Genomic DNA, 230,686 nt, shown 5'->3' on the forward strand with positions numbered 1-230,686 from the left:
GTACGGGGAGAGATCGATCACGTAGCGGTTGGGCACCAACGTACGCCCACCAGCGAGGATGGCCTTGTGTGCCTCGGCCTCCCGCTGCATGGCGTTGAGGATCTCCACGGGGTGGACCACCCCTTTGAAGACCTTGGCGAAAGCCCCTTCGACCAGGCCTTCCAGACGCTTCTCGAAGCGTTGCAGCACGCTCACCGGCTCCTCCTCGGGTCCCGAGGACATGATGGTATCCGTCCAGAGCGCACGCAGCTCACACGCCGCTCGGCCGGCAGGCCACGGCCCGTTCGGACGGCTTCTGATTGTCGTGCTACTCTTTCGTCCGCCACGAACGGTAACCGCTGCGAGCAGCGAAAGCCATTCGCGGCGACAGACCGAGGTCACGTAGCATGGCCGAGGCTCGCCGGTGACCGGCGAGGCCGGTGCAGGCCACGTTCATCGAGGTCAAGCCACGGGGAAGTGGCGGAATGGCAGACGCGCACGGTTCAGGTCCGTGTGTCCGAAAGGACGTGGGGGTTCAACTCCCCCCTTCCCCACCACAGCCGAGGGCTCCGCGGAATGCGGGGCCCTCGCTCCGTATCGGGGCGTGCCGGACGTCACGCTATGCTCCGATGGTTTCTGCCTCCGACGCACCAGGAGTGGCATGTGAGTGTCGCATTCGTGACCGGGTCGGGCGGGCTGATCGGCTCCGAGGCGGTCCGGCATTTCGCCGGCCTCGGTCTCGACGTCGTCGGCATCGACAACGACATGCGGCAGGAGTTCTTCGGCGAGGAGGCGTCCACCGCGTGGAACGTCCGCCGGCTGACCGACGAGCTGGGTGAGGCGTACTCCCACCACAGCATCGACATCCGGGACCGGGCGGCGCTCGGCGCGCTGTTCGGCCGGTACGGCCGGGACGTGGCTGTGGTGATCCACACTGCCGCACAGCCCTCGCACGACTGGGCGGTACGCGACCCGTTCACCGACTTCGACGTCAACGCCGCCGGCACGCTCAACGTGTTGCAGAGCGTCCGGGAACACTGCATCGACGCCCCGGTCATCCACTGCTCCACGAACAAGGTCTACGGCGACCGGCCGAACAGCCTGCCCCTGGTGGAGCTGGCGACCCGGTGGGAGATCGAGCCGGGCCACCCGTACGAGCAGGGCATCCGGGAGGACATGTCGATCGACGCCTGCCTGCACTCGATCTTCGGCGCCTCGAAGGTCGCGGCGGATGTGATGGTGCAGGAGTACGGCCGCTACTTCGGCATGAAGACGGCCTGCTTCCGGGGCGGGACGCTGACCGGGCCGGCGCACTCGGCGACCGAGCTGCACGGCTTCCTCGGCTACGTGATGCGGGCGAACATGGAGCGCCGCACCTACAAGATCTTCGGTTACCAGGGCAAGCAGGTCCGGGACGCCATCCACAGCTCGGACGTGGTGTCCGCGTTCGAGGCGTTCTTCCGCAACCCCCGCTCCGCCGCCGTCTACAACCTCGGCGGCGGCCGGCACTCGAACACCTCCAACCGGGAGGCGTTCACGCTGGCCGAGCAGATCACCGGCCAGGAGATGATCACCGAGTACGTCGAGGCCAACCGGATCGGCGACCACAAGTGGTGGATCGGCTCCAACGAGGCGTTCCAGGCGGACTATCCGGACTGGAAGCAGGTGTACGACGTACCAATGATCATGCGAGAGATCTACGAGGCCAACGTGGACAAGTGGGTGCCGGGGGCATGACCAAGAAGAACGTGCTCGGTGTCCTGGTCGACGCGACCGACTACGCCGAGGCCACCGAGCGGGTGGTGGCCGCCGCACAGGAACGCCAGCCGTTGGCGCTCACCGCGCTGGCCGTGCACGGCGTGATGACTGGCGTGCTGGACCGGGCGCACAACGCCCGGCTCAACTCCTTCGACGTGGTGACCCCGGACGGCCAGCCGGTGCGCTGGGCGCTGAACCTGCTGCACGGCGCGGGGCTCACCGACCGGGTCTACGGGCCGACGCTGACCCTGCACGTGCTCTCCCGCTTCGCCGACGAAGGGCTGCCGGTCTACCTGTACGGCTCGACCGAGGAGACCCTCACCCGGCTGATTCCGGCGCTGGAGCGGATGTTCCCGGCGCTGAAGATCGCCGGGGTGGAGGCGTCCAAGTTCCGCGGTGTGCAGCCGGGCGAGGACGTCGAGATCGCCGACCGGATCAAGGCCAGCGGCGCCCGGCTGGTCCTGGTCGGGCTCGGCTGCCCCCGGCAGGAGATCTTCACGTACGCGATGCGCCCGCTGCTGGACATGCCGATGATGGCGGTCGGCGCGGCCTTCGACTACCACGCCGGGCTGCTGCGTCAGCCGCCGCCGTGGATGCAGCGCGCCGGGTTGGAGTGGTTCTGGCGTCTCGGCCTGGAGCCCAAGCGCCTGTGGCGGCGCTACGTGATCCTGAATCCCGCGTACCTGGGTCGGCTGTTCGCGCAGAAGACCGGGCTGTGGAAGGCCCGGCCACCCGCGCCGGCCACCGAACGTCCGACCGAGTTCGCGGTCTGACCCGAGTCGACGAACGGGCCCCGGCGTAGCGCCGGGGCCCGTTCGCCGTACCGCACGTCAGAGGGTGAGCGTCCAGGTGTTGATGTACCCGGTGTCACCGCCGTAGACGTCGCGAACCTGGAGGCGCCAGGTGCCGTTCGCCGCCTCGCTGGACAGGTTCGCCGTGTAGGTGGCGTTCACGTTGTCCGTGCCGTCGAAGATGCTGCTGTTCTTCAACCGGTACGACGAGCCGTCCGGAGCGAGCAGGTCGATGACCAGGTCGCCACGGTAGGTGTGCACGATGTTCACCGCGACGGTCGAGCTCGACGAGGCGTTCCGGTTGCAGCCGGAGATGGTGATCGAGCTGGTCACCGCCGAGCCCGAGTCCGGGATCGACACGTCCGTGCCGTTGGTCCCGGAGCAGCCACCGCCGCTGCCGCCGGTCACCGTGAGCGAGTACGTCGCACTCCTGGTGCCGGAGGCCGCGGTGCCGGTGACGGTCACGGTGTACGTGCCGGCCGGCGTGCTGGCCGAGGTGCTGATGGTCATCGTGGACGATCCGCCGGAGGTGACGGTGGCCGGGCTGAACGAGGCGGTCGCCCCGGACGGCAGGCCGCTGGCCGAGAGGCTCACCGACTGGGCGGAGCCGTTGGTGGTGGCGGTGGCCACGCTGGCGCTCGCCGAGCTGCCCGCCGTGACCGAGCCGGAGGTCGGCGACACCGAGACCGAGAAGTCGTTGGTCGGCGGCGGGGTGCTGCCGTTGACCACGTAGAGCAGCCGGTTCGGGGTTCCCGTGCCGACGTTCGAGATCACGTTCGGGGTGGAGTTGCTGACCAGGTAGTCCCGGACCTGCTGGGGCGTCCAGGACGGGTTGGCCGACAGCACCAGCGCCGCCACACCGGCGACGTGTGGCGAGGCCATCGACGTGCCGCTGATGGTGTTCGTCGCGCTGTCGCTGGTGTGCCAGGCGGAGGTGATGCTCACCCCGGGCGCGAGGATGTCCACACAGGTGCCGTAGTTGGAGAAGCTGGCGGCGGCGTCGTTGCTCTGGGTGGCACCGACGGTGATCGCCGGTGCGGCCCGGGCCGGCGAGTAGTTGCAGGCGTTCTGCCGCTGGCCGAGGGCGTTGCCGTTGCCGGCGGCCACCGCGTACGTGACGCCGGAGTTGATGGAGTTGACGACCGCGTTGTCGACCGCGGTGTTCGCCCCGCCGCCGAGGCTCATGTTGGCCACGGCCGGCTTCACCGCGTTGGCGGTGACCCAGTCGATGCCGGCGATCACACCGGCGTTGGTGCCGCTGCCGGAGCAGTTGAGCACCTTGACCGCCACCAGGCGGGTCGCCTTGGCCACGCCGTACGCCGAGCCACCGACCGTGCCGGCCACGTGCGTGCCGTGGCCGTTGCAGTCGGTGTTGTTGGAGTCGACCGTGTTGGTGCCCCAGGTCGCCCGACCGCCGAAGTCCGAGTGGGTGGTCCGGATGCCGGTGTCGATGACGTACGAGGTCACGTTCGTGGCCGTGTTGGGGTACGTGTACGAGCTGTTGAGCGGCAGGTTCCGTTGGTCGATCCGGTCCAGGCCCCAGGACGGGGGGTTCGTCTGGGTTCCCGCGATGGAGACGACGTGGTTCTGTTCGACGTACGCGACGGCCGGGTCCGCGGCGATCCGCGCCGCGGCGCGCGCGCTGACCCGCAGTTCGGCACCACGCACGGCGGCGCTGTAGGTCCGGGCCGTGGCACCGCCGTGCCGACGCAGCAGCCGGTCCACCGAGGAGCCGACGGACGTACGACTGACCTCGCTGTCCTTGAACACGACGATGTAGCTGTCCTTGACCGCGGTCGCGCCACCGGCGCTTCGGACGGTGCCGACCGGCTCGGCCGCCATGGCCGGCGTGGCCGCCGCCACCATGGCCAGTGCGGCCAGCCCGACGAGCACGGATCTCTGTGGAAGAGCCATCTTCCTACCTCCCTCCGACCGGCACCGAACGTCCACCTGCTCGTGGCAGATTGATCGATGAATGCCGATCACGGTGAGGGTAGTTGGATGTGTGCGGACAGTTAAACATGTCGGATCCCTCATAACACTGGCGAGATGGTTCCCCTACGGGGGACGGGTACGGGAGGAACGGGGGACGGACCCGGATTCGGTGGGCCGGAAATCGGGCAAGGCTGATGGCCATGCAGAGCCATCTCGCCCTCCTGCTTCCGGTCGCCGCCGTCTGGTTGGCCGCCGGCTATCTCGCGGACGGGCTGCCCCGCCTGCGCCATGCGCGCGAGCTGCGTCAGCAAGCCGGCCGGCTGCTCGCGCTGACGTTCACCGGGCTCGGTCTGACGCTGGCTCTGCCGATCGCCGGGCTGGTCACCGTCGGGCCGACGGTGGCGGATCGAGCTGCCGACGGGCTGACGCTCGCCGCCGTACCCGCCCTGCTGGTGGCCGGCTGCACGGTGCGTCGGTTGCGCCGGTTGTGGGCGGGAGCCGGCGCACTTGCCGTGGCCGCCGGGACACCGGCCCCGCACGGGCTGCGGGCCGCCGCCGCCCACCCGCTGATCGGACTGCCGTTGCAGGTGACCGGTCTGGCGCTGCTGCCGGCGATGATCACCGCGAGCGGTGCCGGCCAGTATCTCGGCCCCGCGGCGACCGGGCCGGCGATCACCATCGCGGCGCTGGCCGTCGCGGCCATCGGCGTACGCCACGCGTTGCGGCACAACCGGTTCGCCGAGCGGGCCATGCCCGAACGGGTGGCGTCACCGCGCCCGGCCGCCGGAGCCCTGCACGTATAGCAGTTCGAGGATCGCCCTGGTCGCCTCGAACCAGCGGTCGAGCCACCCGGGTGGCGGCACGCTGCCCTTGGGCGGCAACTCCATCAACAGCCCACGCAGCAGCGGATGGTCCACCAGGGAGCCGTCGTCCACCGTCGACCAGCCGGTGGCCGGGAAGGACGGCTCGGTGAGTGGATTCGGGTCCAGTGACGGCAGGGTGAGCGGCGACGGCGGCTCCGCGGTCGCCGGGGTCTCCCGGCCCGCGTGCTCGGTCTCCGCCGACACCACCTCGGTCAGCACGGTGTCCCGCCGGGCCCCGCGATACTTGCCGCCGAACCGTTCCGGCTTTCCCGGCCCGTTGGTGAGGTTCTCCGACCCGATACTCGTCATCCGTCTCGCCTGCCTCGCTCGGTTACCCGCCCTGCCGGGGGGATGTCGACCAGCGCGTACCGAGAGGTACAACGACACGGGCACGATGTGGCGACGGCAGCCGGCGCCAGCACGCGGGGCTGTGGGCCGTCGCCCACGCCGTCCGACTCTGCTGTCCGTCACCACCGTCGGGTAACGGCAGGATCCCCGCTCGGCCACCGGCCGGGCGGGGATCCGTCGTCACCGTCCCCGGGGCACGTCAGACCCGGGGGAACGCGCCGTCCCTGGTGCTGGCGACGAAAGCGTGCCAGTCGCCCGGCGCGAAGACCAGGGCCGGTCCGGCCTTGTCCTTCGAGTCACGGACGCCGACCGCCCCGGTCACGTACGCCACCTCGACGCAGTTGTCGCAGTTCGGCCCGCTCTTCGAGCTCTTGAACCACGTCGCCTGCGCCAGGTTCACGGAGAATCCTTGCGTCGCCACTTCCACAACGGCTCCTCTGCCAGTCTCGCGATGTACTCCACGGACTCCTCCGGACGTTCGGCCGCTGCTCGAATGTGATCGAAGATGAAGCTGTACTTCTGTAGTTCGTCGCTCTTCTCCAGGAAGAGCCCACCCGTGGCGTTCTCCGCGTACACGACATCCGGATCACCGGATTCGGGGAAGCTGAGGATCGTGAAGGTGCCGTCCATGCCGGCGTGCGCTCCCACCTCGAACGGCAGGACCTGAAGCGTCACGTTCGGCAGCTGGGCCACCTCCACCAACCGTTTGAGCTGGTCACGCATGACCGTGTCCCCGCCCACCGGACGGCTCAACACCGCCTCATCGAGCACCACCCACAGATCGACCGGATCATCCTGGGTCAACAACGACTGACGGCCGAGTCGGACACGCACCCGTTGCTGTACCTGTTCCGGACTGAAATCGGGGCGGGCCGCGCGGATCATCGCGCTCGCGTAGTCCTCGGTCTCCAGCAGCCCCGGCACCACCTGCTGCTCGTAGGCGCGAATCGAACTGGCCGCCGCCTCCAGGCCCACGTACGCCCCGACCAGCACCGTGCTGTACGGATGCCACCAGCCCTTCTGCCGCGCCTCACGGGCGATCTGCACCAGCTCGTCGCTCTCGGCACCCACCACCCCGTAGATCCGGAGCATGTCGCGCACGTCGCGGGGCGTGGCGGTGGTGTGGCCGGTCTCGATCCGCGACACCTTGGACGCCGAGCACTCCAACTGCTCCGCCACGGACTCGATGGTGATGCCGGCTGCCTCGCGCTGGCGGCGCAGTTCCGCGCCGAGCCGGCGCCGCCGGATGGTCGGGCTGCGCCGCTCGCTCACCGTGTCACCTCTCCGCCTCGACGCGCCGCGCTGACCGCCCGCCCACGGCGCGATCCTCCCGGCGAGCGTTCGCGGCATGGGTGGTCCGGTCGTCGGCCGGCCGCGGCGGGCGAAACCGGCTCTCAGTGTGCCGCCCGGGTGGCGGCCCGTTCAAGCGCCGTTTCGCGCGAGCCGCTCACGTATCGGCAAAAGTCGACGTGCAACTTGCATGAAGCACCCTCCTGATGCACTCTGTCCGTATGACCCGGGTTACTGACCGTCTCCGATCCGTCTCCACGCGTGATCAACGTTGCCGGGCGACGGACCAGGAGTCCCTCCGGTCGACACCCGCCAGCCCGGCCCGCGGGATCGGGAGCCGCTCGCCCACGTGCGAAGACGACACCTCCTGATCAACCGACCGATCGCGCAGGAGCCCGCCATCAGCGGCTCCGCACTGACGGACCGGCCAGCCACTCCGGCCCCCGAGACACGACCTCGTCGCCGGAGTCGCACAACCCCCCATCATTCCCAGCCGGCCCTTCCCCGCCGGCCGACCCTTCCAGGAGCCCATGTGCTTCCCCGCTCCGGTGACGTACTGCACGTGACACGCGCGGCGAGTGTCCAGTTCCGCAGACCCATCCTGTTCCGGGTGATCCGGGTACTCGACCGGCCGACCTACGACGGTTGGCTCTGGCTCGAAGGCTACGAGTTGAACGCGACGGGGGACGCGGTCAACCGTCGATCGATCTTCGTCCAGCGGGCCGGGCTGCGGCAGGTCCAGGCCGCTCCACAGCCGCGTCCGCACACCGTACGGTCGGCCCGCCGGCCGGTCGCACGGACGCCGGTTCGGGTGCACTGAGCATCACGAACCTGAGGTGAAAAGGATTCGGGGGGCATGCCGCCGACATAGAATCGGTATGCCCACCCCGGCATGACTGAACCCCGCGCCTCCCGGACCCCGAACCTGGGATGGCCATGGTCAATATGTCCGCGCGGGAGCCACGCCGGCCCCGCATCGCCTACACCTTCGGGCTCCTGGCGCTTCTCGGTGCCGTCACCACCCTGGTGGTGCTGGGCCGCGACCCAGCCCTGTCGTCCACCCGGCTGGCCGAGCCCGTACCGGCTCCGGAGATCACTGTCGTGGAGAGCGAACCGGTCGAGCCGGACACCGCGACGACCGATGGTGTCTGGGATGCCTTCGCCCACGACGGCTTCTTCGGCCAGCCAGCCGACCGACCGACGGAGTCCTCCGACTCCTCGCAGCCCGCATACCCGACCGACGAGGAAGCGCCGGCCAGGGCCACGGGTGACCACAGCCGGGAGGAACTCAGCCGTTCGCTGTTCTGGTCCGGGGTGTTCGGGCTGGCGATCTCCCTTGCCGGCCTGGGTCTGGTCGGTACCAGACGCCGCATGTGGTGACCCGGGCGATCAACCCGTGGGACTCGCCGTCGCGGTCGGCTCGGTGGTCGGCTCGTCCGTCGTCGGCGACGGACTCGGGCTGGCCTCGGCGACCACCAGCCGAACCTCGTCGCCGGCCGCCACCAACTCGCCGGCTCCGGGGTCGGTGGCGATGACGGTCCCCTCCGGCTGGTCCGACGGGCGGTACTCCACCTCATAGTCGAGGTCGAGCCCGTCCAGGGCCGCCCGTGCCGCGGCCTCCGGCAGACCCACCAGCGGCGGTACCGGCACCTGGGCCGGCGCGGCGCTCGTCGTCGGTGCCGCTGACGGGGACGCGGTGGTCGGCGACGGCGACGCCGTGGTCGGTGGAGCCTGGGTGGTCGGCGAGGGCGACTCCGACGGCCCGTCGTCGTCGAGCCCTTGGCTGGCCAACCAGAACCCGCCCCCGATCAGCCCGACCAGGAGCAGCAGCAGGACGCCCCAGAGAATCGGCAGCCACCACGGTCGGCCCGGCTGCTCGTCGGCGTACCAGTCGCCGCCGGCCGACTCACGCTCCACACCCGGCCGCACCGAGGGGACCTCGGCACGCCCGGACCACGCCGCCGGACCGGAAGGCTGGGTCGGCGGTAGCTGCGCGGTGGCGTCTGCCGGTGCTCCCGCCGCCCGGTCCATCGGCGCGGTCGCGTCGGGTGCCTGGGCCGACGCTCCGGCCACGCGGTCCATCGGCGCCGTCTCGTCCGGCGTACGCCCAATCGGCGCGGTCTCGTCCGGCGTACGCCCAATCGGCGCGGTCTCGTCCGGCGTACGCCCAATCGGCGCCGTCTCATCCGGCGTACGACCAAGCGGCGCCGTCTCGTCCGGCGTACGCCCGAGCGGCGCGGTCTCGTCCGGGTTGTCGCCGGACGGCGAGATCGGATGGGTCCGGTCGTCCGGTTGCCCGTCGGTCGACTCCTGGCGCTCGTCGCTCACGGCACGTCCTTTCCGCCGATCGGGCGGGCAACAGGCCCCTCGACGGTCAACCTAGCGGTTCTGCCGGTCATCGGTCGGCATCAGCGTGTCGGGTGCGCGTCACGGCGCCGGAGCGCTCGCGTCCGCACTCGGCGGCGTGCCGCACCGGAGCTGGACCACGTCGTTCCACCTGCCGACCGTGCCGGCCGCCGGTTGTTGTGCGGTGACGGTGCCGGAGCGCCCGCCCGGATAGCGTGGGGAGAAGCCGTCGTCGACGAGTTCGGCACCGGCCTCGTTGCACTCCTCGCCGATCAGATCCGGCACCTCGTTCGGCGGTGCGGCCCCGGCAACGTTGATCTTTACGGTGACCCCACGCCGCACCGGTGTGCCCGGGGCCGGGTCGGTGCTGCGCACGCTGTCGCCGTCGCCGCTGCCGAAGACGAGTTGCCAGCCCAGGCCCAGGTCGCGCAGCTTCTCCCGGGCCTCCTCGAAGTCCATGCCGACCAGGTCCGGAACGGTGAGTCCGGTCGGCCGCGACGGGCTGGGGCTGCTGCTCGGCCGGGTCGGGGTGGTCGACGTCGGCGGTCTCCGAGGTGGCGAGGTCCGGACGGTGGGCGTCGGGGTGGGGGTGCCGGTCGCGCCGGAGGACACCGGGTCCGGTCCCGCCTGGTCGCCGGCGAGCACCCAGCCCCCGGCGGCACCGATGATCGCGAGCAGCACGGCGGCGACTCCACCACCGATGACCATTCTCGTCCGGTCCGGGGCGGTACCACCGCCCCCCGGCCGCCCATCCGTGGTTCCGTCCGTCATCCCGCCCACCGCCTCATTCCCCCGCGACCGTACCGACCGGGGCCAAGCACTCTCCGTGACCATTGCCGGTCGATGCCGCGCACGACTCGCCGCACCGACCACAGGACGTTACGCTGCCCGGCATGGCCAGACAGGGCTGGGGAGGATTGATCGCCACCGCGGCCGGCGTGGCAGCCGGTGCCGGTGCCGCCCAACTGGGTTTCGGTTACGGCCTGGGCATCCTCAACTGGGCACCCCCTGAGGCGACCGCCGGCACGGCGGCCTGGGTGGCGAGCCTGATCTGGGCCACCTGGATCGCCGCCACGTCGACGATCTTCGGAGCGGTCTGCGCGCAACGGCTGCACGACCGTCGCCGAACTGCGGCTCCCGGCACAGCGGCGGTCGGTGGGCCGGTGGCGTCCGGCCCCGCAGCGCCGTCCGCTGCCGCAGCGGCGGTCAGCGGACCGGCCGCGTCCGACGGTCCCGTTCCGCCCTCCGGCGCGCTGCCGTCCGCCACCGCCGAGCAGGCCGGTGGCGGGCTGCGGGGAATCGCGCTGGCCGTGGCCGCCGGCCTGGGTGCGCTGATCACGGTGCTGCTGGTCGCCGTGCCGGCGCGGGTGGCGGTGGTGCCGGACACCCCGTCTCCCCGGGACATGGCCGCCGGGTACGCGGCGGTCGGCGTCCTGATCGGGACACTCGTGGCGATCTGGGCGCTGCGGTGCCGCGCCGCCGCCACGAACGTCATCGCCACCGCCGGCTGGCTCTGGCTGCTCGCGGTCATCGCCGTGGTCGACTCGGTGCTCGCCGGTCGCGGGCTGACCACCGCGCAGCTCGGCATCTGGCAACTCAGCTCGGACAGCGAGCAGTTCTGGGTCCGGGACTACTTCTACTGGCCCGGTGCGGCCCTGTCGCTCGGTTCGGCACTGGTGATCGGCGCGCTGGCGGCCCGCGGCGGAGTCCGCGCGACCGACCGACGGGTCGGTGCCACCGCCTCGGGCGCCGCCGGTCCACTGCTGGTGGCCATCGCGTACTTCCTCGCCGTGCCGAGGCTCACGGCGATCAGCCCGGAACAGGTGTCCGCCCACCTCACCGCCCCGTACGCGGTGATCGTCGGCATCGGGGGCTCGGTCCTGGTGGCGGCGCTGGCCCAGCGGTCGGCCCGGCTGGCGGCCCGCCGGTCGAGCGGCCCCGACGCGGCCCCCGTAGTGCCCCGGCAGCGGGTCGGCGACTCCGACCGGCACACGCCCGGGGCCGAACCGGATGTCGACCGGCCCGCACCGGACGCCGAGCGCTCCGGAGCGGGTGCCCCGCTGTCCTCGGCGGGTGCCGCGCGGTCCTCGGCGGCCGGCGACCGGCTCGACCAGACGGTGGCCGGCGAGCCGACGGCGGCCCGCAAGGAAGCCGCATCGGCGGGAACCACATCGCGACCGGCAGTGGTCGAGCCAGCGGCGGTGAAGCCGGCAGCACCGAAACCGGCAGCGCAGCCCTCGGCAGCGCAGCCGGAAAGGCCGGCGGAGGCGGGCGGGAAATCCGGGTCCTCGCCGTCCGAGGCGTCGTCCGGCAGCGAGGAGACGTCCGAGGGCGGGATCCGCCGCGGTCGTCCCCGGCAGCGAGGGCGCTAGTCTGGATCTTGGCACAAAATGGCCCGTCGAGGGGCGATCCCGCACCAGGATCCGGCGAGGTGCCGCATCGCTCAGTCGAGCGGCCAGGTGTGCACCGGCTCGTTCGTGTACTGCAACTCCGCGTAGCGCTGGAGCATGTGGTGCAGCGCGGCCCGACGATCCAGGCCGAGGTGCCGCTCCGCGGCCCACACGGTGGCGGTCTGCCAGACCGCGCCGTTGCGGCCGGTACGACAGCGTTGCTCGATGATGCCGAGTAGCCGGTCCCGGTCGGCGGCCTCGACACCGAAGCCGTCGAGGCCGGCTGCGGCCAGCGGCAACAGCGTGTCGAGCACCAGCGTGGTCACCGGCACCTCGCCCAGCTGCGGCCAGTGCAGGATCGCGTCCATGCCCCGGCGGGCGGCCGCGTGGAAGTTCTCCTCGGCGGAGCTGAAGGTGAGTTGGCTCCAGATCGGCCGGTCGGCCTCGGCCATGCCCCGGACCAGCCCGAAGTAGAAGGCGGCGTTGGCCAGCATGTCCACCACGGTCGGGCCGGCCGGTAGCACCCGGTTCTCCACCCGCAGGTGGGGACGGCCGTTCATGATGTCGTACACGGGCCGGTTCCACCGGTAGACGGTGCCGTTGTGCAGCCGCAGTTCGGCCAGCTCGGGAACGCCGCCGGCGTGCAGGACCTCCACCGGGTCCTCGCTCTCGCAGATCGGCAGCAGCGGCGGGAAGTAGCGGACGTTCTCCTCGAACAGGTCGAAGATCGAGGTGATCCACCGCTCACCGAACCAGACCCGGGGCCGTACGCCCTGTGCCTTCAGCTCGTCCGGCCGGGTGTCGGTGGCCTGCTCGAACAGGGCGATGCGGGTCTCCGCCCAGAGCTGCCGACCGTAGAGGAACGGTGAGTTGGCGCCCACGGCCACCTGGGCGGCGGCGATCGCCTGGGAGGCGTTCCAGTAGTCGGCGAAGCTGTCCGGCGCCACCTGGAGGTGGAACTGGAGACTGGTGCAGGCCGCCTCCGGCGCGATGGAGTCGTTGTGCGTACGCAGTCGCTCGACGCCGCGGATGTCGAGCTCGATGTCCTCGCCCCGCGCTCCCACGATCTGGTCGTTGAGCACCCGGTACCGCTCGTTCGTGGAGAGGTTGTCCGCCACCAGGTGTCGCTCGTTCAAAGTGGGCAGGATGCCGACCAGAACGATCCGGGTGTCCGAGCGTGCCGCGCGTTCGTTGGCCCGGTTGAGGCTGGCGCGGAGGTCGCGCTCGTAGTCGGCGAACCCGTTGCCGGAGATCAGTCGGGGATTGGCGTTCAGTTCCAGGTTGAACTGGCCGAGCTCGGTCTGGAACAACGGGTCGGCGATCGCGGCCAGGATCTCCTCGTTGCGCATGGCCGGCTCGGCCGCCTGGTCGACCAGGTTGAGCTCGATCTCCAGCCCGGTCATCGGCCGGTCGGCGTCGAAGCCGAAGTCGTCGAGCATCAGCGCGAACACGTCCAGGCAGCGACGGACCTTCTGCCGGTACCGGACTCGATCCTCACGGGAGAAGGAGGCTCGATCGACGTCCCTGCCCATGCTTCCTCCCGGCGCGCGACGCCACGGAACGGTGCCGCTCCGCAGCGCACTGTGAACCATACTCGTTGGAAGCGTCGAGCCCGGCCGCCCCGAAGATCGGTCCATTGCCGCAGTCCGCCCGGCAGCGGCGATCGATCACGTCGCCCCGACCAGGTCGGTCGCCTCCGCCGGAGTACCTACCCAGCCACCCTGCGGAACCCCCGCCGACCAGCGACGAACAAGTTGTGACAATTCGCACCGGCACCCGAGGGCGGAACCCGACCCGGGACAGCCGACAGGCCCGCGCGGTGCGGGCGCGGGCCTGTCGGGGCGTACGGATCAGGACTGCCGGATGGCCTCGCCCTCGATCTCGATCTTGACCTTCTTGCCGACCAGGACGCCGCCGGACTCCAGGGCCACGTTCCAGGTCAGGCCGAAGTCCTCGCGGTCGATCTCGGTGCTCGCCGAGAAACCGAAGATGTCCTGGCCGAAGGGGCTGCGGCCGACACCCTCGAACTCGACCTTGAGGTCGACCGGACGGGTCACGTCCTTGATGGTCAACTCGCCGGTCAGGACGAACTCGTTGCCCTCGTGGGACTTCACGCCGGTGCTGCGGTACTCCAGCGTGGCGAACTTCTCGGCGTCGAGGAACTCGGGGCTGCGCAGGTGCGCGTCCCGGTCCGCCTGGGCGGTGTTGATGCTGGCGGCCTGGATGGTGGCGGAGACCGTGGACTCCAGTGGCTCCTCGGCGATGGTGATGGTGGCGCTCGCGTCAGCGAACTCGCCGCGAACCTTGCTCACCATCATGTGCCGGGCGACGAAGCCGACCCGCTTGTGCGCCGCATCCAGCAGGTAGGTACCGGCCGCCGGGATGGTGAGGCCGTTCCACTCGCGGGTAACCGGCTCGGTGCTGCTGGTCATGAGAGACTGCCCTCCGGGAGATATTGTTTAGTAGCCCAACGGCTGCGTCAGCAACTATAGCCTTGGCAATATTCCTGGTGTCAAGTATTGGTACGATGGACCGGTGGAAGCGAACACGTTCGACGACCCTCGGATCACGGCTGTCGGCCTGCTCTTCGAGGTGCACGCCGGGCTGGCCGCCCGATTCGCCGCCCAGCTGGAGGAACACGGCCTGTCATCGGTCGAGTTCGAGGTGCTGACCAGGCTCACCCGGTCACCCGAGAATCAACTGCGGATGACCGATCTTGCCGCCCAGACCTCACTGTCCACCAGCGGCGTGACCCGGGTGGTCGACCGGATGGAACGCGACGGGCTGATCACCCGCCGTGCCTGCCCCTCCGACCGGCGCAGTTCGTACGCCGTGGTGACGCCCGCCGGCCTGCGCCGGCTCGACGAGAGCCTGCCCGGGCATCTTCAGCTCATCGAGGACTGGTTCACCGGGCAACTCGACCCGGCCGCGCTGGACGCGCTCCTCGACGGCCTGCGGCGGATCCGCGACGCCGTGCACCCCTGCGCGACCGCCGGCAGTCGATCCGCCGCACCGGGGGAGACACCGGGCGAGTGCGCCGAGGACGAGGTGGAACCGCCCACGGCGGGTGGCCAGCCGCGTCGTTGAGAGACCCCTCGCGTCGTCCGCGCCAGCGGTTGCCGCCGTCCTCGACGAGGTGTGGACCCTGGGTGTGCACGGCACCAGCCGAGCGTCACGGCACCGGCAGAAAGACCGGCAGAACCACGGGGTCAATAGGCGATAGCCCACCAAACCCGACAGACGGGTCGGCTGCGCCTCGCTAGTCTCGCAGCGGCGGGGGCAGCGGGGGGCACCGGCGCGGGCGATGAGCGAGGGGTGGCAACAGGGGGCTTCCTCGCCCGCGCCGTCCCCGTCCCCGCCACCGTGCTTCGTTCGTGGTGCTCACCGCCCGTCCACCGTCGGGCCGTTCCGGGTCACCGACAGCACGTAGAGCAGTTCCTCCTCGTGTCCGAGCAGCCGGACACCGCCCTCCCGGCAGGCCACCTCCAGCCGGTCGAGCACGCCCGCGTCGGAGGTGCTCGCCGCCAGCCCCACCAGAGCCTCCACCACCGTGCGTCGGTCTCGTCCGGCCTCGTCCGGCTCCGCTGCGGCGGCGAACCACTCCGCCGCGACCTCCCGATCGCCCCGGTGCAGCGCCAAGTGGCCCTCGATCAGCGCGCCGGTGCCGTCGAGCGGGCGCAACTCGGCCAGCACCTCGGCGGCCTCGACCGCCCGACCGTCCTGGGCGAGTGCCAGACCCAGCGTCCCCAGCACCTCGCGCCGACCGCGCGGGGTACCCAGGTCGCTGAGCGCGGCCAACACCCGGCGAGCCTCGTCGACGGCGTCGGCGTACCGGCCGTCCAGGCGGAACACCTCCGCGACGGTGCCCCGGGCCAGCAGCCGCAGCCGCTGCTCCGCGCACTGCCCACCGAGCCGGTCCACCACGGCCAGCCGGCGACGGGCGGCGGCCAGGTCACCGATTCTCATCTCGTGCCACGCCAGCTGGTGCTGCGCGACCGCCATCTGGCGGGTCAGTCCATGCTCGGTGGCCAGGGCCAGTACCGCCTCCGCCTGCTCCCGCGCCTGGTCCGGTCGTCCGGTCGCGGCCAGCAGGACGCCGAGCACCGTGCGCGCCGCCAACTCACCCGGCACGTCACCGAGCCGACGGAACTCCGCCAACGCCGCGCGGGCCGTCGGCAGCTCCGTCGCGGCCGCACCGTGCTCCCCGGCGAGCATCGCCACACCCACCGAGGCCCACGCGCGCAGGGCCGGATCGGCGTCGGCGGTACGCGGGTCGGCCAGCAGGCGCAGCAGCCACTGCCGACCGACCACGTCCCGCCCGCGTAGCCGCCACCACCGGGGCAGGCTCACCGCCAGGCGTAACGCGGTCAAAGGATCGTCGACCGCCGCGTACGCCAGGGCCGAGCTGATGTCGCCGGTGATCTCGTCGAGACGGTGCGCGGCGGCACTGGCACCGGCGCCCGTCAACCCCGGCGCGGTCCGCTCGACCAGCCGGGTCACCACCCGCGCGTGGCGACGTCGGATCACCGTCGACTCGCCGGTGCCGGACGCCTGCTCGACGGCGTAGTCCCGGACGGCGTCGACGAGCCGGAACCGGTACGAGCCGCCACCCCGTACGCTCAGCAGACCGAGATCGAGGAAGCGGTTCAACAGCGGCACCGGATCGACGCCGGTGCCGGCGAGCATCTCCTCGGCCAGTTCCACCGACCATCGGTTGCCGAAGGCAGCGAGCTGGCGCAGCGCCGCCCGGTCCTCGACGGCGAGCAGGCGGTAGCTGGTGGCCACCGCGTCGCGCAGGGTCTCCGCCACCGCCGTGCGAGCGTCGTCGCCCCGGGGCCGTGGCTCCCAACCGCTGTGCGTGGCGGCCGAGGTGTCCAGATCCAGTACCCGGTCGCCGTACCGGTCGAGCAGTTCGGTGAGGTCGAGCAGCCGCCCGCGCGCCGCCATCAGTTCGATGGCCAGCGGCAGCCCACCCAGCCGTCGGACCAGGGCGGCCAGCGCCGGCAGCTCGGTGTCGTCCGGCGGTTCGCGCCGGACCTGGGCCAGGCGCGAGGTGAACAGGGTCACCGCCGGATAGCCGGCGAGGGTGGCCGGATCGGTGTCGCCCGGTGACGGCACCTCCAACGGCGACACGGGGCGCACCCACTCACCCGGCAGCCCGACGGGATGCCGGCCGGTGACCACCACCCGCAGCGACGGCACCGCACCGACGAGCCGCCGCAGGGTACCGGCCACCGGGTCGGGTGCCCGCTCCACGGCGTCCACCAGCAGCAGCGCCCGACGGTCGCCGAGCCGAGCGGCCAGCTCGGCGTCCCGGGCGACGCCGAAGACCGTCATCACCGCGGCGTGCACGTCGGCCGCGTCCGACCCGGCACCGATCAGGACGCCGGCGACGCCGCCGGGGTGGGTGGACGCGGCGGCGTGCACCGCCGCCAACGCCAGTGCCGTCTTGCCGACGCCGGCCAACCCCACCAGGCTCACCACCCGGGGACCACGCGGATCGTTCAGCAGCGCGGCCAGTTCGGTGACGTCGTGCTCCCGGCCGATCAGTTCCGGTGGGGGCGGCAGCCCCAGCGGGGTACCGACCTCGGGTTGGGCGGTCGCCGGCCCGGTGCCTCGGGCGGCGGCCAGGAATGCCGCGCGGGTGGGTCCGGTCAGTCCGAGCGCCTCGGCGAGCAGTTCGACGGTGGTGCGCTGTGGCCGGGTGGACCGGCCGCGTTCCAGATCACGGACCGTCCGCACCCCGACGCCGGCGCGGGCGGCCAGCTCAGCCTGGGTGGCGCCGGCAGCCAGCCGATGCGCCCGCAGCAGCTCCGGCAGACCGGCGTGCGGCGGACCGGATTGACGATCATGACCGGGAGCCATGGGCACGGACAATACGGGCCAGGCCCGACATCGGACACGGGATCGTCGGCCACCCGACGATGCCGTGCCGAAAGCCGACAACGACCGGCCGGGCACGGACAGCCGTCGATGATGGCGGTGGGGCCCCCGGGCCCGCCCCGGACGGAACCGGTCACCGACCGGGCTGGCTCACATCCCCAGGTCGCGAGCGATGATCATGCGCTGCACCTCGGAGGTGCCCTCGCCGATTTCCAAGATCTTGGAGTCCCGCCAGAACCGGGCCACCGGGTACTCGTTCATGAAGCCGTACCCGCCGTGGATCTGCGTCGCCTCCCGGGCGTTGTCCACCGCGATCGTGCTCGCGTGCAGCTTGGCGATCGCCGCCTGCCGCTTGAACGGCTCGCCGGCCAGCATCCGGGCGGCGGCGTCGTAGTAGGCGAGCCGGGCGGTGTACGCCTTCGCCTCCATGTCAGCGATCTTGAACTGGATCGCCTGGTAGTTGCCGATCGGCTGACCGAAGGCGTGCCGCTCCTTCGCGTACTTGATCGACTCGTCGACGCAGCCCTGGGCGAGGCCCACGGCCAGCGCGGCGATGGCGATCCGACCCTCGTCGAGGATGCGCAGGAACTGGGCGAAGCCCCGACCACGCTCGCCGAGCAGGTTCTCCGCCGGCACCCGGCAGTCGTCGAAGGTCAGCTCGTGGGTGTCCGAGGCGGTCCAGCCGACCTTGGAGTAGCCGGGCGCGACGGTGAAGCCGGGAGTGCCGCTGGGCACGATGATGGAGGACAGTTCCTTCGTACCGTCCGGGCGGGTGCCGGTGACGGCGGTGACGGTGACCAGCGCGGTGATGTCCGTGCCGGAGTTGGTGATGAACGCCTTCGAGCCGTTGATGACCCATTCGCCGGTCGCCTCGTCCAGCACCGCCCGGGTCTCGGTGCCTCCCGCGTCCGAGCCGAAGCCCGGCTCGGTCAGCCCGAACCCGGCCAGCGCCTCGCCGCTGAGCAACCGGGGCAGCCACCGCGTCTTCTGCTCGTCGGTGCCGAACCGGTAGATCGGCATCGCGCCCAGCGAGACCGCCGCCTCCAGGGTGATGGCCACGCTGGAGTCGACCCGGGCCAGTTCCTCCAGGGCCAGGCAGAGGGCGAAGTAGTCGCCGCCCATGCCGCCGTGCTCCTCGGCGAAGGGCAGGCCGAACAGACCCATCTTGCCCATCTGGCGGATGACCTCGTACGGGAAGGTGTGCTGCTCGTAGTGCTCGGCGATGACCGGCGCGACCACCTCGCGGGCGAAGTCCCGCACACTGTCCCGCAGCGCCTCATGCTCCTCGGAGAGCCGGAAGTCCATCGGGTTTCCTCCTGTGTGGACGGCCCGCCGGGCGCTCGTGACGCCGGGACGGGAACGTGCTGATGCCGGACGGACGACTCAGACCGGGGTGACGCCGTGCCGTCGCCGGGAGAAGTGCCGCTGCTTGCCCCGGGCGGCGGCGAACCGGCGCACCAGTTCGGCACGAAGTTCCTGCGGCTCGACGATCGCGTCGACCACCAGTTCGCTGGCGAGTCGTACGACGTCGATGTCCCGCTCGTACTCCTCGCGCCGGGCGGCGACGAACGCGGCCCGCTCGGCCTCGTCCTCGATCGCGGCGATCTTGTTTGCGTACACGGCGTTCACCGCGGCCTCCGCACCCATCACAGCGATCTTGGCGGTGGGCAGGGCGATGGTGGCGTCCGGTTCGAAGCCCGGCCCGGCCATGGCGTAGAGGCCGGCGCCGTACGCCTTGCGCACCACCACGCAGATCTTCGGTACGGTCGCCTCGGAGATCGCGGTGATCATCTTGGCGCCGTGCCGGATGATGCCCTGCTTCTCCACCGCGCTGCCGACCATGAACCCGGGCACGTCGCTCAGGAACAGCAGCGGCACGTTGAACGCGTCGCAGAGCTGCACGAACCGGGTCGCCTTGTCGGCCGAGTCGACGAAGAGCACCCCGCCCTTGAACATCGAGTTGTTGCCGACCACGCCGACGACCTCGCCGTTCAGCCGGCCGAAGCCGATGGTCAACTCCTTGGCCCAGAGGGCCTGGATCTCGAAGAAGGAGTCCTCGTCGAGCAGGCCCTTGACGTACCGCCGCATGTCGAACGCCTGCCGCTCGCTCGCCGGCACCAGCGCGGCGAGGTCGGCCTTTGCCGGTGCCTCGACGGCGGGGGCGGCGGGCGGCTGCTGCGTCCAGTTCGCCGGCAGGTACGACAGGTAGCGCTTCACCACGTCGAGCGCCTCGGCCTCGGTCTTGCAGAGGAAGTGGCCGACGCCGGACTCGGCGCAGTGCACCCGCGCCCCGCCCATCGCTTCGAGAGTGGTCTTCTCACCGGTGACCATCTCGACCATCCGGTCCGAGCCGAGGTACATGCTGGCGTTGCCCTCGACCATGGCGACCACGTCGCAGAACGCCGGAATGTACGCCCCGCCGGCCGCGCTCGGCCCGAACAACGCGCAGACCTGGGGGATCGAGCCGGAGGCGCGGACCTGATTCCAGAAGATCTTTCCGGCGCCACGTCGCCCGGGGAACAGCTCGACCTGGTCGGTGATCCGGGCACCCGCCGAGTCGACCAGGTAGACCATCGGTACGCCGGTGTCGTACGCCCGCTCGATGATCCGGATGATCTTCTCGACGGTACGGGCGCCCCAGCTGCCGGCCTTGACGGTGGAGTCGTTGGCCATCAGGCAGACCTGACGACCGTCGACGGTCGCGGTGCCGGTGACCACGCCGTCCGCCGGCAGCCCCTCGGCCAGCGCGTTGGCGTAGAGGCCGTCCTCGACGAAGCTGCCCTCGTCGACCAGCAGCGCGACCCGCTCGCGGGCGAACAGCTTGCCCTTCGCGGCGTTCGCCGCGTGGTATTTCTCCGCGCCTCCGGCCCGGACCCGCTTACGTAGCTGCTCCAGCGCCTCACCGTCAACCGTCACCACGGCCCCCCACCCCAAGCAACCTGAACGATCGTTAGGCTACCCCACTCCCACCCACCCCCGCACCACCCACCACCCTCCCCAGCCCCGCGCGATCTTGCACTTCCGGTCGCCGAAATACCGGACAACAGCGGATCTGCCCCGACTGAAAGTGCAAGATCGCGAAGCGGGTGGCGGGGGCGGGGGTTTAGTGGGGGGTCAGGCGGGTGCGGGGGCCGGCGCGGAGGACGCCGGAGGGGAGAGTACGGGCGGTCAGGTGCTCGGCCAGTTCGGCGACCTCGATCAGGGCGTCCAGGTCGATGCCGGTGTCGATGCCCATGTCGTGCAGCATGTGCACCGCCTCCTCGGTGGCCAGGTTGCCGCTGGCACCGGGCGCGTACGGGCAGCCGCCCAGCCCGCCGACACTGGCGTCGAACTCGGTGACCCCGAGTTCCAGGGCGGTCAGCAGATTGGCCAACGCGGTACCCCGGGTGTTGTGGAAGTGCAGCAGCACCGGCACATCGGCGTTGCGGTCCCGTACGGCGGTGAGCAGGTCACGGACCCGTCGGGGCGTACCCATGCCGGTGGTGTCGCCGAACGCGACGCGGTCGGCGCCGTCGCGGACCACCCGGTCCACGATGGCAGCCACCCGCGCCGGGTCGATGTCTCCCTCGTACGGGCAGCCGAAGCTGGTCGCGACGATCACCTCGGCGCGGGCACCGGCACCGTGCAGCAGGTCGATCAGCTCGGCGATGTCGTCGAGCGACTCGTCGGTGGACCGGTTGACGTTGCGCCGGTTGTGCGTGTCGCTGGCCGAGACGACCACCTCGATCTCGGTGAAGCCGGCGGCCAGGGCACGCTGCGCGCCGCGCGTGTTCGGCACCAGCGCGGAGTAACGCACCCCGTCCACCCGCTGCGCCCGTCGCCACACCTCGTCGGCGTCGGCCATCTGCGGAATCGCCCGGGGGTGCACGAACGACACCGCCTCGATCCGGCGCACCCCGGTGCCCGAGAGCGCGTCGAGCAGCCGAACCTTGGCGTCGGTCGGGATCGGTGCCTCGTTCTGCAACCCGTCGCGCGGCCCGACCTCACGGATGGACACGTACTCCGGCATCTCCGCCATCCAGCCACCTCACTGTGACACGTCCCGTCGCCAACACCCCCAGCATGTCACGCCCCACCCCACCTCACCCCCACCCCTTTCCCCCGGCGATCATGAAGTTGTTGTCCACGCCACGCCGGGCGAGGCACAACAACTTCATGATCAACCGGCCGAGGGGGTGGGAGGGGAGGGGGACGGGAGGGGGACGGGAGGGGGACGGGAGGGGGACGGGAGGGGGACGGTTAGCGGAGGCGGGAGACGATGGTGGTGTCGTAGTTGCCGGAGAGGAACTCGGGGTTCTCCAGCAGGTCGGCGAAGAAGGGGAGGTTGTGCTTGGGGCCGGCCAGGTCGAAGGCGGCCACTGCGGCGCGGGCGCGGGCGATGGCCTCGGTCCGGTCCTCGCCGTGCACGATGAGCTTCGCCATCAGGCTGTCGTAGAACGGGGTGACGGTGTTTCCCTCGGCGTAGCCGGAGTCGACGCGGACGCCCTCGCCGGTCGGCTCCACCCAGGTCCTGATCGTGCCGGGGCCGGGCAGGAACCGCTTCGGGTCCTCGGCGTTGACCCGCAGCTCGATGGCGTGACCACGCACGGTCAGCGCGTCCGGGTCGAAGGTCGGCGGCAGGCCGGCGGCCACCCGCAACTGCTCCTCCACCAGGTCGATGCCGTGCACCAGCTCGGTCACCGGGTGCTCCACCTGGAGCCGGGTGTTCATCTCCAGGAAGAAAAATTCGTCAGCGCCAGAGCCATCCCCCTCGAAGTCCCGCTGACGCGGAACCAACAGGCACTCGACGGTGCCCGCGTTGCGGTAGTTCACCGCCTCACCCGCCCGAACCGCCGCGGCAAGCAGGCGGGTGCGTAGTTCCGGCGACACCGCCGGGGAGGGCGACTCCTCCACCAGCTTCTGGTTACGCCGCTGCACCGAGCACTCCCGCTCACCCAACGCCACCACCCGACCGTCGGCCAGACCGAGGATCTGCACCTCGACGTGCCGCACCCGGGGGAAGTACCGCTCCAGCAGCACCGAGCCGTCGCCGAACATCCGCTCCGCGAAGGCACGCACCTTGTCGTACTCGGTGCGCAGCGCGGCCTCGTCGACCGCCACCCCCATACCCATGCCCCCGCCACCGGCGGCGGCCTTCACCATCACCGGGTAGCCGATCTCCGCCGCCGCCGCGACCGCCGCCGCCAGGTCGGCCGCCGGCTCGGTGGTCCCGGCCGCCACCGGCACGCCGGCCGCCGCCATCAGGTTCCGCGCATTGATCTTGTCGCCCATCGCGCTTATCGCGTCCGCGCCGGGCCCGACCCAGATCAGCCCGCTGGCCTCGACGGTACGGGCGAAGTCGGCGTTCTCCGACAGGAAGCCGTACCCGGGGTGGATCGCCTGCGCGCCGGTCGACCGGGCGGCGGCGATGATCGCCTCGGTGTTCCGGTAGCTCTGTGCCGGGTTGGCCGGCCCGACGCAGACGGCCTCGTCGGCCTCGGCGACGAACGGCAGGTCGGCGTCGGCCTCCGAGTGCACCGCGATCGCACGTACCCCGAGCCGCCGGGCGGTGCGGATGATCCGACGGGCGATCTCACCCCGGTTGGCGACCAGCAGCGACTCGATCATGGCTCCTCCGAGCGTTCCATTGTGTGGGACGCGGGCTAGCCAATCACGTCACAGCGGACCCGTGAAAGGCCCCCTGCCGACGCCTCGGTTCAGCGGCGGGACGAGCCGGACGCCGACGGCGACAGGTCAGGCGGGCTCGGTGGGGGCGAGCAAAGCGGCCAGCGTGGCTGCCCGCAACAGCTCGGCCCGCCGCCGGTGGTCGACCTCGCCGCCGAGGAACGGGGTGGAGTTCATCAGGCCGAACGCGGCGTGCGCCAGCACCCGTCCCTCACCGTCGGGCAACCCGGGATGCAGGGCGGTCAGCACGGTGACCCACTCCTCGACGTAGAGCCGCTGAAGTCGGCGGATGCGCCGCCGGGGCTCCTCCGGCAGCCGGTCCAGCTCGTGCAGGTGCAGCGCGATGACGGCCGGATTGGCGAGCGCGAAGTCGACGTGGAAATCGATGAGCGACTCCAGCGCGGCGCGCGGGTCGTCGGGATGGGCGGCGCGGCGCTGCCGTCCGCCGTCGAGCAGTCCCTCACTCACCGGCGTCAGCGCGGCGACGAGCATCGCTTCCTTGCCGGCGAAGTGGTGGTAGAGCGCCGGGCCGGTCACCCCGGCAGCCGCGCCGATGTCGTCCATCGACACACCGTGGTAGCCGCGGGCGGCAAAGAGACCTACGGCGATCTCAAGAATCTCGTCCTTGCGGGATCGGCGTCGTCCCGCCCCCGTGGCCCCGCCGGACGCGCCCCGGGCCTGCTGCTCCACCGTCACCGGGCCAGCCTAGACCCGACCGTCGACAGCGTGCGGCCGTGGTTACCCGCCGGTCCGACTGCCGGGAACGATGCCTCACGTCGGGCGTTGGTCGAGGCCGGAGAGCCGCACCGCGATCCGGTGCCGCACCGGCGGGAGCATCGAGACCAGGCGGAGCAGTAGGTCCCGGGCCGGCCGGACCGACGACGGCACGGTGGCCAGCCGGGTCAGCCGGTCGGCGAAGCTGGCCACCTCGTGGGCGAGCGGGCGGCGTCTGGCCGCGTACTCGTCCAGCCGGGTCTCGGCGGCTCCGGCGAGCACGTCCGCCAGGGTCTCCCCGAGGTCGACCGCGTCGCTGATGCCGAGGTTCATGCCCTGCCCGCCGGCCGGGCTGTGCACGTGTCCGGCGTCGCCGGCCAGCAGCACCGGTCCGGAGCGGAACGTCCCGGCGACCCGTCGGTGCAGCCGGAAGCGGGAGGACCAGAGCACCTCGCGCACCTGGTCCGGCCGTTGCCGGGGGCCGCGCTCGTCGAGCAGGCGTTGCAGGTAGCTCGCGTCCGGCTCGGCGGGTGGATCGGTGACGGTGGCGACCAGGCGTACCCGCCCGTCGGGCAGCGGCGCCCAGACCAGCGGCCCACCCCGGGCGAGGAAGATCGACGCGCCGTCGCGGGGGAGGCCGCTGTCGACGCGTACGTCGGCCAGCACGAACGACTCCTCGGAGCCGGCCGGCCCGGTGAAGGTGATGCCGGCCAGCTCACGGACGGTGCTGTTGATGCCGTCGGCACCGACCACCCATCGGGCGCGCACGTTCGTGCCGTCGAGGTCGGCCACCGCGCCGTCGCCGTCGGGGTGCAGACCGGTGAGCCGGTACGGGCGCAGCACCGGCACGCCGGCCTCGGCCAGCCGCTCGGTGAGCACCTCCTCGGTCACCGACTGGGAGACCATCAACGCGTACCGGTGGCGGCTCGGTAACCCGCCGAACGGCACGGTGACCAGCACCCGGTCCCGGTCGCGGACACTGAATCGGGCCGACCGCAGCCCCCGGGCCACCAGTGCCCCGCCGGCTCCGATCCGGTCGAGCACCTCCAGGGTGTACGCGTGCACCACGGCGGCCCGCGACGTCTCCGCCGGCTTCTCCCGCTTGTCGACCACGGTCACCTCGACTCCACGCCGGGCCAGGGTGAGTGCGGCGGTGAGCCCGGTCGGGCCCGCGCCGACGACCAGGACGTCCGTTCGTTCGGGCAGCATCACGACCTCCTCGACATCTTGCCAACAAGCGTTGGCCAACATTTGTTGGCAACGGTAGGCCGCCCCGGATTGGGAAGTCAACAGGCGTTGGCATACCGTCGGTCACATGACGGAGGACGGCGGGCGACGCGGCGCTGGGCCGGCGGCGGGCGGCGGGCGGCGCAGCGCGGAGGCGACCCGCGCGGCCATCCTGCGGGCCGCCCGGGACCGCTTCGCCGCCGACGGGTACGACCGGGCGACGATCCGGGCCATCGCCGCGGACGCCCGGATCGACCCGTCGATGGTGATGCGGTACTACGGCAGCAAGGAGAACCTGTTCGCCACGGCGGCCGAGTTCGACCTGCGGCTGCCCGACCTCAGCGGCGTGCCGGCCGATCGCCTCGGCAGGGAGCTGGTCAGCTACTTCTTCACCCGCTGGGAGGGCGACGCCACTCTGCCGGCGCTGCTGCGCACGGCGAGCACCAACCCCAGCGGGGCGGAACGGGTACGCGCCATCTTCACCACCCAGCTCGGCGTGGCGGTCGGCCGGGTGGTCGCCGACCCCACCGAGGCCCCCCGGCGCGCCGGCCTGGTCGCCAGCCAACTGCTCGGCGTCGCCCTGACCCGCTACGTCCTGCGACTACCTCCGATGGTCGACATCTCCCCCGCCGACCTGATCACCTGGCTGGCCCCCACCATCCACCGCTACCTAACCGACCCCGACCCAGCCTCGCACTGAACCCACCCCGTTGATCATGAGGTTAGCGGCGAAGATGATCTTTATCCCTGCCGCTAACCTCATGATCAACACCCTGTCACTTCGGGTTGGGGCCCTTGACGACGGGGGCGCGGACGAGGTTGCCCCATTCGGTCCAGGAGCCGTCGTAGTTGCGGACCTTCGGGTAGCCGAGCAGGTGCCGGAGGACGAACCAGGTGTGGCTGGAGCGTTCGCCGATCCGGCAGTAGGCGACGATGTCGTCGTCGGCACTCAGGCCGAGCTGGTCGGCGTAGATGGCCCGTAGCTCGTCGGCCGACTTGAAGGTGCCGTCGTCGTTGGCGGCGGACTTCCACGGCTTGCTCACCGCGCCCGGGATGTGACCGCCGCGCAGCGCACCCTCCTGCGGGTAGTCCGGCATGTGCAGCATCTCGCCGGTGTACTCGCCCGGCGACCGCACGTCGACAAGCGGCCGACCGGCGTCGACGTGCGCCGACACCTCCTCGCGGAACGCCCGCACCGGCGCGTCGTCGCGCTGCGGCACCGGATAGTCGGCCCGGGGCCGGTTCGGCTTGTCGCGGGTCAGCTCCCGCCCCTCGGCGATCCACTTCTGCCGGCCGCCGTCGAGCAGCCGCACATCCTGGTGACCGAAGAGGGTGAAGACCCAGAGGGCGTACGCCGCCCACCAGTTGAAGTTGTCGCCGTAGAAGACGACCGTGTCGTCACGGCCGATGCCCTTGGCGGCACAGAGTTCGGCGAACCGTTCGGCGTCCAGGTAGTCCCGGGTCACCTGGTCGTTCAGCTCCAGATGCCAGTCGACCTTGACGGCACCGGGGATGTGACCGCTGTCGTAGAGCAGCACGTCCTCGTCGGACTCGACGACCACGAGACCGTCGTCGCCCAGATGCTCGGCCAGCCAGTCGGTGGTGACCAGTCGCTGCGGGTCCGCGTACGACTGAAGTCGGGGATCGGGATCGTTCGGCACAGACATGTTCCCCAACGTACGCCGCGCTCCGGTCGCCCCGAACGTGTTCTCGTTGACCAAGAAGTTTTGGTCTGCGTAGCCGCTGATCACGACCGAAGCTTCTTGATCAACGCGGCGGGGGTGCGGGTGGGGGTTAGTCGGTTAGGGGGGTGAGGGTGGGGCGTTTGGCGGTGCGGGTGTCGCCGGACGAGCGGCCGGTGAGGCGGCGTTTGATCCAGGGGGCCAGGTGTTGGCCGGCCCAGCGCAGGTCGGCGGTCCGGGCGGACAGCCACGGGGTGGGCTCCGGATTCGGCGGGACCAGCAGCCACTCCTCGTCGCAGCCGACACCGAGGGCGTTGAGCACCTGACCGGCGACGCGGCGGTGCCCGGCCGGGGACAGGTGCAGCCGGTCGGTGCTCCAGAGCAACGGGTTCAGGTAGGTGTCGTCGGCGTACAGGTCGACCAGGATGGCGCCGTGCCGCTCGGCGGTCTCTCCCACCGCACGGTTGAGCAGTGCGACCCGGGGCGCGATCAGCCGTTGGCCGGGCAGCCGCGCCATCACGTCGGCGAACCGGAACAGCAGTACGTCGGCACCACCGCTGCGCAGCCGGCGGACCACCTCGTCGAAGCGGGTCACCAGGGCGTCCGGGTCGAAGTTGCGCCGCAGCACGTCGTTGCCGCCCGCCGCGAAGCTGATCAGGTCGGGCTTCATCGCCAACGCCGCCGGCACCTGCTCGGCCACCACGCTCGGGAAGGTCCGCCCCCGGATGGCCAGGTTGGCGTACGCGAAGTGGGGGCCAGCCTCGGCGGCGAGCCGGGTGGCCACCAGATCCGCCCAGCCCCGGAAGCTGCCGTCCGGGTAGGCGTCGTCCAGGCCCTCGGTGAAGCTGTCCCCGACCGCGACGTAACTGCGCCAGCGCACTGCTCACTCCTCCGACGTGCGAGTAGGGAAGGAACTCCTGCCTACCACCGGAAGTTTTGCACCGGTCGTCCGCGCGGCGGTGTCCCGCGCGGGGGAACGTGGCGGACATCATCGAGGTGAGTGGGGTCCACGCGCCGGCTCCATCGCGAGTAGTGTCCCGAACCACACGCTTCGTTCATGCTTCGTTCACCCGAAGGATTCTGCTGTGGCCGTTGGTCGTCGCTGGCTGTCACGCACAGCCGCTGCCGCGCTGCTTCTCATTGGCGGGATCGCTGTTCCCGCCGGTCCCGCCTCGGCGGTCGACCCGGAGCCGAAGTTCACCTTCGAGCTGACCGGCACGACGATTCCGGTCGGGTTCACCAGCAAGACGCTCCACCTGAAGGTGACCAACCTGACCGACGAGACCCCGAGTGTGATCCAGTACGACGTCCGGCCCGATGAATTGGCTTGGCGGGACAGAGCCTGGTTCCTCTGGGGGGAGGGCGGTGGTTCCGGCGAGTGTGATGGCGACTCTGCGGGTTGGTACTGCCGCGCCGGCGCCGGCACGTCCACGGCTGCGGAGCTGCTGCCGGCGCCCGGCGGCACGGTGGACTACCCCATCTCCATCAGTACCGGATCGATAAAGGAACCCTTCGAGGGCAAGGTCCAGATCGAGGTCTACATGATCTGGGGCGAGGACGGCGAGCGGGTCACCGAGACCAGGGAGTTCACCGTCACGCTCGTCGACGATGCCGAAGCCGACCTGGCGGTGGTGGCGCCGGACGTCAGGCAGTCGGTGCGCGTCGGTGCCGACGGCCGGCTGGAGTCCACCGGGACGTTGAATCCGGGTGAGACGGGCGCGGTGCGGTACCGGATCGTCAACCACGGCCGCAAGGCGGTAAGCGGCGTCACCGTCGACCTGCGCCTGCCCGAGGGCGTGACCTTCACCCGACCGCCGCAGGAGTGCGCGGTCGACGACGATGGGCGGTCGGCGGTCTGCACCTACGATTCGCTCGCGCTCGTGCCGGTCGGTGAGGACACCGAGCCCAACGACGACGTCCACTCCGCTGTCGAGCTGTACAACCTGGTGACGGTGCCGGCCGACATCGAGGCGCCGGTCACCCTGGCTGGCGGGAGCGTGCAGGTCGAGGGCCTGACCGAGGGCATCAGCGCCCGCTCCGCCCCGAAGCCGGCCGTGCTGCCGGCGAACGCCGTCGCCGTACCGGCGGCCGACGTCGACGCCAGCGACAACCAGGACGGGTACGCCGTCGTGGTCGCCGCGAAGAAGGACGACGACAACGGCGGCGGGGGTGGCCTGCCGGTCACCGGGCCGCAGGCCGGGCTGATCGCCGGAGCCGGCCTCGCCATGGTCGCTGCGGGCATCGTGCTGCTGCTCGCCCGACGCCGCCGCTCGGTCGCGTTCGTCTCCGGGGACGACACCACCGCTTCCTGATCTGCTCAATCTCAGCCCACGCCGGGCCGGCCGACCTCAGGTCGGTCGGCCCGAACCCAAAGCACGTCAGGCTCCGCGGCAGCGGCCGGTGCAGGCCGGCGGCAACGCGACAGCCGTCATGACGCGGTGGCTGGTTCGGGTCGGGCATCTCCACCTCCTGCGGCTGAGGGAAGGGGCCGCCCCGCCACGGGGGAAGGCGGAGCGGCCCCGGTGCAGCCCCACCCCGTCCCCGATGGATGGGAGCAGGACCGCCGAGTGACAGTGTGGTGACCGGACGACTACTCTCGGAAGGCATCGACATCGGCCGTGGCGCGACCGCCGCCCGGCCGGGAAGCCCACCTGAGCAGCCGATCGATCGTGGAGGCAGTGTGGAATCCGAGCCGACCGCCGAGTTGATCCGGGCCCAGTTGCGTCGGCTGCGGCTGGCCGCCAATCTGACCCAGGAGGACTTCGGCAAGCAGGTGCACTTCTCCGGCTCGCAGATCTCCGCGATCGAGTTGGGGCAGCGCCCGTTCGACCGGCTGTTCCTCAAGCGGGCCGACGAGGTGCTGAACAGCGACGGCCTGCTGCTGGGGCTGCTGCGCATCGCCGAGCTGCACGGCCAGCCACACTTCCTGCGGCCCTGGCTGGACGCCGAGCGCGTCGCCCAGCAGTTGCGCTGCTACCACCCGACGTTGGTCCCCGGTCTGCTCCAGACCGAGCACTACGCCCGCGCGATGATCCGCGCCGACGACATGTTCAGCGACGATGAGGTGGAGCGGCGGCTGGCGGTGCGGATGGACCGGCAGGCGATCCTCACCCGGCCGGAGCCGCCGATCCTGGTCGCGGTGATCGAGGAGGCAACGCTGCGCCGGGCCGACGAGAGCTTCCGGGGCATCATGGCGCAGCAGATCGCTCACCTGGTCGACTGCGTGCAGCGCGGCGGCGTGCTGATCCACATCATCCCGGCCGAACTAAGCGTTCATGTAGGACTGGACGGTCCGCTCACTCTGGCCCGGGGAGCCGAGGGTGACTGGGTCGGCTACCTGGAGAACCAGGTCGGCGGCGCGACCATCGACAGGGCCGAGGAAATCGCTACGCTGCTGGCGAGGTGGGAGGGAATCCGCAGCGTCGCTCTCCCCAAGGGACAGTCCGAGCTGCTGATGAAGGAAGTGATGGAGTCGTGGTCCACGATCTGACCGGGGCGACCTGGCGCAAGTCGACCCGTAGCGGCACCAGCGAGTGCGTCGAGGTGGCCGACAACCTGCCCGGCGTGGTCGGCGTCCGCGACAGCAAGGACGCGACCGGCCCGGTGCTCACCTTCGCCCCGGCCGCCTGGCGTCGCTTCGTCGCCCACGCCAAGCTCAGTTGACCCACTGACCCACTGACCCACTGACCCACTGGTTCAGCGGGAGGCGATCGTCAGCACGGCGTCGGCGAAAGCCTGCGGTGCTTCCTGCGGAAAGTTGTGCCCCACCCCGCCACCGACCGCGCGGTGCTCGTACGGGCCGGTGAACTGCTTGGCGTACGCCTCGGGTTCCGGGTGGGGTGAACCGTTGGCGTCCCCCTCCAGGCTGATCGTCGGCACGGTGATCGGCGGCCGGTCGGCCAGCCGCTCCGCCACGTCCGCGTACTGCGGCTCCCCGTCGGCGAGGCCCAGCCGCCACCGGTAGTTGTGGATGACGATGTCGACGTGGTCCGGGTTGTCGAGCGCGGCCGCGCTCCGGTCGAAGGTGGCGTCGTCAAAGTCCCACCTCGGCGAGGCCGTCCGCCAGATCAGCCTGGCGAAGTCGCGGGTGTTGCGCGCGTAGCCCTCCCGGCCGCGCTCGGTGGCGAAGTAGTACTGGTACCACCAGGCGTACTCGGCCGCCGGGGACAGCGGCACCCGACCCGACGCCTGACCGTCGATCAGGTAGCCGCTCACCGCGACCAGACCATGGCAGCGCTCCGGCCAGAGCGCGGCCACGATGCCGGCGCTGCGGCCACCCCAGTCGAACCCGGCCAGGGTCGCCCGCTCGACTCCCAGCGCGTCGAGGAACGCCACGGTGTCGACCGCGAGGGCGGCCGGCTCGCCGTTCCGCATCGCATCGGCGGACCGGAACCGGGTGCTGCCGTAGCCACGCGCGTAGGGCACCAGCACCCGGTGACCGGCGCTGGTCAGCAGGGGCACGACCTCGGCGAAGCTGTGGATGTCGTACGGCCAGCCGTGCAGCAGGAGCACCACCGGACCGTCCGGCGGACCGGCGTCGACATAACCGACGTCGAGCACACCGACCTCGACCTTCCGCACGTCAGTGAACAACGCTCCCACCCCCACACCGGTCAACGCGCCCACCCCATACCCGAACCTAGAACGTCGAATTCGTCACTGAGCGAACTTCCACAGATCTTGGTTCGGGAACGCCCCGTCGCGGGCGCCGCCGTACCAAGATCCGCATCAGGGACGGATACGGGAGATTACCCAGGCGAGCAGGCCGGTGACGACACCGACGATGACGCCGGTGAACAGGCTGCTGATCGCGGCGAAGAACCGCACGATCACCGCCTGCGCCTCGGGCGCGAGATCGGTCAGGTTGCCGCCCAGGGTCGGCTGCTCGTCGAAGGCCACGTGCCAGAGCAGCTGATGGGTCAGGGCCAGCAGGACGCCGTACAGCAGGCCGACGACGAGCAGGGTCAGAAACGGGTCAGGCACCCGCTTCACCAGCGCCACGGTGATCCACACGATCGGCGGTACCACCACCAGCAGCAGATTGACGAAGGTGCCCTCGTGCACCAGATCCAGGTCGTGCAGCACCACCCGGGGCAGGCCGAGCAGTGCCAACCCGAGCAGGGTGAGCAACGGAAGCCCGAGAGCCGGGCGAGGTGACATGGTCATGCCGGCAACGCTAGGAACGATCGGTGACCGTGCCATCGGCCCCGGATCGCGGTCACGGTACGTCGGTGAGCGATCCCCGGTGTCGCCTTCCGACGACTCCGGTGGCCCCGACCTCGCCGTACGCTGATTTCGTGGCCGGCCAGTCGACGCAGCGGAGGGTACGTCCCTGGGTCACCGACGCGCTCCTCGGCGCGGGCGTGGCCGGCACCGTGTCGATCGTCATCACCGCGAACGAGGGTGGCCGGCACGGACCGGACCAGCTCGCGTACCTGTGGGCGGTGGGCCTGGGCGCGTTGATGCTGGTCCGGCGGCGCTACCCGGTGCTGGTGCTGGCCGTCAGCGTGCTCGGCCTGTTCGCCTACTACGCCGCCGGCTACCCGGCCATCGGGCTGGCCGTGCCGGTCGCCGCCGCCCTGTTCTCCGCCGCCGAGCACGGCCGGATCGCCGCCTCGATCGTCGCCGCCGTGCTGGTGGTCGTGGTGTCGGTGGTCTTCCGGCTCGCCGAGGGACAGGATTTCTCCTTCGTCGTCGGCTACGAGCTGGCCGGGCACGTCCTGCTGATGGGTGCGGCGATCGCCCTCGGCGACAGCCTGCGCTCCCGCCGCGCCGCCCAGGCGGACGCCCGCCGGATCGCCGAGCTGACCGAGGCCCGGTACCGGCAGGAGGCGCAGGCCCGCCTGCGGGACGAGCGGATGGCGATCGCCCGCGACCTGCACGACTCCCTCGGCCACACCACCTCGGTGATCGCGCTGCACGCCGACGTCGCCCGGGAGGCGCTGGGCCGGGACGAGACCGCCGCCCGATCGGCGTTGGAGCTGATCCGGTCCACCGCCCGCCGCAGCATGGACGACCTGCGGCGGACGGTGGCCCTGCTGCGGTCACCCGGTGACCCGCCACGCACGGTGGTCTCGCTGGCCAACCTCGACGCGGTGACCCGGGCCGCCTCGGCCGCCGGGTTCGACGTCGACGTGCGGGTGGTCGTCGACACGCCGCTGCCGGCGCCGGTGGAGGCGGCCGCCTTCCGGATCGTGCAGGAGGCGGTCACCAACGTGGTCCGGCACTCCGCCGGCAGCCGCGTCCAGATCCGTGCCGAGCAGCACGGCGACCAGCTCACCGTCACCGTCACCGACACCGGCTCCGACCCGGCCCCCGGCACAGAACCGACGCGCGGCGCAGGGTCGGCCGAGCCGCCGACCTACCCCGAAGCCGCGAACGGCCGGGTCGAGCCGCCGGCGACGGCCCGGTCCGCGCACGGCATCGCCGGTATGCGGGAACGGGCCGAGAGTCTCGGCGGCACGCTCACCGCCGGGCACCGGCAGACGGGATTCGAGGTACGCGCGGTGCTGCCCCTGCGGGAGCCGACGTGACGACCGTGCTGGTGGTCGACGACCAGGATCTCGTGCGCGCCGGGATACGCACCCTGCTGGCGGCCGACCCGCAGCTCACCGTGGTCGGGGAGGCCGCCGACGGTCGTTCCGCGCTGCGCCTGGCTCGCCAGTTGCGGCCGGACGTCGTACTCATGGACATCCGGATGCCGGTGATGGACGGCCTGGCCGCCACCGCGGCGATCCGCGCCGACGATGCCCTGGCCGCCACCCGGGTGCTGATCCTCACCACCTTCGACGACGACGAGGACATCGTCGAGGCGGTCGGTCTCGGTGCCGCCGGCTACCTGCTGAAGGACACCCCCTCGGACGACCTGCGGCGGGCGGTGCACACGGCCGCCGCCGGCGGGAACCTGCTCTCGCCGACGGTCGCCCGCCGGGTCATGGAACGGCTCGCCGCCACGCCGAAACAACCGCCGCCCGATCCCCGGCTCTCCGTGCTCACCGACCGGGAGCGGGCGGTGCTCGCCCGGGTCGGCCTGGGCGAGACCAACGATGAAATCGGCCGCGCCCTCTTCATCAGCCCGGCGACCGCCCGCACCTACGTCAGCCGCCTGCTCACCAAACTCAACGCCCGCGACCGCACCGCCCTAGCCGTCATCGCCCACCGCGCCGGCCTGACCACCCCCCACCCGTAACCACCCCCAGGGGCGGTGGGGGGAAATGGGTCGGTGGGGTGGGGGGTGGGGTTCTGGGGTGCGGGGGTGATGCTGCGGATGTCGACGTCGCTGATTCGGACCCTGCGCGAGGATCCGGCGGACGCGGAGGTGCCGAGCCACCGGTTGCTGCTGCGGGCCGGGTACATCCGGCGGGCGGCACCGGGTGGCTACACCTGGCTGCCGCTGGGCCGGCTGGTCCTGGAGCGGGTCACCGAGATCGTGCGGGCCGAGATGGCCGCGATCGGCGACCAGGAGGTGCACTTTCCGGCGCTGCTGCCCGCCGAGCCGTACCGCACCAGCGGGCGGTGGACCGAGTACGGCGACGACATCTTCACCCTGGCCGACCGGCGCGGTGCCGAGCACCTGCTGGCACCGACCCACGAGGAGTTGGCCGCGCTGCTGGTCAAGGAGCTGTTCACCTCGTACCGCGATCTGCCGGTGACGCTGTTCCAGATCCAGACCAAGTTCCGCGACGAGGCCCGTCCCCGCGCCGGTCTGCTGCGCGGACGCGAGTTCCTGATGAAGGACGCGTACTCCTTCGACCTGGACGACGAGGGCCTGCGGGCCGCGTACGGCCGGCACCGCGCGGCGTACCAGCGGATCTTCGACTGGCTCGGCCTCGACTACACGGTGGTGCACGCCATGTCGGGCGCGATGGGTGGCTCCGCGTCCGAGGAGTTCCTGGCCACCACGGCGGTCGGCGAGGACACCTACGTCGGCTGCACCGACTGCCACTACGCGGCGAACACCGAGGCGGTGACCACGCCCGCACCGGCGGCCGGCGACCCGCAGGCGCAGCCGGCGCCCGAGGTACACGACACGCCGGAGACGCCGACCATCGCCAGCCTGGTCGCGCTGGCGAACGACCGCCGGCTGGCCGGCCGGGACGACTGGTCGGCCGCCGACACCCTGAAGAACGTCGTGCTGACGGTACGCCGGCCCGGCGCCGAAGCGCCGGAACTGCTGGTGGTCGGGCTGCCCGGAGATCGGGAGGTCGACCTGAAACGGCTGGCCGCCGCGCTGGCACCGGCCACGGTGGACGTCTTCGACGCCTGGGACGAGCATCCCGAGCTGGTGCGGGGCTACCTCGGACCGCAGATCCTCGGCAAGATCGGCGTCCGCTACCTGGTCGATCCCCGGGTCGTGCCGGGCACGGCCTGGCTGACCGGGGCGAACGAGCCGGGCCGGCACGCCACGAACGTGGTGTGCGGCCGGGACTTCACCCCGGACGGCACGGTCGAGGCCGCCGAGGTACGTCCCGATGACCCCTGCCCGGCCTGTGCCACCGGCCGGTTGACCATGCGCCGGGGCATCGAGATCGGACACATCTTCCAACTCGGTCGTCGCTACACCGACGCCTTCGCGGTGGACGTGCTCGGTCCACAGGGCAAGCCGGTCCGGCCCACCATGGGCTGCTACGGCATCGGGGTGTCCCGGGCGGTGGCGGCGATCGCCGAGCAGCACCACGACGATCGGGGCCTGGTGTGGCCGACGTCGGTCGCGCCGTGCGACGTCCATCTGGTGGCCGCCGGCAAGGGTCCGCAGCTCGACGCCGCGCTCGACCTCGGCGCCCGGCTCGCCGAAGCGGGGCTGCGGGTGCTTGTCGACGACCGGACCGCCGTCTCCGCCGGGGTGAAGTTCACCGACGCCGAGCTGATCGGCATCCCCCGCACCGTCGTGGTCGGACGCCGCCTGGCCGACGGGTACGTCGAGGTGCGCGACCGGGTGACGGGGGAGCGCACCGAGCTACCCGTGGCGGACGTGCTGGAGAAACTGTTGCACGGGTAGGCGGAAACATGGTGTAGCCGTCAGGTGACGGGGTAACGCATCCCGATCGGCTCAACGTTGCTCTGGAGGGCTCTCTGATGACCGGTTACCGGGTCGCTGACGTGATGACCAGGCAGGTGATCTACCTGCCGGCGGAGACCACCCTCGACGAGGCGGCCAGGGTGATGAAGGAGGCCGACATCGGCGACGTCGTCGTCACCGACGGCGCGAACCTGGCCGGCATCCTGACCGACCGCGACATCGTGGTACGCGCGGTGGCGGAGAACGCCGACGCCAGCACCACCACCATCGGTTCGATCGTCACCCGCGAGGTTGTCATGATCGAGCAGTTCTGCACCGCGGGTGAGGCCGCGTCGCTGATGCGTGAGCGCGGCATTCGGCGCGTGCTGGTCTGCGACAACGAGCGCAAGCTGGTCGGCATCGTCTCCCTCGGCGACCTCGCCATGCAGCTCGACCCCACCTCGGCGCTCGGCGAGATCAGCGAGCAGTCGCCCACGGTGTGAGGAAGGCCGCCGGTAGCCTGGCGGGATGCCCGAGATGCCGAGCAAGCTGGCCGAGATCGTCGACGAGTTCGCCGCCGCGCCACGTGACGTGGTGCTGGAGATGCTGCTGGAGTACTCCGACGCCGTGCCGCCGCTGCCCGCCGGGCATCCCGGGCACGAGGGCATGGAGCAGGTCGTGGAGTGCCAGACCCCGTTCTTCCTGCGCGCCGAGGTGACGTCCGAGGGCACCGTCGACACCCTGTTCGACTGCCCGCCGGAGGCACCCACCACCCGGGCGTTCGCCGGCATCCTCGCCGAAGGGCTGGCCGGTGCCACCCCGGAACAGGTCCTCGCCGTCCCGGACGACCTGTACCAGCGGATGGGTCTGGCGCAGGCGATCAGCCCGCTGCGGGTACGCGGCGGCACCGCCATCCTCGCCCGGCTCAAGCGGCAGGTGCGCGAACAGACGGCGTGAGCCGGGCGGCAGTCGGGAACAGACCTGCCGGTCAGCGGGTTGTTCCCGGTCATGGAGATCGACATCTACGCCGACGTGGTCTGCCCCTGGTGCTGGATCGGCCGCCGCCGACTGGCGCAGGCACTCGCGTCGTACGACGGCACGGTGACCGTCCGGCACCGGCCGTTCCAGCTGGACCCGTCGCCGGTGCCGTCGCCGCGTCCGACGCTCGACGTGCTGGCTGAGAAGTTCGGTGGCCCGGAGCAGGCCCGGCAGATGGTCGCCCGGGTCGCCGAGGTGGGCGCGAGCGTGGGTCTGGACCTGCGCTTCGACCGGGCGATCGCGGCGAACACCTTCGACGCGCACCGGCTGACCAACTGGGCCGGTCAGCGGGACCGGGACGGTGAGCTGGTCGAGGCTCTGCACCGGGCCCACTTCACCGACGGCGTCGACATCGGCTCGCGGGAGGCGCTGGCCGGGGTGGCCGCGACCGTCGGGCTGGACGGCGACGAGGCCCGCCGCTTCCTCGACTCCGACGAAGGGGTGGCCGAGTTGCGGGCCGAGCTGGCCGCCGCCCGGCAGCTCGGGGTGACGAGCGTGCCCACCTTCGTGCTCGCCGGCAGGTACGGCGTCACCGGGGCGCAGGAACCGGAAACCCTGCTCGCCGCTCTTGCCGAGGTGGCGCAGCGCGAGGCCGCCGCACACTGACAGCCATCGACGTCGTTGATGTTTCACGTGCAACGACATCGATTCCGGTCGACGGTCAGGCCGGTCTGGCCAGGTCCTCCACCACCCGCGCGCCGGGCAGCGCGGCCAGCGCCGCACCCGGCAGCGCGATCTTGCTGTGCCGTACGCCCGACCCGATCACCACGTACGGCGTGGTCACCACCCGCGCGTCGACCAGGATCGGCCACTGCAACGGCAGCCCGATCGGGGTGATCCCGCCGTACTCCATGCCGGTCAACTCCACCGCGTCGGCCATCGGCGCGAAGCTCGCCTTGCGGACGTCCAGCGCCCGGCGCGCCACCCCGTTCACGTCCGCCCGGGTGGTGGCGAGCACCAGGCAGGCCGCGTACCGGGTCACTCCCTCGCGCTTACCGGCCACGACCACGCAGTTGGCCGACTCGTCCAGCCCGACGTCGTACGCGGCGCAGAACGCCGCGGTGTCGGCGAGGTCGGCGTCGATCGGCGCGACCAGCACCGCGTCGACGTCCACCGGCGCGTCGGCCGGCCACCGGGCGAGCGCGGCGGCGACCGGCGCGGCCAACAGGTCGGTACGGGTGCGGGCGGGCTCGGTCTTCAGCGTTCCCATCACGCCTGTGATCGTCGCATCCGCAGCCGGCGACGCGGACCGGGGACCGGAGGCCGGCAACTCAGCCCTCGCTGGTCAGGAAGCCGTGTCGTTCCAGCATCGCCCGGTCCCGGGAGGCGGCCATCTCCTCCGCCCGCGCGGCCTGGACCCGGCGCACCTCGATGTCCTCCATCGCGTGCCGCACCGCGAGTCGGATCACGCCGTAGAGGAAGACGAACCCGCAGACGTACAGGAGACTGGTGATGACGAACGTGAGCATGGCTCGACGGTAGGGCGAACGTGAACCCGAGCAGGTGTCATCGCGCCGCTGTTCGCCCGTACGTGTCGGACAGGTAGTCGGCCCAGGTCCGCCGGCCAGCCGGTCGGGCGTCGGTGACCAGGCCACCGCCGCGCAGTTCCCGGCCGAGGCGGCCGGGGAAACGGATCGGCAGCAGCGGGCGACGGGAGCCGCGCGCCTGCCGCCAGGCCCGCACCGCAGCGTCGAAGCGCTGCACCTCGGGGCCGCCGTACTCGACGATGCCGCCGCGTGCCCCGACCCGGAGCAGCTCGACCAGCTTGTCCGCCACCTCGCCGACGTCGACCGGCTGGGCCAGCACCGCCCGGTCACCGATGACCGGGCCGAGTTTGCTGGACAGCCGCAGCAGCTCGTCGACGAACGGGAAGAACTGGGTGGCCCGCAGCACCGTCCACGGCACCGTGCCGTCGGCGATGACCCGCTCTGCGGCCAGCTTGTGCCGGTAGTACGAGTAGGGCACCCGGTCCACGCCGACGATCGAGACGTAAACCAGGTGCTGCACTCCGGCATCGGCGGCGGCATCGACCAGACGGCGGGTGCCGAGCACGTCGATCTGGTGGGTTCGCCGGGTCGGCGAGGACGCCAGGTGCAGCACCGCGTCCACGTCGGTCACCGCCGCGGCGATCCCGTCGCCGGTGGCCAGGTCCGCCACCACCCACCGCACCCCCGATCCGGTACGCGGCCGGCGGCTGGTGGCCCGCACCTCGTAGCCCGCGTCGACCAGCCGGGGCAGCACCTCCCGGCCCAGCGTGCCGCCCGCCCCGGTCACCAGTACGCGCATGTCGACCTCCCTCGTCACCTGCCCGCTCGACGGAACGAGCCGTCCTCGACGTGACCGGCTGTGAGCGGACTCACTTCGCCAGGTCGAGCACGGTGATCACCACGAAGAGCCCGATGACCGCCTCGCTGACCAGCCAGGAATGGCTGTTCGCCCAGTCCCGCAGACGCGGCAGCACGGCCGCCGCCCGGCGACCGAGCAGCAGCAACGCCAGCAGCGGAAGGGCGAGCAGGGCCAACGTGAGCAGCACGAAGGGCAGCAGGTGCCACCACGGCAGATCGTGCCGAGCGGCGCTGGCTCCGACGGTGGCCATGGTCAGGTCGTCGGAGGGCATCCCCAGGAACAGCAGCAGACCCACCTTCGCCGCGTACCCGGGGCCAGCGTGCTGGAGCTGACCCATCCACCGAGGCGGCCCCGCGTGCCGGCGCAGGAACACCACCACCGCCAGCACCGCGAGCAGCGCCAGCACGAACCAGTCGATCCACCGCTCGACGGTGCCCCGACCCGCACCGGTGAAATTGATCTTGAATAGGTGGACCGCCAGCCAGGCCAGCGTCGTGCCACCGAGGACGACGAGCGCCGCACCCGCCAGATAGCCCAGCGAGGCAGCCCGTGGCCGGTCGGACGAGGCGAAGAAGACCGCCGCCACCAGTTGCGTGCCGGCGACCATCACCACAGCCAACGGCAGCAGCGTCAGGAAGGTCATCGCCAGCCCATCCTGCCGGCTACCCCGACCGCGCACCGCCACTTCCGCAATCCGCCCACCACCCGGCCCGGTCAGCAGGCACCCGGACCGGTCAGACCGACACCGCTCCCGGCAGACACCCGGCCCGGTCGGACCGACACCGATCGGCAGGCACCCGGCCGTCAGACCGAGACCGGACGCGGCGCCGGCACGACCCGACCGGCGAGCAGCGCACCAACCAGGGCGAGTCCGGCCGCCACGGCGAGAGTCAGCCCGTAGTCGAAGCGGCCCGGTGCCGCCCCGGCGGCGAGCACCGCACCGGTCAGCGCCAGCACCGTCGCCGACGCGAGCGAGTCGCACAGTTGCAGCGACGAACTGTTACGCCCCTGCTCGCCGGGAGCCGACAACTCGAGGGTGAGCGCCGACAGCGACGGAAAGAGCAGACCCATGCCGAGCCCGGCGACCGCCCAGCCGAGAATGCCCACCCATACCGGCACCGCCGGGACGACGCAGCCGCCCACCACCGCGGTACCGGCCGTGATGCAGGTGAGGCCGGCCCTCGGCAGGGTGCCCCGGGACCGGGGTGACCGGATCCGCGCCTGCAACCACGAGCCGAGCGACCAGGACAGCGCCCCGGTGGTCAGCACCAGCCCCGCCGCCGTCGGCGTGAATCCCCGCTCCCGCGACAGCATCAACGGGATCACCACCTCGGCACCGACGAACGCGGCCGAGGCCAGCCCCCGCAGCCCGACCACGGTGGGCAGGCCGCGACCGGCACGCAGGAACCCGGCCGGCAGCAGTCGCGGAACGCAGCTCACCATGCCGACCAGGGCGAGCCCGACCAGCGAAGCGGCGGCGACGCCACGCTGCTGACCCCCGATGTGCAACAGAGCGGCGCTCACCCCCGCCCCGCAGGCCCAGCCGATCCGCGCCAGCGCCCCGACGGAGCGGCGGACCGGACCGGCCACCCCGATCGACCGCAGCCCCGGATGGATCAACAGCACCGCCGGCACCGCCACCACCGGCACCGCCAGGAACACCCACCGCCAGCCGACGTGCTCCACGACCAACCCCGCCACCACCGGACCGACAAGCGACGGAACCACCCAGGCCGCAGCGAACGCGGCGAAGATGCGGCGGTGCAACTGCTCCGGGTACGCCTGCCCGACGATCACGTACAGCGCCACCGACAGCAGGCCCGAACCGAAGCCCTGCACGATCCGACCCACCACCAGTGTCGCCATGTCGGTGACCGCGCCGGCGAGCAGCAACCCGGCGACGAACCCGGCGAGACCTGCCCACATGGGCGCACGCGGACCGCGACGGTCACACCAGATTCCGGAGAGCACCATCGCCACCACGCCGGCCGCGAACGGACCACCGAAGGCGATCCCGTACAACGCGAGACCGTCCAGGGCCCGGGCGACCGTGGGCATGGCGGTGCCGACCGCCAACGCCTCGAACGCCAGCAACGAGACGAGCGCCACGCTGCCCACCGTCATGGCCCGCAGTCGAGGGGCGAACAGCGACTCGGCGGGGACCGGGGACGGGGCGATCAGCATGGGGCAAGCCTCGGACCTCAACCCGCCTTCAGGTCAAGGGTGACGCGGCTTACCTCAGGCCGACTCCAGCGCCTCGCCTAGCCCTTTGGCCAGACCGGACAGGTGCTGGTCGGCCAGCAGGTGCCCGGCCGTGATCACCAGCGCCAAGGGCCACTCGATCACCTGGAACGCGGTCAGCACCCCGATGCCGGCGTAGTAGGTCAGCTTGTCGGGTGGCGGCACCGCCACCTCCCCCAGCCACGGCACGTTCACCCGGCGGGTGAACGCCTGCAACGTCTCCCGGGTCCCACTGAGTTGTCGTGTCAGCGCACTCATCTCGCCTCCCCTACCGATGACGCCCACCTCGGATTCCTCCGCCGCAGCCGTCCATGCCCGGCCGAGCAGGAAACTTTTCCCAGCTCCGAGGGGCATAAGGGACGTCCGGCCGGGAAGCCAGGCCGCCGGGCACGAACGGTGGGAGGCGAAATGCGGTTTGGCGCCGTCGGAGTACCTCCGGTGGTGGAAGCCGCCTCCCACCGCGTCGGTGCCACCGCGACCCGGCTGGCCCGGGCGGCCGGGCTGACCAGCCGGCGGGTGTGGTCCCGTCCCGGCCGGCACCACATCGAGGTCCACGGTGTCTGCCAGGACGGCGGCGACACCCTCGCCCGTCAGGTCGAGACGGCGTTGGAACGAATGCCGGGAGTCACCTGGGCGCGGGTCAACGCCCCCTCCGGCCGCGTGGTCGTCGCCGTCGACACACCGGGACCGAAGGTACGGGAGCTGGTCGCCACCATCTCCCGCGTCGAACGGACCTGCCCACACGAACCGGATCCGGAGATCCCACCGCCGCACCCACCCGAGGAGGGTCCACGGACCCCGCGTACCCTCGGCGCCCTCGCCTCCGACGCGCTCGGCCTGACCATCTCCGCGGCCACCCGGATCCTGCCCGTCACCCCGGTCCCCGGCGAGGTCTCCGGACTGCTCACCGCCATCGACCTGCACCCGAAGCTGCACGCCCTCGCCGGCCTCGGACTACGCCGCGACCCCCGCGCCGAAGTCCTCTTCCCACTCGCCGAGGCGGTGGTGCAGGGCCTCACCGGCGGCTGGACGGGAATAGTGCTCGACGGCGCACAACGGATCGTGCAGTGGGGTGAGGGGCTGGCCCAGCTGCGTGCCTGGGAGAAGGCCGAACCCCGGCTCACCGGCGACCCGGACCGCGCCGTCGCGCGTACTCCCGACTACGAGCGGCCCTGCCCGAAGCCCGACGGCTCCGTCGAGCGGTACATCAACCGGATGCTCGCCGGCGGCGCGGCCGCCTTCGCCGCCGCGACGCCCGTGGTGGGCCCGAAACGGGCCGCCGCCCTGTGCCTGTCCGCGCTGCCCAAGGCGCCCGGCAGCGGACGCGAGGGGTACGCGGCCCAACTCGGCCGGATCCTCGCCCGACGCGGCGTCATCGCGATGGACCGCAGCGTGCTGCGCGAACTCGACCGCATCGACACGCTGGTACTCGACGCCCGGATCCTCGGCTCCGACCGGGGCGTCCTGGCCGACCTGGCCCCGCTACCCGGAGTCGACACGTCCCAGGTCGCCGCCCAGGCGTTCACCCTCTTCGAACCGGCCGCACCGCACGACGTACACCAGCTCGACGGTTGGCGGCTCGGCCCGCTGGACCGGCTCGACGTGCACGACCCCGGCGACACCGACGACAGCCGACGGCTCCGCGCACGCGGCGGCACCCTGCTCGGCCTGGCCCGGGCCGACGCCCTCACGGCCGTGCTGCGGGTCGAACCGGAGCCGGCACCCGGTGTCGAAGCCCTGCCGACCGTCGCCCGGCAGGCCGGTCTGCGACTCGTCGTGGCCGGCGGCGACCCGCAGCGGTACGCCTCCGCCGACGCGCTGATGCCCGGCGACGACCAGCTCACCGAGTCGGTACGCGCCCTGCAACGGGAGGGCGCGGTGGTGATGCTCGTCAGCGGCGACCGCAGCGCTCTCGCCGCTGCCGACTGCGGCCTGGGCCTCGCCGACCCCGACGATCCACCGCCCTGGGGGGCACACCTGCTGGTCGGTACCGACCTGCGGGTCGTCTCCCTGCTCATCGAAGCGGCCGGGGTGGCCCGGCGGATGACCGCACAGAACCTGCGCATCGGACTGGCCGGCACCGGCCTCGGCGCCCTCGGTGCCCTCACCGCCGACCCGGCCCTGCTGCCCGGCCGTGCGCTCGCCTCGGTCAACGGTGCGGCGGCGCTGGCCTTCGCACACGGTGTTTGGCGGGCCGGTCGGTTGACCGAGACGAACGTCGCGCCCGCACCCGCGATCACCGCCTGGCATCTGATGCCGGTGCCCACCGTCATCGACCAGCTCGGCACCGGCCGCGACGGGTTGACCGAGACCGAGGCCGAACGGCGACACTCCGCTCGCCCGGGTCAGGCCGCCGGCCCCGGCGGGCTGCTCCGCGCCTTCGTCGACGAACTCGCCAACCCGCTCACCCCGGTGCTCGCCGCCGGAGCGGTGCTCTCCGCCAGCTTCGGCTCCCTCGTCGACGCCGCCCTGGTCGGCGGGGTCGTCGGAGCGTCCGCGCTGGTCGGCGCGGTACACCAGCGCAACACGGAGAAGTCGCTGGCCGAGCTGCTGTCCCGCTCAGCGGTGACCGCCCGGGTCCGCCGCGACGGCGTCGAACGGGTGGTACCCGCCGACGACCTCGTCCCCGGTGACGTGATCGTGCTCGAATCCGGCGACGCCGTACCCGCCGACTGCCGGGTGTTGACCTCCGTCGGACTGGAAGCCGACGAGTCCTCCCTGACCGGTGAGTCCCTGCCGGTCACCAAGACCGACCAACCGGTGGTCGCCGCCGCCGTGGCCGAGCGCTCCTCGATGGTCTACGAGGGAACCAGCATCGCCGCCGGCCGGGGCGACGCCGTGGTCGTGGCCACCGGCGCGGACACCGAGGCCGGACGCAGCCTCGCCCTGGCCGGGCAGGCGCCACCGGTCAGCGGGGTCGAGGCCCGCCTGGGCAAGCTGACCCGCACCGCCATCCCACTCGCCGCCGGGTCGGCGGTCGCGGTGGCCGGCGCCGGGCTGCTGCGGGGCGTACCGCTGGCCCAGACGGCCGCGACCGCCGCGAACCTGGCCGTCGCCTCGGTGCCCGAGGGACTGCCGTTCCTGGTCAGCGCCGCCCAACTGGCCGCCGCCCGACGACTCGCCGAACACGGTGCGCTGGTCCGCAACCCGCGCACCATCGAGGCGCTGGGCCGGGTCGACGTGCTCTGCTTCGACAAGACCGGCACCCTCACCGAGGGGCACCTGATGCTGGCCGGGGTGGGTGACGCCGGCTCGTACTCCCCGCTGGAACACCTCGACGACCGGTTGCGACGCACCCTGGCCGCGGCGTTGCGGGCCACCCCGGCGGCCGACGACCCCGAGGAACTCTCCATGCAGACCGACCGGGCGGTGCTGCGGGGCGCCCGCGCCGCCGGTGTCGAGGAACACGACGGGGCGGCCGGCTGGCGGGCCGTCGGTGGTCTCCCGTTCGAACCGTCGCGCGGCTACCACGCCAGCGTCGGAAGAACCGACGGTGGGTCGCTGCTCAGCGTCAAGGGCGCACCGGAGGCGGTCCTGCCCCGCTGCACCGCGAACCGCGTCGCCGGACGCGACGAACCGCTCGACGACGCCGGCCGCGCCGAACTGCACCGGTTGCTCGGCGAACGCGCCGGTGCGGGACACCGGATCCTCGCCGTCGCCGAGTGCACCGTCACCGACCCGGACATCACCGACGAGGGCGTACGCGGCCTGGTCTTCACCGGGTTCCTGGCCATCGCCGACGGAGTACGCGCCAGCGCCGCGCCGGCCGTCCGCCGGATCCGGCAGGCGGGCGTGCACACCATCATGATCACCGGCGACCATCCGGCAACGGCCGAGGCGATCGCCGCCACCATCAGCGACGGCGACGCCCAACGGGTGGTCACCGCCACCGAACTCGATGAACTCGACGACAATGCCCTCGCCGAGCGGCTGGCCGGCACCGACGTGGTCGCCCGCTGCACCCCGGCCCACAAGGTCCGCATCATCCAGGCGTTGCAGAAGTGCGGTCGGACCGTCGCGATGACCGGCGACGGCGCCAACGACGCCCCCGCCATCCGGCTGGCCGACGTGGGCATCGCCCTCGGCCAACGGGGCACCCCGGCGGCGCGTGCCGCCGCCGACCTGGTGGTCACCGACGACCGGCTGGAGACCATCATCGCCACCCTGGTCGAAGGGCGGGCGATGTGGTCCTCGGTCCGCCACGCGCTGAGCATCCTCGTCGGCGGTAACCTCGGCGAGATCGCGTTCAGCGTGCTGACCGCCGCCGCCACCGGCCGAGCCGCGCTCAACGGACGCCAACTGCTGCTGGTCAACCTGCTCACCGACCTGGCACCCGCACTGGCCATCGCCGTGCGGCCGCCCGCCGGCGACCACGCCGACGGGCTGCTCCGCGAAGGACCGGACAGCTCACTCGGTCAGACCATGACCCGGGAGATCGGGTTGCGGGCCGCCGCCACCACCCTCGGTGCGACCACCGGCTGGACACTCGCCCGCTACACCGGCACCCGGCGACGCGCCGGCACCGTCGCCCTGGTCTCCCTGGTGGGCACCCAGCTCGGCCAGACCGTGCTGGCCGGCGGCACCAGCCCGACCGTGCTCGCCTCCACCGCCGCGTCCTTCGGCGTGCTGGCCGCGGTCGTGCAGACCCCCGGACTGAGCCAGTTCTTCGGCTGCACCCCGCTGGGACCGGTCGGCTGGACCATCGCCACCGGATCCGCGCTCGGCGCCACCCTCGCCAACGGCGCCCTCACCCGCCTCGTCGCACGCTTCCCGCAATCCGAAGGCGAGCAGGCCGAAGGCGAGCAGGCCGGCGACCAGCGGGACGACGGCGACGGAGTCGACGGCGGGCGAGCGGACGACCAGCCGCACGTCGGCTGGCCGACCGACAGCGGACGGGAAGCCGCTGCGCACCCCGGGTGACCCGCGTCAGACCTGTTGCTCGTGGGCGGCGGGATCCCAGGTGGCTGCGGCGCGGCGCAGCCGGTCGTTGACCGCCCGCCCCACACCGGTGTCCGGTACCGGCTCCGCGACAATCTCGGTCACCCGGGCGGCGTCCAGTCGATGCAGCGCGTCGAAGAGGCGGGCCGCCGCCTCGGTCAGGTCACCGGAGGCGGAGAGCACCTCCACCGCCGCCCAGTCGCCCGCCGGCCGGTCCCGGAACGCCAGATACCCGCGCCCCGCACCCACCGGCCCCGCGCCGGACACCAGCCGCAACGGCGTACGCGGCGCGTAGTGCGCGGCCAAGGTGCCCGGTGCGACCGGCTGCCCCGAGCTACCTGGCCGCACCGTCACCGGCCCGGTCACCTTCTCCAACTCCTCGACCGGCAACGCACCGAGCCGCAGCACCACCGGATGATCCCCCCGGGCGTCCACGATCGTCGACTCGATCCCACAGCGGGTCGGCCCGCCATCGAGCACCATGTCCACGGCCGCACCCAGCCCACGCACCACGTGCTCGGCACGGGTGGGACTGAGCTGGCCGAACCGGTTCGCGCTAGGCGCGGCCACCGGAACCCCGGCAGCGGCGATCAGCCGCCGAGCGTGCTCGTGATCCGGTACCCGCACCGCCATGCTGTCCAGCCCGGAGGTCACGATCGGCGGAATCTCGGCCGGTCGATCCACGATCAGGGTCAACGGCCCCGGCCAGAACCGGGCGGCCAACGCCGCCACGGCCGGCGACACCGGCCCCACAAGCGGCTCCAGGTCCGCCGCGTCGGCGAGATGGGTGATCAGCGGATCGAAACTCGGCCGCTGCTTGGCCTCGAAAATCCGGGCCGCCGCCCGCGCGTCCAACGCGTTCGCACCCAGCCCGTAGACCGTCTCCGTCGGAAAGGCCACCAAGCCACCCGTACGCAACACGGCAGACGCCTCGCCGAGGTCACCATCGGCAGGCAGGACACGAGGAGATCCCATGCTCACCCCTCCGACGCTAGCCTGCCGCCGACCACCTGCCCTGCGTCACCCCGGACCACCGCTCGCTGATTTCAGCGCTGACAACGTCGGCTCCTCCCGCGGAGAGGGAACCCTCATCGCAGCGGTTGTTGGTCATCAGCTCGCGAAATCCGGAAACAGGAGCAGGTCGAACCACAGTCCCTGACCGTCGAGTTCCAACGGCTGGCTGCTGCCCGAGAGGCTGGGCGGGCCGGCGTAGGTGCCGGTGAGGGTGTAGAGGCCCGGGTCGACGGCGACTTGGAAGATGCCGTCCGGGCCGGTGACAACCTCTACCCCAGCCGGCTCCAGTCGGATCGTCGCCCCCTCCACCGGCAACCAGGTGTTCGCGTCAATGGCTCGGCCCTGGAGGCTCCAGACGGCGTAGACCGTGAAGGCGCCCTGCGTCATGGGGCTGATCCGACCTCTGCGGTCGACCGACACCGCGTACACCGGACGCTCACCGGTCACGTTGCCTACGTCGATCGTCACAGTGGCTGTTCCGTCCTGCGCAGCCGGCACCTCGCTGCCCAGGGTGGTGTTGCCGACGCTGTACCGAAACCGGGTCACCGGTCGCTCACCGCTCACGCCGAACCGGATGGCAAGCTGACCACCTGCGGAAACGCTGTTCCCGTCCGGGAAGTCGACTACTGGCGGACCGGGCACCTTCGCCTCGACAGCCGCCGACGCCGGCGACGCCATCAGAGTCGAGCCGGTGGCGAGCAGAAGCAGGGAGGCGGCCATCCCAACGAGCCTGCGGCGAGTTGAACGGGTGCGTGCACCCAACGTTGAATCGACAGACATCCGAGCCCCCGCGTCAATACGTCATGGAAAGATCAACTTAGCCAAGAGAATGCCACCCGTCAATGCTTTTGGAAGGCGCCGCCTGCTCGAACCGCACCTCGCCAGAGCTACTGGCGGGGGAGGGCTCAGTGGCCGAGGCGCGACGGACGCGAATGGTCTCCGCTGCCCAGCGGAGACCTCTACACCTCGGGCCAGATCCTCCACCGAAACCAGCACGGCGGACGGACGGCCGTGCGCGTCACCCGCTCGTGGTGGTCGTGTACCCGCCCCACCAGCTCAGAAAGCCCGATGGTTCACATGAGACCAGATATCGCCACATACAGCAGGCCAGAAAGATGCGTGGAGCCCAGGGGACTCGAACCCCTAACCCCTGCCTTGCAAAGGCAGTGCTCTGCCAGTTGAGCTAGGGCCCCGTCGCGGCGTTGGTGCCGCAGGTCAGAGCGGACGGTGTCAGCGCAGGTCCGGCGAGGTGGTCGCCTCGTGCCAGAGGGCGCGCTCGTCGTTGGCTTCCTTGACCTTCTTGGCCACCACCGCGGCCACGCCGACGACACCGACCAGGATCAACAGCTTCTTGAACATCGGGGCTGCCCCTCACGCTCGACGTGCCGTCGGACCATGTGCGGTGGGGCTAGCTGGAATCGAACCAGCGACCTCAGAGTTATCAGCTCTGCGCTCTAACCGACTGAGCTATAGCCCCGCGTAGCGACGAGCAAGGTTAACCCATCCGCCCAGCGCCCCCCAAATCGGGGCCAGGCCCACCAGCCACCCCACGCCGCCCCCTGAACCTACCCGAGTAGCAGGACCCGGTACACCGGGTTAACCGTGTGCACGACCCCCGGCGGACCCCTCCCGCCGGATGCGGCATCCCGCGCGATCCGGGCCGCCGCAGACCCCCGCATACGGCATCCCACGTCGGACCCAGCCGCCGACCCCGTGCGGACCTGGCCGCCGGAGACGTCGGTATGCGGCGTCCGCACCGGCAGAGCGGGCGCTACGGGTACGGAAACGCCGGCCCGCATCGCCGTAGAGGGCGGCGCGGGCCGGCGTCGACGAACGGGTCAGTCCCGCTCGGCGAGGGTCAGCTCGATGCCGCCCACCAGGTCGGCGCAGACGTTGTAGACGAACGCACCGAGGGTGGCCAGCGCGGTGAACAGCACGACGTTCACCAGGCCGATCAACGCCGAGCTGAAGATCACACCACGTGCGGTGATCTGGAAGCCCTCCGTGCCCTGCCCGCCACCCGCGTTGACCAGGTCACCGAGGCTGTCGTTCACGCTGCTGAACACGCCCATCGCGTCCAACGCCAGGTACAGCACCGAGGTCGCCACGACGATGACGATGAACAGCACCACCGACACCGCGAAGGCGAACTTCATCACCGACCACGGGTCGATCCGCTTGAGGTTCAGCCGGGCCCGGCGCGGCCCGCGCGAGGCGGCCGAGCTGACCGAGGTACGCGCCGCGCGTACCGCCTCACCGACCCGTGCGGCACCCACCGCGGAGCTGACCCCCGGCGGCAGCCCGCCACCGTTGGCCGGGCGACCGAGCCCGAACGACCGGGTCGCGTCCGGCTTCGGACCGACCCCGGTCACCCGGGGCTGGGTGCCGGTCGTGCCGGTGCTGGCCGCCGGCAGAACCCCGGTGGTGCCCGCCGAAGGCTTGCCGGCAGGAACAGCCGCGGACTGGGTAGGTGACGGCTTGCCGAGGGGGCTTGTGCTGGCCTCCGTGGCGCTGCCCCCGTCGGTCGACTTCGCCTCGGCGTCGTCGCCCTCCGGCCCGTCCGTCGGCTTGTCGGGTGGCGGGGCCATACCGGGAGCCCGGGTGAATTTCGGGGCAGGCGCGTCGGCAGGGACGGTGGCCCGACCCACGGCCGCGCGGCCGGTCGTTGGCGTGCCGCTCTTCGCGGCCTCCTCGTCGACCGGGTTGGCCGAGGTCCCCGCGTTCCCCGACTTCGCCTGTGTCTCCGTCATTCAACTAGTCCTGTTCGTCAGGCTCGTCGGCATTTCGAGCAATCGCCACGATAGTCACGCCGTCCGGAAGGTCCATCAGCTTGACCCCCATTGTGTTCCGGTCACGCGTACGGCGTACAGGCTTCACCGGAGTCCGGATGACGCCACCGTTGCTGGTGATAGCGAACAGCTCATCGTCCGGGTCGATCACGACAGCGCCGACCAGACCACCGCGTCGCTCGGTGATCTTCGCAGTCAGCACACCCTTACCTCCCCGGCCCTGCACCGGGTATTCCTCGATCGGGGTACGTTTCGCGTACCCGCCGTTCGTGGCCACGAGAACGTCCAGACCCTCCCGGACGACCTCCATGGCCAACAGCTCATCTTCCTCGCTGAAGCGCATGCCGATCACGCCGGAGGTCGCCCGACCCATCGGGCGCAGGGCCTCGTCCGTGGCGTTGAACCGGATCGCCTGGGCGTTCTTGGAGACCAGCAGCAGGTCGTCGGTGGGGCCGGCGAGCGCAGCACCGACCAGCTCGTCCTCATCGCGCAGGTTGATCGCGATGATGCCGCCGGACCGGTTGGAGTCGAACTCCTCAAGCCGCGTCTTCTTCACCAGACCGTTCTTCGTCGCCAGGACCAGGTAGGGAGCCACCTGGTAGTTCGGGATCTCGATGATCTGTGCGATCTGCTCGTCCGGTTGGAAGGCGAGCAGGTTGGCCACGTGCTGACCCTTGGCCACCCTACTGGCCTCCGGAAGCTCGTACGCCTTGGCCCGGTACACCCGCCCCTTGTTCGTGAAGAACAGCATCCAGTCGTGCGTCGAGCAGACGAAGAAGTGGCTGACGATGTCGTCCTGCCGCAACGAGGCGCCACTGACACCCTTGCCGCCCCGCCGCTGCGAGCGATAGAGATCAACCTTGGTTCGCTTGGCGTACCCGGTCCGGGTGATGGTGACGACCACGTCCTCCCGCGCGATGAGGTCCTCCATCGAGACCTCACCGTCGAACGGAATGATTTTGGTGCGTCGTTCGTCGCCCCACTTGGCGACGATCTCCCCCAACTCCTCCGAGACGATCCGACGCTGCCGCTCCGGCTTGGCCAGGATGTCCTTGAGGTCGGCGATCTCCACCTCCAGCTTGGCCAACTCGTCGAGGAGCTTCTGCCGCTCCAGCGCGGCGAGCCGGCGCAGCTGCATGTCCAGGATCGCGGTCGCCTGGATCTCGTCGATCTCCAGCAGCCGGATCAGACCCTGCCGGGCGTCCTCCACCGTCGGCGAGCGCCGGATCAAGGCGATCACCTCGTCGAGCGCGTCCAGCGCCTTGGCCAGGCCGCGCAGAATGTGCGCCCGCTCCTCCGCCTTACGCAGCCGGAACGCCGTCCGCCGCCGGATCACCTCGATCTGGTGCTCGACGTAGTAGCGGATGAACTTCGCCAGGTTCAGCGTGCGTGGCACCCCGTCGACCAGCGCCAGCATGTTGGCGCCGAAGGTCTCCTGGAGCTGGGTGTGCTTGTAGAGGTTGTTCAGCACCACCTTGGCGACCGCGTCGCGCTTGAGCACCAGCACGATCCGCATGCCGGTACGCCCGGAGGACTCGTCGCGGATGTCGGCGATCCCGCCGAGCTTGCCCTCCTTGATCAGCTCCGCCATCCGCTCGGCCAGGTTGTCCGGGTTCACCTGGTACGGCAGCTCGCTGACCACCAGCGCCGGCCGACCCCGCTTGTCCTCCTCCACCTCGACCACGGCCCGCATCCGGATCGAGCCGCGACCCGTGCGGTACGCGTCCTGGATCCCCGACTGTCCGACGATCAGACCGTGGGTGGGGAAGTCCGGGCCCTTGACGATCTCCAGTAGGGCTTCGAGAGTGGTGGCCTCGTCGGCCTCCGGGTTCTCCAGGCACCACTGCACCGCCGCGCCGATCTCGCGCAGATTGTGCGGCGGGATCTTGGTGGCCATGCCGACCGCGATGCCCTCGGACCCGTTGACCAGCAGGTTCGGGATCCGCGACGGCAGGATGGTGGGCTCCTTGGCCCGACCGTCGTAGTTGTCCTGCAGGTTGACGGTGTCCTCGTCGATGTCCCGCAGCATCTCCATCGCCAGCGGGTCGAGCTTGCACTCGGTGTATCTCATGGCCGCAGCCGGATCATTTCCGGGCGAGCCAAAGTTGCCGTTGCCGTCGACCAGGGGGTAGCGCAGTGACCAGGGCTGGGCCATCCGGACCAGCGCGTCGTAGATGGGCGAGTCGCCGTGCGGGTGGAACTGGCCCATCACGTCGCCGACGACCCGGGAGCACTTCACGTAGCCCCGGTCCGGCCGGTAGCCGGAGTCGAACATGGCGTACAGGATCTTGCGGTGGACCGGCTTGAGCCCGTCCCGGACGTCCGGCAGCGCCCGCCCGACGATGACGCTCATCGCGTAGTCGAGGTACGAGCGCTGCATCTCCACCTCGAGCCCGACCGGCTCGATCCGGTCGCGCGAGACGACGGCGGCCAGCGGCTCGGGGACCTCGGGCGTGTCAGGTGTGGACTCGGGGGAATCGGTCACTGTTAACCCTTATCAGACTGAGTGTCGCTTTTGCGCTGTGGATAACGGCTGTGGATACCGGCCAAGCTGTGGATAACTCTGTGGACCCGTACCGGGCCGGAACGCTCCGGCCCGGTACGGCGTCCGTCAGATGTCCAGGAAGCGCACGTCCTTGGCGTTGCGCTGGATGAACGAGCGGCGCGCCTCCACGTCCTCGCCCATCAGCACGCTGAACAGCTCGTCGGCGGTTGCCGCGTCGTCCAGGGTCACCTGGCGCAGCGTACGGGTGGCCGGGTTCATCGTGGTCTCCCACAGCTCCGGGTAGTTCATCTCGCCGAGACCCTTGAACCGCTGGATGTCGTCCGGCTTGGCGCTCGCCTTCTTCTGCTGGCGCAGCGCGATCAGCCCGTCGCGCTCCCGGTCGGAGTACGCGTACTGCGCGTCGTCGCCCTTCCGGTTCCACTTGATCTTGTAGAGCGGGGGGGCGGCCAGGTAGACGTGGCCCAGTTCCACGAGTGGGCGCATGAAGCGGAACAGCAGGGTGAGCAGCAGCGTCTGGATGTGCTGGCCGTCGACGTCGGCGTCGGCCATCAGCACGATCTTGTGGTACCGCAGCTTCTCGATGTCGAAGTCGTCGTGGATGCCGGTGCCCAACGCGGTGATCAGCGCCTGCACCTCGTTGTTCTTCAGCACCCGGTCGATCCGGGCCTTCTCCACGTTCAGGATCTTGCCGCGGATCGGCAGGATCGCCTGGGTACGCGGGTCGCGTCCCTGCTTGGCCGAGCCGCCGGCCGAGTCACCCTCGACGATGAACACCTCGGACTCGCGCGGGTCGGTGGACTGGCAGTCGGCCAGCTTGCCCGGCATCGAGCCGGACTCCAGCAGCGACTTGCGTCGGGCCAGCTTGCGGGCCTGTTGGGCGGCGATCCGGGCGCGGGCGGCCTGGGAGGCCTTGGTGATGATGATCTTCGCTTCGGCGGGGTTGCGGTCCAGCCAGTCGACCAGCCGGTCGTTGCAGACCCGCTGGACGAAGCTCTTGACCGGCGTGTTGCCGAGCTTGGTCTTGGTCTGGCCCTCGAACTGCGGGTTGGTCAGCTTGACCGAGATGATCGCGGCGAGGCCCTCGCGGATGTCCTCGCCGGAGAGCTTCTCGTCGCCCTTGAGCAGCTTCTTTTCCGCACCGTAGCGGTTGACGACGCTCGTCAACGCGGCCCGGAAGCCCTCCTCGTGGGTGCCGCCCTCGTGCGTGTTGATGTTGTTCGCGAAGGTGTAGACCGACTCGCCGTACGACTCGTTCCACTGCATGGCGATCTCGAGTGACATGCCCTCTTCCTCGGCCCCGTACTCGATCACCGTCTTGTGGATCGGGGTCTTCGAGGCGTTGAGGTGGCGAACGAAGTCGGCGATGCCGCCGTCGTACTTGAAGGTGACCTCGCGGAGCTTGCCCTCCTCGCCCTCCGCGACCCGCTCGTCCAGCAGGTGGATGGTGAGGCCACGGGTCAGGAACGCCATCTCCTGGAGCCGGCGGTAGATCGTCTGGAGGTCGAAGTCGACGGTCTCGAAGACGTTCGGGTCGGGCCAGAAGGAGACCGCCGAGCCGGTGCGGTCGGTCGGCTCGCCCTTCTCCAGGGTGGTCGGCTTGGAGTGGTGGTACTGCTGCCGCCACACGAAGCCGTCCTTGTGGATCTCCACCGCCATCCGGGTGGAGAGGGCGTTGACCACGCTGACGCCGACGCCGTGCAGACCGCCGGAGACCGCGTACGCCTTGCCGTCGAACTTGCCGCCCGCGTGCAGGACGGTCAGGGCCACCTCGACACCCGGCTTCTTGAGCTTGGGATGCAGGTCGACCGGGAATCCCCGGCCGTTGTCGGTGACCCGGACGCCGCCGTCGGCGAGCAGCACCACGTCGATGGTGTCGCAGTAGCCGGCCAGCGCCTCGTCCACCGCGTTGTCGACGACCTCCCACACGAGGTGGTGCAGGCCGCGTTCGCCGGTGGACCCGATGTACATACCGGGCCGCTTGCGGACCGCCTCCAGCCCCTCGAGAACGGTGATCGACTCGGCGCCGTACTGCTGATTGTCCTGCGCTGCCACCCTCGGCCACTTTCTCGCGCCCGGCGCGCCACAGGGCACGTCGAACGCGGGTTCGGCGGACAGACACGACGTCGGCACGCGGACCGGCACCGGGGACAAATCCGGGGTACGGGTCGAACGCGCCGGTCGCCGCGGTCGCCCGCGGATCGCGATCGGCTCGACCCGAGTCGGACGGATGATCGCGGGCCCGCACCGGACCCGTGACCCGTCACTCCGCACCGGGTCTTCGTCTCACGCCAATCTTACTGTGCGCGGGCGATAGAACCACCACTCGGCACCCCTTCGCAGCGGCTCAGATCTCCGTAGCGGGCCGAATCGCGCTGTCCGCGACTCCCCCTACACGCCACGGCATGATCAACGGATCTGTCGCGTGACGGCGCTGCCGGGTGCGGCGGTGAGCGCTGGGCGGTAATGGTCGGTACGACCCGGGACGGGCGATCCTCGACCCTCGGGTTGCCGGAGCGGCCTTGATCTTTCACCGTTGGAACCGGACGATCGACCCGATCCACTCGCCCGTGCCTTGAGAGGTGACACCAGATGGGGCTGGACAACGTCGCGGTTCAGTGGCCGCGGACCGGCCGCTTCTACGACCCGGTCGCGCCGGCCGAGTTCGTCGACTTCGGCGACATCGTCGAGGTGCCGGGAATCTCGGCGCCGACCGCCGCGCTCGCCGAGCTGATCGCGAAGACAGGCACGGTCCGGGCCACCGCGTACACCGAGGTGGTGGATCTGATCCTCGGCCTCGATGGTGTGCTGTACGCCACAGACGCGGCCGCTGAGGACGAGGATCCGGTGATCGACCCGGACGGGTGCGGTTGGATCGCGGGCGGCATCGAACGTTTCGTCGCCGCGCACCGTCCGCACGGTGAGGCGGTCACCTTCGACTCGGTGGGTACGGTGCTGCGCTCGCTGCTGGCCGACGGTCGCCTGGCCGAGCAGCAGCTGCGGTGGCTGGACAGCCGGCTGGACGCGCTGCGCGACGACAGCGGTGCCGCGCCCCAGTGGACCTTCACCTGCGCGGAGCTGAGCGTGCTCGCCGCCTTCTACCGGCGCTGCGCCGACAACGGCTTCGCCATCTACGCCGAGTCGGCGGCACCTCGCCGGGCGGCGCAGTCGTAGCGGTCGCGCCGGCACCGGGCGGGCTGGCCGGTCAGCCGTAGGTGTCGCGGGGGCCCCGGCCACGTACCCGGCGCGGGCCACGTGACCAGGAGGGCGCCGCCGGGCCGTGAATGTGAAGTTTGCGAACCACGTTGTGGCCGATCTCGCGGGCGATCTGCTGCAACAGCGAGCCGGCGAGCAGCCGTAGCTGCGTCGCCCAGGCCGTGGAGCGGGCCTCGACGGTCAGTTCGCCGTTCTCCAGCTTCACCGGCCGGCTGTGCTGGGCGACCTCCGCGCCGACGACCCGTTCCCAGGCACCGAAGACGGTGGCCTCGGCGGCCGGCTGTTGCCAACCCCGGGCCTTCACCAGCCGGTTGAGCACGGCACCGAGGGGTTGCGGATCGCGGGGGTCCGGGCCGGGGCCGGAGTAGCCGCGCAGCCGACGCTCACCGTCGCCGGCACCGGTCGCGGTGCGCCGCCGGGGACGGCCGGCGGCTTCGCGCCGCGCCTTCGCCGCGTCCAGCACCGCGCGGGCCAACTGCGGCCCGGTGGCACCCTCGCCGCCGTCGGTCACCGGCACGGTGTCGCCGGACGCCGCCGTGGGCGCTGCGGCTGTCGGCTCCGTCGGGCGGCCGGCGGGCTTGTCGGTTCGGCCGCCGTCGCCGGTGCCGCCCTTTCCCGCGGTACGCGCACCGCGTCGCCCAGTCGACCCACGCGGCTGCCCCGGGGGCGCGCTGTCCGGCTGCGGTGGTTCAGTCGGCACGACGTACCGCCCCCTCCGTCACCTCGTACCGGGCGCCCCGCAGGGCGGCTGGCACGTCGTCGGCGACCGCACAGGTCACCAGCAGTTGACTGGCGCCGCCGACCAGTTCGGCGAGCCGGTCCCGCCGGCCGGCGTCCAGTTCGGCGAAGACGTCGTCGAGCACCAGGACCGGCTCGATGCCGTCGTCGCGCAGCAGGTCGTAGCCGGCCAGCCGCAACGCCAGCGCGTACGACCAGGATTCGCCGTGGCTGGCGTAGCCCTTGGCCGGCAGCGGGCCGAGGGTGAGGGTGAGGTCGTCGCGGTGTGGGCCGACCAGGGTGGTGCCACGTTCGATCTCGGCGGGGCGGGACTCCGCCAACGCGCTGGTGAGCACCGCCGCGAGGGCGTCCCGGTCGGTGGTCGGTTCGACGAGGTCCACCGAGGGCCGGTAGCTGATTCCCGCCGCGCCCCGGCCCGCGGCCACCGCGTCGTACGCCTTGGTCACGTGGGGCGCGAGGGCGGCGACCAGTTCCAGCCGCCCGGCGAGCAGCTCGGCGCCGTGCCGGGCCAGGTGGGTGTCCCAGACGGCGAGGGTGGACAGGTCGCCGCCCCGCGATCCGCCGGTCTTTCGGGCGAGGTACGCGGTGCGCAGCAGCGCGTTGCGTTGTTTGACCACCCGCTCGTAGTCGGCGCGCACCCCGGCGTAGCGGGGTTGGCGCAGCACCAGCAGGTCGTCAAGGTAGCGGCGGCGCTCCGCCGGGTCGCCCCGGACCAGTTCGAGGTCTTCCGGGGCGAACAGGACCAGCCGTAGCGCGCCCAGCACGTCGCGGGCCCGGCGGGCCGGGGAGCGGCCGAGGCGGGCCCGGTTGGCCTTGCCCGGGACGATCTCCAGCTCCACCAGGAGTTCGCGGCCGTCGTGCACCACCGCGCAGCGGATCACCGCGGCGGCGGCGCCCATCCGCACCAGCGGGGCGTCGGTGGCGACGCGGTGGGAGTCGAGTGTCGCGACGTAGCCCAGCGCCTCCACCAGGTTCGTCTTGCCGACGCCGTTGGCGCCGATCAGGACGTTCGGGCCCGGTTCGAGGTCGACGTCGATCCGCTCGTAGGAGCGGAAGTCGACAAGTTCGAGCCGGCGGACGTACACGGGGCCGCGGCGCCGGTCAGGGCTTGCGTACGGCGTGCCCGCCGAACTGCTGCCGCAGTGCGGAGACGGCCTTGAGCGCCGGAGAGTCCTCCTGCCGGGAGGAGAACCGGGCGAACAGCGAGGCGGTGATGACGTTCAGCGGCACGGCGAGCCGGACCGCCTCGTCCACCGTCCAGCGCCCCTCGCCGGTGTCCTCGGTGTAGTCGCTGAGCTGGGTCAGCTCGGGGTCCTCGTCGAGGGCCCGGTCGAGCAGGTCCAGCAGCCAGGAGCGGACCACGGTGCCCTCGCGCCAGGACTTGATCACACCGGGCACGTTCGTGACCAGTTCGGAGGCGGACATCAGCTCGTAGCCCTCGGCGTAGGCGTGCATCAGGCCGTACTCGATGCCGTTGTGCACCATCTTGGCGTAGTGGCCGGCGCCGACCGGCCCGGCGTGCACGAAGCCGTAGTCGCCGTCGGGCTTGAGCGCGTCGAAGATCGGCATGAGCCGGTCGACGTGGTCCTGTGCGCCGCCGACCATCAGGCCGTAGCCGTTCTGCCGGCCCCACACCCCGCCGGAGACGCCCACGTCGACGTAGCCGATGCCGCGTTCGTGCAGCCGCTCCGCCCGCAGGGCGTCCTCGCTGAACCGCGAGTTGCCGCCGTCGATGATGAGGTCGCCCTCGTCGAGCACGGCGGCCACCTCGTCGATGGTGGCGTCGGTGACGGCGGCGGGCACCATCACCCAGACCGCCCGTGGCGCGTCCAGCTTCTCGGCCAGTTCAGCCATGCTGGCGACATCGCTGCGTTCCAGGTTGTGGTCGAGACCGACCACCTCGTGACCGGCGGTGCGCAGCCGTTCGCGCATGTTGCCGCCCATCCGGCCGAGTCCTACCAGGCCGAGCTGCATCTCTGGTGACCTTTCGTGGGTGCGGTTGGCTCTGCCGGTCAGCGGGACACGCGGATCGGCATGATGAGGTACCGGTACCCACCGATGAGCTCGCCATCCTCCCCGGCGGGAGAAATGACCGCAGGCTTGAAGGCGTCGACGAAGTGCAGCACGGCGAACTGGGTGCCGAGGTTGGACAACCCGTCGATGAGGTACTGCGGGTTGAAACCGATGGTCAGCGGTTCGCCGGTGAAGCTGGCCTCCATGGCCTCGCTGGCCCGGGCCTCCTCGGTGCCGCCGGCCTCCACCACCAGCCCGTCGGCGCTGAAGCTGAGCAGCACGGGGGTGGCGCGTTCGGCGACCAGGGCGACCCGCTTGACGACCTCGATGAGGGTGCTGACCGGCACCCGTGCCTCGGCGTTGTGGCTGGCCGGGAAGAGCGAGCGGACCGGCGGGTAGTTGGCGCCGTCGAGCAGCCGGCTGGTGGTGCGTCGGGTGCCACCGGAGAAACCGATCATGCCTTCGCCGGCGGCGCCCTGGGACAGCGCCAGGACGACCTGGCCGCCGAGGGGGCCGAGGGTCTTGGCGGTGTCGTTGAGCGTCCGGGCGGGGACCAACGCGTTGAGGCTGATCTCCGGGTCGTCCGGGTTCCACTCCATCTCGCGCAGGGCCAGCCGGTACCGGTCGGTGGCGAGCATGGCCAGGTTGCCGCCGGACAGTTCGATGCGTACGCCGGTCATCATCGGCAGCGTCTCGTCGCGGCTCGCGGCGACCGCCACCTGTGCCACCGCCGCGGCGAACGCCGCCGCATCGACGGTGCCGGCGCTGGCCGGCATCTCGGGCAGGGTGGGGTAATCCTCCACCGGCATGGTGGGCAGGGTGAACCGGGCGCTGCCACAGACCAGTTCGAGATGCGCGCCGACGGCGGCGATGTCGACGGGCTTGGCGGGTAACGCCTTGGTGATCTCGGCGAGCAGCCGCCCGGAGACCAGCGCGGCGCCGTCGGCGTCGCCCTGCACCTCGACGGTCACCTGGCTACTGACCTCGTAGTCGAAGCCGGAGACCTGCAGGCTGCCCTCGGTGACCCGCAGCAGCACCCCGGCCAGCACCGGTACGGACGGCCGGTTGGGCAGGCTCTTCGCGGTCCAGGCCACGGCCTCGGCGAGCGCGTCGCGCTCCACTCGGAACTTCATCAATGCCTCCGCGTCGACGTCGACGTCGTCAACTCTCTCATGCCGGACGCTGCCCACCGACCCGCCTGGCGTGCGGGTACCCCTCGCACCTTAGGGCGCGAGCGTATCGGCTGTGTGTCCGACCCCATGGTTCGTGTCACTGCTGACGGGTCTGTCCCGGCAGCTGTCGACCGATCCACAGGAAGTCCAACGGTGATGATTGGTTTTTGTTCTTTCAGAAGAGATAACTCATCGTCTTCATCGCACCTGTGCAAACTGTGGAGAACCCGAGTACGGGCAGGTCAGGTGCGTTCTCCACAGGTGGGTTCGTTGTGGATGAGCGGGGGTAAAACCCGCCTGGCGATCCACAGGTGGCTCCCGTGCACACGGTTGTCCACCGTCGTCCACCGGTTGTCCACCGGTAATCCACCGACTTTCTCCCCAGACCTGTGGATCGCCGCGCGCGTCTCGTCCGCCGTCATCCCCAGAACCTTCAACAGCTTCCCCACAGGCGACCGGTCGGCGGTGGACAACGGCGGTGGTTGTCCCCAGGCGTCCACAGCGGTCCACAGCATTGTCCCCAGGGTTTCTCCACAGGCTGTGGGTAACTGGGTGTTGACGGCGCGTGTTCATCCACCGACGGTGGACAACAAGCTGTGGACAACGAGTGGCGCGCGGTGTGGACACGCCTTCGATCGTGTGGCCTATACCTCGTCGAGGGTCAACCCGGTGAGCACGAAGAAGGGTCCGACCGTGATCGGCCGGACCCTCACCGTGGTCGTGCGGGGGGCGTACCCCTCAGGTGTTCTGCTTGATCCGGTTGGTCAGCTCGGCGATCTGGTTGTAGAGCGAGCGCCGTTCGGCCATCTGCTGGCGGATCTTGCGGTCGGCGTGCATCACGGTGGTGTGGTCGCGCCCACCGAAGGCCTGGCCGATCCGGGGCAGCGACAGGTCGGTCAGCTCGCGACACAGGTACATGGCGACCTGGCGGGCGTTCACCAGCACCCGCGACCGGGAGTGCCCGCGCAGGTCCTCCAGGCTGACGCCGAAGTAGTCGGCGGTGGAGACCATGATCTGGTCGGCGGTGATCTCCGGCCCGGTGCCGTCCGGGATGAAGTCCCGTAGCACCTCCTCGGCCAGCGACAGTTCCACGTTCGACCGGGTCAGGCTGGCGAACGCGGTGACCCGGATCAGCGCCCCCTCCAGTTCCCGGATCGAGTTCGACACCCGGGAGGCGATGAACTCCAGCACGTCCGGTGGGGCGAAGAGTCTCTCCTGTGCGGCCTTCTTCTGCAGGATCGCGATCCGCGTCTCCAGATCCGGTGGCTGGATGTCGGCGAGCAGGCCCCACTCGAACCGGGTCCGCAGCCGGTCCTCCAGCGTCGCCAGCTGCTTGGGCGAGCGATCTGAGGTGATCACGATCTGCTTGTTGGCGTTGTGCAGGGTGTTGAACGTGTGGAAGAACTCCTCCTGGGTCCGCTCGCGGTTCTCCAGGAACTGGATGTCGTCGATCAGCAGGATGTCGACGTCGCGGTAGCGGCGTTGGAAGGCACTGGTCTTGTCGTCCCGCAGCGAGTTGATGAAGTCGTTCGTGAATTCCTCGGTGGAGACGTACCGGACCGAGCGGGCGTTGCCCAGCGTGGTGGCGTAGTGGCCGATCGCGTGCAGCAGGTGGGTCTTGCCCAGTCCCGAGCTGCCGTAGATGAACAGCGGGTTGTAAGCCTTCGCCGGTGACTCGGCCACCGCTACGGAGGCGGCGTGCGCGAAGCGGTTGGACGACCCGATGACGAACGTCTCGAACATGTACTTCGGGTTGAGCCGGTTGCCGCCACTGTCCGCGCCGGTGGGCAGTCGCCGATCGTCTCGGCCGACCGGTCGGTGATCCGGACCGCCGCGGCCGGGTCCGCTGTCGGTGGCGCCGTCGGCCGGCATGGCCCGAATCACGTGCTGGTCGCGGGGCGAAACGCCGGAGTCGTCGCCGTAGCGGGACGCGTACCCGCGCGGGCCGGTGGTCCCTCGGTCCAGGTGTCCACCCTGATCGGCGAAGCCCAACCGCTCCGACGCGCGCCGTCCTGTGCTCTCCGCCGGTGGGACGGGCTCGCCGAACCCGGCACCGAAGAGGCTCTCCTGTCCGCCGGGGCCAGCGGTACGGGAATCGTCCTCGACGGGTGGTGCGTCCGGCGGTGCCGGCCGGTCGAACCGGCCCGGGTGGGGCTGCTCGGGAATCAGTGGGAGCTGCCGTCCGCTGTCGGGACCGGTCGACCGGTCGGCCGACTCGCCGGCACCGTGGTCCATCGGGTCCGATTCCGGAGTGCTGCGGTAGACGGTGCCGGTGGCCCGGCCATCCTCCGGTACCCGGACGGTGACGGCGACCTGGACCGGTCGGCCCAGCCGGCGGGTCAACGCCTCGGTGATGGCCGGGCGCAGCCGGGACTCGATCACGTCCCGGGTGAAGGCGTCCGGCACGGAGAGCAGGACGGTGTCCTCGACGATCGCACGCAGGCGAGTCAGCCGCAGGTATGCCCGCTGTTGCGCGGAAATGATCTCGTCAGCGAGTTCGTCGGTCGTCGCCGTCCACACCGCGGCAAGGTCGGTCGTACCGGCCACCGTCGTGCCACCCCCTCGCCTCTGCTCCCGGACGCCGCCGTCTTCCGGTGGCCCGATACCGGCGGGCGAGATGACGCCACCCACCCGATCGCCGCACCCGGTCGTTCTCCACAAGTTATCCACAGCCTGTGTACCGACCGATTGTGGCCGCCCGCCGATCGCGGGTCGGACCTGCCCCCTGCCGTGGCCGGGCACTGAAGCGGGGTTCACCGTGCCGAACGATTCACCACCGTGTCCGGTCTTGCCTGCCGGCGACATCGGCGAAACTCCGACGCTGACCGCAATCGGGCACGGTAACAGCGTTGTCGCCGCGTCTTCAACCGCCAGCGCGGGTCGCCCCTGTCGGCATCCGTGAAAACCGCCGCTTCGGTCGTCTCCCGTCGCAGCTCACCGCCGCCGTGACCGGGTTTGACGCTGATTGCCCCCCCGGCCTAGGCTGGAGGGGCTGCTCTCACGCCCTCTGCTAGGGTGATGGGTGCTCGCTGCCCGCGGTCGCGCACCGCACAACCGAGGTCACGCACCGCAGGGCAGCACCGATCGGGGCTGCCGCAGCGGCGGCCCGGACCACCACGACCCGGCGATCCACTCGTCCGGGGCGTCCGACAACGGAGAGCCTGACGTGAGCAAGCGCACCTACCAGCCGAACAACCGCCGGCGCGCGAAGACCCACGGCTTCCGGCTGCGCATGCGCACCCGGGCCGGCCGCGCCATCATCTCGACCCGTCGCGCCAAGGGCCGCGCCCGCCTGTCGGCCTGAGGCCGGTCAGGTCCGCTCCGGAGGACGTGACGTCGTGCTGGCGGCCGCCCAACGACTGCGGCGCAGCAGCGACTTCGCCGCAGCGGTTCGTGGTGGTCGTCGAGCCGGTCGCGGTGCCGTGGCCGTCCATCTGACCGTGCCGGGCACAACCGGATCCGACAACGCAGCGCCGAAGCCGGCGCGGGACAGCGCGGAGGCAGACTCCACGCCAGTGTCCCGCGCCGGCTTCGTCGTTTCCAAGGCGGTCGGACCGGCGGTGGTCCGCAACCGGGTCCGCCGCCGGTTGCGGCATCTGACCCGCGAACGCCTCGTCGACCTGCCGGCCGGAAGCACCCTCGTGGTACGCGCCCTGCCGGCTGCGGCCGACGCCACCTACCAGCGACTCGGCGCCGACCTGGACGCGGCGCTCGAGGCCGCCCGGGCCGGTCGGAGACGGCGGCCCCGATGAGTGCCGAGCAGACGCCGTCCGGCCCGGCTACGCCCGGTGCCCGGGTGCTGACCCTGCCCATCATCGCGTACCGTCGGTGGATAAGCCCGGCGTTGCCGGCCCGCTGTCGGTTCTACCCGTCGTGCAGCGCCTACGCCCTGGAGGCCGTGGCCCGGCACGGTGCGCTCCGGGGAGCCGGTCTGACGGTCCGGCGGCTGTCGCGCTGTCACCCATTCCATCCTGGCGGATACGACCCGGTTCCGGAGCCGGGCGACCGTCGACCTGCCGACGTGACTGGAGCCTGAGAATTGAGTCTCGACTGGATCTACTACGCGATCTCGTGGATCCTGCTGGCCTGGCACTCGGCCTGGGACGCCATCGGCATTCCGGACGGCGCGGTCCTCGGCACCAACTGGGCGTGGATCCTCGCCATCGTCTTCCTGGTAGTCACGGTCCGGGTCATCCTGTTCCCGGTCTTCGTCAAGCAGATCAAGTCGCAGCGGGCGATGCAGGCGCTCCAGCCGCAGGTCAAGGCCCTCCAGGAGAAGCACAAGGGTGACCGGGAGACGCTCCAGAAGGAGATGATGGAGCTCTACCGGAAGGAAAAGGCCAACCCGCTCATGGGCTGCCTTCCGATGTTCCTCCAGATCCCGGTCTTCCTCGGCCTCTTCCACGTGCTGCGTCGCCTGAACCCGGACCCGGCGAAGAACAACAAGGACATCTACGGCTGGACGGTCGACCAGTTCAACAGCGCCTCGGACGCGACCCTGTTCACCGCCCCGATCGCCAGCAAGTTCGGCTCGACCGCGGCGGAGCTGGCACAGCTCGGTGCCAACGGCACCGTCGTGAAGATCATGGCCGGTGTCCTGGTGCTGGTGATGATGGGCACCACCTACCTCACCAGCCGCCAGATGATCCTCAAGACGGGTTGGGCGGAGGACCCACAGCAGCGCATGATCCAGCGCCTGATGCTCTACGGCATCCCGCTGTCCCTGCTGGTTTCCGGCGCCATCTTCCCGATCGGTGTGATCATCTACTGGGTCACCAACAACCTGTTCACGCTCGGGCAGCAGCAGTGGGTGCTGCGCAAGTTCCCGCCGCCGGTGACCGCGACCAGCGCAAAGCCGGGCACCTCGGCGCGTAACGGCGCACAGCCGGCAAAGACCAGCGGGTTGTTCGGCCGGAGCAAGCCGACCCCGGCACCGCCGCCGCCGGCCGCGCCGAAGATCGCCGGCCCGAAGCCGGGTGCCAAGCCGGTCAACCCGAAGAAGGGCCGCCCCGCCAAGCGGCAGGGCTGAATACGTCCGGGCCGCCGCCGGGAGACCGGTGGCGGCCCGTTGCACGCCGTGCGGCCGCCGTATGGCCGGCGCCGGTGCGCGAAGCGTCACCCGTGCGGTGGCGGACGGGCGAGACTGCCCCTACAGACGTGCCCGCGGGCACCGGCGACGTCCCGCCGGCCGCGGGAAACCAGCGGACCCGAGGTCCGGCCGAGCGAGTACGGAGATGACACCGTGACCGACACCAGCATCCCCCGCGCCGACCAGCCCCTGGACGACGAGGAGCCGACCGCGGCGGCTCCGGTCGGGGGCGAGCCGGAGGAGACCGACGCCGAAGCGGCACCGAGCAAGACCGCCGGCGAGAGTGACCTGTTCCGGCAGAGCGAGATCGCGGCCGACTACGTGGAGGGGCTGCTCGACATCCTCGACTACGACGGCGACATCGACGAACTGGTGTCGGGCGGCCGCCCGGTGGTCGAGGTCGTCGGCGGACGCCTGCAGAACCTCGTCGGCCAGCGCGGCGCCACTCTGGAGGCACTTCAGGAACTGGCCCGGCTCGCGGTGTTCCGGCAGACCGGCGCACCGAGCCGCCTGCTGCTCGACGTGGGCGGGTACCGCGCCAACCGGCGGAAGGAACTGGCGGCGGTTGCCCGCAACGCCGTCGAGAAGGTCAAGGAGCACGGGGAGCCGGTGCGGCTGGAGCCGATGTCGGCCTTCGAGCGCAAGTGCGTTCACGATGTGGTCAACGCGATCGACGGGGTGGAGAGCGAGTCCGAGGGCGTCGAGCCCAGCCGGCGCATCGTCGTCCGTCCCGCGGACTGACGGGTGACTCGACAGCAAGCCAGCGGCAGCGCCGCGTCCGGCCCGGGTGGTACGCCGCCCGGGCCGCCGGCTGTCCCGCCGGACCCCAGCACTGCCGTGCTACCGCCCGAACTGGCCCCGGCGGCTCGCCAGCTGTTCGGCGTACGCCTCGACGTCGCGGCCGCGTACGCCGAGCTGCTCGCGACCGACGGTGTGGTGCGCGGGCTGATCGGCCCCCGCGAGGCACCCCGGATCTGGGACCGTCACCTGCTGAACTGCGCGACGGTGGCCGAGCTGATCCCGCCGCGCGCCAGCGTGCTGGACGTGGGATCGGGTGCCGGGCTGCCCGGTCTGGTGCTCGCCATCGCCCGGCCCGACCTGGCGGTGACCCTCATCGAGCCGCTGGCTCGCCGTACCGCCTTCCTGGAGGAGGCGGTGGAGGCGCTCGGACTGACCGACTCGGTGCGGGTGTTTCGCGGCCGGGCCGAGGAGGCCGTCGGGAGGGCGGATGCCGTGCCGGGCGAGGTGGTCACCGCCCGGGCGGTGGCGCCGCTGGACCGGCTGGCGAGTTGGTGCCTGCCGCTGACCGGGGTGGGTGGTCGACTGCTCGCCCTGAAGGGTGCCTCCGCGGCGGAGGAGATCGCCGAGCATGCCGAGGCGGTGCACCGCCTCGGTGGTGGTCGACCCGTCTTGCACCGATGTGGTGCGGGCGTGGTGGATCCGCCGACCACCGTGGTCGAGATCGTCCGGGAACGGACCGCCGGTCCGGCTCCCCGTACCTCGTCGAGGAAGTCGCGTTCGCGTCGCCGGTGAGCCGGGTCGGGACCTGGCCTCTGGTGCTGCGGCTGTCGCAGCTGACTTCGGATCGTCGTTCCTGCTGCTGACGTGCGTCTTCACGCCGTCCCCGTCGTGTGGGGCGGGGTTTCGGGGCGGTCATGGCCGGTTCCCCGGGCAACATGCGACCGGCGGGTTACGAACCCGACGTGGACCGGCCGCGCCCGTGCGCCGTAGGCTGGCCGCGCGTCGATAGTGTGGAGCGGGCGGCGATGGATTTCCCTCCGGGGCCCGACCGCTCCCGCCGGGCGGTACCTCTGCGGAGAGCACGCGAGTGGCCCGGTTGACGGGTGCGGACCGACCATCCGAAGCGGGCAGGGATGACAGGTGCATGACGACGGCAGGTACGACGATCCGCGCGTGACCGGGTCACCGGGTGACCCTGTTTCACGTGAAACCGAATATCCGAACTGGCGGCCCTCCGAGGTGTCGCAGAGCCCACCCGAACCCGGTCGTAACGCGCCGACGTCGGGTGTTCCGTGGTCGGGGGCCGGCGAGGGAGCGGACGCGAGTGGTCGCCCGATCAACGCGTCCCCGGACGCGCGGGTGATTCCGATTCGCCGGAACACCTCCGCCTCCGCACGGTTCGAGGCGGCGGCGGCAAACCCCCCGACCTCCGCGATGGTGCCGGATCCTCGACCGGCTTCCGACACGCCCGCACCTGCGGATGGTTCCTACGCAACAGCCGCGACCGAGGCCGCGTACGTTTTACGTGAAACCCCGACGCGCGAAGAGGATGACCCACCGTTGGCTATGGAGGCGATGCGCGCCGTGCAGATCCTGAATCCCAGTGGCGAGGTGACCATGCCTCGGCCCGACCGGACCCGGGTCATGTGCGTCGCGAACCAGAAGGGCGGCGTAGGTAAGACCACGACCACGGTCAACCTCGCGGTGGCGCTGGCCCTGCATGGCAACCGGGTGCTCGTGGTCGACCTCGACCCGCAGGGCAACGCCTCGACCGGGCTGAACGTGCCACACCACACCGGCGTGCCCGACGTCTACGACTGCCTGATCAACAGTGTGCCGCTGGAGGACGTGACCCAGGCGGTGGAGGGCATTCCCAACCTCTGGTGTGTGCCGGCCACCATCGATCTCGCCGGTGCCGAGATCGAGCTGGTCTCCGTGGTGGCCCGTGAGTCGCGGTTGGACCGCGCCATCACCGCCTACCCGGGGCACTTCGACTACGTGTTCATCGACTGCCCGCCCTCGCTCGGTCTGTTGACCGTCAACGCGTTGGTGGCAGCGCAGGAGGTGCTCATACCTATCCAGTGTGAGTACTACGCGCTCGAAGGGCTCAATCAGCTCATCAACAACATCAACCTGGTTCGTCAGCACCTCAACCCGCAGCTTGAGGTCTCCACGATCCTGCTCACCATGTACGACCGCCGTACCCGGCTCGCCGACGCGGTCGAGCAGGACGTCCGGAACCACTTCGGAGACAAGGTGCTCGAGGCGGTGATCCCGCGTAACGTGCGGGTCTCCGAGGCGCCCAGCTACGGCCAGTCGGTGATGACCTACGATCCCGGTTCGCGGGGCGCGACGAGCTACTTCGAGGCCGCGCAGGAGATCGCCGAGCGGGGCGTCAAGGAGCCGGTGAGCCGGAATGCGTAGTGCGTACGAGGCGCTGGGAGGCGTGGCATGAAGAACCGTCCACGGGGCGGTCTGGGGCGGGGCCTGGGGGCGCTCATTCCGACCGGGCCGGCGCCGGACGCTGGCGCTGGCACCCTGACCGGGGGAACGGGTGGGTCGACGGCCGTTGCGGCACCGACCGTAATGCCGGTGTCGGCCCCGCCGATCGAACCTGAGGCGACCCTGAGCCCGGTGCCCGGCGCCCGCTTCGCGGAGATCCCGGTCGACTCGATCGTGCCCAACCCGAAGCAGCCTCGCCAGGTCTTCGACGAGGAGGCCCTGGAGGAGTTGAAGACCTCCATCCAGGAGGTCGGCTTTCTTCAGCCGATCGTGGTGCGGCAACTCGACGGCGAGAAGTTCGAGCTCGTCATGGGCGAGCGCCGGTGGCGAGCCGCCCAGGCGGTCGGCCGGGAGCACATCCCGGCGATCGTGCGCGACACCCGAGACGACGCGATGCTGCGGGACGCGCTGCTGGAGAACATCCACCGGGCGAACCTCAATCCGCTGGAGGAGGCGGCCGCCTACCAGCAGCTGCTGGAGGAGTTCGGGGCCACCCACGAGGAACTCGCCCGGCGCATCGGTCGCAGTCGGCCGCAGATCTCGAACACCATCCGGCTGATGAACCTGCCGGCCCCGGTACAGCGCCGCGTCGCCGCCGGTGTCCTGTCCGCCGGGCACGCCCGGGCGCTGCTGAGCCTGGAGGATCCGGAGACCCAGGAGCAACTGGCACTTCGGATCGTCGCCGAGGGCCTGTCGGTCCGGGCGACAGAGGAGATCGTCGCGCTCGCCCTCAACGACGGGCCGGGCAAGAAGGAGTCGGCGAAGCGCCGCCCGAAGCCACACGCGCCCGCGCTCACCGATCTCGCCGACCGCCTCTCCGACCGGTTCGACACCCGGGTGAAGGTGGACATCGGGCGGAGCAAGGGCAAGATCACGATCGAGTTCGCGACCGTCGACGACCTGGAGCGAATCGTCGGCATCATCGGAGTGGAGCGCGAAGAGTCGGAAGACTGATCCACGAATCGACAAGGCCGCCTCGCCAGGCACCTGACGAGGCGGCCTTGTCGTCTCGGCAGCCGCAGCGCGCACTACCGGTCCCGCCTCAGTCAGCCGTCAACTGCTTAGTGCCCGCCCGCTCGCCGGCCCCGATCGGTTGCGCGGCCGGACGGCGTTCAGTGAAGCGGTGGCGGTTGATTCTGGCCGACGACGCCACGCGGCTGGTGTGTGTCAGGTAGGCCGCCGGTGGCCGTCCGAGCTGCGTGTCAGGTAGGCCGCCGCTGCGTATCAGGTAGCCGCCGGTTGCCGGCCGTGCGCGGCGATCCCGGTGGAACGTTCCTGGGCGCCACACCAGTCACCGATCGGCGAGGGCGAGCAGCAGCACCGGCCCGGCGGTTTCCAGTTCGGCATGAACTGGAGCGACTACTCCCGCTTCCGTCGGCGACATCTTCGGCGCCCCCTGGCCATCAGCCTGCGGAGGCAGGTCAACGACGGCGAAGACGGCGCTCTCTCGGCGGTGGCGTGTCGGTTGTTGCCTCGGTCGGCGCGACGCCGCTGCGGTGCCCTGATCCGGCTCCCGGGGCGACGGGTGGAGGTCGCAGCGTCAGTCGCCGGGCATTCTCCGACTTACGGCATGTCGGACCCTTGGACCGGAGCTACGGCGCGACATACCGCAAGCTGTGACCGGCAGCCGGGGTCCGACATCGAGCGGAGGTGCTCGCGGCGGTTCTTCGGCGTCGGGCTGCCGTCGAGCACTGGATCGCCAGGACCGCTACGTGGTGCCGGCTCGCTGACCAACGAGGGCTGCCCGTCCTCGCTTGGTGCCGTCGCGGACGGCTGCCACGGTGGACCGTTGCGAACGGGCAGGCGTCGAATCGGGGCGGACGAGACACGGGTGATCCTGCCGACCACCGGGTGGTTCGAGGCAGGGATACCGCTCGGCCGAAGCCGGAGCAGAATCCCGGCCAGGTCCGCCGCCCGGTGGGCTTTCGCAGCGGTGCCCGGGTAGCCGGCAGGTGCCGAAGCGGTGGCGTTTCACGTGAAACGGCTCCGGCCCAGCCGGGAGTCCGCCGCTTAACGACGAGGCGTCGCCAGGTGTGCCTCGGATCGACCCGACACCCGACGACCGTCAGCGGACAGGCGGGGATCGACCCGACACCGGCAGCCAGGCGAGTGCCGCGCAAGTTGGCCGACGGACTCACGCTGTCGACGCTCGGTCGGCGCCTACGGGTGCCGGCAACTGGTATGGGCCAACGGCCAAGAGGGTGCCCAGTCGGGCAGACCCTCACCGCCTGTCCGCTGACAGCCCGCCGGACCGTCCCCGCCTTACCCGTGGATGTTCCGCAGGGGCCTCCAGCCATCCCATCGGTGTCTGCTCGGCCGCCCCTGCGGGGGAGTCGCCCGCCGTCTGGCCGCCGGCCTTCCCGCTGAGCGCCCTGCCCGGACGCTCATACGCCTGAGACGTGTTCCGCGACCCGTCACCCCCGGTCCCGGCGGTAGCCGAGGTCCGCCCGGTGGCGCCGCCCAGGAAGGCGGAGAGGGCGCCGGACGTCAAGTGGCCATTCAACCCGCGGGTGAGCCGGGTGTTGGCCCAAGTCAGGAACTCGGTCGCTGAACGGCGGGATGGTTCACGAGCGCGGCCAGCGGTGTCAGTCTGCCCACGCCCTGCCCATCGGCGCTCCACTGTTTCACGTGAAACAGTGGAGCGGCCCGGCTTCACTGGCGCGGCGCCCGACCGGTCGCCCGGCCTACCCACTGCCGGCCACGCCGGGACTGCGCGGCGTCATTGTTATCCACATCAGTTGTCCACAGGGCCGAGCCGTTTCACGTGAAACACAGGCCGAAACCCCTTGTCGAACGGGGACATCGGTAGGGATGCCGTTACCCGGCCGCCTGTGGATAACTCTGGGGAGAACCGTTCGGCGGTTCGGTCCCGCCATTCGAGCCCGCCTAAGAGTCGAACCCGATTCGGGTAGGGACACTGGTCCCAGACTCGGTTAGGGTCAGCGTCGTGCACGACACCCCTCCCTCAGTCCCGGACTTCACCCAGTGGCCGTCCTTCCCGTTCGAAGGTGACCTCCGGGTCAAGCCACTCGCCGACCCGGTCCCTGTCGAGCCACCGCGCAAGGGTGAGGCTCACCGGGAATGCACTGCCTGCCAGGCGCCCGACGAGGCCTACATCTGGGTCGGTGAACGATGGCGCGTGCGGGCCATGGATCGACCGACCGGGCTGCCCATGGTCCTCATTCTGGAGTCGCGGTCGCACCTCGACCTCGGTGACCTACCGAACCTGCTCGCCGCCGAGTTGGGCGTGATGACGGTACGGCTCGAACGGGCCATCCGGTCGCTGGACGGCGTGGCGCGCGTCCACGTCAACCGGTGGGGCGACGGGTCCGCCCACCTCCACATGTGGTTCCTCGCCCGACCGTACGGTCGGCTCCAGCTCCGTGGCACCTTCCTCTCGCTCTGGGACTCGATTCTGCCGCCGATCTCCGAGGAGCAGTGGCGGGAGAACCTCGCGCTCGTGGCGGCCTGGCTCGCCGAGTTCGGTGGGCGGCCACTAGCCGAACCGCCCCGCATCCAGTGGCAGGCGCCGTCCAGTCTGGCCGCGCAGTCGGCCTCGCCGACCGAGACGAAGCCGGCAGAGGGAGGGTCGCTGCTGGACGCCATCGGCGAGACGGCCGAGCCACCCGATACTCCGGGCGCTGGTGTCAGCGCGGAGTCGCCAGACGCGCCGGTTGCGGTTCCTGCGAGCGACGCGGCACCGGACGCGGCGAGCGACGCGACACCGCAGCGGGAGACGGGAGCGGACGCGGCCGAGGCGGCTCGCCCTGAACGAACGACGCAGCCGGTTTCCGGGGCCACAGTCCCAGGGTCGAAGTCCGGGAACGTCAGAGAGGTCTCGCAGCTCGATACCACCCCGGGCACCGAGACCGCCCCAGCCGCCGAAACCACCCCGGACACCGAGAGCCCTGCATCCAGCGAGACCACCGCAGACACCGAGAGCCCCGCAGGCACTGGCAGCGGACGCAGAGTCGATGCGGCGGAGCCGGAGCACGCTCAGGCGGAAACCCCGGACGTTGGCCGGCCGGCGTCATCCGGTAAGCCGGGCTCCGGGGGCGGGCAGCGATAGGGCCGGAGGGACCGTGCCGCACCTCGGCACCTCCGGCACCCGAATGAGCCCCAGGTCCGCCGGCGATCCGGCTGGTGCACGACGGCGTCGGACCGGCACTGCCCCCGCACCCGCGACCGCATCGACACTGCGGCCGGGAGGCGATGACGCCGTCACCGACGGCCTTGTGGGCCAGCGCGGCGGGGACCGCCGAGTCGACTCCGCCGCTCCTTGCGGACGGGGACCCGAGTTCAGACGGTGGGCGGCCTGCCGGGTGGGGGAATCAGCGGGCCGCGGCGCGGGCGACCAGGTTGCCGATCATGCCGCCGAAGTCGAGACCGGCGGCCTGTACCGCGAGCGGCAACAGCGACGTCTCGGTCATGCCCGGCGAGACGTTGACCTCGAGCACGTGTGGCTGACCGGTCGAGTCGACGATCAGGTCGACCCGACTGAGGTCACGCAGGCCGAGGGCGGTGTGGGCGGCCAGGGCGACCTGGGCCACCGATTCGGCGACCGTGGGCTCCAGGCGGGCCGGGGTGTGCCAGGTCGTCCGGCCCGCGGTGTAACGGGCCGCGTAGTCGTACACCCCGTTGCGGGGCACGATCTCCACCGCCGGTAGCGCCTGCGGGCCGTCGCCGAGGTCGACGACGGAGACGGCCACGTCCATGCCGGGAACGTATCGCTCGACGAGCGCCGTCGAGTCGTACGCGAAACAACCCACCATGGCAGCCGGCAGCGACGCCGCATCCCGGACCACGGCGGCGCCCAGTCCGGAACCGCCCTGGGCCGGCTTCACCATGAGCGGCAGCCCCAACCGGTCGACGATGCGGTCCAGCACGGCCACCGCGCCGAGTTCGCTGAACCGGTCGTGTGGCAGAGCGACCCAGTCGGGAGTGGCGATGCCGGCCTCCCGGAGCACGGCCTTCGCCGACGGCTTGTCCCAGGCGAGACGGGACGCCCGGGCGTCACAGCCGACGTACGGCACGCCGCACAGATCCAGCACCCCGCGCAACGACCCGTCCTCGCCGGTGGCGCCGTGCAGGGCGATCACCACGGCGTCGGGCGGATCAGCGACAAGGGCCGGCAGGAGGGCGACGTCGGCGTCGCGCAGTTCGGCCTGCATCCCGACGGCGCGCAGCGCGTCGAGCACCCGGCGGCCCGAGCGCAGCGACACGTCACGCTCGTACGACAGGCCACCGGCGAGCACCAGCACGTGGAGATCGGTGGTTTCGGGGCCCGACACGGCGGGTTCTTCGGCAGCGGTGACACCCATGCCGGGCATCATGCCAAGTCTGGTCCTGGCGCGTCCCAGCCGGTCCTGCCTCGCCGGGCGCCGGCCCCGCCCACCGCACCGAACACCCGCCGCATGGCGATGTCCTGTTCCATCACGCTGGCCAACCGGCGGACGCCCTCCCGGATCCGCTCCGGTGGCGGGAACGAGAAGTTCAGCCGCATGTGACCGTTGCCGCTGCCGTCGGCGTAGAAACCGGTGCCGGGCACGTACGCGACCCGCGCGGCGATGGCCCGGGGCATCATTGCCTTCGAGTCCAGCCCGTCGGGCAGCGTGGCCCAGACGAACAGCCCGCCGCCGGGCACGGTCCAGCGGGTGCCGGCCGGCATCAGGTCCTCAAGTGCCGTGAGCATCGCGTCCCGCCGCTCCCGGTAGACCTCCCGGTAGACCTTCAGCTGCTCGCGCCAGGGCATGGTGCCGAGGTACGTGCTGACGGCGGCCTGCGCGTACGCGCTGGGACAGAGAATCTGTGCCTCGCTGGCGATCACCAGCTTGTCACGCACCGCGTGTGGCGCGAGGATCCAGCCGACCCGCAGCCCCGGCGCGAACGTCTTGGAGAAGGTGCTGAGGTAGAAGACCCCGTCCCGCCGCCGCGCCCGCAGCGGCGCGGGTGCCTCGCTCTCGAAGCCCAACTGGCCGTACGGGTCGTCCTCGACCACCAGCAGCCCGGCGCGCTCGCAGATGTCGAGGACCTGTTCCCGCCGCTGCTCGGTGAGCGTCACGCCGGTCGGGTTCTGGAAGGTGGGGATGGTGTAGAGGAACTTGACCCGCCGTCCGGCCCGGGCCTGCTCCGCGATGGCGAGTTCCAGCGCGGCCGGGATCAACCCGTCGTCGTCCATCGGCACGTGCACGACCTGCGCCTGGGCGGCCTGGAACACCCCGAGTGCGCCGACGTAGGTCGGCCCCTCGGCGAGCACCACGTCACCCGGGTCCAGGAAGAGACGGGCCACCAGGTCGAGCGCCTGCTGCCCACCGACGGTCACCACCACGTCCTCCGGGGAGGCACCACAGGCGGCGTCGATGCCGGAGAGGGCCATCACCTCGCAGATCCGCTCACGCAGCTCCAGGGTGCCCTGACCGATGCCGTACTGCAGGGTGGTGCTGCCGTGCTCGGCGCCGAGCCGACCGAGCATCTCGCCGACGGCATCCAGCGGCAGTGCGGCGATGTACGGCGCGCCACCGGCGAGGGAGACGACCTCCGGTCGGCTGGCGACGGCGAACAGGGCCCTGATCTCCGACGCCGTCATGCCCCGCACCCGGCGGGCGTACCGGTCGGTGTAGTCGTCGAGTGTCGTGCCGGTCATCACATCACCTCGATGGCTGCTCGGACGGCTCCGGTCCCGGATACCCAGGACACCGGCGACCATGGCGTACGGCGCGCCGAATGTCGATCGTAGCCGCCTTGCACACCCCTATGCGCCCCTGATTATTCGTGCGTCCACATCCCGGACCCCGAGCCGGCACCCCTGAGGTGCACGTTTACGCTTACCCTCCCCAGTCGCCGACCGGCGGCGTACGATCGCTCGTCGGGGGCAGGAACACCGGCGGTGCCGTCCGGGCCGGTCCCACCTCCGAGCCTAGTGTGGGGAAGCGCCAATGTCGCGACGTCTGGTCAGCCTGACCCTGGACACCCTGGAGGACCTGCCCCGGCCCTGCCGTCAGTGTGTGTACTGGGAGCTTGACCCGGTTTCCGCGGACCGCGCCTGTGCCGCTGGCGACCCTGGCCTGGAGAAGGAGGCGTGGGTCTCGCAGACGCTGCTCGAATGGGGTTCCTGCGGCAAGCTGATCTACATAGACGGGATGCCTGCCGGATTCGTGATGTACGCCCCGCCGGCCTACGTGCCCCGGTCGATGGCCTTTCCGACGTCTCCGGTCTCCGCCGACGCGGCGCTGCTGATGACCGCGAACGTGGTGCCCGCGTTCGCCGGCGGCGGCCTCGGCCGGATGCTGGTGCAGGGGGTGGCCCGCGATCTGACCAAGCGCGGGATCAAGGCGATCGAGGCGTTCGGCGACGCGAAGTTCGGTGACTCCGCCGATCCGGACGGAGCGTGCGTGGCACCTGCCGACTTCTTCCTCTCGGTGGGCTTCAAGACGGTTCGCCCGCATCCGCGGTTCCCCCGGCTACGGCTGGAGCTGCGGACGGCGCTGAGCTGGAAGTCCGACGTCGAGTACGCGCTGGAGAAGCTGCTCGGCTCGATGAGCCCGGAGACGTTGCTGCGTCCGGTCCGACCGACACCTGCCACCCGCTCCACGACCGGCTGACCGGCCGGCGTCGACGGCACCGGGCACCCGGCCGGACGTCCGCGCCCGAATCGGGCGGGCCGCTCAGTCCACCACGGTGCCGGCGGCGACCGCCGCCCGCAGTTCGCTGACGTCGATCGAGCCGGTCGGCACGTCGCGTTCGATCGGCAGGTACATCCGCTGCACCGCGGCCACCATCGCCTCGACCAGCTTGTCCCGGAACCGGGGAGCGATCAGCCGTTCCCGGTCCGTCGGCGAGGTGAGGTAGCCGACCTCGACCCGGACCGCCGGCATCCGGGTGATCCGGAGCAGGTCCCACGCCTTGGCGTGGGTACGGCAGTCCCGCAGCCCGGTGCGCGCCACGATCTCCCGCTGGACCAGCCCGGCCAGCCGTTCACCGGTCGCCGAGGTGACCCCGTTGTCGGTGCCGTAGTGGTACGTGGCGACGCCCTCGGCCATCGGGTTGGCATGGCCGTCGGTGTGCAGCGAGATGAACACGTCGGCGCCGAGCGAGTTGGCCAGTTGCGCCCGGTCGATGTCGGGCAGGCAGGTCTCCGGCGACGGTCCCCGGGTGAGTTGGACCCGTACCCCGGCCGCGGCGAGGCGGCCTTCGAGCCGGCTGGCCAGATCGTGCATCAGATCCGCCTCGGTCCAGCGCAGCGGGCCGTCCGCCACCACCACGCCCGGGTCGGTTCCGCCGTGGCCCGGGTCGATGACCACGGTCCGACCGACCAGGGTCGGGCCTGACTGCCGGATGGCGTCGGACTCGCGCAACCACTGCGGCCGGCCGCCGACCACCTTGCGGCCCAGCCGGCGCAGGGCACCCATGGTGTGCGGGCCGCAGGTGCCGTCCGGGACCAGTCCCACCTCACGCTGGAACTGGGCCACCGCCCGGGAGGTGCGGATGCCGTAGATGGCGTCGGCCCGGCCGGTGTCGTATCCCATCTCCAGCAGCCGCTCCTGGAGCGACCGGACATCCTCGCCGGTGAGCGGCACCGGTACCGCGTGGTAGAGGGTGCGGGCGCCCAGCCGCCAGCGGGCGGCGTCGAGGGCCCGCCAGGTCTCCGCACCGACCCGACCGTCGACGCTGAGTCCTCGCGACTGCTGGAACGCGCGGACCGCCCGTTCGGTCGCCGGGTCGAACTCGTCGCTGTGCGGGCCGGTCGCCTTCGACAGCAGGTCGAGACCGGTCAACACCGCGCGGATCTCGGTCACCGCGGGTCCCCGGTCACCGGGACGGATCGGACGCACGCACGACCCCCTCTGCACGGTCGGTGGCTGCCGGGCCCCGCCGACGGTTGCCGCCGTGGGCGGGGACCAGGTGCTCACCGGCGTCCGGCGGCCCCGGTTCGAGGTTATGCGCTCACCGATCCGCTGGGGTGGTGGGCGGCGAAAAACGCGTCGACCCCGTGCCGGTGGGCCCGGCACGGGGTCGACGGCGACGTCGTCGCTGGGGGTCAGAGCGCCGATTCGATCAGCTTGACCAGTTCGCCCTTGGGCTTGGCGCCGGCGATCGACTGCACCGGCTCACCGTTCTTGAACACGGTGAGGGTCGGCACCGACATCACCCGGTACGTCCGGGCGGTCTCCGGGTTCTCGTCGATGTTGAGCTTGACGATGCTGACCTGGTCGCCCATCTCGCCGGCGATCTCCTCCAGCAGTGGCGACACCTTGCGGCACGGCCCGCACCACTCGGCCCAGAAATCCACCAGAACCGGCTTGTCGGACTTGAGCACGTCCGCGGCGAAGCTCGCGTCGGTGACCGACTTCGTTGCTCCCACTGTTGACCCCTCCTCCTGCGTTGTGTCTTCAGCCCTTGGGCAGCGTGGCGATGAAGCGTTCCGCGTCCAGGGCGGCCGCGCAGCCGGTCCCGGCCGCGGTGATCGCCTGCCGGTACGTGTGGTCGACCAGGTCACCGGCGGCGAAGACACCGGGAATGCTGGTCCGGGTGCTGGGGGCCTGCACCTGCACGTACCCCTCGTCGTCCAGCTCCACCTGGCCACGGAACAGTTCGCTGCGTGGGTCGTGACCGATCGCCACGAACACGCCGGTGACGTCGAGCACCTTGGCCTCGCCGGTGTGGACGTTGCGCACCCGTACGCCGGAAACCTTGCCGTCCGCGCCGAGCACCTCCTCCACCACGGTGTTCCACTCGACCTTGATCTTGTCGTTGCTCAGTGCGCGCTCCGCCATGATCTTGCTGGCCCGGAACGTGTCCCGGCGGTGCAGGATCGTCACCGAGTCGGCGAAGCGGGTCAGGAAGCTGGCTTCCTCCATGGCCGAGTCGCCGCCACCGACGACCACGATGTGCTGGTTGCGGAAGAAGAAGCCGTCGCAGGTGGCGCAGGAGGAGACGCCGTGGCCGAGGTACTCCTGCTCACCGGGCACGCCGAGCGGGCGCCAGGCGGAACCCGTGGCGAGGATCACGGCCCGGGCGCGGTACGCGGTCTCGCCGACCCAGACGGTGCTCACCGCACCGGGGTGACCGGTGTCGGTCAGCTCGACCCGGGTGACGTCGTCGGTCAGGAACTCGGCGCCGAACCGCTCGGCCTGCTTGCGCATGTTGTCCATCAGCTCGGGGCCGAGAATGCCGTCGGCGAAGCCGGGAAAGTTCTCCACCTCGGTGGTGGTCATCAGGGCGCCGCCGGACTGCACCCCCTCGATCACCAGTGGCTTGAGGTTGGCACGCGCCGCGTAGACCGCCGCCGTGTAACCGGCCGGCCCGGAGCCGATGATGACCAGGTTGCGGACCTCGTCCACTGCCGTCTCCCAATCGTGTTGACTGTCGTCACCGGCGTACCTGCCGATGCCGATCCGAGTGCCGACGCGGCGGCAACTGATGTGCAGAACGTCATCGTACGAAGCGGGAATTCCCGAGCCGGTCACCCGGTGGGTCAGGTCACGTGGACGGTCAAAAGTCCGGCGACCGCAGGATCACCCTACCCGCGTACGGTAACGGGCGTCCGAGCCGGACCCGGGTACCCCGCACTCCGGGCCGCTGACCCACGCCCAGCTCGTGCCGGAGGCGTCGGTGAACTGGAGAACCAGCGCCGGCATCCCCTGGAAGCGGGCGTACTCGACGACGTCGAAGACCAGCGGTCCGCCGCCGTGCTCCGCACCGACCTCCGCGAGGCAGGCACTCAGCGCCGTCTGGTCGCCGAGCCGGGCCAGAGCGTCCGGACCGGCCGGGCCTAGGCGTTCCTGGTTCTCGGTGCCGACCCCCGGACCACCGTCGGTGGAGAACTGCCGGATGCTCGGCGTCAGGCGGGCCAGCGCCTCCGGCGTGTAGTCGGTGGCGCTGCGCTGCGGGGAGCCGAGGATCCGGTAGGGAGCACCGCTCGCCGCGGCGGCACGTTCGGGCGCCGACTTCGTCTCCTGCCGGCCCCCGGAGTCCTGCGGGAGCGCGTGCGGCACCGCGGGACTGACGACCCGATCGTCCAGGGCGGTGTCGGTGGCGACATCGTCCCCCCGGCCGGGCTGGAACAGTTGAAGCGCGCCCAGACCGACCACGGCGGCGGTGGCGAGAGCAACCGGCCCGGCAACCCGGGCCCAGCGGCGTCGTCGCGACCCCGGCCGCGACGACGAGGTCCGATCCTGCCCCGGACGCGGCGGCCCACCCGGCCGCCGGGGACCACCCAGCGGCTGGGTCGGTACGACGGTCACCTTCCCGCCGCCCGGCGTCAGGCCGGGGTCGGTGACGGCGGCAGTCCCGTCCCCGGTGGCCGCTGGTGCCCGCTCCGGGTGCTCGGCAGCCGCCGTCGTCGGCGCGGTCCCGGCGGTGGGTGGGTCGGCGGTGGGTGGGTCGGCAGCGGCGAGGGCAGCGCTGATCCGGCCGGTGATCTCCGGCGGAATCTCCAGCGTCGGCTCACCCCAGCAGACCAACTCGGCCTGGACGCGGTCGACGGCCGGGGCCAGGAGGGCGTGGGCGCGGGCCCACGCCGGGTCCTGCGCCACCCGCCGGGCGATCTCAGCGTGCTCGGGGGTGCCGTCCAGCGCGCCGCCGAGGTAGTCGGCGAGCAGGTCGTGGTCGACCGCGCTGAACTCCCCGGCGCTCACGCTTCCTCCTGCTGGTTGGCGGTCGGTCGGGACCGCCCCGACCCCGATCGGACGCCCGACGGTTCCTTCGGGTTCCCGCCGGTGACGTCCGGCACGTCCGGGCGGGAAGCGCCCGCCGGCCCGGCGCCCGGCCGCAGGTGGCCGAGCGTGACCGCGAGCCGGGCACGGCCCCGAGCGCAGCGACTCTTGACCGTCCCCTCGGCGACGCCCAGGATCCGCGCGACCTCGGCGACCGGGTAGCCCTGCACGTCCACCAGTACGAGGGCGGCCCGCTGCTCGACTGGCAACGCGGCCAGGGCGTCCCGGACGACCATCGCGGTGTCGTGGTCGGGTACCGGTGCGGCCGGCTCCACGCCGCCGGTGGCCGGACCATCCTCCGGGCCGTGCACCCCGTCGGGCAGCGGCACCGTCGGGTGGGCCCGCCGACGGCGGATCCGGTCGAGGCATGCGTTGACCACGATCCGGTGCAACCAGGTGGTGACCGCCGAGTCACCCCGGAACCGGCCGGCCGCGCGATGGGCGGACAGCAGCGCGTCCTGCAGGGCGTCCGCGGCCTCCTCACGGTCGCCGAGCGTACGCAGGGCGACCGCCCACAGCCGGTCCCGGTGCCGGCGGAACAGCTCGCCGAAGGCGTCCCGGTCACCGGAGACGTGGGCGCGCAGCAGATCGAGGTCGCTGACCGTGTCCTCCACGGAAGCGGCGCCCGTGTGGTCGCGTCCGGCGTCGCGTACCTCCATCACCCGACCCGGTGGCAGCCGCCGTGCTGACGTCTCATGAACCCTGGACCGTGATCTCCTGCACCCCGATCTTGAAACCGCCACCGTTCGGCGGCAGCTCGGTGATCCAGAACAGCAGGTAGCGGTACTTCTTGTCGGCGTCGAAGCCGTCAAAGGTCATCGTGGTGCCGTCGTGCTCCTCGAAGGGCTGCCCGATCTTGTTCTTCAGGTACGCCGTGAGCACCTCGTCGTCGCCCGAACTGGACGACGGGGCGTTGGTCGTGCCGGTGAGCAGTTCCGCCGAGGCACCCCGGTCGGAGAGGTTGACCTGCACCGACTTCACGGTCCGCTCGGTGCCGAGGTCGATCCAGACGCCCATGCCCCGCTTGAGGTTGCCGAACTTGCTGCGGTTGTAGGTCTCGGTGGACCAGCCCTCGTCCTGGTCGCCGTCGAAGACCTTCTCGGCGTCACGCACCTCGGTCCGGTTGCTGCTGTCCGGGTCGATGATCCGGGCATCGCTGATCTTGAGATTCCGGACCGCCGGCGCTGCCGGCTCCTCGCTCACCGGCGCGCTCGACGTCGGCGCCGCGACCGGGTTGGTCTGCGGGTCCCCGTCGTCGTCGCCGAGGGTGCTGATTCCGATCAGCAGCCCGATCAGGGCCACCGCCAGCAGCCCGGCGATGCCCAGGGCGACCTTGCGCCCGCCGGCCGCGGCCAACGGTGACGGCTCCTCGCCGGTCTCGCCGGCGAACCGCAGCGGGCCGCCGTTGTCGAGGTAGTCGTCGTCGGGCACGTCGAGCCGGGCCAACTCGGCCGTCAGCACGTCCGACGGGGGCGGGGCGATCTCGGCGTCGAGCAGATCCATGGTCAGGTCGTCCAGGTAGGCCGGCACACCGGCCCGCACCTGGCGGGGCGCCGCAACCGCCCCGTTGGCATCGCGTACCGCGTCGGGAATGGCCGCCCGTCCGTGCCCGGCCGTGGCACCGCGCAGTGGCGCCTCGGTGTGCGGCCAGTAGCCGGTCATCGCGAAGTAGAGGATGCCGCCGACGGCCCGGACGTCGCTCTCCTGGCTGTCGTCACCGTCGGTACGGGCGTCCGCGAGCACCACCCGGCCGTCATCGCTGATCATCACCGTGCCCGGGTGCACGTTGCCGTGCACCATGCCGGTGGCGTGCACGGCGGCCAGGGCGCTGGCGACGGAGTTACCGACGGCGGTCGCGCGGGCGGCGTCCAACGGCCCACCCGCGACAAGGTCCCGCAGCGACTGACCGTCGACCCATTCGCGCACCACGTAGGCCCGCTCGGCCTCGTCGATGGCGTCGTACACGCCGACGAGGTTGGGGTGTACGACCCGGCTGGCGGCGACCGCGGCCTGAAGCATCTCGGTGGCGGACTCGCCGCCGGGGTAGCGCATGACGACCGCGACGGGCCGGCGCAGCACGACGTCGACCCCACGCCAGACCAACCGGCCGGCGCTGTCGTTGTTGATGTGCTCGACCAGTTCGTAACGTTCGGCGAGGATCTCACCGGCCGTCGGAGCACCGAAGGTCATGACCGGCGGAGTGGTCTCGTCCGCGTCCTGACCCTCGCCGACCTGGGTCACCCGTCCTCCCTCGGTGATCGTGTCGATCGATGGACCCGCGCTGCTGGGCATCTGCTTCCCGCTCCGCCTTCGTCTGGTACCGGCCGGCCGGTCGCAGCAGGGTGCCGCGCGCCGGTGTCTGCCGTACCCGTCGAGTGCGACCTTACCCGGGATGGCCCGGTCCCCGACATGTCATCTTCCCGCCGTCAGGTGGCGGCGAGGTCGGCGGTCGGCGGACTCGTCCCGTTAGCCCCGTTGTCGGCCCCGTTGCTGGTACATGTACCAGCCAATCTAGAGGTTGACCACAATCGGCTCCGGCCGGGGCGGAACCGGTCGCGTCGGCGAGTTCGGTAGCGCCGGATTCCCCGTCAATCGGGCGGGCATACTCGGCCGTCCGGTTGGTTATCCACAGGCCGATCCGTCAGTTGAGCGGCGGCGCGCGGAGTTATCCACAGGTACATCCCCAGCCTGGTGATCCTTGGTCACGCTGGGTGCACGGCGGACCGGACGGTTCAGCGGCCGAGCCGGCGGCGGACCATGCCGACCACCTCGGTGATCTCGGAGATCCGCAACACGGTCGCCAGGCCGAGGTAGGTGCCCCCGATGACCGTCCCACCAACCAGCAGCTGCACCATCGACGCCAGCCAGGTCGGCGTGTCGCCGCCGGGCAGCAGGGCGACCACCAGCAGGCCGACCAGCGCGGCACCGAGCGCGGCGACGGTCACCCGGCCGAGAGTACGCAGGATCGCGCCCAGCTCGATCGGACCGACCCGGGGGCGCAGCAGCCAGGCCGAGGCGATGGCGGCGGCCAGGTAGGAGACCGTGTTGCCGATCATCATCCCGGCTGCCGTGAAGCTCTGCGAGAAGATCAGGAAGAGCGCGATCTGCACCCCTACCCGCAGCGCCACCACCGGAATGTTGATCAGTGCCGGCATCCGGGTGTCCGGCAGCGCGTAGAAGGCGAAGGTGAAGAGCTGACTGATCGCGAAAGGGACCAACCCGATCGCGGCGACCAGCAGCACGGTCGACGTGGCGGCCGCGTTGTCATCGCTGAAGGCTCCGTAGCGGAAGACCACCACCGAGATCGGGGTGGCCAAGACCGCGTAGCAGACCGCGATCGGGGCGAGCACGGCGCTGACGGTTCGCGTACCCCGGCTCAGGTCGCTTGTGAAGTCGCGGAAGCGGCCGTCGGCCGCAGCGGAACTCATCCGGGGCATCAGCGCCGTGATGATCGAGACAGCGATGATGCCGTGCGCCATCATCAGCAGCAGGAAGACGTTGTTGTAGATCAGCAGGCCGGCGTTGTCCTCGCCGGCCGCCCGGGTCAGCAGGTTGACCACCACGAAGAGGCCGAGCTGGTTGACCGCCACGTAGCAGAACATCCAGCCGCCGAGTCGAGCCAGTTCACGCAGTCCGAGTTCCCGGAAGTCGAACCGCAGCTTCCACCGGAAGCCGACCTTGCGCAGCGCCGGCAGCAGACCGGCGGCCTGCACCGCCACACCGAGCAGCGTCCCACCACCGATCAGGAGGACCTGGTTCAGTCCCACGTCGGCGGGCTGCCGGGCCTGGGCGCCGAAGACCACGATGTACGTGCCGAAGGTGGCGATGGCGACCAGGTTGTTCAGGATGGGCGCCCACATCGGCGCCGCGAAGTGGCCCCGAGTGTTCAGGATGGCCGCGATCAGCGCGCTGATGCCGGTGAAGAAGAGCATCGGCAGCATCAGGTACGACAGCCGGGTGACCAGGCCCGTGTAATCGTCGTCCTTGCCGCTGGCGTAGAGGCTGGTGAGCACCGGTGCCGCGATCAGGGCGATCGCCACGGTCGCGGCGAGCGCGACCACCGCCAGGGTCAACAGCCGCTGCGCGTACGCCTGACCCCGGTCGGAGTCCAGCTTGCTCCGGCGGACCAGCACCGGAATGAGCACGCTCGTCAGGATGCCGCCGAGCAGGAACTCGTACACCTGCTGCGGCAGGAACATGGCGGTGGTGAAGACGTTGCCGATCAGGTTGCCGAGGGCCGCGCCGATCATGAGGTTGCGGAGGAAGCCCGTACCCCGGCTGACCAGGCTGCCGATCGCCATGATCGCGCTGTTCGCGGCGACGCTGCTCTCCGCCACCTGCTCCTGCGGCGGTGCGACCGCCTCGGCCGCCGGCTGGTTGAGCGGTTCGGCGGAGATGAACGTGGCTCCGTCACCGGGCCGGCCGCCGGGCGCGCCGCCCTGCTGGGCGTTCGCGCTGCGGTAGAGCCCGCCGCTCATCTGTGCCTCCAAGGGGTACGCCGGAGCCGGCACCGGCCCGCACGCCACAGACCTTAGTCAACCGTCGACCGTTACCCGCGCCCGGCGGAGGAGATGCCGGCCAGGACCGATAGGCTGCGGATCCGATGTCCGAAGCCGCCGCATCCCACGCCACCGACCGCCGCGATCTCACCGCCGCGCAGCGCAACGCCGTCGCCGAACTGCTCCGGGTCTCCCCGGTGGCCGACGAGTTGGGCCGCCGATTCGCCGCCGCCGGTCACGAACTGCACCTCGTGGGTGGTTCGGTACGCGACGCCCTGCTCGGCCGGCTCGGTGAGGATCTCGACTTCTGCACCGACGCGCACCCCGACCAGACGCTCGACATCGTGCGGGGCTGGGCCGAGGCGATCTGGGAGACCGGCCGCGAGTTCGGCACCATCGGCTGCCAGCGTGGTGGCCTGCGACTGGAGATCACCACCTTCCGCGCCGAGTCGTACGACCAGGTCAGCCGCAACCCGGTGGTCGCCTACGGCACGAGCCTGGCGGAAGACCTGCGCCGGCGGGACTTCACCGTCAACGCGATGGCGGTGAGCGTCCCGGAGCACCGGTTCACCGACCCGTACGGCGGGCTGGCCGACCTGGCCGCGAAGATCGTGCGTACCCCGGGTACGCCCGCCGAGTCGTTCGGCGACGACCCGCTGCGGATGCTGCGGGCCGCCCGTTTCGCCGCGCAGCTGCGCTTCGCGGTGCACCCGGACGTGCGGGCGGCGATGACCAGGATGGCGACCGACCTGGACCGGATCACCGCCGAGCGGATCCGCGACGAGTTCACCAAGCTGCTCTGTGGCGCAGACCCGATCGCCGGCCTGCGGCTGCTCGTCGACACCGGGCTGGCCGAGCGCTTCCTGCCCGAGTTGACCGGGCTCAAGCTGGAGATCGACGAGCACGCCCAACACAAGGACGTCTACGAGCACACCCTCACGGTGGTCAGCAACGCCGTCTCGTACGAGGAGGACGGACCGGACTTCGTGCTCCGGATGGCCGCGCTGATGCACGACGTGGGCAAGCCGGCGACCAAGGCGATCGGCCCGGACGGGCGGGTCAGCTTCCACCACCACGAGGTGGTCGGCGCCCGGTTGACGAAGGTGCGGATGAAGGCGTTGCGCTACCCCAAGGACGTCACCGCGAAGGTGACCACGCTGGTCGGGCTGCACCTGCGCTTCTACGGGTACGGCCGGGGCGAATGGACGGATTCGGCGGTGCGCCGGTACGTCACCGACGCCGGTGACCTGCTGCCCCGGCTGCACAAGCTGACCCGCTCGGACTGCACGACCCGCAACCGGCGGAAGGCGGCCCAGCTGGCGGCGGACTACGACGCGCTGGAGGAGCGGATCGCCCGGATCGCCGCCGAGGAGGATCTCGCCCGGGTCCGGCCCGACCTCGACGGAAACGCGATCATGGAGCTGCTCGGAGTGCCGCCCGGGCCGGTGGTGGGACGGGCCTGGAAGCACCTGAAGGACCTGCGGCTGGAGCGGGGACCGCTGGATCGTGACACGGCCGAGGCGGAGCTGCTGCGCTGGGCCCGCGACGAGGGCATCGTCGGCTGACCGCAGCCTGATCGGCGACGCTCGTCCACTTCGGATGCGCAAGGCCTGACGGTCGATACGACGAGACGCTTACGTTTCGACCGAAAGGTTGACGCGGCTCTCTCCGTACTCATTCATGATGTTGGCACGTCCGCTGTCCGCTGCTCGGCAGCCGGAGCCGGACGATCCAATGTTTGTCCGACCGTCCATGGGACACGGTCGACGACCGACGGGGGTAACACCTAGTGAAACGCCGTGGCGTACTGCGCCGCTCGGCGGCGGCGGGGCTCGCCCTCGCCACCGCCTCGTCCATCATCGGCGTCGTCTCCGGCGGTGCCGCGACCGCGGCCCCGGCCGACAACCAACCTCGTCGCGAGCTGATCGGCAAGACGGGAGCCGGCATCGTGCCGGGCCGTTACATCGTCGTGCTCAAGGACCGGGAGGCCACGCACAGCTCGGTCCGGGCGACCGCGTCGGCGTTGAGCCGCGCCAACGGTGGCAGCGTCCGGCTGGTCTTCGGCAACGCCCTCAAGGGCTACTCGGCCGCGCTCAACCAGCAGCAGGCGGAGCGGCTGGCCGCCGACCCCGCCGTCGCCTACGTCGAGCCGGTCCGGCGCCTGTCGGCCAACTCGACGCAGAGCAACCCGCCGTCCTGGGGCCTCGACCGTCTGGACCAGGCCTCCGCGAAGCTGACCAAGACATACAAGTACCCGAACACCGGCAGCAAGGTCACCGCCTACATCCTGGACACCGGCATCAACGTCAAGCACCAGGACTTCGGTGGACGAGCCAGCATGGGCTACGACGCCATCGACCCGGAGGCGGACCCGGCCGGTGCGAACGGGGACTGCAACGGCCACGGCACGCACGTCGCCGGCACCGTCGGGGGCGCGACGTACGGGGTGGCCAAGGGCGTCAAGCTGGTCGGCGTACGGGTGCTCGACTGCGACGGTTACGGCACCACCGAACAGGTCCTCGCCGGCATCAACTGGGTGACCACGAACGCCAGCAAGCCGGCCGTGGCCAACGTGAGCCTGGGTGACGTCACGGCCATCCCGTCGATCGACGAGGCGGTGAAGCGGTCCATCGACTCCGGTGTCACCTACGCCATCGCCGCCGGCAACGCCTGGATGGACGCCTGCAAGGCGTCACCGGCGCGGGTACCGGACGCGATCACCGTGGGCGCGACCGACCGGGTCGACATGCGCGCCTGGTTCTCGAACTACGGCAAGTGCGTCGACGTGTTCGCCCCCGGCGTCAGCATCGTCTCGGCACGGCACGACAGCAACACCGGCGGTGTCGGGTTCAGCGGCACCTCGATGGCGGCTCCGCACGTGGCGGGCGCGGCGGCTCTGCTGCTGCACACCAATCCCACCTGGACGCCGAAGCAGGTACGCGACCGGATCGTCACCACCGGCATCGCCGGGGTGGTCTACGACACCAAGGGTTCGATGGACCGGCTGCTGACCGTGGGTTCGGTGACCCCGGTCCGCAACGGGTACGGCTTGAAGGCCGTCGCGAACGGCCGGTACGTCACCGCCGCCAGCACCACGAAGGCGCTCGTCAACAACGGCACGAGCATGGGTACCGCGCAGCGGTTCGACATCGTCAACGCCGGCGACGGCCTGGTCGCGCTGCGCTCGAAGCAGACCGGCCGCTACGTGGTGGCACCGAGCAAGGGCACCCTGCCGCTGATCGCCAGCCACAAGACGATCGTCACTCCGGCCAAGTTCACAGTCGTGAACCACACCGACGGCAAGGTCAGCCTCAAGGCCAAGACCAACGGGAAGTACGTGACGGCGTCGACGACCGGCACCGCGGTGCTCCGGGCGAACCGGACCAGCATCGGCACCAACGAGAAGTTCACCCTCGAGGCACCGGCGCCGGTGATCAGCATCAGGTCCAAGGCCAACAACAAGTACGTGGTGGCTGCCAGCAGCACCAAACCGCTGGTCGCCAGCAGTACGAGCGTCACCACCTCGGCGAAGTTCCAGATCGTCAAGCAGGGCGACGGTTTCTTCGGCCTCAAGGCGCTGTCCAACGGCCGGTACGTCACCGCGGCGAGCAGCGGCACCAAGCCGCTGATCGCCAGCAGCACGACGCTCGGACTCTGGCAGACCTTCGACTTCGTGGACTACAACGGCGACGGAACTGTCTTCTTCCGGGCCAGCGACGGCCAGGCGGTCTCCGCCGGGACGTCCGGTACGAGCAACCTCATCTCGAACAAGACGATCAGGTGGACGGCCTTCGAACTGGGGCTGGGCAAGGGTGAGAAGTTCACCGTCTCCGCCGCCTGACCAGTATCTGACCTCTCCCGGCGCCCGCCGGAGCAACCCGGATTCCGGGACGCTCCGGCGGGCGCCGGCCTTTGCGGCCCGTGTGCAGCAGTGGACAATGGCGAGATGCGTTGGACGGTGCTCGACTCGCCGATCGGGGAGTTCTCCGTGGCCACCGAGGGAGACAGTGTCTGCGGGGCGCACTTCGGCCCGGTGCGCAACGGGACGACCGAGCCGGCCGACGAGACCTCCCGGCGGGCGGTGGCGGAACTGCGCGCGTATTTCGCCGGGGAGCTGACCGACTTCGGGGTGCCGGTGAGCGTGCCGCGCGGCTCCGATTTCGAGCGGGCGGTGTGGCGGGAGATGACCCTCATCCCGTACGGCGAAACCCTCACCTACGGCGAGGTGGCCCGGCGGGTCGGTGATCCCGGAGCCGCCCGAGCGGTCGGAGTGGCCTGCAACCGCAACCCGATCCCGGTGATCGTGCCGTGTCACCGCATCATCGGCGCGGGCGGAAAGCTGGTCGGCTTCGGTGGTGGCCTGGACCGCAAGGTCAAACTCCTGGAGCTGGAGGCCCGGGTGGCCCTGCAGCGCGCCTGGTCCTGATCAGCTCGGCGCGGGCAGGCAACCGCCGTCGGCGATCCGAGTGCCGATCTCCACCGTGACGTCGTGCTGGCGGACGCTGCCGAAGACACACGCCCGGCCGGTCCACCCCGCGAAGATCAGCCCGTCGCCGGGGCCGAGGTCGAGGCGTCCGGGTGGGCGCACGGTGACGTCGGTGAGGCCGGTGGCGGTCACCACCCGCTCCACGGCCTCCTCGTCGGGTGCGTCCCGGCCGCCGGCGGTCAGCAGATTCAGGCCCTTGAGCACCTCGGCGGCACAGGCCCTGGCACCGGCAGCCGTCGCGGGTTCGAGCGTGCCGCGCTGCCGGAAGGCGTCGTTGGCGGCCTGCTGACGGCGGAGCATCTCCTCGCGTGCCCGCTCGTCGGCCATCGGATGTCCGGTGCCCAGCGGTGTCGGTGCCGTCGACGCGCCGAACGGGATCGCGGTTTTCGTCGCAACCTGCGGCGGTGTGGCCGCTGCGGCGGTACAGCTTGCCTCGGCCACCGACGGCAGGGGGTCGGGCGGCACGACGTCGCTGCCCGAATCGACCGCCGGACGACTGCCCGGGACGGCGCAGGCGTACAGGCTGGTGGTCAGCAACACGCCCGCGAGCGCGGCGGCGATCCGGCGTCCCGACCTGGCGGCGTGCGTGGCGTCGGTGAACGGCACGGCGCTCAGCCTAGCGTTCCACCCTCGACCGCGCGGTCCGTGCGCGTGGCGTGGCAGCTCGTACGCCCGGCGACGGCGAGGGCCGGGCCCGCACGGACCCGGCCCTCGCCGGTGCTGCTGGTGGTCGGCGCGTCAGCGCTCGACCTCGCCGGCGATGAACGCCTCGACGGCGGCGTGCGCGTCGTGGTCGGCGTACTGCACGGGCGGGGACTTCATGAAGTACGACGAGGCCGACAGGATCGGGCCGCCGATCTTCCGGTCCAGCGCGATCTTCGCGGCCCGGACGGCGTCGATGATGACACCGGCCGAGTTCGGCGAGTCCCACACCTCGAGCTTCAGCTCGGCGTTGAGCGGCGTGTCACCGAACGAGCGGCCCTCCAGGCGGATGTACGCCCACTTGCGGTCGTCCAGCCACGGCACGTGGTCGGACGGGCCGATGTGCACGTCGCTCTTGGCCATCTCGTGCGGCACCTGGGAGGTCACCGACTGGGTCTTCGAGATCTTCTTCGAGACCAGGCGGTTGCGCTCCAGCATGTTCATGAAGTCCATGTTGCCGCCGAAGTTGAGCTGGTACGTGCGCAGCAGCTCGACACCCCGGTCCTCGAACAGCTTCGCCAGGGCGCGGTGCACGATGGTGGCGCCGACCTGGCTCTTGATGTCGTCGCCGACGATCGGCAGGCCCGCGTCGGTGAACTTCTGCGCCCACTCGGGGTCGGAGGCGATGAAGACCGGCAGGGCGTTGACGAACGCGCAGCCGGCGTCGATCGCGGCCTGGGCGTAGAACTTGTCGGCCTGCTCCGAGCCGACCGGCAGGTACGAGACGACCACGTCGACCTGCGCGTCACGCAGCGCCTTGGCCACGTCGACCGGCGTGGCGTCCGACTCCTCGACGATCTCGCGGTAGTACTGGCCGAGGCCGTCGAAGGTCGGGCCGCGCTGCACGGTGACGCCGGTCGGCGGCACGTCGCACAGCTTGATGGTGTTGTTCTCGCTGGCGACGATCGCCTCCGCGAGGTCCATGCCCACCTTCTTGGCGTCGACATCGAACGCCGCGACGAACTGCACGTCAGAGACGTGGTAGTCGCCGAAGGTGACGTGCATGAGACCCGGGACGCGGTCGTTGGGGTCGGCATTCCGGTAGTACTCGACGCCCTGTACCAGGGACGAGGCGCAGTTACCCACACCGACGATGGCGACGCGGACGGAGCCCATCGCGTGTGCCTCCTTCTTCTTTGTCACGGCCGCTCTGTCCTGGTCTCACCAGGCGGAGGCGGGCTGTTGTCTTGTCGTGGGCCGCCGGCCGTCCCGTCGTGCGGGACCGTCGGGGCACGGCCGGAGCGCTCGTTGGCGATGAGCTCCTCCAGCCAGCGGACCTCACGCTCACAGGCCTCCAGGCCGTGGCGCTGCAGCTCCAGGGTGTACGCGTCGAGGCGCTCGGCCGCGCGGCCCAGCATGTCGCGAAGGCCCTCGCGACGTTCCTCGATCGTGCGGCGGCGACCTTCCAGGATTCGAAGTCGGGTCGCCTGGTCGGTTCGGGAAAAGAACGCGAAGTGCACACCGAAGCCGGTGTCGCCGTAGGTTTCCGGCCCGGTCTGTGCGATGAGCTGGGCGAAGCGTTCCTTGCCTTCCGCGGTGATTTCGTAGACCACCCGACCTCGTCGGCTGGTCAGCGCGGGAACCTCCTCGGCGGTGGCGGGTGTCTCGTCGGCCTCGGTGATCCATCCCGCCGCCTGCAGCCGGCGCAGGGTCGGATAGAGCGAGCCGTAACTGATGGCGGCGCGGATCGCCCCGAGCTTGGCGGTGAGCTCCTTGCGCAGCTCGTAGCCGTGCATCGGGGCCTCCTGCAACAGGCCGAGGATGGCGAGTTCGAGCACCGGCCACCCTCCCTTTACCCTGTGCGTGAAGCGCTAACCGCCACGATGTATCGGAGCGATACATCGCACCGTAGCGTCTCGTTCCAGTCTGGGCAAACCCCCGTTCCGATGTCCTCCGGTCACGGATCGTCACGGTGGTCGCCTCGTCAGATGAGACCGCGTACCCTTTGCCGCATGCGTACGCAGCGCCAGGTCGTCGACTACTCGCTCCGAAAGCGAGCGGCGCTGCGTGAGCTCCTCGCCGGCCGCGTCGGCACCTATGACCTGTGCGACGCGTCGCCCTACCTGAAGAACGCGGCTCGGTTCCACGGCGAGTCCACCGACGAGCGGTGTCCGATCTGCCGCAGCGAGAACCTGACCCTGGTCCACTACATTTACGGGGACGAACTCAAGCAATCGGCCGGCCAAGCCCGTAATGTGGCTGAGCTGACCGTGCTGGCGATGACGCTGCGTGAGTTCCAGGTCTTCGTGGTGGAGGTGTGCCTCGGCTGTGACTGGAACCATCTCGTCGAGCAGTACCTGCTCGGGCGGGACGGTCTGACCGGCGTCGCCGACGGCGACCCGGAGCACGGTGAGGCGAGCGGCATGACCGCGGACGGAACGGGTGTCCGGCGAAGGCGAGAGGCGCAACGGTGATTCGAGCTCGATCGGTCAGCCCCGGTCGCGTGCGACGCGGCTGGGGCGACCGACGGCTTGTAGGTCTGAATGGTCCGATTGATGCGGATCTGACGCCGGAACGACGGCACCCCCGTGCCGTGCTCGCAGGTGTCAAAACTCACGGCAAACCGGTGGCGGTGCGACCGCGCCCCACCGCGACGGCAGGGTGTGAGGAATGAACTCGTACGGCGATCCCAGCTCCTCGCGCGGCCGGGCCTGGACTCCAGGCCAGGACGACCCGGGGCAGGCGGACGACGCGTACCGCCGCCCGGGTGGTGAACCGCGCGGAGTCAACTGGTCGACCGGGCCGGAGACCTCCGGCCCGTCGGCCCGTGCCTCGGTCGGCGGCCGTGCCTCGGTCGGTGGCTCGGCGAGCGTTCCGCCGCGGGGCGGTTCCGCCGGCGCGGCACCGGTCGGCCGGGCCGGTCCTGGCCGCGCCTCCGTGCCGGGCTCGCCAGCCGTCCCCGGCCGTGCCTCGGTGCCGGTGTCGCCGGCTGGCCCCGGCCGTGCCTCGGTGCCGGTCTCGCCCGCACCGGGCCGCGCCGGCCGTGCCTCGGTGCCGGTGTCCCCGGCCGGTCCTGGTCGTGCCTCGGTCGGCGCCGCCGCTGTCGGTGCGGCATCAGCCGGTCGGGCGAGCGTCGGGTCGGCCTCCGTGAATGGCGTCGGTGGTCGGGCCGCGGTGGCCCGGGCAAGCGTCGGCGGCCCTGGCGGACCGGGTGGCCCCGGTGGACCGGGCGGACCGACGGGGCCCGGTCGCGGCGGGCGTGACCCGGGTGCGGTGGCTCGGGCCCGCAAGCGCAAGCGGATGAACATGCTGATCGCCGGCTTCGCGGTGTTCATCATGCTGGCCGGCATCGGCGTGGTCGGGTTCACCTACTACTCGACCAACGTGGTGCTGCCCAAGGAGATCCCGCTGCCGCTGTCCACCACCGTCTACGCCAAGGACGGCAAGACGGTGGTCGCCAAGCTCGGCAACGAGAACCGCACCTTCGTGACCATCGACAGCATCCCGCAGCATGTGCGCGACGCCGTGGCCGCCGCCGAGGACCGCAACTTCTACCGGCACTCGGGCGTCGACTACAAGGGCATCGCCCGGGCCGCTTGGAACAACCTCTCCGGCGGCGACAAGCAGGGCGCGTCGACCATCACCCAGCAGTACGCCCGCAACGCCTACGAGAACCTCCAGGACGACAGCTACGCGCGGAAGGTGAAGGAGGCGATCCTCGCCTCCAAGCTGAACGACAACTACACCAAAGACGAGATCATGGAGAACTACCTCAACGTGATCTACTTCGGTCGTGGTGCGTACGGCATCGAGGCGGCGGCCCAGACGTACTTCAACACCAGCGCCAAGAAGCTGACCGTGGCCCAGGGCGCGGTGCTCGCCGCGCTGATCAAGCAGCCCGTCGCCAGCGCCACCCACAAGGGTTTCGACCCGGCGACCAACGAGGTCGACGCGAAGTCCCGGTGGGAGTACGTCCTCAACGGGATGGTCGAGGAGGGCTGGCTGAACGCCCCGGGCAAGAAGGAGCGACCGACCGAGTACCCGAAGGTCCAGAAGCCGAAGGAGAGCAACGGCTTCGGTGTCGCCTCCCCCCGCGGCAACGTGATCAACTACGTGCGGCAGGAGATGGAGGAGTGGGGCCTGTGCACCAACTACGGTGCCGAGGGCAAGCCCAGCTGCGTCGACGAGCTGCGTGAGGGCGGCTACCGGATCACGACCACCATCGACCCGAAGATCCAGAAGGCGCTGGAGTCGATCGCCCAGGTCGGTCGCAAGGGCACGTTCCTGGCGAACCAGCCGGACAACCTGATGCCGGCGGTGGTGTCGGTCGAGGTGAAGACCGGCCGCGTGCTGGCCTACTACGGCGGTAACAGTGGCGCCAACTTCGACTACGCGGGTCTCAACACCGACCAGAACGGCAAGCTCGTCGGTGGTCATCCGCCGGGATCGTCGTTCAAGGTCTACACACTCGCTGCGGCCATCGACGCCGGCATCTCGGTCAAGTCCCGCTGGGACGCCACCCCGTTCAAGCCGGAGGGCTTCGAGAAGCCGATCGTGAACGCCAACCGGGACGTGCGGCAGAGCTGCAACAAGTCCTGCACCCTGCAGCAGACGACCGTGCTGTCGTACAACGTGCCGTTCTTCCACATCGCGGAGCAGATTGGCACGGACAAGGTCATCGACATGGCCCGTCGGGCCGGCATCCGCACCATGTGGGACGACAAGCAGCGGGCGCACGACCTCATCAAGAACAAGCCGAGCGAGCTCGCGCCGAAGTACTTCGACCGGGTGGCTGCCTACGGCCAGTACCCGATCACCGTGCTTGACCACGCCAACGGCCTGGCGACCCTCGCCAACAGTGGCAAGTACAACAAGGCGCACTTCGTCCGGATGGTGGAGAAGCAGAACAAGGCAACCGGCAAGTGGGACAAGGTGCGCGGCACGGGCGAGAAGCTCGCGCCCAAGCAGGTGATCAAGCCGGAGGTGGCCGACGAGGTGACCGCGGTGCTCAAGGAGATCCCGGGCAAGAACAACGCCAGCCTGGGTAACCGGCAGGTCGCCGGCAAGACCGGCACCTGGGAGCTCAACAACACCGACAAGAACCAGGACGCCTGGATGGTCGGCTACGACAAGAACGTCGCCACCGCGGTCTGGATCGGTAGCCACGACACGAAGAAGCGGGCCATCGTCGACCGGGGCGGTAGCAACATCGGTGGTGGCACCCTGCCGGCGCAGTTGTGGAAGCAGTTCATGGAAGAGGCGCTGAAGGGTTACGACCCGTCCGACCTGCCGGACGTGACCGGACTTGGCGACGAGGACGCCGGCAACGGTGAGGAACCGCCGCCGCCTCCTCCTCCGCCGGGTGGCGGTAACCAGCAAGACTGCAACCCCATCGACCTTCTCTGCCAACTCGGTGGCGGCAACAACGGTGGGAACAACGGCGGCAACAACGGTGGAAACAATCCGATCACCCCACCCGATCGTGATGATCAGGGGCCGGGTGGCCCGGGCGGTGGAGGCGGCGGCCTGCTACCACCCAGAACGACGAGTCGGGAGTAGCTCCCGCTGACGCCGCGGGCGGTTGGAGAATTACTCCGGCCGCCCGCGGCGCTGTAGGGAGGGGACGATGATGCCCCGGTACGCTGTCCTCCTGCGCGGCGTCGCTCTGGCGACCCGTCTGGTCAGTACTTGCTCGTCCACCAGGTGGTGGGACCGGCGCTGGCTTCCGCCCGAGCGAGCAGGTTGGCGTCGTTCACCATATTGGTGTAGTAGGCGCCGGCGAAGCCGCTGTACGAGGTGCGGACCCGCCCGTCGAGGTAGTAGCTGCGTACCGTCGGGTAGTAGAAGTCGTTACCCACCCGCGCCCATGCGGTCCGGCACCGGGGGCTGTAGCGCAACTCCAGGCTGATCCCGTCGTTGTTCGACGCGACCGTGCGCGCGTCGTCCGAGCAGTAGTGGTAACAGGTCGAACACCCACTGTGGTAGATCCTGAACGTCGCGGGGTTCTTGCCGTCGCAGGTCGCACCGCAGCCGGTAGCCAACAGCTCGACTTCCGGGATCATCGTGGCCTTCGCCGGGTCGAGATCCTCGGCCTTGAGGGTGGTGGTCTCCCCGGCCGTGGTTTCCGCCCCGGCAGGGGCTGTCGGCGCGGCGGCGGCCGCCTGCGGAGCGGCCAGGCTGGCGGTGAAGCAGAGTGCCAGCACGGCGGCCAGCCGGGCGCTTCTTCTTCTGAACAAGGCAGTCCCTCCAACTCAGATGGGTTGCCGTCGATGATTCCGGTGCCGCCCACTGAGGCGTCATCGTCGGATCACCATCGCCGCACCCCAATGTCCGGGCATACGGTGGGGGCGGTCTCCGATCGGCTCAGCGCACTCGGCTACCGCTGGAACTGACCGGCGCCCGTAGCGCCAACCGGCGTCCCCGCCCACGCGCGGGGACGCCGGCCGTCCGGAAGGAGAGGGACGTGGTCGAGCAACCGCCGGGACCATCCGAGTCGCCGCGCGCTTCGATGCAGGGGCCGAAACGTGTCGACAACAGACTGCCCGCCTCCTCGTTCTGGCGGGTCGCGATCGCGGCGCTGCTCGGCGCGGTGATCGGCACCGTGATCGGGGCGACCTGGCGGGCACTCACCGAGTCCGATCGACCGGCCGAGGACATGATCGCTCTGAACCTCCTCGCTTGGCTGGTCGGTCTTCCGGTGCTGTTGGTGGTGAGCTGGGTGGTGCTGGCGCTCACCGGTCCGGCCTGGGTGGCGCCAACGGTGACGATCGCCGGGCTGACTGCCGGAGCCTACGTCGAGGGCCTCTACCAGAAGGTCGCCGGCTCGTCGGACGCGACACCGGTCGCGATCTGCGCCTTGGCCTGGGGAGCCTGCTACACGGCCGTCGCGCTGGCCTGTCTTCCCGGGTTGTCCCGAGCGGTCCGCGGCGCACTTGCCGCCCTGCTCACCACCCCGGCGGTCCTGTTCCTCGTGCTCTGAGCCTCCGTACCTGGTCGCGGACGGCCGCCGGCTCCTCAGATGCGGCATGTCGGGGCTTCCGGCGTCAGGGACACCGCGACATGCCGCAGACCGCGAGCGCCGGGTGTCGGTTGCCAGGTGGCGGAGGTGCCCACACACCGGCGGCAGCGCCTCGGGGATTCGCGGCGGTTTCGGCTTCAACGCGGTCACCGGATACGGCAGGATGCACGGTCATGAGCACGAAGTCGACGCCAGGCATCGATGGATCGGATGCCCCCGATCACCCGTCCCGCTCCGACGGCTTCGTCCGGGGGCTTTCCGGGCTGATCGGCGGTCCGCTCGGTGACCACGCGGTCGCCCGTGACCGGCCCGTCGGCGCGGAGAACCGGTTCTGGACGGCGGTACGGATCGTCCTGGCGCTGACCTGCCTCACGTTGGCCCTGCACTGGGTGCAGAAGTCACCCTGCCAGGACGGCGCGTGGGTGAACAACGAGCAGTACACGCGCTTCTGCTACACCGACGTGCTGGCGCTCTACTACGCCGAGCGACTCAACGAGGGGGCGGTGCCCTACCGGGATCACCCGGTGGAGTATCCGGTGCTGACCGGGTACTTCATGGGGGCGCTCGGGTTGCCGGTCCACTCGGCCGGCGACGGCAACCCCGACATGAACCAGGGTCAGTGGTTCTACAACCTCAACGCACTCGTGCTCGGTGCGCTGGCGGTGGTCACCGTGGCGGTGATCCTGGCGCTGCGCCGTCGGCGCCCGTGGGACGCCGCGCTCTTCTCGCTCGCTCCGGCGCTGCTGCTCACCGCCACCGTCAACTGGGATCTCCTGGCCATCGGGCTCGCCGCGTTGGGCCTGTTGGCCTGGGCACGCTCCGGACCGGGCCCGAAGGGTACGCGCCTGGTGGCGCTCTCCGGAGTGTTGCTCGGGCTCGGTGGTGCGGCGAAGATGTGGCCGTTGTTCATCCTCGGACCCATCCTGGTGCTCGCGTTACGTGCCAACCGGATCCGGGCCGCGCTGCTGTCCATCGGCACGGCGGCGGCGACGGTGGTGCTGGTGAACCTGCCGGCGGCGATTCCGTACCGGGACAACTGGGACCGATTCTTCGAGCTGAACACCACCCGTCCGATCGACTGGGGCACGTTCTGGTACATCGGTCGCTACCTGGACGGGAAGTTCGGCGACCCGGCCAGCGTCGGGCCCTTCCAGTGGCTCGACGCCAACATCCCGACGCTCAACTACCTGTCGTACGCCCTGTTCGGGCTGGCCTGCCTCGGCATCGGTGCGCTGGCGCTGCTGGCACCGCGCCGCCCCCGACTCGCCCAACTCGCCTTCCTGGTGGTCGCCGCCTTCCTGATCTTCAGCAAGGTCTGGTCGCAGCAGTTCGTGCTCTGGCTGCTGCCGCTTGTGGTGCTCGCCCGGCCCAGGTGGGGAGCGTTCCTCGTCTGGCAGGCCGCCGAGGTCTGCTACTTCATCGCCTTCTACGGCCAACTGCTCGGCGCGTCGACCGGCACGCCGGTCTTCCCGGAGGGCGTCTTCGTGTTCGCCGCGAGCCTGCGCCTGGCCGCCGTGGTCGCCCTGGTCGTCCTGGTCGTCCGCGAGATCCTCCACCCGGAGCAGGACGCGGTACGCCGTACCTATGCCGACGACCCGGACGGCGGCCTGCTCGACGGCACCCCCGACGCCTCCTGGCTGGACCGATGGCGAAGCCGCCGGTCGACCGACGAGCAGACCCCGACGCCGGCGGCCAGCACCACGTGAGCCGACCCGCGCTCAGAGACGGAAGACGACGACGTCGCCGATCTCCTCACGGGTGATGCCCAGCCCGTCGACCGGTGCGTCGACGCTCACCTCCCACGGGGTGCCGGCGATCTTGTCACGCAGCACCAGGACGTTGTGCACGCCCAGCGTGCGCAGGTAGTCGACGCTGGTCTGGTCGGGGAAGGTCATGGTGACCCGGCGTACGTCGTCCAGTTGGCGTGGGGTGAAACCGCTGCCCCCGTTGACGATGTCCTGGAACCGGGTGGTCGACCACAGCATCACCGGCTGGTCGTGGTTCTGCCCGCTGGGCAGGACGAGCAGTGGGCCGTCGACCGAACGCATCGCCGCCGGCTGCGCCGGCACCACCGGATGAGGTGTGGTGTTGGTGCCCTCGGCGATCACCAGCAGCAGCGGCACCAGGGTCGCCAGACGCAGCCAGGGGCTCGGCCAGGAGGGAATCCGCTCGGCGTAGATCTCCCGGACCCGCACGGCGAACGCGCTCACCGCACCCGCCGCGAGCAGCCCGAGCAGCAACGTGGCCCACAGCATCAACCGGCCCGGGGTCCGGATGCCGCTCCAGCCGGGCAGGTGGTCGAAGAGTGGCACGTAGGTGAAGCGACCGCCGAACAGCTCGGTGCCCATCGACAGGGCCATCGCGACCAGCACGCCGGCGAGCAGCAGGAGCCGTTGACGGAGCTTCCAGACGGAGAAGAACAGCCCGCCGAGGGCGAGCGCGTACAGCACGAAGCCGGGCAGCAGCGTCATCTCCGGATGCCACGGCAGCAGCGAGCGTGCACCTTCGTGCAGCCCACCCCAGAGGAGGGACTCGGCCGGGGCGGTGACGAAACCGGTCGCGGGCGGTGAGAAGACGGCGATGTCGTCGATCGTCCGCTCCGCGTTCGGGTGCAGCTGCGTGACGGTGAAGTACGGGATGGCCATCAGGACGCCCACCCCGGCGAAGATCAGCCCGCCGATCAGGTCGGCGACGAACAACCGCTGGCCGAAGGGGCGCTTGAGCCGCCAGAAGATCCGTTTCGCGTACCAGACGACGGCGGCCACCAGGACGATGCCGGCGAGCACGTACGCGAACGGCAGGCCGATCCCGAATCCGAGACTGAGCTGCCAGGCGGCCACCAGCCAGCCGGCGTACACCCAGCCCTCGTGCCGGCGTTCCGGTCGGTAGCCGTGCCGCAACGACCAGCCGTGCCCCCGGGCCAGCATGGCCAGCGCCAGCGGAATACCGCCGTTGGAGACCACGTGCAGGTGGCCGGCCTGCGCCAGCAGCCACGGCGCGTAGGTGTAGGCGGCACCGGCCACCGCGGCACCCGTCCGGCTCGCGCCGAGCTGCCGGGCCAGCACGTACGCGCCGAAGGTGGCGAGGGCGTGCGCCAGCACGAACATGATGTTGTAGCGAACGAGGGCGGCCTCGGGGCCACTGCCGATCATGCCGGCCGGCGCGTATCCGAGCAGGGTGTCGGAGAAGGCGAAGCTCCATCGCTCGGGGAAGAACGCGTTGGCGTGCCAGAGCTGGGCCGGTTCGGTCAGCAGGATGTGCCCGGACCAGGCCATCTGCCAGGCCTGGAGGCTTGGATCCCAGTAGTCCTGCGGAAGCGTGTGTGCCGGGTAGCGCAGCGTCGGCCAGGTCATCAGCACGGCCAGCGCCAGTGACGCGACGGCGGCCAGCGTCCACTCGTGGATCAGCAGCCGGCCGACCCGCCGGCCCAGCCGCCCGTACCAGGTGGGCACCGGTTCGGGGGCGGGCCCGAAAGCGGCCCACGGGTCCGGCTTGCTCTCGCCCTCCGCCGGGGTGCCGTCGGGCTTGCTCCCACCCTCGGCCGACTTGCCGTCGGACATGCCGCCGCCGTCCGCGCCGGCCCCGTCGCCGCCCGCCGTCTTGCCGCCCTCGTCCTTCTTCCCGGCCTCGTCCTTCTTCCCGGCCTCGTCCTTCTTCCCGGCCTCGTCCTTCTTCCCGGCCTCGTCCTTCTTCCCGGCTCCCGGGGCCGTCCCGGTGGCGGCCTTGTCCCGGTCGGTGCCGTTGCCCGTGCTGGCCTTCTTGCCAGCAGCGGTCCTGCCGGCGGCCGTGTCCGCTGAGGTTCCCGCCCTCTTGCCCGGAGCATCGTCGGCGCTGGTGCGCTTCCGCGCCGTGCGATCCGCGTCGACCGGACCGCTTCCGGTGGCCCTGCCCTGGTCAGTCTCGTCGAAGGCGCTCGCGCGGACCTTGTCGCCCGGGTCGCGCCGGTACTGCCTGTCGGTGCCGCCGGGCGCCGGGCCATTGGTGGCCCGAGCGTCGCGCGAGGTCGGCCTGGGGCCACCGGAGGCGGACTGGTCCGTGGTCATCGTGCTCCGGTCTTCCCGTCGAGTTGCCCGCGCAGGAAGGCGATGTCGCTGCCCTGCCCGTCGACCCCGCCGGGTGTCTCGACGATGACCGGCGCACCTGCCGCGCGGATCACCGCGACCAGGAGATCCGGGTCGATGGTCCCGCTGGACAGGTTGTCGTGGCGATCCCGCCCCGACCCGAACCCGTCCTTCGAGTTGTTGGCGTGCACCAGGTCGATCCGACCGGTGATCGCCTTCACCCGATCGACAAGACCGAGCAGTTCCTCCCCGCCGGCATGGGCGTGGCAGGTGTCCAGGCAGAAGCCGACCTCCTGGTCACCGATGGTGTCCCAGAGTCGGGCGAGTGCGTCCAGCCGCCGCGCACACGCGTTCTCACCACCGGCGGTGTTCTCGATCAGCACCGGAATCCCGAAGCCGCCCGCCTCGGCCGCGTACGCCAGGGCCTTGCGCCAGTTGTCGAACCCGGTCGCCGGGTCGTCACCGGCGTTCACGTGCCCGCCGTGCACGATCAGGCCTTTGGCGCCGATGGCCGAGGCCGCCTTGGCATGCGCGAGCAGCAGTTTGCGACTGGGGATTCGGATCCGGTTGTTGCCGGTGGCGACGTTGATGACGTACGGCGCGTGCACGTAGACGTCGACGTCGGCACCGCTCAGCGCCGCCGCGTCGGCGCGGGGCTGCGGTGCCTTCCAGCCCTGGGGGTCGGAGAGAAAGAACTGCACGGCGTCTGCCGCTCGGGCGGTCGCCTCCGCCAGCGGGTCGGTCGGATCGACGTGGGCTCCGATACGCATGCAGGCGAGCCTACGTCCCGCCTCGGACGGCCGGGGCGATGCCCGCTGTCCGGCCGCGTCACCGGCACCGACGGTAGTCGTTGATGCCAATGGATCCTCCGGTCACGGCGACCCGGCCGGAGCTTCGACAGGGAAATTGTCGGTAATTCCGGGATTTGCCCCGTGAAGCACCGGCTTCCGCGATAACGTCAGGTAACAACGTGATAAAGCTCCGCGGGGCGTCTCCGGTCCAACCTCATCGGTGTGGTCGTTCCTCCCCAGGTCCCACCCAAGGAATGCGGACCAGGCGCCCCGCGGCCCCGTGGCCGGGGGTCCGCGCCGACAGTGACGTCGGCGCGGACCCCCGGTTCGCGTGCCCCGCCACCTCGGGGATGGTGATCGTCGGGGCCGGGTATCCTGGTCCGGTTGTCCGTCCCCGGTCGGGTTCCCCCGGTGCCGGAACGGGCCACGACGCACGACCTCCTGCCACGGAAGGACCGTGGCCGCATAGCCCACAGGAGGTGAGCACGTCTTGCGTCATTACGAGATCATGGTGATCCTCGACCCCAGCCTCGAGGAGCGCACCGTCGCCCCGTCGCTCGACACGTACCTGAATGTGATCAGGACCGCGGGTGGCTCGGTGGAGAAGACCGATGTGTGGGGCCGCCGGCGCCTCGCCTACGAGATCAACAAGAAGGCCGAGGGCATCTACGCCGTCATCGACCTCCAGGCGACGCCGGAGGCGGTGGCCGAGCTGGACCGCCAGCTGCGGCTCAACGAGTCCGTGCTGCGTACGAAGGTCCTCCGGCCGGAGATGCGCTAGCAAACCCACCCCGGCCCCACCCGGATCAGCCTCACCGTCACTGTCGGAGGGTTCTGAGAACCTGTACGGCAGAACGGATGAGCGCGCGAGGAGTTGGTCATGGCAGGAGACACCACCATCACGGTCATCGGCAACCTGACCGATGACCCCGAGTTGCGGTTCACCCCCTCCGGTGCCGCGGTCGCCAAGTTCCGGGTCGCCTCGACGCCCCGGTTCATGGACAAGGCCTCCGGTGAGTGGAAGGACGGCGAGCCGCTGTTCCTCTCGTGCACCGTCTGGCGGCAGGCCGCGGAGCACGTGGCGGAGTCGCTACAGCGCGGCGCCCGCGTGATCGTCTCGGGCCGGCTGCGTCAGCGGTCCTACGAGACCCGCGAGGGTGAGAAGCGCACCGTCATCGAGCTGGAGGTCGACGAGATCGGCCCGTCACTGCGCTACGCCACGGCGAAGGTGCAGAAGATGTCCCGGTCCGGCGGCGGTGGCGGCGGCTTCGGTAGTGGTGGCGGTGGTGGCCAGGGCGGCGGAGGCAACTTCGACGACCCCTGGGCTTCGGCCGCACCGGCCCCCGCACGTTCGGGTGGCGGCAACTTCGACGAGGAGCCTCCGTTCTAATGGCGCCGAGCGCCCGTGATCGTAAACCAGGAGCAAGAGCAATGGCGAAGGCTGCGGCACTGCGCAAGCCGAAGAAGAAGGTGAACCCGCTCGACAAGGACGGGATCACCTACATCGACTACAAGGACACCGCGCTGCTGCGCAAGTTCATCTCCGACCGCGGCAAGATCCGCGCTCGGCGGGTGACCGGCGTCACCTCGCAGCAGCAGCGGCAGATCGCGCGTGCGGTCAAGAACGCCCGTGAGATGGCGCTCCTGCCGTACACCGCGACGGCCCGCTGAGAGAGGCACCGACATGAAGATCATCCTGACGCAGGAGGTGTCCGGGCTCGGTGCCCCGGGCGACATCGTGGAGGTCAAGAACGGCTACGGCCGTAACTACCTGCTCCCGCAGGGCTTCGCGATCGCCTGGACCAAGGGCGCGGAGAAGCAGGTCACTCTGATCAAGCGGGCCCGTTCGGCCCGCGAGATCCGCGACCTGGATCACGCCAACGAGGTGAAGGCGCAGCTCGAGGCCCTCAAGGTGACCCTGAAGGCCCGTGCCGGTGAAGGCGGCCGGCTCTTCGGCTCGGTCACCCCGGCCGAGATCGTCGACGCCGTCAAGGCGGCCGGCGGCCCGTCCCTCGACCGGCGGCGGCTGGAGGTTTCCGGCCACGTCAAGTCGATCGGGTCGCACCCCGTGCGGATCAAGCTGCACCCCGAGGTGACCGCCACGTTCAACCTCAACGTCGTGCAGGGCTGATACCGGCACCGGCGAACGACCCGGGGCCCGCACCGTCCACCGGTGCGGGCCCCGCGTCGTCTCCCACGGAGTACCCGTCAACCGATGGGCTGGCCGGTCACCGCACTGATCATCACCGTCGAGAGGCCGCCACCCACCACGGCGGCAGCGAGCGCCACAGTGGTCGGACGCCAGGTCGTACCCACCCGACGTAGCAGCGTCGCGATCGCCAGACTGCTGACCAGGGCCAGGCCGAACCGCGGCAGCCCGCCCACCATCGCCCCGAACGCCCGCGCCCGGGGTGACTCACACCCACCGCCACTGATGTCGGTCACACAGCCCACGGGTGGCGCCCCGTCCAGGGTCAGCAGCCAGACGAAGACCACGACCGCCGGTAGGACGTAACAGGCCGCCGTGTAGAGCAGCGGCAGCCAGGGACCACCCGGATCGGGATCGAGCAGGTCGTCTTCCAGTCGGCGGTTCCAACTGGCGTTGCCCACCGACTCGATGCGGCGTCGTACCGCCGCCATACCGACCGGCCCAGGCTGCGGCACCGCAGCGGTACGCCGCCGGGGCACCGACCGGGGACGCGGCGCCGTGTAGCCCACCACCGGCGACCGTGGTGCCGACGCGGGTGCGTCCACCCAACGTGGATCATCACCGGCAAGTCGGGTGCCCGGCCAGAAGGTCTCCTGCGGTGGCTCAGGTTCCGGCCGGCTGCTCCACGACCACTGCTGGACACCAGGTGCGCCATCCGACCGGGGGTGCTCCGTACGATCCCAGCGGTCCGGCTCGGAATAGTCCTCCCACCGGTTACGGTCTCGCTGCCGTTCCCGTCGATCGAGCTCGGGGTCGCGGTCCCACTGGCCCGTGCTGTCCGGCTCCAGCCACTGCTCCGACGCCGACGACTGAAGCCACTGGCTGGTGCTGTCGGCGTCCCAGGGGTCGACCGGGGCGGAATCGGCACGACGGTCAAGACCGGCGGGCTGCTGCCAGGCGTGCAGACCGGAGGCGTCCCACGGATCCACCGCGGGTGGTCGTACCTCGGGTTCCGCGGCTCGATCCCACGGCTCCGTCGCACGGTCCCAGGGATCCACGGCCGGACCGGGTGCCGGCTCCGCCGCCCGCCGCCGACGTCGCGGCGTCGGGGCGGCGGCCGGCTCCGAGTCGGACGTCTGCGCGGCCTCGTCCTCCAGCCCGGACCAGGTCACCTGGTGTCGGCGGGACTGTGCGCGGCGGGGACGGCTCTGCGGCGTCACACCGGAGACCGGATCGTCCTCCTCGGCCCGGCGGCTGCCGACGTACCCCTCCTCCTGTGGACGGTCGAAGGTCCACTCGCGGGTATGGTCGGACTGCGGTGCCACCGCGGGCGACGAGGCGATGGCGCGGGGTTGGGGATCCCGCCAGTCAGCCTCCTGGGAGCGCCGGCTGCGCTCACTCCGGTAGACCCCTGACGATCGTCGGCCGCCGTCGCCGTAGCGCGGCCGGTCGTCGTCATCGTCGTCCGGTGCGGCATGCCGACCACCGCCGTCGACGCTGCCAACGCCCGACTCCAGCGCCCAGCGCGGCAGATAAGGCTCGGCCGGCTCCTCCTGGCCACGCTCGATCGCTCGCCGACGGCTCGGGGTGCGATAACGCTCGACCGCCGAGTCGTAACGTCCGGCCCGTGACTCCTCGACGGGCTCGGCCCACGAAGCGGTCGGTCGCCGCTCGCGCGGACCGTCCTCCCCGCGTGCCCAGTCCCGGTAACTCACGGCCGGAGCGTGACCCTTCTCAACCGAACGTGCAATCCGCTGTCCAGGTGTAGCCGTAGGCCACCGATCTTACGGGAGGTTCAGGACAAAGCCCTACCCGGAAATTCCCTCCACAGGCTGGGGAAAGAGTTTGAGCAGGTCACAGCAGTATCGGCGAGAATTCCCCATCCGTTATCCACACCCTGTGCACACGCTACGCACATGCTTGTCCACCTGAGTCCACAGGTTGTCCCGAGGCTCATCCACCGCCACGGTTGAGTGGCTGACCTCGGACTCCGTATGGTGGCCACGACCTGCTGATCCGATGGCCCCCGATCGAAGCGGCCGGTCGACGTTGTCGCACCCGGGCGGTAAGCCTGGAACCGATCCGACGCAGTGGAGGGGGGCCCGGTGTCGGTCACCGACGACAGGCGGACGGAGTCGTTCCCGGCTGGCGGGCAGCAGTCCGGCAACGGGCCACGCGACGGTCAGTTCGACAAGACGCCGCCGCAGGATGTGGCTGCGGAGCAGTGCGTCCTTGGCGGCATGCTGCTCTCCAAGGACGCCATCGCCGACGTCGTCGAGATCCTCAAGACCAACGACTTCTACCGGCCGGTGCACGCCACCATCTTCGACACCATCCTGGAGATCTACGGCAGGGGCGAGCCGGCCGATGCCATCACAGTCGCGGCGGCACTCGCCGACTCCGGCGATCTGGCTCGGGTGGGTGGCGCTCCGTACCTGCACACGTTGATCGCGAGCGTGCCGACCGCCGCGAACGCCGCCTACTACGCCCGGATCGTCAGCGAACGCGCGGTGCTCCGACGTCTGGTCGAGGCCGGCACCCGGATCGTCCAACTCGGCTACGGGACCGCGAACGGCGGCAGTCGGGACGTGGACGACATCGTCGACCTGGCGCAGCAGGCCGTCTACGACGTCACGGAACGCCGGGTCAGCGAGGACTTCGCGATCCTCGCCGACATGCTGCAACCGACGCTCGACGAAATCGAGGCGGTCGGCGCCCAGGGCGGCGTGATGACCGGCGTGCCGACCGGCTTCACCGACCTCGACCGCCTGCTCAACGGGCTGCACGCCGGCCAGTTGATCATTGTGGCGGGGCGACCTGGCCTTGGAAAGGCGCTGGCACTCGACACACCCCTGCCGACCCCCACCGGCTGGACGACGATGGGTGAGGTGCAGGTAGGCGATCAGCTGATCGGTGCGGACGGCCGCCCCACCACCGTCACGCACGCCTACGAGGTGCGCCACGACCGCCCCTGCTACGAGGTCGAGTTCTCCGACGGATCAGTCATCGTCGCCGATGCCGAGCACCTGTGGACGACGACCACCCGGGCCTCACGCCGCCAACAGAATGAGCTCCGGCCGCGCTACCAGTGGGATGCCTCGGCACGCGCCAAGGCGGCAGCCGTACACCGGGCTGTCACCGCCATCCCCGACCGGCTTGTCACCCACCGGGAAGCCGTGGAGATCGCCGGATCCCGGTTCCGGTACGTCCTGCACGTAGTGGCGGCCAAGGTGGGCATCGCCGGCACGGTCGAACGTCAGTACTCGCGAAACGGCAAGCCCTGGCGTCGGACGGTCGACGCCTACAGCGCCCATGCCCTGTTCGACGCCCACCTGAGCCGGGTGAGTCGGGTCATGAACAGCAATACGACTGTGGCACACCCTCGGGCCGTAACTACCGAACACATCGCCGCGACACTGCGGCATCCGGCTGACGGGCGCGCAAACCACGCGGTGACCAATGCTCAACCGCTGTCCCTTCCCGCCCGCGAGGACCTGCCGATCCCCCCGTACACGCTTGGCGTGTGGCTGGGCGACGGGCACTCGGCAGGTGCCCGGTTCACGTCGGCGGACCCGGAGATCGCACAGTATGTCGAAGCCGATGGCTTCATCGTCGCCCCGGGAAGCGGGACCTACTCCTACGGCATCAAGCTGCCACCGCGGGCACCACTCGACGATCGTCGCTGCATCGTCTGCGGCGTCATCTTCACTCCCCGCGCGTCTGCGGTAAGAACCTGCGGAAGGACGTGTGGCGCCAGGTCGAGGGGCATGGTCGGGACCGCCGACCGCGGAGGCTGCGAGACCTGCGGTACGACAACGAAGTCGAGCTGGAACGGCGCCCGCCACTGCGCAACGTGTCACCGGTTGCGTGGCTCGTTCACCGGGCTGCTTCGAGCCGCCGGTGTCCTGAACGACAAGCACATTCCGCAGCCTTACCTCCGAGCTTCGGAGGAGCAGCGACGGGAGCTGCTGGCGGGACTGCTCGACACCGACGGTACTGCTGCGGCAGCCGGACACGTCCAGTACACCACCACCTCGGAGCGGCTAGCCAAGGATGTGTACGAGCTCGTCGTCAGCCTGGGCTACCGATGCTCGATCAACCGCAAGCGAGTCAACGGCCGTACCCCCGAAAGCTCGACGGCTTTCACATTGAGCTTCTCGACGGCGGACGAGGTATTCCGGCTGACCAGGAAGCGGGAGTCGCACGCTACGCGCCGACACGCGGTCGGCCGGGCGGGTACCCGATCCCGCTACATCGTGGATGTGCGACCGGTGCCGAGTGTCCCCGTGCGGTGCGTCACGGTCGACAATGAGGATCACCTTTACTTGGCCGGTCGATCAATGATTCCCACGCACAACAGCACCGCGAGCATGGACTTCGCGCGCAACGCCGCGATCCGCGCCAACCAGGCATCGGCGATCTTCTCGTTGGAAATGAGCAAGGTCGAGATCGTCATGCGGCTGCTCTCGGCCGAGGCCCGAGTGCCACTGCACGTGCTGCGAAGCGGGCAACTGTCCGACGACGACTGGACCAAGCTCGCCCGATGCATGGGTGAGATCAGCGAGGCGCCGCTGTTCGTCGACGACACGCCCAGCATGAACCTGATGGAGATCCGGGCGAAGGCCCGTCGGCTCAAGCAGCGGCATGACCTCAAGTTGATTGTGGTCGACTATCTCCAGCTGATGACGTCGCCGAAGCGTACCGAGAGCCGGCAGCAGGAGGTCGCGGACCTGTCGCGTGGCCTGAAGCTGCTGGCCAAGGAGGTCGAGTGTCCGGTCATCGCGGTCAGCCAGCTGAACCGTGGCCCGGAGCAACGTACCGACAAGCGCCCACAATTGTCTGATTTGCGCGAGTCCGGCTCAATTGAGCAAGATGCCGATGTTGTCATACTTCTGCACCGTGACGACTACTACGACAAGGAGTCGCCGCGGGCCGGGGAGGCGGATTTCATCGTCGCCAAGCACCGGAATGGTCCGACCGACACGGTGACCGTCGCCGCTCAGCTGCACCTGTCGCGCTTCGTCGACATGGCGATCGTCTGACCTGGCCCAACCGAGTCCGGGCTCAGCCGAGGTTCACGGGCTCAGCCGAGCACTGGGAAGCGGGCGGCGAATTCGCCGAGAGTGCGCCGCTCCGGTTCACCGAGCGGCAGCCGCCCGGTGGCCCTGAGCAGGTAGTCGTGGTCGTTCCAGCCGTCCAGTCGGGTAACGGCGCCGCCGAGCAGGGCGTCCACGGTGGCCACCGCGACCCGGGTCGCGGCCGGCCCGGGCGCGGGCGCGTCCGGTAGATCCAGGACCAGGTCGAGGTGGTGGACTACAGCTTCGGTGGTGAAGGTGTCCAGCAGGTCGGCTACCCGCAACACGTGCCCTTGAGTGGTGACGAAACCGGCCGGATCCGCCTTACCTGCGGCGCGCGCGGCGGCCGGTGCCGTGTCGGCCCAGAGTCGAACCACTCCGGACGGGCTGTCGAATGCGGCCGCAGAGCGACGGGCCCACCAGGCGTGCCGGGCGCTCCCGTCGCCGCCTGGAAAAGAGTGCCAGTAGCTGACGGAGTCCACGGTGGCCGGTCCGTCGGCGGGGCTGGCCAGCGCGACGAGCGCCCGCTGCGCATCGCAGAGCACGTGAAAGAGCAGGTCAGCGACCAGCCACCCGCGACAGCGGGTCGGTCGCTGAAGATCGCTGTCGTCCAGGTCCGCCACCACGGTGCTGATGCCGTCGTACGCGTTGGCCAGTGCGATGTGCGAAGCTCGCGACCCCATGCCGGCAGCGTCCCACAGCCGGCGACCGCCGGCGCGTTCAGCGACCTGTCGGGCGGTGCCGGACGGGCGCGGCTTCAGCCGGGCATCCCGACGGGCTCAGGCGATCGACCGGCCGGGCTTTCCGAAATGTGGCTGGCTGTGGCGGTGAGAGACCGGCCGGCCATTCGGCCGGACCGGTCTTCCGCGGCTGAACGGCTCAGCCGAACATCTCGTCGAGGAAGCTCTTGCGCTTCTTCCGGCGGTAGTGCCCGTGGTAGCCGTAGTGCTGCTGACCGTGGCCGTAGGCAGGTGCCGGGGCCGGGTAGCCGTGCGGCGGTGGCGGGGGCGGCGGCACGGCACCGTAGCCCGGCTGATGTGGCGCGGGCGGCGGAGGTGGGGGCTGGTAGCCGCCCGGCCGGGGTGCCTGCTGGGCCGGCTGCGGCGGGGCAGGGGTCTGCTGCGCGCTCCAGTTGGCCTCCGCCTCGAACAGCTTCTCCAGCTCACCCCGGTCGAGGAAGATCCCCCGGCACTCGCCGCACTGGTCGATGACGACGCCGCTGCGCTCGTACTGACGCATTTCTCCGTGACACTTGGGACAGGTCAGGCTCATTGTTCGACGGTACCTGGTCTACTCACGCGGACGCGGCCAGCGCCTCCGTCACCTCGTCGTCGGAAACCTCGTGGAAGTCGTCGTAGTACGCCCCGACAGCGGTGAAGGCTTCCGGCCGCTGGGCACAGATCACCTGGTCAGCCTCGCCGGAGAGCGTCTCGTACGCGTCCTGGGCACCGACCGGCACGGCGACCAGCACCCGACGGGCGCCGAGCTGACGGGCCACCGCCACGGCGGCCCGGGCGGTCGCCCCGGTAGCCAGCCCGTCGTCGACGATGACGGCGGTGGCGCCGGTCAGCTCCAGCGGAGGCCGGCCGGTCCGGTAGAGCTGTTCGCGTCGGTCCAGTTCCGCCTGTTCCCGGCGCTGTACGTCGGCCATGTCGGCGGAGCTGAGCTGCCCGGCCACCACGTCGTTGAGCACGCGTACGCCGGCCGGACCGAGCGCGCCGAAGGCGACCTCGGGAGCCCACGGCATACCGAGCTTGCGGACCACCAGCACGTCCAGCGGTGCGCCGAGGCGTTCGGCGACTACCTGGGCGACCGGCACGCCGCCGCGTACCAGGCCCAGCACGACGACGTCCGGTTCGCCGATCAGGGCGGTGAGTCGGTCGGCGAGCACCCGGCCCGCCTCGTTGCGGTCGCGGTAGGTGGTCATGCCTTCAGGTCTACGCCCTGCGGGTCGTCTTCGCTCGCCGGTTGCCGGATCCCGGGAACGTCGAGTGCCGCTGCCCAGACGAGGAACGCCACCGGATAGAGCAGATAGCCGAACCGGGTGCTGGGCATCAGCAGGATCGCCACGAGCAACCCGTACCCGCAGACGAGCGCCGCGGCGCGGGCGGTGCGGGGCGGACGGCGGGCGAGCCGGACGGCGATCACCGCCGCCGCGGCGACCAGCAGAGCCGCCGCCACGGCCCGACCCGCCGGCAGCGCCTCGGCGATCAGGTGACCGGGGAACGGTGACTGTGCCGGGCTGGAGACCAGACCGTGCCCAAGGGGGAACCGCAGCACGTTCTCCACCAGGGCGTCTGAGTCCACCAGCAGGGTGGGCAGCAGCGCGGCGGCGGGTACGCCCAGTGCGCCGGCGGCGACGCGCAGGCCGGCCCGGCGGCAGATGCCCCAGCTGACCAGGACGGCGGCGACCGGCCAGGCGAAGAGTTTCAGCGCACCGGCGAGCCCGACGGCGACGCCGGCCCAACCGGGTCGAGCGGTGGCGGCGAGGGCGAGGGCCAGCAGGCAGAGCGCGAGTACGGGTAGATCGTCGCCGCCGGTGGCGAGGGTCAGTGCGCAGATCGGCAGGACGGTGGCGGCCTGTACCCCGCGCAGTACGGCCGCGGCGTGCCCGACCGTCGCCATCCCCTCGGGTCGGCGCAGGACGCGGACGGCGAGCAGCAGGGCGAGGGCGGTGCCGACCGCGAACCAGACCCGGGCGTCGCTCCACCACGCGTCGCTGGCCGCGCGAGCCAGCCCGAACAGGGCCATGCCCGGTTGGTACGGCGTGTAGCCGAGTAGTTGTTCGCCGGGCGGCAGCGCGGCGATGGCGTCCGGCCCCAGGTAGGGGGTGCCGGTCTCGACCAGTCGCCGCCCGGACTCCTCGACGACGAGCACCTCTTCCTGGGCCCGGTCGGTGCGTCCCGCCGCGCGCTGCACGCTCTGCACAACGAGGGGAAGCAGGACGACGGTGGTCCAGGTCAGGACGGTGACCAGCCAGCGTGCGGGCACTCCGGTCAACGCCGAGCCGGGCCGGTGGCGCCGCAGCATTAGTTGACCGAGCGCCATGATCGCCGCGGCGAGGTAGCCGAACGCGGCCACGCCGCCCCACGCTCGGTGCGGTAGGAGGGTGGAGGTGGCTGCGGTGATCGCGGCGAAGGCGGCGGAGACCGCGTAGAGGCCGAGGTCGAGAGCGAGTCCTCCGGCGGCGGTGTCGAGCCGGTGCGACCACCCGGTACGGCGGCGGGTCGGGGTGGTGGTGCTCACCCGGGCAAGTCTGTCAGGCCGGCTGGTGACGGCCCCGGCCACCCTGTCGGCGTCCCTGTGGTAGCCGGACCACCGCGCCGGCGTCGTGCAGGGCGACCGCCAGGTGGCCGGTCCGGCCGCCGGTGCCGCGTTTGAGGGCGGCGAGCAGTGTTCCGGCGGGCAGCGGGCGCGCGAAGAGATGACCCTGGCCGGCGGCGCAGCCCAGTTCCCAGAGGGTGTGTCGCTGCGCCTCCCGCTCCACACCCTCGGCCACCACGGCGAGGTCGAGGCTGCGACCGAGATCGAGGGTGGAACGGATGATCGCGGCGGCCTCGGTGGAGGATTCCATGGCGGTGACGAAGCTCCGGTCGATCTTCAGTTGGTGCACCGGGATGCGGGAGAGCAGCGAGAGCGAGGAGTATCCGGTGCCGAAGTCGTCCAGGGCGAGCCGGACGCCGCCAGCACGTAGCCGGGTGAGAACCTGGTCGACGACGTCGAGCTGACTGAGGGTGAGGGTCTCGGTCAGTTCCAGGATCAGCCGGTCGGGTGGCAGGTCGTGGGCGCGCAGCCGAGCCAGCACCGAATCGGGGAACCGGGTGTCGAGCAGGCTGCGGGGGGAGACGTTCACCGCCACGGGTACGTCGAAGCCGGCGTCGCGCCAGGTGCCGGCGGCGACCAGGGCCTGGTCGAGGATGGCCTCGGCGAAGGCCGGAAGCAGGCCCGAACGTTCGACCGTCTCCAGGAAGCGCAGCGGGTCGATCATCCCGTGGGTGGGGTGACGCCATCGGGCCAGCGCTTCGGCGGCGATGACCTCACCGCTGCCGAGGTCGACGATCGGCTGGAACTTGACGGTGAACTCACGGTCGGCCACGGCCCGGGTCAGGTCACCGCCGAGGGTGAGACGACCCAGGTCGGCGGTGTCCCGGGCGGACGCGTAGCTGGCCAGACGCTGCCCGGCCCGCTTGGCCTGATACATCGCGACGTCCGCACGCCGGAGCAGTTCGACCATGCCGCCGGTGGCGGGGGCGGCGGCGATGCCGCCGCTGGCCTCCACGTTGATCCGCATGCCGTCGAGGTCGAAAGGTTCGTGCAGCGCCGCCAGCAGCGTCTCGGCCCGGTGCGCGGCGACCGCGGGCGCGGGCAGGGCGCGCATGAGTACGGCGAACTCGTCGCCACCGAGCCGGGCGACCAGGTCCTCGGCGTGGGCGGCGGCCCGCAGCCGTGCGGCGACAGCGGCCAGCATCTGATCACCGGCGGTGTGGCCGAGGGTGTCGTTGACCTCCTTGAAGTGGTTCAGGTCGATCAGCACCAGGGCGGTGACCCCGTCGGCGTGCCGTTGGTCCAAGTGGTCGTTGCCCGCGTCGAGCAGGTGACGCCGGTTCGGCAGGCCGGTCAGCGCGTCGTGCGTCGCGTCGTGTGCGTGGGCCTGGGCAACCCGGGCGAGTTCCGCGTACGCCTGGGCGTTGCGGATGGCGGTGCACAGCGCGGAGGCGAAGGTGTAGAGGGTGTAGTGCTCCCGCTCGGAAAGTTTCACCGGTCCGCGGAAGCGCAGCCGCAGCATGCCCACGTCGACCGTCTTGTCGTGCCCTTCCAGGCGGGCAGGGACCACCGCGCCCTGGACGGTGGTGGGCTCGGCTGCCGGTCCGTCGTATGTGACGCCGTCGGCGCCGCCGCGCACGACCCGGTCGGTGTCGCGCAGCTCGACCTCCACCTCGTCGGCGGAGAAGAGTTCGGCCGCCCGGGTGACCGCGGTGGTGAGGACCTCGTGCAGCTCGACCACGTTGAGCGCGTCGGTGGTCTGGGCGAGCCGCTGCCACACCTGCTGCTCGGTGCGCTGCCGAATCCTGCCGGAGTACGCCAGGTGCAGACTGAGCACCAGCGGCGGAACGGCGAGCAGCAACCGAGTGTCGATCTCCAGCAGTAGGAGAGTGCAGAGGGCGACGGCGAAACGTACGCAGAAGCCACCGACGCGGAGGTCCAGGTTGTCCCGGAATTGTCGGGAAATCCTGGTTCCGGTGGCCAGGGCGATGACCGGAATGGCGAGGAGGTCGTCGACGAGTGCGGCGGCCAGGTAGGCCAGCGCCAGCATCAGCGACATGCGGAGCAGGTCCTCCGCTGGCCGGGACCAGTCCAGGAGCGCCAGGGTCGCACCGGCGGCCCCGGCGACGAGGATGTTCTTGCCAACGCCGAACGCCCTCTTGATGACCGGCAGCCGGAACGATGCGATCGCGACACCAAGTCCGGTACACAACACCACCCAGGATGTCGGAGCGACGGCCACTCCGATCACGATGGCCATCTCGTTCCAGTTGATCTGGTGGGTGGTTGACCGGATGCGTATTCGCGCCTTGACCGACGTGCCCACCGCGATCATGAAGACCACCGTCGCGATGGTCGCGAAGTCGTCCAGCGACCTCGGTGTGGTGGAGGTCAGGATGAGTCTTGTCGATGCGAGGACGACTATCCCTGCCGATGCGACGACGAGACCGACGAGCAGCCGTAGCCGCCGATCGGTCTCAGTGCCGCCTTGCCCGAAAAGTGTCATGACACCTCAGGTCGCGCCCTTACCTCAGGTCACCCTACCTCGGTAAGGCCGGTCGGGAAGTTTGTTGGAGCCTCAGGCCCACTCGCTGCCTTTCATGTCCTACTCCTCACTCGTCGGGAAGCGGGAATCCTGATTGAACGTGCCCGCCTCGCGTGATGGGAGGAGCTTAAGTAGAGAACCTGATGCTTAGCGATAATAAATGTCGCTATGCTCTCTATCAGCCAATACCGTCCTGATTCGTGACGTTCTGTCTATGATGTCCGTGCGCAGCGTTCGATCAGAAGTACGCGTACAGGCTGTTTTCGGTGTTGGTCGAACACAAAGAAGATCCTGCTACCCGTCAGTGTGACGGGTCAAACAGGTGCCGCGCACCGACGAAGTGGGCCGACTGCAATACCGATACGTCCGCTGCTCCACGTTGGGGTCGACGATCTGTGGGTGCGCCGTTCAACCGCTGTCTGGGCCGCCCCTACACCATTGTCCGCCGCGGTCGAGGAGGCGAGAGTGCGTAAAGATTCGAGGTGCTTCGTCTTCAGCTGTTCCCTAAGACGTAACCTGTGCTCCCACCCCGAAAGCCTGCTCCGTTTCTTGCCGCTCCGGTTGAGCTCGCCGTGACGGAGTGCAACATGGCGGGTGCCGGCAGCGTTAAGCTGCATACGGTGATCCTTTGAATGCGGTCAGAGGGGTCGGGTGCAGATTCAGCTTCTCGGCGGTCTCGCGGTGCGCCTCGGCCCACAGGCGTTGCCGCCCGGAACGCCCAAGCAGCAGACCGTCCTGGCCATGCTGGCCTGCAACGCGGGGCAGTTGGTGTCGGTCGAACAACTCGTCGACGAGCTGTGGTCCGATAACCCACCTCCCTCCGCTATCCCGAATGTCCGTACTTATGCGGCTAATTTACGGCGCGGTCTTGAGGCGATGTTTCCTGATCGGGACGTGCTGATCCGCGCTCGGAACGGTTACCGGCTCGATGTCGAGTACTCGGACGTGGACCTTTGCGCCTTCCGCGCAGAGGTGACCGAGGCACGGCGACTCCTCAGCGTGGACGAGCGGGAGGCGGTGCGACTCGTATCCCGTGCGCTGGCCCGCTGGCGCGGACCGATGCTCGCCGGGACAGCCCTCGGACCCGGGCTCTCCGCCCAGGTGGCCGCCGCGACCGAGGATCGGCTACTGGCCACCGAGTTGTACGGCGAGCTGCAGGTCCGGCTCGGCCACTATGACGAGGCACTGCCGGTGCTACGGGAACTGCTGACCATGCATCCGCTGCGGGAGCCGGCTCACCTGTTGCTCATGCGGGCGCTCCACCTGGGGGGAGACGCCGCCGGTGCCGTGGCGGCGTACACCGCAGCTCGTCGAACCCTGCGAGAACAACTGAACGTCGAGCCCGGGGAGGAACTGCAACGGTTGTATCGAAGTATCAGTCGGCAGGACGCCCGGTCTCGCCGGTCCGGAGCAACCGGAGCGCTGGGTAGGGAGTCGGCTGTTGCCGACGACCAGGAGTCCCGACTGCTCTCCTACCTCCCGCGGACGGTTCCGGACTTCGTGGGCCGTGCCGACGCCGTTGAGCACCTGCTGTCCATGACCCTGCGGGCCGGCGAGCAGAACTGCGCAGTCCATCTCGTCGACGGCATGGCCGGCAGCGGCAAGACGACGCTTGCGGTACACGTCGCCAACCGGCTCACCGACCGATTTCCGGACGCCCAGTTGTTCATCGACCTCAAAGGCCACGACCCCGCCGAGAAGCTGGACAGTCCGGTGGCTCTGGCGACCTTGCTGCGGCAACTCGGCACACCCGCCGGTCGGATACCGCCGGACCCCGGAGACCGGCTCGACCGGTGGCGTCGCGACCTGGCTGGTCGCAAGGTGATCATCGTGTTGGACAATGCGGCCGACGCCGCGCAGATCCGGCCTCTGCTGCCCACGGCGCCGGGAAGCCTGGTGATCGTGACCTCCCGTCGACGGATCAGCGGGCTTGACGTCGATCCGCCGGTGTCCCTGCCGCTACTCGACCCGGCGGAGGGTGTCGCACTGCTGGCGTCCACAGCAGGGTCGGAGCGGGTGGCTGCGGAGCCCGAGGCGGCAGTGGCGGTGGTGCAGAGCTGTGGTCACCTGCCGCTCGCGATCCGGCTTGCCGGTTCACGGCTCGCGCATCGTCCGAACTGGCGGGTGGCGGACCTGGCAACGCTGCTGGCGAGCAAGGCGCGCCGGCTGGATCACCTGACCTCAGGGGACCGCAGTGTGGCCGGTGCGTTCGCCGCCCTGTACGCCTCGCTGGACGAACCAGCGCAGCGACTCTTCCGACTGCTCAGCGTGCATCCGGGAGACGAGTTCGGCCTGCTGGCCGCCAGCGCGTTGGCCGGCCTGTCGCTCGACGAGACCGCCGACGTACTGGACGCCCTGCTGGACTCCCACCTGATCGAGGAGTTGACGGTGGGGCGTTATCGGATGCACGACCTGATTCGGCAGTACGCCAATGATCTGTCCAACCGGGTGGACCAGGCGAGTGTGCGAAGAGCGGCGCTCGCGGATCTTCTCGATCTGATGCTGCACATCTCTTTTCCGGTGGCCGACAACCTCGAGGTGGGCCGTACCGGTATCCATGTCTCGCTCGGCTCCGCGCGTCGCCCTGACCTGGTCGAGATGCAGTACGACGCTGCCGAGAAGTGGCTGGAGACCGAGCGGTCCAACATGGTCATGCTCGTCGGCCGGGCCCATGACTGGGATTTCCACCAGGAAACGTGGCAGTTGGCGCGGATTCTGTGGCGTTTTCTGTACACGCGGGGATGCTATGACGACATCGTCATGACAAATCGCCAGGGTCTTGCGGCCGCGGAAACGATCGGCGACGAGAAGGCCATGGCCGTGATGCACAACTATCTTGCCTCGGCCTATCTGCGGACCGGCAACTATCCAGGTGCGTTGGCGCACGTGGACAAGGCCGTGGAGATTTGTGAGCGCCGTGGTGACCGAATCAACCACGCGCGGTATCAGGCGAATCTGGTAGCAATCTACTGGCTCCTCGGTGAACCCGAGAAGGCGGTGACTACGGGACTGCACCGCATGCGAAAGGGCACCATTTCGGAAATCCATGAGACCGCCACTCACCTGCCGAACCTGGGCTTGTCATTGGCGTTACTCGGAAGATACGACGAGGCGCTGCGCGTGCATCGCCTGCACCTCTACCTCGGACGCCAGTTGGGTAGCCAGTTCCATATACTCAATGCGCTCGGTCACATTGGTGCGGTCAAGTGCCGCATGGGGCAGTACGACGTGGCAGTCCGCGCATTGCGTACGGCGCTCGTCATGCGGCAACGCACCGGACACCGTTACGCGGAGCCCGAGGTCCGGAACGACCTCGGGGTGGCCCTACGTGGTCTCGGGCGCACGGGTGAAGCGGTCCGCGAGCACGAGGCCGCCCGGAGAATGGCAGCCGATGCCGGTGAACCCCACGTGGAGGCGGCGGCCCTGAACGACCTCGCGTTGACCCTTGCCGGTTCCGCGGAGACCCCACGGTTGATCGAACTGCACCGCGAGGCGCTGCGGGTAGCCACTCGGGTGGCGCACCCCTATGAACAGGGGCGCGCCCTGGCTGGGTTGGCCGAACACTTGTGGACCATCGATCCGACCGAGGCCCTCCGGCACTGGACGCGGGCGTTGGCGATCTTCCGACGGATGGGGGTGCCAGAGCGGATTGACGTCGCCCGGCGCATAGCTGAAGCCGAAGCCCAGCAGCCGGCGGAAAGCCTGCATCGACCGCCGTCCGCGCTGTCTCTAGCCCTGCCTCACGGGGGGTTAGAAATTGAAGATTGAGGTGCTTGGCGGCTTTCGAGTCTCGTTCGGCTCGTCCGGGGTGGACCTCGGCACGCCGAAGCAACGAACCGTTCTGGCCAAGCTGGTGATGAACCCGAGCCGGACGGTCGCCATAGAGGGGCTGATCGACGAGATCTGGCCCGACGACCCGCCGCGCTCGGCCGTGCCGAATGTGCGGACCTACGCCGCAAACCTTCGACGGACCTTCGAGGCGCACGAAGCTGGCCGGGGGGTGCTGGTACGTCAGCGTGGTGGGTACCGACTGGAGATCGCCACCGACGACGTGGATCTGTTCCACTTCCTCGACCAGGTCGATCGAGCCCGTCAGCTCAACATCCGCGACGAACCCGAGACCGCACGGTCGTTGCTGAGGCGGGCGATGCCCCTCTGGCACGGGCCACCTCTGCTGGGTGTGCCTCTCGGAGCTTCGCTGGCTGCCGACGTGGCGGCGGCTCAGGAGCAGCACCTCCTCGCCGTGGAGATCCTCGCGGATCTCCACCTCGCGGCGGACCGCGTCGAGGAAGCCCTTCCGCTGCTGTGGCGAACCGTTGCCACCCATCCCATTCGTGAGCCGGCGCTGCTGCTGCTCATGAGAGCCCTGCATCGACGCGGTGATGTGACAAGCGCGATCTCGGTGTTTCGGTCCGCGGCCCGAGTGATGCGGACCGAACTCGGCGTCGAACCCGGACCGGATCTCCGACGACTGCATCAGGAGATGACCGAGCAGCGACTGGCCGCGGTGCCGGCCGCCGTCTCAGCCGCATCTGGTGGCAGCGACGGGTCGAGCGCGCGGACCTCGGCGGAACCCGACACCGGTCGGACGGATTGGGACTGGCTACCCAGACCGGTGGCTCATTTCGTTGGCCGGGAGGCCCTCGTCGAGCGGATGGTCGGCCGGAGTCGAGCCGGCGCAGGCCCGGCACCCGTCGTTCACCTGATCGACGGGATGGCGGGCAGCGGCAAGACGACCCTCGCCGTGCAGGTCGCCAGACGCCTGGCGGCCTCGCACCCGGATGGTCAACTCTTCGTCGACCTGCGCGGTCACGACGAGGGCAACGTGATGGATCCCGCCACCGCCCTCGTGGTGCTCCTGCGCCAGTTGGGTGTGCCGGCACCCCGAATTCCAGTGGATGTCGACGAACGGCGGGGGTTGTGGCGCAGGGAACTGTCCGCTCGCCGTGTGGTAGTCGTGCTCGACAACGCGGCGGACAGTGACCAGGTTGCTCCGCTGTTGCCGGTCACCGCGTCGTCGGTCATCCTGATCACCTCCCGTCGTCGACTTCTCGACCTGGATCTCGGGCCTCCCGAATCCCTGTCGGTGCTGTCGCCCGAAGAGGGCGTCCGCCTGCTCGCGGTCAGCGCTGGCGAAGAGCGGGTGCACGCGGAACCTGAATCCGCCGCAGAGATAGTCCGTAACTGTGGTTACCTGCCGCTGGCGATCCGGCTGGTCGGGTCGCGACTGGCTCACCGACGCAACCGCCGGTTGGTCGACCTCGCCGCTCGTCTGGCCGCGAATGACTCTGGGCTGGCCAGCTTCGGAACAGGTGAGCGCAGCGTCGCTGCGGCCTTCACCGCCTCGTACGAGCCGTTGCACGAGGTGAGTAAGCGGGTGTTCCGCTTACTGGGTCTACACACCGGACATTACTGCACCAGCATGGTGGCGGCGATGTCCGGCCTGTCGTACGCGAAAGCGAGTCATGTCCTCGACGATCTGGTCGACCGTCACTTGGTCGAAGAATCGGAGGACGGTCGTTACCGGATGCACGACCTGGTTCGACAGTTCGCCCGCGAGAAGTGCCTGGAGACAGATTCGGTGGAGGTGCGAAGAGCTGCGCTCGCCAGTCTGCTCGACCAGGTCATGCAATTGTCGATCGTCGCCACGACGTCATTGAACAGGCTCATCGACATCTACCGCGACATTGGCGACGTAGCGCCGGAGCGACCCGATATCCTGCCTGGTTCCGAGACGGTCGACATCGACTGGGTCGAGCGGGAGCGGGGCAACCTGAATCTGTTCATCGAACTGGCGGCGAAGAACTCACTCCACGGCTACACCTGGAAGATGGCCCGTGTGCTGTGGCGCTTCTACTACGTACGTGGCTACTTCGAGGATATTCAGCGTACGCACGAGTTGGGGCTGGCCGCCGCAGAGCAGGCGGGGGACGGCCGGGCCGTCGGCGTCATGAAAAATTACCTCGCCTCGGCGTTGATCAAGACCGGTTCGCATGACCAGGCGGTCCGGTGCCTGAAATCTGCGCTGGTGGATGCTGAATCAATCGGCCACCGTGGAGACATCGCCCGGATCCGGGGGAACCTGAGCGTGGTGCACTGCTTGGTGGGTGATTTTCACGAGTCCGCCGATCTCGCGCTGGCGGCACTACGCGACCTTCCGATGCGGCTGATAGGCCAGGTTCGGGTACACCTGCCGAACGTCGGCATCGCCCTCACCTGGTTGGGTCGCTACGAGGAAGCGCTGCGGGTGCATCGCTGTCATCTGCTCTGGGCGCGGGTGGAAGGTGACCGATACCAGATCGCCAACGCATTGAGCCACATCGCCGCCGTTCGCACTCGCAAGGGTGAGCACGCCCAGGCACTGCGGCTGCTGCGATCCGCCATGATCCTTTATGCCGAGACGGGGCATCGGTACGGAGAGGCCGACGCGCGCAGCGTGATGGGCATGGCTTATCGCGGCGTGGGTCTGCTCGCGGAGGCCCGGCGGCAGCACGAGTTGGCGCTGGAACTCACCGGCCACTCGGCCGAGCGGCAGGCGGAGTGCACCGCGTTGAACGAGTTCGGCCTGACGCTGGCGGCCGACGGCGACATCGACGCCGCCGTGCGGGCCCACAGGCGAGCGCTCGACCTGGCGGTCCGGATCGACAACCGTTACGAGCAGGCCCGGGCGCTGGCCGGTCTGGCCGAGCACCTGCTGGTCGCGGACCCGGCCGAGGCGCGGCGACATCTGGAGCGCGCACTGGTGCTCATCGTGCCGACCGGGGCACCGGAGCGGTTCGAGATCGAGCACCGTCTCGCCGAGCTGAAGCGGCGCACGCCGACCTGCTGATCGCCGGACCTCTCCGGCCCTCGTCCTTATCGATTTCTTATCGCCGGGGTCGTTAGCCTCCCGGACGTTCGCCGACGGGGGGAGATCCGACAGTTGCCGGATCTCGTCGCGACCCCTGCCGCCGGGTCTACCCCAGCAACCGGAGGCAGGCCGGTCTCGGAAGGAGCGGCGCGGGAGCGCCGCTCCTTCCGAGCGCCGTACCGACTGTCGCACGGCACGGATAGGCTCGCGACCGTGACCGAACCTGCCCAGCTCACCCACGTCGACACCGCCGGTGCGGCGCGCATGGTCGATGTTTCCGCCAAACAGGTCACCGGTCGTGCGGCGACCGCCGCCGGCCGGCTGCGGACCACCCGTGAGGTGATCGACCTGCTGCGTGGAGACGGCCTGCCGAAGGGCGACGCCCTGGCGGTCGGGCGGCTCGCCGGGATCATGGGCGCCAAGCGCACTCCCGACCTGATTCCGCTGTGCCACCCGATCGCCCTGCACGGTGTCACCATCGACCTGACGCTGACCGCCGACACGGTCGAGATCACCGCCACCGCCCGTACCGCCGACCGCACCGGCGTGGAGATGGAGGCGCTGACCGCGGTCGCGGTCGCCGGGTTGGCTCTGGTGGACATGGTCAAGGCCGTGGACCCGGCGGCCAGCGTCGACGCGGTCCGAGTGCTGCGCAAGGAGGGCGGCAAGACCGGCCTGTGGCAGCGCCCGGAGGACCGGCCGTGATCCGCGCCCGGGTGGTGGTGGCCTCCAACCGGGCCGCCGCCGGTGTCTACGCCGACACCAGCGGCCCGCTCCTCGTCGCCGGGCTGCGGGAGTTGGGCTGCGCGGTGGACGAACCGGTGGTCGTGCCGGACGGCGACCCGGTCGGCCAGGCGGTCTGGGCGGCCGTGGCGGACGGCATCGACGTGGTGCTGACCAGCGGCGGCACCGGGATCACCCCCACCGATCGCACACCCGACGTGACGCGGGCCCTGCTCGACTACGAGATTCCCGGCATCGCCGAGGCGATCCGCGCGCACAGCCGCGACAAGGTGCCTACCGCCGTGCTCTCCCGAGGGGTGGCCGGGGTGGCCGGCCGCACGCTTGTGGTGAACCTGCCCGGCTCGACCGGCGGGGCACGGGACGGCCTCGCCGTGCTGGGACCGATCCTGGCCCACACGGTCGATCAGCTGCGCGGTGGTGACCACCCGGCGGCCGGTTAGGCTCGGCCGGTGAGAAAGGAAACCGCCTCCACCGACGAGGTCTCCGCGCCACCGCCGGCCGACTGGGCGCAGGCCCGCTCCCGGGTGCACGCGGCCGGCCTGGCCGCCGCGCTGCCCGCCGTCGAGCTGCCACTCGCCGAGGCCGACGGGCACACTCTCGCCGAACCACTCACCCCCCGGACCGACCTGCCGGCGTTCCCGACGTCGAGTGTGGACGGCTGGGCGGTTCGTGGTGCCGGCCCGTGGCGGGTCGTCGGGCGGGTCCTCGCCGGCAGTACGGCTGCCCCGTTGACCGAGGACGGAACGACGGTCGAGATCGCCACCGGGGCGATGGTGCCGGCGGGTGCCTCGGCGGTGCTCAGGGTGGAGGAGTCGAGGCGTACCCCGGCGGGGTTTGTCGACGGCGTGCCGCGTGCCACGCCGGAGTGGCGGCGGCCCGGCGAGGAGGCGACCGCCGGTGAGGAACTGCTGCCGGCCGGGACACCGGTCGACCCAGCGGTGATCGGTCTGGCCGCCTCGTGCGGCCTCGACACGCTGCGGGTACGCCGGCAGCCTCGGGCCGCACTGCTGGTCTTCGGCGACGAGCTGCTCACCGCGGGCCCGCCGGGCGACGGGCGGGTCCGTGACGCGCTGGGCCCAGCGGTGCCGGGCTGGCTACGACGGTACGGCTGCCGCATCGATCCCGACGGCGTGGTCGGCCCCGTCGCCGACACGCTTGACGCTCACGTGGCCGCGCTGCGCGCCGCCCTGGACCACGCCGAACTGGTCTGCACCACAGGCGGCACCATGCACGGCCCGGTCGACCACCTGCACCCGGCGCTGGCGACGTTAGGTGCGGAATACGTGGTCAACACGGTCGCGGTGCGTCCCGGCTTCCCGATGCTGCTGGCCAGGTTGGTCGGTGCCGACGGTCAGGTCCGGTTCGTGGCCGGGCTGCCCGGCAACCCGCAGTCCGCCGTCATCGCGCTGGTGTCTCTCGTGGTCCCGCTACTGGCCGGGCTCGCCGGTCGGTCGTTGCCGACACTTCCGCACGCCGTCCTCGCCGAGTCTGTTGCCGGCCGTGGCAACCAGACCCACCTGGCGCTGGTGCGGCTCGACCGGGTCGCCGGGACGGCCCACCCGGTCCGGCACGTCGGTTCGGCCATGCTGCGCGGGCTCGCCAACGCGGACGGGTTCGCCGTGATCAGCCCCGGCACCACCGGCTCGGTGGGTGATCGGGTTCCGATCGTGCCGTTGCCGCTGCTACCTGGGGAGCGGGCATGGTGACCGTCATCAGCACCGTTACCGACCAGCCACTGGATCTCGCCGCCCACGAGGCGGCGGTCGCCGACCCTCGGGCCGGCGCGGTGGTGTCGTTCGCCGGGGTGGTGCGCGATCACGACCACGGGCGGTCGGTGGTCAGCCTGGAGTACGAGGGCCACCCGAACGCCGCGAAGGTGCTCCAGGAGGTCGCCGACGAGATCGCCGCCGACCCCGACGTGTACGCCGTGGCGGTGTCGCACCGCATCGGCCCACTGGCCATCGGCGACGTGGCCCTGGTGGCGGCGGTCAGCACCGCCCACCGCGCCGCCGCGTTCGCTGCCTGTGCCCGGCTGGTGGACGAGGCGAAGGCCCGGCTGCCGATCTGGAAGCGGCAGGTCTTCACCGACGGCACCGAGGAGTGGGTGAACTGCCCCTGAGCGGTGGGCCTAACGCCGTCCGTACAGCATCGAGGCGCGCGCCGCCCGGTCGGTGTGGAAGGCGGGTTCCGCCCCGGGCCGCCACGGCAGTGCGGCGACCAGCAGGATCAGCGCCAGCGCCAGGGAGTTCTCCATCAACGCGCCGAACAGGCCGTCCTGGTAGTGGGAGACCTCCGGCAGTTGGTGCTCGTACGGCCAGATGGGCGAGATCAGGAAGAGCAGGTAGAGCCCGATGGCGGCGATGCCGTGGCGGAATCCGGTGAGCGTCGGGTACCAGATCGGTGGTCGGAGGGTGGCGACTCCCGGCGGCCCGCCGTACGGCGTTGACGCGGATCGGATCGGCCCCCGGCTGGCATCGTGCCGACGGATCGCGTTGTCGGCCAGGACGATGATCGCCGGGATCACCCAGACGAGGTGGTGCGTCCAGGAGATCGGGCTGATCACGTTGGCGGTCAGGCCGACAAGCGTGAAGGCGGTCAGTTCGTCGCCGTCGGAGTGGGCGTTGGACGCCCGTGACAGTCCGAGCGCCAGCACCAGCACGGAGAAGGCGAGCCAGAGCAGGCCGGGGGTCTCGATCGAGTCGTAGAGCCGGGCCAGCAGACCGGCCAGGGACTGGTTGGGCGTCATGTCGGCGGCGCCCACCCGTTCGGTCTGCCACAGCACGCTGCCGAAGTAGTCGCGGGACTCCGCGCCGACGATGCCGAAGCTGCCGATGGTCACTCCGACGGCGGTGCCGATGGCCGTCGCGGCCACCCGCCACTGTCGAGTGATCATCAGGTAGAAGATGAACAGGGCCGGGGTCAGCTTGACGGCGGTGGCCAGGCCGATGCCCACGCCGGCCCAGGCACCGCCGTAGACGAACCGCAGCAGCGGGCCGTCGTCCTCGGCCTGGTGGGTGCCGCGGCGTGAGCGCCAGCGCAGGGCGACCAGGTCGGCCAGGATCAGGGCGAACAGCAGCAGGTTGACCTGCCCGTAGCCGAGCGTCTCCCGGGTGGGTTCGATGGCGACGGCCAGCGGCGTGGCGATGGCCACCGTGTACCACAGTGGCCAGCCCAGCCGGTCGACGATCGGGCGCAGCAGCGCGGCCAGCACCACGGCCAGCGCGGCGATGCTGACCGCGGCGTTGACCAGACCGGCCAGGGTGACCGGCAGGTGCGCCATCGGCAGCATGGCCAGCCCGGCGAAGGGAGGGTAGGTGAAACCCAGGGTTGTGTCGGGCGCTACGAACTCGTACAGCTCGTGACCGCTCGCCCACCAGACCACCGCGCCGTGGTAGATCTTCATGTCGAAGAAGTTGTACGGACGCCCGAAAGCGCCGATGGCAAGCCATGCGGCGTAGGCGACGGCGGCGACGATGCCCGCCCGTACGACTGTCCTACGATCGATCCCACGCGTTACGCGACGGACTGTGGCGAGGCGGTCCAGCCCTCTACCGACGATCGTCGGCATGGCGTGGCCACCCCCGTACCAAGGTCGTCCTACCCGTCCAGGTCCAGTACGGAGCCTAGAACGGCGCCTCACGTCAGTGCCTCCCGCGTTATGCGACCGTGTCCGATCCCACACATTCTTTTGACATTTCCACCGCGTTAACGCCTACCGGACGGTTCAGGTGATTCGCGGCCTTAGCCTGGGTGGGGGTGGTTGGATCGCAGCTCAGCGGGGGTGAGGGGGACGCCTACCGCTCAGCCGGGCAGCCGCCGAGCGGTGGCGGCGGACCGGAGGGCGATCCGGGCCTCCCGACGGGCGGTCCGGACGGCGCGGCGCACCGACCGTCGCGAGTGGCCGATGCGGTGACCGGCCCGCCAGCGTAGTCCGGGCTTACCCTCCGTGTCCGCGGCGGCGAGCAGCAACCCACCGAAGAGACCGAGGTTCTTCAGGAAGTGGATCTGGTTGTTGCTCTTCGCTGCCGGGTCGTCGTTGAGCCAGAAGGGGTGCCCGGCGAGGGTGACCGGGATCAGCGTGCCGGCCAGCACCAGGGCCGCCAGCCGGGTGAACCGCCCGGTGGCCAGCATGAGCCCGGCACCGAGCTGCACGGCCGAGTTGGCTCGGATCAGGGTTTCAGTATCCGTGGGGATCCGCGGATGCGCCCGCTCCAGCAGCGGCGTCACCCGATCGGTTATCGGTTTCGCGGTGGGCGTCAGGCGGCCGGGGTTGGCGAAGTTGCGGGCGCCGCTGACCACGAAGATGCCGCTCAGCATGGCGCGGGCGAGGGATCGTACGGGCGTCATGGAACAGTCATACCCTGTCCGGGGCGTGACTACGCCCCGCAACGGGGTATGTCGATCGATCGAGTGTGTCGGTGCCGCCGCGCCCGGAATCGAGGACCGTCGCGGATGGACGGGTCTTCCGGGGTACCCTACGCCGCGTGACGACCCTGCGGCTGCGACCCGAGGACCCGGCCGACACCGGCGCGATCCGCCGGGTGCTGGCCGCGGCGTTCGCCCGACCCGACGTCGCCGTCCCACCGGAGGTACGCCTCGTCGACGAGCTGCGGGGCAGCGACGCGTGGCTGCCGGAGCTGGCGATGGTCGCCGAGTACGGCGGGGAGATCGTCGGTTGTGCCCTGCTCACCCGGGTGCTTGTCAATTCGGGCACGGCCAGCACACCGGCGCTGGCATTGGGCCCGGTGGGTGTGGCGCCGCACCGGCAGCGGATCGGGCTCGGCACGTCGGTGGTGCAGGCCGCCCTGGAGGCGGCTACGGAACTCGGTGAGCGGCTGGTGGTGGTCCTCGGCGATCCGGCCTACTACCGGCGCTTCGGCTTCAGCCGGGCCGACCAGTTGGGCCTGACCAGCCCCTGGTCCGGCCTCGGCGAGCCGTGGCAGGCACTGGTGCTGCCGCCGGCCACCAGCGGCGAGCCGCCACCCCCGCGGGGCGAGGTGGTCTTCCCACCGCCCTGGTCCAAGGTCTGACCGCTGTCTCACCTGGACTCGCCTGCCATGTCACAGCTCGGACCGCTGACCGACCACACGATGCGGATCGCTCGGTCCGGCGCGGCGAGTTCATGTGAGTGGCTCGACAGGACCGCAGGAGGGCATCGACCACCGAATGCCGTGCCGTGGCGCGCCGCAGCCGCGCCAACTCTGGCCGGTCTCCGTGGAGATCCAGCTCAGGCGGGCTGGGTGCGCAGGTAGCGGCCGAAGTGGGGGACGGTGAAGGCGACCGTGCCGCGTTCCCCGGAGTAGATCAGCCCTTTCTTGATCAACGCATCCCGAGCCGGCGAGAGGCTGGCAGGCTTACGGCCGAGGGCTCGGGCGATCTCCGAGGTCGGCACCGCCGCGTCCATGTCGTCCCGGCCGCCGCCGTCGTTCTCCCCTTCGACGAGCGACAGCGTCGCCATCGCGCGCATGTACTCCCGCTCGGCGGGGGTGGCCCGCTCGAAGCGGGAGCCGAAGAAGCCCACGGCCAGCTCCGCCTCGGCCTCCGGTGCGGCGACGCGTACGTCGGCCGGGGTGATCGGTGACCGGGGGGCGTGGTCCCAGGTCGCCTTCCCGTACGCCTGCACGAAGTACGGATATCCGCCGGACTTCTCGTAGAGCAGGTCGAGGGCCTTTGCCTCGTACGCCACGTCCTCCCGCTCGGCCGGCGCGCAGAGTGCGTGGTCGGCGGCGATCCGGTCGAGGCGGTCGATGCGCTGGTAGCGGAACAACCGCTCGGAGTACGACTTCGCCGCGCTCAGCACCGCCGGCAGGTGCGGCAGCCCGGCCCCGACCACGATCAGGGGCGCGCCGAGCTGCGAAAGCTCGTGGCAGGCGGCGCAGAGCGCGGAGACGTCCTCCGGCCCGAGGTCCTGCATCTCGTCGATGAAGATGGCGACGCCGGTGCCCACGTCGCTGGCGACGGAGGCGGCGTCGGTGAGCAGTTCCACCAGGTCGATCTCGATGTCGCCGGAGTCGGCCCGCCCACTTGCCGCTGGCACGTCGATGCCGGGCTGCCACCTGTCGCGCAGCTTCGGAGCGGCCCCACCCCGGCCGGTCGGCGCGCCACGTTGGGCGAAGGCCTTGAGCACCCCGAGGAAGGCGTCGATCCGCTCCGGTGCCCGGTGCCTCGGTGCCAGCTCCCGGACGGCCATGTGCAGGGCGGCGGCGATCGGTCGGCGCAACGACTGATCCGGTCGTGCTTCGATCTTTCCGCTGCCCCAGAGCCGGTTGATCGCCTGCGAGCGCAACGTGTTCAGCAGGACGGTCTTGCCGACGCCGCGGAGCCCGGTGAGCATCAGGCTGCGTTCCGGTCGGCCGCGGGCGATGCGTTCCAGGACGATGTCGAAGACGTCCAGTTCCCGCCCCCGCCCGGCGAGTTCGGGCGGACGCTGGCCGGCGCCCGGCGCGTAGGGGTTGCGGACCGGATCCACGCATCGCAGAGTATCGGGCCGTCTAGAGGAGAGGCTAGACATGGATAGACGGCGGTACCGGCGTGTTGCCCTCGACCAAAAACTAGTGCTGTCTAGCCTCCAGGCTAGACAGCACTAGTTTCGGTGATAGGTCCTCAGCCGCGCTGCTTGAGGCACAGCACGAAGTCGAGCGAGTCCAACTCGCTGTCGTAGAAGTACCAGTTGGTGTAGCCGTCGACCGCCGCGCACTTCTCCTCGGCGTCACGCTCTCCGCTGGTCTTGCCGTCGATGCGCCGCAGCACCTCGTACGACCTCGGCGCACACTCACTCAGCAGCAGCCTGGGCTTGCCGCCGGCCCCCGAGTCGTTGCGTACACACTGCCCCGCCTGCACGAAGCGGGGGTCGGCGGAGGATGCGGCGGCCGGGTCGTCGGGCGCGGTCTCGTCGTCCTGAGCGTCCGGGGCGGGTGCCCCCTCCTCGGTCGGCGCGGCCACCGGAGTCGGTGCCTCGCCGTCCCGCCCGAGCAGATAGAGCGCCGTCGCACCGCCCAGCATCAGCACCAGACCGGCTGCCAGCACGACAAGCATCCGTCCGCGCCGGCGCGGTGGCGGTGGCGCGGGGGTGCCGGCGTACCCGGTCTCCGCGTCGTGCTGGTGGGCGGACCGCCCCCAGGTATCCGGAGCCTGTGGGAGGTGTCCCGGGCCGGTGGTGCCGTACCAACCGCCGCCGTGACCTGCGGAGTCGTAGGACTCGCCGGGCCCGTAGCGCTGTCCACCTCCGTGGTCCCGGCTGTACCCGTGGTCCTGACCGCTGCCGGGGTCCTGGCCGTACCCGTAGTTCTGTCCGGGGGCGCGACCGTGGGACTGGTCGCCGTACGGGCGACCGAACTCGCGGGTCTGGTCCGGGTCGTGCGGCGGCGGTGCGTCGGGCGGCCGGCCGTGGCCGTACCACTCGCCGGGTTGCGGCTCGTGCCACGGCTGCGGGCCCGGCCCCGGTGGTCCGTAGTTCGCCATGCACGCCCTCCTGAGCCTCGGGTGGAGCCGGTGGGTGGTCGGACGACCAACCGGCACCGCCACCGTCACCGTAGTGCGTGCGGACGGTCCAAGGTGGCACAGCCGCCGAGCCGGTCGGCAACCCGACCGGCCCAGGTGCGCTGTCTGGACAGCGCACCAGCGTCAGATGAGGCGCAGCTGGCGGTCCTTGGGTCGCCGGGGGCCCGCGCTGTCGCCGAGGCGTTCGAACAGGCCCGGGTCCACCGCGTCGATGAACGGTGACGGGCGGCAGTCCCGCTCCGAGCCGTGCCGGAACCGACGGGCGGCGTGGCTGACGTAGAGCCGGTCCTGGGCCCGGGTCAACCCGACGAAGAAGAGTCGCCGCTCCTCGGCCACCGCTGCCTCGTCGGTCGGGGCGCCGGGCCAACGCAGTGGCAGCAGCCCGTCCTCGACACCGACCAGGAAGACCACCGGAAACTCCAGACCCTTCGCGGCGTGCAGGGTCAGCAGGGTGACCGCCTCGGCACGCGGGTCGATCGCGTCCACCTCGGCGCCGGTGGCGAGCTGTGACAGGAACATCTCCAGGTCGTCGCCGCACCGGCGGGCCAGCGGTGTCAGCAGGTCGACGGCGGTCCGGACGTCCTCCGGGCGTATCCCGCCGGACCCGTCCAGGGTCGGGATGGCGAACCGGTCCGCGAGCACCTGGCCGGCGAGGCGTACCCGGGCGGGCAGGGCACCCTCGACACCGGGGGCGTGCCGCAGCTCGCGAGCGATGGCGGTGACCCCGGGGCGGTCCCGCAGCCGGTCGTGCGAGCGCTTCTGCACCGGGATGTTGGCCCGGGCCAGCGCGTCCACGATCGGGGCCGCCTGCGAGTCCGTGCGGTACAGCACCGCGATGTCCGAGAAGGACAGCGTGGTCGACCGGCCGTCGATCCGGCCGGAATCGAGCGACCGGTGGGACAGGCCACCGACCAGCTCGTCGACGGTGCGTACCACGAAGTCGGCCTCGTCCGCGACGGAGGTGGCGGCGTACCGGCCGACCAGCGGGGCCTCCGGGTCGAGCCGGGCCGGATCCAACCGGCGACCCCGCACCAGCGATGACGGCGCGATGGCCTGCACCGCGGCGGCCAGGATCGGCGCCGACGACCGGTAGTTGCGGTTGAGCCGGACCAGCCGGGCATCGGTGAAGTCCTGCGAGAAGCGCAGGAAGTACCCGACGTCGGCACCACGGAACGAGTAGATCGCCTGGTCCGGGTCGCCGATCGCGCACAGGTTGCCGTCGGGTGGACTGAGCAGGCGCAGCAGTTCGTACTGCACCGCGTCGACGTCCTGGTACTCGTCGACGAAGATCCACCGCCAGCGCTCGCGGTACCGGTCGACCAGCCGCCGGTCCTGAAGCAGCAGCGCCACCGGCAGGGTGAGCAACTCGTCCAGGTCCACCAGACCCTGTTTGCGCAGCAGCGTCGTGTAACGGGCCGGATCGTCCCCGGCCTCGGCCCGCACGGCGGCCCGCTCCGCGTCGTCGGCGATCCGGAAGCCCTCGACCAGCCCGGCGGCCTGGGTGTTCTCCCGCAGGATGGTCAGCCCGAGCGAGTGGAACGTGCCGACGGTGACGTCCTCGGCGACCGGGCCCAGCAGGCCGTCCAGGCGGTGCCGCAGTTCCTCGGCGGCCCGCCGGGTGAACGTGATGGCCAGGCACTGCTCGGGAAAGACGTTCAACTCGGCGCACAGGTACGCGATGCGGTGGGTCAACGTGCGCGTCTTGCCGGTACCGGGACCGGCGACGATCAACAGCGGACCTCCGGGGGCCGAGGCGGCGACCCGCTGCATCGCGTCGAGCCGGTCGAGCAGGCCGGTGCCGACCTCCTCCATGCCGGCGAGCATCGGTTCGAACGGCTCGTGCGGAGAGGGTGCCGGCGCGATCGGCGGTGCCGGGACCGCCGGCCTGCGCTTGGGCTCAGGCTTCGCCGGCGGGCGCTGCGCACCGGTCGCCGGCTTCGTCGCAGCACCCGTCTTGGCCATGGACTCCGAGGCACGTCGCGGTGCGGGCACCACCGGTACGTCGAACAGCGTCTCCTGCCCGGCGGACACCCCGGTGCCGTCGGTCAGCTCCGTCGGGTCGAACAGGGTGATCACGCCGTACTCGCCGTCGTAGCCCGGCACCCGGCGGACCTCACCGCGACGGAGCCGGCCGATGCCCTCGGCGAGCAACTCGCCGCCGATCCGGCCGATCTCGTCCAGCGGAACGCGAATCAGGATCTCCAACTCCGCGCCGAGCGCGGCGACCAGCTCGGTGAGCTTCCCCTCGACCCGCTTCGAGCGCGGACCAACCTTGTGGATCTCACCAAGGATCTCGGCGAGCTGGATCAGGTGGGTCACGTCGGGAGCGTGCTGCGGCCGGTACCCCTCGGGCCGGTCGGCCAGATCCTCGACCCGACTCAGTACGCCCACCGTCAACGGCTTACCGCACTCCGGGCAGCGTCCGCCGGCCTCCCGGGTCCGTTCCGGTGCCCAGTTCACCCCGCACAGCCGGTGGCCGTCGGCGTGGTACTTGCCCTCCTCAGGGAAGAACTCGATCGTCCCAGCCAGCCCGTCACCGGTACGCAGCGCCTCCCGGATGGCGAAGTAGTCCCGGGCCGAGGCGAAGACGGTGGCCTCCCGGGCGAGGGCGGGTGGTGAGTGCGCGTCGGAGTTGGAGACCAGCCGGTAGCGGTCCAGGCTGCCCACCCGCCAGTTCATCGCCGGGTCCGAGGAGAGCCCGGTCTCCACCGCGAAGATGTGTTCGGCCAGATCGGCGTAGCAGTCGGCGATCGCGTCGAAGCCGGACTTCGAGCCCAGCGCCGAGAACCACGGCGTCCAGATGTGCGCCGGTACCAGGTATCCGTCCCCACTCGCCTCCAGCGTGATCTCCAACAGATCGCGCGAGTCCAGACCGAGGATGGGCCGGCCGTCCGAGCCGAGGTTGCCGATCCGGCCGAGCGCGGCGTTGAACCGGCCCACCGCGTCCAGGTCCGGCAGGTAGATCAGGTGATGAACCTTGCGGGTCCGGTCGTCCCGCTTGTAGATCGTGGAGATCTCCACGCTGAGCATGAACCGGACCGGATCGCCCTCCGCCTCGCTGGCCAGCCGGGGCGGCAGCCGACGGGCGATGTCCCGCTCCGCCTGCGGCGACAGCCGGTACAGGCCCGGCTCGGCGGGATGCAGGGTCTCCCGCAGGTGGTCGTACCAGGCCGGATGGGTGAAATCACCGGTACCGAGGACCGCGATGCCCTTGCGTCGCGCCCACCAGCCCAGGTTCGGCAGGGTCAGGTCGCGGCTACAGGCCCGCGAGTACTTCGAGTGGATGTGCAGGTCCGCGACGAAGGGCGACAGGCCACCGGGGGGTACGGCGCTGAACGGGGGCACGCCGCATCCTGTCACGACCGGCTGCGCTCCCGCGCGCCGCCACGCACGGAGGTGAGCTGCGCTATGCCGAATGAAGCTCGACGAGGGTGACCTGAGGCTCCGCGCCGACCCGTACCGGAGGCCCCCAGAAGCCGGCGCCGTTGGTCACGTAGACCTTGGTCCCGTCCACCTCACCGAGCCCGGAGACGACCGGCTGTTCCAGCTTCACCAGCAGGTTGAAGGGGACGATCTGACCGCCGTGCGTGTGGCCGGACAGTTGCAGGTCGACCCCGTACCGCGCCGCCTCCAGGGCCGCCACCGGCTGGTGGGCGAGCAGCACCACCGGCCGGGACGGGTCACGGTCACCCAGCGCGGCGTCGTAGTCCGGCGGCGCGGAGACACCGTTGCCGACGGCGGAGACGTCGTTGACGCCGGCCAGGTCGAGCACTCCACCACGGGTGGCGATCTCCAGTCGTTGGTTCTGGAGCACCCGCAGCCCGAGCCGGTCGACCTCGGCCACCCACTCCTCCACCCCGGAGTAGTACTCGTGGTTGCCGGTGACGAAGTAGCTGCCGTGGCGTGCTTGCAGGTCGCGCAGCGGTGCGGCGTCGTCGCCCAGCTCGGCCACCGTGCCGTCGACCAGGTCGCCGACCACGGCGACGATGTCGGCGTCCAGCCGGTTGATCGCGGCCACGATCCGCTCGGTGTGCGCCCGGCCGGTCAGCGGGCCGATGTGGATGTCCGAGACGGTGGCGATGCGCAGGCCGTCCATGCTGCGGGGCAGCTTGGCCAGCCGGATCTGCACCCGGTCCAGCCGGGGCGGACCCAGCGCGGTGCGTACGCCGTAGCCGACCAGGCCGGTGGCGGTGAGTCCGGCGAAGATCGCGGCACCCCGGGCGAGCAGCAGGCGGCGGCCCGGATCGTGGTCGGGGCCGACCGCGCCGGCGGCCGGTCCATCCGTCGGACCGTCGGCGGTCGGCTGGGCCGGTGCACCCGGCGCGGCCGGCTCGTCGTCGGCCGGCTCGTCGGTCGACGACCCGGGCACGGGGGCGGCGGCCGGGCCGACCAGTACCGGCTCCGGAGCGACCAGGACCGACCGGCGGCGCAGCACCAGCCGCGCCACCACCATCGGGACTTCCAGCACGACGAGCAGCACCAGCAGGTAGAACATCAGCGCGAGCCAGAGGTAGCCCGGCCAGGCTAGCCAGTACATCCCGGCTCGGGTGCCGACCATCGTGGCCGGCACCAGCAGGGCCAGCACCACGGCGGTGACCGTGCCGGCCCGCCGCCAGCGTCCGGCGGTGGTGGTGTCCTTCACCAACCGTTTCCACAGGTAGAGATGGATCAACCCGGTGATCACGGCAAGGGTGGTGACGAAGCCGAGTACCGCGAACACGTGTGGCTCCCCCTCAGCCGCCGGCGAAGGGAGGCAGGACGTCGATCGTCGCCCCGGCCGGCAGCGGCTTCTGCCGATCATGACAGGTCACGCCGTCGATCAGAAAACTCGACACCGCCAGCACCGGTGCCAACCGGCCGCCGTGCCGCTCGGCCAGCTCGGCCACCAGTTCGTCGAGCGACCGACCAGCGGTGGTGGTCTCCTCGGCGCGGCCGGCCGCGGCCCGGGCCCCGGCGAAATAGCGGACGGTGACGCTCGCCACGGTCAGCCTCCGATGGCCGACATCGGCCGGGTCGGTTGCAGGAAGGACGGGTCGTCGATGCCGTGCCCGGCCCGCTTGCCCAGCGTCGCCGCCCGCCAGCGGCGGGCCAGTTCCTCGTCGTCGGCTCCGGCCCGCAGCGCACCGCGCAGGTCCGACTCCTCGGTGGCGAACAGGCAGTTGCGGATCTGCCCGTCGGCGGTGAGCCGGGTCCGGTCGCAGTCGCCGCAGAAGGGCCGGGTCACCGTGCCGATCACGCCGACCCGGGCCGGGCCGCCGTCGACCAGCCAGGTCTCGGCGGGCGCGGTGCCGCGTTCGGTCGGGTCCGGGCTGAGGTCGTACGCGGCACGCAGCGCGGCCAGGATCTCGTCGGCGGTCACCATGGCGGCGCGATCCCAGCCGTGCTGCGCGTCCAGCGGCATCTGCTCGATGAACCGCAGCTCGTAGCCGTGGTCGAGGGCGAAGCGCAGCAGCGTCGGTGCCTCGTCCTCGTTGACACCGCGCATCAACACGGCGTTGATCTTGACTGGCGTCAGCCCGGCGGTGGCCGCGCCGGCCAGACCGGCCAGCACGTCGGCCAGCCGGTCCCGACGGGTGAGTCGGGTGAAGCGTTCCCGGTCCAGCGTGTCGAGCGAGACGTTCACCCGGTCCAGTCCGGCGGCGCGCAGCGCGGGGGCGAGTCGGTCCAGGCCGATGCCGTTCGTGGTGAGCGAGATCCGGGGGCGCGGGTCGAGGGCCGCGACGGCTTCGACGATGCCGACCAGACCGGGACGGATGAGCGGTTCACCGCCGGTGAACCGCACCTCGTCGACCCCGAGCCGGCACACCGCGACCCGGATCAGCCGGACCACCTCGTCGTCGGTGAGCAGTTGCGGCCCGGCCAGCCAGGGCAGCCCCTCGGCGGGCATGCAGTAGGTGCAGCGCAGGTTGCACTTGTCGGTCAGCGACACCCGCAGGTCTCGGGCGACGCGGCCGTACCGGTCGACGAGGCCGGTGGGCGGGGGGAGGCTCACTGGTCGACGGTAGCGCGACCGACCCCGTTCAGGGCGTCCCGGGCGCTGCGGGTTACCGAATCGCGGTACGCGGCACCGAAGAGCGCGGTGTGCACGAGCAGCAGGTGCAGCTGGTGCAGCGGCACCCGGGCCCGCCATCCGTCGGCGAGCGGCCAGCTCTCCTGGTACGCCGCCATGATCCGGTCGTGGTGCGGCGGGCCGCCGAAGAGCGCCAACTGGGCCAGGTCGGTCTCCCGGTGCCCACCGTGCGCCGCCGGGTCGACCAGCCAGACCCGGTCGTCGTCACCCCAGAGCAGGTTGCCCGGCCAGAGGTCACCGTGGATGAGGGCGGGTGGCTCGTCACCGCCGAACTCGTCGACCCGGGCGATGACCTGCTCGACCAGGGCCGCGTCGGCGCTGGTGAGGGCTCCACCGTCGACCGATCGGCGCAGGTAGGGCAGCAGCCTGGCCCGAGCGAACCACTCCGGCCACGGGCCGTCGTCCGGCGTGTTGTCCGCCGGCAGCGCGCCGATGAACCCGGGCCACCGAGCGCCGAACGCGTCGGCACCAGCCCGGTGCAGTCCGGCCAACTCCCGCCCGAGACGGTCGGCCGCCGCCGGGCTCGGCTCCCCCGGCTCGATCCACTGAAGGGCCAGCAACTGCGGCAACGCGACCAGCACCTCCGGTACGGCGACCGCATCGGCCTCGCGTAGCCACCGCAGCCCGGCCGCCTCGGCGGCGAAGAATCCCTCCGGCACCGGCCGATCCGCGTGCTCCGGCCAGGACTTCGCGAACACCGAGTGACCGTCGTCCAGGGTCAACCGGGAAGCCGCGCAGATGTCGCCGCCGGACACCGGCGTCTCCCGGATCCGCTGATGGGTCAGGAAGGTGGGCAACTGCTCGGGATGCGCCCGCAGGTACGCCAGATCCATCCCCGCAACGTATCGCCAACGGGACGGCTTCCACTTCCCGACGGCCGCCGATTCCTCGTGAGCAGCGAGAACACTCTGTGTAACTGTGGATAAGCGGCGTGTCGTCCACAGGGGCAGCGGCGCGGGATGCCGGGCTCGCAGGCTGCCTGCATGAACTCGACCGAGCTGCCCCGACTGTCCGTACGCTCTCCCGCCGACCTCATCGCCGCCGTGCCGTACCTGCTCGGCTTCCATCCCACCGACAGCATCGTGGTGGTGGCGCTGTCCGGTAAGCGGATCGTCTTCGCCGCGCGCGGCGACCTGCCCGGCGACGCCGACCCCTACGAGCCCGGTCAGCACATCGCCGCGGTGACCGCCCGACAGGGTGCCGACTCGGCCACCGTCGTCGGGTACGGCCCGGCCACCCGGGTGACCCCGGCGGTGGACGCGGTCCGGGCCGCGCTGGCCGAGGCGGGGCTGGCCGTGCTCGACGCGCTGCGGGTCACCGACGGGCGGTGGTGGTCCTACCTCTGCACCGAGCCGGAGTGCTGCCCGCCGGAGGGCACCCGTTACGACCCGCAGTCCAGCGCGGTGCCGGCGGCGGCGGTCTTCGCCGGACAGGTTGCCCTGCCCGACCGGGCGGCCCTCGCCGCACAGGTGGCTCCGGTCGGCGGGGAGACGATGCGGGTGGCGGTCGAGCAGGCGGAGCAACGTCTCACCGACCTGCTGGCCGCCGCGCCCGCCGCCGACCTGCTCGGTGCCCGGACCCTACGGGCGGCCGGCACGGCGGCGTTGCGGGCCACGGTGCGGCGCCACCGTGCTGGTGAGCGGCTGACTGACGACGAGCTGGCCTGGCTCTGCCTGCTCCTCACCCATCTGCCGGTACGCGACCACGCCTGGGAGCGCACCGACGGCCGGGACGAGGACATCGCGTTCTGGGCCGAGGTGTTGCGCCGCGCCGCGCCGGAGCTGATCGCCGCCCCGGGTTCCCTGCTCGCGTTCGCCGCCTGGCGGGACGGGCAGGGCGCGTTGGCGGCGGTGGCCCTGGAGCGGGTGCTGACCGACCATCCGGACTACTCGCTCGCCGTGCTGCTGGACGACCTGCTTCGCCGGGGAGTGCCACCGTCCCGGCTGGACGGCTGGCCGGCGACCGGTCTGCCGAGAGCGCGGCGTCGGGCGCGGCGGCGCGCACGACGGCGTCCTCGATGACCGGCTCCCCGAACAGAGCCCAACCGGCAGGTGTCGGCGGCGTCTGCTCGACGCCGGCGCTACCGTCCAGGGCGGTGGGACGCGGGCGATCGGCGGGGTCACCGCCTTGGCGGCGGTGCCGGATAATCGCCGCATGCCCGAGATTGCTCCTGGTACGGCATGAGCCTTGCCCTGCTGCTGTCCCTGGCCGGGCTGGCGCTGGTGGACAGCACCAGCATCGGCACCCTGTTCATCCCGGTGTGGCTGCTGCTGGCACCGGGGCCGGTGAGCGTCCGGCGGGTGATGATCTACCTCGGCACCATCGCCGGCATCTACTTCGTGGTCGGGTTGCTGCTGTACTTCGGTGGTAGCGGCTTGGCTGAGCTGCTGGGCGGTGCGCTGGACAACCGGCCGGTGCTCTGGGGTCAGCTGGTGCTCGGCGTCGGCCTGCTCGTGCTCAGCTTCCGGTACGACGGCAAGCGGGGTGCCGGTACGGGTCGGGTGCTGCGCTGGCGGGACCGGGTGACCGCCGGTGACTCGTCGTCGCGTTGGCTGGTGGGGTTGGCGCTGTTCGCCGCGTTGGCCGAGGTGGCGACGATGCTGCCGTACCTCGGCGCGCTGGGTCTACTCGCCACCTCCGGCCTGGCGGTGCCCACCAGCATGGCGCTGCTCGTCGGCTACTGCCTGGTCATGGTGTTGCCGGCGATGCTGTTGCTGGGCGCCCGGGTGGCCTGGCCGAGGCTTGTCGAGCCGGTGCTCGCCCGGCTCAACGCGTGGATCGTCCGCTCCTCGGGCAGCATGCTCGGCTGGGTGCTGGGCATCGCGGGTTTCCTGATCGCTCGGGACGCCGCGGCCCGGCTGGAGCTGTTCGAGATGCTGGCCAACCGCTGACGGTGGGCCGGGACGCGGTCAGTCGGCGACCCGGTGCCCGCCGGTGTAGACGTTCATCGTCCGCCCCCGCAGGAACCCGACCAGGGTCATTCCGGCCTCAGCGGCCACGTCGACCGCGAGGGTGCTCGGTGCCGACACCGCGGCGAGCAGCGGCACCCCCGCCATCCACGCCTTCTGGGTCAGCTCGAAACTGGCCCGACCCGACACGAGCAGCACCTGCCCGGTCAGCGGCAGCCGATGTTCGCGTACCGCCCAGCCCACCACCTTGTCGACCGCGTTGTGCCGACCCACGTCCTCGCGCAGCACCACCAGCTCGCCGGCCGCGGAGAACAGGCCCGCCGCGTGCAGACCGCCGGTGCGGTCGAAGCCCCGCTGCCCGGCCCGCAGCCGCTGCGGCAACTCGGCCAACAGCTCCGCCGGCACGCTGAGCGGGTCGTCGCCGACGTCGTACCGCGACCGGGTACGGACCGCGTCGATGCTCGCCTTGCCGCACACCCCGCAGGCGCTTGTGGTGGGGAAGTGCCGGGTCGGGTCGGTCACCGGGTCCGGTACCCCGGGCGCCAGGGTCACGTCGACCACGTTGTAGGTGTTCGGGGTGTCGGTGCCGGCACACAGCTGCGCGGTGGACACGTCGTCCGCGGAGCGGATCAGACCCTCGTTGAACAGGAAACCGATGGCCAGGTCGAGATCGTCACCCGGGGTACGCATGGTGACGGTCAGCGGCGGACGACGCCCAGGTCCGGCGGAACCGACCCGGATCTCCAACGGCTCCTCCGCGGCGAGCGTGTCCGGTCGCCGCACCCGGCGTCGGCCGGTCTCGGCCGCGTCCAGATCCACCCGCACCACATGACGTCGATCCGAGGCCCGTCCCACGTCATCCATCCTGCCTCGGGTCACCCGACCTGCGGCACGCCGCCCCGACCAGGATGCGCCGGTTGCGCCGCGCGGATGATTCGTCCGTGCGTTCAGCTCGACAGGGGCTGGCCACCATGTCTGCCTCCGGGGGCGTGCGGGCGGCTAGCGTGGCGGCATGACGGCGTACGCGGCGGTGGTGCTCGCCGGTGGGGCGGGGCGTCGGATGGGCGGGCGGGACAAGCCGGTGTTACCGGTCGGCGGGGTGCCGATGCGCGAGCGGGTGCTGACCGCCGTGGCCGACGCGTCGCCCCGCATCCTGGTCGGCCCCGGACCGGCGATCACCGGAGTTCGGCTGGCCCGGGAGACGCCACCGGGCGGCGGACCGGTGGCCGCCGTCGCGGCCGGGCTGGCCCTGCTCGACCCGGAGGTACCCGTCGTCGCCCTGCTCGCCGCCGACCTGCCCCTGCTGACCCGGGACGCCGTCGGCGACCTGCTGGACCACCTGCACGGCGTCGACCGTCCCCGGTCCGCCGAGCCGGCGAGCAGGCGAGGGCCGGGGACGGTGACGGTCGACGGAGCCTGCTACGTGGACCGGTCGGGGCGACGGCAGACGCTGTGCGGGGTGTGGCGGTCCGCGGCCCTGCGGACGGCCGTCGATCGACTCACCGTTCGACGCGGCGGTGCGGTGGCCGGTGCGCCGCTGCGGGAGTTGCTCGCCGGCCTCACCGTGCGCGAGGTGACGTGGCACGGTGCCGGCCCGGAGCCCTGGTTCGACTGCGACACTGAGCGTGACCTACGGCGGGCGGAGGAGTGGACACGATGACGGTGCTGGACGACTGGGTCACGGCCGCCTGTGCGGAGCTCGGTCTCGATCCCGCGGAGGTGCCGGTGCCGACCGTGCTGGATCTGGCCCGCGACGTGGCTCACCAGGTGCTGCGTCCCGGTGCGCCGGTCTCCGCGTACCTGCTCGGTCTGGCCGTCGGGCGCGGCGCTGATCCGGCCGTGGCCGTGGCCCGGCTCGCCGGGTTGGCCGCCAGCTGGCCGGTGGAACTGGGCGGCGATCCGCACCCGCGGGCGGACCCGGCCGGCCCCGACCACGGTTGACGGCCGCGTTGTCCGATCACGGTCCGGGCTGATCCGTCCCGGCGGCCTGCTGGGTAGGGTGACCGGAACGGACGGAGGCGATCATGACGGCTGACCACCCCTCGGCACCGCCCGGCACGCCGGTGCACCACGAGTCGATCCTGCTCGACGAGCCGAGCACGGCCGACCTGCGGGCGAAGGTGACCGAGGCGTGGCGGGACTTCGCCCGGGCGTTGGCGGAGCGGCTGTCCACCCTGCCGCCGGGCGCGGAGGTGGCACTGACCCTCGACCCGACCGCCTCCGGCACCGACGACGCCGTCTACTCCGTCTACGTCGAGGTGCGCAGCGACGGCCGGTTCGCCGCCCGGGCGGTGGGCAACGCCGCGCTGCCGCAGGGGTACCGGCTGGACCGGGCGGCGGTCGCGGACATGGTCGCGCTGGGCTGGTCACCGCCGGGTGTGGTGGACGGCTCGGGGGACCACTTCGGGTTGGACGCCACGGCGGACGAAGCCACCCGACTGGCCGCGCTGCTCTCCCGGACCCTGCGCGACATCTACGGTGCCCCGCACCCGGCGTTTCTCGTGTACGCGATCGCTGACGGCGAGGGCGAGCCGATCCCCGGCAAGGCGTTGGGGACGGCCCGCAGCGAGGTGAACCTGGCCCGTGAGATCGGCACCGAGCTGGAGAAGGCACTGGCGGCGACCGACGAGGCCGATGCCGATACCGAGGTGCTGGATCTGGCCGAGCGGGTACGCACGGTCGTCTCGACCATGCTCAAGTCGGACTCCGACCGGCTCCAGGTCGACTCCGACGGCGACATCAACATCCGGGCCGGCTCGGCGATGGTCTTCGTCCGGGTGCGGGACAATCCGCCGCTCGTCGACGTCTTCTCGCCGGTGCTGACCGAGGTCGAGCCGACCGAGCGGCTGTACGTGAAGCTCTCCGAGCTGACCAACCGGATGCCGATCGGGCGCCTCTACTGTGCCGACGACACGGTGTGGGCGTCGATCCCGGTCTTCGGGCGCAATTTCCAGCCGACGCACCTGATGCTCGCGGTGCAGGTGATGACCGGGCTCGCGGACGAGTTGGACGACCGCCTGCACGGCGAGTTCGGCGGCAAGCGGTTCTTCGGCGAGGGAGACAAGCCGGGACGCGGCGAGCACCGCACCGGCATGTACCTCTGAGGGTGGTCAGCGCACGTCGAGCAGGGTCTTGCCGACCGTCGACCGGGCCTCGATGGCCGCGTGCGCCTCGGCCGCCCGAGCCAACGGGAAACGCTGGCCGATCACCGCGCGCAGCCGCCTGGCCGCACCCTCCGCCAGCGCCCGCTCGGTGTACGCCCGCAGCTGGGCGGGGGTCGGCGTCGGCCGGACCAGCGTCACGCCCCGCTCGGCGGCGACCCGCGCGTCGATGCCCGCCCACTCACCGCTGGCCAGCCCGAAGCTGAACATCCGCCCGTCCCGGTCGAGCAGGTCGAACGCGTCCCGCCCGATCGGGCCTCCGACCCCGTCGAAGACCACGTCGACGGCACCGGTCGCCGACCGTACCCGCCCGACCCAGTCCGGCTCCCGATAGTCGACGGCGATCTCGGTGCCCAGCGGAGGCAGCAGGGCTACCTTGCGGGTACCGCCGGCGAGGCCGACCACCCGTGCTCCGGCGGCTGCGGCGAGCTGGACGAGCAGGCTGCCCACCCCACCGGCGGCGGCCTCGACCAGCACCCGGTCGCCCGACCGGAGTTCGGCCGCCTCGGCGAGCATCAAGGCCGTACGACCGTCGGCGAGCAGGGCCACCGCCTGGTCGAGCGGCAGCCCGTCCGGCACCGCAACCGGCAGCGCCGCGTCCACGACGACCCGCTCGGCGTACGCGCCGGAGCCGCCGGTGCCGCTGACCACCCGTCGGCCGACCAGGTCCGGGTCGACACCCGGCCCGATGCCGCTGATCAGACCGCCGACGCCGTTGCCCGGGATCACCGGCAGCGTCGCGCCGGACGGGCCGAAGCCGGTCGCCCGGAACTGGGTCTCCACGAAGGTGATGTTCGCGTGCGCCACGTCGATCAGCACCTGTCCCGGTCCGGGCACGGGATCGGGTGCGGTACCCGGCACCAGCTTCTCCGGACCGCCGAACTCATGGATCCACACCGCCTGCATGTCTCCCCCTAACCGCCGCTTCCCGCCGAGTCGACCAGTTGAAGCGTGGTTGAGGTCAAGGCGGGTGGGGCCCGGAAACCCCGAGAAACCGGGCCCCACCCGCGCGGGAGGAAAGTTCAGGTTGCGGCGATCCAGGCGAGGCTCCGGGCCGACGCCGGGTCGGTGGCGCGCAGGCCCGCCTCGGAGACCGTCCAGAGCACGTCGCCGACCACGAGGGACCGTCGTACCGGCGGGCCCCACCGCCGCCGGCTGCTGTCGCCGCCGACCGGGTGGGTCACCTCGCCGATCTCGCTGACGGTGTCGCCGCTGACCCGCAGCAGCCGGACACCGGCGTCGACCGGCAGCGCCACCAGGCCGGTGTCCGGGCGGTACAGGAAGGCGTGCGGGTCGTGCTCGGCGTGGGACCACCCGCCGGGCAGGTGCCACTGGTCCAGCCGGTCCGGCCGGCCGGGATCACGGACGTCGAAGAGCGAGACCTGCACGCCCTTGGTCCTGCCCCGGGCGTCGGCCTCCTGCCCGACGCCCAGCAGGCGCCCTTCGGGCAGCGGGTGCAGGTACGCGGAGTAGCCGGTGATCTTCAGCTCGCCGGTGACCACGGGCGCGGCCGGGTCGGCGAGGTCGAGCGCGTAGAGCGGATCGGTCTGCCGGAACGTCACGACGTACGCGACCGGGCCGAGGTAGCGCACCGAGTAGATCCGCTCACCCCGCCCGAGGCCGCCGACCACGCCGACCGGCAGCAGCGTCCCGTCGTCGCGGCGTAGCACCCGAACCGCCGACTCGGATTCGCTACCGTCGTCCCGGAATTCGCCGGTGGTGGTGGCCACCCGAAGGTGTCCCGCCCACTCGGAGAGCGCGTACTGGTTGATCAGTCGGCCGGGGACCGAACCGGCGGCCAGGAAGCGGGGACGCCCCGGCGCGGCGGTGTCGAACTGGTAGATGTCGGTGACCGGCTCGGCCGACGACGGCCGCCAGCGCGGCTTACCGGTGATCGGCTCCGGACGTGGACCCGCCAGGTAGAGGCTGGTCGCCGTGCCGTAGACGGTGTCGGTGTCGGCGGCCACCGAGACCGGATCACCGTCGCCCAGCCGGTCACGGGTGAGGTCGAAGCTGAGCACGGTGAGGGTGGACCAGCCGGTCATCCGCTCGGGTCGACTGAGCCGGTCACAGCCGACCCGACCGGTGTGCCGCTCCGGTCCGGCGGTCCACTCGTACTCCGGCAGCCATGCCTCGACACCGGCCCGGGCGATCACCTCGCGGTTGCGTTCGGTGCGGACCTGGTCGGTGCCCTCGGCCGTCAGCGGGAACTCCAGCCGGGCCGACGAACGGACCGCGACCCGGGCCGTGTCGCCGGTCAGCCGGGCGTCGACGGTGCTGCCCTGGATGCGGTACGTGCCGAGCACCACGGGACGGCCGGACAGGCCGATCAGCAGCAGGCGGGCGCCGCCGGGACGCCTGATCGAGCGCAGCGCGTCGGCCGGACGCGGCGGATCCTCGCCGAGTACCAGCGCGCGGTCGCCGAGCAGCAACAGCCGGTGGTCCTGCCAGCGCAGTTCCTCGTGACCGCCGGCCAGGTCGAGTCGGCCGGTGACGCGGCGGCTCACCGGATCGACCACCCGCAGCACCCCGCCGGTGACGGTGACGATCCGTCGGCCGTCGGTCTTCACCAGGTCGGGTTCGTCGGCGCCGGCCTCGTGGTTGTTGGTCGTCGAATAGTCTGCCCCGGCGTCTCGACCGGCGGCGTCTCCCGGCGCTCCGGCGAAGGTACGGGCCGCCGACTCCGCGCCACCGATCGCCGCCTTCAGCACGTCACCGGGCAGGCCGTAAGGGCCGACCGAGGCGGTGGCCGCCGCCCGCAGCTCCGTGAGGGCGTCGGCGCAGGAGTCGAAGGAGACCAGGCCGACCGGCACCATCGGTGCTCCGGCGGTGTCGGGTCCGGTCGGCGGAGGTTGCGTCACGGTCATGCTGCCGGCGAGCAGAGCGAGCGCGACAAGCGACCCGCCCGCCGTGGCGACCTTGGTTCCCCGTTTCATGGCCGGTTCGACGTGGTGGCTCCGCGTTCGGTTCCAGCCCGGGTGGGCTGTTGCGGTTTCAGCCGGTGGAGGGGCCCACGCCGGGAGACTCGACCAGCCGGGAGAGCACGATGGTGCTGCGGCTGGAGGTCACGAACGTCTCGGCCCGCAGCCGCTCCAGCGCCTCCTCGAGGTGGGCGATGTCGGCGGCCCGCAGGTGCACCAGGGCGTCGGCCTCCCCGGAGACGGTGTACGCACCGACCACCTCGGGATGACGGCGCACGGCGGCGCCGATCTGCGCCGGGGTGGTCCGTCCGGCGCAGAACAGCTCCACGAACGCCTCGGTGGTCCAGCCGACCGAGGCCGGATCCACGATGGCCGTGAATCCCCGGATCACGCCGGCGGACCGCAGTCGATCGACCCGCCGTTTAACCGCCGGAGCCGAGAGCGACACCCGGGTGCCGATGTCGGCGTACGAGGCGCGGGCGTCAGCGACGAGCAACGCAATGATTCGCTGGTCAACGGCGTCGATCTGCAATGTTCCGCCTCTGGGAAGCAATGTTTGCGGCTGTTACCAAAGTTCTACCCTACCTACTCTTGGTGACCGTGAACCAGCAGCGCGTGCCGCGAAAGCGGACATATCTCATGTGCTCCCCCGAGCACTTCGCGGTCGAGTACGCGATCAACCCGTGGATGGACGTGACCGCCTCGGTCGACGTGGAGCTGGCGGTCAAGCAGTGGGACCGCCTGCGGGAGACCCTGGTCGACCTCGGCCACGAGGTGCATCTGCTGGTACCGGAGCCAGGTCTGCCCGACATGGTCTACGCGGCCAACGGTGCGTTCATGGTCGACGGCACGGTCTACGGGGCACAGTTCAAGCACCAGCAGCGGGCCGCCGAGGCGGCCACGCACCGGGCCTTCCACGAGTCGCAGGGCTGGCGGTTCATCGCGCCGAACGAGACGAACGAGGGCGAGGGCGACTTCGCGTACCTGCCGGAGGCGCACGGCGGGCTGATCCTGGCCGGGCACGGCTTCCGTACCGAGTTGCCGGCGCACGCCGAGGCGCAGGAGGCACTCGGCCGGCCGGTGATCTCACTGCGGCTGGTCGACCCGCGCTTCTACCACCTGGACGTGGCGCTCGCCTCGATCGACGACGGCAACATCGTCTACTACCCCGGTGCCTTCTCCGCCGCCAGTCAGCGGGTGCTCGCCCAGCTCTTCCCGGACGCGGTGCTGGCGGACGACGAGGATGCCCTCGCCTTCGGGCTGAACCTGGTCAGCGACGGCGCCAACGTGGTGCTCAACAGCGAGGCCACCCGGCTCGCCGGTCGGCTCAAGGTGGCCGGCTACACCCCGGTGCCGGTGGAGCTGGCCGAGCTGAAGAAGGGCGGTGGCAGCGTGAAGTGCTGCGTCGCCGAGCTCCGGTACTGAGCCCAGACCGAGCGACGAGGCCGTCCCTGTCCGGGGACGGCCTCGTGTCGTTGCACCACTCAGCCGAGCGTGGCCAACTCGTTGACCAGCACGTTCGACACCACCTGGCCGTCGCGCTGCACCTCGCGCAGGTACCACTTCTGCTGCGGCGTACGTGGCTGGTTGAACTGCCAGGCACCGCGTGGACTGTCGATCTGCCCGATCCGGCCCAGCGCGAGGTTCACCTGCTGCGGGGAGGGTGCCTCGCCAGCGAGACGGATCGCCTGGTCGAGCACCTTGGCCGCGTCGTACGAGGCCATCGCGTACGTGGTCGGCGAGGTGTTGTGCTTCTTGCGGTACGCCGAGGCGAATCGGCGGTTGGCGGCGTTGTTGAGGTCGGCGGAGTAGTTCAAGGCGGTGCGGATGCCCAGTGCGTCGCTCGTCGGCCGGATGTCCTCCAGCACCGAGCCTTCGGTGAGGAAACCGGGGGCGTAGATCCGGCCGCGGAACCCGGCGTCACGCAGCTGCATGATGAACTCCACGGCCGCCGTGCCGGAGTAGAAGCAGAAGACGACCGACGGGTTGCCGGCCAGCGCGCGGTTGATGTCCGAGACGTAGGCGGTCCTGCTGGGACTGCTGTCGCCGGAGGTCCAGACCACCGGGGAGGCGATCCGCGGGTCGGATTCGCCGAACTCCTCACGGAAGCCACGTAGCACGTCCTCGACGCCGAGGACCCCTTCCGGCAGGATCGTGGCGATCCGGTCGGCGGCGGTGAGTTCGTCCTTCAGGTAGCGACCGAGCGCCCGGCCCGCCTCGTCGAGCACGTACGAGGTACGCCAGATGTACACGACGCTCTGCAGGCTCGGTGGGGAGGCGTTGGAACCGATCAACGGGACTCGGGCCTGCTCCACGATGTCCCGGATGCCGAACATGACCGCCGAGCTGGCCACCCCGGTCAGGGCGAGCACGCCCTGCTTGAGCAGTCCCTCGACGGCGGCCTGTCCGGACTTGACGTTGTCGCCCTCGTCGGCCGTGATCAGGTCGACCGGGTGACCGCCGAGCTGCCTGTCGTTCAGGTCCAGGTACAGCTCGAAGCCGTTGGTGAGTTCGTCGCCGATGGCCTTGCCCGCACCCGACTGTGGCGCGATGAGCCCGATCTTGACCGGGCTCGCTGAGCTGGTGACCTCGGGCTCGGCGTCGGAGCCGCACCCGGCGACGAGTCCGCTCGTACCGATCGCGGCCAGCAGCTGGAGTGCCCGCCTGCGGTTCATCTGCGACACCGGGTTCCCTTCGAATGTGTTGCCGGGCGCATCCGCCCCTTCGGCGTTCTACCTGCTCGGCGACGCTGCGTCAATGGCTAGTGATCTTCGTGCAGAGACCGCAACGCGGCGGTAACTTCCGGCCATGCCGACGAGCCGGGGGCAATAAGACCGAAATGCTCGCAATCTGGCAGCTCAATAAGGCGGATATCGGCTCCCTTGGCGCGGGTGGACGTCACGTAACTTCGAGACAGGTCGATGGGGACCTGCTGATCCAGCGTGCCGTGCATCACTACCGTGCGTGGCCGTAGGGGGACCAGGGATCGTGGATCCGTCGTCGCGTACCGCTCCGGCACGTCGGCCGGGCCGCCGCCGAGCAGCGCGGCCACCGCACCGGCGTCCAGGTCCAGCCGGTACGCCTCGGCCAGGTCGGCGACCGGAGCGAGGGCCAGCACCCCGCCGACGGCACCGGGTGCGTGGGCCGCCGCGTACAACGCGAGGTGCCCGCCGGCCGAGTGACCGAGCAGCAGCGGCGGCGTCGAGGCGATCCGGTCCGACAGGGCGGCCTCGGCCAACCGGGGCAGCGCGGAGACTCCCGCCAGGACGTCGGTGAGGGTGCCGGGCCAGCCACCACCGGGCTGCCCGGTCCGCCGGTACTCCAACTGGGCCACCGGGTAGCCGAGCGCGGCCAGTGCGCTCGCCAGCGGACCGGTGTGCCGCCGGTCGTACTCCGCACGCCAGAAACCGCCGTGCACCACCACCACCAGCGGCCGGGGCGGCCCGGAGCCGGCCGGGCGACGCAGATCGGCGATCTGGTCCGGGTGTTCGCCGTAGGCGACGGTGACGTCCGGTTCAGGCGCGGGGCGAGTCAGCACCGCCCGGGGATCGGAGGGCATCGGGCGACGGTAGCGCGCTTCACGGCCTGCCGGGGGATGGGTGCCCGACCGGGGCAGCGGCAGCGGGCCGGCGGGCAGGGCGGGGCGCCACTGGGTAAAGATGGAGGGCATGACCGAAGCGCACTCCGCTGGACAGAACGACGAGCCCGACCGGGACGGTGCCGGACGGTCCGGAACCGTGGTGGTGGTCGGACCGGACGGCCGGCCCGTCGGCACCGTGCAGACCGAGGACGGACCTGGCGAGGACCCGTCGCGCCTGGTCGAACAGCCGGCCAAGGTGATGCGGATCGGCAGCATGATCAAGCAGCTGTTGGAGGAGGTCAAGGCCGCTCCCCTGGACGACGCCAGCCGGCATCGGATGCGGGAGATCCACCAACGGTCGATCGTCGAGCTGAAGGAGGGACTCGCCCCCGAGCTGCGCGAGGAACTGGAACGGATCTCGCTGCCGTTCTCCGAGGACCAGGCACCGAGTGAGGGCGAGCTACGCATCGCCCACGCCCAGCTGGTCGGCTGGCTGGAAGGACTGTTCCACGGCATCCAGGCAGCTCTGGTCGCGCAGCAGATGGCGGCCCGGGTGCAACTGGAGCAGATGCGTTCCGGCCGGCAGGCGCTGCCCAGCGGTCCGGCCGGGGCGATGCTGCCCGGAATGCCCGGCATGGGTCAGCCGAGTGGCGAAGGACACAGCACCGGCCAGTACCTCTGACCACCGTCCCGGTGCGGTCGCGCTCGCCGCGCGTCGCACCGGGACGACTCACCGCACGCCGAAGACCTTCTCCAGGTACGCGGCCACACCGTCGGACGAGTTCGCCGGGGCTACCTCGTCGGCGATCGCCAGCACGTCCGGGTGCGCGTTCCCCACCGCGACGGCGCGTCCCGCCCAGGTGAGCATCGGCAGGTCGTTGGGCATGTCGCCGAAGGCCAGCACGTCCGGCGCCGCGACGTTGATGCGGTGGCAGTACCAGGCCAGGCCGGCGGCCTTCGTGACCCCCGCCGCCGAGATCTCCACCAGCCCGGAGTGTGACGAGTGGGTGGCCTCCGCGAGCCCGGCGAGGGCGGCGGCGACCAGCCGGGTGAAGCGGTCAGGGTCCTGCTCACCGGCCCGCGCGAGCAGTTTGACGGCCGGCACCGACAACAGCTCCTCGGCGGTCTGCACGGCCCGGATCGCCTCGTCGTCGGCGTCCCACCGCAACGGGTAGTGCGCCTCGTGACGCATCTCCCGACCGTCGACGATCTCCACGGCCAGGCTCACCCCGGGTACCTCGGCCCGCAGGCGGCGGACCACCTCGGCGAGCAGTTCCGGGGCCAGCGGGTCGGCCCGCAGCACCTCGTCGGTGGTCGGGTCGTAGACCACCGCGCCGTTGGCGCAGATCGCCGGCAACGGCGCGGCCAGCTGGTCGTACACCAGCCGGAGCCAGCGGATCGGCCGGCCGGTGACCAGCACGACCGGGGTGCCCTGGTCGGCGACCCGGGCCAGCACGGCGGCGGTGCGGGCGCTGAGGGTGCGGTCGTCGCGCAGGAGTGTCCCGTCGATGTCGGTGGCGACCAGGTGCGGCGTGGAGTCCATCACCGGGACAGTAGCCGGTCGAGATAGATCGCCACCCCGTCGTCGTCGTTGCGCAGGGTGATCTCGTCGGCGACCGCGCGCAGGCTGGGGTGGGCGTTGGCCACGGCCACCCGCCCCCAGCCGGCCCACTCGAACATCGGCAGGTCGTTCGGCATGTCGCCGAAGACCAGAACCTCCGCCGGGTCCACGCCGAGGGTCTGCGCGATGACACTGAGCCCGGAAGCCTTGTCCACCCCGGGCGGGCAGATCTCGATGAAGCCCAGGCCAGCCTGGGTGAGGGTGGCGAGGTGTGGCGGGACGATCCCGCGGGCGGTGGCCAACAACTCGTCCACATGGTGATCGGCGGTACGCGCGAACGCCTTGATCACGTCACCGGCGAGGCACTCGGCGCGGCTGCGCACCTCGAACGCGTCCTGATAGGGCCAGGCGGGGTGGTAGTCACCCCAGAGCGGGGCGTCGTGCTCGTCCGATGCCTCGACCATGACCGTCAGCGGGCCGACCGCGGCCTCCAGTTCGGTCAGCAGGACGGCCAGCACCTCGCTGGAAAGGCGTTCGTCACGGAGCACCACCGGTCCGTCCGGGTCGCTCTGGTCGACCACCCGGCCACCGCCGGCCAGCACGAGGAAGTCGGCGGCGCGGATGTCGTTGCGGGTCAGTTCGGTGAGCCGGGGGCCGCGACCGGTGGCGCCGACCACCGGGATACCGGCGGCGCGTACCCGGTCGAGGACCTCGTGGGTGAAGGCCGACACGGTGTCGTCGCTGCGGACGAGCGTTCCGTCGAGGTCGGTGGCGATCAGCTTGGGCAGGCCCGGGCGGGTCATCGTTCCTCCTTCGCCCGCCGCCGTCGCGACCAGCCGTTCACCTCGTCGATTGGCGACCCGGCGTGACGGCGGGCAGCAACCGTACCTCGTAGAACCGGTCGCAACCATGGCTTCCAGGCGAATCGGGTGCCAACGGGCGACGCACCGGAGATGACCTCTCGACCAGGACCGGTGGATCAGTCGGGCGGTGCCTCCCGGGCGAAGGGCACCGTCGGTGTGACGGTGATGTCCGCAGGCGGGCGTTCCCCCTCCGGCTCCGCGTCCGGCGGCGTGCGGCGCCGGCGCGGCCCGTCCACCCCTGGCCGGGTTTCGGCCGCTCCGGACGGGGTCCGCAGGAGCGCGGCCGCGAACAGCCCGACGGCGACGAAGGCGACGATCAGGCCGCGGCCGTACTCGACGTCGACGGTCAGTTCCGGGTTCAGGTACATCCCCCGTCCCAGGGTGTCGTCGAGCGCCGTCGCGGTCGTGGCCAGCAGCGCGAGCACACCCGCGGCGAGGGCCAGTCCGGCCACCCGGGCATTCGCCCGGACGGGGTCCGTGCCCCGCACCGCGAGGGCCACCGTCGCACCGAGCGCGAGTAGCCCGACCAGGTACGCCGAGCCCAGCCCGAGGTCGGAGACGCCGCTGGTCACCTGGAGCGGGGTCTCCGGGTCCGGTCCGCCGTTGGGGATGGTGATCGTCGACCACTCGCCGAGCAGCGACGCCAGGGCTGCCGCCACACCGAGCCCGGCCAGCAGCACCGGCACCCGGTGGTCCCCGCCGAGGCCACCGAGAGCCCGCCGGAACCGGCCGGTCGCCGGCGACTCGTCCTCCGCACCCCACTCGATGACGCTGGCGTCGTCGGAACGGTCGTCCTGACGGGGGATGGGGAGGTCGTGGGTCATCACTCACCCTCTCCTGGTGGCCGGGGACGCCGGGCGTCCGCCGCGCCGCGGGGTCCGGGTCGCATCATGACACAGCCGGGACGCGACGCCGAGGAACGACCGCGTGGCCACCGGTGGTCGGTCGCCTGCCGGCCGTCGGTGGACTAGCGTCAGGTGCATGCCTATCCGTACCGCTTCCGCACGCTGGCAGGGCAACCTCACCGAGGGGTCCGGCACCATCCGCACCGGCAAGGGCGGGCTGGAGGGGAACTACTCCTTCAAGTCCCGTTTCGAGGAGGGTGAGGGCACCAACCCCGAGGAACTGATCGGTGCCGCACACGCCGGCTGCTTCTCGATGGCCTTCTCCAAGGCGCTTGCCGACGCCGGCACGACGCCCACCTCCGTGGAGACCACCGCGAAGGTTCACCTCGACAAGACCGACGCCGGGATGACCGTGACCCGGATCGAGCTGGACACCGTCGGCGAGGTGCCCGGCATCGACGAGGCGCAGTTCGCCAAGCTGGCCGAGACCGCCAAGCAGAACTGCCCGATCTCCCGTCTGCTCTCGCCCGGCGCCGAGATCACCCTCACCACCCGCCTCACCTCCTGACCAACCCCCTCCCATCCGCGTCGATCTTGCACTTTCGGTCTCCGGTACGCGGCTTCCGTGCCGGTTCGCGGCGACCGGAAGTGCAAGATCGCGGGTGGGGTGGGGAAGAATGGAGGCGTGGCGGTGGAGATGGGGCGGGAGCGGTTCGAGGAGCTCGTGGGGGAGGCGCTCGACGAGGTTCCGGAGGAACTGCTGGCGCTGATGAACAACGTGGTGATCCTGGTCGAGGACGACCCGCCGCCCGGGGAGGATCTGCTCGGCCTGTACGAGGGACACGCGTTGACCGAACGTGGCTGGGACTACGCGGGAGTCCTGCCGGACCGGATCCTCATCTACCGCAACCCGATCCTGCGCATCTGTGCCAGCGACGAGGACGTGGTCGACGAGGTGGCCGTCACGGTGGTGCACGAGATCGCCCACCACTTCGGCATCGACGACGCGCGTCTGCATGAGCTGGGCTGGGGCTGAGGGCCGCCGCCCGGGGTTGCGGGCCGGCCCTACCGTCTCGGCCAGGTACGGCGAGTACGGGAGGAATCATGCGCAGCGAGCTGTTCTCGGCGGCGAATCTGGAGCAGGAGTCGACGCAACCCGGCATGCGGTTGCAGAACTCCAAGATGTTGAAGATCGAACTCGACGGTGAGGCGATGGCCAGGGTCGGCTCGATGGTGGCCTACCAGGGGCAGGTGCAGTTTCAGGCGCTCGGCTCCGGCGGACTGGGCAACTTCATCAAGCAGAAGCTCACCGGTGAGGGCGTACCGCTCATGAAACTCACCGGACGTGGCGACGTCTTCCTCGCCGACTTCGCCAAGGATGTGCACGTCATCGACCTGGAGCCGGGCGACGCCCTGTCCATCAACGGCTCGAGCGTGCTCGCCTTCGACGCCACTCTCCGCTACGACATCAAGATGGTCGGCGGGGCCGGCATGGCCTCGTCCGGCCTGTTCAACTGCGTCTTCACCGGGCACGGCAGGATCGCCGTCACCACCCGGGGAACGCCGGTCGTCCTCAACGTCGACGCGCCCACCTACGTCGACCCGCAGGCCGCCGTCTGCTGGTCGGCGAGCCTGCAGACCGGCTATCACCGGGCCGACCAGCTCGGGCTCGGCACGCTGCTCGGTCGCACCACCGGTGAGGCGTACACGATGAGCTTCGCCGGTCACGGCTTCGTCGTCGTCCAGCCCTCCGAGGAGCCACCGATCATGGGCAGCGGTCAGCAGGACCAGGGCGGAGTGCTCGGCGGCCTGTTCCGCTAGCCGGTCCGGACGACGGCTCACGCCTGCCGGCGCAGCCCGACCCGGTTGCACCGGCAGGCGGCGCGCCGGGACGCTCAGGTCAGCTCGCCCGCGCGTAGCCGGGCGAGCCAGGCCGCGGCGTCGGTGTAGTCCGCGTCGGAAGGACCTGCCGGCGCGGCCACCGGCCGCTCCCTGGTCGACCCGTCCCAGCGGTGTCGGGGATACGAGCCGAGGAAGCGTACGTCGGCGCAGACCCGGCGCAGCCCCTGCAACGCCTCGCCCATCCGCACGTCCGCGACGTGACCGGTGCAGTCGAGGAAGAACACGTATCGGCCGAGCGCCTCCCCCGTGGGCCGGGACTCGATCCGGGTCAGGTTGACGCCCCGGACCGCCAGTTCCATCAGCACGGACAGCAGCGCGCCCACCCGGTCGTGCGCGATGTAGACGGCGAGCGACGTCACGTCGTCGCCGGTGGGCGGTGGAGGCGGCCCGGGCCTCGACACCAGCGCGAAGCGGGTCACCGCGTCCGGATGATCAGCGATCTTGTCAGCCAGGACGGCGAGCCGGTGTCGGGTCGCGCCGATCGGCGCGCAGATGGCCGCGTCGAAATCACCGTTGGCCGCGCCGGCTGCCGCCGCACCGTTGGACAGCACGTCCACCACGACCGCGTCCGGCAGGTGCGTACGCAGCCAACCTCGGCACTGGGTGGACGCCTGCGGATGGGCGGCGACGCTGCGCACCGACGGCAGCGGGGTTCCCGCGCGTGCCCCGAGCACGAACTCCACCGGCAGGATCACTTCCCGGGTGATGACCAGCGGCTCTCCCTCGGCCAACTCGTCGAGGGTGACCCCGACCGCGCCGCCGATCGAGTTCTCCAGGGGCACCAGAGCCGCATCGGCCTCGGCGGCGCGGACCGCCTCCAGCGCCTCACCGACGCTGCGGGCCGACGTGCGGCTGCCCCGCTCGGCGGCCGGCACGGTACGCAGCGCCTGCTCGGCGAAGGTGCCCTCGGGGCCGAGGTAGACGAAACGGGTCGGCGGCGTTCCCGGCATGTGCTCAGCCTACGCACCCGGAGTCGGCGACGAACCCGACGGCGTGGGTGACGGGGTCGACGGCGTCGGCGACGGCGGGGGGACCGGCACCGGAACGCCGCCGCCGTCGCTGCCACAGGCCAGCGTCTGGATACCGGGCGGACTGGCGACCCGTACCTCGGCCGTGCACACGTCGGTGCCGGCGGTCACCAGGCGCAGGGTTCCGGCTCGGTCCCGGGTGACCACCTGGAGCGGTTCGTAGCCGGCCACGTCGAGGGTGGTCAGGTGCCAGTCGGCGGCACACAACGGACCGTTGCCGACGCTGACCCGGGCGCTGCCGGGCAGCAGCCCACGCCGACCTCGCACCAACTCGATGATCCGCTTCGCGGACGGTTCCCCGGTGCAGGCCACCGCGACCAGCCCGGGGTCGGTCGAGGGGGTGGTCGGCACGGCACCGGGGAGTACGCCGAACGACGGGGTGGCGGGGCTGGTCGGGCTGCTCAGTGTCCGGGTCGGCACCCGGGTCGGCAGGCCGCCGCTGTCGCGTACCTCCGGGGGCGCGCCGCATCCGACGGTCAGCAGTGCGGCCAGCATGGTGACACCGACCAGTCGGCGGTGCCGCGGGCGGGGGCGGAGAGCCACGTCGGCAGCGGACCGGAAGCCGGTGGTCGGCCGGCCGGGGACGGCGTGGAACGGCGAGGTGGGCGGCACGGGGGTGGTCCTCATGACGGGAGACACGACAGTGGCGGGAGCCGAGCCCATGGTAGGAGGAAGTCAGACCTCGGAGAAGAACGTGAGGGAGCCGGCCACCGCGCCGTCGGCGACCACGGGGGTGGAGATCGCGTCCACCGTGGCGTCCGGTACGTCCTCCGTCGCCGCCTCGATCCGGAGCAGACCACGGGCCAGCCGGCCGGAGGTGAGCGCCAGCAACGGCGGAATCTTGTCGATCTCGGGCTCGGCCAACTCGCCCCGGTAGGCGGTGAAGTCGAGCAGTCGCAGCCCGCCGTCGAGCAGCGGCAGACCGATCACGTCCTCCGGTGCGCCCAGTTGGAGCAGCTCACAACCGGCGGCGGAGACGGCCAGCACCCGGGTCTCGGCGTCGATCAGCAGGCAGGGCTCGTGGGCACTGGAGACCGTGGCCGACCAGCGGCTGATGTTGTCGCACCCAGGCTCTGTCGGTGTCCCCCCGGAGGGCGCGAACACTTCCGAGAGCGAGAGTTCGACGTGGGCCACCGAGCCTCCTATGCACACCGACGATCCGTCCACGCTAGCCGGTCGCGGCAGCGACCGCCGACCGCGTTGGAAGTACGGTTGCGTCGGTGTTGATCAGTGCCCGGTCGGCGACGGCGCGGGCCGGCGGAAGCTGGGCCGCCCCGGCCGCGTGGCGTCGCCGCTGACGTTACCGGCGGCCGGCCGGCTTGTCAGCGGCCATTCGGCCGTCCTCGTACCACCGGTAGTCGGCCGCGGGTGGGTAGCCACCGTTTCCCCAGGTCCCGGGGTGCTGCGCGACCCGGGACAGCTTCTCGGCGGTGGCCGGGCTGATCCGGTTCCCGCCGGCCACCAGCAGTCGGTCGAGTTCCCGGTGGGTCGCCATCAGGCAGTCCTTGGGCAGGCCGTAGACGCTGATGACCCCGGATCCCACGAAGGTGAGCACCGGGGTCACCGGGATCGGATGACCGACGGCCTCGCTCAGCGCCTTGCTCGCCCGTCGGGCGTCGCGACGGGCCTCGGCCACGTACGGCGGGCGCTTGCCGTTGATCTGCACCACGTCGCCGGCGACCAGAACGCGGGCGCGGCCGTGGTCGGCGATGGTGACGGCGAAGAGCCCACTCGGGCCGATGGCCAGGAACCCGGCCCGGTTGTCCGCGGGGTCGTCGAGCAGGACGTCGGCCGCGTCGGTGCGGGGCCAGTCGATGACGTGCCAGGCCGGCCCGAGGTGGTCGAGCTGACCGAGTGCGCGGGCGCCGGCCGCCTCCAGCCGTCGCGCGCCGCGCTCCGCCCGGCGGCGGCGGGCCCACTCCAACGGAGACGGACGAGGAGTCGCGACCACCCCGGGAGACTCGACCCGGGGGTGCGGTACCGCCACTGGCGGCAGCGCCCTGGCGGACGGTACGGCTCGACGTGCGGGGAAGACAGTCATCGCGACCTCCGGCAAAAGGTCCCTCGAAGTTACGTTCTCACTACCCTACGTTGCCAGTCCCGGTGGTCGGCAAGCCGGAGCGCCGGAATGACTGTGGATGAATGCCATATTCACCCACGGTTGTTTTACCGGATACCGCCAAACCCTGCCCTACGCTGCGGGGGTGAGCCACTACGTGGACAGTGAGGTCGGCCGGCTCGGCACCGTCCTGTTGCACCGGCCGGGGCCGGAACTCGCCCGACTCACCCCGCGCAACAACGACTCGCTGCTCTTCGACGCTATCCCGTGGGTGGGCCGGGCGCAGGAGGAGCACGACGCCTTCGCGGGGGCCCTGCGGGAACGCGGCGTCGAGGTGCTCTACCTGACCGACCTGCTCACCGAGACGCTGGCCGTGCCGGATGCCCGGAACGAGCTGACCGCCGAGGTGCTCGACTCGCCCCGGCTCGGCGACGCCCTGCGCGCCCGGGTCGCCGCGCACCTGGCGTACCTCGATCCGGCCGCGCTGGCCGGCGTCCTCGTGGCCGGACTGGCCCACGAGGAGTTGCGGGTAGGCCGGGACCGTCGAGGTGGCCTCGTCTACACCCTGATGGACCGACACGACTTCATCATCGACCCGCTGCCCAACCTGCTGTTCACCCGTGACTCGTCACTGTGGATCGGTGACCGGGTCGGCGTGACGAGTCTGGCGATGCCCGCCCGGCGGCGGGAGACCACGCTCACCGATGCCATCTACCGCCACCATCCCCGGTTCGCCGGCACCGAGTTCGTCTACCGGCCGGGCCTGGAGCCCCTGGAAGGCGGTGACGTGCTGCTGCTGGCACCCGGGGTGCTGGCCGTCGGTGTCGGTGAGCGGACGACTCCCGCCGGTGCCGAACGCCTCGCGCGGCGAGTCTTCGCGGCCGGACTGGCGCACACCATCCTCGTCGTACCGATCGCCCAGGAACGGGCCACCATGCACCTGGACACGATCTGCACGATGGTCGACACCGACGCGGTGCTGATGTACCCGAACGTGGCCAGCACTCTGTCGGCGTACACCGTCATCGCCGGCGCTGACGGCGAGGACCCGCGGGTGGACGGACCGTCGCCGTTCCTGCGGGCCGCCGCCGATGCGATGGACCTGGACCGGCTACGGGTGATCGACACCGGGCTCGACCCGGTGACCGCCGAACGGGAGCAGTGGGACGACGGCAACAACACCCTGGCACTCGCGCCCCGACTCTGCGTCGGTTACGAGCGCAACGTCGAGACCAACGCCCAGTTGGAGCGGGCCGGCATCGAACTCATTCCGATCGCCGGCTCGGAGCTGGGCTCGGGGCGTGGTGGCCCCCGTTGCATGTCCTGCCCGATGCTGCGGGAGCGCAGCCCGGTCCGGTCCGGATGACCGGCGGGTGGCTCAGCGCAGGGTGAGTTGGCGGCCGAGCAGCCCCTGCCGGGACCGGCGGGCGTCGGCGTCGAGCGGGCCGGTCTCGGACAGGGCGTCGGCGTACCGCTTGGCGAAGTCGGCGACCGGCTGCTCCCAGTCACCCGCCGGAGTGTCCTCGGGCAGGTCCCAGACCGGCACGAGTCGCCCGTGGGCCCGGAACATGCCGGCGAACCGGGTCGCCTCGCCGAGGGTCAGCGAGCCGGCCGCGCCGAGCCGGGCCAGTGCGTCCAGGGCGGCCTCCTCGGCCTCCGGCAGCACCCAGCGGACGTGGGCCTTCTCCGACACCCGGCACCAGTACGCGGCGCGTGCGGCGGCCAGTCGCTGCGTCGGATAGATCGCCGCGTTGGCCCGCTCCAGGGAGGCGCGCACGGTCGGATCCTCGGCGGCTTCGGGAGCCAGCCAGAACTCGAAGCCCTCGTGCAGGCTGATCTCCAACGGGCCGTCGACCAGGATGTCCTGCAACCGGGGACCCGGGCCGGGCAGCGGTGGCACCGCGACCTGCGCGCCCGGGGCGGTACGCAGTGCGCAGAGCAGCGACTCGGCCAGGTCGCGAGAGACGTCACCGGACTGGAGATGACGTTGAAGCCCGATGAAGATGTGACCGTCGTCCCGGCTCATCGCGGGAGCGGCCATCGGCAGCACGGTGGCCAGGGTGACCGGCCGGTCGCCGTGCTCGTCGACGAGTGCCGGGATCAGCCGCAGTGGCGCGGAGGCGGCCGGCACCAGCTCCCGCAGGGCGATCCACTCGGGCTCGTCGACCAGCCCCTCGAAGGGCCGGGGAACGAAGACGTCCCGGATCCGTTCCCGCTTGCCGGCTGTGGCCGCCCGCTGGTTCTTTCGACGCTTGCTCACGGCGACACAGCCTAGAGCCCTCCGGCGGCCGGTGGGGGCCGGACCCGCCTCCGCGCCGCGACAGCGGGTCGACCTACCGGTTCAGCCGGTCGTCACCAGCGCCGGCCGGTCGCCGACCGGATCGAAGTCGGCCCAGACGCTCTGGCCGAGCCCGTCGCGTTCCACGCCCCAGCTGGTCGCCAGACCGGAGACGATGTGCAGGCCGCGCCCGTCGGCCGCGTCCGGGTCGGGTGGGCGGACACGTGGGCCGCTCGCGGCCCCGCCATCCGTGACCCGCAGTCGCAGTTGCGGTCCCTCGGGCGGGTAGCGCAGCCGCCAGGCGACCCGGACCACGCCGCCCGGCAGCGGGTCGGCATGCCGGACCGCGTTGCCGACCAGCTCGGCCAGGACCGCCACCAGGTCCGCGAGCATCGCCGGGGAGACGGTTCCGGCCAGCTCGGCGGCGAGCCGGTGCCGGGCGATCCGCGCCCCACTGGGATGGTGCGGCACCACCACGCACCACGCCCGTTCGACAGCTGTCGTCGCCACCTCTGCCCCTCTTTCGCCCCGTGACCCCCACTGTCACCTGCGGGGCAGCCGCACCTCTGCGACCGTACCCCCACCACTTCTCGGACGAAGGAATACCCAGCCATTCTGTTGTTCAACGATCCGGCGGACCAGATAGAGGCCGAGACCGGTGCCGGGATAGCGACGCCGGTCGCCGGAGTCGCCCTGCCAGAACCGGTCGAAGGCCCGTTCCACGTGCTCCGGGCGTACGCCGATGCCCCGGTCGGCGACCCGGAAACAGACGGTCTGGCCGTCGGCACCGGCGGCGACGTCGATCGGGGAGTCGGGTGGGGAGTACTTGCCGGCGTTGGTGACGAGTTCGGTGAGCACGGTGGCCAGGCTCTGCCGATGCCCGATCGCCCTGGGCAGCTCGGCCGGCACCTCCAGGGTGGTCCGCCGACGCAGATCCGTGGGCAGGTCGTCGATCGCGATCCGCAGCGTCTCGGTCAGGTCGAAGGGGGCCGGCGGTCCGTCGCCCGGCCACGCCTCGGCCGCGGACGAGAGCAGCCGGTCCAGCAGCCGGGCCAGCTCGTTGGCCCGCTGGCCGATGACCCGGGCCGCCTGCCGCCGGTCGGTCTCGCTGAGCGACTCCCAGTGGTCGGTGAGGGTGTCCGCGTAGCCCTTGATGACGGTGACCGGGGTACGCAGTTCGTGGCTGGTGACCGCGACGAAGAGATCCCGTTCGTGGTCGTGCCGCTGCTGGTCGGTGATGTCCCGGAAGGTGACCACCCGCAGGGCACCGGGGCCCGGCAGCTCACCGGAGGTGATCCGCAACCAGCGTCCGCCCGGCAGTCGATGATCAAGAACCTGCCCCGACGGCGGCAGCGGGAAGGGTAGCGGTTGGTTGATCGCCTCTGCGGTGGACCGGCCGGTCACCTGCGCGGCGGCCGGATTCCAGAGTCGTACGTGGGCGTCCCGGTCGACCACGGCCAGGCCGTCGGCGAGCGCCGCGACCACCGGTCCGTCGCCGTGCACGGGCAGGCCGCTCTGGTCGCCGTACATGTGGGCGATGCAGGAGCCGAGGTATCCGACCACGCCGCGTTCCTCGGCCGTGGGTTCCTCGTCGCCGGCGAGGTAGAGGGCGTGCAGGCTGCCGACGGTGTGGCCACCGATCTCGGCCCGGGAGACGACCATCCGCCGCAGGCCGCGCTCGGCCAGTTCGCTGGCGAGCGCGTTGGCGAACCGGTCGGTCCGTACGCACTGCACCCGGGGACCGGCGAGCAGGCAGATGGTGGCCGGGTCGTTGGCGGGCAGCGGCCGGCCGACGGTCCACTCGGCGGCACCGGTGGCGGCGATCACCCGGCCGCCGCTGGGCGCCAACTCCACGAACGCCATCCCGGCGGCCCCGAGCGCCGGCTGGGCCACCCGGAGCAGCTGGGTCAGCACCGGCAGACCCGCGTCACCGGAGTTGATCATCTCGATGACGGCGGTGTGCCCGGCGATCAGAGCCGAGTAGTCGGTGCGGTCCGGCATGACCCGAGTGTGCCTGCCGACCGCGCTTGCGGGCACCCCCGGCCCGGCTGCGATTACCGACGCAGCCGGGCGAGAGTCTGCGCCGGACGGTCGGTGATCACGCCGTCCACCCCGGCTGCCAGTACCAGGTCGAGGTCGGCCGGTTCGTTGACGGTCCACACGTAGACCTGGTTGCCGGCTTGCCGCAGCGCCGGCACCAGGGCCGGGCGGGCGCGGACCAGCGCGATCCCCGGTCCGGCGATGCCGGCACCGAAGGGCAGCCGACCCATGGGCAACCACCGGGGGAGCACTTCCAGCAGGAGCACGGTCGGTAGCGCCGGGGCCAGCGTCCGGATCCGGCGCACCGCCAGCGGGGAGAAGGACATCACGGCGACCCGTACGGGTGCGTCCGGACGCGGCTCGGCCAGCCCGTACCGGTGCAGCAGGGTGACCAGCCGCCGCTCCACGTTGCCGCCGTAGCGGGACGGATGTTTGGTCTCCACGAGCAGCCGGACCGGCCGGCCGGCGGCCAGCACCGCCTCCAGCAGCCGTTCGAGGGTGAGCAGCCGGGTGTGTGAGTCGTCGAGCACCTCGTCGCCGTTGGCCGGAACACCCCCGGGATGCCAGGAACCGAAGTCCAACTGCTCCAACTCGGCGAGCGTACGGGCGCTGACCAGACCGCGGCCGTTGCTGGTCCGGTCCAGCCGCCGGTCGTGTACGCAGACGAGGTGCCCGTCCCGGGTCAACCGGACGTCACACTCCAGCCCGTCGGCGCCCTCGTCGAGGGCGCGTAGATAGGCGGCGAGGGTGTGCTCCGGCAGGTCGTACGAGGCGCCACGGTGGGCGAAGACGAGGGGTCCGGCCACGGTTGGCGCCCTACAGGACCCGGCCCGGCTGCCCGTCGGAGCCGACCACCGGCCGACCGGCCGCCGCCCAGTCGCCCATCCCGCCGGCGACGTTGCTCACCTGTTCCCAGCCGTTGCGCAGCAGATACGCCACGACCTGAGCAGATCGACCGCCGGAGCGGCAGATGACGGCCACGTCGCGGTCCGTCGGCACCTCGGCCAGGCGGGCGGGGAGCTCCATCATCGGCAGGTGGTGGGCGCCGGGAGCGTGACCGGCGGCCCACTCGTCGTCCTCCCGGACGTCGAGCAGGTACGTCTGATCGCTGATCTCGGGAACGGTCACGGTGGGTATCTGAGGTCCGAACACGGGTACCAAGCCTAGAACCTCGCCGCGCGGCTGCCCCCGCGACCGCACGGCGAGCACCGCCCGCGCCCGGTCGGTGTCGGTCAGAGCCGGGTCACCCAGCGCGGATGGGCGCCGGCCCACTCCGACATCCGGCTGCCGCGTACCGCCGCGAACAGCCCGTCACCCTCGTCGTCGAGCCGGACGTAGGACACCTGGTCGATCATCTGAGGGTAGGACGGGACCTGTACGCCCCGTAGCCCGTCGGTGGCCAGGCCGTGCAGGGCCAGCAACAGGTCCTCCACCGGGACACCGTTGGTGTCCACGGTCAGCGAGCCGCCGACGGCCCCGATCAGCCGGTGCAGCCGTACCGGGTCGGTGCGGAGCCGGGTCTCGCCGGCCTGTTCCAGCATCGCCCCCAGCAACTGCTGCTGATGGGTCTGCCGGTCGTAGTCGCCGCCCGGCAGGTCGTAGCGCTGGCGCACGTAGTCCAACGCCTGCGCGCCGTCCATCCGCTGGCAGCCCGGCCGGAAGACCCGGTCGGTGTGGATCGACCGCACCTCGCTGCGTACGCACATCTCGACCCCGCCGAGCAGGTCGATCACGTTTCGCAGGCCGGCGAAGTCGACGAGTGCGGCCCCGTCGAAGCGGATGCCGGTGAGTCGGGCCAGGGTGGCCGAGAGCAGGTGCGCACCGGGCTGGCCGCCGCCGCCGTACTCGTACGCCGTGTTGATCTTGTCTTCGCCGCCGGGGTAGCCGCCGCCCGGTGGAATGGCCACCAGCAGGTCGCGCGGCACGGAGACCAGGTAGCCCTCGCGTAGCCCGGGCGGCACGTGCACGATCAGGATGGTGTCGGTGCGCTGTTCGGAGTCGGCGTCACCGGGACGCCGGTCCGAACCGACGAGCAGGTAGTTGAGCGGGCCGTCCAGGTCGGTGCGGTCGGCGCGGGCGCTCGGGTCGAGCAGCTCCGCCCGGGTCATCGTGGCTTCGTACCGGTCGGTGAGCACCCGCAGCCCGACCACGGCGAGCGTGGCCAGGAGCAGCACGCTCAGCCCGATGCCGAGTAGCACGCGGGGCCATCGCGGTCGTCGGGCCTGCGCGCCCGGCGACCGCTTTCCGCTCGTACGCCCCGTCCTGGCCGTGACGTCCCTCCCGCAAGGCCTGACATGAGTCCTTCTCACATCAGGTTACGGAGTCATCACCGGGAGTGTCGGCGGTTCGGCCATCGCGAGCCGGCCGGTCACTTCCGCGAGGAGATCACCTCGGGGTTGTAGAACACGAACTCGGCGAGCTTGTCCTTGCGAACCGCCTGGAACATGTCCAGGGTCTGCTCGCTCAGCGCCTCGGTGCCGTTGCCCTTGGCGTTGTACGTGCCGCCGTTGGTCTTCAGCATGATCAACTCGTTGCCGGTCACCCCACGCATGGTGAACACGAAGTCCTCCACCGGCACACCACCGGTGTCCAGGATGAACGCCTTGCCGGCCGCCTTGATCAGCTGGTTCAGCTTGACCGGGTTGGTCAGGCTGCCGTTCTGGGTGGCCTTCTTCGCCATCGCCTTGATCAGCTGCTGCTGGTTCTGCTGCCGGTCGTAGTCGCTGTTCTTGAGGCCGTACCGCTGGCGGGAGAAGTCCAGGGCCGCCCAGCCCTCCATCTCCTGGCAGCCCTTCTTGTGCACCACCGGGGTGCGGGGCTTGCCGGTCTTCTTGGCGTCCGCGTTCCACATCGGCTCGCCGTCGACGTACGACATGTGGATCGAGGTGACCTCCTGCTTCGGGCAGATGCGCACCGAGCCGAGGGAGTCGATCACCTTCTTGAAGCCGCCGAAGTTGATGATGGCGGCACCGTCGAAGCTGACCCCGGTCATGCCCTTGATGGTCTGCGCCATCAACTGGGCACCGCCCTCCCAGCCGCCGCCGTTCTGGGCACCGGCCTGGAACGCGCCGTTGATCTTACCGACGCCGCCCGGGTAACCGGTCTTCTCGAACGCCGGGATCCGCGCCTCGGTGTCCCGGGGGATCGAGATCAGGTACGCCTGGTCGTGGGTGGCCGGGATGTGCAGCACGATGATGCTGTCCGCGCGTACGTCGTCGGCCGCCCAGCGCTCCCGGGCGTCGACCCCCAGCAGCAGCATGTCGATGGGGCCCTTGAGGTCGGCCCCACCCTCCGCGGAGGTCTTGCCGGCCTCGCCGAGCAGGTTGCGCTGGGAGATGCTGCCGGTGGCCTGACTGATCACCGCCTTGCTGCCGACGATCGCCACACCGCTCGTCATCATCAGCGCGGCACCGAAGACCACGGTGAGTCGGGCCCAGAGGGGATCCTTGCGCCGGGTGCGCTTCTTGCCGGATTTGCCGGGCCCGTCGTTGCGGGTGGGCGGGGCGGCGGACGCGCGCGGCGGCTCAAGCAGGGAGGGGCTGTGAACCGGCATGCGTGCTCCAGCTCGTGTACGCAGAAGGGGGCGGGAACACTTTACGTTCGCATTCCGGTGCTGGCGAGTTCACGTGGTGTCCAGTTCACGTTCTTTACCACGTCATCCTGCCGAAATGGCCGATCGTCCACAGCAAAGTAGACGATCGGCCGTTCCTGGCGTACCGGTCGTGGTCAGCCGTTGCCGGTGGTCGACTGCTTGTTGGCCCGCATCCAGTCGGCCATCGTGTCCCCGGCCATCGCCCGGTACATCGTCAGCGCCTTCTCCCGGTCGGAGACGACCACCGACTCACCGTTGATGGTCTGGCTGCCCAGGTGCGGACTGGTGACGAAGGTCAGGTTCTCGCCGCGCAGATTGCGGAACTGCACCGCCATGTCGGTGAGCGAGAAGCCCTGGTCGACGGTGACCGCTTCGGTGACCGACTGGAGGAAGGCGTTGAGCTTCTTCGGGTTGGTGAGCGTGCCCGTGCTCGCCGCCTTGTCCATCAGCGCCCGGAGGAAATCCTGCTGGTGGCGCATCCGGGCGAAGTCGCCGTCCGGGAACTGCTTGCGTTGACGGATCCAGTCCAGGGCCTCGGCGCCGTTCATGTGGTTGGTGCCCTTGGTGAACTTCCGGTACGGCTTGTGGATCGAGGTGACGGTCCGCTCCACCTCCAGGTCCACCCCGCCGAGGGCGTCGGTGACTTGCTTGAACCCGGCGAAGTCGATGGCCATCACGTGATCGATGTGCACGTCGGTGAAGCACTCGACCGTGCGTACCGCCAGGGGTAGACCACCGAACGCGAACGCAGCGTTGATCTTGCGTCGTTGACCCGTCTCACATCCGGCACCGGCGCTCTCCGGGATCGGCACGTACAGGTCCCGGGGGATGGAGACGAGGTACGCCTGCTTGTGGTCGGCGGGGATGTGCATGACGATGATCGTGTCGGCCCGCCACTCACCGGCCCGGTCCATCGGCGCGTCCGGATCCCGCGAGTCGGTGCCCACCATCAGGATGTTGAGCGCACCGTTCACCGCCTTGGCCGGCCGGTCGCCGGTGATCTCCGAGAACGGGTCGGTGCGGGCCATGTTGTTGTCCAGGCTGCGGGCGTAGAACCAGGCACCCGCGCCGCCGATCAGGGCCAGCACGAGCACGGCGACGCCGGCCACCAGTGCGATGCGGCGCCAGTGCGGTCGCCGCCGTCGCGGCGACGGACCGCCACCGGGTCCACCCGGACCCAGCGGACCGCGCGGTCCTCCCGGGCCGGCGGGCGGGACCGGCTCGTCGTCGTACGCCGGGTGCCACCGGGTGTCGGCCGGTCCGCCGGCCCGGCCCCCGCGTCCCGGGCCCGGCACTGCCGCCCGGCCGGCGCTGCGGTGCAGGTGAAGGGCCGGCAGGGCGGCGGAAATGGTCGCTGACATGTAACTCAATGTACGCAGCACGAGCCAGTCTCGCCCCTACCGCGGTTTCCGGGGACGACGGCGGTGTCGCCCCTGCCCCGTCCGTGCGACTACCCCAGCCGCTTGCGGAAGTGTTCGATGGTGCGCCGCAGTCCCTCCTCCGGCGCGACGGTCGGCTCGTAGCCGAGCGCTTCCCGGGCGAGGGTGAGATCCGGACGACGCATCTCCGGATCGTCGGCGCTACGCGTGACGAATGTCACCTGAGAGCGGCTGTCGCAGAGCGACACGATCGTCTCGGCCAGCTCCCGCATGCTCATCTCGTGCTCGGTGCCGCAGTTCACCGGCCCGCTCTCGGTCGAGTCCAGCAACAGCAGGATGCCCCGGACCAGGTCGGCGACGTAGCAGATGGAACGGGTCTGGTTGCCGGTGCCGTGCACCGTGATCGGCTCGCCCCGCATCGCCTGCGAGATGAAGGTCGGGATGGCCCGCCCGTCGTCGGGCCGCATCCTCGGCCCGTAGGTGTTGAAGATCCGCACGATCGCGGTGTCCACGCCTCGACTGCGGCGGTACGCCATCGTCGCGGCCTCCGAGAAGCGCTTCGCCTCGTCGTAGACGCTGCGAATGCCGATCGGGTTGACGTTGCCCCAGTACGTCTCCCGCTGCGGGTGTTCCTTCGGGTCGCCGTACGCCTCCGAGGTGGAGGCCAGCAGGAACCGGGCGCCGTCGGCTGCGGCCCGCTCCAGCAGGTGCAGGGTGGCCACCGAGCCGACCCGCAGGATCTCCACCGGCAGCTTCTCGAAGTCCGTCGGGCTGGCCGGCGAGGCCATGTGCAGGATCGCGTCGAACCGCTCCGCCACCGCCGGATGGCTGGGCAACCCGTCGGAGATGTCGGCCTCCACCAGCGTGAAGGTCGGCGTGTCGAGCAGGTGTGCGACGTTCTCCTTGGACCCGGTGACGAAGTTGTCGAGGGCGACGACTGTGCAGCCGCGCTCGATCAGGGAATCCACCAGGTGCGACGGGACGAACCCGGCCCCGCCGGTGACCAGGATGCGGTGACCGGGACCGAAGCGCTGCTCAACCTTCATGAGTTGTCAGCCTAAAGGAGCCCGGTGGCCGGTCCGTCGGGACGGTCAGGCCAGTCCCCGGTAGCGGCCCCGGTGATGCAGCAGCGGTTCCACGTCGTCGGTCAGTTCCACCCGCTCGATGGTCGCCTCCACCAGCAGACCCCAGCCGTACTGCCGGGCACCGTCGAGGCGGCAGCCGGCCCAGCCGCCCGCGTCGTCCGGCACCGGCCCGTACGGCGTGTCCAGCCAGCCACCGATGGCGAACAGGCCGCCCGGCGAGGGGAACAGGCCGGCGAACCGGTCGGCGAGCTGCCGGTGCGACGGACCGAGCGGGGCCACGGCGAAACGGCCGGCCTCCTCGACCGCCGCCCACAGCTCCGACTCGGCGTCCACCAGCCCGAGCAGTCGGCCCGGCTCACCCTCGGCGACCAGGGTCGACGACACCGTCAGGCCGGCCGGCCCCGGCGCCGTCCAGAGGGTCACCGGCGCGGCGAGCCGGCCCCGCAGCCGGCGTACGGGCGAACGATCCTCGGCCGGCGCGGCGAACGGGTCGGTGTGGTGGATCCGGGCACCCGGCTCATGATTCACGTGAAACATTGTGACCCGTCCGCCCGATTCGCGGGCCTCGGCTACAGCTCGCGAGATGCGGCATGTTGGGGTGTCTCCCGGTAGGGACACCGCGACATGCCGCATCTGGTGCGACGGTCAGCGGCGGGGAGTGACCAGGGCGAGCAGTTCGGGCTGGCGGCGGTCCAGCACGTCGCCGGCCAGGTACGCGCCGAGCAGCGCCGCGCCGACGCCGTAGGCCACGCCCAACGGCAGGCCCAGCCAGAGCCACGCGTCGCCGAGCAGTGCCGCGGCGAGCACCATCGGTGCGGCGAGCGCCCCGGTGGCCACCATGGCCAGCAGGGTCAGCATGCCCTTGACCACCCCGGCTCCGCTGTTCATCGCGAACGGGTTGCTCGTCTCCGGCAGCGAGTACGCGCCCAGCACCGAGACGAACGAGTTCACCGCCAACCCGGCACCGTAGGTGGCGACCAGAGCACCCGCCATGAATCCGATCCACGTCGGCTCGCCGAGCACCAGCGCGATCACCACGGCGACCACCGCCAGCATCGGCAGCACGTAGAGCGAGAACGCGGTGATCCGGGCGCGCAGCTCCAACCGCCCCGGCACACCGGCCACCACGTTCGCCGCGTACGCGCTGCCGTCGAAGCCGAACTGGTTGGCCAGCGTCACCGCGGCGAGCAGACCGACGAAGAGCATGGAGAGGCTGACCAGCACCGGCGAGGAGTCCCCGGCGGCGCTGAAGCCCTGCTCGCTGTCGAACGTGAAGCCCTGCCCACCGAAATTGACCATCACCGGCACGAAGAGACCGACCACCGCGATGGTGATCAGGTTGGCGCGTCGTCGGGCGTCCCGCCACCAGTAGCGGGCCTCCCGGGCGACCAGGGCACCGAACCGGTCCCGGTGCAGCCAGCCGGTGGCCCGGGGGAAGAGCTGGGCCACCACGCCGCCGGTGACTCCGGGCCGTGCCCGGGTGGGTCCGGCGGTCGCCGCGCCCACCATCGCCGACTCCAGCGAGCGTGACCACCAGGCCAGCAGCGCGACGATCGTCAGCACAGTGATCAGCAGCTTCACGGGCGCGGCCCAGGCCCGGCCCTGCGCCACGTCGATACCCACCGTCCAGGGGGCACCGAGGGGAGTCCACCCGATCACCGTCGCCACGCCGGTGAGCCGGTCCCAGTCGGTGTCCTGGATCGCGGCCACGCCGGCGAGCTGCAACGGGCCGAGCGAGGCGGCGAGCACCGCGAGCAGGACGGCGGCCAGGTCGCGTACCCGGCGGGAGCGGAGCATGGAGGCGAACGCGCTGGTCACCGCTCGGGCACCGGCGACGCAGAGGAGCAGCCCGCAGACCACCCCGACGGCGGCGACCAGGGCGGCCGACCAGCCGCCGAACACCCCGGCGGTGACCACCAGCCCGGAGAGGGCCAGCAGCGCGGCGACCGTGGGCACGCTCACCAGCGCCGCCGCGAACAGCCCGGTCACCAGGGTGCGTCGGGACAGCGGCAGCAGCGCGAAGCGGGCCGGGTCGAGTGTCTCGTCGACGCCGAAGAAGACCAGCGGCAGCAGCAGCCAACCGAGCACCGTCAGACCACCGGCGAACGCGGCGACCAGCAGGGCGTACCGGTCGTCGCCGGCCAGCCCGGGAGCGGCCAGGCCGAAGAAGGCAGCGACCGCGAACCAGAGCCCGATCAGCGAGCCGACCAGGAACAGCGCCACCCGCCAGCCCTGACCGCGGAAGTTGTTGCCCATCACCCGCAGCTTCAGCTTGACGAAGTGACGCGCCGAGACCGACCGCACCTGGCTCGCCGGTGCGGTCACCGGGACAGCCACGCCAGCTCCTCACCGGTGGCGGTACGCCCGCCGACCACCTCGACGAAGACGTCCTCCAGCGAGCGGTCGCCGCGTACCTGCTCCAGCGTGCCGACCCGCTTGATGGTGCCGGCGGCGAGGATCGCCACGTGCGTGCAGAGCCGTTGCACGACCTCCATGACGTGGCTGGAGAAGACCACCGTCCCGCCGCCGGCCACGTACCGCTTCAGGATGTCCCGGATGAGTGCCGCCGAGACCGGGTCGACCGCCTCGAACGGTTCGTCGAGCACGAGGACCCGGGGACCGTGCAACAACGCGCAGGCCAGACCGATCTTCTTCTTCATGCCCGCGGAGTAGTCGACCACCAGGGTCCGGCCGGCGTCGGCGAGGGCCAGCACGTCGAGCAGCTCCGCCGCCCGCTGGTCGACCACGGCCGGGTCCATGCCGCGCAGCAGACCGTGGTACGCCAGCAACTCGGCCCCGCTGAGCCGGTCGAACAGGCGTACCCCGTCCGGCATGACGCCGAGCAACTGCTTCGCGGTGACCGGATCGGCCCACACGTCGTGGCCGAGCACCCGGGCGCCGCCGGAATCGGGCCGTAGCAGCCCGACGGCCATCGACAGGGTGGTGGTCTTGCCGGCGCCGTTCGGGCCGAGCAGCCCGTAGAACGAGCCGGCCGGGACGTCGAGATCCACGCCGGCCACCGCGACCTTGCCGTCGAAGCTCTTGGCCAGGCCGCGCAGCGCCAACGCCGGGTGCTCACCAGTCATGCGCCCGACCGTATCCCGTGCCGACCAGCCCGCCGCCCGACCGGAGGAGGATCCGCAGCTCATCCCCGAGGCGGACCAGCGCCGAGCCGGTGCCGCAAGGGCGAACTCACGAGTGGAGGGCGTCGGGGGCGTGCAGGCGGAGCATGGTGCGGCCGATGTCGGTCGGGGCGCGACGGCGGGTGGCCAGCGACACCGCGATCATCACCGTGAAGGCAAGCGGCACCGTCCAGGCGGCCGGCTGGGCGATGAGGGTGGCCGGCCAGCCGGTCAGGGCCGGGCCGAGGACGGTGACCAGGACCGACGCCACGGCGGCCCCGCCGCCGACGAGGATCCCGGCGGCGGCGCCCGCGTCGGTGAGACCCCGCCACCAGATGCCGAGCACCAGCAGCGGGCAGAAACTGGACGCGGCGACCGCGAACGCCAGGCCCACCACCTGCGAGACGTCCAGACCGGAGACGTTGAGGGCGAGAACCGTCGGCACCACCCCGGCGATCACCGTGGCCAGCCGGAAACCGCGCACCGAGCCCCGACCGAGCACGTCGGTGGAGATCACCCCGGCGACGCTGGTGAGCAGCCCGGACGAGGTGGACAGGAAGGCCGCGAACGCCCCGGCGGCGACCAGCGCCGCCAGTAGCCGGCCGGTGGTCCCGGCACCGAGCGCCGCCTCGGGCAGCAGCACCACCACCGCGTCGGTCTGGCCGGTGACCAGCAGTTGCGGTGTGTAGATCCGGCCCAGTACGCCGTAGATGGTGGGCAGCAGGTAGAAGACCCCGACGAGGGCCAGGACCACCAGCGTGGTCCGCCGGGCGGCGGCCCCGTCAGGGTTGGTGTAGAAGCGGACAAGCACGTGCGGCAACCCCATGGTGCCCAGAAAGGTGGCCAGGATCAGCGAGTACGTGCCGAACAGTCCCCGGTCGTCGGAACCGGCGTCGCTGGGCAGCAGCCAGTCGGCGGCCCCGTTGGCCACCCCGGAGACCTCCGGCACCGGTTCACCCTCGGCGAAGCTCAGCTCGTCGCCGGGGCGTACCTCCAGGGTCTGACCGTCGGAGAGGGTGAGCACGGCGCGTTGCTCGACCACCACGGTGGTCGCCGTCCGGAACGTGGCTCCGTCGGGCGGGGTCACCGCCGGGCGACCGTCGGCCTGCCACTGCAAGGCCAGGAAGATCGCCGGTACGGCCAGCGCGGTCAGCTTGAGCCAGTACTGGAACGCCTGCACGAAGGTGACCGCCCGCATCCCACCCAGGGCCACGTTCGCGGTGACGACGGCGGCCACCACCAGCGCGCCGACCGGGTACGGCGAGCCGGCCAGCGTGGCCAGCGTCAGACCGGCACCCTGGAGCTGCGGCACCAGGTACAGCCACCCGATGAAGATCACGAAGACGGTGGCCAGCGTCCGTAGCCTGCGGGAGCCGAGCCGCAGTTCGCAGAAGTCGGGCAGGGTGAAGGCGCCGGACCGACGCAGCGGCGCGGCAACGAACAGCAGCAGGGCCAGGTAGCCGGCGGCGAACCCGACCGGATACCAGAGCACGTCCACGCCGTACTTGAGGATCAGCCCGGCGACGCCGAGGAAGCTCGCCGCCGACAGGTACTCGCCGCCGATCGCGGCGGCGTTCCAGGTGGGGCTGACCACCCGGGAGGCGACCAGGAAGTCGGAGGTGGTGCGGGCCAGCCGCAGCCCGTAGAAGCCGATGGCGACGGTGACCAGGGTGACCGCCACGATCGCCGGTACGACGAGACCGTTGCCCACGTCAGCGCTCCGGCCGCTGGACCAGGTCGGTGAAGTCCTGCTCGTTGCGCTCGGCCAGGCGGACGTACGTCCACCCGACGGCGACCAGGAACGGGAAGGAGAGCACCCCGAGCAGCAGCCACGGCAGGTTGACGCCGAGCACGGTCATCCGGCCGACGGAGGGTGCGATGGCGAACAGCCAGGGCAGCCCGCCCAGCCCGACCATCACCACCGCCGACAGTTGCAGGGCCAGCGCCAGCTGAGCGCGGACCAGGCCGCGAACGAGCGCCTCACCGACCCGGGTCTGCTGGGTCAGTTCGGTGTGGGTGCCGGCGGGCCAGCGCGACCGGCGGGACACCTCCGCCAGCACCACCCGGGTACGCGCCGGTGGTCCGGATCCGGCGGTCGCATCGGGAGTTCCGGCGGGGTCGGGGCGGCGGGGTGCCGGCGGTGCATCCTCGGCGGCCATCCCGGCAGTCTCGTCGGCCCGACGGGAATGTCAAGCGGCCTGTGGACAACGGTGTGGACAACCGGTCGGGCCTGTGGACAACCCGGTGGACAACACCGTCGGTCAGCGGCTCCACTCCTGCTTGGCGGCCCGGACCAGCTTGTCCTTCAGCTCCCGGGTGTGCCGCCGGCTCACCGGCAGCTCGGTGTCGTCGATGACCACCACGTAGCCGGAGTTGACCAGGCGGAGTTCGGCGATGAGCCGCAACTGCACCAGGTACGACCGGTGGATCCGGACGAACCCCGCATCGGCCCATCGTTCGGCGAGCGTCGCCAGGGAGACCCGTACCAGGTGCGACCCGTCCGCCGTGTGCAGCCGGGCGTAGTCGCCCTGCGCCTCGACCCACCGCACCGCGGACCGGGGCAGCATCCGGGTGGTGCCGGCCAGCTCGACCGGGATGGTGGGATCCTCCTCGGCCCGGGCCAGCGCGGCGGGATGGGTGGGTACCACCCGCGAGCCGACCACCCGGCGCAGCGCCTCGGCGAGCCGCTCGGCGCGTACCGGCTTGCGCACGTAGTCGGTGGCGCCCACGTCGAAGGCGTCCGCGGCACCGTCGTCGTACGCGGTGACGAAGACGATCGCCGGGGGGCGGGCGAAGCGGCGCAGTACCCGGGCCAGCTCCATGCCGTCCAGCCCGGGCATCCGGATGTCCAGGAAGACCACGTCCACGTCGTCGTCGCGCAGCACCCGCAGCGCCTCGGTCGCGTCACCGGCCGTGTGCAGCCGGGCCACCCGGGGGTCGGCCCGCAGGTGGTACGCCAACTCGTCGAGTGCCGGTGGCTCGTCGTCGACCGCCAGCACCCGCAGGAAGCCGGTGCCGGGGGCCGGGCCGGAGCCGGTCACGAACCGGCCCGTACGCCGGGGTGGAACTTCGGCACCCGCATGCTCACCTTCGTACCCGAGCCGACGCCGGTCTCGACGACCAGGCCGAAGCCGTCGCCGAAGACCGACCGCAGGCGCTCGTCGACGTTCGACAACCCGACGTGCTGGCCCGGATCGTCCCCCGGGTCGCCGGTCGACCCGGCCAGCTCGGCGATCCCCGCGGTCAGCGTGGCCGGATCCATCCCCACTCCGTCGTCCTCCACCGTTATGTGGCATTCGGCGCCCGCGTCCCGGGCCTCGATGCTCACCATGCCCGTGCCCGGCTTGCGCGACAACCCGTGGCGTACCGCGTTCTCGACAAGTGGTTGCAGGCACAGGAACGGCAGGATCACCGGCAGCACCTCGGGGGCGATCTGGAGCCGCACCTGGAGCCGGTCGCCGAACCTGGCCCGTTCGATGGTCAGGTAGCGGTCGATCGAGCGCAGCTCCTCGGCCAGCGTGGTGAACTCGCCGTGCGCCCGGAACGAGTACCGGGTGAACTCGGCGAACTCCAGGATCAGCTCCCGGGCCCGTTCCGGGTCGGTACGGACGAAGGAACCGATCGCGGTCAGCGCGTTGTAGATGAAGTGCGGGCTGATCTGGGCGCGCAGGGCGCGTACCTCGGCCCGGGCCAACCGCTCCCGGGACGAGTCCAGCTCCGCCAGGGCCAGTTGGCTGCCGGCCCAGTGGGCGGTCTCCAGGGTGGCCTGGACCAGACCGGGTGCCGGTGCACCGTCGGTGACGGCGACCAGCGCACCGGCGATCCGGCCCGACGCCCCACCGAGCGGGGCCACCACCGCGCCCCGGACCGGACAGTCGATCCGGTCGCAGGTCAGCTCCGCCTCGCCCAGCACGGTGGAACGCTCGGAGGCGATCACCCGTCGGGCGGCGGTCCGGAGCTGCTCCCGGTGGTGCGCGCCGCGTCCGTCCAGCGCGAGCAGGTCGTCGGCGTCGGTCAACGCCAGCCCTTCCGCGCCGACCAGGGTGCGCAGGTGACGGGCGGCCTTCGCCGCGCCGGCCGGGTTCAGCCCGGCCCGCAGCGGTTCGGCCGCCAGTCCGGCGGTGTGCAGCACCTCGTAGGTCGCCCGTTGCCCGGGCGTGGCGATGCCGCGCCGACCGCGCAGCCGGCCGACCGCGTACAGCGCCCCGGCCAGCACACTGACCAGTGAGAAGACGCCGATCACGGCGGAGATGTTGCCACCCACGTCGACGATCCTGCTGGTTGCGGACGCTGCGGGAAAGGGGTGGACGCCGGTCAGTAGGCGCCCTTGCGCGCGACCACCACGCCGACCGTGCGCCACAGGATGCTCAGGTCGTACGCCAGCGACCAGTTGTCGACGTAGTACAGGTCCAGCCGGACCGCCTCGTCCCAGGAGAGATCGGAGCGACCAGACACCTGCCACAATCCCGTCATTCCCGGGCGGACCAGCAGTCGGCGTCGCACATCACCGAGGAAGTCACCGTCGTCGGCGGGCAGCGGACGCGGCCCGACCAGCGACATCTCACCCTTGAGCACGTTGATCAGCTGCGGCAGCTCGTCGAGCGACGAGGCGCGCAGGAAACGGCCCACCGGGAACACCCGTGGATCCTGCTTCATCTTGAACAGCATGCCGTCGGTCTCGTTCTGGTCGACCAGGCTGGCCAGCCGGTCCTCCGCGTCGACGTACATGGTCCGGAACTTCCACACCCGGAACGTGCGCCCCTCGTGTCCCACCCGGGGTTGCCGGAAGAAGACCGGACCCGGGTCGGAGATCCGGATCGCGATGGCGATCGCGATGAACACCGGGATCAGCGCGAGCAGTCCGAGCCCGGCGGCGACCCGGTCCATCATGTTCTTGGCCAGCAGCGCCGGCCCGGAGAGGGTGGGCTCCTCGACGTGCAGCAGCGGCAGGCCCTCGATCGGGCGGATGTGCACCCGGGGCCCGGCGATGTCGGTCAGCTGTGGGGCCACCACCAGGTCGACCCCGGAACCCTCCAACTGCCAGGCCAGGCGGCGCAGCTCACCGGGCTCGGCGCTGGCCGAGCCGCAGACCGCGATGGTGTCCGCGCCCATCTCGCGGACCAGGGCCAGCACGTCGCGACCGGCGTACACCGGGACCGGAGTCTGCACGCCCTTGGCGGCCGCGTACCCGTCGGTGATGTGGATGGCGACCGGGACCAGCCCGGCGGCCGGGGTGCGGGTGACGGCCGTGTACACCTCCAGGCACTCCGGCAGGGTGCCGACCAGCACCATCCGGTGCGCCGCCTGCTGGATGTTGCGCCGGACGGTGTGCAGCACGAAACGGGCCAGGATCCGGCCCAGCAGGATCAGCAACAGCGCCAGCAGCAGCGCCGTGCCGACGGTGAACCGGGACAGGTCGGTCTTGGTGGCGAAGGCGAGGAACGACAGCGCCGCGCATACGGCGACCCCGGCCCGGATCACCCGCTTGAACTCGTCCGGCCCCAGCCCGAGACAGCGCCGGTCGTAGGCCCCGTTGAACCAGAGGGTGACCAGCCAGCCGAGCGGCAGCAGCAGGAACGCCACCGTGTAGAACCAGGTCGGGTCGTTCTGGGCCTGGTGGAAACCCGCGGTGGCCTGGTCGAAGGTGCGGATCGCGGTGTAACTGGCGAAGGCCGCGGCGGCGAAGTCGAGCAGCAGCAGGATCGCCGTGTACGGCCGGTGCCAGCGCGACACGCGCCGCCGGGCCCGGGCCCACGCCGATCGGGGTACGCCGTTCGGAGACGGCGGGTTCGGCGGCTGGATCTCGAAGCTGTCGACGTGCCGCACGAGTCTGCTCCGGCCTTCGTTGGTCACCGGGCGCTGGAGGCTAGCCGTCACCTCACCCATGTCCTCCCGCATGACCCATGGCGTTCACTCGCCGTGACCGCCCGGGTCGCCCACCGTTCCAGTTTCCCACGCGAGTTCCGTTCCGTCGCCGACCCGAGGGACATTGCGCGGCGGCCACCTACCGCCTGGGATCTGGCCGGCCCCATGCCATTCGGAAGCCGGGGACCGGGGCCACTATACCGATGGATGGCGGCCCCGGTAGAGCGCCGGACCGGTGGTTGCGCACCGCGCGTCCGATTCCGCTCCGTAATCAGTGAGTGGCGTTACTCACCGTACGAGTCTGGACAACCGTCGGTCAGCAAGGGGCTTTCCGCCGGTCTGGCAGGTCGGGCAGTACTGGAGGCTGGAGTCGGCGAACGAGACCTCCCGGACGGTGTCGCCGCAGACCGGACAGGGCAGCCCGGTGCGGGCGTGCACCTTCAGCCCGGACCGCTTCTCGCCCTTCAACTCCGCCGCCCGCTGCCCCAGCGACCTGGTCACCGCGTCACCCAGCACCCGACGGGTCGCCGCGTGCAGGGTCGCCATCTGATCGTCGGACAGCCGGTCGGTCAACGCGAACGGCGACAGCTTCGCGGCGTGCAGGATCTCGTCGGAGTACGCGTTGCCGACCCCGCCGAGCACCGACTGGTCGGTGAGCACCCCCTTGACCTGGCCCCGGCGGCCACGCAGCGCGCTGGCGAAGGTGGCCAGGTCGGCCGAGAGCGCGTCCGGCCCGAGCTTGGCCACCCCCGGCACCGCCTGCGGGTCCGTCACCAGGTAGGCGGCGAGCTTCTTCTGCGTACCGGCCTCGGTCAGGTCGAAGCCGGAGCCGTCGTCGAGGCGTACCCGGATCGCGATCGGTCCCTTGCCGGGGCGTAGCGGAACGGTCGAGGCGAACGCCTCCCGGTAGTGCAACCAGCCGGCGCGGGCCAGGTGGACCACCAGGTGCAGACCGCCGTCGAAGACCACGTCGAGGAACTTGCCGTACCGCCGGGCGTCGATCACCGCCCGGCCCGCGACGGCGGTCGGCGCCGGGTCGTACGTCTTCAGGGCGCTGATGGCGGCGACCTCCAGACGGTCGACACGCCGGCCCACCGCACGCTGTCGCAGGTAACCGGCGAGCGCCTCCACCTCCGGTAGTTCGGGCATCGTCCAACGGTAGCCTTCTTTCCCGTGAGAATCGTGGTGGCGCACAACCGGTACCGAGAAGCTCAGCCGTCCGGTGAGAACACCATCGTCGACGCCGAGATCGCCCAGCTCACCGCCGCCGGGGTGGAGGTGCTGCCGTTCCTGCGCAGTTCGGACGAGATCCCGACGATGCCGAGGACGGCGAAGGCGCTGCTGCCGATCTCCCCGATCTACGCACCGCGCGCCCAGCAGGAACTGGGTCGGCTGCTCACCGAGCATCGCCCGGACGTGCTGCACCTGCACAACCCGTACCCACTGCTGTCGCCCTGGGTGGTGCGGACCGCGCACCGGCACGGGGTGCCGGTGGTGCAGACGGTGCACAACTACCGACAGGTCTGCTCCTCGGGGCTGTACTTCCGGGACGGCATGATCTGCCAGGACTGCCGGGGCCGGGCCCTGGGCGTGCCGGCGGTGGTGCACCGCTGCTACCGGGGATCGCGGGCGCAGAGCGCGCTGATGGCCACCACGCTGGCCGTGCACCGGGGCACCTGGAAGTCGGTGGACCGGTTCATCGCGCTGACCACCGCGGTCGCCGATCACCTGCGTGACTACGGCATCCCCGATTCGCGAATCGTCGTGAAGCCGAACGGAATCCCCGACCCGGGCGCGCCCGCACCGCTGGGCCAGGGTTTCCTGTTCCTCGGCCGGCTCTCTCCCGAGAAGGGCCTCGACCTGCTAGTGGAGGCCTGGCGGCGACACCCGGACGGCGCCTTGGGCCCGCTGCGCGTCGCCGGAGACGGTGAGCTGCGCCCGCTTGTCGAAGCGCTGGCGGCAGAGCGCTCCGACGTGGCCTACCTCGGCCCGCTGGACCGGGCCGGCGTCCGGCAGGCGCTGGCCGACAGCGCCGTGGTGCTGGCGACGTCCACCTGGCACGACGTGCTGCCGACCGTGATCATCGAGGCGTTGGCCAGCGGCCGGCCGGTGCTCGGCACCGCACTCGGCGGCATTCCCTACCTGGTCGGCGCGGACACCCCTCGGGAGCCCGCCGGTACCGGTCCGGCCGTGGCCGCCTCGGCGTCCGCCCCAGCCGTCTCCGGTGCCGTGCCCGGCTCCTCGGCCCCGGACTCCGGCGACCGGCCCGACGCCGGGTCCTCGGTACCGGGCAACGCTGCCGGGCAGCGGTGGGCGGTGCCGGCCGGTGTGATGACCGGCGAGGCGGGCTGGGTCGTGCCGCCGGAGCCGGCCGCCCTGGCCGCCGCCCTGCCGATGGCCGCCGCCGGTGCCTCGGCGCTCTCGACTGCCGCCCGGCTGCGTTACGAGCGCAACTTCCACCCGGACACCGTCACCAAGCGCCTGATCGACATCTACGCCGGCCTGCGCCGCTGAGGGCGGCACGGCTTGCGGGATGTCGCGGCTTCCGGCGACAGGAAGCCGCGACATCCCGCATCTCACGAACGGGTGCCGCGACGTCGGTCAGCGGAGGCTGGCGCGGGCCGAGAAGGCGATGCTGGCCAGGAGGAAGCCCCCGTTGACTGCGGTGAAGGCGATCATGACCCAGAGGGTGAGGGCTGGGGCCAGGGCCAGGACCAGGGCGGCCACGAAGATGACGGCGCCGTAGTCGCGGACCAGCTTTACCAGGCGTACGGGCAGGCTGGTGGAGGTGACCATGCTGGCCGCGTTCGGGCCGGACTGCATCACCGAGGTGACCAGGTTGACCATCCAGGTGCCTGCGAACGCCGCCACCAGCCAGGCCGGCGTCGCCGGCTGCTGCGCCACGGCGGTGGCGGACAGGGCGGCGACCAGGGCGATCTGGGCGGCCACGTCACAGAGCACGTCGACCCGGGCGCCCGCCGCGCTGCCCTGCCCGGTCACCCGGGCCAGTTGACCGTCGGCGCAGTCCAGGGCGTACGCGATCTGCCAGCCGACCAGGGCGACAAGCCCGACCACCGGAGCCGGCACGTCCCCGCTGGCGACCGGGCCGGCGAGCGCGACCACGGTGACCGAGGTGGCCAGCCCGAGCAGCAGGTTGGTGATTGTCAACGCGGTCGGCCGGAGCCCGAGACGCTGGGCGACGAGCGCGAAGACCGCGCCGATCCACTGGCTGACCGACTCGCTGAACAGGCCACCGCCCCGGTTCACCCGGTGGAAGTCGGTGACCGTGGGGTGGGACGGCTCAGCCAAGGTGCTCACGAAGGGCGTCAACGTAGTCTCCCAGCCGGGTACGTAGGTCGTCGGCGGACAGCGCCAGGTGCTCGAGGATCGTGTAACGGTCGGGCCGGGTGTTCGGGGCGAAGGCCACCGCCTCGACGAACTGCTCGTCGGTCAGCCCGAGGTCGGCGGGTCGGGTGGACAGCCCGTGCCGGTGCAGGCAGCGGGCGAGCTGGCCGAACCGTTCCAGGTCGCCCCGGAGGAAGGTGCAGAACAGCGCGCCGAGGCCGGCCTGTTCCCCGTGCGAGGCGGTGCTCGGGAAGAGGTGGTCGATGGCGTGCGAGATCTCGTGGTCGCCGCCGCTGGCCGGCCGGCTGGACCCGCAGATCGACATCGAGATGCCGCCCAGGATCAGCGCCTCGGCCAGCGTGGTCAGGAACCCGTCGTCGGTGATCTTCCCGGGATGGTTGACCAGCGCCTCCGCGCCGGTGCGTGCCAGCGTCACGGCCAGCCCGTCGATCGGCTCGCCGCGCACCTCGTGGGCCAGTTCCCAGTCGGCGCAGGCGCTGAGGTTGCTCACCGCGTCGCCGATGCCGGCCTGGGTCTGCCGATCCGGGCCGTTCTCCACGAAGTCGAGGTCGACCAGGACGGCGATCGGGATGTGCACCCCGTACGAGCCCTTGCCGCCCTCGTGCGTCAGCGACGCCACCGGAGAGGCGATCCCGTCGTTGGCGAGGCTGGTCGCCACGGTGACCATCGGGATGCCGTAGCGGGTGGCGGCGTACTTGGCGGTGTCGATGGTCTTCCCGCCACCGATACCGACGACGGCGTCGTAGTTGCGGCGACGCAGCTGGTCGCCGAGCTCGTTGGCGGAGTCGACGCTGCCGCCGGCGACGGTGAACACGTCGGCCGACCCGAGCGAGGGCCGGCACAGCTCGACGATCTTCTCGCCCTGACCCGGGCCGACCACCACCGCGACGTCGCCGCCGCTGGAGATCCGGCGGTCGGCCAGCAGCGAGCCGAGGTCGGCCACCGCACCCCGGCGGACCTCGATCGACAGCGGCGTCGCGACGGTACGGGCTAGTAGCGGCACGCGATCTCCCGCGCCCGGGCCAGGTCGGCGTGGTTGTCGACCTCGACCCAGGCCACATCACCGATCGGTGCGGCCCGGACCTCGCCGCCACGGTCGGCGAACTCCTGGTACCCGTCCTCGTAGTACAGGTTCGGGTCACGTCGCCAGGTCGCCTCCAGGGCGTCGGCGAGCGCCTCGGCCACCTGCGGCTCGATGAGGGTGGCCCCGATGTACTCGCCGTACGCCTCGCCCGGGTCCATCAGCTTGGTGATCCGGGTGAGTTGGCCGGCGGCGTCGAAGGTGGTCTTCATCTCCTCCTCGGCCAGCGGCTTGAGGGTGTCGACCGCGAGCAGCACGCCCGGCCCCCGCTCGGCCAGCAGGGTCTTCTCGATGCTCACCGGGTGCACGGTGTCGCCGTTGACCAGCAGAACGCCTCGGGAGAACCAGTCACGCGCCAGCCAGAGGGAGTACGCGTTGTTCCACTCCTCGGCCTTGTCGTTGGGCACCAGGGTGATCGTGACGCCGTACCGACGCTCCAGCTCCGCCTGGCGTTCGCGGACGGCGTCGGCGGCGTAGCCGACCACCACCACGACCTCGGTGAGCCCCACCTCGGCCAGGTTGCGCAGCGCGATGTCGAGGATGGTGATCTCACCGTCCACCGGCACCAGCGCCTTGGGCAGGGTGTCGGTGTACGGGCGCAGCCGGCGACCCGCGCCAGCTGCCAGCACCATTCCGACCATGCCCGCATCAGTTCCTGTTCTCGCAGCGTTCACCGAAGGAGGATAGCGCCGCCCGGGGCGGCGCCGTCGCCGGTCAACCGGCCACCGGTCGTCCCCGTCCGGCGGCAACCCCGGTCAGCCCCGGCAGAACCGCCGGGTCGGCTCGTCACCCGTGTACCGGGGCCCGACCCTCACGAATCGGCGGACCGCAGGACGGCGAAGGCCCGCTCGGCGATGTGCCGGATCAGCCCGTCGTTGACGTCACGGTGCTCGTCGAGCAGGTCGAGGTCGCCGGGGCCGAGCCAGCGGTACTCGGTGTGCTTGCCCGCCTCCAGCACGGGAGCGGCCAGATCGCCGTCGACCCGAACCAGCCAGTCACTCTCGATCCGGGCCAGGCCGTCGTCCCCGACGTAGCGGTACTCGCCGATCTCGGCGATCACCTCGGTGACCCGCCAGCCGGTCTCCTCGGTGACCTCCCGATGCAGCGCGTCCTGCACGGACTCGCCCGGTTCGAGGTGCCCGCCGACGATGTCCCAGCAGTTGGGGAAGAGCCGCCGGTGTGGCGAGCGGCGTTGGAAGAACAGGCGTCCGTCGGGGGCGACGATCAGCGCTCCCGCGCAGCGCAGCGGCTCGGTGGGCACGTCAAGCAGAGTAGTCGCGACCGTACCGGCACGACGATGTCCGGTCTTGTCCTGGAAACCTGCGGGGCTCACCATTGCGGGTAACCGGGTGCAGCCGTCCCAAAGGGGTGATGTGTCATGCAGGTTCGGGAAGCCATGTCCAGTGAGATCCTCGTGGTCGGTCCGGAGCACACGCTCCGGCAGGCGGCGCGGATGATGTCGGAGCGCCGTATCGGGTCGGCAGTGGTGATCGACCCGGATTCCGAGGGGATCGGGATCATGACGGAGCGCGACGTGCTCAACGCGATCGGAGCCGGGCTCGACTGCGATATAGAGCGGACCGGGGCCCACCTGACCTGGGACGTCGTCTACGCGGGGCCGGAATGGACGATCGAGGAAGCGGCGGCGGCGATGGCTCGGGGTGGCTTCCGGCACCTCGTCGTCCTCGACGGTCGTGAGGTCGCCGGGGTGATCTCGGTACGCGACATCATGCGGGTGTGGGCGGCAAGCCGGATGGTCGGCACCGGCTGACCACGGTGGGCCGTCGGTCGATCCGTCGCGGGTTGGGCGGGCTGATCGGCGGGTAATGCCCTAGCTGCGGGCGCGGGCGGAACCTGTCCCGCGTGGGGAGGCGTGATGCGTGGCGCGGACCGGTTGATCCAGCAGCAGTACGAGATGCTCTTGCGGCGGGACGTGGCTTGCCTGCCGGAGCTGTACGCGACGGACGCCCACTACGCCATGCCGGGCGTCACGGTGCGTCCGAGCGAGTTGCCGGCCCTGCTGCGTACCTGGACTGGCGCCTTTCCCGACCTGCGGGTCGAGCCGCTCGGTGCGGTACGCACGGCCGGTGGCGCGGCGGTCGAGCAGTTGCTGACCGGCACCCACACCGGCGTGCTGCACACCCCGTTCGGGACCGTCGCGCCCACCGGACGGGACGTCGCCTGGGAGGTGGTGGACGTGGTCCGGGTGCGTCGGGGGCGGATCGTCGCCTGGCGGTCCTACTTCGACTGGGGCCAGCTGATGACGCTGTTGGGTCTGCACGTGGCGGGAACGTCCCGGCGGCCGTCGGAACCGGTGGGCGTTCCGGCCTGAGCTGCCGCACAGTCGGCGCGGGCGGGTGGGCCACCGGACGCGACCCGTTCACCCGACCCGGTGGCTCAGGATGCGGACATCGCCGTGCCTTCCGCGCACGTCCCACCTCCGCCCGTACGCTGAACAGCCATGACCGCCGAGCAGCTGATCTCCTTCGCCCGTGGCGCCCCCTCACTGGACATTGTCGATGTCGAGGGGCTCAAGGCCGCCGCCGTCCGCGCCTTCGACGCCGACCCTGCCGGGGTGACCGCGTACGGCACCTCCGTCGGTTACGTCCCGCTCCGCAAGTGGATCGCCGAGAAGCACGGTGTCGAGGCGGAGCAGGTGCTGGTCACCAACGGCTCGTTGCAGGCCGACGCCTTTCTCTTCGACCACCTGGTGCGCCCCGGCGACGCGGTGGTGGTGGAGCGTCCCACCTACGACCGCACCCTGCTCAACCTGCGGAACATGGGCAGCGAACTGCACGCCGTCACCATCCAGCCGGACGGGATGGACACCGCCGAGCTACGCAAGCTGCTGGAGTCCGGGGTGCGCCCCCGGCTGGCCCACGTCATTCCGAACTACCAGAATCCGGCGGGCGTGACGCTGTCCCTGGAGAAGCGTCGCGAACTACTCGACCTGGCCGCCGAGTTCGGCTTCACGATCTTCGAGGACGACCCGTACGCCGACATCCGGTTCCGGGGTGAGGCGCTGCCGTCGATGCTGTCGATGGACACCCGCAACGTGGTCGTGCACGCCTCCAGCTTCACCAAGACCGTCTGCCCGGGCGTTCGGGTGGGCTACCTGGTGGGTCCGGCCGACCTGATCGGCGACATCGCGAAGAAGGCGACGAGCCTCTACATCTCGCCCGGCATGGTGTCCCAGGCGATCGTGCACCAGTTCTGCGTGTCGGGGGACATCGACCGGTCGATCGAGACGGTGCGGGCGGCCCTCGGCGAGCGCGCCACGGTGCTCGCCGAGTCGCTGCGCCGGCACATTCCCCAGGCCCGGTTCGTGGAGCCCGACGGCGGCTACTTCCTCTGGGTCGAGTTGCCGGAGGACGTCGAGGTCGACCGGCTCGCCCCGGCGGCGGCCGAGCGTGGCGTCGCGGTGGTCAAGGGCAGCGATTTCGTGCTGGACGGTGGGCGGCACGCCCTCCGGCTGGCCTATTCGGCGGTCACCGCGGACCGGATCGACGAGGGCGTTCGGCGGCTGGCCGAGGCGATGGCGTCGGTGCGTGACTAAATTTCTGTCGGCTTTCCGACAGAATGGCGATACCGGCCGGCTCGGGTATCCCGCTGACGCGACTCGGGGCCCACAATGCTGCGAGCGTTACTCACCACGCGTAGGCACAACCCCCCGCCCCCACGGCGCCGGGCGGGCCGGATCACCCCTCACCCCCCGATGCGGTCCGGTCCGTCCGGCGCCACCCCCGGCCGTCCGACCATGATCGCTGTGGCGGCGTAACCTGCAAACCGCAGCCGGCGGGGGGAGGGCGTGATGACGGAGCGGACGCGGCGCACGGGGGCGACCGCCCCGGCCACCGCTGGCGACCGGACCGCGAGCGCCAACGGCAGCCGGGCCCTGCGGCCGCGGAGCTGGTCGCCGGTTCGGGCAGTGACTCGTCGGCTCAGCCCCGACGGATCACAGTCCGGCCAGCCGTCGACCGAGCGGCGACGCAACGCCGTGGTCGACTGCGCGCTCTACCTCGACGGTCAGCGGCAGGCCGGCGACTGGGACTACGCCGACGCGCTCGCCGCGGCGCGCAGCGCCGAAGCGGGTTTCGTCTGGCTCGGTCTGCACGAGCCGGAGCTGGCCGAGATGACCGACATCGCCACCACCTACGGGCTGCACGAGCTGGCCGTGGAGGACGCGGTCAAGGCTCAACAGCGTCCGAAGCTCGAACGTTTCGGCGAGGTCAGCTTCCTGGTGCTGCGCACCGCCCGCTACTGCGAGCACACCGAGCTGACGGAGAACTCCGAGGTGGTGGAGACCGGGCAGGTGATGCTCTTCATCGGCCCGCAGTTCGTGATCAGCGTCCGGCACGGTGACGCCTGCCGGCTCGCGCCCGTCCGCGAGGAGCTGGAGGCTCGCCGGGAGCTGCTGCTCAACGGTCCCTGGGCCGTCGCGTACGCGATCACGGACCGGGTCGTCGACCTCTACCTGGAGGTCGCCGACCAGCTCGAGGACGACATGGACGTGCTGGAGACGGAGGTGTTCGACCGCCAGACCAGCGGCCGGATCCAGCGGATCTACCAGATGAAGCGGGAACTGGTCGAGTTCAAGCGGGCGGTGATGCCGTTGCAGCGGCCGCTGGTGACGCTGACCTCGCAGATGAACCGGGACGTGCCCAAGGAGGTACGCCGCTACTTCCGGGACGTGCAGGATCACCTCAGCCGCACCGTTGAGCAGGTCAACTCGTACGACGACCTGCTCAACTCGATCCTCCAGGCGCGGCTGGCCCAGGTCACTGTCGACCAGAACAACGACATGCGCAAGATCGCGGCCTGGGCGGCCATCGCCGCCGTGTGGACCGCGATCGCCGGCATCTACGGCATGAACTTCGACTTCATGCCGGAGCTGAGGGTGACCTACGGCTACCCCGTGGTGCTGGCCCTGATGCTCAGCATCTCGTTGGCCCTCTACCGCTGGTTCCGCCGCAACGACTGGCTCTGACCCTCGCCCCACCCGACCGCTCGCCGCGCCGTCGCGTCGACCATGAAGTTGTTGCCGCGCTCACCGGAGTGTCGCGGCAACAACTTCATGATCAATCTCGGTGGGGCGGGAGGGGTCAGGCGCGGGTGTTGGACTTGTGGTTGGTGGCCTTGCTCAGGTCGTCGGCGGGGCGGCCGGTGGTGGTGCGGGCACCCTCGGCGACCGAGGGGACCTTCCCGGTGGTGGCGACGCCGGACGGGGCGGTAGCGGTGGTGGCGCTGTCGCTGGCGGCCACCGCCGAGCTGCCCGCGCCGGTCGAGACCTTGCCGGCACCGGCCGGACCGGCCGTACGCACCTCGATGGTCTCCACCTCGTCGTGCATCGGCTCAAGCGCGGCACCCGTGTCGTACTCGGCCCACTCCTGCTGCTCACGGTGCCGGCGCAGGGCCATCGCACCGGCGAGCCCGGCCACCGCACCGGCGGCCAACAAGCCGAACATGGTCCCGCTCCGGCGGGACTTCCTCTTCGCCTTCATCTTCTTCGCCTTCCTGGTGACCGCGGCCTGCTTGGCGAGGGCGGTCTTCTTTCCCTTGACGGCCCGATCGGCCGCGTCGGACTGCGCGTGACGTACGGCCAGAGCGAGCGGCGCGAGAGCGGCGGCCGTCGACGCGAGGCCGCTCGATGCCCGATCCCGGACCACGACGGCGGTCGGTGCCACCGCGCCGCGGGCCGCCTGGAATCGCGGGCCGACCGTGTCGCCGGCTCCCCTCGCGGCATGCGTGGCGGCCTGCCTCAGGTGACCGATGCTGCGATTGAGTTCGGCCCGGGCCAACTGCGCCTGGCTCTTGCGCCGCCAGTTTCCAAACACGGTCCCACCTCCTGGGAGTTGCTCTGTCTCATCCTCCACCTTCGGATGCCTCCGCATGTCCAGATCGGGCACATGGGAGGATCCGCATGGAACTGACCAACGAGTAAGGAGTACCCGTGGCCGAGGCTGTCTACGCCACCGTGCACACCAACGCCGGCCCGATCCGGCTGGAACTCTTCGCCAACCACGCGCCGAAGACCGTTCGCAACTTCGTCGAGCTGGCCGAGGGCACGCGTGAGTACACCGATCCGCGGACCGGGCAGCCGGGCAACGGTCCGTACTACGACGGCACCATCTCGCACCGCGTGATCAGCGGTTTCATGATTCAGATGGGTGACCCGACCGGCACCGGTCGTGGCGGGCCGGGCTACACCTTCGCCGACGAGTTCCACCCCGAGCTGCGGTTCGACCGGCCGTACCTGCTGGCGATGGCGAACGCCGGGCCCGGCACCAACGGCTCGCAGTTCTTCATCACCGTCTCGCCGACGCCGCACCTGAACAACCGGCACACCATCTTCGGGCAGGTGGCCGACGAGCAGTCCGCGAAGATCGTCGAGGCGATCGCCAACACCCCGACCGGTCCCAGCGACCGGCCGCTCCAGGACGTCGTCATCGAGCGCATCGAGATCGAGCGCTCGGCCTGACCCGCGCTGGATCCGGCCCGCCGGCCGAGGCTGGGCGCGGCGGGCCGGGCGCGGGCGACCTGTACGGACCGGGACATGCCTCGACCCGCCTGAGCGACGGCTCGGGGTACCTTTGCTCGCATGACTGAGCGCTCGGGTGCCTGGGGCCAACGATGAGCGAGTCCCCACCGACCACGCCGGCCTGCTATCGCCACCCCGGCCGGGAGACGTACGTCCGCTGCACGCGGTGTGACCGGTCGATCTGCCCCGACTGCATGAACGAGGCGTCGGTCGGGTTCCAGTGCCCGGAGTGCGTGTCGGAGGGACGCCGCAGCGTGCGGCCGGCGCGTACCGCCTTCGGTGGCGGGGTCGTCGGTCGACACGGTTACGTGACCAAGACCCTGATCGCCCTCAACCTGCTGGTGATGCTGGCGTCGATCGCCTCGGACCGGGGCGGCGACGCGGCGGCCGGCGGTAACGGCTTCGGCGGGCTGATGGGCGGCGGCACCCCGTTGACCGAGTGGGGCGCGGTGCTGGGTCGGGCGATGTTTCTCGACGGCACCGTCGGCGGCGTCGCCGAGGGCCAGTGGTACCGCCTGATCACCGCGATGTTCCTGCACTACGGCGTGGTGCACCTGCTGCTGAACATGTGGGCGCTCTGGGTGCTCGGTCGTTCGCTGGAGGCGGTGCTCGGGCCGCTGCGTTTCGCCGCGCTCTACTTCATCGCCGGCTTCGGCGGCAACGTCGCGGTCTACGTGTTCAGCGCGCCCAACCAGATGTCGGCGGGAGCGTCGACCGCCATCTTCGGCCTGTTCGCGGCGATATTCGTGATCATGCGGCGACTCGGGCGGGACACCTCGGCCATCGTCCCCATCCTGGTGATCAACCTGATCTTCACCTTCACCGTGCCGCAGATCTCGATCGCCGGTCACCTCGGCGGCCTGGTGTTCGGTGCGCTGATGGCGCTGGTGCTGGCCTATGCGCCGCGCTCGCGCCGGACGCTCGTGCAGGTCGCTGGTGGCGCGATCATCGTGGTGCTACTGCTCGGGATGGCCCTGGTTCGCACCGCCGCGCTGCTGGGCTGACGCTGCCCGGCACCGTGCCGGCGGGACCGGGCAGCACCGCCGGCCCACGTCGCCGGCCCGGGTGCGCGGAGCGGATCAGCCGGTGCCGCCGGGACTCGCCGCCCGGGCGGCGCGCAACGCGTCGGCGACCTCGGCCGGATCGGTTCCGAGATCGAGCCGGCTGAACAGGTGCAGCGAGTCGCCCGTGTCGATCTCCAAGGTCGGTCCGGCGAGTCCGCGCCCGGACCGACGGTGCAGCTGGATGTTCTCCACAGTCGGCCAGGGCAGGTGCCGTCGGCTCAGCATCCCGGCCGGCACGGTGACGCCGGTCGCGTCCACCGCCAGCCGCACCGGCGCGAGCAGATCCCGCAGGCCCCAGCCGACGAGGATCACCGCGGCCAACCCGCCGAGCACCGGCCGGAGCGGGTCCCCTGCGGCGAGCAGCATCCCCAGGGCGAGCACGACAACCGCGGCAGCCAGCTTGAGGACGGGTAGGGCGGGTGGCACCCGCCACCGCTGTGCGATCGTGTCGTCCGCCACGGCACCAGCATGCCAGCGCCGCCGGGAACCGGCATCCGCCCCGGGGCCGTGCCCGAGGGCGGGGTCGGGGAGGACGGCCAGGGTGGGCGTAGGATCGGGAGCAGCCCAAGTTACCGGGGAGTAGACATGAGTGACGCGGTTATCGTCGGTGCGGTGCGCACCCCGGTCGGGCGGCGCAAGGGCAGCCTGGCCACGGTGCACCCGGTGGATCTGTCCGCACACGTCCTGCGCGCCCTGGCCGAACGCACCGGGATCGATCCGGCCCAGGTGGACGACGTGGTCTGGGGCTGTGTGTCGCAGGTCGGCGAGCAGTCGTGGAACGTCGCCCGCAACGCCGTACTGGCCGCCGGCTGGCCGGAGTCGGTGCCGGGCACCACCGTCGACCGGCAGTGTGGTTCCAGCCAGCAGGCCCTGCACTTCGCCGCAGCCACCGTGCTCTCCGGTCAGGCGGATCTGGTCGTCGCCGGCGGGGTCGAGTCGATGACCCGGGTGCCGATGGGCTCCAGCGTCGCCGGCGGGATGCCGTTCAGCGAGCAGATCCTGAGCCGCTACCGGGGGGTCGAGGGAGTCGCCGAGGACTCCCCGCTGCCCTTCAACCAGGGCGTGGGAGCGGAGCTGATCGCGCAGCGCTGGCGCCTGTCCCGATCCCAGCTCGACGAGTTCGCGCTGACCAGCCACGAGAAGGCCGCAGCCGCGCAGGACGCCGGAGCGTTCGAGGCTGAGCTGGCCCCGGTGGCGCTCGCGGACGGCGGCAAGTTCGCGGTGGACGAGGGCATCCGGCGCGACACCTCGCTGGCGAAGCTGGGCGAGCTGCCCACTCCGTTCCGCCCCGACGGTGTGGTCACCGCCGGCTCGGCCTCGCAGATCTCCGATGGTGCCGCCGCGCTCGCGGTAACCACGAGCGAGTGGGCCAGCCGACACGGGCTGCGCCCGCTGGCCCGCGTGCACACCGCCGTGGTCGCGGCCGACGACCCGGTCGCCATGCTCACCGCGCCGATCCCGGCGACCGCGAAGGCGCTGCGGCGCGCGGGGCTGGGCATCGAGGAGATCGGGGTGTACGAGGTGAACGAGGCGTTCGCCCCGGTGCCGCTGGCCTGGTTGGCTGAGACCGAGGCGGACCCGGAGCGGCTCAACCCGCGCGGCGGCGCGATCGCCCTCGGGCATCCGCTCGGTGGCTCCGGCGCCCGGATCATGACCACGATGCTCGCCCACATGCGCGACAACAACATCCGCTACGGCCTCCAGACCATGTGCGAAGGCGGCGGAATGGCCAACGCCACCATCCTCGAACTCCTCTAACCACCCACCCACCCACCCCACTACGCCGGGTTGATCAAGAAGTTTTGGTCGGGCTGAGCCGATCGGTGACGCAAACTTCTTGATCAACGCAGTTGGTTCGGGGTGGGGTCGGGGTGGGGTGGAAATTGCAGAAAGCAGGTTGAGGGCCGCGTCACTGTGGGGGCAGGGTCGTTGGGCAGGTCATGGACGTCTTCTCCCGAACGTTCCTTCCGGCCGCCGCCGAGGCCGGCCTGGCGGTGCAGACCGCCAGTCGGCACATGCCGGTGTTCCGTCGCTGCGTGGGTTCCGGCGACGCCACCGTCCTGGTCACCCGGTGCAGCCGGCCCGACCGGCCGGTCCACGGGGAGTATCTGCTGCTGCTCACCCATCGACGGCTGGTGGTCACCCGGCAGACACGGGTGCTGCATCGGCTCCGTCTGCACCTCAACACGGAGCTCCGCGAGCTGAGCCACGTCACCTGGAGCCCCGACCCGCGACTGCGCTGCGTCGAGCTGGCCGCCACCGCGATCGACGGCATCCGCGAGCGTTTCCTGATCCGCACCCAGCATCCGAAGCAGGTGTGGCAGTTGGACGCGTTGCTCGATCACGCCTTCCGTACCCGTGTCCGCAGCGCGCAGCCACGGGTCGTGACCACCGTCGCCGAGCCCCCCACCGTACGGCCGGTCGCCTTCCAGCCCGTCGTGGCCCGCTGAGCGGGTCTTCTTACCGAATCCGAACACGACCTGCCGCTGCCGGATCCCGTCGATCGGCAATCATGGCCCAGTGACCGCCGAGAACCCACAACGCGGGCTGGTCCTCGTGGTGGAGGACGAACCGAGCATCGCCGACCTGGTCCGGCTCTACCTCAGCCGGGACGGTTTCGGCGTACATGTCGAACGGGACGGCAGCGCCGGTCTCTCGGCGGCTCGCCGGCTGCGTCCGGTGGCCTGCGTGCTCGACATCGCCCTGCCGGGTCTGGCCGGCACCGAGATCTGCCGTCGGCTACGCGAGGCCGGCGACTGGACCCCGGTCATCTTCCTCACCGCCCGCGACGACGAGGTGGACCGCGTCGTCGGCCTGGAGCTGGGGGCCGACGACTACCTCACCAAGCCGTTCAGCCCCCGGGAACTCGTCGCCCGGCTGCGGGCGGTGCTGCGCCGCGCCGCAGGCCCGCCGGGCGGTGCCGGGCAGCCCGTCGTGCTCGGGCGGGTCACCGTCGACCCCGATCGCAGGTCGGTCACCGCCGACGGCGTGCCGGTGCAGCTGACCTCCACCGAGTTCGACCTGCTGGCCCACCTGATGAGTCGGCCGGGCCGGGTCTTCTCACGGGAGGAACTGCTGGCCGCCGTCTGGGGGTACGCGGCGCACTCCGGCACCCGTACCGTCGACGTGCATGTGGCGCAGGTGCGGGCGAAGCTCGGTGGTGCCAGTGTGATCCGGACCCATCGCGGAGTGGGATACGCCGCCGATGGCTGACCGTCCCGGCCGTACGCTCACCGCTCGCGCGGTGTTGGTGACCTGCGCGGTGGCCCTGGTGTCGGTGCTGGTCACCGCGATGGTCGCGGTGCCGGTGGCGGTCCGCGCCGCCGAACGGCGGGACCGCCAGGCGCTCGCCGCACAGGCACAGGTCGCCGCCGAGCTGCTGCGGGCGCGCCCCGGCCGGGTCCGCGAACTGGCCGGCGAGCGGTTGATCCGCCAACTCGGGAACCAGGGCACCACCATCTTCCTGATCTCCGGCGGTGAGGTGGACCGTGCCGGCCTGCCTCCGCAGGTGGTGAACCGGGTGTCCAACGGGCGGAATGTCTCCGGTCGGCGGTTGGTCGACGGGCAACGGGCGCTGGTCGAGGGCCGGGCGCTGCCCGGCGGCGACGGCGTGGTGCTGACCCGTCCACTCGGCGCGGGGGTGTGGCGTCAGGTGCTGCGCGGCCTCTGGCTGCCGCTGCTGGCCGGGATGGTCGCGGGTGCGGTCGCCGGTTCGCTGCTCGCCCGCCGGCTGGCCCGGCCGATCCGCCGGGCGGCCCTCGTCGCGGCCCGGCTGCGAGCCGGCGACCGCACCGTCCGGGTGCCGGTCGAGTCGCCGGCCGAGGTGGCCGACCTGGCGTACGCGCTGAACGGGCTGGCCGCCGCACTGGCCACCAGCGAGGGACGACAGCGGGAGTTCCTGCTCTCCGTCTCGCACGAACTGCGTACCCCGCTCACCGCGATCCGTGGCTACGCCGAGGCGCTGGCCGACGGGGTGGTGGAACCGTCGGCGGCGGCCGAGACCGGTCGGACCATGCTCGACGAGGCGGAGCGCCTGGACCGCCTGGTCACCGACCTGCTCGCCCTGGCCCGCCTGGAGGCGGTCGACTTTCCCCTCGAACCGGTGCCGGTGGACCTGGTCGCCCTGGCGGCTGACGCCGGCCGGACCTGGGCGGACCGGTGCTCCTCGGTCGGGGTGACGTTCCGCACCGAGCTGCCGGGGCAGCCGGTGCCGGTGTACACCGACCCGGGGCGGATCCGGCAGGTGATCGACGGGCTGCTGGAGAACGCGCTGCGGGTGGTGCCGCCGGGTGCGCCGGTGGTGCTGGCGGTCCGGCCGGCCGGTGCCGACCCGAGCGCCGGTGGAGTGGTCGAGGTCCGCGACGGTGGACCGGGGCTGACCGACGACGACCTGACAGTGGCCTTCGAGCGTGGGGCGCTGCACCAACGCTACCGGGGGCTACGGAAGGTCGGCAGCGGGCTCGGCCTCGCGCTCGCCGCCGGCCTGGTCCGCCGGCTCGGCGGTGAGACAAGCGCCGGGCACGCTGCCGAGGGCGGTGCCGCGTTCACCATCCGGCTGCCGGGATTCCTTACCTGACCCGAACGTCGGCCTGACGGTCGGCTCATCCGGTCGGTCCACGCTGAGGGGACGGATCCGCGCCGGCCGTGACGCGGCGCCACGAGATCCGGCGGACCAGCACCGACGAGAGGACGAGGAATGGCACGCAGAGGATCCTTCACCGCCACCGGCGCGCTACTGGTGACGGTCGCGTTGGCCGCCGCCGGCTGCGGGGTGGGCCGGGCCGAGCGGGACGCGATGCAGGACAGCGCCGTCGAGGTGGTCGCCGCGATGGGCTCGGAGGGCCAGGCACTGGCCGCGCTCGGTCTCGACCCCGAGGAACTGGACGCAGACCCGAGCACGGCCGCGCAGGTGGAGCCGACCCCGAGCGCGGCCAACAAGCGCAAGGAGCGGGTCGAGGAGTGGCGCAAGCGTCGGGCGGCCCGGGTGCTGCTGCGCAAGAATACGCTGCACGGCGACGTCGTGGTGCAGACCAAGGACGGCGGCACGAAGACCGTCTCGGTGCAGCGCGGCGAGGTGACCGCCCTCGCCGACGACAAGATCACGGTCAAGTCGGCCGACGGCTTCACCAGGACCTGGACCTTCACCGACGACCTGCGGGTGGTCGAACGGCGCAGGTCGATCGCCGCCACGGACATCAAGGTCGGCACCAAGCTGGGCGTGGCCGGGACCGTGGCCGGCGAGCAGGCGCAGGCCCGTCTGATCGTCGTACCGTTCAAGCAGAAGTGACGGTGGGCCCGCCGCGTCCAGGTGATCAATCTTGACCACCCGGACGCGGCGGGCCCACCTGCCCTCGGTATCAGTAGACCCGGGAGCCGATGAAGTCGTCCCGCCCGTACCCGACGGGCTGGGCGAACGACCGCGACTCGAATGACCACTGCTGCCGGGAACTGCTGGAGCAGGTGGCCAGCCGCAGTCGGGGCGTACCGAGCAGCGGGTTGTCGAAGGCCAGGCAGAGGTTGGTGGCACCGGCGGCGCGGATCTGGTTGCCGGAGATGGTGAACCGCTGGTTGGTGCCGCCGTGGCAGTCGTAGACGTTCACCGCCGTGCCGGACCGCAGCGAACCACCGGCCACGTCCAGGCAGCGGTCGTGGGAGAGCTCGGAGTGCAGCGACTGCCGGGTCGGGTCGTACCAGAAGCCCTGGTTACGTCCGCCGTGGCAGCGGTACGACTGCTGCGCTGTGCCGTTGCGCGAGTTGTAGCCCTTGCCGTCCACACAGGTGCCGGTGGCGGCGTTGCGTAGCTGCCGGAACTCCATCAGTCCGGGGTAGAGCTGGCCGTTGCCGGTGCTCGCCGGGTCGACGCAGGTGCCCTGCTGCTGGCCGGAGGCGTAGAACTGGGTGATGCACTGGGCGAACATGCCGTGTCCCCGGTAGTTCGGGTGGAACGACTGGCGGGCCGCGTTCTCGTCCCAGATCCCCACCTCGATGTAGAGGCCGCGTACCGAGGTGTTGTCGGTGCAGACCTCGTGGCCGTGGAAGAGGCGGCTGGCGTCGAGGTAGCGGGTGCCGGTGTTGGCCGCCGCCGCCCGCAGCGCCGACTCGAACAGCGGCACCGCCTTGTTCCGGGCGAACGCGGCGTCGGCGAGGTACAGCAGGCAACCGCCGGAGTACCAGCCGGGGAAGTTCGGGTTGTCCTCCACGTCCGGACTGGCCGGGCTGGAGTACGACATGAACACCAGCTCGTAGTCGGAGCTGAGGTAGCCGGCGTTCGTCATGGTCCGGCGGATGTCGGTGAGCGCCTCCTCGACGGCCCGGCGGCTGCCGTCGGTGCGTACCGTCCACTGGTCGGTGTAGGTGGGCCAGCACGGCCCCTGGAAGAGGACGCGGCGGAGCGCGCAGTCGGTGGCGACCGGGCCGAACTGGATCGTGCCGTCGCCGTTGGCGCCGGCCACCACCCAGATCAGCTTGATCTGCGTGTTGCGTGCCTTGATCGCCAGGTGGTCGCCCTGGTTCAGCTCGTTGTGCTGGGTGGGACCACCGGCGATCAGGTTCCACGGGGTGGCGCCGGAGCAGGCGATGTTGTAGCGCTCGTCGGCGGCGATACCGGTGCGGAATACCGCCTGGTCGTACGAGCGGTCGCACCAGTTGCCCGGCTGGTGGGTGCCGGGCACGTAGTTGCCGACCCCCTCACCGGAGATCTGGCTGTCACCCATGGTGACCAGTGCGGTGCGGCGCTGGTCGAGCGGCCGGATGCCGGGGTCGCCGTAGAGCGCGGTGGCTTCGGCGGCGCGGATGGTTTCGAGGTGGGCGGGGAGCGGCTGGACGGCGGGACGGTCGGCCGCGGCGGCGGGTGAGGCCGTGGCCAGCATCGGCAGGACGAGAGCGGTGGCGAGGACGGCGACCTCGGCAAGACGCCGTCGAGGTGTCCGTTCACGCCTGGCGTGGGTACCAGACATCGACGCACTCCTTTCGATCCGATCGCGGGACGTCGATCGGGTTACCGGACGGTAACGCGTGCGATGCAGGTATGTGAATACGTCTCGGAATACTTGCGTGCTGCGGCGAACCGGGCCAATGGTCCTTTACCGGCCCGGACCGCTCGACGTGCCGCGCTGACCGGTCACCGCTGCTCCGGCAGGGCGTAGCCGACGTAGCTGCGGAACTCCAGCCGCCAACCGGCGGGCACCAGGTCGGCGCAGAGTTTCCGGCTGCCGACACAGAGGATCGCGTCGACCGAGGCCGGATCGTCCGGTGGCCGATCGTCAAGCACCGACTGGAGCGCCAGCAGGTCGGGCGGGTTGCCGTCCGCGTCGCGGAGCAGCAGCCACCAGGGGTACTCCCAGTCGTCGTTGCGCTGGGACAACCCGATCCGGCGCGCGTCGGCGGCCCGGACCGCGTCGGCCGCCCACCGGTACTCCTCCGCCCACTGCGGACGCCGGATGAACCGGCTCTCCCAGTCGGAGGTGGTGAAGACCGAACCCGCGCCGACCAGTCGGCGCGGAAAGCCGTACGACACCGCCAACACCCCGGCCAGTGCGCAGGTGGCCAGCACCGTCACGGCGAGCCCGGCGGCGACCGGTCGCCGACCGCCGGTGCCCGCCGGATCACCGCCCCGGACGCCGGACGCGACCCGACCCGAGCAGCGGAAGAAGGCGTCGAGCCAGAGACCGGCCAGCGGCACCGAGGCCGCCAGCGCGTAGAGGATCAGCCGGTTCCCCCACGGCTGCCACTTGATCATCGCGGTGTGCAGCACCACGGCGACGACCACCACCAGGGCGTACGCGCGCAGCGCCCCCGCCGCGCCCGGACTGACCCGGGCCGGGCGGCGCAGCGCCGCCACCGCGCCGATCAGCGCCAGCGCACCGGCCAGCGGGAAGGCCACCCGGTCCTCGTCGGGATACCAGGACGCGACCGGAAAGATTTCCCGGCCGAACGTGATCGCGCGGTCCTGCGGGTCGACCCCGATCAGCCCGGCCAGCCCGATGATCGCCTCGGCGGACACCTCGCGCAGCGGCGCCAGCGGAGTGTCCAGCGCGGTGTGTCCGATCCGGAGCGCGTTCACCAGGACCGACGGTGGGTCGTGGCGTTCCATCGGCACCGACTCGCGCAGCCGCTCCGGTCCCAACGGGTGGCCGAACTCGACGTACACCCGGCCCAGGAAGGGGCCGACCAGCGCGGCGGCGACCAGCAGGATCAGGACCGAGGCGCCGACGGTACGGGTGATCCCGGCGACCGGGGCCCGGCGGCGCGTGGTCGACCTGTCGAGGTACGCCAGGCGTAGCTGGCCCACTCCCCAGAGCACCAGCAGCGGACCGACCGCGAGCAGTCCGCTGGTCTTGGTGACCGCGGTCAGCCCGGTGGCCGCTCCGAGCGCGAGCAGGTCACCCAGGTGCGCACGTCGGCGCAGCCCGTCCAGCGCGAGCGTGCCGGCGCAGAGCACCCAGGCGGCGCAGACCAGATCGGTCTGGGTGCTGGTCGCCTGCAGGGTGACCATCGGCGTGGTGGCCAGCACGAACACGGTGAGCAACTGCGCCCGCCGGCCACCACCGAGCTGCGCGGTCACCCGGGCGGCCGCGAGCAGGCAGACCAGGCCGGCGGCCCACTGCACCAGGTGGTGCAGCGCGTCACCACCGGTCAGCAGCCGCAGGTGCAACAGCAGGTATTCGGCGCCCGGCGGGATGGTGACCTGCCGGTGGATCGCGGTCGCCCAGAACGTCAGATCGCCCTGGGCCACCCACCGTTCCACCTTGGGCAGGTGGTACGTCTGCGAGTCGTAGTTGTTCGGCGCGGCCAGCAGGGCGATCAGCAGTTCGACCAGGACCAGCCCGGCGACCGTACCGGCGAGCAGCCGTTCCCCACGGCTCGCCGTACGCCAGAAACCGCTGGCGGCGCTGCGCCAGCCGCCGGTCGTGGCGGCATCCGGCATGGTGTCCGGATGGGCCGGCGCCGGACGGTCCGGACCCACGGTGACCGTACCGACCGTCGCCGTGGCCCCCGACGCCTCGCCGGCATCCGCCGGCGGTCCCGCCACGCCGGACCGAGCAACGCCCGCCAGCGACGGGGGCGTGCGACCACCGGCGGTCACGGCGCCCGGGAGCCCGGCCGCGGCACGTTCGCGGATCCGGTTGTCGACCCGCCGTCGCCACACCGCCGCCAACGCCGCCACGATGAGGAAGCTCAGCCAGGTCAGCGCGAAGGCGGGCGCGGTGAGCAGCTGCAACGCACCGAGTACCTCCACGGTCGCCACCGCGAAGGTGCCGACGACAAGGGTCGCCCGGAGCACCGCGAGCCGTCGGGGTGCCACGACGCCCACGTGTCGTGGCCGTAGAGCCACGCCGAGTAGAACGAGCACGGCGAGGGGAACCAGGACGAACGGGAAGCCGGCGGCCGACATGGCCGGAAGTAAACACCATCAGCCTGGATGCCTGAGCGTGGATCGCCGTCGGTGGTCGTCGCCACCTGGCTGACCTGCCGGGCTAGGCTATGGCCGACACATTGCCCGCCCTCGTGGAGATTCCCGTGAAGCTGTCGATCCTCATGCCGGTCTACAACGAGGAAGAACGCATCGCGGATGCCCTCAAGCAGGCGCTGGCGGTGGAGTATCCGTGCGAGATCGAGCTGCTGGTGGTCGACGACGGCAGCCGCGACGGCACCGGGGAGATCCTCGGGCGCGCCGACGATGCCCGGCTGCGGGTCATCACCCACCAGCGCAACGCGGGCAAGGGCGCGGCGATCCGTACGGCGGTGGCCAACGCCGACGGCGAGTACATGGTCATCCTCGACGCCGACCTGGAGTACGACCCACAGGACATCCCCAAGCTGCTGGCCCCGGTGCTGGACGGCCGGGCGACGGTGGTCTACGGCAACCGCACCTTCGGCAGCCACAGCGCTTACAGCTTCTGGTACGTGATGGGCAACAAGGGCGTCACCATGGCGGCGAACGTGCTGTTCAACTCCTACATCGGCGACCTGGAGACCTGCTTCAAACTGATGCCGGTCGCGCTCTACCGCTCGCTCGACGTGCGTTCCCGAGGGTTCGGCATGGAGGCCGAGGTGACCGGCAAGCTGCTGCGGCGCCGCATCCGACCGTACGAGGTGCCGATCAGCTACCGGGCCCGGGGACGCGAGGAAGGCAAGAAGATCACCTGGCGGGACGGCGTCGAGGCGCTCTGGATCCTCGGCCGCGAGCGCACGCGTCGCAATCGCGGCACCGCACCCCGCTGACCGTCCTGCCGGCCGCGCCACGAGTCGGGTGCGGGCCGCGGCATGTCGGGCCGTACGTCGTTCGTGCGGACCGCGACATGCCGCGAACCGGGCAGCGCTCAGACCAACGCCGGTGACAGGAAATCGGTGATCGAGCGGCGCAGCCCGGCCGCGTCGAGCCCGTGCCACCGGGCGTGGTCCGCTGCCGAACCGTAGCGGCGCAACTCCTCGCGACGAACCCCGAGCGCCGCAAGCCGGTGCGGTCGGTCGGCCAGCGCAGCCGAGACCAGCCGGGCCGAGGTGCCCGCCAGGTACGGCTCGACCAGGATCACCGCACTGTCCACGAGCGCCCGTAGGCCGGCGGTGTCGAACGGGCGGGGTCGGTGGGTGTACGCCACGGTCACCGGCAGGTCCGCGGTCGCGTCGAGGGCCGCGTCCACCGTGGGACCGACCGCCACCAGCAGCGCCGCCCCCGGCCCGGCGTCCCGGAGCACCCGCAGGTCGCCCGCCTCCGGGTACGCCCGCGCATTGGTCTGCGTGGAGAGCCGCACGTATGCCGAGCCCTGGCCGCAGACCACGGCGCGCAGCAGCCCGGGTACCTCGTCCCGATGCCCGGGCACGTGCACCGTCCAGTCATGCAGGGTGTCGATCAGGGCGACGTCCGCCGGGCCGAGATGGGTGCGCCCCGCTGCCGCCCGGTCGTACGACGCCCCGACGCTCACCAGCACCGCGCCGACCCCCTGATGGTCGAGATCCAGCTTGATCTGCTCGTACGCCCGCTCCACGAGGAACGGTGCGTAGCTGTGCACGATGGGGCGCAGCCCGGTCAGTGCCAGGCCGCCCGCCACCCCTACCATGAGCTGCTCCCGGATGCCGACGTTGACAACCCGGTCGGGGTGCCGGGTGGCGGCCGGAGCGAACGCCTCGGCGGAGATGTCGGCCAGCACGACGACGGTCCGTGGGTCGTCCAGGAACTCGGTCGTGGTGGCCACGAAGGTGTCCCGCACGATCACTCACCGTCCCCGACGAGCGCGACGACGACGTGCGGCCGGTGACCGTGGTGTCCGGTCAGTGCCGGGTGGAGGGCGTCCCGGTCCCGCCCGTCCACCGTCGCGGCGGTCCAGCCGTTGGCGGTGAACCGGGTGGCCAGTCCGCCCGGCCAGCCGTGGGTGGCGGAGAAGTTGTCGACCACGATCGCGGTCAGGTTGCCCAGCCCGACGGCTCCGGCGTACGCGATGGCCTCGTGATTCGAGCCCTCGTCCAGTTCGGCGTCGCCGAGCAGCACGTAGACCCGGGGAGCGAGCCGACCCTGGGCGCGTAGCCCGAGTGCGCTGCCGACACCCAGCCCCAGACCGTGCCCGAGCGAGCCGGAGCCGATCTCCACGCCGGGGATGAGCGTGCGGTCCGGGTGGTCGCCGAGCCGGCTCGACGGCCCGCCCTGGTCGTCGAGCCAGTCCGGCGGAATGAAGCCCTTCGCGGCGAGCAGGGCGTAGTAGCTGGCCACCGCGTGGCCCTTGGAGAGCAGAAAGCGGTCCCGGTCGGGGTCGTCGACGGTCGCCGGGGTGATCCGTAGCACCCGGTCGTAGAGCACCTGGAGCACGTCGAGGGTCGACAGGACGTTCGCACCGAACTTCCGACCGGCGCGAACGCGCTCCAGCAGCGGTGCGAACTGGTCGCGTCCGTCGATTGGCGCGGCGGCCTCGGCGACCCGGGCCGTGGTGGCGGATGTGGTCATGCGGATAGCCTGCAAGTTGAAGCGGGGTTCAACTCAAGGCGACGTGATGCAGGAAGCATTGACCATCGGCCAACTCTCCGCCCGCAGTGGGGTGGCGCAGTCCGCGCTGCGCTACTACGAGCGGCTGGGGCTCATCCGGGCCGAGCGGACCAGCGGCAACCAGCGCCGCTACCACCGCAGCGAGCTGCGCCGGGTGGCGTTCATCCGGATCGCCCAGCAGGTCGGCATCTCACTTGAGGAGATCCGGGCCGCGCTCGACTCGCTGCCCGCCGCCCGTACCCCCACCGCCGAGGACTGGGCCAAGCTCTCCACCACCTGGCGGGCGAGACTGGACGAGAAGATCCGGCTGATGAGCCGGCTCCGCGACGACCTGGACGCCTGCATCGGCTGCGGCTGTCTCTCGCTGCGGCGCTGCACCCTCTACAACCCCGAGGACAACCTGGCCGGCGAGGGCCCCGGGGCCCGCCTCGTGCTGCCCGGCTAGTCTCCTGCCCGGCTGCCCGGCTGCCCGGCTGCCCGGCTGCCCGGCTGCCCGGCTGCCCGGCTGCCCGGCTGCCCGGCTGCCCGGCTGCCGGTGTCCGGCACGTGACGAGGCTCAGCCGACGGTGAGCAGGACCTTGCCGACGTGCTCGTTGGACTCGACGAGCCGATGCGCCTGCGCCGCCTCGGTGATCGGCAGTCGCCGGTCGATCACCGGCCGCACCCGGCCCGCCTCGACCAGCGGCCAGACCTGCTCGCGTACCCCGCGTACGATCGCGGCCTTCTGCCCCAGCGGCCGGGACCGCAGCGCGGTGGCCGCGACCGTGCCGCGCTTGGTCAGCAGCGCACCCAGATCCAACTCACCCTTGCGACCACCCTGCATGCCGATCACCACCAGCCGCCCGTCGGCGGCCAGGGCGGCGACGTTCCGGCCCAGGTAGGACGCGCCCATGATGTCCAGGACGACATCCGCGCCCCGGCCGTCGGTGGCTCGCCGGACCTCCTTGACGAAGTCCTGCTCCCGGTAGTCGACGAGCAGGTCGGCACCCAGCTCGCGCAGCCGCTCGTGCTTGGCGGCCCGCGCGGTCGCCACCACCGTCGCGCCGAGCGCGGCACCGAGCTGGATCGCGAAAGTGCCGATGCCGCTGCCGCCGCCATGCACCAGCAGCGTCTCGCCGGCAGCCAGGCGGGCCACCTGCACCACGTTCGACCAGACCGTGCACGCCACCTCCGGCAACGCGGCGGCGTCGACCAGGTCGACGCCGGCCGGCACCGGCAGCAGCTGCCCGGCCGGCACCGCCGCCCGTTCGGCGTACCCACCGCCGGCCAGCAGCGCGCAGACCTGGTCACCCACCCGCACGCCGGCCACGTCCGGACCGGTCGCGCTCACCACCCCCGAGCATTCCAACCCGGGGTACGCGGACGCGCCCGGCGGAGGCGGATAGTGCCCCTGCCGCTGCAACAGGTCGGCCCGGTTCACCGCGGTCGCCCGTACGTCCACGACCACCTCGCCCGGACCCGGTTGCGGATCGGGCACCTCGCACCAGGTCAGTACGTCGGGTCCGCCAGGCTCCGCAATGGTGATCGCTCGCATGGCCCAGTCTTACCCCATCCCGCCTCCGGTCCACGTCCCTGGACCCGTCCGGGTTCGCCCGCGCACGGGGTGGCTCGGCGTCGCTGGTACCCGGGGCGTGGCAGACTAGGCACGGCCGCGCACGGCGTGGTCCGGGAGGGTTCGCCTAGTGGCCGATGGCGCTGGTCTTGAAAACCGGTAAGGCAGCAATGTCTTCGTGGGTTCGAATCCCACACCCTCCGCTCACCTGGACAGCAAAAACGCCCCCTGACCAGCGCGAACGCCGGTCAGGGGGCGCGTTCATGGGTGGTGAATGAGTCTCACTTTGTCTCGCCCGGTGCCGCCGTGTCTCACTGGTCGTGTCGTTTACGTGTCGGCGTCGCCCGGCGCATTCTCGGCCTGGTCGTCGGTGCCTAACGCTCCCTCGATTCGCTTCCGGGCGGCCTCATCCTGGCCGTCGATGCACGAGGCGTAGACCTTCAACAGCACATGCACGCTGTGCCCGGCCCATTGGGCGACCTGGGTAGCCGGCACTCCGGCGTTGAGCCAGAGCGACACGGCGGCGTGCCGCAGGTCGTATGGCCGGTGCGCCAGTGGCGAGCGCTGCTGAGCCGGTGCCAGCGCAGCCTCGCGTGCCTGTCGCCAGGCGCGCAGATAGGTGCTCTTGGACACCGGTGTCGGTCGCGCACCAGCGGCGTTGAACATCCGCCCGTTGGCGTCTCGGCAGTGCTCCCGGACGTGGTGCCGCAGGATGCGAACCAACTCCGGGCAGGCCGGCACGTCACGGGTCGCCTTCTTGGCCCGGTGCTTCAACTCTCGGTCTTCCAGCGACCGACCGCTGTCGCTCCAATCCTCGCCCACCTGCTGTGTAGAGCCGCTGAGGTGAAGCCAACCCCACCCGGTTTCGGGTAGCTCGCATTCGTCGGCGCGTAGGTGGATTACCTCAGAGGGGCGGAGCGCGGCGAAGTACATGCAGGCGAAGAAGCCTTCCAAGTGTGGATCGCGCTTACGTACCGCCGAGAGTAGGGAACGTGCCTGTTCAGGATTCACGACCACCTTCCGGTCAACCTGATCGGTGTTCTTCGGCGCTCGCCACTGGATGAAGTCCATCGGGTGAGCTTCGAGATAGCGAAGTTCAACCGCGTACTTCAAGGCGCTGTAGAAGACGGCCCGCTTTCTTGCGACGGTGTTCGCTGCGGCCGGACCACCGTCGATCCGAACCGTGAGAGCGTCGAGTGCCTTCCTGATGGTGGCTGGATTTGCCACGTCGGTAAGCGGCAGAGTGTTCGCGGTCAGCCACCGGATGACCGGCGCAAGGTGCTCCGGCGGTTTGCCGTTTTCTCGGTCGCGCTGCAACTTGTTGAAGGTCCAGGTGTAGAGGGTGTGCCGGATCTCGGCCTCATCCGGTGCGCCTCGTGACGTGGCGAGCAGGGCGAGCGTGACCGTGGTGAGCGCATCGGCGATGCTCTTGCGCTGAGTTGCTGCCGCACGCGGCCACTTCATATCCACGAACGCAACGGCGACGTCGTACCAATTCCGGCTGTTCAGTTCCCGTGCCATCGGTTCCGGTAGGCCGGTCTTCTCATCGAATGCCGTTCCCTCGCGCTGTGCCACGACCAGCTTTGATCGGAAGCTCTCGGCGAGTGCCCGAGTGGCGTACGTGTTTCGGAACGGCTTGCCGGCAACCTTCCATCGAACCGTGTACGACTTCCGCTTGCCCGATAGGTCGTTGGCCAGGATCGCGTGAATGCGTACGTCGTAGCTGCTCAAGCGGCCTCCTCATGGTCGTTAAGCCAGTTGTCCAGGTCGCGGCGGCGGACGTAGAGGCTTCCGTTCGGGTACTTGATGGTTCGGGGTGCGCGGCCGGTGGCCTTCCAGCGGAAGAAGGTCGACCGGGGTACGCGGAGTTCGTCCAGGACTTCGGCGAGGGTGAGCAGGTTGCCGGTGGAGGTGCGGCGGGCGGTCATCGGCGGGTGTCCTCCCTCGGGACGGCGTCGATGTAGAGGCGCTGGAACATCGGGGATCGGCGGTCGGGGTAGGGCCGGGAGACGTGGCGGATGTGCAGCACTTGAGCGATGGCGGCGAGTGCTGCGGCTGTTTCAGCGGGTGTGCCGTGCAGCCTGATTCGCACGCTGATGGCCTTCCGGTCGGTGGCGGTCATTTGTGTAGGTACAGGGAGGTATCGCCGCATAACGGCGTAGAGCGGCCCGCTGAGAGCGCCGTGGAGGCAAGATCTCGGGTGTCCCGGTGTAGGGCGTAGGGCGTTGCGCTCTCAGGCGCTCTCAGCGGGCCGTTTCCGGCCACCGGCGGCCCGGTCGGGTGGCCGGTGCTCGGTTGTCGGTGGGGCCGGGAGGCGTTGACACGTTGACAATCCGCCGACATTCGGCCGTTTCCGCAGGTGGCGGCAGGTGTGTGGGTGTCAACGGGGGCTGTTGACAGGCGTTGACACCCGTTGACACCGGGGCGGGCCGGCGGTGGGTTGTCAACGCCTGTCAACGGCTGTCAACGCGACCCGTTGACACCCTCGCCCGTGTCCTGAGCTGCGTAGACGTCGCTGTCGGGGTCGGGTGTCAGCGTGTCAACGCTTCCGGGCTCCTGCTCGGCGGTGGCACGTGGGTGCAGTTCGTAGCGTCCGTCCGGGCCGTGGCGGACCCATCCGAGCGCGGCCAGTTCGGTGAGCACCGCCGACACGTCATCGGACTTCGGTAGCCGGCGCGACACGCGGCGATGTAGCTCCCGGCGGGTGAACGTGGTCATGCCCTTGCCGGTGAGCACGCCGAGCACGTACCGAGCGTTCTCCACCGCCGTGTCGGTGCCGATGGCGGTGAGGGCGGTCCGGTAGTGCGCGGCGAAGAATTCGGCCAGCCGTACGGCGTCGGCCATGCGGTCGGCGTCGATCGGCCGCAGCCACGCATCGGTCGGATGGTGCGCGACGTGCAACAGGCCGGCGAGCCGCAGGGTTGCGCCGGTGAGTTTGTTGCCCCACTCGCGCATGTCGTAGAGGGTGCCGCCGGGGCGTAGTTCGGCTTCGACCTGCTCGGCGGCGGCCCGGCGTACCCGGCTGGCGTCGTCGGTGAGGGTGACCACGTCCGGGTCGGGCCATTCGGCGAAGGTCGCGGCCAGGTCGTGTACCCGGTGCCGGTAGCCGGCGGTGACCTGCTCGGGCACCGGCGGCGTGTCCACCGGCCGATACCCGGCCAGCGAACGCGGCAGTGCGAACAGGAACCGGGCCGGCAGGCCACGCCCGGCCAGGTCGGCGTTCCCGCCGAACTTGCGCAGCACGGTCGGCTGCGCCATCACACACACGGTCAACGCGGGTTTGTCGACGGATGCGCCTTCGCGGGTTTGCCGTTCGTTGCTCATCGGCTGACCCGCATGCCCTTTCAGGTAGGGGTCAAGGTTCGGCGCACCGGAGTACCGGCCGGCGAGGGTGTCGAAGATCCCGCCCTCATCGCTGATGATCGCCATCCGCCCGCCGTTCGCGGCCATCAACCCGATGAGCGCTTCCGGGGTGGCGTCGTCCACGATCAGTTTCGGCAAGGTCGGAACCGTGATCGCCTCGGCGGCGATAGCGGCGGCTACCGCCTCGGCCGCTGCTTCGTCGCGCTTGTGCGGGTCGCTGGCCTTCGCCGCAGCCGTCTTCGCCTGCTCGGCCTGCCGGTCGGCGATGTCCCGCAACGCGGCGGCCTCAGCGATCCGAGGTCGCGCCGCCTCAGCGAGCGTCGACTGAGCGGCGAACAGGGGTGCGGTCATCGCCCGATGCACGGGTGACTTCCGCTCGCCGGGGCCGGCGATGACGGCGGCGAAGATGTTCACCGGCTCCCGCCACCCGGGCACCGGTTCGACGTCCAAACGGCCACCCGCGCACGCCGAGAGGACGGCCATGGCGAGGGTGCCGGCCATCGCCGGGTCGGTGGCGGTGAACCGGGCCACCCCGGTCACCATGTCCCCGAGCCATCGCGGGAACACCTCCACCGGGAACGGCGGTGGCGCGGTAGTGGGGCCGGTCAAGGGCACTGGAACATCCCACAGCGGCCCGCCCGGCGACTGCTCGGCGGTGGCGTCCGGGTGGTCGGTGGTCACGAGGTGGAGACGGGCGGCGCTCATGCGGCCACCTGCCGAGGCCGGCGGGCACCGGCGGTCAGGCCGGATCGGACGGTGCGGTACGCCTCGGCGGTGCGCAGCCCGGCCGACACTGCGGCCTGTTCCAGCACGCTTTGAGCGTCATCCTCGGTCAGCGCGCCACCGGCCACGAGTTGCCCGAGCGCGACGGCGGCCACGTACAGGCTGCGGTTGCGCTCGCCTGGCGCGGCGCCGGTGACCCGGTCGACTTCCCGGGCGATGGCGGCCCGCACGTACGCACCGGCCCGGTTGGTGCCGAGGTCGACCACCACGGGTCGCTGTGGCGGCAGCGGTGCGGGGGCGAGCAGGTCGGCGAGCCAGGTCGGCAGCGGTGCCGGGTCGGTGTCCAGGTCGACCGTGTAGGGCCGTGTGGCGACGGTTGAGCCGGCGGCGACGACGTAGCCACCGGCGGCGCGGGTGTCGACCATCGGGCCGAGCGTGGCGGTGGTGTTCCGCAGGGTCGGGCCGGTGGTCGGGTGTTGGTAGTAGAGGTGGGTGCCGCGCCGTCCGGTGGTGACGGTGTAGGTCGGGTCGATGGTGCCGCCGTGGCGGGCGGCCAGGGCGGTCAGCACGGTCAGCCCGCAGCCGTGACCGTGGTAGCCGGGCGGCATGGTCTGACCGGGCTTGCGGATGTCCAGGTCGATCACCACGAGGCGGGACGGCCCGCACGCGATGCCGATGCCGTACGGGCGGGCGGACCATGCGCGGCGGATGCGGTCGAGGTCGGTGGTGGCCCGGTCTTCCCACCCGATGTGCCGGCCGGCGGCGCGGCAGCGCGGGTCGCGGCCGGTGCACTGCTCGGCGGCATGGTCGGGGAAGGCGGGTCGCTTGTCGTCGGGTCGGAGCGGGAAGACGTGCCATCCGCGTTCGGCGTGGCCGAGCGCGGCGGTGAGTAGGTCAGGCATGGGGAGGTCTCCTGATCAGGCGGTCTTGCGGCGGGCGGTGTCGAGGTCGAGCAGCGCCGCGCCGCCGGTGTCCGGCGTGCGCCCGGACGGGCGGGTGGCGGTGGCGATGGACAGCCGCAGGTAGAGGCGGCACCGACCGGCATCCGTGCCGGTGAGCGGGCGGCGGGTGCCGCGTTGGGCGACGTGGTGTCCGGCGGTGGTGAAAGCAGCGGTGGCGGCGGCCAGCTCGGCCGGGGTTCCGGTCAGCCAGATCTCCAACCCGGACAGCCGGCCATCGCGCGGGGAAGCGCCATCGCGGCGCGGCCCGGCCATCACGCGGCCCGCCTCGGCCGAGGCCGCGCCGCGATCGCCGCACGGGTCACGGCCTGGCGCACGTCGCCGAGCAGACCGACCAACTGACGGCGGGCGGCCTGCTCGGTCGGGGCGAGCGCCACCCTGACGCGTACCTCGGCGTGGTCGCGGCCGGCGGCGGACCGTACGCGCACGAGCACCGCACGCGCGTGACCAGCGTCGACCACGATTTCCTCGGAGCGGTGTTCGCCGAGGTTGCAGCGGTGGCCACCGGCGCACCAGCCGGTGTGACCGTCGCGCCGGTTCATCGCTTGCCTGCCTGGTACTCGTCCTTGATGTGGTTGATGACGTGCCGGCCGACGCGCAGCCGTAGCCCGGTGCCCGCGCAGCGGCGGCATTCCCGCCCGGCGCGGCTGACCGGGGAGCGCTTGCGGCCGGTGCCGTGGCAGGTGCGGCAGCGTCCGAACGGGACGACCACGCACGCAGCGAGGTAACCGAGCGTGAGTAGGACGAGGGTGAGGCAGGGGGCGGTGGCTAGCAGGGTTCGGGGGTCCATGACAGCCTCCAGGGCCGGTTTCGGGGTGTGGTCGGTGGAGGCCGCTAGATTCCTAGCGTCCTGATCAGGTATCGGATGCCGTCCTAGGGGTGGTCCTAGGTCTAGGAGCCGTGTGCTCCTAGACCTAGGACCGATCCGCCGTTAGCTCGCGTCTCGTTTGCGGTTACGCTCTGCGATGGCGGCGATGATGGCGGCGCGTTCGAAACCGCCTCGGTTGGCTCCCTTGCCGGTGTCCGGGTCGGTGCCCCACGTCTGGCCGACCTTGACCCCGAAGGGCTTGAGCGCGACGGTCACCTGCTCGGCGTCCCACCCGCCGTAGGTGTCCGTGCGTAGCTCGGCCAGGCGGGCGGCGACGGTGCGGCACCACACCTTGGCCTCACTCGCGGGAACCACGGCGGCGATGTCCTCCAGCAGGTTGAACGACAGCGCCGGAGCGGTGACGGGCTGCTCGCCCAGCGCGTGCCCGGTAAGCCGTCCCGCAGCCTCACGAGCGGTGCGAGCGCGGGCGGCGATCCGCTCGGCGAGGGGTCCGTCGATGTTGACGGTGGTGGTGATCCTCGCGTCGGCTCCCTCACCGACGAAGTAGCCGGTGCCCTTGTCGGTCCAGGCGAACATGGTCGCCCGGATGCCCTGCTTGTACTGCGAGGTGCCCAGCACCATGTCGTTCTCGGTCTGCCCCATCACCTTGAGACAGAACCGGGTCGAGGCGTTCGCCGAGATGCCGGTCGGCAGGCTCTTGGCATCCGGCCGCTGCGTAGCGAACACCGGGATGATCCCGAGCGCCGGACCACGCTTGACCAGGTCGGTGGAGATGGCCTCCAACTCCTTGCCGTACTCCGGGTGCTCGAACCACTTCTGGCACTCGTCCACCCCGATAACCAGCGGATGCAGGCCAAGCGACTTCTTCGACGCCAACTCGGGGGTGACCTTGTTCTCGGGGCACAGGTCGCGGGGCAGGTCGCGGATCACCTTCGCGCGGCGGCGCAACTCCTCGCGCAGCTCCCGCATACCGGCCACCGCGTACTCGATGTCCTCATCCTCTTCACCGGCGCGGTAGCGGTGCGCGACCTGCTCCAACGCCGACAGGTCACCGGTGCCCTTGAGATCGTAGGCGTGGATCTCCGCACGCGGATCGAGCGCGGCGATCAGCAGCACCTCCCGCAGCGCGAACGTCTTGCCCATGCGGGGGATGGAACCGATGACCATCGCCATGAACATCAACGTCAGCTCCACCCACCGGCCGCGCGGGTCGGTGCCGAACGGCTGCGGCCGGAACAGATCCACCGTCCCGGCCTTGAGCAGCGGCCACGCCGGCTTGCGAGCCTTGGACATGTCCTGATCCCCGACCCACAGCACAAGACGGCCGGGGTGCACCTCGGGCTGTCCCTCCGGCCACACGCAGCCCAGCGGCCGGGACAAGCCAGCGGCGAGCTTCTCCCGCTTCTCGATGACCTCGGTGGCGGTGACACCGTTGGGCAGCTCCACATCGGCACGCCAGCCGGGGCCGTCACGGGTGATCGGAGCGGGGAACCAGTCCTTGCCCCGGTCGCCCTTGGAGATGGCCTGGTTGATGCCGGTGATGCCGAGGTTGCCCAACGCCCGCACCACCACATCCGAGGTCAGCTTCTGCATGCGGGGCACGACCACGGCGGTGTCGAGCAGCGGCTTGTCCGCCGGACGGCCCAGCGCGCCAAGCGCGGCCAGCAGCGCGGCGAGGGTGGCGTAACGGGCCTCGGGCGGGGCGAGCGCGTAGGCGATACCCAGCGCCGGGAGCACGCCGAGCACCACGGCGGCGGTGACGAACCCGCGCCACCGCACCCGCTGGTCCCGCAACCGCGACACCTTCAGATACAGCTCGGCGTCGCCCTTGTCCGCCAACACCTGGCGCACATGCTCGCCTTGCAGGTCGAACAACCACCGACCCCAACCCGTCACGATGCGGTACGCGCCGCGCGGGGCACGCCACGCCAGCTTCCCGACGTACTTCGGGCTGCGGGTCAGGTGATAGGTGCCCGCGTGGAACAGGTGCCCGACCGTCCACCGGGCCGCGTCGCGCAGCTCGGCACGGGAGCGCAGCCAGGCCGGCACGATCGGCCGTCGCTTCGCGTCCTGCAACCCGGCCACGGTGAACCGCGGGGACCGCTGCGCGGCAGGCAAGTCAACCAGTCGCGGGCCGGTGGTGGCCTCGGGGTCGTTGTCGGAGGCGGCGGATTGACGGCGGGACCGGGCGGCGTCCAGGTCGACCACCTCGGCTTCCGGGCCGGTGGGGTTCAGGTCGCGTTCGGCGGCCTGCCAGTCGAAACGGTCGTCATCAGGGGCAGTCATGATGGGGGTTCCTCCAACGGTCGAGAGATCGGCAGGGGGACCGGCGGCACGGCGCAGGTTGGGAAGCCAGGGGCCGTGCCGCCGGGCAGAACTAGTCGTGCGAGCGAACGAGGTGCGCCAGTGCGGCGCCCATGCCGAGCACCGCCACCGGCAGGCACGCGACGGCGGTGGTGATCCACCACGGGGCGACCTGTACTCCGGCGGCGACGAGCAGGTGGTAGGCCACCTGGCCGAGCGCGCCGATGAGCAGTGAGGCGATGGCCGACCACTTCGCGAACCGCCGTGCCCGCTCGGGAACCCGGCCGGACAGCCACACGTACAGGGCGTACGCGCCGTACGTCTCCACGCCGATCGGCAGGGTGATCGCGGTGTTGATGGCGAACCCGTCCGCGATACCGGGTAGCGGGTGCACCACCCCGAACCCGGTGAGTCCGCCGAGTCCGACCCACCCGGACCAGATCGCCACGAACGCCGGCAGCGCCAGCAGGATCACCGGCCACACCACCGCCGACCGGACCGGCGCTGTCGGGGTGGGCGTGTCCGGGTGACCGACCGTGCCAACCTCGGCGAGCGGCGCGGCCGGCGGGATCTTCACCGGCTCGGCGGGCGGCGGCGTGTGCTCGGGCACGACCGGCGTCGGTGCCGGGTCCGGGCCGATCGGCTCGGCGTAGTCCAACCGAGGCGCGGCCGGCGGGTCGGTGTCGGTCTGCGGTGCCAGCAGCGCACCCCGGACGGCCATCGCGGTCCGCAGGGTGTCGGTGCGGGTCCGGTCGGCGTGCTCGGCCTTGAGTCGGGCCAACAGGTCGTCGGCCTTCGGTGCGCCGATGCGGAATTCGCGCATGAGCCGGTTGCGGGATGGGAACTCCTGCCCGTCGGGCAGGGGCAGGGCGCGGGCGGCGGGCAGTAGTGCCTCTACCGGTTGCGGGTAGCGAGTGCCGTTGATCGTGGGGGCGGTCATGCTGCTTCCTCCATCGGGTAGGCGCAGTCGACGCACTCGCCGAGCGAGCGCGGGATGTAGTAGGGCCGCACCTCGCCGCAGATGCGGCAGGTCCGGCGGGCGGTCAGCGCAGCGGCGATGGCGCGCCGTTGGGCGGGGGTAGCGGTGCGCTTCGGCCGGGCCAAATCGAGGCGGTACAGGTAGGCGGTGCGGGTACCACCGACACCGCGCCAGAGAATCTGCGCGGCGATCGGCTGACCACCCGGGCACAACCCAACGGCGCGCAGTTGACGGCGAGTGGCGTAACCCGGCGGCGCGCCGCGCCACCAGAACGTCGGGATGCCGTACCGCGACCCGTCCGGGTCGAAGTACGCGGCGCGGATGCGGGACATCAGGCCGCGCGCTGCGGGTCGGTGGCGCGGGTGGCCAGGTCGGCGGCGCTAACCATGGGCAGCGCGTCGTGGTCGTATGGACGCTCCGGCAGCCCAAGCCGACCGGACCAAGCGTGGATACGGTCCGATCCGGGGTTGCCGACCCACGCCAACGGATCGCCACACGTCGCACAGCGACCGGGGTCACCGGCATCGAAACGAACGGTCGGCTTACGCATCACACCACCGCCCTACGAGCGATGGGCGGCGCGGCCACCTCGGCGGCAGCGCGGGTCACGCGGGCCTCAGCCCGACGCAACCGACGCCAATCCAGCGGCGAAGGGCCGCCGTGGTCCTCGGCGTAGATGAGGGTGATCTCAGCGTCCAGCTTGTCCAGCTCGGCGGCGATCAGCGGCCACTCGGTGTCGATCGCGGCCAGGTCAGCGGCGGTCGGCTCGGCGGTGGGCAGGTGGGTGATCACTTCGATCGGTTCCTTCCAGAACGGCGAGAGCGCGACACCGGCCGGCACGGGCGGCAGTGACGCTCATCGGGTGCCAGCGGGGCGAGCCCGCCGCAGCGGTGGCAGGTACGCCAAACGGCGCTGCTCTTGGTGGTCACTCGAACGGCAGCGAAGACGCTCACGGTCATGACGGCTCACCTCCACAAGCGGGGTTCAAGACGGGAAAGCCCGGGGTGGGGACGCGCGGCAGAGCAGCGCGGCACGCCATCCCGGGACAGGTGCAGATGCGAAGAGGCAGAAGACGTTCCGCGCGCCAAGATCCGGCCCGCTCGGCCCGCTCGCTCGGGATCTACCGAGGTCGGCCACCGTGTGACTCAAGGCGGGAATACCGCAAGCCAGATCAAACGCGGCGCTTCTGCTCTGAAGTTCTCAATGAACGGCCACACGGCAGCCCGTTCGCGAACGCCGCAGCCAAAGCCGCAACGCCGACGCAGCAACCAACCGGCTTGTCGTTCCTGGCTAGCCAGGTGCGATGGGATGAACGTAAGCCGGCTTGGCTAGTCAGGTCAAGAGCGTGCGGCGAACTTCCCCGACTTGGCTAGTCAGCGCTAGTGTGATCCTGTGAGCGAGAGTCTTGATTTCCTCGGCCAGCTAGACCCCGACGACCCGAAACAGGCGTCACAGCAGATCGCGAACAAGCTGCGGGCAGCCATCCTCACGCGCCGACTCGCCCCCGGTGACAAGCTGCCGTCGCAGCCTGAGCTAGCCACCCGCTACGGCGTGGCACGAGAGACCGTCAAGCGAGCCCTAGACCTACTCCGGGCAGAGCGACTGATCGTGTCCCGGCAGGGCAGCGGGGCATACGTCCGAGCGCAGACACAGCGGGCCGTCGAGCTACGTCCGCACATCGAAGCCGCGTTCGAGCGACCTCACGTCAGCATCGACTTCGCCGGATTCTCCGGCGAGACGCTGCGCGACGCGCTCGCCGAAGCACTCGACAAGGTGCGCGTCGGTCGACTCGCGCCAGAGACGATCGCCGTGCGAGTCCTGATCTCTGACATGACCGCACCGATGGCACTGCCGGCACGGGCCGAGACACAGGCCGATGACCCTGCGGTACGCGAACGCGCCGAGCGCATCACCCGCCGGGCAGCAGACGGCATCATCGATCAGGTCGCCGAGCTAGGCGATCTCGGCCTGATCCGGTCGACCACCGTTGAGGTACGGCTACACCGGGCGTCCCCGCTGTTCAAGCTCTACATCCTTAACGGCGAGGAAGTCTTTTACGGCTTCTATCCCGTCACGGAGCGCACCGTATCGATCAAGGGTGAGCCGATGGCCATCTACGACCTGATGGGCAAGGACGTGCCGCTGTTCCACTACGCCGTAACCGACGACGACACCTCACACGGCACACAGTTCGTGGAAGCGTCCCGCCAATGGTTCGACTCGGTGTGGTCAACCATCGCCTACCGGTACGACGCATGAACGCCGACCTCGGCCGACTGCTCGGCGAGGTCGACGCGCTGCTACTCGACTTCGATGGCCCGGTGTGCAGCATCTTCGCCGGGTATCCCGCACCGCAGGTTGCGGCCGAGCTGGTCGACGTACTCCGGCGGCAAGGGGTCGACGTGCCGCCGGAACTCGCCAGGGAGCCTGACCCGCTCGAAGTGCTACGCCGAACCGGCGCAAACGGCGACCAGGACGTTACGCGGGCCATAGAGGACGCACTCTGCGCAGCCGAGCGACGTGCCGTCGAAACTGCCGAACCCACGCCATACGGACGGGAAGTCATCGTCGCAGCACGGCAATCCGGGATACCTGTGGCTGTGGTCAGCAATAACTCGGCTGGCGCGGTGAGCGCGTACCTGGCAGTTCACCGGCTCACCGCGTACGTGTCGCCAGTTGTGGGTCGAGCATTTGCCAATCCGGACGGTATGAAGCCAAACCCCGCGCCCATCTTGCAAGCTGTTAGGGCCATCGGCAAACCGCCGAGCCGGTGCGTTTTGGTCGGCGATTCGCTGTCGGATATCCACGGGGCGCGGGCCGCTGGAGTGCGGGTTATCGGATATGCAAATCGACCCGTCAAGGCTAGTGCCTTCAGTGCCGCCAAGGCGGATGTGGTGATCGCGAGCATGAAAGAAATGGCCCGAGTGCTAGTCGAACGAATAGACGGCTGAGAGGCACTGGAGGCTTAGGCTTGGAAAATTTCCGTGTATAGAGTAATGATCAGCGCTAGTGGTGTTGAGCTACCTTCCAGAGAAAGTACATATCCTCAACTTCGATCTTTTGTCGTTCTTCCCGGGCTTTAAAGTATTGCGGGAGTGGGGTGCTGGCTGCGGCTAGTCCTACCCCTACTAGCCAAGGGAGGCCAGTGACCGCGCCTACCGCACCTGTAACTGCACCTACCGTCGCCGCTGCAACGAATTTGGCAGTGAGGGACCGCTGGTTCGCTGCCATTTTGCGGTTAATGTCAGCTATCGCGGGCTTGATCTTAGTCTGCCAGACTTGCTCGGCTACACGCTCCGGAGAATCAGTTTCAGACTTCTCTATAGTCTCGGCAATGGCCTCGCGCAGTACGGCCCGGTACTTCTCAAAGTGGTCTGCTTCGTGATCACGAAGAGAAATTAGATCCTTCAATGGAAGTCCTTCCAGTGACGGGATCCTAATCCTTGCACCCACGTCGTCTACGCTCAGCTTGCCTGGCTTGTTAACCGGATCAAGCAAGGGGGCTGGAGCCAGCGAAACGAGAGGAGCACCCAGCCTTTTTGCCGTTGCAGCATCATAGATGGCAGAGTGAACCAATCTATCGAGCAGCCATCTGGCAACCTCGTGTCTTTCGGGCTTCACTGGTTGGCGGAAGATGTGCCCAGATGATCCGACGAAGTTCGGATGCGTTATTACGCCAAACCACTCATTCGGTCCGTGTCGCCGAATCTTTACTCCCCCTTCGCGACCAATTTGCCGTGCTAGTTGATCGAGGTTGTCATCGTCTATGAGCTTTTGGCCTCCTACTTCCTCCGCACTTTCTAAAAGGTGTGGACGGCAGGAGCAGAGCTTGTCTGCGAAGACCAGATGTTTATCAAGTCCGATCCGTCGAGTTTCTTGTAGAAACTGGATATCTTCGAAGAGTCTTAAAGCCAGCCGGTCGAATTGACCTGTTTTCAACGCGGCTCTCACGGTATTTCTGTAGACATCAGCCGACGGACCCTCGATCATGACGAAATCAAAATAATGCAACACTCTTCCAAAATTCAGGTTGAGGTGCTTTGATCGACAAGAAATTCCATGGCACAGGAATGCGGCACCGGGATCGAGCCATGGCCCCGCAACGGCTGTATTGCTTAGTGGGACATTGGAGTAGTCGGTCGTTCGGTGATTCTCGACTAACTCCGCGAGGCGGCGAAATGCGTTGGGATTTCTGAGCCGGTTCTCTATTGCGGTTTGGCTTGTCGCCTCATATTCATCTATCCAATGAAAAAGCCAGTGTTGTCCTACGTTGGGCGGCTTGCTCACGGAGTCTCCATGGATAGGTGAGAGTGAACTCCGTATTATAGAATTGGCATGGCCTAAGTGGAAGTGGTGCTGAGTCGGGTTTCCGGCAATTTCAGATATGTTTGGCGCTTGAAATCTACATGCTTTGGATGTAGTGGAGGCATCACCTGGTCGATGATACCTAAATGTTGGTTTACGCCCTGTTTCGGGCCATTGGGGGGCTATTAACCCCGATGTTTTGGATCACTCCACGGCGTCGGTTTCGAGTGGCCGCGTTGCTGGCTATAGGCACGCTTGGGCCGGCACGGTCGTGGCTGGCAGGGGTTGCATCGGGCCCCGCACAAACAAGCCGGATGCAGAGGCAGCAACGGGCACCGAAGACGGCAAGGGTCCAGGACGCTGAGTTAGACCCACGGCGGTGGCCTGCGTTGATGTGTCGTGTCCGTGTCGTTGCGCCCTGACTGGCCAGCGTTCGCACTGGTCAGTGCGTTGATCAGGCTGGTCTTGAAAACCGGTAAGGCAGCGATGTCTTCGTGGGTTCGAATCCCACACCCTCCGCCCACCTGCCCCGCGAGTGGGAGTCCCTTGCTCGGCCAGGACAGCTCAGACTGCCGTCAGCGCCGCCAGGGCGCGCTCCATCGTGGCGTTGAACTCCTCCGGCTTGAGCGGTAGCCGGGATTTGACGTCCCGGCTCCACTGGTCCGCGAGGACCTCGGCGGAGCCCGCCTCGACACCGTCGAGCGCCGCGTCCGCCAGGTCCGACGGTGCGATCTTGTCGACCGGCCAGCCCGCGGACATGTCGGTGTCGGCCAGGCCGAGGTGTACCGCCGTCACGAGGGTGCCCTGTTCGGCGAGTTCCAGGCGGACCCCGTTGGTCATGGCCCACGCGGCCGCCTTGGTCAGGTGGTAGGCGTTGGCGCCCCTGACCCCGAACCACGACATGGCGGAGAGGACGTTCACGATCGCGCCCCCGCCGTTGCGGGCGAGCGTCGGTGCGAACTCACGGATCATCCCGAGGTGACCGAGTACGTTCGTCTCCAGTTCGTGCCGGACCGCGGCCAGCGAACCGGTCACCAGGTCGGTGCCGGTCTGGATTCCCGCGTTGTTGACGAGCAGCGAGACGTCCGAAGCGGCTTCGGCGGCGGCGCGTACGGAGGCGGCGTCGGCGATGTCGAGCGGCAGCACCTCGACCCCGGGCAGATCGACGGTCTCGGGCCGGCGGGCTGTCGCGTAGACCTTGCGGGCGCCCCGTTCGAGCAGTCGCTTGGCGAAGGCGTGACCCAGGCCGCGATTGGCTCCGGTGACCAGGGCAACCGAGTTGTTGATATCCATGCCGGCTACGCTAGAACCTGACGCTGACGTCAGAGGCAAGCTGCGGACTTCGGTGCCGGCGTGAGAGGAGTCACCATGACCGCCCGGGAGCGACTGATCCGCATCGGAGAGGTGGCGCGGGAGGCCGGTGTCTCGGTGCGCGCCGTCCGCTACTACGAGCAGCAGGGGCTGCTCACCGCGGAGCGCAGCCCGTCCGGGCAGCGCCTATACCGGCAGGACGCGGTCACCCTGGTGCGCTTCTTCCAGCAGATGTACGCCGCCGGCCTGACCAGTCAGCGGATCGCGCAACTGCTGCCCTGCTGGAGTTCGGGGCACACCGACGCTGAGCAGCGAGCCATGCTGCGCGCCGAGCGCGACCGCATCCAGGCCAAGGTCGACGACCTGCAGGCCGCCCTGGACCGCCTCGACGAGGTAATCGCGATCACCGACGCGCATCCTTAGGACTGGTCGACCGAGTGCCACCCGCCTCAGGTGCCCTCCGGGGGGCGTCTGCGCTGTTCCTCGCGGATCTTCTCGTCGGCGAGCCGGTCCAGTGCCCGGCGGCGTTCGTCGCTGAGGGCCGCCTCGTCGCGTCGGCGCACGGCAGCGATGACGGCGGTGATGAAGTCACGCCAGACCCCGGCCAAGAGACTCCTTCGCTAGTTGTTGCAGGGTGACAACCGCCGTGAGGCGCTCTCGGTTACGGCGGACTTGAGGCCGGTTCTGTCGAATGTCGGCGCGGCACAGGGTATGAAAGGGACGCAGAACACCACTTCCACCGGAAGGACCTGTGTCGATGACCCTGGAACGTCCCATCGCTCCGGACCCGTACGAGCTGCTGCCGACCGTCGCCTCCTTCACGCTGACAAGTGACGATGTGCAGAACGGTGAGCCGATGGACGCGGCTCACGCGCACGGCAGCACCGGTGGCGACAATGTCTCGCCGCAGCTGGCCTGGTCGGGCTTCCCGGCCGAGACCAAGGGTTTCGTGGTGACCTGTTTCGACCCGGACGCGCCGACCGGCAGCGGCTTCTGGCACTGGGTGCTGGTGAACCTGCCGGCCGACGTGACGGAACTGCCGCGCGGCGCGGCCGAGAAGGATCTGAAGGGCGCGTTCACCGTACGCAACGACTACGGGGAGCACGGTTTCGGCGGTGCCGCGCCGCCGCCCGGTGACCGTCCGCACCGGTACGTCTTCGCGGTGCACGCCCTCGACGTCGAACGCCTCGACGTCACCCCGGAGGCGACCCCCGCCTACGTCGGCTTCAACCTCGCCTTCCACACCCTGGCCCGAGCCACCATCCGCCCCACCTACCAGATCACCGGCTGACCCGACCCAGCCTCGGTCGATCATGAGTTTGGCGGCGACCTCGATTTTTGAGAGTGCCGCCAACCTCATGATCAACGGGACGGGGTCGGTCCCGGGGAGCTTGGTTAGGCGGGGGTGCGGGCTACGGCGAAGACGGATTGGCCGAAGGGGGGACGGACGAGCTGCTCGGCGGCCTTGGTGGCGGGGAGGACCAGGGTGTCGTAGACCTTCACCATCGGGCCCTCCTTCGGCATCAGGCGGAAGACCTTGGTGGCCATGAAGTAGCCGATCAGGCCGAGCGCGTTCGCGTAGTGGATCTTCTCCACCCGCAGGCCCGCCTCGGTCATCGCGTTGGCCAGAGTCTTCTTCGTGTACCGCCGGACGTGGCCGGTGGCGATGTCCGCCGGGCTCATCGCGAACTGGAACGCCGGCACGATGATGACCACCGCGCCACCGGGCCGGACCAGTTGGCCCATGCTGCGCAGCGCGCCGACGTGGTCCTCGATGTGCTCAAGCACGTTGTAGGAGACCGCGGCGCTGTAGTCGCCCCGCTCGGGATTGGGTAGCAGCATCTGGCGAACCTCGATCGAGGGTCGGTCCGCGAGGCGCTCCTTGAGGGCGACCAGGCGGTCCGGGTCGGCCTCGGTGGCGGTGAAGCGGGGGAAGTTCTCGCTCCACTCCAGGGCGTAGTCGCCGAGGCCGCTACCGATCTCGATGGGGTTGTCGCCCAGGTAGGGCACGGCTAGCTCGACGAACCAGCGCCGGTGGTTGACCGCCGTGGCGAGGCCCTCCAGGACCTCGGACTGCACGCGCTGATCCCCAGTGATTTCTGCCATGCGTCGATTCCTCACGATACGACTCGACCCGCGCCGGGACCGACTGAGTGAACCATCCGCTCGGACGGCGGGAATATCGGGGCCCGCGGTGGCCGATTAACGGTAGGGGTGGCTGCACGATCGGTGGTGGCCAGCGAACCTTGCCGATACTACGCCAGCGCCCTGAAGCCTGCACGCTGGCCACTTAGGCCGACTACGCTCTGAATTGTTATGACTACTCCCGATTCGGAGCGACGGGTGCCGCAGTCCGAGGCGGGAAGGGCGGTGCGCCGGCCGGAAGGACCGAGTGGCGGGGCGGGCTCGGGACGGTGGAGGGATGCCGCGGCGTTGGCGAGCTTCGCGGTGCTCGGCTTCTGGGTCACCGCACGGATGTGGCTGAATCCGAACGACGGCATTCGCGACAACCCAACCGATATGGCGCAATTCGAGTGGATGTTGGCGCACGGTGCCCGGGTCGTCACGGAATTCGCCTACCCATTCTCGTCTGACCGGATGAATGTGCCGGAATCGGTCAATCTGATGGCGAATACGTCAGTTCTGTCCGTTTCGTTGCCCATGACGCCGATAACCCTGCTGTTCGGCACCCGAACCGCGTTCCTGGTGTTCCTCACCCTCGGCCTGATCGCCACGGCCGCCGCCTGGTACTTCCTGCTCTCCCGCGTGGTGCTGCCCGGCGCACGCGGGCCGGCCTGGCTGGGTGCCACGTTCTGCGCGTACGCACCGGCCATGGTCTCCCACGCCAACGCGCATCCGAACATCGTGTCGCAGTACGTGGTGCCGCTGATCATCTGGCGTACCCTGCGGCTCGGTGACTCCGGACGCTGGCTGCGCAACGGCCTGCTCCTGGCCCTGGTGATCGTCTGGCAGGCGTTCCTGAACCTCGAGATCCTGCTGATGACCGCGATCGGCCTCGCCGTGGTGGTCGTGACGATGGTGATCGGCCGATCCGAGCTGCGGACCCGGGTCCGTCCGTTCGCCGCGGGCCTCGGGGTGGCCGCCGTCGTCTCCGCCGCGCTGCTGGCCTACCCGCTGTACGTGCAGTTCTTCGGTCCCGGCGCCTACCACGGGCTGCCCTGGGTGATCCGGGGCTACTCCACGGACCTGGCCTCGTTCTTCGCCTACTCCCGCGAGTCGCTGGCCGGTGACGCCCGCAGCGCCGCCGGACTGGCCAAGAACCCCACCGAGGAGAACGCCTTCTTCGGTTGGCCGCTGGTGATCCTCGTGACGGCACTCGTGTGGTGGCTGCGGCGCAACGTCGTCGTGATCGGCCTGGCCGCGCTCGGGCTGCTCTTCGCGGTGCTGTCGCTCGGCCGTGAGATCCGCTTCGACCGGCGCGGAACCGGCGTACCCGGGCCGTGGGCGCTGCTGGAGGAACTGCCGGTGCTGCACTCGGTGGTGCCGACCCGCTGGGCACTGGCCATCACCCCGATCGTCGGACTGATCCTGGCGTACGGCGCTGAGCGGGTCCGGGACCTGGCGTCCCGGCACCCGGACCGTCGGTCGCAGGTCCGGCTCGCCACGGTGACCGGGCTGGCGATGGCGTTGGTGCCGGTGCTGCCCACTCCGCTGCCGACGAAACGGCTCGAACCGGTCCCCGAGTTCGTCACCTCCGGTGCCTGGCGTCCCTACCTGGCCGGTGGGCGCAGCGTGGTGACGTTGCCGTTGCCCGACACCGAGTACGCCGAACCGCTGCGCTGGTCCGCCCGTACCCGGCAGGAGATGCCGATCGCCCGTGGCTACTTCCTCGGCCCGGACACCCGACCCGGCCGCAACCGGGTCGCCCTGTTCTCCGCACCTCCGCGCCCCACCAGCAGCTTCTTCGACACCATCCGACGCACCGGCGAGGTGCCGCCGATCACCGAGCGGACGCGTCGGGAGGCGGTGGAGGACCTGCGGTACTGGCGGGCCGGGGTGGTGATCCTCGGGCCGCACGAGCACGCCGACGCGCTGCGTACTGGAATGACCGAGCTGACCGGCATCGAGCCTGAGCACACCGGCGGCGTCTGGATCTGGGACGTGCGCCCGCTGACGGGGTGAGCGGCGGGACCAGCTCAGCTGCGGATGCAGCAGCCCTGGCAAACCTTCGGTTGGGGCAGGGTGAACGCCAGGCAGCAGGTGCGGCGCTGCACGACCGGCTCACCGTTCGGCCCGGGCACCAGCTCCACCAGATCGGCCAGATCGAGTGCGTCGAGCAGCGTGTCGATCGCCTCGACCGTGGAACCGGGCACGTTGTCGGCGGCCCGCAGCAGCCCGTGGGCGATGCCGGAGGCCACTGAGCCAAGCAGAGTACGGGCGCCGATCCGCACCTTGCCCTGGATCGCGGAGACCACGGGCGACAGGTGCCCGTCCAGGAGGGTGGCGCGCAGTGCGGCGAGCAGTTCCCGCTCGTCGGCCACCACCCGGACCTGGGGGAGCCCCGCGAGCGCCAGCGGATCGTTGGGCAGCACCGCGACCGGGATCGACTCGCGTAGTCCCACGGTCACCAGGGCGCGCCGGTCGGCGAAGTGGATCAGTGCCTCGGTGTGGTCGAGCAACGGCACCCGACGGGCGGCGGCCCAACCGAGCACCACCGGCAGCGCGGCCCAGTAGCTGTACGCCTTCCAGGCGAGCGCGGCGGAGGCGTGTGGGGTGCCACCCCAGAGCCGGACGGCCGAGTCGAGCAGTTCCGGCAGCCGGGCACCGGTGAGGGTGGTCGCTGGCGCCCAACCGGCCTCGTCGACGACCAACAGGCCCGGGGCCAGCCCGGGGAGGTCGTCGGTGCCGAACATGGCCCGCAGGGTCGCGGTGACCGGCGCCAGGGGTGCGGTGGCCGGGTCCTGGCGAGGCAGCACCGCTGTCACCTGATCCACCCCCCGTCACCCGAGCCACTCGAACCGAAGCGTCCATGAGCGTACTAAGGCTAGCCTAACCACACTTCTGGGCGCAGGGAAACCCGACGGTGGGATCGAGTGGGCGACGCGGGTCACGGGCACCGCTGGGGGCTACGCACGGTGGCGGCATGGAAACTGCGGGCAGTATCGGTAGGAAGCGCACATCAGTCAAGGTTCTTGTCGACTAGGTGCCAGATGAGTGTGCGGCCGGCGACTCAACGTGAAACTTGGTACTCCCGGCCACGAGGAAGCTGATGACGACCTCACCGCTCGATCGGGCTGCCGACTCCTTCGCCGCCGAACTTGCCCGGCACCGGACGGAACGGGGGCTGTCCAAGAAACAACTCGCCACCCTGATGGGCTTCGACCCCTCGTACGTCAGTCACGTCGAGGGACGCCGGCACCGCCCCACGGAGGACTTCGCCCGTCGCGCCGAGGCCGTGCTGGAGGCCAGTGGCGCGATCTGGCAGCGCTTCCGGGAGTACGACGACCTTCGCCACGCCCGCGGCGAACGTAACCATCGGGAAGCCAGCCTGCCCGGCCAGTGGATGCCGCCCGGCACCGGACTGATCGTCGAACGCGAGACGGCGGTCCTCACCCACACCGAGGATGCCTACCGCTGCGTCATCCGCCGTGAGCTGTACAACGCCGGTGTCGAGCCGGTCACCCGCTACCTGATCCGCGTCGCCGTGGACCGCTACCCGAGCGATCCGGGCCGCTCCAACCGTCACCACCGGGAACACCCGCTCAGCTTCGCCGAACTGCAACTGTCCGCCTGCCGCGAGGAGTTCGGCGAGCGGGAGACCATGCACTGGCGCGCCAAGCACGACCGGGACGCGTTCAAGGAGATCTGGCTGCTCTTCGAGAACGGCGAACGCCGCTTTCCGCTCTACCCCGGTCGCCGCGCCACCATCGAGTACGCGTACACCGTCGGGCAGGACAAGTGGGGGCCGTGGTTCCAGCGGGCGGTCCGCGTACCGACCCGACATCTCGCCGTACGCCTGGACCTGCCGGTCGCACTGGATCCGCAGGTCTGGGGCGCGGAAACCTCGCTCTCGGCGGAGGAGGGCCCGCTGCGGACGGCGGTGACCCGTCGCGACGAGGGCGAGCGTGCGATCTTCGACTGGGCGACCGACGAGCCGCCGCTGAATGCCCGGTACCGGTTGCAGTGGCGGTTCCGGGCCCAACCGGAGCCCGACGCGGACGGCGGGCGCGTCCGACCGTCGGACCGGATGCGCGGGCTCGGCATCGTGCAGCGCGGCGCCGACCTGCTGCGCCAGCCGGCCCGTCCGTTCGACCTGCCGCGCGAGGAACCGGTCGCCCGGGAGATCGTCGACCGGCTGATCACCGCACTGGCCCGGCTGGACGAACTGCACCCCTTCACCAAGGGAGTGGGCATCGCCGCCCCGCAGCTCGACCTCGACCGGGCCGCCGCGGTGGTCCGCCCGCCGGACCGCACCGCCGAGCCGGTGGTGCTGCTCAACCCCCGGGTGGTCGACGCGGCACCACACACCGACGAGCAGTACGAGGGGTGCCTCTCCTTCTTCGACCACCGCGGCCTGGTGCCACGACCGCTGCGGCTGGACGTCGAACACGCACAGTTCGACGGCGGTCGGATCATCACGTCCTTCGAGTTCGGCATGGCCCGGCTGGTCGCGCACGAGATCGACCACCTGGAAGGTCGGCTCTACGTCGACCGGATGGCACCCGGGGTGCCGCTGGTGCCGATCGAGGAGTACCGCGAATCCGGCCACCCGTGGCGCTACTGAACCCGGCGGGACGGCCCCGCTGACCCGTCTCAGGGGGGCGCGACCCCGCCCGCCCGGGTGGGAACGACGGCCGGACGGGCGAGGTGGCGCGGGGCGGTGCCGGTCCGCCCGATCGGGGGGACCGGGGCGCGTGCCCCAGGGGGCAGGGGCACGCGCCCCGGCTCGGGGGGAGCAAAGTTCTAGAGGTTGCCGAACGTGTCGTACCGGGTCCGCTGCGGCGGTACGTCGTCGGCGGCGAGCACCCGGAGCGTGGCACGCACCATCGGCGCCGAACCGGAGACGAAGCAGTCGTGCGTCGTCCACGGCCCGTACCGGGCCACCACGTCGGAGATCTCGCCCTGCTCGCCGTCGAAGTCCGGATCGCCGCTGCACGCCGGAGTCACCGAGAGCCACGGATGGGCCGCGACCAGATCCCGCAACCGGTCCAGACCGTACAGGTCCGTCTCGGTCCGGGCGCCGTAGAAGACGTGCACCCAGCGGGCCCGGTTGTAACTGGCCAACTCCTCCACCAGCGCCTTGATCGGAGCCAGTCCGACGCCACCGGCGACGCAGAGGATGTCCCGCTCGGACGAGCGGTCGACAGTCATCGATCCCATCGGCGCGGCCAACCGCAGCAGATCGCCCGGCCTGGTACGACGGACCAACGCGCCGGAGACCCAACCGGCGGCGTCGGCCGGCGTTCGGACGTGGAACTCCAGCACGTTGTCGTCGTTCGGTGCGTTGGCGATCGAGTACGTCCGCCACACCCGGGGGTGATGGCGGGGCACCTCCACGCTGACGTACTGACCCGCCTTCCAGGACAGCGGATGCTGTAGCGCCCGGCAGGTGAGGATGGCGGTGTCCGGGCCGTACCGCTCGTGGGTCAGCACCTCGGCGTGCCAGAACGGTGGGTCGTCGTCCGCCGCCGCCCCGGCGAGCATCTTCTCGGTGATGGCCGCGTACGCGTCCCGCCACGCCTGGTCGTACTCCAGGTTCCAGCCGTCACCGGCGACGCTGCGCAACGCGTCCAGCAGCGCCACGCCCATCGTGTCGTAGTGGGCCGCCTCGACGTGGTACTTGCGGTGGTCCCGGCCGAGCGCACGGAGGAACTCGTCGAAGCCCTCCGGGTCGTCCACCGTGTGGATCGCCGCGATGATCGCTTCGAGCAGTCGGTCGCCCTGGCCGGTCATCTGGACCGGGAAGAGCTTGCGCAGCTCCGGGTCGAGGAGGAAGAGCCGGGCGTAGAAGTGACCGCTCAGCCGGACCCGGTCCTCCTCGACCAGGGTCCAGCTCTCCTTCAGCAGCCGCGCGAAGTTGTCCACCGGGGGCGCTCCTTCTTCTGACGGCGGATCGGGCCCAGACAGAATCTCCACGGAGCGTGTATGAAGGTCGCACAGAATGTGCGATCGCATCATGAGGGTTGCTCGCCGGAGGGCGGGTGTCACCAGGAGCGTCGGCGGTCGGGCAGAGTGGACCGGTGACCGTTGAGCTCACCCGCCCGGTGTCCCGCCGGCTGCTCGGCACCGAGACGCTGCTGGTGCTCGGCCTCTCGCTCGGCCAGTCGGCCGTGTACGCCGCCGTGTCGATCATCGCGAAGTTGACCGCGGAAGGTGGCCTGTCGCGACAGACCGCCGCGCTGAACACCTCCGCGTCGGCCCGGCCCTATCTCGATCTGGCGTACCAACTGCTCGGCATCGTCTTCGCGTTGCTGCCGGTGCTGCTCGCCGTACACCTGCTGGCGCGGGATCCCGGCGACCCGGCGCGGATCCTCGGCCTGGACGCCGGACGGCCCGGGTCCGACCTGGCCCGGGGCGCCGGGCTGGCGGCGCTGATCGGGCTTCCCGGCCTGGCGCTGTTCTGGGCGGCGGCCCAGCTCGGCATCAACGCCACCCTGGTGCCGGCCGCCCTGCCCGACCTGTGGTGGACGGTGCCGGTGCTGATCCTCGCCGCGTTCCAGAACAGCATCCTGGAGGAGGTGATCGTGGTCGGCTACCTGATGACCCGACTGCGCCAGCTCCAGTGGCGGGTCGGCGCGATCATCGCCACGAGTGCGCTGCTGCGCGCCTCGTACCACCTCTACCAGGGCTTCGGGGCATTCATCGGCAACGCGGTGATGGGAGTGGTGTTCAGCCTCTTCTACCTGCGTACCCGTCGGGTCATGCCACTGATCGTGGCCCATGCCCTGCTGGACATCGTCGCCTTCCTCGGCTACGCCCTGCTCCCTCGCGACTGGTTCACCTGGCTCTGACCAGCCGCCCTTCCTGTCGTAGGTGATCAAGAGGTTCGCACCTGCCCGGTCGGCGCGTCATGACGCGAACCTCTTGGTCAACCGCCTCCGTCAGTGACCGGGGCGAGGCCGGCGGGCTGGGCGGTAGTGGGTGGTGGCGCGGTAGTGGGTGGTGGCGCGGTAGTGGGTGGTGGCTCGGGCGGCCAGGCGTTCGGCCACCGACGAGTTGCCGGCCGCCGCGGTCAACGCCGCCGTGCCCGGCAACAGCCGAGACGCCAGCCGCAGCGCCAGCCAACCACCCGCCTGCGCGGCCAGCGGGGCCGCCAGTCGCCAGGCCGCCTCGACCGCCCGAAGTCCAAGCTCCTCCTCCGGCCCCTGCGCCGCCCGCGCCGCCGCCACCGACGACTTCGCGCTCGTCAGGTCGGGGTGCACCTGGGTCAGGGTGAGCAGTTCCGCCGCCCGGTCCGGATGCGCCGGATCATGTCCGTACGCCGCCGCCAGGTGCAGCACCAGGTTCGCCTGCGACCAGAGCACCACGGCCAGTTCGACCACCGGCGCGAAGACCCCGGTGAGCGCGGCGGTCGCCCCACCGACTCCGGCCTGCCGGACGAAGCGGCGGGTGGCCAGCCGCGCCAACCCGTCCGCATCCGCCCCCGGGTACAACTCCCGCAGCCGCCGGCCCCACTCGGCCGCGCCGGGTCCGAGGGCCTCCACCGCGGTCAGCGCCAGCAGCTCCGGGGCGAAGCCCGGGTGGTCGAGCACTCGCGCGACGATCACCCGCAGCTCCGATTCCGGCGTACGCTCCGAGATGCCGCGCCCGGTGCCGACGTCGAGCGGCGCGGCCCCGACCGCCGCGCTGGTGGTCGTTCCGCTGGTGGGCGTGTCGCCGGTGACCGGCGCGCCGGTGGCTGTCTCGCTGGTGGGCGTGTCGTCGGTGACCGGTCCGCCGGTGGCCGTCCGACGGGCTGCCTTCTTCGTGGCTTTCCGGGCCGCCTTGACCGGTGCCTTCCCCGTGGTCGCCGCCGGAGCCGCCTCGCCTGGGGCGGCAGCCGCGCCGGTTGCCGCTCGCCGCGTGGCCTTCCTCGCCCTCTGCGCGACGCTCGTCACCCCGCTGGTCGGCTCAGGTTCCGTGGCGTCGCCCGACCCTGCCCTTCTTCGCGTCGCAGCCTGCCCTGCCGGCGCCCCTCCAGCCTCGGTCGCTGCCGAACCCGTCGTTTCGCTGCCCGTCTGCTTCGAAGCCGCCTTCCCGGTGTCGACGGGGCCGGTGTCGGTGGTCCGGGAGACCGTGCCGCTGTCGTCGCTCCTCTCGTTGCCCGTCTTCGCGGTCTCGACGGCTCGGGCGTCGGGCGACGGGGCTTCGGAGCCGGTAGAACCGCCCTGCGTTGGCAGCGCTCCGCCCGGGGCCGCCTTCCGGCGGGTGGGTCGGACATCAGCCGGAGCCTTGTCCGCTTTGGCGGCGTCGACACCCGCTGCCGCCGGCTGGCCGGCCCGACCACGGCGACGCGACGCAGGTGCCGCCGTCGCATCGCCGCTCTTCCCGGTGTCCGGCGACGCCGTACGCCCACTCGGGTCGACCACCCCGGAGCCGCTGGTGAAAGGCGGGACCGGAGCGGCCGGAGGCGCGGAGGCGTTCGCCCCGGACCGGGGTGGCAGCGGTTGCTCCGGCACCGGTGGTGGCTGGAAAAGCACGCTCGGTGCCGCCTTCGACCGCCGAGGACGGGACCCGGCAGGATCCTCCTGATCCTCGGGCGGGGGCGGTGCCGGCGGCGTCGGAGGTGGCGTGAAGGTCGCCTTCGGGGAGCGTCGACGGGCTCCCTCAGCAGGCTCACGGCGGTTGTGCTCGCTGGGCGGCTGCTCCTGCATGTCGATGGAGCGTAGTCCTGATCACACCAATGCACAGCGGGAGCGGTCCCGGAGACCTGGGCGCAGCCTGTTCCGGTAGTCGCTTTGCTCCCGGCCGGGCGGGGCCTGTATCCTCGGGCCCGGTGGTCTGCGGGCCACCTGGGAGACTTCGCCTAGTCTGGTCTATGGCGCCGCACTGCTAATGCGGTTGGGGTCTTAAAGCCCCTCCCGGGTTCGAATCCCGGAGTCTCCGCGCGAAGGCCGGGTGTGTAGACTGGCCGAGCACCGGCGCCCGTAGCTCAACGGATAGAGCATCTGACTACGGATCAGAAGGTTAGGGGTTCGAGTCCCTTCGGGCGCGCAAGATCAAAAGGGGTCTGACCTGCCGGAACGGCAGTCGGACCCCTTACTTGTTTCGGCCCTTGTGGTCGGTTGGTTGCTCGGATGTTGCTCGTGCGACGAGCATCCCTTGGCTCCTGGTAGGTCCCGCCGGGTTCTGACCAGTCCGAGCCCGTTTCGGTCTCCGGCCTGCGGCTTTTCGGGTGTCGGAAAGGGTGGAGCGAGAGGTCTTTGCGTGCCGCTGGCTGGTTACGCTGGTGGTCCGTTACGGTGACGTCGCTTTGCGTCGATGGGTTGTCGTTGCCGTACTGGGCTGTGGGAGGGGCGGGCTTCATGATCGACCCGCAGCGGATAGCTGAGGCGAAACGCGCACTGGGTTCGAGGCTTGCCGCACGTCGCCACGCTCGGGGGCTGACGCAGCTGGAGTTGGCTCGGCGAGTGCCGGTTTCCCGAACCACGATCGCGGGGGTGGAGAGCGGACGGCAATGCCCGGACCGGGTCTTCTGGCAGCGCTGTGAAGCGGCCCTGGGAGCTGGTGGAGAGCTGCTGGCTGGCTATGACGAGTACCGAGGCCTCAGGCAGCAGCTTGATCACGAGAAGGCCGAAGCGGCACAACGTGCCCGGTGGGGTGAAGTTGAGGCTCGGCCGCCTTCGGCTGGGGTTGCTGAGGTGTCGATGGTCGCGGCAGGCAGGCCGCTGCGCGAGACGGCAACCGAAGGTTCGGCGGTGCGTGTTCCGAGCGGCCTGCCAGCGGCACCGTCTGAGGTCGCCGATGTCGTGGTGGCCGGCGAGGAGGACTGGCGCGATGGCGACGCGGTTACGCTTGCGATCGTGTCCGACGGGCAGGCGAAGTCATGGCGGGTAAGTCGACGGGCCGTGCTAGAACTCGCCGCCGGCCTCGCCACACTGCCAGCGATGACCGCATCTGGCATGCGGGCGGTGGACCCGGCCGTCGTGGAGCACTTCGCCGAACTCCGCGCGCTGCTGGTGCAGGCAGACGACCGGCTCGGTGGTCTGACTATCCTGTCGACCGTTGAGCAGCAGATCGCGCTGATAGCCGCCCTGCGCCGGCAGGCACGGGGGTCACTTCGTGACCGTCTTCTCAGCACGGAGGCACGCTGGAGCGAGTTCGCGGGCTGGCTCAGCGATGATCTCGGGGACCGGGCCGCCGGCGACCGCTGGTTGGACCGTGCGGGAAGCATGGCGCAGGAAGCCGAGGACCAGGAGTTCTCGGCGTACGTGCTGGCCCGCAAGGCGCAGCGGATGATGGGAACCGGCGACGAGGACCGCGTCGTTGGGCTGGCCCGCGCGGCATCCCGCCTGCCGGACGTGCCTGCGCTCGTGCAGGCCTTCGCCGCCGTACAGGAGGGACACGGCAGCGCAATCGAGCAAAAGGCTTCCACCTTCCAGGCCGCGATCGAGCGCGCCCACAAGCTCGTGGCAGCCGCCTCGCCGGCGGCCGGGGATACCAGCGCGCTTGGCTCCTTCTGTACCCGGCCATACCTGGCTGCGCAGGAAGGCGAGGGATGGCTGCGTCTCAATCAACCGTGGCGGGCCGTCGACAGCTTCACCGCCGCGGTCAACGAGTGGCCAGACCGCTACCGCCGTGAACGTGGCGTATACCTTTCCCGCATCGCACACGCGTACCTGGCAGCCTCGCAGCCTGACCAAGCCGCCACGGTCGCTGCTGAAGCGTTGTCCGTGGCGACCACGACCGGCTCGGCTCGGGTCCGCCGCAACGTCACCACCCTGGCCCGGCACCTCGAGCCCTTCTCCCGCCAGCCGGACGTGCGTCAATTCCTCGACCAGCTGGCCACCACCGGATGAAGGATCAACCACCTGGGCAGACCCGCCGGCCGCAGCCGCCGCCCCAGGTCGCCTTTATTGGCCGCGCCAACATCGACATCACCGTTCGGGTCCCTCAACGGCCCGTTGCCGGCCGGACGATGTTCGCCTCGGCCCCCGCCATGACCACGGCTGGAGGCAAGAGCCTCAACCAGGCCCTCGCCGCCCGCAAGGCCGGTGTCTACACCAGCCTGATCAGCGCCGCCGGTGACGACCCGTGGGGCACCTTTCTGCACCGAGCCCTCACCGACGCGGCCGTCGACGTCTCCTTCTTCCAGCTCGTACCCGCCGCGTCGACCGGTGTCGCGATTATCGAAGTCACCCCCGACGGAGAGAACTACATCGTCCTCGCCCGCCACCCGGAAACCGAACTCACCGGCGAACACGTGCACCGTGGACTCCAGCAGTTACAGGCACCGATCGTGGTGACCCAACTCGATCTACAGCCGGGCGCCGTCGATGCCGTCTTCCGGCATCACCGCGCCCAGACGCTCGTCGGCAACCTCGTGCCCCATCCCACGCTCGGGCCGACCGCGCTGGCCCCGCTCGACCTGTTCGTATCGAACGAGGCCGAAGCCGCAGCGATCCTGGGCCGCCACCACACTGATCCCTCAGCCGCCGCCGAAGAACTGCGCAAACTCGGACCACGAGCAGCCGTGGTAACCGCTGGCGCTCGCGGTGCGGGGTACAGCAGCCCGGATCACATCGCGCTCATACCCGCGCAACACGTAGACGCCATCAACACCAGCGGAGCGGGCGATGCCTTCCTCGGCACCCTCGCCGCGCAACTCGCACGCCAGGTACCACTACCGCACGCGGTCACCGAGGGCGTTGCCGCCGCGACAGCCTTCGTGCGGATCGAAGGGCGTTAGTCGCCTGCCCGGCGCGTAAAGACGGCGTCCCTGGCGCACGTGACGGTGGTAGTGCCTGGCGTTAGGTCACCGACAGAGGCTGACTCGCGCGTCGCCCAGGCCCGCCATGCAGGCGGAAACGAGCGACATAGCGGCAGATCAAACGGTGCCTCAGAAGCAAAGGCAATCCCGTTCCTCCGTCGAGCCGAGGCAGGTCTCCTCCATCGCTCGCATACGGCAAGCTGCAACGGATTCCGCGAGCCGGTCAGCGGCCCGCCTTCGCGTGGTACTCATCCACGATCTCCTGCGGAATCCGGCCCCGGTCCGAGATATCCTTACCCGCCTTCTTGGCCCACGTCCGGATAGCCTTGTTCTGCTCGCGGTCGGCGCTGGCAGAACCTTGACCACGAGCGGCACGACCACCCACGACCACGCCGCCCCGACCAACCTTCGTGCCATGGGCAACGTACGGAGCGAACACCTCACGCAACTTCGCCGCGTTGTCGTCCGAGAGGTCGATCTCGTACTGAACACCATCGAGAGCGAACTTGACGGTCTCGTGTGCGTCGCCGCCATCCAAGTCATCGACCAGCTTATGAATAATCTGCTTCGCCACTTCTGTTACATTCCTCTCGAACAAACCGTCCTACACAAGTTCGAGCACAATAACCTGTACTGTGCTTGCTACGTCAACAAGATCC

General features: G+C 70.8%; 209 protein-coding genes, 6 tRNA genes and 2 pseudogenes (1 of these 217 cut by a window edge). 86 read left to right on the forward strand and 131 right to left on the reverse strand.

From position 1 onward, the window contains the following. Positions 1-222, reverse strand: the start of a protein-coding gene (locus O3597_RS24575) for a DUF3662 and FHA domain-containing protein (RefSeq protein ID WP_093409193.1). Its footprint begins 588 nt before the window's first position; 222 of the gene's 810 nt are visible here — the first part of the coding sequence; its start codon is at positions 220-222; its stop codon lies beyond the left edge, outside the window. A gap of 228 nt (positions 223-450) precedes the next feature. On the opposite strand from O3597_RS24575, the gene O3597_RS24580 reads away from it, so the two are divergent. The 3 genes from O3597_RS24580 (at position 451) to O3597_RS24590 (ending at position 2,510) form a co-directional block, all read left to right on the forward strand. After that, positions 451-536: transfer RNA gene (locus tag O3597_RS24580), tRNA-Leu, on the forward strand. Between the two features lie 64 nt (positions 537-600). Beyond that, positions 601-1,716, forward strand: coding sequence for an NAD-dependent epimerase/dehydratase family protein (locus tag O3597_RS24585; RefSeq protein ID WP_281602510.1), 1,116 nt, complete (start codon positions 601-603; stop codon positions 1,714-1,716). Then, positions 1,713-2,510 (forward strand): WecB/TagA/CpsF family glycosyltransferase, encoded by a 798-nt coding sequence (locus O3597_RS24590; RefSeq protein ID WP_164448721.1) that lies wholly within the window; start codon positions 1,713-1,715, stop codon positions 2,508-2,510. Before O3597_RS24585 ends, O3597_RS24590 begins: the two co-directional genes overlap by 4 nt. Positions 2,511-2,567: 57 nt before the next feature. On the opposite strand, the gene O3597_RS24595 is transcribed toward O3597_RS24590, so the two are convergent. Beyond that, positions 2,568-4,442, reverse strand: coding sequence for a S8 family serine peptidase (locus O3597_RS24595; protein ID WP_281602511.1), 1,875 nt, complete (start codon positions 4,440-4,442; stop codon positions 2,568-2,570). A gap of 221 nt (positions 4,443-4,663) precedes the next feature. Here O3597_RS24595 and O3597_RS24600 point away from each other — a divergent pair, with 221 nt between their 5' ends. Further along, positions 4,664-5,266, forward strand: a complete 603-nt coding sequence (locus tag O3597_RS24600) for a hypothetical protein (protein ID WP_281602512.1) — start codon at positions 4,664-4,666, stop codon at positions 5,264-5,266. Here O3597_RS24600 and O3597_RS24605 read toward each other — a convergent pair. The 3 genes from O3597_RS24605 to O3597_RS24615 form a co-directional block, all read right to left on the reverse strand. Next, positions 5,231-5,635 carry a hypothetical protein gene (locus tag O3597_RS24605; RefSeq protein WP_164448724.1) on the reverse strand — a complete coding sequence of 135 codons (405 nt, stop codon included), beginning with the start codon at positions 5,633-5,635 and terminating at the stop codon, positions 5,231-5,233. The two genes, O3597_RS24600 and O3597_RS24605, sit on opposite strands and share 36 nt — an antisense overlap. A gap of 238 nt (positions 5,636-5,873) precedes the next feature. Continuing rightward, positions 5,874-6,095, reverse strand: coding sequence for a DUF397 domain-containing protein (locus O3597_RS24610; protein ID WP_164448725.1), 222 nt, complete (start codon positions 6,093-6,095; stop codon positions 5,874-5,876). Next, positions 6,071-6,946 (reverse strand): helix-turn-helix transcriptional regulator, encoded by an 876-nt coding sequence (locus tag O3597_RS24615; RefSeq protein WP_281602513.1) that lies wholly within the window; start codon positions 6,944-6,946, stop codon positions 6,071-6,073. Before O3597_RS24615 ends, O3597_RS24610 begins: the two co-directional genes overlap by 25 nt. 550 nt (positions 6,947-7,496) lie before the next feature. Between O3597_RS24615 and O3597_RS24620 the strand changes: the two genes are divergently transcribed. Together O3597_RS24620 and O3597_RS24625 are read left to right on the forward strand one after the other, a co-directional pair. Then, on the forward strand, positions 7,497-7,784 hold the full coding sequence (locus O3597_RS24620; protein WP_164448727.1) for a hypothetical protein: 288 nt from the start codon (positions 7,497-7,499) through the stop codon (positions 7,782-7,784). A gap of 116 nt (positions 7,785-7,900) precedes the next feature. Next, a complete protein-coding gene (locus tag O3597_RS24625) occupies positions 7,901-8,344 on the forward strand; it encodes a hypothetical protein (protein WP_164448897.1) in 444 nt (147 codons plus the stop codon). Between the two features lie 9 nt (positions 8,345-8,353). Here O3597_RS24625 and O3597_RS24630 read toward each other — a convergent pair whose 3' ends face one another. Together O3597_RS24630 and O3597_RS24635 are read right to left on the reverse strand one after the other, a co-directional pair. Beyond that, a complete protein-coding gene (locus O3597_RS24630) occupies positions 8,354-9,292 on the reverse strand; it encodes a PASTA domain-containing protein (RefSeq protein WP_281602514.1) in 939 nt (312 codons plus the stop codon). Positions 9,293-9,391: 99 nt separating this feature from the next. Then, entirely contained in the window at positions 9,392-10,081 is a 690-nt protein-coding gene (locus O3597_RS24635) for a PASTA domain-containing protein (protein WP_281602515.1), read from the reverse strand. 122 nt (positions 10,082-10,203) lie between these two features. Between O3597_RS24635 and O3597_RS24640 the strand changes: the two genes are divergently transcribed. Continuing rightward, entirely contained in the window at positions 10,204-11,682 is a 1,479-nt protein-coding gene (locus O3597_RS24640; protein ID WP_281602516.1) for a hypothetical protein, read from the forward strand. A gap of 71 nt (positions 11,683-11,753) precedes the next feature. Here O3597_RS24640 and O3597_RS24645 read toward each other — a convergent pair whose 3' ends face one another. Together O3597_RS24645 and O3597_RS24650 are read right to left on the reverse strand one after the other, a co-directional pair. Then, positions 11,754-13,232: a glutamate--cysteine ligase gene (locus O3597_RS24645; RefSeq protein ID WP_164448730.1), complete on the reverse strand. Its 1,479-nt coding sequence runs from the start codon at positions 13,230-13,232 to the stop codon at positions 11,754-11,756. Between the two features lie 318 nt (positions 13,233-13,550). Next, positions 13,551-14,132 carry a YceI family protein gene (locus O3597_RS24650; RefSeq protein ID WP_164448731.1) on the reverse strand — a complete coding sequence of 194 codons (582 nt, stop codon included), beginning with the start codon at positions 14,130-14,132 and terminating at the stop codon, positions 13,551-13,553. 103 nt (positions 14,133-14,235) lie between these two features. Between O3597_RS24650 and O3597_RS24655 the strand changes: the two genes are divergently transcribed. Continuing rightward, positions 14,236-14,787 (forward strand): MarR family transcriptional regulator, encoded by a 552-nt coding sequence (locus O3597_RS24655; RefSeq protein WP_281602517.1) that lies wholly within the window; start codon positions 14,236-14,238, stop codon positions 14,785-14,787. A 294-nt stretch (positions 14,788-15,081) separates the two neighbouring features. Here O3597_RS24655 and O3597_RS24660 read toward each other — a convergent pair whose 3' ends face one another. The 7 genes from O3597_RS24660 to O3597_RS24690 all read right to left on the reverse strand — a co-directional run bounded on the left by O3597_RS24660 (position 15,082) and on the right by O3597_RS24690 (position 25,170). Then, entirely contained in the window at positions 15,082-17,565 is a 2,484-nt protein-coding gene (locus tag O3597_RS24660; protein WP_281602518.1) for a helix-turn-helix domain-containing protein, read from the reverse strand. Between the two features lie 168 nt (positions 17,566-17,733). Beyond that, positions 17,734-18,888 (reverse strand): acyl-CoA dehydrogenase family protein, encoded by a 1,155-nt coding sequence (locus tag O3597_RS24665; RefSeq protein WP_164448733.1) that lies wholly within the window; start codon positions 18,886-18,888, stop codon positions 17,734-17,736. 78 nt (positions 18,889-18,966) lie between these two features. Next, positions 18,967-20,499 carry an acyl-CoA carboxylase subunit beta gene (locus tag O3597_RS24670; RefSeq protein WP_281604628.1) on the reverse strand — a complete coding sequence of 511 codons (1,533 nt, stop codon included), beginning with the start codon at positions 20,497-20,499 and terminating at the stop codon, positions 18,967-18,969. A gap of 187 nt (positions 20,500-20,686) precedes the next feature. Beyond that, on the reverse strand, positions 20,687-21,601 hold the full coding sequence (locus tag O3597_RS24675; RefSeq protein ID WP_281602519.1) for a hydroxymethylglutaryl-CoA lyase: 915 nt from the start codon (positions 21,599-21,601) through the stop codon (positions 20,687-20,689). 221 nt (positions 21,602-21,822) lie between these two features. Then, complete coding sequence (locus O3597_RS24680; protein WP_164448735.1) at positions 21,823-23,190, reverse strand: biotin carboxylase N-terminal domain-containing protein; 1,368 nt, start codon at positions 23,188-23,190, stop codon at positions 21,823-21,825. A gap of 126 nt (positions 23,191-23,316) precedes the next feature. Continuing rightward, complete coding sequence (locus O3597_RS24685; protein WP_164448736.1) at positions 23,317-23,943, reverse strand: TetR/AcrR family transcriptional regulator; 627 nt, start codon at positions 23,941-23,943, stop codon at positions 23,317-23,319. 75 nt (positions 23,944-24,018) lie between these two features. Beyond that, complete coding sequence (locus O3597_RS24690; RefSeq protein WP_281602520.1) at positions 24,019-25,170, reverse strand: FAD-dependent oxidoreductase; 1,152 nt, start codon at positions 25,168-25,170, stop codon at positions 24,019-24,021. A gap of 106 nt (positions 25,171-25,276) precedes the next feature. Here O3597_RS24690 and O3597_RS24695 point away from each other — a divergent pair, with 106 nt between their 5' ends. Then, positions 25,277-25,888, forward strand: a complete 612-nt coding sequence (locus O3597_RS24695; protein ID WP_164448738.1) for a TetR family transcriptional regulator — start codon at positions 25,277-25,279, stop codon at positions 25,886-25,888. Between the two features lie 76 nt (positions 25,889-25,964). Here O3597_RS24695 and O3597_RS24700 read toward each other — a convergent pair whose 3' ends face one another. Together O3597_RS24700 and O3597_RS24705 are read right to left on the reverse strand one after the other, a co-directional pair. Further along, entirely contained in the window at positions 25,965-26,855 is an 891-nt protein-coding gene (locus O3597_RS24700) for a sulfurtransferase (protein WP_164448739.1), read from the reverse strand. Between the two features lie 127 nt (positions 26,856-26,982). Beyond that, positions 26,983-27,750, reverse strand: a complete 768-nt coding sequence (locus O3597_RS24705) for an SGNH/GDSL hydrolase family protein (RefSeq protein ID WP_281602521.1) — start codon at positions 27,748-27,750, stop codon at positions 26,983-26,985. Positions 27,751-27,955: 205 nt separating this feature from the next. On the opposite strand from O3597_RS24705, the gene O3597_RS24710 reads away from it, so the two are divergent. The 3 genes from O3597_RS24710 (at position 27,956) to O3597_RS24720 (ending at position 30,533) form a co-directional block, all read left to right on the forward strand. Beyond that, positions 27,956-29,182 (forward strand): hypothetical protein, encoded by a 1,227-nt coding sequence (locus tag O3597_RS24710; protein WP_281602522.1) that lies wholly within the window; start codon positions 27,956-27,958, stop codon positions 29,180-29,182. A 368-nt stretch (positions 29,183-29,550) separates the two neighbouring features. Further along, positions 29,551-30,360, forward strand: a complete 810-nt coding sequence (locus tag O3597_RS24715; protein ID WP_281602523.1) for a helix-turn-helix transcriptional regulator — start codon at positions 29,551-29,553, stop codon at positions 30,358-30,360. After that, a complete protein-coding gene (locus O3597_RS24720) occupies positions 30,345-30,533 on the forward strand; it encodes a DUF397 domain-containing protein (protein ID WP_281602524.1) in 189 nt (62 codons plus the stop codon). Before O3597_RS24715 ends, O3597_RS24720 begins: the two co-directional genes overlap by 16 nt. A 33-nt stretch (positions 30,534-30,566) precedes the next feature. On the opposite strand, the gene O3597_RS24725 is transcribed toward O3597_RS24720, so the two are convergent. Together O3597_RS24725 and O3597_RS24730 are read right to left on the reverse strand one after the other, a co-directional pair. After that, a complete protein-coding gene (locus O3597_RS24725; protein ID WP_281602525.1) occupies positions 30,567-31,463 on the reverse strand; it encodes an alpha/beta hydrolase in 897 nt (298 codons plus the stop codon). A 135-nt stretch (positions 31,464-31,598) separates the two neighbouring features. Next, positions 31,599-32,036, reverse strand: coding sequence for a hypothetical protein (locus tag O3597_RS24730; protein ID WP_281602526.1), 438 nt, complete (start codon positions 32,034-32,036; stop codon positions 31,599-31,601). 131 nt (positions 32,037-32,167) lie between these two features. On the opposite strand from O3597_RS24730, the gene O3597_RS24735 reads away from it, so the two are divergent. The 6 genes from O3597_RS24735 to O3597_RS24760 all read left to right on the forward strand — a co-directional run bounded on the left by O3597_RS24735 (position 32,168) and on the right by O3597_RS24760 (position 37,512). After that, positions 32,168-33,403, forward strand: coding sequence for a histidine kinase (locus tag O3597_RS24735; RefSeq protein ID WP_281602527.1), 1,236 nt, complete (start codon positions 32,168-32,170; stop codon positions 33,401-33,403). Further along, on the forward strand, positions 33,400-34,059 hold the full coding sequence (locus O3597_RS24740; protein ID WP_281602528.1) for a response regulator transcription factor: 660 nt from the start codon (positions 33,400-33,402) through the stop codon (positions 34,057-34,059). The genes O3597_RS24735 and O3597_RS24740 overlap by 4 nt, the downstream gene beginning before the upstream one ends. 66 nt (positions 34,060-34,125) lie before the next feature. Further along, positions 34,126-35,868 (forward strand): proline--tRNA ligase, encoded by a 1,743-nt coding sequence (locus O3597_RS24745; protein ID WP_281604629.1) that lies wholly within the window; start codon positions 34,126-34,128, stop codon positions 35,866-35,868. A 77-nt stretch (positions 35,869-35,945) separates the two neighbouring features. Continuing rightward, positions 35,946-36,371, forward strand: a complete 426-nt coding sequence (locus tag O3597_RS24750) for a CBS domain-containing protein (protein WP_164448748.1) — start codon at positions 35,946-35,948, stop codon at positions 36,369-36,371. A gap of 25 nt (positions 36,372-36,396) precedes the next feature. Further along, positions 36,397-36,825 (forward strand): SufE family protein, encoded by a 429-nt coding sequence (locus tag O3597_RS24755; protein WP_164448749.1) that lies wholly within the window; start codon positions 36,397-36,399, stop codon positions 36,823-36,825. A gap of 51 nt (positions 36,826-36,876) precedes the next feature. Beyond that, on the forward strand, positions 36,877-37,512 hold the full coding sequence (locus tag O3597_RS24760; protein ID WP_281602529.1) for a DsbA family oxidoreductase: 636 nt from the start codon (positions 36,877-36,879) through the stop codon (positions 37,510-37,512). Positions 37,513-37,567: 55 nt separating this feature from the next. Here the strand turns inward: O3597_RS24760 and O3597_RS24765 are convergent, their stop codons facing one another. From O3597_RS24765 to O3597_RS24790, 6 genes are all read right to left on the reverse strand, one after another. Then, positions 37,568-38,116, reverse strand: a complete 549-nt coding sequence (locus O3597_RS24765; protein ID WP_281604630.1) for a YbaK/EbsC family protein — start codon at positions 38,114-38,116, stop codon at positions 37,568-37,570. Positions 38,117-38,177: 61 nt separating this feature from the next. Next, positions 38,178-38,375, reverse strand: coding sequence for a hypothetical protein (locus O3597_RS24770; RefSeq protein ID WP_164448751.1), 198 nt, complete (start codon positions 38,373-38,375; stop codon positions 38,178-38,180). 37 nt (positions 38,376-38,412) lie between these two features. After that, a complete protein-coding gene (locus tag O3597_RS24775) occupies positions 38,413-39,192 on the reverse strand; it encodes an NAD(P)H-binding protein (protein ID WP_281602530.1) in 780 nt (259 codons plus the stop codon). Between the two features lie 70 nt (positions 39,193-39,262). Beyond that, the gene (locus O3597_RS24780; RefSeq protein ID WP_164448753.1) at positions 39,263-39,895 is read right to left on the reverse strand and encodes a GAP family protein; all 633 of its coding nucleotides are present in this window, start codon (positions 39,893-39,895) and stop codon (positions 39,263-39,265) included. 161 nt (positions 39,896-40,056) lie between these two features. Next, positions 40,057-41,436 carry an MFS transporter gene (locus tag O3597_RS24785; protein WP_281602531.1) on the reverse strand — a complete coding sequence of 460 codons (1,380 nt, stop codon included), beginning with the start codon at positions 41,434-41,436 and terminating at the stop codon, positions 40,057-40,059. 54 nt (positions 41,437-41,490) lie between these two features. After that, a complete protein-coding gene (locus O3597_RS24790) occupies positions 41,491-41,751 on the reverse strand; it encodes a hypothetical protein (RefSeq protein WP_164448754.1) in 261 nt (86 codons plus the stop codon). A 150-nt stretch (positions 41,752-41,901) separates the two neighbouring features. Here O3597_RS24790 and O3597_RS24795 point away from each other — a divergent pair, with 150 nt between their 5' ends. Beyond that, on the forward strand, positions 41,902-46,413 hold the full coding sequence (locus tag O3597_RS24795; RefSeq protein WP_281602532.1) for an HAD-IC family P-type ATPase: 4,512 nt from the start codon (positions 41,902-41,904) through the stop codon (positions 46,411-46,413). Between the two features lie 6 nt (positions 46,414-46,419). Here the strand turns inward: O3597_RS24795 and O3597_RS24800 are convergent, their stop codons facing one another. The 8 genes from O3597_RS24800 to gyrB all read right to left on the reverse strand — a co-directional run bounded on the left by O3597_RS24800 (position 46,420) and on the right by gyrB (position 54,792). Then, positions 46,420-47,388 (reverse strand): L-threonylcarbamoyladenylate synthase, encoded by a 969-nt coding sequence (locus tag O3597_RS24800; protein ID WP_164448903.1) that lies wholly within the window; start codon positions 47,386-47,388, stop codon positions 46,420-46,422. A gap of 153 nt (positions 47,389-47,541) precedes the next feature. Further along, positions 47,542-48,165: a hypothetical protein gene (locus O3597_RS24805; protein ID WP_281602533.1), complete on the reverse strand. Its 624-nt coding sequence runs from the start codon at positions 48,163-48,165 to the stop codon at positions 47,542-47,544. Positions 48,166-48,565: 400 nt separating this feature from the next. Further along, positions 48,566-48,638: transfer RNA gene (locus O3597_RS24810), tRNA-Ala, on the reverse strand. Positions 48,639-48,675: 37 nt separating this feature from the next. Beyond that, positions 48,676-48,804: a DLW-39 family protein gene (locus O3597_RS24815; protein ID WP_210936323.1), complete on the reverse strand. Its 129-nt coding sequence runs from the start codon at positions 48,802-48,804 to the stop codon at positions 48,676-48,678. A 44-nt stretch (positions 48,805-48,848) separates the two neighbouring features. Then, a tRNA-Ile gene (locus O3597_RS24820) sits at positions 48,849-48,922 on the reverse strand. Positions 48,923-49,283: 361 nt separating this feature from the next. Further along, positions 49,284-50,195 (reverse strand): DUF3566 domain-containing protein, encoded by a 912-nt coding sequence (locus tag O3597_RS24825; RefSeq protein WP_281602534.1) that lies wholly within the window; start codon positions 50,193-50,195, stop codon positions 49,284-49,286. A 4-nt stretch (positions 50,196-50,199) separates the two neighbouring features. Next, the gene (gyrA, locus tag O3597_RS24830; RefSeq protein WP_281602535.1) at positions 50,200-52,719 is read right to left on the reverse strand and encodes a DNA gyrase subunit A; all 2,520 of its coding nucleotides are present in this window, start codon (positions 52,717-52,719) and stop codon (positions 50,200-50,202) included. Between the two features lie 126 nt (positions 52,720-52,845). Next, positions 52,846-54,792: a DNA topoisomerase (ATP-hydrolyzing) subunit B gene (gene gyrB / locus O3597_RS24835; protein ID WP_164448758.1), complete on the reverse strand. Its 1,947-nt coding sequence runs from the start codon at positions 54,790-54,792 to the stop codon at positions 52,846-52,848. Positions 54,793-55,329: 537 nt separating this feature from the next. Between gyrB and O3597_RS24840 the strand changes: the two genes are divergently transcribed. Continuing rightward, on the forward strand, positions 55,330-55,911 hold the full coding sequence (locus tag O3597_RS24840; protein WP_164448759.1) for a hypothetical protein: 582 nt from the start codon (positions 55,330-55,332) through the stop codon (positions 55,909-55,911). A gap of 31 nt (positions 55,912-55,942) precedes the next feature. Here the strand turns inward: O3597_RS24840 and O3597_RS24845 are convergent, their stop codons facing one another. The 5 genes from O3597_RS24845 to dnaA form a co-directional block, all read right to left on the reverse strand. Beyond that, positions 55,943-56,470, reverse strand: a complete 528-nt coding sequence (locus tag O3597_RS24845) for a DciA family protein (protein ID WP_281604631.1) — start codon at positions 56,468-56,470, stop codon at positions 55,943-55,945. 172 nt (positions 56,471-56,642) lie between these two features. Then, complete coding sequence (recF, locus tag O3597_RS24850; RefSeq protein ID WP_164448760.1) at positions 56,643-57,776, reverse strand: DNA replication/repair protein RecF; 1,134 nt, start codon at positions 57,774-57,776, stop codon at positions 56,643-56,645. A gap of 16 nt (positions 57,777-57,792) precedes the next feature. Next, entirely contained in the window at positions 57,793-58,665 is an 873-nt protein-coding gene (gene gnd, locus O3597_RS24855; RefSeq protein ID WP_164448761.1) for a phosphogluconate dehydrogenase (NAD(+)-dependent, decarboxylating), read from the reverse strand. A 38-nt stretch (positions 58,666-58,703) separates the two neighbouring features. Then, complete coding sequence (gene dnaN / locus O3597_RS24860; protein WP_164448762.1) at positions 58,704-59,837, reverse strand: DNA polymerase III subunit beta; 1,134 nt, start codon at positions 59,835-59,837, stop codon at positions 58,704-58,706. 777 nt (positions 59,838-60,614) lie between these two features. Continuing rightward, complete coding sequence (dnaA, locus tag O3597_RS24865; protein WP_281602536.1) at positions 60,615-62,423, reverse strand: chromosomal replication initiator protein DnaA; 1,809 nt, start codon at positions 62,421-62,423, stop codon at positions 60,615-60,617. A gap of 619 nt (positions 62,424-63,042) precedes the next feature. Between dnaA and rpmH the strand changes: the two genes are divergently transcribed. From rpmH to O3597_RS24910, 9 genes are all read left to right on the forward strand, one after another. Further along, positions 63,043-63,180 carry a 50S ribosomal protein L34 gene (gene rpmH, locus O3597_RS24870; protein ID WP_013736606.1) on the forward strand — a complete coding sequence of 46 codons (138 nt, stop codon included), beginning with the start codon at positions 63,043-63,045 and terminating at the stop codon, positions 63,178-63,180. Between the two features lie 34 nt (positions 63,181-63,214). Next, positions 63,215-63,628, forward strand: a complete 414-nt coding sequence (gene rnpA, locus O3597_RS24875; protein ID WP_281602537.1) for a ribonuclease P protein component — start codon at positions 63,215-63,217, stop codon at positions 63,626-63,628. Beyond that, on the forward strand, positions 63,625-63,912 hold the full coding sequence (yidD, locus tag O3597_RS24880; protein WP_164448765.1) for a membrane protein insertion efficiency factor YidD: 288 nt from the start codon (positions 63,625-63,627) through the stop codon (positions 63,910-63,912). Before rnpA ends, yidD begins: the two co-directional genes overlap by 4 nt. A gap of 3 nt (positions 63,913-63,915) precedes the next feature. Beyond that, the gene (yidC, locus tag O3597_RS24885) at positions 63,916-64,905 is read left to right on the forward strand and encodes a membrane protein insertase YidC (protein WP_281602538.1); all 990 of its coding nucleotides are present in this window, start codon (positions 63,916-63,918) and stop codon (positions 64,903-64,905) included. Between the two features lie 213 nt (positions 64,906-65,118). Further along, positions 65,119-65,706 carry a R3H domain-containing nucleic acid-binding protein gene (locus tag O3597_RS24890; RefSeq protein WP_281602539.1) on the forward strand — a complete coding sequence of 196 codons (588 nt, stop codon included), beginning with the start codon at positions 65,119-65,121 and terminating at the stop codon, positions 65,704-65,706. Between the two features lie 111 nt (positions 65,707-65,817). Beyond that, positions 65,818-66,498 (forward strand): 16S rRNA (guanine(527)-N(7))-methyltransferase RsmG, encoded by a 681-nt coding sequence (rsmG, locus tag O3597_RS24895; protein WP_166458925.1) that lies wholly within the window; start codon positions 65,818-65,820, stop codon positions 66,496-66,498. Positions 66,499-66,846: 348 nt separating this feature from the next. Next, the gene (locus O3597_RS24900) at positions 66,847-68,130 is read left to right on the forward strand and encodes an AAA family ATPase (protein WP_281602540.1); all 1,284 of its coding nucleotides are present in this window, start codon (positions 66,847-66,849) and stop codon (positions 68,128-68,130) included. 27 nt (positions 68,131-68,157) lie between these two features. Then, a complete protein-coding gene (locus O3597_RS24905) occupies positions 68,158-69,162 on the forward strand; it encodes a ParB/RepB/Spo0J family partition protein (RefSeq protein WP_164448770.1) in 1,005 nt (334 codons plus the stop codon). Between the two features lie 2,218 nt (positions 69,163-71,380). Further along, complete coding sequence (locus O3597_RS24910) at positions 71,381-72,277, forward strand: hypothetical protein (protein ID WP_235944981.1); 897 nt, start codon at positions 71,381-71,383, stop codon at positions 72,275-72,277. A gap of 262 nt (positions 72,278-72,539) precedes the next feature. Here the strand turns inward: O3597_RS24910 and O3597_RS24915 are convergent, their stop codons facing one another. Then, positions 72,540-73,529 carry a D-alanine--D-alanine ligase gene (locus tag O3597_RS24915; RefSeq protein ID WP_281602541.1) on the reverse strand — a complete coding sequence of 330 codons (990 nt, stop codon included), beginning with the start codon at positions 73,527-73,529 and terminating at the stop codon, positions 72,540-72,542. An 8-nt stretch (positions 73,530-73,537) separates the two neighbouring features. After that, positions 73,538-74,851: a PLP-dependent aminotransferase family protein gene (locus tag O3597_RS24920; protein ID WP_164448773.1), complete on the reverse strand. Its 1,314-nt coding sequence runs from the start codon at positions 74,849-74,851 to the stop codon at positions 73,538-73,540. A 292-nt stretch (positions 74,852-75,143) separates the two neighbouring features. Between O3597_RS24920 and O3597_RS24925 the strand changes: the two genes are divergently transcribed. After that, positions 75,144-75,809: a GNAT family N-acetyltransferase gene (locus O3597_RS24925; RefSeq protein ID WP_281602542.1), complete on the forward strand. Its 666-nt coding sequence runs from the start codon at positions 75,144-75,146 to the stop codon at positions 75,807-75,809. 63 nt (positions 75,810-75,872) lie between these two features. On the opposite strand, the gene O3597_RS24930 is transcribed toward O3597_RS24925, so the two are convergent. From O3597_RS24930 to murJ, 7 genes are all read right to left on the reverse strand, one after another. Beyond that, the gene (locus O3597_RS24930) at positions 75,873-77,039 is read right to left on the reverse strand and encodes an N-acetylmuramoyl-L-alanine amidase (protein ID WP_281602543.1); all 1,167 of its coding nucleotides are present in this window, start codon (positions 77,037-77,039) and stop codon (positions 75,873-75,875) included. Between the two features lie 206 nt (positions 77,040-77,245). Then, positions 77,246-77,569 (reverse strand): thioredoxin, encoded by a 324-nt coding sequence (trxA, locus tag O3597_RS24935; protein ID WP_164448776.1) that lies wholly within the window; start codon positions 77,567-77,569, stop codon positions 77,246-77,248. 28 nt (positions 77,570-77,597) lie between these two features. After that, on the reverse strand, positions 77,598-78,548 hold the full coding sequence (gene trxB / locus O3597_RS24940; RefSeq protein WP_164448777.1) for a thioredoxin-disulfide reductase: 951 nt from the start codon (positions 78,546-78,548) through the stop codon (positions 77,598-77,600). A gap of 174 nt (positions 78,549-78,722) precedes the next feature. After that, the gene (locus O3597_RS24945; protein ID WP_281602544.1) at positions 78,723-79,844 is read right to left on the reverse strand and encodes a hypothetical protein; all 1,122 of its coding nucleotides are present in this window, start codon (positions 79,842-79,844) and stop codon (positions 78,723-78,725) included. Further along, entirely contained in the window at positions 79,841-80,581 is a 741-nt protein-coding gene (gene sigM, locus O3597_RS24950; RefSeq protein WP_164448778.1) for an RNA polymerase sigma factor SigM, read from the reverse strand. Before sigM ends, O3597_RS24945 begins: the two co-directional genes overlap by 4 nt. 34 nt (positions 80,582-80,615) lie before the next feature. Beyond that, entirely contained in the window at positions 80,616-82,214 is a 1,599-nt protein-coding gene (locus O3597_RS24955; protein ID WP_281602545.1) for a protein kinase family protein, read from the reverse strand. A gap of 440 nt (positions 82,215-82,654) precedes the next feature. Beyond that, the gene (gene murJ, locus O3597_RS24960; protein ID WP_281602546.1) at positions 82,655-84,400 is read right to left on the reverse strand and encodes a murein biosynthesis integral membrane protein MurJ; all 1,746 of its coding nucleotides are present in this window, start codon (positions 84,398-84,400) and stop codon (positions 82,655-82,657) included. Positions 84,401-84,525: 125 nt separating this feature from the next. On the opposite strand from murJ, the gene O3597_RS24965 reads away from it, so the two are divergent. From O3597_RS24965 to O3597_RS24975, 3 genes are all read left to right on the forward strand, one after another. Then, positions 84,526-85,986, forward strand: coding sequence for a CCA tRNA nucleotidyltransferase (locus O3597_RS24965; RefSeq protein WP_164448781.1), 1,461 nt, complete (start codon positions 84,526-84,528; stop codon positions 85,984-85,986). 224 nt (positions 85,987-86,210) lie between these two features. Beyond that, positions 86,211-88,262, forward strand: coding sequence for a S8 family serine peptidase (locus O3597_RS24970; RefSeq protein WP_281602547.1), 2,052 nt, complete (start codon positions 86,211-86,213; stop codon positions 88,260-88,262). 105 nt (positions 88,263-88,367) lie between these two features. Continuing rightward, positions 88,368-88,847, forward strand: a complete 480-nt coding sequence (locus O3597_RS24975) for a methylated-DNA--[protein]-cysteine S-methyltransferase (RefSeq protein WP_164448783.1) — start codon at positions 88,368-88,370, stop codon at positions 88,845-88,847. On the opposite strand, the gene O3597_RS24980 is transcribed toward O3597_RS24975, so the two are convergent. The 3 genes from O3597_RS24980 to O3597_RS24990 all read right to left on the reverse strand — a co-directional run bounded on the left by O3597_RS24980 (position 88,848) and on the right by O3597_RS24990 (position 91,387). Continuing rightward, the gene (locus O3597_RS24980) at positions 88,848-89,513 is read right to left on the reverse strand and encodes a hypothetical protein (protein WP_164448784.1); all 666 of its coding nucleotides are present in this window, start codon (positions 89,511-89,513) and stop codon (positions 88,848-88,850) included. It abuts the gene before it with no gap. 132 nt (positions 89,514-89,645) lie between these two features. Beyond that, a complete protein-coding gene (locus O3597_RS24985; RefSeq protein WP_093409473.1) occupies positions 89,646-90,725 on the reverse strand; it encodes an inositol-3-phosphate synthase in 1,080 nt (359 codons plus the stop codon). A 23-nt stretch (positions 90,726-90,748) separates the two neighbouring features. After that, complete coding sequence (locus O3597_RS24990; RefSeq protein ID WP_093409356.1) at positions 90,749-91,387, reverse strand: PadR family transcriptional regulator; 639 nt, start codon at positions 91,385-91,387, stop codon at positions 90,749-90,751. A 174-nt stretch (positions 91,388-91,561) separates the two neighbouring features. Between O3597_RS24990 and O3597_RS24995 the strand changes: the two genes are divergently transcribed. Further along, positions 91,562-92,023 (forward strand): DUF5318 domain-containing protein, encoded by a 462-nt coding sequence (locus O3597_RS24995; protein ID WP_164448785.1) that lies wholly within the window; start codon positions 91,562-91,564, stop codon positions 92,021-92,023. Between the two features lie 196 nt (positions 92,024-92,219). Further along, positions 92,220-95,108, forward strand: a complete 2,889-nt coding sequence (locus O3597_RS25000) for a transglycosylase domain-containing protein (RefSeq protein WP_281602548.1) — start codon at positions 92,220-92,222, stop codon at positions 95,106-95,108. Between the two features lie 122 nt (positions 95,109-95,230). Here the strand turns inward: O3597_RS25000 and O3597_RS25005 are convergent, their stop codons facing one another. Beyond that, positions 95,231-95,785, reverse strand: coding sequence for a DUF2690 domain-containing protein (locus O3597_RS25005; RefSeq protein ID WP_281602549.1), 555 nt, complete (start codon positions 95,783-95,785; stop codon positions 95,231-95,233). Between the two features lie 227 nt (positions 95,786-96,012). On the opposite strand from O3597_RS25005, the gene O3597_RS25010 reads away from it, so the two are divergent. Together O3597_RS25010 and O3597_RS25015 are read left to right on the forward strand one after the other, a co-directional pair. After that, positions 96,013-96,528 carry a hypothetical protein gene (locus O3597_RS25010; RefSeq protein WP_281602550.1) on the forward strand — a complete coding sequence of 172 codons (516 nt, stop codon included), beginning with the start codon at positions 96,013-96,015 and terminating at the stop codon, positions 96,526-96,528. Between the two features lie 212 nt (positions 96,529-96,740). Continuing rightward, entirely contained in the window at positions 96,741-98,273 is a 1,533-nt protein-coding gene (locus tag O3597_RS25015) for a glycosyltransferase 87 family protein (protein WP_281602551.1), read from the forward strand. A gap of 12 nt (positions 98,274-98,285) precedes the next feature. On the opposite strand, the gene O3597_RS25020 is transcribed toward O3597_RS25015, so the two are convergent. Both O3597_RS25020 and O3597_RS25025 read right to left on the reverse strand, forming a co-directional pair. After that, positions 98,286-100,610 (reverse strand): hypothetical protein, encoded by a 2,325-nt coding sequence (locus O3597_RS25020; protein WP_281602552.1) that lies wholly within the window; start codon positions 100,608-100,610, stop codon positions 98,286-98,288. Further along, a complete protein-coding gene (locus tag O3597_RS25025) occupies positions 100,607-101,398 on the reverse strand; it encodes a deoxyribonuclease IV (RefSeq protein ID WP_281602553.1) in 792 nt (263 codons plus the stop codon). The genes O3597_RS25020 and O3597_RS25025 overlap by 4 nt, the downstream gene beginning before the upstream one ends. 511 nt (positions 101,399-101,909) lie before the next feature. Here O3597_RS25025 and rpsF point away from each other — a divergent pair. From rpsF to rplI, 4 genes are all read left to right on the forward strand, one after another. Then, positions 101,910-102,200 carry a 30S ribosomal protein S6 gene (gene rpsF / locus O3597_RS25030; RefSeq protein WP_093409369.1) on the forward strand — a complete coding sequence of 97 codons (291 nt, stop codon included), beginning with the start codon at positions 101,910-101,912 and terminating at the stop codon, positions 102,198-102,200. A 99-nt stretch (positions 102,201-102,299) separates the two neighbouring features. Continuing rightward, positions 102,300-102,809: a single-stranded DNA-binding protein gene (locus tag O3597_RS25035; protein ID WP_164448791.1), complete on the forward strand. Its 510-nt coding sequence runs from the start codon at positions 102,300-102,302 to the stop codon at positions 102,807-102,809. Positions 102,810-102,850: 41 nt separating this feature from the next. Beyond that, the gene (rpsR, locus tag O3597_RS25040) at positions 102,851-103,090 is read left to right on the forward strand and encodes a 30S ribosomal protein S18 (RefSeq protein ID WP_007073789.1); all 240 of its coding nucleotides are present in this window, start codon (positions 102,851-102,853) and stop codon (positions 103,088-103,090) included. 13 nt (positions 103,091-103,103) lie between these two features. After that, entirely contained in the window at positions 103,104-103,550 is a 447-nt protein-coding gene (rplI, locus tag O3597_RS25045; protein WP_164448792.1) for a 50S ribosomal protein L9, read from the forward strand. Positions 103,551-103,627: 77 nt separating this feature from the next. Here rplI and O3597_RS25050 read toward each other — a convergent pair whose 3' ends face one another. Then, positions 103,628-105,283, reverse strand: a complete 1,656-nt coding sequence (locus O3597_RS25050; RefSeq protein ID WP_281602554.1) for a hypothetical protein — start codon at positions 105,281-105,283, stop codon at positions 103,628-103,630. Positions 105,284-105,778: 495 nt separating this feature from the next. Between O3597_RS25050 and dnaB the strand changes: the two genes are divergently transcribed. After that, complete coding sequence (gene dnaB, locus O3597_RS25055; protein WP_348650366.1) at positions 105,779-108,610, forward strand: replicative DNA helicase; 2,832 nt, start codon at positions 105,779-105,781, stop codon at positions 108,608-108,610. Between the two features lie 41 nt (positions 108,611-108,651). Here the strand turns inward: dnaB and O3597_RS25060 are convergent, their stop codons facing one another. The 5 genes from O3597_RS25060 to O3597_RS25080 all read right to left on the reverse strand — a co-directional run bounded on the left by O3597_RS25060 (position 108,652) and on the right by O3597_RS25080 (position 114,413). Then, a complete protein-coding gene (locus O3597_RS25060; protein WP_281602556.1) occupies positions 108,652-109,326 on the reverse strand; it encodes a maleylpyruvate isomerase N-terminal domain-containing protein in 675 nt (224 codons plus the stop codon). Between the two features lie 196 nt (positions 109,327-109,522). Next, positions 109,523-109,915: a zf-TFIIB domain-containing protein gene (locus O3597_RS25065; protein WP_164448796.1), complete on the reverse strand. Its 393-nt coding sequence runs from the start codon at positions 109,913-109,915 to the stop codon at positions 109,523-109,525. Positions 109,916-109,937: 22 nt separating this feature from the next. After that, a complete protein-coding gene (locus O3597_RS25070; RefSeq protein ID WP_281602557.1) occupies positions 109,938-110,570 on the reverse strand; it encodes a phosphoribosyltransferase family protein in 633 nt (210 codons plus the stop codon). Continuing rightward, entirely contained in the window at positions 110,567-111,889 is a 1,323-nt protein-coding gene (locus O3597_RS25075) for a glycosyltransferase 87 family protein (protein ID WP_281602558.1), read from the reverse strand. Before O3597_RS25075 ends, O3597_RS25070 begins: the two co-directional genes overlap by 4 nt. Positions 111,890-111,902: 13 nt before the next feature. Then, positions 111,903-114,413 (reverse strand): bifunctional diguanylate cyclase/phosphodiesterase, encoded by a 2,511-nt coding sequence (locus O3597_RS25080; RefSeq protein ID WP_281602559.1) that lies wholly within the window; start codon positions 114,411-114,413, stop codon positions 111,903-111,905. A gap of 690 nt (positions 114,414-115,103) precedes the next feature. Here O3597_RS25080 and O3597_RS25085 point away from each other — a divergent pair. The 6 genes from O3597_RS25085 to O3597_RS25110 all read left to right on the forward strand — a co-directional run bounded on the left by O3597_RS25085 (position 115,104) and on the right by O3597_RS25110 (position 124,165). Then, entirely contained in the window at positions 115,104-118,220 is a 3,117-nt protein-coding gene (locus tag O3597_RS25085) for a BTAD domain-containing putative transcriptional regulator (RefSeq protein ID WP_281602560.1), read from the forward strand. Positions 118,221-118,308: 88 nt separating this feature from the next. Then, positions 118,309-121,281, forward strand: coding sequence for a BTAD domain-containing putative transcriptional regulator (locus tag O3597_RS25090; RefSeq protein ID WP_281604632.1), 2,973 nt, complete (start codon positions 118,309-118,311; stop codon positions 121,279-121,281). Positions 121,282-121,515: 234 nt separating this feature from the next. Beyond that, on the forward strand, positions 121,516-122,007 hold the full coding sequence (gene moaC / locus O3597_RS25095) for a cyclic pyranopterin monophosphate synthase MoaC (RefSeq protein WP_281602561.1): 492 nt from the start codon (positions 121,516-121,518) through the stop codon (positions 122,005-122,007). Next, positions 122,004-122,486, forward strand: a complete 483-nt coding sequence (locus O3597_RS25100; protein ID WP_164448802.1) for a MogA/MoaB family molybdenum cofactor biosynthesis protein — start codon at positions 122,004-122,006, stop codon at positions 122,484-122,486. The genes moaC and O3597_RS25100 overlap by 4 nt, the downstream gene beginning before the upstream one ends. Positions 122,487-122,495: 9 nt before the next feature. After that, on the forward strand, positions 122,496-123,752 hold the full coding sequence (locus tag O3597_RS25105; protein ID WP_281602562.1) for a molybdopterin molybdotransferase MoeA: 1,257 nt from the start codon (positions 122,496-122,498) through the stop codon (positions 123,750-123,752). Continuing rightward, entirely contained in the window at positions 123,746-124,165 is a 420-nt protein-coding gene (locus O3597_RS25110; protein ID WP_164448803.1) for a molybdenum cofactor biosynthesis protein MoaE, read from the forward strand. Before O3597_RS25105 ends, O3597_RS25110 begins: the two co-directional genes overlap by 7 nt. A 9-nt stretch (positions 124,166-124,174) precedes the next feature. On the opposite strand, the gene O3597_RS25115 is transcribed toward O3597_RS25110, so the two are convergent. Continuing rightward, positions 124,175-125,614 (reverse strand): glycosyltransferase 87 family protein, encoded by a 1,440-nt coding sequence (locus tag O3597_RS25115; RefSeq protein WP_281602563.1) that lies wholly within the window; start codon positions 125,612-125,614, stop codon positions 124,175-124,177. Positions 125,615-125,847: 233 nt separating this feature from the next. Then, positions 125,848-126,393 carry a DoxX family protein gene (locus O3597_RS25120; RefSeq protein WP_281602564.1) on the reverse strand — a complete coding sequence of 182 codons (546 nt, stop codon included), beginning with the start codon at positions 126,391-126,393 and terminating at the stop codon, positions 125,848-125,850. 137 nt (positions 126,394-126,530) lie between these two features. Here O3597_RS25120 and O3597_RS25125 point away from each other — a divergent pair, with 137 nt between their 5' ends. Continuing rightward, on the forward strand, positions 126,531-127,076 hold the full coding sequence (locus O3597_RS25125; protein ID WP_281602565.1) for an N-acetyltransferase: 546 nt from the start codon (positions 126,531-126,533) through the stop codon (positions 127,074-127,076). A gap of 197 nt (positions 127,077-127,273) precedes the next feature. On the opposite strand, the gene O3597_RS25130 is transcribed toward O3597_RS25125, so the two are convergent. The 7 genes and pseudogenes from O3597_RS25130 to O3597_RS25160 all read right to left on the reverse strand — a co-directional run bounded on the left by O3597_RS25130 (position 127,274) and on the right by O3597_RS25160 (position 136,449). Continuing rightward, on the reverse strand, positions 127,274-128,515 hold the full coding sequence (locus O3597_RS25130) for an ATP-binding protein (protein ID WP_281602566.1): 1,242 nt from the start codon (positions 128,513-128,515) through the stop codon (positions 127,274-127,276). A gap of 134 nt (positions 128,516-128,649) precedes the next feature. Further along, positions 128,650-129,108: pseudogene (locus O3597_RS25135) on the reverse strand (flagellar basal body protein FliL); the annotation flags it as partial. Between the two features lie 561 nt (positions 129,109-129,669). Beyond that, a complete protein-coding gene (locus O3597_RS25140; RefSeq protein ID WP_164448809.1) occupies positions 129,670-132,891 on the reverse strand; it encodes a UvrD-helicase domain-containing protein in 3,222 nt (1,073 codons plus the stop codon). 61 nt (positions 132,892-132,952) lie between these two features. Continuing rightward, a complete protein-coding gene (locus O3597_RS25145; protein WP_281602567.1) occupies positions 132,953-134,266 on the reverse strand; it encodes a metallophosphoesterase in 1,314 nt (437 codons plus the stop codon). 13 nt (positions 134,267-134,279) lie between these two features. Next, positions 134,280-134,534 carry a MoaD/ThiS family protein gene (locus O3597_RS25150; RefSeq protein WP_164448906.1) on the reverse strand — a complete coding sequence of 85 codons (255 nt, stop codon included), beginning with the start codon at positions 134,532-134,534 and terminating at the stop codon, positions 134,280-134,282. Continuing rightward, positions 134,531-135,538, reverse strand: coding sequence for a GTP 3',8-cyclase MoaA (gene moaA, locus O3597_RS25155; RefSeq protein ID WP_281602568.1), 1,008 nt, complete (start codon positions 135,536-135,538; stop codon positions 134,531-134,533). The genes O3597_RS25150 and moaA overlap by 4 nt, the downstream gene beginning before the upstream one ends. Continuing rightward, positions 135,535-136,449 carry a fructosamine kinase family protein gene (locus O3597_RS25160; protein WP_281602569.1) on the reverse strand — a complete coding sequence of 305 codons (915 nt, stop codon included), beginning with the start codon at positions 136,447-136,449 and terminating at the stop codon, positions 135,535-135,537. The genes moaA and O3597_RS25160 overlap by 4 nt, the downstream gene beginning before the upstream one ends. 150 nt (positions 136,450-136,599) lie before the next feature. Between O3597_RS25160 and O3597_RS25165 the strand changes: the two genes are divergently transcribed. Next, the gene (locus O3597_RS25165) at positions 136,600-137,637 is read left to right on the forward strand and encodes a DUF4192 domain-containing protein (protein ID WP_281602570.1); all 1,038 of its coding nucleotides are present in this window, start codon (positions 136,600-136,602) and stop codon (positions 137,635-137,637) included. 159 nt (positions 137,638-137,796) lie between these two features. Continuing rightward, on the forward strand, positions 137,797-138,507 hold the full coding sequence (locus O3597_RS25170; RefSeq protein ID WP_281602571.1) for a GAP family protein: 711 nt from the start codon (positions 137,797-137,799) through the stop codon (positions 138,505-138,507). 18 nt (positions 138,508-138,525) lie between these two features. Here the strand turns inward: O3597_RS25170 and fdhD are convergent, their stop codons facing one another. Continuing rightward, a complete protein-coding gene (gene fdhD / locus O3597_RS25175) occupies positions 138,526-139,380 on the reverse strand; it encodes a formate dehydrogenase accessory sulfurtransferase FdhD (RefSeq protein WP_281602572.1) in 855 nt (284 codons plus the stop codon). 157 nt (positions 139,381-139,537) lie between these two features. Between fdhD and O3597_RS25180 the strand changes: the two genes are divergently transcribed. From O3597_RS25180 to O3597_RS25190, 3 genes are all read left to right on the forward strand, one after another. Continuing rightward, positions 139,538-140,185: an NTP transferase domain-containing protein gene (locus tag O3597_RS25180; RefSeq protein WP_164448814.1), complete on the forward strand. Its 648-nt coding sequence runs from the start codon at positions 139,538-139,540 to the stop codon at positions 140,183-140,185. After that, positions 140,182-140,466: a DUF6457 domain-containing protein gene (locus O3597_RS25185; protein WP_164448815.1), complete on the forward strand. Its 285-nt coding sequence runs from the start codon at positions 140,182-140,184 to the stop codon at positions 140,464-140,466. Before O3597_RS25180 ends, O3597_RS25185 begins: the two co-directional genes overlap by 4 nt. Before the next feature lie 83 nt (positions 140,467-140,549). Beyond that, entirely contained in the window at positions 140,550-141,629 is a 1,080-nt protein-coding gene (locus O3597_RS25190) for a hypothetical protein (protein WP_281602573.1), read from the forward strand. 6 nt (positions 141,630-141,635) lie between these two features. On the opposite strand, the gene O3597_RS25195 is transcribed toward O3597_RS25190, so the two are convergent. The 3 genes from O3597_RS25195 to O3597_RS25205 all read right to left on the reverse strand — a co-directional run bounded on the left by O3597_RS25195 (position 141,636) and on the right by O3597_RS25205 (position 145,139). Further along, entirely contained in the window at positions 141,636-142,592 is a 957-nt protein-coding gene (locus O3597_RS25195) for a zinc-binding dehydrogenase (protein ID WP_281602574.1), read from the reverse strand. 116 nt (positions 142,593-142,708) lie between these two features. Beyond that, positions 142,709-144,622 carry a beta-propeller domain-containing protein gene (locus O3597_RS25200; RefSeq protein ID WP_281602575.1) on the reverse strand — a complete coding sequence of 638 codons (1,914 nt, stop codon included), beginning with the start codon at positions 144,620-144,622 and terminating at the stop codon, positions 142,709-142,711. A gap of 58 nt (positions 144,623-144,680) precedes the next feature. Next, positions 144,681-145,139, reverse strand: coding sequence for an Lrp/AsnC family transcriptional regulator (locus tag O3597_RS25205; RefSeq protein ID WP_164448819.1), 459 nt, complete (start codon positions 145,137-145,139; stop codon positions 144,681-144,683). Positions 145,140-145,198: 59 nt separating this feature from the next. On the opposite strand from O3597_RS25205, the gene ddaH reads away from it, so the two are divergent. After that, positions 145,199-146,032 (forward strand): dimethylargininase, encoded by an 834-nt coding sequence (gene ddaH / locus O3597_RS25210; protein ID WP_348650310.1) that lies wholly within the window; start codon positions 145,199-145,201, stop codon positions 146,030-146,032. 59 nt (positions 146,033-146,091) lie between these two features. On the opposite strand, the gene O3597_RS25215 is transcribed toward ddaH, so the two are convergent. Together O3597_RS25215 and O3597_RS25220 are read right to left on the reverse strand one after the other, a co-directional pair. Then, complete coding sequence (locus tag O3597_RS25215) at positions 146,092-147,291, reverse strand: ABC transporter substrate-binding protein (RefSeq protein ID WP_164448820.1); 1,200 nt, start codon at positions 147,289-147,291, stop codon at positions 146,092-146,094. A 77-nt stretch (positions 147,292-147,368) separates the two neighbouring features. Then, positions 147,369-148,166 carry a prolyl oligopeptidase family serine peptidase gene (locus tag O3597_RS25220; protein ID WP_281602576.1) on the reverse strand — a complete coding sequence of 266 codons (798 nt, stop codon included), beginning with the start codon at positions 148,164-148,166 and terminating at the stop codon, positions 147,369-147,371. Positions 148,167-148,266: 100 nt separating this feature from the next. Here O3597_RS25220 and O3597_RS25225 point away from each other — a divergent pair, with 100 nt between their 5' ends. After that, complete coding sequence (locus O3597_RS25225) at positions 148,267-148,869, forward strand: bacterial proteasome activator family protein (RefSeq protein WP_164448822.1); 603 nt, start codon at positions 148,267-148,269, stop codon at positions 148,867-148,869. Between the two features lie 48 nt (positions 148,870-148,917). On the opposite strand, the gene O3597_RS25230 is transcribed toward O3597_RS25225, so the two are convergent. The 3 genes from O3597_RS25230 to O3597_RS25240 form a co-directional block, all read right to left on the reverse strand. Continuing rightward, the gene (locus tag O3597_RS25230; RefSeq protein WP_164448823.1) at positions 148,918-149,730 is read right to left on the reverse strand and encodes an HAD family hydrolase; all 813 of its coding nucleotides are present in this window, start codon (positions 149,728-149,730) and stop codon (positions 148,918-148,920) included. Continuing rightward, complete coding sequence (locus tag O3597_RS25235; protein ID WP_164448824.1) at positions 149,730-150,551, reverse strand: HAD hydrolase family protein; 822 nt, start codon at positions 150,549-150,551, stop codon at positions 149,730-149,732. Before O3597_RS25235 ends, O3597_RS25230 begins: the two co-directional genes overlap by 1 nt. Before the next feature lie 176 nt (positions 150,552-150,727). After that, the gene (locus O3597_RS25240; protein WP_281602577.1) at positions 150,728-151,435 is read right to left on the reverse strand and encodes a hypothetical protein; all 708 of its coding nucleotides are present in this window, start codon (positions 151,433-151,435) and stop codon (positions 150,728-150,730) included. Between the two features lie 157 nt (positions 151,436-151,592). Here O3597_RS25240 and O3597_RS25245 point away from each other — a divergent pair, with 157 nt between their 5' ends. From O3597_RS25245 to O3597_RS25255, 3 genes are all read left to right on the forward strand, one after another. Further along, positions 151,593-152,024, forward strand: a complete 432-nt coding sequence (locus O3597_RS25245) for an OsmC family protein (protein WP_164448826.1) — start codon at positions 151,593-151,595, stop codon at positions 152,022-152,024. Positions 152,025-152,147: 123 nt separating this feature from the next. Then, positions 152,148-152,492, forward strand: coding sequence for a metallopeptidase family protein (locus O3597_RS25250; protein ID WP_216592783.1), 345 nt, complete (start codon positions 152,148-152,150; stop codon positions 152,490-152,492). Between the two features lie 68 nt (positions 152,493-152,560). After that, complete coding sequence (locus O3597_RS25255) at positions 152,561-153,277, forward strand: AIM24 family protein (RefSeq protein WP_164448827.1); 717 nt, start codon at positions 152,561-152,563, stop codon at positions 153,275-153,277. Positions 153,278-153,351: 74 nt separating this feature from the next. Here O3597_RS25255 and pheA read toward each other — a convergent pair whose 3' ends face one another. The 4 genes from pheA to O3597_RS25275 form a co-directional block, all read right to left on the reverse strand. Next, positions 153,352-154,308 carry a prephenate dehydratase gene (gene pheA / locus O3597_RS25260; RefSeq protein WP_281602578.1) on the reverse strand — a complete coding sequence of 319 codons (957 nt, stop codon included), beginning with the start codon at positions 154,306-154,308 and terminating at the stop codon, positions 153,352-153,354. A gap of 9 nt (positions 154,309-154,317) precedes the next feature. Beyond that, a complete protein-coding gene (locus tag O3597_RS25265; RefSeq protein WP_281602579.1) occupies positions 154,318-155,013 on the reverse strand; it encodes a hypothetical protein in 696 nt (231 codons plus the stop codon). Positions 155,014-155,061: 48 nt separating this feature from the next. Beyond that, positions 155,062-155,520 carry a PAS domain-containing protein gene (locus tag O3597_RS25270; protein ID WP_164448829.1) on the reverse strand — a complete coding sequence of 153 codons (459 nt, stop codon included), beginning with the start codon at positions 155,518-155,520 and terminating at the stop codon, positions 155,062-155,064. A gap of 166 nt (positions 155,521-155,686) precedes the next feature. Beyond that, on the reverse strand, positions 155,687-156,427 hold the full coding sequence (locus O3597_RS25275) for a hypothetical protein (RefSeq protein WP_164448830.1): 741 nt from the start codon (positions 156,425-156,427) through the stop codon (positions 155,687-155,689). Between the two features lie 163 nt (positions 156,428-156,590). Here O3597_RS25275 and O3597_RS25280 point away from each other — a divergent pair, with 163 nt between their 5' ends. Continuing rightward, positions 156,591-157,811 (forward strand): arginine deiminase, encoded by a 1,221-nt coding sequence (locus O3597_RS25280; RefSeq protein WP_164448831.1) that lies wholly within the window; start codon positions 156,591-156,593, stop codon positions 157,809-157,811. 12 nt (positions 157,812-157,823) lie between these two features. Here O3597_RS25280 and O3597_RS25285 read toward each other — a convergent pair whose 3' ends face one another. The 18 genes from O3597_RS25285 to O3597_RS25370 all read right to left on the reverse strand — a co-directional run bounded on the left by O3597_RS25285 (position 157,824) and on the right by O3597_RS25370 (position 176,955). Next, positions 157,824-158,705 carry a DUF5926 family protein gene (locus tag O3597_RS25285; protein WP_281602580.1) on the reverse strand — a complete coding sequence of 294 codons (882 nt, stop codon included), beginning with the start codon at positions 158,703-158,705 and terminating at the stop codon, positions 157,824-157,826. Positions 158,706-158,786: 81 nt separating this feature from the next. Further along, on the reverse strand, positions 158,787-159,200 hold the full coding sequence (locus O3597_RS25290; RefSeq protein WP_281604633.1) for an ATP-binding protein: 414 nt from the start codon (positions 159,198-159,200) through the stop codon (positions 158,787-158,789). Positions 159,201-159,266: 66 nt separating this feature from the next. Then, on the reverse strand, positions 159,267-160,724 hold the full coding sequence (locus O3597_RS25295; RefSeq protein WP_281602581.1) for an ATP-binding protein: 1,458 nt from the start codon (positions 160,722-160,724) through the stop codon (positions 159,267-159,269). A 53-nt stretch (positions 160,725-160,777) separates the two neighbouring features. Next, complete coding sequence (locus tag O3597_RS25300; RefSeq protein ID WP_281602582.1) at positions 160,778-161,569, reverse strand: glycerophosphodiester phosphodiesterase family protein; 792 nt, start codon at positions 161,567-161,569, stop codon at positions 160,778-160,780. Positions 161,570-161,579: 10 nt separating this feature from the next. Further along, positions 161,580-161,915, reverse strand: a complete 336-nt coding sequence (locus O3597_RS25305) for a rhodanese-like domain-containing protein (RefSeq protein WP_164448836.1) — start codon at positions 161,913-161,915, stop codon at positions 161,580-161,582. Positions 161,916-161,995: 80 nt separating this feature from the next. Continuing rightward, on the reverse strand, positions 161,996-162,934 hold the full coding sequence (locus tag O3597_RS25310; protein WP_164448909.1) for an LCP family protein: 939 nt from the start codon (positions 162,932-162,934) through the stop codon (positions 161,996-161,998). Positions 162,935-163,131: 197 nt separating this feature from the next. Continuing rightward, positions 163,132-164,316, reverse strand: coding sequence for an LCP family protein (locus tag O3597_RS25315; protein WP_281602583.1), 1,185 nt, complete (start codon positions 164,314-164,316; stop codon positions 163,132-163,134). A gap of 173 nt (positions 164,317-164,489) precedes the next feature. Next, entirely contained in the window at positions 164,490-165,716 is a 1,227-nt protein-coding gene (locus O3597_RS25320) for an LCP family protein (RefSeq protein ID WP_281602584.1), read from the reverse strand. Positions 165,717-165,805: 89 nt separating this feature from the next. After that, entirely contained in the window at positions 165,806-166,780 is a 975-nt protein-coding gene (locus O3597_RS25325; RefSeq protein WP_164448655.1) for an NAD-dependent epimerase/dehydratase family protein, read from the reverse strand. Positions 166,781-166,825: 45 nt separating this feature from the next. Next, positions 166,826-167,404 (reverse strand): flavin reductase family protein, encoded by a 579-nt coding sequence (locus O3597_RS25330; RefSeq protein WP_281604634.1) that lies wholly within the window; start codon positions 167,402-167,404, stop codon positions 166,826-166,828. 60 nt (positions 167,405-167,464) lie between these two features. After that, positions 167,465-169,156, reverse strand: a complete 1,692-nt coding sequence (locus O3597_RS25335) for an ABC transporter permease (RefSeq protein ID WP_281602585.1) — start codon at positions 169,154-169,156, stop codon at positions 167,465-167,467. Next, entirely contained in the window at positions 169,141-169,905 is a 765-nt protein-coding gene (locus O3597_RS25340) for an ABC transporter ATP-binding protein (protein ID WP_281602586.1), read from the reverse strand. Before O3597_RS25340 ends, O3597_RS25335 begins: the two co-directional genes overlap by 16 nt. Before the next feature lie 106 nt (positions 169,906-170,011). After that, complete coding sequence (locus O3597_RS25345; protein ID WP_281602587.1) at positions 170,012-171,652, reverse strand: cation acetate symporter; 1,641 nt, start codon at positions 171,650-171,652, stop codon at positions 170,012-170,014. 1 nt (position 171,653) lies between these two features. Next, the gene (locus tag O3597_RS25350) at positions 171,654-172,100 is read right to left on the reverse strand and encodes a hypothetical protein (RefSeq protein WP_235944967.1); all 447 of its coding nucleotides are present in this window, start codon (positions 172,098-172,100) and stop codon (positions 171,654-171,656) included. Positions 172,101-172,202: 102 nt separating this feature from the next. Continuing rightward, entirely contained in the window at positions 172,203-172,982 is a 780-nt protein-coding gene (locus tag O3597_RS25355) for a LytTR family DNA-binding domain-containing protein (protein ID WP_164448841.1), read from the reverse strand. Then, complete coding sequence (locus O3597_RS25360; protein ID WP_164448842.1) at positions 172,979-174,205, reverse strand: histidine kinase; 1,227 nt, start codon at positions 174,203-174,205, stop codon at positions 172,979-172,981. Before O3597_RS25360 ends, O3597_RS25355 begins: the two co-directional genes overlap by 4 nt. Positions 174,206-174,255: 50 nt before the next feature. Beyond that, entirely contained in the window at positions 174,256-175,827 is a 1,572-nt protein-coding gene (locus O3597_RS25365; protein WP_164448911.1) for a sugar transferase, read from the reverse strand. A gap of 267 nt (positions 175,828-176,094) precedes the next feature. Further along, a complete protein-coding gene (locus tag O3597_RS25370; RefSeq protein WP_164448843.1) occupies positions 176,095-176,955 on the reverse strand; it encodes an Fpg/Nei family DNA glycosylase in 861 nt (286 codons plus the stop codon). Between the two features lie 24 nt (positions 176,956-176,979). On the opposite strand from O3597_RS25370, the gene O3597_RS25375 reads away from it, so the two are divergent. Further along, complete coding sequence (locus tag O3597_RS25375) at positions 176,980-178,320, forward strand: glycosyltransferase family 4 protein (protein WP_281602588.1); 1,341 nt, start codon at positions 176,980-176,982, stop codon at positions 178,318-178,320. A gap of 87 nt (positions 178,321-178,407) precedes the next feature. Here the strand turns inward: O3597_RS25375 and O3597_RS25380 are convergent, their stop codons facing one another. From O3597_RS25380 to O3597_RS25395, 4 genes are all read right to left on the reverse strand, one after another. Next, positions 178,408-179,124 (reverse strand): CDP-alcohol phosphatidyltransferase family protein, encoded by a 717-nt coding sequence (locus O3597_RS25380; RefSeq protein WP_281602589.1) that lies wholly within the window; start codon positions 179,122-179,124, stop codon positions 178,408-178,410. Further along, positions 179,108-180,175, reverse strand: a complete 1,068-nt coding sequence (locus O3597_RS25385; protein WP_281602590.1) for an iron-containing alcohol dehydrogenase family protein — start codon at positions 180,173-180,175, stop codon at positions 179,108-179,110. The genes O3597_RS25380 and O3597_RS25385 overlap by 17 nt, the downstream gene beginning before the upstream one ends. Further along, positions 180,163-180,894 (reverse strand): phosphocholine cytidylyltransferase family protein, encoded by a 732-nt coding sequence (locus O3597_RS25390; protein WP_164448912.1) that lies wholly within the window; start codon positions 180,892-180,894, stop codon positions 180,163-180,165. The genes O3597_RS25385 and O3597_RS25390 overlap by 13 nt, the downstream gene beginning before the upstream one ends. Positions 180,895-181,064: 170 nt before the next feature. After that, entirely contained in the window at positions 181,065-181,514 is a 450-nt protein-coding gene (locus O3597_RS25395) for an NUDIX domain-containing protein (protein ID WP_281602591.1), read from the reverse strand. A 117-nt stretch (positions 181,515-181,631) separates the two neighbouring features. Here O3597_RS25395 and O3597_RS25400 point away from each other — a divergent pair, with 117 nt between their 5' ends. The 4 genes from O3597_RS25400 to corA all read left to right on the forward strand — a co-directional run bounded on the left by O3597_RS25400 (position 181,632) and on the right by corA (position 185,240). Beyond that, positions 181,632-182,024, forward strand: coding sequence for a CBS domain-containing protein (locus O3597_RS25400; RefSeq protein ID WP_164448848.1), 393 nt, complete (start codon positions 181,632-181,634; stop codon positions 182,022-182,024). Positions 182,025-182,129: 105 nt separating this feature from the next. Further along, a complete protein-coding gene (locus O3597_RS25405; RefSeq protein ID WP_281602592.1) occupies positions 182,130-182,585 on the forward strand; it encodes an ester cyclase in 456 nt (151 codons plus the stop codon). Between the two features lie 129 nt (positions 182,586-182,714). After that, positions 182,715-183,809: a PLP-dependent aminotransferase family protein gene (locus O3597_RS25410; protein ID WP_164448850.1), complete on the forward strand. Its 1,095-nt coding sequence runs from the start codon at positions 182,715-182,717 to the stop codon at positions 183,807-183,809. Positions 183,810-184,181: 372 nt separating this feature from the next. Then, positions 184,182-185,240, forward strand: a complete 1,059-nt coding sequence (corA, locus tag O3597_RS25415) for a magnesium/cobalt transporter CorA (protein ID WP_281604635.1) — start codon at positions 184,182-184,184, stop codon at positions 185,238-185,240. Positions 185,241-185,355: 115 nt separating this feature from the next. Here corA and O3597_RS25420 read toward each other — a convergent pair whose 3' ends face one another. Continuing rightward, a complete protein-coding gene (locus tag O3597_RS25420; RefSeq protein ID WP_164448852.1) occupies positions 185,356-186,144 on the reverse strand; it encodes a hypothetical protein in 789 nt (262 codons plus the stop codon). A gap of 59 nt (positions 186,145-186,203) precedes the next feature. On the opposite strand from O3597_RS25420, the gene O3597_RS25425 reads away from it, so the two are divergent. Then, positions 186,204-186,731, forward strand: coding sequence for a peptidylprolyl isomerase (locus tag O3597_RS25425; RefSeq protein WP_164448853.1), 528 nt, complete (start codon positions 186,204-186,206; stop codon positions 186,729-186,731). Between the two features lie 152 nt (positions 186,732-186,883). Then, the gene (locus O3597_RS25430; RefSeq protein ID WP_164448854.1) at positions 186,884-187,795 is read left to right on the forward strand and encodes a rhomboid family intramembrane serine protease; all 912 of its coding nucleotides are present in this window, start codon (positions 186,884-186,886) and stop codon (positions 187,793-187,795) included. Positions 187,796-187,870: 75 nt separating this feature from the next. Here the strand turns inward: O3597_RS25430 and O3597_RS25435 are convergent, their stop codons facing one another. Further along, positions 187,871-188,281 carry a PH domain-containing protein gene (locus O3597_RS25435; RefSeq protein WP_164448913.1) on the reverse strand — a complete coding sequence of 137 codons (411 nt, stop codon included), beginning with the start codon at positions 188,279-188,281 and terminating at the stop codon, positions 187,871-187,873. A 159-nt stretch (positions 188,282-188,440) separates the two neighbouring features. Between O3597_RS25435 and O3597_RS25440 the strand changes: the two genes are divergently transcribed. From O3597_RS25440 to O3597_RS25460, 5 genes and pseudogenes are all read left to right on the forward strand, one after another. Next, positions 188,441-189,613 (forward strand): acetyl-CoA C-acyltransferase, encoded by a 1,173-nt coding sequence (locus O3597_RS25440; RefSeq protein WP_164448855.1) that lies wholly within the window; start codon positions 188,441-188,443, stop codon positions 189,611-189,613. A gap of 182 nt (positions 189,614-189,795) precedes the next feature. After that, positions 189,796-190,305: a hypothetical protein gene (locus tag O3597_RS25445; RefSeq protein WP_164448856.1), complete on the forward strand. Its 510-nt coding sequence runs from the start codon at positions 189,796-189,798 to the stop codon at positions 190,303-190,305. A gap of 70 nt (positions 190,306-190,375) precedes the next feature. Continuing rightward, positions 190,376-191,068 carry a response regulator transcription factor gene (locus O3597_RS25450; protein WP_164448857.1) on the forward strand — a complete coding sequence of 231 codons (693 nt, stop codon included), beginning with the start codon at positions 190,376-190,378 and terminating at the stop codon, positions 191,066-191,068. 7 nt (positions 191,069-191,075) lie between these two features. Further along, positions 191,076-192,448: pseudogene (locus tag O3597_RS25455) on the forward strand (HAMP domain-containing sensor histidine kinase); the annotation flags it as partial. 202 nt (positions 192,449-192,650) lie between these two features. After that, positions 192,651-193,142 (forward strand): hypothetical protein, encoded by a 492-nt coding sequence (locus tag O3597_RS25460; protein ID WP_281604636.1) that lies wholly within the window; start codon positions 192,651-192,653, stop codon positions 193,140-193,142. A gap of 70 nt (positions 193,143-193,212) precedes the next feature. Here O3597_RS25460 and O3597_RS25465 read toward each other — a convergent pair whose 3' ends face one another. Both O3597_RS25465 and O3597_RS25470 read right to left on the reverse strand, forming a co-directional pair. Beyond that, positions 193,213-194,811, reverse strand: a complete 1,599-nt coding sequence (locus O3597_RS25465) for a ricin-type beta-trefoil lectin domain protein (RefSeq protein ID WP_281602593.1) — start codon at positions 194,809-194,811, stop codon at positions 193,213-193,215. 164 nt (positions 194,812-194,975) lie between these two features. Continuing rightward, positions 194,976-197,249 carry a hypothetical protein gene (locus O3597_RS25470; protein ID WP_281602594.1) on the reverse strand — a complete coding sequence of 758 codons (2,274 nt, stop codon included), beginning with the start codon at positions 197,247-197,249 and terminating at the stop codon, positions 194,976-194,978. A gap of 125 nt (positions 197,250-197,374) precedes the next feature. On the opposite strand from O3597_RS25470, the gene O3597_RS25475 reads away from it, so the two are divergent. After that, a complete protein-coding gene (locus O3597_RS25475; RefSeq protein ID WP_164448861.1) occupies positions 197,375-198,079 on the forward strand; it encodes a glycosyltransferase family 2 protein in 705 nt (234 codons plus the stop codon). A gap of 98 nt (positions 198,080-198,177) precedes the next feature. On the opposite strand, the gene O3597_RS25480 is transcribed toward O3597_RS25475, so the two are convergent. Together O3597_RS25480 and O3597_RS25485 are read right to left on the reverse strand one after the other, a co-directional pair. After that, positions 198,178-199,065 (reverse strand): transketolase, encoded by an 888-nt coding sequence (locus tag O3597_RS25480; RefSeq protein ID WP_281602595.1) that lies wholly within the window; start codon positions 199,063-199,065, stop codon positions 198,178-198,180. A gap of 2 nt (positions 199,066-199,067) precedes the next feature. After that, positions 199,068-199,793 (reverse strand): transketolase, encoded by a 726-nt coding sequence (locus O3597_RS25485; RefSeq protein ID WP_281602596.1) that lies wholly within the window; start codon positions 199,791-199,793, stop codon positions 199,068-199,070. A 46-nt stretch (positions 199,794-199,839) separates the two neighbouring features. Between O3597_RS25485 and soxR the strand changes: the two genes are divergently transcribed. Further along, positions 199,840-200,277, forward strand: coding sequence for a redox-sensitive transcriptional activator SoxR (soxR, locus tag O3597_RS25490; RefSeq protein ID WP_164448864.1), 438 nt, complete (start codon positions 199,840-199,842; stop codon positions 200,275-200,277). 111 nt (positions 200,278-200,388) lie between these two features. On the opposite strand, the gene O3597_RS25495 is transcribed toward soxR, so the two are convergent. Further along, a complete protein-coding gene (locus tag O3597_RS25495; protein WP_281602597.1) occupies positions 200,389-201,366 on the reverse strand; it encodes an NAD(P)H-quinone oxidoreductase in 978 nt (325 codons plus the stop codon). Between the two features lie 134 nt (positions 201,367-201,500). On the opposite strand from O3597_RS25495, the gene O3597_RS25500 reads away from it, so the two are divergent. Further along, a tRNA-Ser gene (locus O3597_RS25500) sits at positions 201,501-201,587 on the forward strand. A 124-nt stretch (positions 201,588-201,711) separates the two neighbouring features. On the opposite strand, the gene O3597_RS25505 is transcribed toward O3597_RS25500, so the two are convergent. From O3597_RS25505 to O3597_RS25560, 12 genes are all read right to left on the reverse strand, one after another. Then, complete coding sequence (locus tag O3597_RS25505; RefSeq protein WP_281602598.1) at positions 201,712-203,115, reverse strand: tyrosine-type recombinase/integrase; 1,404 nt, start codon at positions 203,113-203,115, stop codon at positions 201,712-201,714. Beyond that, entirely contained in the window at positions 203,112-203,312 is a 201-nt protein-coding gene (locus O3597_RS25510; RefSeq protein ID WP_210936130.1) for a helix-turn-helix domain-containing protein, read from the reverse strand. The genes O3597_RS25505 and O3597_RS25510 overlap by 4 nt, the downstream gene beginning before the upstream one ends. After that, positions 203,309-203,506 (reverse strand): hypothetical protein, encoded by a 198-nt coding sequence (locus O3597_RS25515; RefSeq protein ID WP_281604664.1) that lies wholly within the window; start codon positions 203,504-203,506, stop codon positions 203,309-203,311. The genes O3597_RS25510 and O3597_RS25515 overlap by 4 nt, the downstream gene beginning before the upstream one ends. A 341-nt stretch (positions 203,507-203,847) precedes the next feature. Further along, positions 203,848-205,452, reverse strand: a complete 1,605-nt coding sequence (locus O3597_RS25520; RefSeq protein ID WP_281602599.1) for a YfjI family protein — start codon at positions 205,450-205,452, stop codon at positions 203,848-203,850. After that, positions 205,449-206,372, reverse strand: a complete 924-nt coding sequence (locus O3597_RS25525) for a bifunctional DNA primase/polymerase (RefSeq protein WP_281602600.1) — start codon at positions 206,370-206,372, stop codon at positions 205,449-205,451. The genes O3597_RS25520 and O3597_RS25525 overlap by 4 nt, the downstream gene beginning before the upstream one ends. A 15-nt stretch (positions 206,373-206,387) precedes the next feature. Beyond that, positions 206,388-206,684, reverse strand: a complete 297-nt coding sequence (locus tag O3597_RS25530; RefSeq protein WP_281602601.1) for a hypothetical protein — start codon at positions 206,682-206,684, stop codon at positions 206,388-206,390. Then, positions 206,684-206,971, reverse strand: a complete 288-nt coding sequence (locus tag O3597_RS25535) for a hypothetical protein (RefSeq protein ID WP_281602602.1) — start codon at positions 206,969-206,971, stop codon at positions 206,684-206,686. The genes O3597_RS25530 and O3597_RS25535 overlap by 1 nt, the downstream gene beginning before the upstream one ends. After that, on the reverse strand, positions 206,968-207,219 hold the full coding sequence (locus O3597_RS25540) for a hypothetical protein (RefSeq protein ID WP_281602603.1): 252 nt from the start codon (positions 207,217-207,219) through the stop codon (positions 206,968-206,970). Before O3597_RS25540 ends, O3597_RS25535 begins: the two co-directional genes overlap by 4 nt. A gap of 141 nt (positions 207,220-207,360) precedes the next feature. Further along, positions 207,361-209,544, reverse strand: coding sequence for a cell division protein FtsK (locus O3597_RS25545; protein WP_281602604.1), 2,184 nt, complete (start codon positions 209,542-209,544; stop codon positions 207,361-207,363). Between the two features lie 91 nt (positions 209,545-209,635). Next, complete coding sequence (locus O3597_RS25550; RefSeq protein ID WP_281602605.1) at positions 209,636-210,502, reverse strand: ABC transporter permease; 867 nt, start codon at positions 210,500-210,502, stop codon at positions 209,636-209,638. After that, entirely contained in the window at positions 210,499-210,873 is a 375-nt protein-coding gene (locus tag O3597_RS25555) for an RRQRL motif-containing zinc-binding protein (protein ID WP_281602606.1), read from the reverse strand. Before O3597_RS25555 ends, O3597_RS25550 begins: the two co-directional genes overlap by 4 nt. Before the next feature lie 217 nt (positions 210,874-211,090). Then, complete coding sequence (locus O3597_RS25560) at positions 211,091-211,339, reverse strand: DUF6284 family protein (RefSeq protein ID WP_281604637.1); 249 nt, start codon at positions 211,337-211,339, stop codon at positions 211,091-211,093. Positions 211,340-211,933: 594 nt separating this feature from the next. On the opposite strand from O3597_RS25560, the gene O3597_RS25565 reads away from it, so the two are divergent. Both O3597_RS25565 and O3597_RS25570 read left to right on the forward strand, forming a co-directional pair. After that, a complete protein-coding gene (locus O3597_RS25565; RefSeq protein WP_281602607.1) occupies positions 211,934-212,800 on the forward strand; it encodes a GntR family transcriptional regulator in 867 nt (288 codons plus the stop codon). Continuing rightward, positions 212,797-213,492 carry an HAD family phosphatase gene (locus O3597_RS25570; protein ID WP_281602608.1) on the forward strand — a complete coding sequence of 232 codons (696 nt, stop codon included), beginning with the start codon at positions 212,797-212,799 and terminating at the stop codon, positions 213,490-213,492. The genes O3597_RS25565 and O3597_RS25570 overlap by 4 nt, the downstream gene beginning before the upstream one ends. Positions 213,493-213,547: 55 nt before the next feature. On the opposite strand, the gene O3597_RS25575 is transcribed toward O3597_RS25570, so the two are convergent. After that, positions 213,548-214,828, reverse strand: coding sequence for a hypothetical protein (locus tag O3597_RS25575; RefSeq protein WP_281602609.1), 1,281 nt, complete (start codon positions 214,826-214,828; stop codon positions 213,548-213,550). 582 nt (positions 214,829-215,410) lie between these two features. Further along, positions 215,411-216,139: an SDR family oxidoreductase gene (locus O3597_RS25580; RefSeq protein WP_164448866.1), complete on the reverse strand. Its 729-nt coding sequence runs from the start codon at positions 216,137-216,139 to the stop codon at positions 215,411-215,413. Between the two features lie 75 nt (positions 216,140-216,214). Here O3597_RS25580 and O3597_RS25585 point away from each other — a divergent pair, with 75 nt between their 5' ends. Continuing rightward, complete coding sequence (locus O3597_RS25585) at positions 216,215-216,580, forward strand: MerR family transcriptional regulator (RefSeq protein ID WP_281602610.1); 366 nt, start codon at positions 216,215-216,217, stop codon at positions 216,578-216,580. Positions 216,581-216,606: 26 nt separating this feature from the next. Here O3597_RS25585 and O3597_RS25590 read toward each other — a convergent pair whose 3' ends face one another. Further along, on the reverse strand, positions 216,607-216,765 hold the full coding sequence (locus tag O3597_RS25590; protein WP_164448868.1) for a hypothetical protein: 159 nt from the start codon (positions 216,763-216,765) through the stop codon (positions 216,607-216,609). A 149-nt stretch (positions 216,766-216,914) separates the two neighbouring features. On the opposite strand from O3597_RS25590, the gene O3597_RS25595 reads away from it, so the two are divergent. Next, on the forward strand, positions 216,915-217,448 hold the full coding sequence (locus tag O3597_RS25595; RefSeq protein WP_281602611.1) for a YbhB/YbcL family Raf kinase inhibitor-like protein: 534 nt from the start codon (positions 216,915-216,917) through the stop codon (positions 217,446-217,448). A gap of 104 nt (positions 217,449-217,552) precedes the next feature. On the opposite strand, the gene O3597_RS25600 is transcribed toward O3597_RS25595, so the two are convergent. After that, a complete protein-coding gene (locus tag O3597_RS25600; RefSeq protein ID WP_164448870.1) occupies positions 217,553-218,263 on the reverse strand; it encodes a class I SAM-dependent methyltransferase in 711 nt (236 codons plus the stop codon). Positions 218,264-218,632: 369 nt separating this feature from the next. Between O3597_RS25600 and O3597_RS25605 the strand changes: the two genes are divergently transcribed. After that, entirely contained in the window at positions 218,633-220,300 is a 1,668-nt protein-coding gene (locus tag O3597_RS25605; RefSeq protein WP_281604638.1) for a hypothetical protein, read from the forward strand. Between the two features lie 14 nt (positions 220,301-220,314). Here O3597_RS25605 and O3597_RS25610 read toward each other — a convergent pair whose 3' ends face one another. Continuing rightward, positions 220,315-221,091, reverse strand: a complete 777-nt coding sequence (locus O3597_RS25610) for a hypothetical protein (protein ID WP_281604639.1) — start codon at positions 221,089-221,091, stop codon at positions 220,315-220,317. Between the two features lie 296 nt (positions 221,092-221,387). Here O3597_RS25610 and O3597_RS25615 point away from each other — a divergent pair, with 296 nt between their 5' ends. Then, positions 221,388-222,902, forward strand: a complete 1,515-nt coding sequence (locus tag O3597_RS25615; protein ID WP_164448871.1) for a peptide deformylase — start codon at positions 221,388-221,390, stop codon at positions 222,900-222,902. A 179-nt stretch (positions 222,903-223,081) separates the two neighbouring features. Here O3597_RS25615 and O3597_RS25620 read toward each other — a convergent pair whose 3' ends face one another. Beyond that, a complete protein-coding gene (locus O3597_RS25620; protein ID WP_281602612.1) occupies positions 223,082-224,203 on the reverse strand; it encodes a globin domain-containing protein in 1,122 nt (373 codons plus the stop codon). A 155-nt stretch (positions 224,204-224,358) separates the two neighbouring features. Here O3597_RS25620 and O3597_RS25625 point away from each other — a divergent pair, with 155 nt between their 5' ends. Beyond that, positions 224,359-225,129 (forward strand): type II CAAX endopeptidase family protein, encoded by a 771-nt coding sequence (locus tag O3597_RS25625; RefSeq protein WP_281602613.1) that lies wholly within the window; start codon positions 224,359-224,361, stop codon positions 225,127-225,129. A gap of 90 nt (positions 225,130-225,219) precedes the next feature. On the opposite strand, the gene O3597_RS25630 is transcribed toward O3597_RS25625, so the two are convergent. Further along, the gene (locus O3597_RS25630; protein WP_281602614.1) at positions 225,220-226,215 is read right to left on the reverse strand and encodes an EcsC family protein; all 996 of its coding nucleotides are present in this window, start codon (positions 226,213-226,215) and stop codon (positions 225,220-225,222) included. 897 nt (positions 226,216-227,112) lie between these two features. Between O3597_RS25630 and O3597_RS25635 the strand changes: the two genes are divergently transcribed. The 4 genes from O3597_RS25635 (at position 227,113) to O3597_RS25650 (ending at position 230,006) form a co-directional block, all read left to right on the forward strand. After that, positions 227,113-227,203, forward strand: a tRNA-Ser gene (locus tag O3597_RS25635). Between the two features lie 35 nt (positions 227,204-227,238). Further along, a tRNA-Arg gene (locus O3597_RS25640) sits at positions 227,239-227,311 on the forward strand. 311 nt (positions 227,312-227,622) lie between these two features. After that, positions 227,623-229,116: a helix-turn-helix transcriptional regulator gene (locus O3597_RS25645; protein ID WP_281602615.1), complete on the forward strand. Its 1,494-nt coding sequence runs from the start codon at positions 227,623-227,625 to the stop codon at positions 229,114-229,116. Beyond that, a complete protein-coding gene (locus O3597_RS25650; RefSeq protein ID WP_281602616.1) occupies positions 229,113-230,006 on the forward strand; it encodes a PfkB family carbohydrate kinase in 894 nt (297 codons plus the stop codon). Before O3597_RS25645 ends, O3597_RS25650 begins: the two co-directional genes overlap by 4 nt. Positions 230,007-230,250: 244 nt before the next feature. On the opposite strand, the gene O3597_RS25655 is transcribed toward O3597_RS25650, so the two are convergent. Next, positions 230,251-230,601 (reverse strand): Lsr2 family protein, encoded by a 351-nt coding sequence (locus tag O3597_RS25655; RefSeq protein WP_281602617.1) that lies wholly within the window; start codon positions 230,599-230,601, stop codon positions 230,251-230,253. Positions 230,602-230,686 lie beyond the last annotated feature (85 nt).

Source organism: Verrucosispora sp. WMMA2044, assembly GCF_027497155.1.
Lineage (GTDB): Bacteria > Actinomycetota > Actinomycetes > Mycobacteriales > Micromonosporaceae > Micromonospora > Micromonospora palythoicola.

Excerpts from the sequence above, each read along its gene's own strand:
- O3597_RS24640 (WP_281602516.1), top strand. The coding sequence starts at position 10,204 with ATGGCCAGACAGGGCTGGGGAGGATTGATCGCCACCGCGGCCGGCGTG.
- O3597_RS24795 (WP_281602532.1), top strand. The coding sequence starts at position 41,902 with ATGCGGTTTGGCGCCGTCGGAGTACCTCCGGTGGTGGAAGCCGCCTCC.
- O3597_RS24755 (WP_164448749.1), top strand. The coding sequence starts at position 36,397 with ATGCCCGAGATGCCGAGCAAGCTGGCCGAGATCGTCGACGAGTTCGCC.
- O3597_RS25350 (WP_235944967.1), bottom strand. The coding sequence starts at position 172,100 with ATGGCCGCCGAGGATGCACCGCCGGCACCCCGCCGCCCCGACCCCGCC.
- O3597_RS25515 (WP_281604664.1), bottom strand. The coding sequence starts at position 203,506 with ATGACCGCCACCGACCGGAAGGCCATCAGCGTGCGAATCAGGCTGCAC.
- O3597_RS25225 (WP_164448822.1), top strand. The coding sequence starts at position 148,267 with ATGGAGGGCATGACCGAAGCGCACTCCGCTGGACAGAACGACGAGCCC.
- O3597_RS25510 (WP_210936130.1), bottom strand. The coding sequence starts at position 203,312 with ATGACCGCCCGCCGCACCTCCACCGGCAACCTGCTCACCCTCGCCGAA.
- O3597_RS25530 (WP_281602601.1), bottom strand. The coding sequence starts at position 206,684 with ATGGCCGGGCCGCGCCGCGATGGCGCTTCCCCGCGCGATGGCCGGCTG.
- O3597_RS25605 (WP_281604638.1), top strand. The coding sequence starts at position 218,633 with ATGTGGCTGAATCCGAACGACGGCATTCGCGACAACCCAACCGATATG.
- O3597_RS25440 (WP_164448855.1), top strand. The coding sequence starts at position 188,441 with ATGAGTGACGCGGTTATCGTCGGTGCGGTGCGCACCCCGGTCGGGCGG.
- O3597_RS25295 (WP_281602581.1), bottom strand. The coding sequence starts at position 160,724 with ATGCCGGACCGCACCGACTACTCGGCTCTGATCGCCGGGCACACCGCC.
- O3597_RS24645 (WP_164448730.1), bottom strand. The coding sequence starts at position 13,232 with ATGGGCAGGGACGTCGATCGAGCCTCCTTCTCCCGTGAGGATCGAGTC.
- O3597_RS25535 (WP_281602602.1), bottom strand. The coding sequence starts at position 206,971 with ATGAACCGGCGCGACGGTCACACCGGCTGGTGCGCCGGTGGCCACCGC.
- O3597_RS25650 (WP_281602616.1), top strand. The coding sequence starts at position 229,113 with ATGAAGGATCAACCACCTGGGCAGACCCGCCGGCCGCAGCCGCCGCCC.
- O3597_RS25325 (WP_164448655.1), bottom strand. The coding sequence starts at position 166,780 with ATGAAGGTTGAGCAGCGCTTCGGTCCCGGTCACCGCATCCTGGTCACC.
- O3597_RS25460 (WP_281604636.1), top strand. The coding sequence starts at position 192,651 with ATGCAGGACAGCGCCGTCGAGGTGGTCGCCGCGATGGGCTCGGAGGGC.
- O3597_RS24625 (WP_164448897.1), top strand. The coding sequence starts at position 7,901 with ATGGTCAATATGTCCGCGCGGGAGCCACGCCGGCCCCGCATCGCCTAC.
- O3597_RS25115 (WP_281602563.1), bottom strand. The coding sequence starts at position 125,614 with ATGCCGACGATCGTCGGTAGAGGGCTGGACCGCCTCGCCACAGTCCGT.
- O3597_RS25230 (WP_164448823.1), bottom strand. The coding sequence starts at position 149,730 with ATGGACTCCACGCCGCACCTGGTCGCCACCGACATCGACGGGACACTC.
- O3597_RS24585 (WP_281602510.1), top strand. The coding sequence starts at position 601 with ATGCTCCGATGGTTTCTGCCTCCGACGCACCAGGAGTGGCATGTGAGT.
- O3597_RS25485 (WP_281602596.1), bottom strand. The coding sequence starts at position 199,793 with ATGACCACATCCGCCACCACGGCCCGGGTCGCCGAGGCCGCCGCGCCA.
- O3597_RS25080 (WP_281602559.1), bottom strand. The coding sequence starts at position 114,413 with ATGACACTTTTCGGGCAAGGCGGCACTGAGACCGATCGGCGGCTACGG.
- O3597_RS24665 (WP_164448733.1), bottom strand. The coding sequence starts at position 18,888 with ATGGACTTCCGGCTCTCCGAGGAGCATGAGGCGCTGCGGGACAGTGTG.
- O3597_RS25170 (WP_281602571.1), top strand. The coding sequence starts at position 137,797 with ATGAGCCTTGCCCTGCTGCTGTCCCTGGCCGGGCTGGCGCTGGTGGAC.
- O3597_RS25550 (WP_281602605.1), bottom strand. The coding sequence starts at position 210,502 with ATGACCGCCCCCACGATCAACGGCACTCGCTACCCGCAACCGGTAGAG.
- O3597_RS25470 (WP_281602594.1), bottom strand. The coding sequence starts at position 197,249 with ATGTCGGCCGCCGGCTTCCCGTTCGTCCTGGTTCCCCTCGCCGTGCTC.
- O3597_RS25070 (WP_281602557.1), bottom strand. The coding sequence starts at position 110,570 with ATGACCACCTACCGCGACCGCAACGAGGCGGGCCGGGTGCTCGCCGAC.
- O3597_RS25420 (WP_164448852.1), bottom strand. The coding sequence starts at position 186,144 with ATGCGGAGGCATCCGAAGGTGGAGGATGAGACAGAGCAACTCCCAGGA.
- sigM (WP_164448778.1), bottom strand. The coding sequence starts at position 80,581 with ATGGAGGTACGCGACGCCGGACGCGACCACACGGGCGCCGCTTCCGTG.
- O3597_RS25245 (WP_164448826.1), top strand. The coding sequence starts at position 151,593 with ATGCCTATCCGTACCGCTTCCGCACGCTGGCAGGGCAACCTCACCGAG.
- murJ (WP_281602546.1), bottom strand. The coding sequence starts at position 84,400 with ATGAGCGGCGGGCTCTACCGCAGCGCGAACGCCCAGCAGGGCGGCGCG.
- O3597_RS25370 (WP_164448843.1), bottom strand. The coding sequence starts at position 176,955 with ATGCCCGAACTACCGGAGGTGGAGGCGCTCGCCGGTTACCTGCGACAG.
- O3597_RS24770 (WP_164448751.1), bottom strand. The coding sequence starts at position 38,375 with ATGCTCACGTTCGTCATCACCAGTCTCCTGTACGTCTGCGGGTTCGTC.
- O3597_RS25265 (WP_281602579.1), bottom strand. The coding sequence starts at position 155,013 with ATGAGGACCACCCCCGTGCCGCCCACCTCGCCGTTCCACGCCGTCCCC.
- O3597_RS24660 (WP_281602518.1), bottom strand. The coding sequence starts at position 17,565 with ATGGCTCCCGGTCATGATCGTCAATCCGGTCCGCCGCACGCCGGTCTG.
- yidD (WP_164448765.1), top strand. The coding sequence starts at position 63,625 with ATGAGTGCCGAGCAGACGCCGTCCGGCCCGGCTACGCCCGGTGCCCGG.
- O3597_RS24595 (WP_281602511.1), bottom strand. The coding sequence starts at position 4,442 with ATGGCTCTTCCACAGAGATCCGTGCTCGTCGGGCTGGCCGCACTGGCC.
- O3597_RS24785 (WP_281602531.1), bottom strand. The coding sequence starts at position 41,436 with ATGCTGATCGCCCCGTCCCCGGTCCCCGCCGAGTCGCTGTTCGCCCCT.
- O3597_RS24600 (WP_281602512.1), top strand. The coding sequence starts at position 4,664 with ATGCAGAGCCATCTCGCCCTCCTGCTTCCGGTCGCCGCCGTCTGGTTG.
- O3597_RS24675 (WP_281602519.1), bottom strand. The coding sequence starts at position 21,601 with ATGGCGGAGATGCCGGAGTACGTGTCCATCCGTGAGGTCGGGCCGCGC.
- O3597_RS24650 (WP_164448731.1), bottom strand. The coding sequence starts at position 14,132 with ATGACCAGCAGCACCGAGCCGGTTACCCGCGAGTGGAACGGCCTCACC.
- O3597_RS25555 (WP_281602606.1), bottom strand. The coding sequence starts at position 210,873 with ATGTCCCGCATCCGCGCCGCGTACTTCGACCCGGACGGGTCGCGGTAC.
- O3597_RS25000 (WP_281602548.1), top strand. The coding sequence starts at position 92,220 with ATGAACTCGTACGGCGATCCCAGCTCCTCGCGCGGCCGGGCCTGGACT.
- O3597_RS24695 (WP_164448738.1), top strand. The coding sequence starts at position 25,277 with ATGACGGAGGACGGCGGGCGACGCGGCGCTGGGCCGGCGGCGGGCGGC.
- rpsR (WP_007073789.1), top strand. The coding sequence starts at position 102,851 with ATGGCGAAGGCTGCGGCACTGCGCAAGCCGAAGAAGAAGGTGAACCCG.
- O3597_RS24920 (WP_164448773.1), bottom strand. The coding sequence starts at position 74,851 with ATGACCGGCACGACACTCGACGACTACACCGACCGGTACGCCCGCCGG.
- O3597_RS25185 (WP_164448815.1), top strand. The coding sequence starts at position 140,182 with ATGACGGTGCTGGACGACTGGGTCACGGCCGCCTGTGCGGAGCTCGGT.
- O3597_RS24760 (WP_281602529.1), top strand. The coding sequence starts at position 36,877 with ATGGAGATCGACATCTACGCCGACGTGGTCTGCCCCTGGTGCTGGATC.
- O3597_RS25520 (WP_281602599.1), bottom strand. The coding sequence starts at position 205,452 with ATGAGCGCCGCCCGTCTCCACCTCGTGACCACCGACCACCCGGACGCC.
- O3597_RS25315 (WP_281602583.1), bottom strand. The coding sequence starts at position 164,316 with ATGCCGGTTCACAGCCCCTCCCTGCTTGAGCCGCCGCGCGCGTCCGCC.
- O3597_RS25255 (WP_164448827.1), top strand. The coding sequence starts at position 152,561 with ATGCGCAGCGAGCTGTTCTCGGCGGCGAATCTGGAGCAGGAGTCGACG.
- O3597_RS24790 (WP_164448754.1), bottom strand. The coding sequence starts at position 41,751 with ATGAGTGCGCTGACACGACAACTCAGTGGGACCCGGGAGACGTTGCAG.
- O3597_RS24925 (WP_281602542.1), top strand. The coding sequence starts at position 75,144 with ATGTCGCGACGTCTGGTCAGCCTGACCCTGGACACCCTGGAGGACCTG.
- O3597_RS24905 (WP_164448770.1), top strand. The coding sequence starts at position 68,158 with ATGAAGAACCGTCCACGGGGCGGTCTGGGGCGGGGCCTGGGGGCGCTC.
- O3597_RS25320 (WP_281602584.1), bottom strand. The coding sequence starts at position 165,716 with ATGTCAGCGACCATTTCCGCCGCCCTGCCGGCCCTTCACCTGCACCGC.
- O3597_RS24700 (WP_164448739.1), bottom strand. The coding sequence starts at position 26,855 with ATGTCTGTGCCGAACGATCCCGATCCCCGACTTCAGTCGTACGCGGAC.
- O3597_RS25120 (WP_281602564.1), bottom strand. The coding sequence starts at position 126,393 with ATGACGCCCGTACGATCCCTCGCCCGCGCCATGCTGAGCGGCATCTTC.
- O3597_RS24910 (WP_235944981.1), top strand. The coding sequence starts at position 71,381 with ATGGTCCTCATTCTGGAGTCGCGGTCGCACCTCGACCTCGGTGACCTA.
- pheA (WP_281602578.1), bottom strand. The coding sequence starts at position 154,308 with ATGCCGGGAACGCCGCCGACCCGTTTCGTCTACCTCGGCCCCGAGGGC.
- O3597_RS25585 (WP_281602610.1), top strand. The coding sequence starts at position 216,215 with ATGACCGCCCGGGAGCGACTGATCCGCATCGGAGAGGTGGCGCGGGAG.
- O3597_RS25240 (WP_281602577.1), bottom strand. The coding sequence starts at position 151,435 with ATGACCCACGACCTCCCCATCCCCCGTCAGGACGACCGTTCCGACGAC.
- O3597_RS25410 (WP_164448850.1), top strand. The coding sequence starts at position 182,715 with ATGACCGCCGAGCAGCTGATCTCCTTCGCCCGTGGCGCCCCCTCACTG.
- O3597_RS24825 (WP_281602534.1), bottom strand. The coding sequence starts at position 50,195 with ATGACGGAGACACAGGCGAAGTCGGGGAACGCGGGGACCTCGGCCAAC.
- soxR (WP_164448864.1), top strand. The coding sequence starts at position 199,840 with ATGCAGGAAGCATTGACCATCGGCCAACTCTCCGCCCGCAGTGGGGTG.
- O3597_RS25525 (WP_281602600.1), bottom strand. The coding sequence starts at position 206,372 with ATGCCTGACCTACTCACCGCCGCGCTCGGCCACGCCGAACGCGGATGG.
- O3597_RS25195 (WP_281602574.1), bottom strand. The coding sequence starts at position 142,592 with ATGCAGGCGGTGTGGATCCATGAGTTCGGCGGTCCGGAGAAGCTGGTG.
- O3597_RS25035 (WP_164448791.1), top strand. The coding sequence starts at position 102,300 with ATGGCAGGAGACACCACCATCACGGTCATCGGCAACCTGACCGATGAC.
- O3597_RS24750 (WP_164448748.1), top strand. The coding sequence starts at position 35,946 with ATGACCGGTTACCGGGTCGCTGACGTGATGACCAGGCAGGTGATCTAC.
- O3597_RS25400 (WP_164448848.1), top strand. The coding sequence starts at position 181,632 with ATGCAGGTTCGGGAAGCCATGTCCAGTGAGATCCTCGTGGTCGGTCCG.
- O3597_RS24765 (WP_281604630.1), bottom strand. The coding sequence starts at position 38,116 with ATGGGAACGCTGAAGACCGAGCCCGCCCGCACCCGTACCGACCTGTTG.
- O3597_RS24915 (WP_281602541.1), bottom strand. The coding sequence starts at position 73,529 with ATGGGTGTCACCGCTGCCGAAGAACCCGCCGTGTCGGGCCCCGAAACC.
- O3597_RS25615 (WP_164448871.1), top strand. The coding sequence starts at position 221,388 with ATGACGACCTCACCGCTCGATCGGGCTGCCGACTCCTTCGCCGCCGAA.
- O3597_RS24605 (WP_164448724.1), bottom strand. The coding sequence starts at position 5,635 with ATGACGAGTATCGGGTCGGAGAACCTCACCAACGGGCCGGGAAAGCCG.
- O3597_RS25595 (WP_281602611.1), top strand. The coding sequence starts at position 216,915 with ATGACCCTGGAACGTCCCATCGCTCCGGACCCGTACGAGCTGCTGCCG.
- O3597_RS24955 (WP_281602545.1), bottom strand. The coding sequence starts at position 82,214 with ATGCCCAGCAGCGCGGGTCCATCGATCGACACGATCACCGAGGGAGGA.
- O3597_RS25220 (WP_281602576.1), bottom strand. The coding sequence starts at position 148,166 with ATGCCCTCCGATCCCCGGGCGGTGCTGACTCGCCCCGCGCCTGAACCG.
- O3597_RS24975 (WP_164448783.1), top strand. The coding sequence starts at position 88,368 with ATGCGTTGGACGGTGCTCGACTCGCCGATCGGGGAGTTCTCCGTGGCC.
- O3597_RS25430 (WP_164448854.1), top strand. The coding sequence starts at position 186,884 with ATGAGCGAGTCCCCACCGACCACGCCGGCCTGCTATCGCCACCCCGGC.
- O3597_RS25190 (WP_281602573.1), top strand. The coding sequence starts at position 140,550 with ATGACGGCTGACCACCCCTCGGCACCGCCCGGCACGCCGGTGCACCAC.
- O3597_RS25600 (WP_164448870.1), bottom strand. The coding sequence starts at position 218,263 with ATGGCAGAAATCACTGGGGATCAGCGCGTGCAGTCCGAGGTCCTGGAG.
- rplI (WP_164448792.1), top strand. The coding sequence starts at position 103,104 with ATGAAGATCATCCTGACGCAGGAGGTGTCCGGGCTCGGTGCCCCGGGC.
- O3597_RS25405 (WP_281602592.1), top strand. The coding sequence starts at position 182,130 with ATGCGTGGCGCGGACCGGTTGATCCAGCAGCAGTACGAGATGCTCTTG.
- O3597_RS24840 (WP_164448759.1), top strand. The coding sequence starts at position 55,330 with ATGGGGCTGGACAACGTCGCGGTTCAGTGGCCGCGGACCGGCCGCTTC.
- O3597_RS24635 (WP_281602515.1), bottom strand. The coding sequence starts at position 10,081 with ATGACGGACGGAACCACGGATGGGCGGCCGGGGGGCGGTGGTACCGCC.
- O3597_RS25495 (WP_281602597.1), bottom strand. The coding sequence starts at position 201,366 with ATGCGAGCGATCACCATTGCGGAGCCTGGCGGACCCGACGTACTGACC.
- O3597_RS24815 (WP_210936323.1), bottom strand. The coding sequence starts at position 48,804 with ATGTTCAAGAAGCTGTTGATCCTGGTCGGTGTCGTCGGCGTGGCCGCG.
- O3597_RS25365 (WP_164448911.1), bottom strand. The coding sequence starts at position 175,827 with ATGGGTGAGGTGACGGCTAGCCTCCAGCGCCCGGTGACCAACGAAGGC.
- O3597_RS24775 (WP_281602530.1), bottom strand. The coding sequence starts at position 39,192 with ATGCGCGTACTGGTGACCGGGGCGGGCGGCACGCTGGGCCGGGAGGTG.
- O3597_RS25645 (WP_281602615.1), top strand. The coding sequence starts at position 227,623 with ATGATCGACCCGCAGCGGATAGCTGAGGCGAAACGCGCACTGGGTTCG.
- gnd (WP_164448761.1), bottom strand. The coding sequence starts at position 58,665 with ATGCAGCTCGGCCTGGTAGGACTCGGCCGGATGGGCGGCAACATGCGC.
- O3597_RS24985 (WP_093409473.1), bottom strand. The coding sequence starts at position 90,725 with ATGGGCTCCGTCCGCGTCGCCATCGTCGGTGTGGGTAACTGCGCCTCG.
- O3597_RS25160 (WP_281602569.1), bottom strand. The coding sequence starts at position 136,449 with ATGGATCTGGCGTACCTGCGGGCGCATCCCGAGCAGTTGCCCACCTTC.
- O3597_RS25200 (WP_281602575.1), bottom strand. The coding sequence starts at position 144,622 with ATGAAACGGGGAACCAAGGTCGCCACGGCGGGCGGGTCGCTTGTCGCG.
- O3597_RS25060 (WP_281602556.1), bottom strand. The coding sequence starts at position 109,326 with ATGGGGTCGCGAGCTTCGCACATCGCACTGGCCAACGCGTACGACGGC.
- O3597_RS24680 (WP_164448735.1), bottom strand. The coding sequence starts at position 23,190 with ATGATCGAGTCGCTGCTGGTCGCCAACCGGGGTGAGATCGCCCGTCGG.
- O3597_RS24780 (WP_164448753.1), bottom strand. The coding sequence starts at position 39,895 with ATGACCTTCCTGACGCTGCTGCCGTTGGCTGTGGTGATGGTCGCCGGC.
- O3597_RS25015 (WP_281602551.1), top strand. The coding sequence starts at position 96,741 with ATGAGCACGAAGTCGACGCCAGGCATCGATGGATCGGATGCCCCCGAT.
- O3597_RS25445 (WP_164448856.1), top strand. The coding sequence starts at position 189,796 with ATGGACGTCTTCTCCCGAACGTTCCTTCCGGCCGCCGCCGAGGCCGGC.
- O3597_RS25235 (WP_164448824.1), bottom strand. The coding sequence starts at position 150,551 with ATGACCCGCCCGGGCCTGCCCAAGCTGATCGCCACCGACCTCGACGGA.
- O3597_RS25090 (WP_281604632.1), top strand. The coding sequence starts at position 118,309 with ATGAACCCGAGCCGGACGGTCGCCATAGAGGGGCTGATCGACGAGATC.
- O3597_RS25065 (WP_164448796.1), bottom strand. The coding sequence starts at position 109,915 with ATGAGCCTGACCTGTCCCAAGTGTCACGGAGAAATGCGTCAGTACGAG.
- O3597_RS25165 (WP_281602570.1), top strand. The coding sequence starts at position 136,600 with ATGAACTCGACCGAGCTGCCCCGACTGTCCGTACGCTCTCCCGCCGAC.
- O3597_RS25540 (WP_281602603.1), bottom strand. The coding sequence starts at position 207,219 with ATGGACCCCCGAACCCTGCTAGCCACCGCCCCCTGCCTCACCCTCGTC.
- O3597_RS24965 (WP_164448781.1), top strand. The coding sequence starts at position 84,526 with ATGTCCGAAGCCGCCGCATCCCACGCCACCGACCGCCGCGATCTCACC.
- O3597_RS24690 (WP_281602520.1), bottom strand. The coding sequence starts at position 25,170 with ATGCTGCCCGAACGAACGGACGTCCTGGTCGTCGGCGCGGGCCCGACC.
- O3597_RS25025 (WP_281602553.1), bottom strand. The coding sequence starts at position 101,398 with ATGCGTATCGGAGCCCACGTCGATCCGACCGACCCGCTGGCGGAGGCG.
- O3597_RS25340 (WP_281602586.1), bottom strand. The coding sequence starts at position 169,905 with ATGACTGGTGAGCACCCGGCGTTGGCGCTGCGCGGCCTGGCCAAGAGC.
- O3597_RS25465 (WP_281602593.1), bottom strand. The coding sequence starts at position 194,811 with ATGTCTGGTACCCACGCCAGGCGTGAACGGACACCTCGACGGCGTCTT.
- O3597_RS24995 (WP_164448785.1), top strand. The coding sequence starts at position 91,562 with ATGCGTACGCAGCGCCAGGTCGTCGACTACTCGCTCCGAAAGCGAGCG.
- O3597_RS25390 (WP_164448912.1), bottom strand. The coding sequence starts at position 180,894 with ATGGTCGGAATGGTGCTGGCAGCTGGCGCGGGTCGCCGGCTGCGCCCG.
- O3597_RS25545 (WP_281602604.1), bottom strand. The coding sequence starts at position 209,544 with ATGACTGCCCCTGATGACGACCGTTTCGACTGGCAGGCCGCCGAACGC.
- O3597_RS25180 (WP_164448814.1), top strand. The coding sequence starts at position 139,538 with ATGACGGCGTACGCGGCGGTGGTGCTCGCCGGTGGGGCGGGGCGTCGG.
- O3597_RS24805 (WP_281602533.1), bottom strand. The coding sequence starts at position 48,165 with ATGGCCGCCTCCCTGCTTCTGCTCGCCACCGGCTCGACTCTGATGGCG.
- O3597_RS25275 (WP_164448830.1), bottom strand. The coding sequence starts at position 156,427 with ATGACTGTCTTCCCCGCACGTCGAGCCGTACCGTCCGCCAGGGCGCTG.
- O3597_RS25580 (WP_164448866.1), bottom strand. The coding sequence starts at position 216,139 with ATGGATATCAACAACTCGGTTGCCCTGGTCACCGGAGCCAATCGCGGC.
- O3597_RS25110 (WP_164448803.1), top strand. The coding sequence starts at position 123,746 with ATGGTGACCGTCATCAGCACCGTTACCGACCAGCCACTGGATCTCGCC.
- O3597_RS24590 (WP_164448721.1), top strand. The coding sequence starts at position 1,713 with ATGACCAAGAAGAACGTGCTCGGTGTCCTGGTCGACGCGACCGACTAC.
- O3597_RS24730 (WP_281602526.1), bottom strand. The coding sequence starts at position 32,036 with ATGACCATGTCACCTCGCCCGGCTCTCGGGCTTCCGTTGCTCACCCTG.
- O3597_RS25570 (WP_281602608.1), top strand. The coding sequence starts at position 212,797 with ATGAACGCCGACCTCGGCCGACTGCTCGGCGAGGTCGACGCGCTGCTA.
- O3597_RS25020 (WP_281602552.1), bottom strand. The coding sequence starts at position 100,610 with ATGACCACGGACCAGTCCGCCTCCGGTGGCCCCAGGCCGACCTCGCGC.
- dnaN (WP_164448762.1), bottom strand. The coding sequence starts at position 59,837 with ATGAAGTTCCGAGTGGAGCGCGACGCGCTCGCCGAGGCCGTGGCCTGG.